Source organism: Bradyrhizobium sp. USDA 3262 (assembly GCF_054060035.1).
The window spans coordinates 4,456,402-4,687,087 of the sequence record NZ_JBSSCT010000001.1 but is presented as its reverse complement, the minus strand read 5'-3'; the positions used below and the strand labels follow the sequence as shown (position 1 = coordinate 4,687,087).

The 230,686-nt window shown below is 63.9% G+C and carries 204 protein-coding genes and 3 pseudogenes (2 of these 207 running past the window's edge); 78 read left to right on the top strand and 129 right to left on the bottom strand.

Annotation, left to right across the window (positions count from 1 at the left end; translation table 11 throughout):
• The 4 genes from moaA to ACVWYP_RS21365 all read left to right on the top strand — a co-directional run.
• A protein-coding gene (gene moaA, locus ACVWYP_RS21380) for a GTP 3',8-cyclase MoaA (protein ID WP_304499702.1) crosses the window boundary here: on the top strand, positions 1-749 show its 3' portion. The gene continues 286 nt to the left of window position 1, outside the view; the window shows 749 of its 1,035 coding nt (coding positions 287-1,035); its start codon lies off the left edge, out of view; the stop codon is at positions 747-749.
• Between the two features lie 342 nt (positions 750-1,091).
• The gene (locus ACVWYP_RS21375; RefSeq protein ID WP_028334243.1) at positions 1,092-1,631 is read left to right on the top strand and encodes a TRAP transporter small permease subunit; all 540 of its coding nucleotides are present in this window, start codon (positions 1,092-1,094) and stop codon (positions 1,629-1,631) included.
• On the top strand, positions 1,628-3,229 hold the full coding sequence (locus tag ACVWYP_RS21370) for a TRAP transporter large permease (protein WP_028344547.1): 1,602 nt from the start codon (positions 1,628-1,630) through the stop codon (positions 3,227-3,229). Before ACVWYP_RS21375 ends, ACVWYP_RS21370 begins: the two co-directional genes overlap by 4 nt.
• 218 nt (positions 3,230-3,447) lie before the next feature.
• On the top strand, positions 3,448-4,728 hold the full coding sequence (locus tag ACVWYP_RS21365; RefSeq protein ID WP_304499701.1) for a M20/M25/M40 family metallo-hydrolase: 1,281 nt from the start codon (positions 3,448-3,450) through the stop codon (positions 4,726-4,728).
• Between the two features lie 33 nt (positions 4,729-4,761).
• Here ACVWYP_RS21365 and ACVWYP_RS21360 read toward each other — a convergent pair whose 3' ends face one another.
• Together ACVWYP_RS21360 and ACVWYP_RS21355 are read right to left on the bottom strand one after the other, a co-directional pair.
• Positions 4,762-6,090: a sensor histidine kinase gene (locus ACVWYP_RS21360; protein ID WP_304499700.1), complete on the bottom strand. Its 1,329-nt coding sequence runs from the start codon at positions 6,088-6,090 to the stop codon at positions 4,762-4,764.
• Between the two features lie 2 nt (positions 6,091-6,092).
• Positions 6,093-6,767, bottom strand: coding sequence for a response regulator transcription factor (locus ACVWYP_RS21355; RefSeq protein WP_028344544.1), 675 nt, complete (start codon positions 6,765-6,767; stop codon positions 6,093-6,095).
• A 329-nt stretch (positions 6,768-7,096) separates the two neighbouring features.
• On the opposite strand from ACVWYP_RS21355, the gene ACVWYP_RS21350 reads away from it, so the two are divergent.
• From ACVWYP_RS21350 to ACVWYP_RS21340, 3 genes and pseudogenes are all read left to right on the top strand, one after another.
• Complete coding sequence (locus ACVWYP_RS21350) at positions 7,097-8,308, top strand: efflux RND transporter periplasmic adaptor subunit (protein ID WP_304499699.1); 1,212 nt, start codon at positions 7,097-7,099, stop codon at positions 8,306-8,308.
• Positions 8,309-8,353: 45 nt separating this feature from the next.
• Complete coding sequence (locus tag ACVWYP_RS21345; protein ID WP_304499698.1) at positions 8,354-11,674, top strand: efflux RND transporter permease subunit; 3,321 nt, start codon at positions 8,354-8,356, stop codon at positions 11,672-11,674.
• 17 nt (positions 11,675-11,691) lie between these two features.
• A pseudogene (locus tag ACVWYP_RS21340) lies at positions 11,692-13,163 on the top strand (efflux transporter outer membrane subunit).
• Between the two features lie 195 nt (positions 13,164-13,358).
• On the opposite strand, the gene ACVWYP_RS21335 reads toward ACVWYP_RS21340, so the two are convergent.
• From ACVWYP_RS21335 to ACVWYP_RS21315, 5 genes are all read right to left on the bottom strand, one after another.
• A complete protein-coding gene (locus ACVWYP_RS21335; protein WP_038384023.1) occupies positions 13,359-14,447 on the bottom strand; it encodes a TRAP transporter substrate-binding protein in 1,089 nt (362 codons plus the stop codon).
• Between the two features lie 240 nt (positions 14,448-14,687).
• Positions 14,688-15,776: a TRAP transporter substrate-binding protein gene (locus ACVWYP_RS21330; protein WP_028334237.1), complete on the bottom strand. Its 1,089-nt coding sequence runs from the start codon at positions 15,774-15,776 to the stop codon at positions 14,688-14,690.
• Positions 15,777-16,083: 307 nt separating this feature from the next.
• Positions 16,084-16,320 carry a hypothetical protein gene (locus ACVWYP_RS21325; RefSeq protein WP_028334236.1) on the bottom strand — a complete coding sequence of 79 codons (237 nt, stop codon included), beginning with the start codon at positions 16,318-16,320 and terminating at the stop codon, positions 16,084-16,086.
• 223 nt (positions 16,321-16,543) lie between these two features.
• Entirely contained in the window at positions 16,544-17,674 is a 1,131-nt protein-coding gene (locus tag ACVWYP_RS21320; protein WP_304499697.1) for an Mrp/NBP35 family ATP-binding protein, read from the bottom strand.
• Positions 17,675-17,784: 110 nt separating this feature from the next.
• Positions 17,785-18,222 carry a VOC family protein gene (locus ACVWYP_RS21315; protein WP_016843272.1) on the bottom strand — a complete coding sequence of 146 codons (438 nt, stop codon included), beginning with the start codon at positions 18,220-18,222 and terminating at the stop codon, positions 17,785-17,787.
• A gap of 203 nt (positions 18,223-18,425) precedes the next feature.
• Here ACVWYP_RS21315 and ACVWYP_RS21310 point away from each other — a divergent pair, with 203 nt between their 5' ends.
• From ACVWYP_RS21310 to ACVWYP_RS21290, 5 genes are all read left to right on the top strand, one after another.
• Positions 18,426-19,298, top strand: a complete 873-nt coding sequence (locus tag ACVWYP_RS21310) for an NAD(P)-dependent oxidoreductase (RefSeq protein WP_304499696.1) — start codon at positions 18,426-18,428, stop codon at positions 19,296-19,298.
• A gap of 284 nt (positions 19,299-19,582) precedes the next feature.
• Positions 19,583-21,190: a sensor histidine kinase gene (locus tag ACVWYP_RS21305; protein WP_038384019.1), complete on the top strand. Its 1,608-nt coding sequence runs from the start codon at positions 19,583-19,585 to the stop codon at positions 21,188-21,190.
• 256 nt (positions 21,191-21,446) lie between these two features.
• On the top strand, positions 21,447-21,650 hold the full coding sequence (locus ACVWYP_RS21300) for a DUF1289 domain-containing protein (protein ID WP_026192618.1): 204 nt from the start codon (positions 21,447-21,449) through the stop codon (positions 21,648-21,650).
• A gap of 25 nt (positions 21,651-21,675) precedes the next feature.
• Positions 21,676-22,266, top strand: coding sequence for a TIGR02281 family clan AA aspartic protease (locus ACVWYP_RS21295; RefSeq protein ID WP_304499695.1), 591 nt, complete (start codon positions 21,676-21,678; stop codon positions 22,264-22,266).
• 395 nt (positions 22,267-22,661) lie between these two features.
• Entirely contained in the window at positions 22,662-23,645 is a 984-nt protein-coding gene (locus ACVWYP_RS21290; RefSeq protein WP_304499694.1) for a cysteine synthase A, read from the top strand.
• A 46-nt stretch (positions 23,646-23,691) separates the two neighbouring features.
• Here ACVWYP_RS21290 and catC read toward each other — a convergent pair whose 3' ends face one another.
• Together catC and ACVWYP_RS21280 are read right to left on the bottom strand one after the other, a co-directional pair.
• Positions 23,692-23,982, bottom strand: coding sequence for a muconolactone Delta-isomerase (gene catC / locus ACVWYP_RS21285; RefSeq protein ID WP_026192617.1), 291 nt, complete (start codon positions 23,980-23,982; stop codon positions 23,692-23,694).
• 98 nt (positions 23,983-24,080) lie between these two features.
• A complete protein-coding gene (locus ACVWYP_RS21280; protein ID WP_304499693.1) occupies positions 24,081-25,658 on the bottom strand; it encodes a 4-hydroxyphenylacetate 3-hydroxylase N-terminal domain-containing protein in 1,578 nt (525 codons plus the stop codon).
• Positions 25,659-25,930: 272 nt separating this feature from the next.
• On the opposite strand from ACVWYP_RS21280, the gene ACVWYP_RS21275 reads away from it, so the two are divergent.
• From ACVWYP_RS21275 to ACVWYP_RS21255, 5 genes are all read left to right on the top strand, one after another.
• Positions 25,931-26,560, top strand: a complete 630-nt coding sequence (locus ACVWYP_RS21275) for an FAD synthetase (RefSeq protein WP_304499692.1) — start codon at positions 25,931-25,933, stop codon at positions 26,558-26,560.
• Positions 26,557-27,081 (top strand): flavin reductase family protein, encoded by a 525-nt coding sequence (locus ACVWYP_RS21270; RefSeq protein WP_304499691.1) that lies wholly within the window; start codon positions 26,557-26,559, stop codon positions 27,079-27,081. Before ACVWYP_RS21275 ends, ACVWYP_RS21270 begins: the two co-directional genes overlap by 4 nt.
• Before the next feature lie 71 nt (positions 27,082-27,152).
• Positions 27,153-28,022 carry an intradiol ring-cleavage dioxygenase gene (locus ACVWYP_RS21265; protein ID WP_304499690.1) on the top strand — a complete coding sequence of 290 codons (870 nt, stop codon included), beginning with the start codon at positions 27,153-27,155 and terminating at the stop codon, positions 28,020-28,022.
• A 68-nt stretch (positions 28,023-28,090) separates the two neighbouring features.
• Positions 28,091-29,269 carry a muconate/chloromuconate family cycloisomerase gene (locus tag ACVWYP_RS21260; protein ID WP_304499689.1) on the top strand — a complete coding sequence of 393 codons (1,179 nt, stop codon included), beginning with the start codon at positions 28,091-28,093 and terminating at the stop codon, positions 29,267-29,269.
• A 162-nt stretch (positions 29,270-29,431) separates the two neighbouring features.
• Positions 29,432-30,349 carry a LysR family transcriptional regulator gene (locus ACVWYP_RS21255; RefSeq protein ID WP_369525573.1) on the top strand — a complete coding sequence of 306 codons (918 nt, stop codon included), beginning with the start codon at positions 29,432-29,434 and terminating at the stop codon, positions 30,347-30,349.
• Positions 30,350-30,458: 109 nt separating this feature from the next.
• Here the strand turns inward: ACVWYP_RS21255 and dusA are convergent, their stop codons facing one another.
• The 5 genes from dusA to ACVWYP_RS21230 all read right to left on the bottom strand — a co-directional run bounded on the left by dusA (position 30,459) and on the right by ACVWYP_RS21230 (position 35,802).
• A complete protein-coding gene (dusA, locus tag ACVWYP_RS21250; protein WP_453946060.1) occupies positions 30,459-31,445 on the bottom strand; it encodes a tRNA dihydrouridine(20/20a) synthase DusA in 987 nt (328 codons plus the stop codon).
• Between the two features lie 161 nt (positions 31,446-31,606).
• Positions 31,607-32,287: a cupin domain-containing protein gene (locus tag ACVWYP_RS21245; RefSeq protein WP_304499688.1), complete on the bottom strand. Its 681-nt coding sequence runs from the start codon at positions 32,285-32,287 to the stop codon at positions 31,607-31,609.
• Between the two features lie 91 nt (positions 32,288-32,378).
• Positions 32,379-33,689, bottom strand: a complete 1,311-nt coding sequence (locus ACVWYP_RS21240; protein WP_304499687.1) for a tetratricopeptide repeat protein — start codon at positions 33,687-33,689, stop codon at positions 32,379-32,381.
• Entirely contained in the window at positions 33,686-34,561 is an 876-nt protein-coding gene (locus tag ACVWYP_RS21235) for a glycine reductase (RefSeq protein ID WP_304499686.1), read from the bottom strand. Before ACVWYP_RS21235 ends, ACVWYP_RS21240 begins: the two co-directional genes overlap by 4 nt.
• Positions 34,558-35,802 (bottom strand): MFS transporter, encoded by a 1,245-nt coding sequence (locus ACVWYP_RS21230; RefSeq protein WP_456684136.1) that lies wholly within the window; start codon positions 35,800-35,802, stop codon positions 34,558-34,560. Before ACVWYP_RS21230 ends, ACVWYP_RS21235 begins: the two co-directional genes overlap by 4 nt.
• 140 nt (positions 35,803-35,942) lie before the next feature.
• On the opposite strand from ACVWYP_RS21230, the gene ACVWYP_RS21225 reads away from it, so the two are divergent.
• The gene (locus ACVWYP_RS21225; protein WP_304499685.1) at positions 35,943-36,812 is read left to right on the top strand and encodes an AraC family transcriptional regulator; all 870 of its coding nucleotides are present in this window, start codon (positions 35,943-35,945) and stop codon (positions 36,810-36,812) included.
• A gap of 134 nt (positions 36,813-36,946) precedes the next feature.
• Here the strand turns inward: ACVWYP_RS21225 and aspT (ACVWYP_RS21220) are convergent, their stop codons facing one another.
• Entirely contained in the window at positions 36,947-38,641 is a 1,695-nt protein-coding gene (gene aspT / locus ACVWYP_RS21220) for an aspartate-alanine antiporter (RefSeq protein WP_304500264.1), read from the bottom strand.
• A gap of 26 nt (positions 38,642-38,667) precedes the next feature.
• Positions 38,668-40,359, bottom strand: coding sequence for an aspartate-alanine antiporter (gene aspT, locus ACVWYP_RS21215; RefSeq protein ID WP_304499684.1), 1,692 nt, complete (start codon positions 40,357-40,359; stop codon positions 38,668-38,670).
• Positions 40,360-40,724: 365 nt separating this feature from the next.
• Here aspT (ACVWYP_RS21215) and aspD point away from each other — a divergent pair, with 365 nt between their 5' ends.
• The gene (gene aspD, locus ACVWYP_RS21210) at positions 40,725-42,350 is read left to right on the top strand and encodes an aspartate 4-decarboxylase (protein WP_304499683.1); all 1,626 of its coding nucleotides are present in this window, start codon (positions 40,725-40,727) and stop codon (positions 42,348-42,350) included.
• Between the two features lie 103 nt (positions 42,351-42,453).
• On the opposite strand, the gene ACVWYP_RS21205 is transcribed toward aspD, so the two are convergent.
• The 12 genes from ACVWYP_RS21205 to ACVWYP_RS21150 all read right to left on the bottom strand — a co-directional run bounded on the left by ACVWYP_RS21205 (position 42,454) and on the right by ACVWYP_RS21150 (position 51,890).
• Positions 42,454-43,191 (bottom strand): outer membrane protein, encoded by a 738-nt coding sequence (locus ACVWYP_RS21205; RefSeq protein WP_018271002.1) that lies wholly within the window; start codon positions 43,189-43,191, stop codon positions 42,454-42,456.
• Between the two features lie 213 nt (positions 43,192-43,404).
• On the bottom strand, positions 43,405-43,635 hold the full coding sequence (locus tag ACVWYP_RS21200) for a hypothetical protein (RefSeq protein ID WP_038385236.1): 231 nt from the start codon (positions 43,633-43,635) through the stop codon (positions 43,405-43,407).
• 248 nt (positions 43,636-43,883) lie between these two features.
• Positions 43,884-44,177, bottom strand: coding sequence for an HdeA/HdeB family chaperone (locus ACVWYP_RS21195; protein ID WP_018271001.1), 294 nt, complete (start codon positions 44,175-44,177; stop codon positions 43,884-43,886).
• A gap of 23 nt (positions 44,178-44,200) precedes the next feature.
• Positions 44,201-44,497 (bottom strand): HdeA/HdeB family chaperone, encoded by a 297-nt coding sequence (locus tag ACVWYP_RS21190; RefSeq protein WP_038379761.1) that lies wholly within the window; start codon positions 44,495-44,497, stop codon positions 44,201-44,203.
• Between the two features lie 53 nt (positions 44,498-44,550).
• Positions 44,551-44,979, bottom strand: a complete 429-nt coding sequence (locus tag ACVWYP_RS21185) for a universal stress protein (protein WP_304499682.1) — start codon at positions 44,977-44,979, stop codon at positions 44,551-44,553.
• 188 nt (positions 44,980-45,167) lie between these two features.
• Positions 45,168-45,590 (bottom strand): hypothetical protein, encoded by a 423-nt coding sequence (locus tag ACVWYP_RS21180; RefSeq protein WP_304499681.1) that lies wholly within the window; start codon positions 45,588-45,590, stop codon positions 45,168-45,170.
• 29 nt (positions 45,591-45,619) lie between these two features.
• Entirely contained in the window at positions 45,620-46,552 is a 933-nt protein-coding gene (locus ACVWYP_RS21175) for a DUF2950 domain-containing protein (protein ID WP_304499680.1), read from the bottom strand.
• A complete protein-coding gene (locus ACVWYP_RS21170; protein WP_304499679.1) occupies positions 46,549-48,264 on the bottom strand; it encodes a DUF3300 domain-containing protein in 1,716 nt (571 codons plus the stop codon). Before ACVWYP_RS21170 ends, ACVWYP_RS21175 begins: the two co-directional genes overlap by 4 nt.
• A gap of 87 nt (positions 48,265-48,351) precedes the next feature.
• A complete protein-coding gene (locus ACVWYP_RS21165; protein ID WP_304499678.1) occupies positions 48,352-49,698 on the bottom strand; it encodes a TAXI family TRAP transporter solute-binding subunit in 1,347 nt (448 codons plus the stop codon).
• A gap of 91 nt (positions 49,699-49,789) precedes the next feature.
• Positions 49,790-50,203 carry a hypothetical protein gene (locus ACVWYP_RS21160; protein ID WP_304499677.1) on the bottom strand — a complete coding sequence of 138 codons (414 nt, stop codon included), beginning with the start codon at positions 50,201-50,203 and terminating at the stop codon, positions 49,790-49,792.
• A gap of 24 nt (positions 50,204-50,227) precedes the next feature.
• The gene (locus ACVWYP_RS21155) at positions 50,228-51,460 is read right to left on the bottom strand and encodes an HlyD family secretion protein (protein ID WP_304499676.1); all 1,233 of its coding nucleotides are present in this window, start codon (positions 51,458-51,460) and stop codon (positions 50,228-50,230) included.
• A complete protein-coding gene (locus ACVWYP_RS21150) occupies positions 51,453-51,890 on the bottom strand; it encodes a hypothetical protein (protein ID WP_304499675.1) in 438 nt (145 codons plus the stop codon). The genes ACVWYP_RS21155 and ACVWYP_RS21150 overlap by 8 nt, the downstream gene beginning before the upstream one ends.
• Before the next feature lie 156 nt (positions 51,891-52,046).
• Here ACVWYP_RS21150 and ACVWYP_RS21145 point away from each other — a divergent pair, with 156 nt between their 5' ends.
• Both ACVWYP_RS21145 and ppk2 read left to right on the top strand, forming a co-directional pair.
• Positions 52,047-52,502, top strand: coding sequence for a hypothetical protein (locus ACVWYP_RS21145; protein ID WP_304499674.1), 456 nt, complete (start codon positions 52,047-52,049; stop codon positions 52,500-52,502).
• Between the two features lie 22 nt (positions 52,503-52,524).
• Positions 52,525-53,325 carry a polyphosphate kinase 2 gene (gene ppk2, locus ACVWYP_RS21140; RefSeq protein WP_304499673.1) on the top strand — a complete coding sequence of 267 codons (801 nt, stop codon included), beginning with the start codon at positions 52,525-52,527 and terminating at the stop codon, positions 53,323-53,325.
• Between the two features lie 41 nt (positions 53,326-53,366).
• Here ppk2 and ACVWYP_RS21135 read toward each other — a convergent pair whose 3' ends face one another.
• From ACVWYP_RS21135 to ACVWYP_RS21125, 3 genes are all read right to left on the bottom strand, one after another.
• Positions 53,367-53,801, bottom strand: a complete 435-nt coding sequence (locus tag ACVWYP_RS21135; RefSeq protein WP_304499672.1) for a hypothetical protein — start codon at positions 53,799-53,801, stop codon at positions 53,367-53,369.
• A 91-nt stretch (positions 53,802-53,892) separates the two neighbouring features.
• Positions 53,893-56,643, bottom strand: coding sequence for a decarboxylase (locus ACVWYP_RS21130; RefSeq protein ID WP_304499671.1), 2,751 nt, complete (start codon positions 56,641-56,643; stop codon positions 53,893-53,895).
• A gap of 184 nt (positions 56,644-56,827) precedes the next feature.
• A complete protein-coding gene (locus ACVWYP_RS21125) occupies positions 56,828-58,522 on the bottom strand; it encodes a SulP family inorganic anion transporter (RefSeq protein WP_304499670.1) in 1,695 nt (564 codons plus the stop codon).
• A 163-nt stretch (positions 58,523-58,685) separates the two neighbouring features.
• On the opposite strand from ACVWYP_RS21125, the gene ACVWYP_RS21120 reads away from it, so the two are divergent.
• Positions 58,686-59,573 (top strand): alpha/beta hydrolase family protein, encoded by an 888-nt coding sequence (locus tag ACVWYP_RS21120; protein WP_304499669.1) that lies wholly within the window; start codon positions 58,686-58,688, stop codon positions 59,571-59,573.
• Positions 59,574-59,600: 27 nt separating this feature from the next.
• A complete protein-coding gene (locus tag ACVWYP_RS21115; RefSeq protein ID WP_304499668.1) occupies positions 59,601-60,182 on the top strand; it encodes an invasion associated locus B family protein in 582 nt (193 codons plus the stop codon).
• A 16-nt stretch (positions 60,183-60,198) separates the two neighbouring features.
• On the opposite strand, the gene ACVWYP_RS21110 is transcribed toward ACVWYP_RS21115, so the two are convergent.
• The 3 genes from ACVWYP_RS21110 to ACVWYP_RS21100 form a co-directional block, all read right to left on the bottom strand.
• A complete protein-coding gene (locus ACVWYP_RS21110) occupies positions 60,199-60,546 on the bottom strand; it encodes a response regulator transcription factor (RefSeq protein WP_453946220.1) in 348 nt (115 codons plus the stop codon).
• Positions 60,547-60,742: 196 nt separating this feature from the next.
• Complete coding sequence (locus ACVWYP_RS21105; RefSeq protein WP_080687042.1) at positions 60,743-61,375, bottom strand: response regulator transcription factor; 633 nt, start codon at positions 61,373-61,375, stop codon at positions 60,743-60,745.
• A 117-nt stretch (positions 61,376-61,492) separates the two neighbouring features.
• Positions 61,493-63,241 carry a sensor histidine kinase gene (locus ACVWYP_RS21100; RefSeq protein ID WP_304499666.1) on the bottom strand — a complete coding sequence of 583 codons (1,749 nt, stop codon included), beginning with the start codon at positions 63,239-63,241 and terminating at the stop codon, positions 61,493-61,495.
• A gap of 345 nt (positions 63,242-63,586) precedes the next feature.
• On the opposite strand from ACVWYP_RS21100, the gene ACVWYP_RS21095 reads away from it, so the two are divergent.
• Positions 63,587-64,255, top strand: a complete 669-nt coding sequence (locus tag ACVWYP_RS21095; RefSeq protein ID WP_304499665.1) for a helix-turn-helix domain-containing protein — start codon at positions 63,587-63,589, stop codon at positions 64,253-64,255.
• 8 nt (positions 64,256-64,263) lie between these two features.
• Here the strand turns inward: ACVWYP_RS21095 and ACVWYP_RS21090 are convergent, their stop codons facing one another.
• Positions 64,264-64,701 carry a potassium channel family protein gene (locus ACVWYP_RS21090; RefSeq protein WP_304500263.1) on the bottom strand — a complete coding sequence of 146 codons (438 nt, stop codon included), beginning with the start codon at positions 64,699-64,701 and terminating at the stop codon, positions 64,264-64,266.
• Positions 64,701-65,780 carry an AI-2E family transporter gene (locus tag ACVWYP_RS21085; RefSeq protein ID WP_304499664.1) on the bottom strand — a complete coding sequence of 360 codons (1,080 nt, stop codon included), beginning with the start codon at positions 65,778-65,780 and terminating at the stop codon, positions 64,701-64,703. The genes ACVWYP_RS21090 and ACVWYP_RS21085 overlap by 1 nt, the downstream gene beginning before the upstream one ends.
• 401 nt (positions 65,781-66,181) lie before the next feature.
• Here ACVWYP_RS21085 and ACVWYP_RS21080 point away from each other — a divergent pair, with 401 nt between their 5' ends.
• Positions 66,182-66,580, top strand: a complete 399-nt coding sequence (locus ACVWYP_RS21080) for a hypothetical protein (RefSeq protein ID WP_304499663.1) — start codon at positions 66,182-66,184, stop codon at positions 66,578-66,580.
• 35 nt (positions 66,581-66,615) lie between these two features.
• Here the strand turns inward: ACVWYP_RS21080 and ACVWYP_RS21075 are convergent, their stop codons facing one another.
• From ACVWYP_RS21075 to ACVWYP_RS21065, 3 genes are all read right to left on the bottom strand, one after another.
• Entirely contained in the window at positions 66,616-66,933 is a 318-nt protein-coding gene (locus ACVWYP_RS21075; RefSeq protein WP_304499662.1) for a hypothetical protein, read from the bottom strand.
• Positions 66,934-67,054: 121 nt separating this feature from the next.
• Positions 67,055-67,204, bottom strand: coding sequence for a hypothetical protein (locus tag ACVWYP_RS21070; protein WP_304499661.1), 150 nt, complete (start codon positions 67,202-67,204; stop codon positions 67,055-67,057).
• 167 nt (positions 67,205-67,371) lie between these two features.
• Positions 67,372-67,944: an ATP-dependent Clp protease proteolytic subunit gene (locus ACVWYP_RS21065; RefSeq protein ID WP_304499660.1), complete on the bottom strand. Its 573-nt coding sequence runs from the start codon at positions 67,942-67,944 to the stop codon at positions 67,372-67,374.
• A gap of 736 nt (positions 67,945-68,680) precedes the next feature.
• On the opposite strand from ACVWYP_RS21065, the gene ACVWYP_RS21060 reads away from it, so the two are divergent.
• Positions 68,681-68,803, top strand: a complete 123-nt coding sequence (locus ACVWYP_RS21060; RefSeq protein ID WP_304499659.1) for a hypothetical protein — start codon at positions 68,681-68,683, stop codon at positions 68,801-68,803.
• A gap of 31 nt (positions 68,804-68,834) precedes the next feature.
• Here the strand turns inward: ACVWYP_RS21060 and ACVWYP_RS21055 are convergent, their stop codons facing one another.
• The 10 genes from ACVWYP_RS21055 to ACVWYP_RS21010 all read right to left on the bottom strand — a co-directional run bounded on the left by ACVWYP_RS21055 (position 68,835) and on the right by ACVWYP_RS21010 (position 77,998).
• Positions 68,835-69,827, bottom strand: coding sequence for a formate dehydrogenase subunit gamma (locus ACVWYP_RS21055; RefSeq protein WP_304500262.1), 993 nt, complete (start codon positions 69,825-69,827; stop codon positions 68,835-68,837).
• Between the two features lie 41 nt (positions 69,828-69,868).
• Positions 69,869-70,465 carry a formate dehydrogenase FDH3 subunit beta gene (gene fdh3B / locus ACVWYP_RS21050; RefSeq protein ID WP_011088224.1) on the bottom strand — a complete coding sequence of 199 codons (597 nt, stop codon included), beginning with the start codon at positions 70,463-70,465 and terminating at the stop codon, positions 69,869-69,871.
• A gap of 13 nt (positions 70,466-70,478) precedes the next feature.
• A complete protein-coding gene (locus ACVWYP_RS21045) occupies positions 70,479-73,421 on the bottom strand; it encodes a formate dehydrogenase subunit alpha (protein WP_304499658.1) in 2,943 nt (980 codons plus the stop codon).
• Positions 73,422-73,423: 2 nt separating this feature from the next.
• The gene (locus tag ACVWYP_RS21040; RefSeq protein ID WP_028345027.1) at positions 73,424-73,642 is read right to left on the bottom strand and encodes a twin-arginine translocation signal domain-containing protein; all 219 of its coding nucleotides are present in this window, start codon (positions 73,640-73,642) and stop codon (positions 73,424-73,426) included.
• Positions 73,643-73,671: 29 nt separating this feature from the next.
• Complete coding sequence (locus ACVWYP_RS21035) at positions 73,672-74,451, bottom strand: Cro/CI family transcriptional regulator (RefSeq protein WP_304499657.1); 780 nt, start codon at positions 74,449-74,451, stop codon at positions 73,672-73,674.
• Between the two features lie 128 nt (positions 74,452-74,579).
• The gene (locus ACVWYP_RS21030) at positions 74,580-75,194 is read right to left on the bottom strand and encodes a DUF3306 domain-containing protein (RefSeq protein WP_304499656.1); all 615 of its coding nucleotides are present in this window, start codon (positions 75,192-75,194) and stop codon (positions 74,580-74,582) included.
• Positions 75,191-75,706 (bottom strand): DUF3305 domain-containing protein, encoded by a 516-nt coding sequence (locus tag ACVWYP_RS21025; RefSeq protein ID WP_028345030.1) that lies wholly within the window; start codon positions 75,704-75,706, stop codon positions 75,191-75,193. Before ACVWYP_RS21025 ends, ACVWYP_RS21030 begins: the two co-directional genes overlap by 4 nt.
• Positions 75,703-76,710, bottom strand: coding sequence for a DUF6352 family protein (locus ACVWYP_RS21020; RefSeq protein ID WP_304499655.1), 1,008 nt, complete (start codon positions 76,708-76,710; stop codon positions 75,703-75,705). The genes ACVWYP_RS21025 and ACVWYP_RS21020 overlap by 4 nt, the downstream gene beginning before the upstream one ends.
• Complete coding sequence (locus ACVWYP_RS21015; protein WP_304499654.1) at positions 76,707-77,246, bottom strand: DUF6505 family protein; 540 nt, start codon at positions 77,244-77,246, stop codon at positions 76,707-76,709. Before ACVWYP_RS21015 ends, ACVWYP_RS21020 begins: the two co-directional genes overlap by 4 nt.
• Positions 77,243-77,998 carry a biotin/lipoate--protein ligase family protein gene (locus ACVWYP_RS21010; RefSeq protein ID WP_304499653.1) on the bottom strand — a complete coding sequence of 252 codons (756 nt, stop codon included), beginning with the start codon at positions 77,996-77,998 and terminating at the stop codon, positions 77,243-77,245. Before ACVWYP_RS21010 ends, ACVWYP_RS21015 begins: the two co-directional genes overlap by 4 nt.
• Positions 77,999-78,150: 152 nt before the next feature.
• Here ACVWYP_RS21010 and ACVWYP_RS21005 point away from each other — a divergent pair, with 152 nt between their 5' ends.
• Positions 78,151-80,121 carry a 4Fe-4S binding protein gene (locus ACVWYP_RS21005; RefSeq protein WP_304499652.1) on the top strand — a complete coding sequence of 657 codons (1,971 nt, stop codon included), beginning with the start codon at positions 78,151-78,153 and terminating at the stop codon, positions 80,119-80,121.
• 4 nt (positions 80,122-80,125) lie between these two features.
• Positions 80,126-80,416, top strand: coding sequence for a hypothetical protein (locus ACVWYP_RS21000; RefSeq protein ID WP_304499651.1), 291 nt, complete (start codon positions 80,126-80,128; stop codon positions 80,414-80,416).
• Between the two features lie 65 nt (positions 80,417-80,481).
• Here the strand turns inward: ACVWYP_RS21000 and ACVWYP_RS20995 are convergent, their stop codons facing one another.
• Positions 80,482-81,774, bottom strand: a complete 1,293-nt coding sequence (locus tag ACVWYP_RS20995) for a c-type cytochrome (protein ID WP_304499650.1) — start codon at positions 81,772-81,774, stop codon at positions 80,482-80,484.
• Positions 81,775-81,981: 207 nt separating this feature from the next.
• Here ACVWYP_RS20995 and ACVWYP_RS20990 point away from each other — a divergent pair, with 207 nt between their 5' ends.
• Positions 81,982-82,221, top strand: coding sequence for a hypothetical protein (locus ACVWYP_RS20990; protein ID WP_028345037.1), 240 nt, complete (start codon positions 81,982-81,984; stop codon positions 82,219-82,221).
• A 126-nt stretch (positions 82,222-82,347) separates the two neighbouring features.
• Here ACVWYP_RS20990 and ACVWYP_RS20985 read toward each other — a convergent pair whose 3' ends face one another.
• From ACVWYP_RS20985 to ACVWYP_RS20945, 9 genes are all read right to left on the bottom strand, one after another.
• On the bottom strand, positions 82,348-82,542 hold the full coding sequence (locus tag ACVWYP_RS20985; protein ID WP_304499649.1) for a hypothetical protein: 195 nt from the start codon (positions 82,540-82,542) through the stop codon (positions 82,348-82,350).
• Between the two features lie 197 nt (positions 82,543-82,739).
• Positions 82,740-84,044, bottom strand: a complete 1,305-nt coding sequence (locus tag ACVWYP_RS20980) for an acyl-CoA dehydrogenase family protein (protein WP_453946065.1) — start codon at positions 84,042-84,044, stop codon at positions 82,740-82,742.
• 11 nt (positions 84,045-84,055) lie between these two features.
• Positions 84,056-85,735 carry an AMP-binding protein gene (locus ACVWYP_RS20975; RefSeq protein WP_304499648.1) on the bottom strand — a complete coding sequence of 560 codons (1,680 nt, stop codon included), beginning with the start codon at positions 85,733-85,735 and terminating at the stop codon, positions 84,056-84,058.
• A gap of 111 nt (positions 85,736-85,846) precedes the next feature.
• Positions 85,847-86,602 carry a GntR family transcriptional regulator gene (locus ACVWYP_RS20970; protein ID WP_028345041.1) on the bottom strand — a complete coding sequence of 252 codons (756 nt, stop codon included), beginning with the start codon at positions 86,600-86,602 and terminating at the stop codon, positions 85,847-85,849.
• 49 nt (positions 86,603-86,651) lie between these two features.
• On the bottom strand, positions 86,652-88,193 hold the full coding sequence (locus tag ACVWYP_RS20965) for a sugar ABC transporter ATP-binding protein (RefSeq protein ID WP_304500260.1): 1,542 nt from the start codon (positions 88,191-88,193) through the stop codon (positions 86,652-86,654).
• Positions 88,190-89,308 (bottom strand): SMP-30/gluconolactonase/LRE family protein, encoded by a 1,119-nt coding sequence (locus ACVWYP_RS20960; protein WP_304499647.1) that lies wholly within the window; start codon positions 89,306-89,308, stop codon positions 88,190-88,192. The genes ACVWYP_RS20965 and ACVWYP_RS20960 overlap by 4 nt, the downstream gene beginning before the upstream one ends.
• 3 nt (positions 89,309-89,311) lie before the next feature.
• A complete protein-coding gene (locus ACVWYP_RS20955) occupies positions 89,312-91,423 on the bottom strand; it encodes an ABC transporter permease (protein ID WP_304499646.1) in 2,112 nt (703 codons plus the stop codon).
• A 115-nt stretch (positions 91,424-91,538) separates the two neighbouring features.
• Positions 91,539-92,561, bottom strand: coding sequence for a sugar ABC transporter substrate-binding protein (locus ACVWYP_RS20950; RefSeq protein ID WP_028345045.1), 1,023 nt, complete (start codon positions 92,559-92,561; stop codon positions 91,539-91,541).
• A 58-nt stretch (positions 92,562-92,619) separates the two neighbouring features.
• Positions 92,620-93,606, bottom strand: a complete 987-nt coding sequence (locus ACVWYP_RS20945; protein WP_304499645.1) for an ABC transporter permease — start codon at positions 93,604-93,606, stop codon at positions 92,620-92,622.
• 503 nt (positions 93,607-94,109) lie between these two features.
• Between ACVWYP_RS20945 and ACVWYP_RS20940 the strand changes: the two genes are divergently transcribed.
• The gene (locus tag ACVWYP_RS20940; RefSeq protein ID WP_369525572.1) at positions 94,110-94,703 is read left to right on the top strand and encodes an alpha-ketoglutarate-dependent dioxygenase AlkB; all 594 of its coding nucleotides are present in this window, start codon (positions 94,110-94,112) and stop codon (positions 94,701-94,703) included.
• A 215-nt stretch (positions 94,704-94,918) separates the two neighbouring features.
• Here the strand turns inward: ACVWYP_RS20940 and ACVWYP_RS20935 are convergent, their stop codons facing one another.
• Together ACVWYP_RS20935 and ACVWYP_RS20930 are read right to left on the bottom strand one after the other, a co-directional pair.
• Positions 94,919-95,191 carry a DUF2312 domain-containing protein gene (locus tag ACVWYP_RS20935; RefSeq protein ID WP_304499644.1) on the bottom strand — a complete coding sequence of 91 codons (273 nt, stop codon included), beginning with the start codon at positions 95,189-95,191 and terminating at the stop codon, positions 94,919-94,921.
• Positions 95,192-95,298: 107 nt separating this feature from the next.
• Positions 95,299-95,910 carry an exopolysaccharide biosynthesis protein gene (locus ACVWYP_RS20930; RefSeq protein WP_304499643.1) on the bottom strand — a complete coding sequence of 204 codons (612 nt, stop codon included), beginning with the start codon at positions 95,908-95,910 and terminating at the stop codon, positions 95,299-95,301.
• A gap of 66 nt (positions 95,911-95,976) precedes the next feature.
• Here ACVWYP_RS20930 and ACVWYP_RS20925 point away from each other — a divergent pair, with 66 nt between their 5' ends.
• On the top strand, positions 95,977-96,507 hold the full coding sequence (locus ACVWYP_RS20925; RefSeq protein ID WP_304499642.1) for a hypothetical protein: 531 nt from the start codon (positions 95,977-95,979) through the stop codon (positions 96,505-96,507).
• An 8-nt stretch (positions 96,508-96,515) separates the two neighbouring features.
• Positions 96,516-96,878 (top strand): hypothetical protein, encoded by a 363-nt coding sequence (locus ACVWYP_RS20920; RefSeq protein WP_304499641.1) that lies wholly within the window; start codon positions 96,516-96,518, stop codon positions 96,876-96,878.
• Between the two features lie 143 nt (positions 96,879-97,021).
• On the opposite strand, the gene ACVWYP_RS20915 is transcribed toward ACVWYP_RS20920, so the two are convergent.
• Entirely contained in the window at positions 97,022-97,942 is a 921-nt protein-coding gene (locus ACVWYP_RS20915) for a LysR substrate-binding domain-containing protein (RefSeq protein WP_038381943.1), read from the bottom strand.
• Between the two features lie 100 nt (positions 97,943-98,042).
• Here ACVWYP_RS20915 and ACVWYP_RS20910 point away from each other — a divergent pair, with 100 nt between their 5' ends.
• From ACVWYP_RS20910 to ACVWYP_RS20810, 21 genes are all read left to right on the top strand, one after another.
• A complete protein-coding gene (locus ACVWYP_RS20910) occupies positions 98,043-98,816 on the top strand; it encodes an ABC transporter ATP-binding protein (RefSeq protein ID WP_304499640.1) in 774 nt (257 codons plus the stop codon).
• Positions 98,813-99,535 (top strand): ABC transporter ATP-binding protein, encoded by a 723-nt coding sequence (locus ACVWYP_RS20905; protein ID WP_028345050.1) that lies wholly within the window; start codon positions 98,813-98,815, stop codon positions 99,533-99,535. The genes ACVWYP_RS20910 and ACVWYP_RS20905 overlap by 4 nt, the downstream gene beginning before the upstream one ends.
• Position 99,536: 1 nt before the next feature.
• Entirely contained in the window at positions 99,537-100,451 is a 915-nt protein-coding gene (locus ACVWYP_RS20900; RefSeq protein WP_038381946.1) for a branched-chain amino acid ABC transporter permease, read from the top strand.
• Positions 100,452-100,454: 3 nt separating this feature from the next.
• Positions 100,455-101,528, top strand: a complete 1,074-nt coding sequence (locus ACVWYP_RS20895; RefSeq protein ID WP_304499639.1) for a branched-chain amino acid ABC transporter permease — start codon at positions 100,455-100,457, stop codon at positions 101,526-101,528.
• A gap of 31 nt (positions 101,529-101,559) precedes the next feature.
• On the top strand, positions 101,560-102,747 hold the full coding sequence (locus ACVWYP_RS20890) for an ABC transporter substrate-binding protein (RefSeq protein WP_304499638.1): 1,188 nt from the start codon (positions 101,560-101,562) through the stop codon (positions 102,745-102,747).
• Between the two features lie 89 nt (positions 102,748-102,836).
• Entirely contained in the window at positions 102,837-103,565 is a 729-nt protein-coding gene (pxpA, locus tag ACVWYP_RS20885; protein WP_028345053.1) for a 5-oxoprolinase subunit PxpA, read from the top strand.
• Between the two features lie 38 nt (positions 103,566-103,603).
• A complete protein-coding gene (locus ACVWYP_RS20880) occupies positions 103,604-103,846 on the top strand; it encodes an acetyl-CoA carboxylase (RefSeq protein ID WP_018270951.1) in 243 nt (80 codons plus the stop codon).
• Positions 103,847-103,862: 16 nt separating this feature from the next.
• Entirely contained in the window at positions 103,863-105,263 is a 1,401-nt protein-coding gene (locus tag ACVWYP_RS20875) for an acetyl-CoA carboxylase biotin carboxylase subunit (RefSeq protein WP_304499637.1), read from the top strand.
• A gap of 42 nt (positions 105,264-105,305) precedes the next feature.
• A complete protein-coding gene (locus ACVWYP_RS20870) occupies positions 105,306-106,181 on the top strand; it encodes a 5-oxoprolinase subunit B family protein (RefSeq protein WP_028345055.1) in 876 nt (291 codons plus the stop codon).
• The gene (locus ACVWYP_RS20865; protein WP_304499636.1) at positions 106,171-107,148 is read left to right on the top strand and encodes a 5-oxoprolinase subunit C family protein; all 978 of its coding nucleotides are present in this window, start codon (positions 106,171-106,173) and stop codon (positions 107,146-107,148) included. The genes ACVWYP_RS20870 and ACVWYP_RS20865 overlap by 11 nt, the downstream gene beginning before the upstream one ends.
• A gap of 217 nt (positions 107,149-107,365) precedes the next feature.
• The gene (locus ACVWYP_RS20860; RefSeq protein WP_304499635.1) at positions 107,366-108,331 is read left to right on the top strand and encodes a LysR family transcriptional regulator; all 966 of its coding nucleotides are present in this window, start codon (positions 107,366-107,368) and stop codon (positions 108,329-108,331) included.
• A gap of 105 nt (positions 108,332-108,436) precedes the next feature.
• Positions 108,437-109,396, top strand: coding sequence for an AraC-like ligand-binding domain-containing protein (locus ACVWYP_RS20855; protein ID WP_028345058.1), 960 nt, complete (start codon positions 108,437-108,439; stop codon positions 109,394-109,396).
• A 166-nt stretch (positions 109,397-109,562) separates the two neighbouring features.
• Positions 109,563-111,590, top strand: a complete 2,028-nt coding sequence (locus tag ACVWYP_RS20850) for a hydantoinase/oxoprolinase family protein (protein ID WP_304499634.1) — start codon at positions 109,563-109,565, stop codon at positions 111,588-111,590.
• 3 nt (positions 111,591-111,593) lie between these two features.
• On the top strand, positions 111,594-113,555 hold the full coding sequence (locus ACVWYP_RS20845) for a hydantoinase B/oxoprolinase family protein (protein WP_304499633.1): 1,962 nt from the start codon (positions 111,594-111,596) through the stop codon (positions 113,553-113,555).
• 102 nt (positions 113,556-113,657) lie between these two features.
• Positions 113,658-114,758, top strand: a complete 1,101-nt coding sequence (gene torT / locus ACVWYP_RS20840; protein ID WP_304499632.1) for a TMAO reductase system periplasmic protein TorT — start codon at positions 113,658-113,660, stop codon at positions 114,756-114,758.
• Positions 114,759-114,830: 72 nt separating this feature from the next.
• Positions 114,831-116,369: a sugar ABC transporter ATP-binding protein gene (locus ACVWYP_RS20835; RefSeq protein ID WP_304499631.1), complete on the top strand. Its 1,539-nt coding sequence runs from the start codon at positions 114,831-114,833 to the stop codon at positions 116,367-116,369.
• Positions 116,366-117,382, top strand: a complete 1,017-nt coding sequence (locus ACVWYP_RS20830) for an ABC transporter permease (RefSeq protein ID WP_304499630.1) — start codon at positions 116,366-116,368, stop codon at positions 117,380-117,382. Before ACVWYP_RS20835 ends, ACVWYP_RS20830 begins: the two co-directional genes overlap by 4 nt.
• Complete coding sequence (locus ACVWYP_RS20825; protein ID WP_304499629.1) at positions 117,375-118,388, top strand: ABC transporter permease; 1,014 nt, start codon at positions 117,375-117,377, stop codon at positions 118,386-118,388. The genes ACVWYP_RS20830 and ACVWYP_RS20825 overlap by 8 nt, the downstream gene beginning before the upstream one ends.
• A complete protein-coding gene (locus ACVWYP_RS20820; RefSeq protein ID WP_304499628.1) occupies positions 118,385-119,278 on the top strand; it encodes an FAD binding domain-containing protein in 894 nt (297 codons plus the stop codon). The genes ACVWYP_RS20825 and ACVWYP_RS20820 overlap by 4 nt, the downstream gene beginning before the upstream one ends.
• A 16-nt stretch (positions 119,279-119,294) precedes the next feature.
• Positions 119,295-119,753, top strand: a complete 459-nt coding sequence (locus tag ACVWYP_RS20815) for a (2Fe-2S)-binding protein (RefSeq protein ID WP_304499627.1) — start codon at positions 119,295-119,297, stop codon at positions 119,751-119,753.
• A gap of 214 nt (positions 119,754-119,967) precedes the next feature.
• A complete protein-coding gene (locus ACVWYP_RS20810) occupies positions 119,968-122,130 on the top strand; it encodes a xanthine dehydrogenase family protein molybdopterin-binding subunit (RefSeq protein WP_456684135.1) in 2,163 nt (720 codons plus the stop codon).
• 145 nt (positions 122,131-122,275) lie between these two features.
• Here the strand turns inward: ACVWYP_RS20810 and ACVWYP_RS20805 are convergent, their stop codons facing one another.
• From ACVWYP_RS20805 to ACVWYP_RS20790, 4 genes are all read right to left on the bottom strand, one after another.
• Positions 122,276-123,163: a 2-hydroxy-3-oxopropionate reductase gene (locus ACVWYP_RS20805; RefSeq protein ID WP_028345068.1), complete on the bottom strand. Its 888-nt coding sequence runs from the start codon at positions 123,161-123,163 to the stop codon at positions 122,276-122,278.
• A 124-nt stretch (positions 123,164-123,287) separates the two neighbouring features.
• Entirely contained in the window at positions 123,288-124,073 is a 786-nt protein-coding gene (gene hyi / locus ACVWYP_RS20800) for a hydroxypyruvate isomerase (RefSeq protein ID WP_304499625.1), read from the bottom strand.
• A 36-nt stretch (positions 124,074-124,109) separates the two neighbouring features.
• A complete protein-coding gene (gcl, locus tag ACVWYP_RS20795) occupies positions 124,110-125,897 on the bottom strand; it encodes a glyoxylate carboligase (RefSeq protein ID WP_304499624.1) in 1,788 nt (595 codons plus the stop codon).
• 181 nt (positions 125,898-126,078) lie between these two features.
• Positions 126,079-126,927: an IclR family transcriptional regulator gene (locus ACVWYP_RS20790; RefSeq protein ID WP_225646051.1), complete on the bottom strand. Its 849-nt coding sequence runs from the start codon at positions 126,925-126,927 to the stop codon at positions 126,079-126,081.
• Between the two features lie 238 nt (positions 126,928-127,165).
• Here ACVWYP_RS20790 and ACVWYP_RS20785 point away from each other — a divergent pair, with 238 nt between their 5' ends.
• The 6 genes from ACVWYP_RS20785 (at position 127,166) to pyk (ending at position 133,654) form a co-directional block, all read left to right on the top strand.
• On the top strand, positions 127,166-127,579 hold the full coding sequence (locus tag ACVWYP_RS20785; protein ID WP_028345072.1) for a CBS domain-containing protein: 414 nt from the start codon (positions 127,166-127,168) through the stop codon (positions 127,577-127,579).
• Between the two features lie 86 nt (positions 127,580-127,665).
• Positions 127,666-128,685 (top strand): 2-dehydropantoate 2-reductase, encoded by a 1,020-nt coding sequence (locus tag ACVWYP_RS20780; protein ID WP_304499623.1) that lies wholly within the window; start codon positions 127,666-127,668, stop codon positions 128,683-128,685.
• Positions 128,686-128,690: 5 nt separating this feature from the next.
• A complete protein-coding gene (locus ACVWYP_RS20775; protein WP_304499622.1) occupies positions 128,691-129,473 on the top strand; it encodes a fumarylacetoacetate hydrolase family protein in 783 nt (260 codons plus the stop codon).
• 65 nt (positions 129,474-129,538) lie between these two features.
• Positions 129,539-130,897 (top strand): oxalate/formate MFS antiporter, encoded by a 1,359-nt coding sequence (oxlT, locus tag ACVWYP_RS20770; RefSeq protein ID WP_304499621.1) that lies wholly within the window; start codon positions 129,539-129,541, stop codon positions 130,895-130,897.
• A 30-nt stretch (positions 130,898-130,927) separates the two neighbouring features.
• On the top strand, positions 130,928-132,235 hold the full coding sequence (locus ACVWYP_RS20765) for a glycerate kinase type-2 family protein (protein WP_304499620.1): 1,308 nt from the start codon (positions 130,928-130,930) through the stop codon (positions 132,233-132,235).
• 3 nt (positions 132,236-132,238) lie between these two features.
• Complete coding sequence (gene pyk, locus ACVWYP_RS20760) at positions 132,239-133,654, top strand: pyruvate kinase (RefSeq protein WP_304499619.1); 1,416 nt, start codon at positions 132,239-132,241, stop codon at positions 133,652-133,654.
• A 293-nt stretch (positions 133,655-133,947) separates the two neighbouring features.
• Here the strand turns inward: pyk and ACVWYP_RS20755 are convergent, their stop codons facing one another.
• The 3 genes from ACVWYP_RS20755 to dinB form a co-directional block, all read right to left on the bottom strand.
• Complete coding sequence (locus tag ACVWYP_RS20755) at positions 133,948-134,157, bottom strand: hypothetical protein (protein ID WP_092084574.1); 210 nt, start codon at positions 134,155-134,157, stop codon at positions 133,948-133,950.
• Between the two features lie 130 nt (positions 134,158-134,287).
• Positions 134,288-135,227, bottom strand: a protein-coding gene (locus ACVWYP_RS20750) for an IS630 family transposase (RefSeq protein ID WP_439711172.1) whose coding sequence is annotated in 2 segments (ribosomal slippage) — positions 134,288-134,890 and positions 134,892-135,227 — 939 coding nt in all. Because the reading frame shifts where the segments join, the coding sequence is not laid out codon by codon here.
• A 90-nt stretch (positions 135,228-135,317) separates the two neighbouring features.
• Positions 135,318-136,565 carry a DNA polymerase IV gene (gene dinB / locus ACVWYP_RS20745; RefSeq protein ID WP_304499617.1) on the bottom strand — a complete coding sequence of 416 codons (1,248 nt, stop codon included), beginning with the start codon at positions 136,563-136,565 and terminating at the stop codon, positions 135,318-135,320.
• 422 nt (positions 136,566-136,987) lie between these two features.
• Here dinB and ACVWYP_RS20740 point away from each other — a divergent pair, with 422 nt between their 5' ends.
• Together ACVWYP_RS20740 and ACVWYP_RS20735 are read left to right on the top strand one after the other, a co-directional pair.
• Entirely contained in the window at positions 136,988-137,254 is a 267-nt protein-coding gene (locus ACVWYP_RS20740) for a hypothetical protein (RefSeq protein WP_016846025.1), read from the top strand.
• A 264-nt stretch (positions 137,255-137,518) separates the two neighbouring features.
• Complete coding sequence (locus tag ACVWYP_RS20735) at positions 137,519-138,619, top strand: hypothetical protein (RefSeq protein ID WP_304499616.1); 1,101 nt, start codon at positions 137,519-137,521, stop codon at positions 138,617-138,619.
• Between the two features lie 157 nt (positions 138,620-138,776).
• On the opposite strand, the gene ACVWYP_RS20730 is transcribed toward ACVWYP_RS20735, so the two are convergent.
• The 17 genes from ACVWYP_RS20730 to ACVWYP_RS20650 form a co-directional block, all read right to left on the bottom strand.
• On the bottom strand, positions 138,777-139,244 hold the full coding sequence (locus ACVWYP_RS20730; RefSeq protein WP_304499615.1) for a tetratricopeptide repeat protein: 468 nt from the start codon (positions 139,242-139,244) through the stop codon (positions 138,777-138,779).
• A gap of 291 nt (positions 139,245-139,535) precedes the next feature.
• Entirely contained in the window at positions 139,536-139,880 is a 345-nt protein-coding gene (locus tag ACVWYP_RS20725) for a hypothetical protein (RefSeq protein WP_304499614.1), read from the bottom strand.
• A 63-nt stretch (positions 139,881-139,943) separates the two neighbouring features.
• Positions 139,944-140,414, bottom strand: coding sequence for a hypothetical protein (locus ACVWYP_RS20720; RefSeq protein WP_456684134.1), 471 nt, complete (start codon positions 140,412-140,414; stop codon positions 139,944-139,946).
• Between the two features lie 34 nt (positions 140,415-140,448).
• The gene (locus ACVWYP_RS20715) at positions 140,449-141,459 is read right to left on the bottom strand and encodes a type II and III secretion system protein family protein (RefSeq protein ID WP_456684311.1); all 1,011 of its coding nucleotides are present in this window, start codon (positions 141,457-141,459) and stop codon (positions 140,449-140,451) included.
• Between the two features lie 449 nt (positions 141,460-141,908).
• Entirely contained in the window at positions 141,909-142,316 is a 408-nt protein-coding gene (locus ACVWYP_RS20710) for a TadE/TadG family type IV pilus assembly protein (protein ID WP_304499612.1), read from the bottom strand.
• Positions 142,316-143,638 (bottom strand): pilus assembly protein TadG-related protein, encoded by a 1,323-nt coding sequence (locus ACVWYP_RS20705; protein ID WP_304499611.1) that lies wholly within the window; start codon positions 143,636-143,638, stop codon positions 142,316-142,318. Before ACVWYP_RS20705 ends, ACVWYP_RS20710 begins: the two co-directional genes overlap by 1 nt.
• A gap of 8 nt (positions 143,639-143,646) precedes the next feature.
• Entirely contained in the window at positions 143,647-144,120 is a 474-nt protein-coding gene (locus ACVWYP_RS20700; RefSeq protein ID WP_304499610.1) for a hypothetical protein, read from the bottom strand.
• A gap of 6 nt (positions 144,121-144,126) precedes the next feature.
• Entirely contained in the window at positions 144,127-144,681 is a 555-nt protein-coding gene (locus ACVWYP_RS20695) for a methyltransferase family protein (RefSeq protein ID WP_304499609.1), read from the bottom strand.
• A gap of 99 nt (positions 144,682-144,780) precedes the next feature.
• Positions 144,781-145,686 (bottom strand): type II secretion system F family protein, encoded by a 906-nt coding sequence (locus tag ACVWYP_RS20690; protein ID WP_304499608.1) that lies wholly within the window; start codon positions 145,684-145,686, stop codon positions 144,781-144,783.
• The gene (locus tag ACVWYP_RS20685; RefSeq protein ID WP_035634250.1) at positions 145,683-146,609 is read right to left on the bottom strand and encodes a type II secretion system F family protein; all 927 of its coding nucleotides are present in this window, start codon (positions 146,607-146,609) and stop codon (positions 145,683-145,685) included. The genes ACVWYP_RS20690 and ACVWYP_RS20685 overlap by 4 nt, the downstream gene beginning before the upstream one ends.
• A complete protein-coding gene (locus ACVWYP_RS20680) occupies positions 146,609-148,054 on the bottom strand; it encodes a CpaF family protein (RefSeq protein WP_304499607.1) in 1,446 nt (481 codons plus the stop codon). Before ACVWYP_RS20680 ends, ACVWYP_RS20685 begins: the two co-directional genes overlap by 1 nt.
• Positions 148,051-149,253 carry an AAA family ATPase gene (locus ACVWYP_RS20675; protein ID WP_253592212.1) on the bottom strand — a complete coding sequence of 401 codons (1,203 nt, stop codon included), beginning with the start codon at positions 149,251-149,253 and terminating at the stop codon, positions 148,051-148,053. Before ACVWYP_RS20675 ends, ACVWYP_RS20680 begins: the two co-directional genes overlap by 4 nt.
• Positions 149,253-150,224, bottom strand: a complete 972-nt coding sequence (cpaB, locus tag ACVWYP_RS20670; protein WP_304499606.1) for a Flp pilus assembly protein CpaB — start codon at positions 150,222-150,224, stop codon at positions 149,253-149,255. Before cpaB ends, ACVWYP_RS20675 begins: the two co-directional genes overlap by 1 nt.
• Before the next feature lies 1 nt (position 150,225).
• Entirely contained in the window at positions 150,226-150,732 is a 507-nt protein-coding gene (locus ACVWYP_RS20665) for an A24 family peptidase (protein WP_304499605.1), read from the bottom strand.
• Between the two features lie 72 nt (positions 150,733-150,804).
• Positions 150,805-151,020: a Flp family type IVb pilin gene (locus ACVWYP_RS20660; protein ID WP_028345093.1), complete on the bottom strand. Its 216-nt coding sequence runs from the start codon at positions 151,018-151,020 to the stop codon at positions 150,805-150,807.
• Positions 151,021-151,111: 91 nt separating this feature from the next.
• Positions 151,112-151,327 carry a Flp family type IVb pilin gene (locus ACVWYP_RS20655; RefSeq protein WP_212058809.1) on the bottom strand — a complete coding sequence of 72 codons (216 nt, stop codon included), beginning with the start codon at positions 151,325-151,327 and terminating at the stop codon, positions 151,112-151,114.
• A gap of 353 nt (positions 151,328-151,680) precedes the next feature.
• Positions 151,681-151,974 (bottom strand): hypothetical protein, encoded by a 294-nt coding sequence (locus tag ACVWYP_RS20650; RefSeq protein WP_304499604.1) that lies wholly within the window; start codon positions 151,972-151,974, stop codon positions 151,681-151,683.
• 609 nt (positions 151,975-152,583) lie between these two features.
• On the opposite strand from ACVWYP_RS20650, the gene ACVWYP_RS20645 reads away from it, so the two are divergent.
• From ACVWYP_RS20645 to ACVWYP_RS20615, 7 genes are all read left to right on the top strand, one after another.
• Positions 152,584-152,727, top strand: a complete 144-nt coding sequence (locus ACVWYP_RS20645; RefSeq protein WP_304499603.1) for a hypothetical protein — start codon at positions 152,584-152,586, stop codon at positions 152,725-152,727.
• 98 nt (positions 152,728-152,825) lie between these two features.
• Complete coding sequence (locus ACVWYP_RS20640; protein WP_038377452.1) at positions 152,826-153,362, top strand: LabA-like NYN domain-containing protein; 537 nt, start codon at positions 152,826-152,828, stop codon at positions 153,360-153,362.
• A gap of 125 nt (positions 153,363-153,487) precedes the next feature.
• Positions 153,488-153,946 (top strand): hypothetical protein, encoded by a 459-nt coding sequence (locus tag ACVWYP_RS20635; RefSeq protein WP_304499602.1) that lies wholly within the window; start codon positions 153,488-153,490, stop codon positions 153,944-153,946.
• Positions 153,947-154,216: 270 nt separating this feature from the next.
• Positions 154,217-155,917, top strand: a complete 1,701-nt coding sequence (locus ACVWYP_RS20630; protein WP_028345097.1) for a TolC family outer membrane protein — start codon at positions 154,217-154,219, stop codon at positions 155,915-155,917.
• A 249-nt stretch (positions 155,918-156,166) separates the two neighbouring features.
• Positions 156,167-158,338, top strand: a complete 2,172-nt coding sequence (locus tag ACVWYP_RS20625; protein ID WP_439711198.1) for a type I secretion system permease/ATPase — start codon at positions 156,167-156,169, stop codon at positions 158,336-158,338.
• Between the two features lie 14 nt (positions 158,339-158,352).
• On the top strand, positions 158,353-159,603 hold the full coding sequence (locus ACVWYP_RS20620; RefSeq protein ID WP_304499601.1) for an HlyD family type I secretion periplasmic adaptor subunit: 1,251 nt from the start codon (positions 158,353-158,355) through the stop codon (positions 159,601-159,603).
• Between the two features lie 220 nt (positions 159,604-159,823).
• A complete protein-coding gene (locus ACVWYP_RS20615) occupies positions 159,824-160,837 on the top strand; it encodes a transglutaminase-like cysteine peptidase (RefSeq protein WP_304499600.1) in 1,014 nt (337 codons plus the stop codon).
• Positions 160,838-160,921: 84 nt separating this feature from the next.
• On the opposite strand, the gene ACVWYP_RS20610 is transcribed toward ACVWYP_RS20615, so the two are convergent.
• Positions 160,922-172,318 (bottom strand): DUF5801 repeats-in-toxin domain-containing protein, encoded by an 11,397-nt coding sequence (locus ACVWYP_RS20610; RefSeq protein WP_456684133.1) that lies wholly within the window; start codon positions 172,316-172,318, stop codon positions 160,922-160,924.
• Between the two features lie 174 nt (positions 172,319-172,492).
• Here ACVWYP_RS20610 and ACVWYP_RS20605 point away from each other — a divergent pair, with 174 nt between their 5' ends.
• Positions 172,493-172,996, top strand: coding sequence for a hypothetical protein (locus ACVWYP_RS20605; protein ID WP_244435646.1), 504 nt, complete (start codon positions 172,493-172,495; stop codon positions 172,994-172,996).
• 51 nt (positions 172,997-173,047) lie between these two features.
• Here the strand turns inward: ACVWYP_RS20605 and ACVWYP_RS20600 are convergent, their stop codons facing one another.
• Together ACVWYP_RS20600 and ACVWYP_RS20595 are read right to left on the bottom strand one after the other, a co-directional pair.
• Entirely contained in the window at positions 173,048-173,602 is a 555-nt protein-coding gene (locus ACVWYP_RS20600; protein ID WP_304499598.1) for a DUF3617 domain-containing protein, read from the bottom strand.
• Between the two features lie 268 nt (positions 173,603-173,870).
• Positions 173,871-174,452, bottom strand: coding sequence for a hypothetical protein (locus ACVWYP_RS20595; protein ID WP_304499597.1), 582 nt, complete (start codon positions 174,450-174,452; stop codon positions 173,871-173,873).
• A gap of 326 nt (positions 174,453-174,778) precedes the next feature.
• Between ACVWYP_RS20595 and ACVWYP_RS20590 the strand changes: the two genes are divergently transcribed.
• Entirely contained in the window at positions 174,779-175,153 is a 375-nt protein-coding gene (locus ACVWYP_RS20590) for a hypothetical protein (RefSeq protein ID WP_028345103.1), read from the top strand.
• Between the two features lie 62 nt (positions 175,154-175,215).
• Here the strand turns inward: ACVWYP_RS20590 and ACVWYP_RS20585 are convergent, their stop codons facing one another.
• The 5 genes from ACVWYP_RS20585 to ACVWYP_RS20565 all read right to left on the bottom strand — a co-directional run bounded on the left by ACVWYP_RS20585 (position 175,216) and on the right by ACVWYP_RS20565 (position 180,067).
• A complete protein-coding gene (locus ACVWYP_RS20585) occupies positions 175,216-175,479 on the bottom strand; it encodes a hypothetical protein (protein WP_038382022.1) in 264 nt (87 codons plus the stop codon).
• 97 nt (positions 175,480-175,576) lie between these two features.
• Positions 175,577-176,347, bottom strand: a complete 771-nt coding sequence (locus ACVWYP_RS20580) for an SDR family NAD(P)-dependent oxidoreductase (protein WP_304499596.1) — start codon at positions 176,345-176,347, stop codon at positions 175,577-175,579.
• 53 nt (positions 176,348-176,400) lie between these two features.
• Positions 176,401-177,198 carry an SDR family oxidoreductase gene (locus ACVWYP_RS20575; protein WP_304499595.1) on the bottom strand — a complete coding sequence of 266 codons (798 nt, stop codon included), beginning with the start codon at positions 177,196-177,198 and terminating at the stop codon, positions 176,401-176,403.
• Positions 177,198-178,586, bottom strand: a complete 1,389-nt coding sequence (locus ACVWYP_RS20570) for a transaminase (protein ID WP_304499594.1) — start codon at positions 178,584-178,586, stop codon at positions 177,198-177,200. Before ACVWYP_RS20570 ends, ACVWYP_RS20575 begins: the two co-directional genes overlap by 1 nt.
• Entirely contained in the window at positions 178,583-180,067 is a 1,485-nt protein-coding gene (locus ACVWYP_RS20565; RefSeq protein ID WP_304499593.1) for an aldehyde dehydrogenase, read from the bottom strand. The genes ACVWYP_RS20570 and ACVWYP_RS20565 overlap by 4 nt, the downstream gene beginning before the upstream one ends.
• A gap of 217 nt (positions 180,068-180,284) precedes the next feature.
• Here ACVWYP_RS20565 and ACVWYP_RS20560 point away from each other — a divergent pair, with 217 nt between their 5' ends.
• The 3 genes from ACVWYP_RS20560 (at position 180,285) to ACVWYP_RS20550 (ending at position 183,681) form a co-directional block, all read left to right on the top strand.
• Positions 180,285-181,547 (top strand): Tm-1-like ATP-binding domain-containing protein, encoded by a 1,263-nt coding sequence (locus ACVWYP_RS20560; RefSeq protein ID WP_304499592.1) that lies wholly within the window; start codon positions 180,285-180,287, stop codon positions 181,545-181,547.
• Complete coding sequence (locus tag ACVWYP_RS20555) at positions 181,544-182,209, top strand: HAD family hydrolase (RefSeq protein WP_304499591.1); 666 nt, start codon at positions 181,544-181,546, stop codon at positions 182,207-182,209. The genes ACVWYP_RS20560 and ACVWYP_RS20555 overlap by 4 nt, the downstream gene beginning before the upstream one ends.
• A gap of 119 nt (positions 182,210-182,328) precedes the next feature.
• Positions 182,329-183,681: an aminotransferase class III-fold pyridoxal phosphate-dependent enzyme gene (locus tag ACVWYP_RS20550; RefSeq protein WP_304499590.1), complete on the top strand. Its 1,353-nt coding sequence runs from the start codon at positions 182,329-182,331 to the stop codon at positions 183,679-183,681.
• Here the strand turns inward: ACVWYP_RS20550 and ACVWYP_RS20545 are convergent.
• The 10 genes from ACVWYP_RS20545 to ACVWYP_RS20500 all read right to left on the bottom strand — a co-directional run bounded on the left by ACVWYP_RS20545 (position 183,667) and on the right by ACVWYP_RS20500 (position 195,491).
• Positions 183,667-183,984, bottom strand: a complete 318-nt coding sequence (locus ACVWYP_RS20545; protein ID WP_304499589.1) for a hypothetical protein — start codon at positions 183,982-183,984, stop codon at positions 183,667-183,669. The two genes, ACVWYP_RS20550 and ACVWYP_RS20545, sit on opposite strands and share 15 nt — an antisense overlap.
• The gene (locus ACVWYP_RS20540) at positions 183,981-185,993 is read right to left on the bottom strand and encodes a copper amine oxidase (protein ID WP_304499588.1); all 2,013 of its coding nucleotides are present in this window, start codon (positions 185,991-185,993) and stop codon (positions 183,981-183,983) included. The genes ACVWYP_RS20545 and ACVWYP_RS20540 overlap by 4 nt, the downstream gene beginning before the upstream one ends.
• A gap of 65 nt (positions 185,994-186,058) precedes the next feature.
• On the bottom strand, positions 186,059-187,057 hold the full coding sequence (locus ACVWYP_RS20535; RefSeq protein ID WP_304499587.1) for a branched-chain amino acid ABC transporter permease: 999 nt from the start codon (positions 187,055-187,057) through the stop codon (positions 186,059-186,061).
• A gap of 38 nt (positions 187,058-187,095) precedes the next feature.
• Positions 187,096-187,950, bottom strand: coding sequence for a branched-chain amino acid ABC transporter permease (locus tag ACVWYP_RS20530; RefSeq protein ID WP_304499586.1), 855 nt, complete (start codon positions 187,948-187,950; stop codon positions 187,096-187,098).
• A gap of 16 nt (positions 187,951-187,966) precedes the next feature.
• A complete protein-coding gene (locus ACVWYP_RS20525; RefSeq protein WP_028331396.1) occupies positions 187,967-188,665 on the bottom strand; it encodes an ABC transporter ATP-binding protein in 699 nt (232 codons plus the stop codon).
• Entirely contained in the window at positions 188,652-189,383 is a 732-nt protein-coding gene (locus ACVWYP_RS20520) for an ABC transporter ATP-binding protein (protein ID WP_304499585.1), read from the bottom strand. The genes ACVWYP_RS20525 and ACVWYP_RS20520 overlap by 14 nt, the downstream gene beginning before the upstream one ends.
• A gap of 1 nt (position 189,384) precedes the next feature.
• On the bottom strand, positions 189,385-190,698 hold the full coding sequence (locus tag ACVWYP_RS20515) for an ABC transporter substrate-binding protein (RefSeq protein ID WP_304499584.1): 1,314 nt from the start codon (positions 190,696-190,698) through the stop codon (positions 189,385-189,387).
• A gap of 45 nt (positions 190,699-190,743) precedes the next feature.
• Complete coding sequence (locus tag ACVWYP_RS20510) at positions 190,744-191,832, bottom strand: CobW family GTP-binding protein (RefSeq protein ID WP_304499583.1); 1,089 nt, start codon at positions 191,830-191,832, stop codon at positions 190,744-190,746.
• A complete protein-coding gene (locus ACVWYP_RS20505) occupies positions 191,832-193,499 on the bottom strand; it encodes an amidohydrolase (protein ID WP_304499582.1) in 1,668 nt (555 codons plus the stop codon). Before ACVWYP_RS20505 ends, ACVWYP_RS20510 begins: the two co-directional genes overlap by 1 nt.
• A 414-nt stretch (positions 193,500-193,913) precedes the next feature.
• Positions 193,914-195,491, bottom strand: a complete 1,578-nt coding sequence (locus tag ACVWYP_RS20500; protein WP_304499581.1) for a gamma-glutamyltransferase family protein — start codon at positions 195,489-195,491, stop codon at positions 193,914-193,916.
• Between the two features lie 499 nt (positions 195,492-195,990).
• Here ACVWYP_RS20500 and ACVWYP_RS20495 point away from each other — a divergent pair, with 499 nt between their 5' ends.
• Positions 195,991-196,917: a D-alanyl-D-alanine carboxypeptidase family protein gene (locus ACVWYP_RS20495; protein WP_304499580.1), complete on the top strand. Its 927-nt coding sequence runs from the start codon at positions 195,991-195,993 to the stop codon at positions 196,915-196,917.
• A gap of 1,243 nt (positions 196,918-198,160) precedes the next feature.
• On the opposite strand, the gene ACVWYP_RS20490 is transcribed toward ACVWYP_RS20495, so the two are convergent.
• Entirely contained in the window at positions 198,161-199,108 is a 948-nt protein-coding gene (locus tag ACVWYP_RS20490; RefSeq protein ID WP_304499579.1) for an IS481 family transposase, read from the bottom strand.
• Between the two features lie 135 nt (positions 199,109-199,243).
• Positions 199,244-199,918 (bottom strand): helix-turn-helix transcriptional regulator, encoded by a 675-nt coding sequence (locus ACVWYP_RS20485; protein ID WP_304499578.1) that lies wholly within the window; start codon positions 199,916-199,918, stop codon positions 199,244-199,246.
• Positions 199,919-200,152: 234 nt separating this feature from the next.
• Between ACVWYP_RS20485 and ACVWYP_RS20480 the strand changes: the two genes are divergently transcribed.
• Together ACVWYP_RS20480 and ACVWYP_RS20475 are read left to right on the top strand one after the other, a co-directional pair.
• The gene (locus ACVWYP_RS20480) at positions 200,153-201,355 is read left to right on the top strand and encodes a serine hydrolase domain-containing protein (protein ID WP_304499577.1); all 1,203 of its coding nucleotides are present in this window, start codon (positions 200,153-200,155) and stop codon (positions 201,353-201,355) included.
• A 22-nt stretch (positions 201,356-201,377) separates the two neighbouring features.
• Positions 201,378-202,967 carry an ABC transporter substrate-binding protein gene (locus tag ACVWYP_RS20475; RefSeq protein ID WP_304499576.1) on the top strand — a complete coding sequence of 530 codons (1,590 nt, stop codon included), beginning with the start codon at positions 201,378-201,380 and terminating at the stop codon, positions 202,965-202,967.
• A gap of 6 nt (positions 202,968-202,973) precedes the next feature.
• Here ACVWYP_RS20475 and ACVWYP_RS20470 read toward each other — a convergent pair whose 3' ends face one another.
• The 9 genes and pseudogenes from ACVWYP_RS20470 to ACVWYP_RS20430 all read right to left on the bottom strand — a co-directional run bounded on the left by ACVWYP_RS20470 (position 202,974) and on the right by ACVWYP_RS20430 (position 212,446).
• Positions 202,974-204,377, bottom strand: a complete 1,404-nt coding sequence (locus ACVWYP_RS20470; RefSeq protein WP_304499575.1) for an amidase — start codon at positions 204,375-204,377, stop codon at positions 202,974-202,976.
• 86 nt (positions 204,378-204,463) lie between these two features.
• Entirely contained in the window at positions 204,464-205,225 is a 762-nt protein-coding gene (locus ACVWYP_RS20465; RefSeq protein ID WP_304499574.1) for an SDR family NAD(P)-dependent oxidoreductase, read from the bottom strand.
• A gap of 63 nt (positions 205,226-205,288) precedes the next feature.
• The gene (locus ACVWYP_RS20460; protein ID WP_063607147.1) at positions 205,289-205,999 is read right to left on the bottom strand and encodes an ABC transporter ATP-binding protein; all 711 of its coding nucleotides are present in this window, start codon (positions 205,997-205,999) and stop codon (positions 205,289-205,291) included.
• Positions 205,989-206,708, bottom strand: a complete 720-nt coding sequence (locus ACVWYP_RS20455; protein WP_018270850.1) for an ATP-binding cassette domain-containing protein — start codon at positions 206,706-206,708, stop codon at positions 205,989-205,991. The genes ACVWYP_RS20460 and ACVWYP_RS20455 overlap by 11 nt, the downstream gene beginning before the upstream one ends.
• 3 nt (positions 206,709-206,711) lie before the next feature.
• The gene (locus ACVWYP_RS20450; protein ID WP_057015931.1) at positions 206,712-207,785 is read right to left on the bottom strand and encodes a branched-chain amino acid ABC transporter permease; all 1,074 of its coding nucleotides are present in this window, start codon (positions 207,783-207,785) and stop codon (positions 206,712-206,714) included.
• A gap of 13 nt (positions 207,786-207,798) precedes the next feature.
• Positions 207,799-208,667, bottom strand: a pseudogene (locus ACVWYP_RS20445) (ABC transporter permease subunit).
• Between the two features lie 94 nt (positions 208,668-208,761).
• Positions 208,762-209,976: an urea ABC transporter substrate-binding protein gene (locus ACVWYP_RS20440; RefSeq protein WP_304499573.1), complete on the bottom strand. Its 1,215-nt coding sequence runs from the start codon at positions 209,974-209,976 to the stop codon at positions 208,762-208,764.
• Positions 209,977-210,034: 58 nt separating this feature from the next.
• Positions 210,035-211,028 (bottom strand): annotated as a pseudogene (locus tag ACVWYP_RS20435) (acetamidase/formamidase family protein).
• A 17-nt stretch (positions 211,029-211,045) separates the two neighbouring features.
• Positions 211,046-212,446 carry an amidase gene (locus ACVWYP_RS20430; RefSeq protein WP_304499572.1) on the bottom strand — a complete coding sequence of 467 codons (1,401 nt, stop codon included), beginning with the start codon at positions 212,444-212,446 and terminating at the stop codon, positions 211,046-211,048.
• 423 nt (positions 212,447-212,869) lie between these two features.
• On the opposite strand from ACVWYP_RS20430, the gene ACVWYP_RS20425 reads away from it, so the two are divergent.
• Together ACVWYP_RS20425 and ACVWYP_RS20420 are read left to right on the top strand one after the other, a co-directional pair.
• Positions 212,870-214,033: a transporter substrate-binding domain-containing protein gene (locus ACVWYP_RS20425; protein ID WP_028345130.1), complete on the top strand. Its 1,164-nt coding sequence runs from the start codon at positions 212,870-212,872 to the stop codon at positions 214,031-214,033.
• Complete coding sequence (locus tag ACVWYP_RS20420; protein ID WP_304499571.1) at positions 214,030-214,617, top strand: ANTAR domain-containing response regulator; 588 nt, start codon at positions 214,030-214,032, stop codon at positions 214,615-214,617. The genes ACVWYP_RS20425 and ACVWYP_RS20420 overlap by 4 nt, the downstream gene beginning before the upstream one ends.
• A 9-nt stretch (positions 214,618-214,626) precedes the next feature.
• Here the strand turns inward: ACVWYP_RS20420 and ACVWYP_RS20415 are convergent, their stop codons facing one another.
• The 14 genes from ACVWYP_RS20415 to hutH form a co-directional block, all read right to left on the bottom strand.
• The gene (locus tag ACVWYP_RS20415) at positions 214,627-216,915 is read right to left on the bottom strand and encodes a nitric oxide reductase activation protein NorD (RefSeq protein ID WP_304499570.1); all 2,289 of its coding nucleotides are present in this window, start codon (positions 216,913-216,915) and stop codon (positions 214,627-214,629) included.
• A 14-nt stretch (positions 216,916-216,929) separates the two neighbouring features.
• Positions 216,930-217,757: a CbbQ/NirQ/NorQ/GpvN family protein gene (locus tag ACVWYP_RS20410; protein WP_304499569.1), complete on the bottom strand. Its 828-nt coding sequence runs from the start codon at positions 217,755-217,757 to the stop codon at positions 216,930-216,932.
• A gap of 34 nt (positions 217,758-217,791) precedes the next feature.
• Positions 217,792-218,811 carry an alpha/beta fold hydrolase gene (locus ACVWYP_RS20405; protein ID WP_304499568.1) on the bottom strand — a complete coding sequence of 340 codons (1,020 nt, stop codon included), beginning with the start codon at positions 218,809-218,811 and terminating at the stop codon, positions 217,792-217,794.
• A gap of 34 nt (positions 218,812-218,845) precedes the next feature.
• Complete coding sequence (locus ACVWYP_RS20400; protein WP_304499567.1) at positions 218,846-220,180, bottom strand: purine-cytosine permease family protein; 1,335 nt, start codon at positions 220,178-220,180, stop codon at positions 218,846-218,848.
• A 95-nt stretch (positions 220,181-220,275) separates the two neighbouring features.
• Positions 220,276-221,313 carry an aliphatic amidase gene (locus tag ACVWYP_RS20395; RefSeq protein WP_028331418.1) on the bottom strand — a complete coding sequence of 346 codons (1,038 nt, stop codon included), beginning with the start codon at positions 221,311-221,313 and terminating at the stop codon, positions 220,276-220,278.
• A 33-nt stretch (positions 221,314-221,346) separates the two neighbouring features.
• On the bottom strand, positions 221,347-222,039 hold the full coding sequence (gene urtE / locus ACVWYP_RS20390; protein ID WP_028345134.1) for an urea ABC transporter ATP-binding subunit UrtE: 693 nt from the start codon (positions 222,037-222,039) through the stop codon (positions 221,347-221,349).
• On the bottom strand, positions 222,032-222,784 hold the full coding sequence (urtD, locus tag ACVWYP_RS20385) for an urea ABC transporter ATP-binding protein UrtD (RefSeq protein WP_304499566.1): 753 nt from the start codon (positions 222,782-222,784) through the stop codon (positions 222,032-222,034). Before urtD ends, urtE begins: the two co-directional genes overlap by 8 nt.
• Positions 222,781-223,920: an urea ABC transporter permease subunit UrtC gene (gene urtC, locus ACVWYP_RS20380; RefSeq protein ID WP_304499565.1), complete on the bottom strand. Its 1,140-nt coding sequence runs from the start codon at positions 223,918-223,920 to the stop codon at positions 222,781-222,783. The genes urtD and urtC overlap by 4 nt, the downstream gene beginning before the upstream one ends.
• Before the next feature lie 16 nt (positions 223,921-223,936).
• Positions 223,937-224,806 carry an urea ABC transporter permease subunit UrtB gene (gene urtB / locus ACVWYP_RS20375; RefSeq protein ID WP_028345137.1) on the bottom strand — a complete coding sequence of 290 codons (870 nt, stop codon included), beginning with the start codon at positions 224,804-224,806 and terminating at the stop codon, positions 223,937-223,939.
• Positions 224,807-224,934: 128 nt separating this feature from the next.
• Positions 224,935-226,185: a transporter substrate-binding domain-containing protein gene (locus ACVWYP_RS20370; protein WP_035634274.1), complete on the bottom strand. Its 1,251-nt coding sequence runs from the start codon at positions 226,183-226,185 to the stop codon at positions 224,935-224,937.
• A gap of 128 nt (positions 226,186-226,313) precedes the next feature.
• Positions 226,314-226,955, bottom strand: coding sequence for an ANTAR domain-containing response regulator (locus tag ACVWYP_RS20365; protein WP_016845707.1), 642 nt, complete (start codon positions 226,953-226,955; stop codon positions 226,314-226,316).
• Entirely contained in the window at positions 226,952-228,106 is a 1,155-nt protein-coding gene (locus ACVWYP_RS20360) for a transporter substrate-binding domain-containing protein (protein ID WP_035634392.1), read from the bottom strand. The genes ACVWYP_RS20365 and ACVWYP_RS20360 overlap by 4 nt, the downstream gene beginning before the upstream one ends.
• Before the next feature lie 374 nt (positions 228,107-228,480).
• Positions 228,481-230,148 carry a urocanate hydratase gene (gene hutU, locus ACVWYP_RS20355; RefSeq protein WP_028345140.1) on the bottom strand — a complete coding sequence of 556 codons (1,668 nt, stop codon included), beginning with the start codon at positions 230,146-230,148 and terminating at the stop codon, positions 228,481-228,483.
• 42 nt (positions 230,149-230,190) lie between these two features.
• Positions 230,191-230,686 carry the end of a histidine ammonia-lyase gene (gene hutH / locus ACVWYP_RS20350; protein WP_304499564.1) on the bottom strand. 1,064 nt of this gene lie beyond the right edge of the window, so 496 of the gene's 1,560 nt are visible here — the last part of the coding sequence; its start codon lies off the right edge, out of view; it ends in the stop codon at positions 230,191-230,193.

The following is a 230,686-nucleotide window of genomic DNA, read 5'->3' as shown; positions in this document are numbered from 1 at the left end:
TGTCGCGCCATCTGACCACGGGCGCACTCGACGAATTGACGCTGACCACCAACGGTTCGCAGCTCGCGCGCTTCGCCCAGGAGCTGGCCGATTGCGGCGTGCGCCGCGTCAACGTCTCGCTCGACACGCTCGACCCCGTAAAATTCCGGGCCATCACCCGCTGGGGCGACATCGACAAGGTGCTGTCGGGCATCGAGGCGGCGCGGTCAGCGGGACTCGCCGTCAAGATCAACGCGGTCGCGCTCAAGAACATGAACGAGGACGAGATTCCCGCGCTGATGGAATGGGCGCACGGCAAGGGCATGGGCCTGACCTTGATCGAGGTGATGCCGATGGGCGACATCGGCGAAGGCCGGATCGATCAGTACGTGCCGCTGTCCTTGATGCGTGCGCGGCTCGAGAAGCACTACACGCTGACCGATCTGTCCGACGACACCGGCGGCCCCGCCCGCTATGTCCGGGTCGCCGAGACCGGCGGCAAGCTCGGCTTCATCACGCCGATGACCCATAATTTCTGCGAATCCTGCAACCGGGTGCGGATCACCTGCACCGGCACGCTGCACACCTGCCTCGGCCACGAGGATGCCTCCGACCTGCGCCGGCCGCTGCGCGCCTCCGCCGACAACGACCTGCTGGCGGCAGCCATCGACCGGGCCATCGGACTGAAGCCGAAGGGGCACGATTTCATCATCGACCGCCGCCACAACCGTCCGAGCGTCAGCCGCCACATGAGCGTGACCGGCGGCTAGTTTTCAAGCTCCCTCCCGACGCGCGGCCTGTCCCCCGATTACCAAGGCGGGACAACAGTTTGCCGCGGCGTCAATTTGCCCATTTTCCGATTGACGGCGTTCCACGGCGCTGATTTGGTGAATCAGCTTTCACGCTAGTCTGGCCAGCATAGGCCGCTGCCCTCCGTCGGCTCCTGCCGACGACCCCCGGCAGCCAAGAACGGCTGAAGCGGATTTCGGGGGAGGACGAACGTTTGCAACTGCTCCTGAAAGTGAGCCGTGGCTCCGTGCGCATGCGCGCGGCGGCCAGATGATGCTTGAAGAGATATTCGGCGCGCGGATGGCGCGGCCGTGGAGATCGTGATGCGCCCATTGTTGGCATTAAGTCAGGCCATCGACCAACTCAACGAGAAGATCGGCTACATCTGCAACCTGCTGGTGCTGATCTCGTGCCTGGTCAGTGCCGGCAACGCCATGATCCGCTACGCGTTCAGCTACTCCTCGAACGGCTGGCTCGAGGCGCAGTGGTACATGTTCGCGATCCTCGTGATGTTCGGCGCCTCCTACACCTTCAAGCGCAACGAGCATGTCCGCGTCGAGATCATGTATCTGATGCTGTCCGAACGCGGCCAGCTCTGGCTCGACCTGATCGGAACGCTGTTCTTCCTGATCCCGGCCTGCCTCCTGCTCGCCTATCTGTCCTGGCCGTTCTTCTACCAGGCCTACGCGGTCGGCGAGATGAGCGGCAACGCCGGCGGCCTCTTACGCTGGCCGATCAAGTTCGTTATCCCGTCCGGCTTCGTGATGCTTGCGCTGCAAGGCGTCTCAGAGGTGATCAAGCGGATCGCCGCGCTGCAGGGCTACGTGACCATCGACGCGAAGTATGAGAGGCCGACTCAATGATCACGCTGGAGATGATGCCGCCACTGATGTTCGGCGGCCTGATCGTAGCGATGCTGATCGGTTATCCGGTGGCGTTCACGCTCGCCGCGGTCGGCCTGTCGTTCGGGTTCCTCTCGATCTATCTCGGCTTCTTCGACCTCAACTTCCTGCAGGCGATCCCGGGCCGCATCTTCGGCAGCGTGCTGTCCAACGAGCTGCTGCTGGCAATCCCGTTCTTCACCTTCATGGGCGCGATATTGGAGAGATGCGGGCTCGCCGAGGACATGCTGGACTCGATGGGCCAGCTGTTCGGCCCGATCCGCGGCGGCCTCGGCTATTCCGTGATCATCGTCGGCTTCATCCTCGGCGCCATCACCGGCACGGTGGCGGCGCAGGTGATCGCCATGGCGCTGATCTCGATGCCGGTGATGATCCGCTACGGCTACAACATCCGCTACATCACGGGCGTGCTCGCCGCCTCCGGCACCATCACGCAACTTGTCCCTCCCTCTCTCGTCCTGATCGTGCTCGCCGACCAGCTCGGCAAGTCGGTCGGCGACATGTATCTCGGCGCCTGGGGCCCGTCGGTGTTCCAGATCCTGCTGTTCGCCGGCTACACCTTCCTGCTCGGCATCTTCAAGCCGAGTCATGTGCCGGCGGTGCCGGTCGAGGCGCGCACGCTGACCGGCTGGGCGCTGTGGAAGAAGTGCCTGCTCGGCATCATCCCCTCCGCGGTGCTGATCTTCGTCGTGCTCGGCACCATGATGATGGGCCTTGCGACCCCGACGGAAGCCGGCGCCATGGGCGCAGTCGGCGCCATCGTGCTCGCCGCCATCCATCACAAGGATTTCAGCGCCACCGGCAACAAGGTGCTGATAGCAGGCGTGATCGCCGGCGGCATCGGCACCATCATCGCGATGCTCTACAGCGAGAACCTGCTCTTCAAGCTCGCCTTCGCGATCACCTACGCCGCGGTGGTCTGGATCTGCCTCGAGGCCGTCAAGATCCCGGACCTGCGCGACCTGATCAAGCAGGGCTACGAGACCACCATGCGGATCACCTGCATGGTCACCTTCATCCTGATCGGCTCGACCTGCTTCTCGGTCGTGTTCCTCGGCGTATCCGGCGGCACCTGGCTGGAGCACCATCTGACCTCGCTGCCCGGCGGCGTCTGGGGCTTCCTGATCTTCATCAACCTGTTCATCTTCTTCCTGGCGTTTTTCCTCGACTTCTTCGAGATCGCGTTCATCATCCTGCCGATGATCGCGCCGATCGCGCAGAAGGTGCTGGCGCCGGTGGTCGGCCCCGACGCCGCGCTGATCTGGTTCGGCGTGATGCTTTGCGTCAACATGCAGACCTCGTTCCTGCATCCGCCGTTCGGCTTCGCGCTGTTCTATCTGCGTGGCGTGGCGCCGAAGGAAGTGAAGAGCTCGGACATCTACTGGGGCGCAATGCCCTGGATCGGCCTGCAGGCGATCATGGTGGCGCTGGTGATTGCGTTCCCGGTCGTCGTCACCGGACTGCTCGACAAGCCGCTCGATGTCGACCTCAACAAGGTCAAGATCGAGGTGCCGCAGATCGAGCTGCCGCCGCTCGACTTCGGCCAGCCGAAGCAGTAGCCGGCATCAGCGCATTCGGCGTGCCCAGAGCATTTCGGTTCTGATTGAATCAGAACCGAGGCTCTGGATTCTCGTTTTGTCGCGTTTTCTTCACGCGAACCGGCGTCCACTTCGCTCGAAAACGCGCTTGCGGGCGCAAGGTACGCCGCTGTTGACGGCGTCGGCGGGGCCTGTGAAGACGGGGATACGGATCGTCCTCCAACTCACAGATCGCCGCCATGCCCCAATTGCATCCCGCCCGCTCGCTCATTCGCCCGCTGATGCTGTCGTTTGGTTTGGCGCTTGCCGCGCCCGCGGCGCATGCAGCTGACCTTCGCGCGCTGGCGCAACAGGAACAGCAGCCGCTGCTCGACACCCTGCGCGACCTCGTGCAGATCGAATCCGGCAGCAAGGACATCGAGGGCCTGAACCAGCTTGCCGAGCGCGTCGCCGGCCAGCTCAAGCAGCTCGGCGGCGCGGTCGATATCCTGCAGACCACCGATATCTATCGCCTCGACGACACGCCCGAGAAGATCGGCCCCGCCGTGCAGGCCGTCTTCAAGGGCACCGGCGGCGCGAAGGTCATGCTGATTGCGCACATGGATACGGTGTATCTCAAGGGCATGCTGAAGGACCAACCCTTCCGCATCGATGGCGAGAAGGCCTATGGGCTCGGCATTGCCGACGACAAGCAGGGCGTCGCCACCATTCTCCACGCCGTGGCGTTGCTGCAGACGCTGAACTTCAAAAATTACGGTACGCTCACGGTGCTGATCAATGGCGACGAGGAGATCTCTTCGCCCGGCTGGCGCAGCACCATCACCCGCCTCGCCGCGGAGCAGGATGCCGTGTTCTCGTTCGAGGGCGGCGGCACCGACGGCACGCTGCGCCTCGCCACCAGCGGCATCGGCTCGGCCTACCTCACGGTGCACGGCAAGTCTTCGCATGCGGGCGCCAGGCCCGAAGGCGGCGTGAACGCGCTCTATGAGCTGTCACACCAGGTGCTGCAGATGAAGGACCTGTCCAAGCCGGAGCAGGGCCTGAAGCTGAACTGGACGGTGTCCAAGTCCGGCACCAACCGCAACGTGATCCCCGCCGAAGCCACCGCCCAGGCCGATGCGCGCGCGCTCAAGGTGGCGGATTTCGACGAGCTCGAGAAAGCCCTGCAGGACAAGATCAAGAATCGCCTGCTGCCGGACTCCAGGGTGGACGTGAAGTTCGAGGTGCGCCGCCCGCCGCTCGAAGCGAGCGACGCCTCGCGCCGTGTGGCCGGCCACGGCAAGACGATCTATCAGGAGCTGGGCCTGTCGCTGAACGTCGCCGAGCGGGCCACCGGCGGCGGCACCGATGCCGCGTTTGCCGCGCTCAAGACCAAAGGCGCCGTGGTCGAAGGCATGGGCTTGTCGGGCTTCGGCGCGCACTCCAACGATGCCGAATACGTGCAGATCAACAGCATCGTGCCGCGCCTGTATTTGACCACGCGCATGATCATGGATCTGTCCGACGGCAAGGTGAAATAGACCGGCAGGCTCACGGCACGTTCGCGGGCCGGCTCAGGACGCTACCGGCTCTGGCTTGGCAAGGCGGAAGCTCAGCGTGAACTGGGCGCCGCCCGACGGCAGGTTCTCCACCCGCACCGTCGCATCGTGATCCTCGACGACGCCGCGCACGATCGAGAGGCCGAGCCCCGCGCCGTCGGTGCGCTGGCGATCGCGACGCCAGAAGCGCTGGAAGATCAGGCCCTGCTCGGCGGGCGCAATCCCCGGCCCGCAGTCGCGCACCTGCACCGAACCGTTGTCGTGCACCTCGACGTCGACCGCGGTCGCATCGGCGGTGTACTTGATGGCGTTCTCCGCCAGATTGAAGATCGCGCGCTGCAGCATCTCCGCGTTGCCCCTGACCTGCACCGGACTGTCGGTGCCGCGCAGCGCGATGTCCTTGTGCTGCGCCAGCGCGTAGGGCGCGATCGAGCCGACCACTTCGGCGCACACCGCGCGCAAATCCGCGGTCTCGCCGGGATCAAGCACCAGCGTGTCGAGTTCGGCGATCTCGAGCAGCTGGCTGACGATGCGGCTCATGCTCTCGATGTCGGCATGCAGCTCCCTGGTCCCCTTGGCCGCATCAAGCGTCTCGATCCGGGTTCTGAGGATCGCAAGCGGCGTGCGCAGCTGATGCGCGGCATCGGCCGTGAACTGACGCTGCACGTGAAAGCCTTCCTCAAGGCGATCGAACGCCTGGTTGACGGCCGTCACCAGCGGCAGGATCTCGCTCGGAATCCCCTCCGTCGGAAGGCGGATATCGGTCCTTGCCGGCCCGATGCTTCTCGCCTCCTCCGAGGCCCGCAACAGCGGAATCACCGCGCGGCGGAAGATCAGGATGTCGGTCGCAAGCAGGATCAGAAGGATCGGGATGGTGATCCAGCCAACCCGCCGGAAGAAATTGGAGACGATGTCGTCGATGATGACGTCGCGATGCGACAGGTCCTCGGCGACCAGGATGCGCAGCGTCTGGCCGCCGAGCAGCCTGGTGACGCTGGCACCGGAAATCCGGTTGGCCAAGGCCGGCAGTCGCGGCGGCTCGCGATGCGACGAAAACAGCAGATGATCGTCGGCATCGTAGATGTCGTAGCGGTAGCGGCCATAGGCGTCGGAATAGAGCCCCCTCAGGCTGTCCGGCAAGTTGAGCTGCACCTTGCCCGTGGCATCGACCGAGAGGTTCTGGCCGAGATCGGCGGCCTGGTCGCGCATCGCTTCGCGATGCAGCTGATTGATCTCCGAATTCAACAGCCACAGCAGCAGCAGCGGCAGGAAGATCGCCGCGACCGCGACCGCCACGATGTGCAGGAACACGATCCGCGACGTCAGCGACTTGAAGCGGAACACGCCTACTTCTCCTCCGCCATCAGATAACCGACGCCCCGAATGGTGTGGATGATGACCCTGGCGCGGTGCTCGGTGAGCAGCTTGCGCAGCCGCGACACGTAAACCTCGACCGCGTTCGAGGCGACCTCGCCGGACAGGCCGAAGATGTGGTCCTCGACATTCTTCTTCGGCACCACCCGCCCCTGCCGCCGCAGCAGGATCTCCAGCACCGACGTCTCACGCGCGGAGAACACGTGCGGAGCGCCGTCGACGAACACCTGCTTGCTCTCGGTGTCGTAGACCAGATTGGCGAGCTTCAGCGAGGAACCGAGCAGCTGGCCGGGCCGGCGCAGGATGGCTTCGAGCCGCGCCACCAGCTCTTCCAGCGCGAACGGCTTCGCCAGATAGTCGTCCGCGCCGCTGCGCAGGCCGCTGACCCGATCCTGCAGGCCGCCCCGCGCGGTCAGCACCAGGACCGGCAGCGGATCGGTCTTGCGGCGCAGCTCCGACAGCACCGACAAGCCGTCGCCGTCGGGCAGTCCGAGATCGAGGATCATGGCGGCATAGCTGACGCTGCGCAGCGCATCGCGCGCCTCGGCAACGCTGTTGACGACATCGGACTCGTATCCCGCCGCCATCAGCCCGCTGGCGAGCAGCCGCGAGAGCTCGACATTGTCCTCGACGATCAGAAGGCGCATCGCGGCAATCCAGTCCTCATTCGATCGATCTTCTTGCACCTTGTTGCGGCAACAGAATGTATCTGAGCCCATAGCCTCCGGTGCGAGACAAGCACGATGTATCAGCTCCGGCGGCTCCGCCGGCCTGTAGCTGAAAATAGATAAACGCGCATCCACTGCAATCAAAATTCGCGCATTTGGATGCACCATCGCGCGCGCCAATGTAAGGCTGGCGTCAGCTGGCCCTGATAACGGTTTGCCCGTCCTCGCCGAGAGATCGACGGCTGCCACGTTGCGGCAAGACCTCGCCTCTCGCGCGGGCCTTCATGCAGGATTGGCCGGGCGGGCGGATGTCATTTCAAGGGAAGCATATAGGCCTTGCGGCATTGCCGCTGCTGGCGACGCTGCTCGCCGGCGCCTGGTTCATGACGCGCACCGATGGTGTCGTGCGCGCCAGGGCCGAAGAGGCCGCATTGCAAGAGACGGCGGCGCAGGATGTCAATGTCGAGCAGCAATACGTCGCGCTGAGCGACAAGCAGGCGGCCGCCCTGAAGGTGATGGCCGCGGAGCAGCGTTCATTCCGGACGCTGAAGAACGCGGTCGGCTCGATCGACTTCAACCAGAACATGCTGGTGCAGGCATTCGCGCCGAACCCCGGCAGGATCGTCGACGCGCCCCTCAATGTCGGTGACGAGGTTACGAAGGGCGAGACGCTGTTCACCATCGATAGCCCCGATCTGCTGCAGGCAGAGTCCTCGCTGCTGGCCTCCGCCGGCGTGCTCGAACTGCAGACCAGAACGCTGGCGCGGGTCAGGCAGCTGCTGAAGACCGGCGGCGGCGCGCAGAAGGACGTCGACCAGGCGACGTCGGATCAGCAAACGGCCGAGGGCAACTACAAGGCCGCGCGCGACGCGGTGCGCATCTTCGGCAAGACCGACGCCGAGATCGACCGCATCGTCGCCGACCGCAAAGTCGATTCCATCCTGGTGGTCCCGAGCCCGATCTCCGGCCGGATCATTGCGCGCAACGCAGCGCCTGGTCTCTACGTGCAGCCCGGCAATGCACCGGCGCCCTACTCACTGGCCGACATCTCGACAATGTGGATGGTCGCCAACGTGATCGAGACCGATGCTCCCTCTTACCGGATCGGCCAATCGGTCGAGGTCCGGGTGCCCGCCTATCCGAGCGAGGTGTTTCGCGGCCGCGTGACGACGCTGGGCCTCAACATCGATCCCACTTCGCACCGTCAGCTGGTGCGTTCGGTGATCGACGACCCCCGGCACAAGCTGCGCGCCGGCATGCTGGCGAGCTTCACCATCGAGACCGAGCCGCCAAGGCTGTCGGTCAGCGTGCCCTCGGATGCCATCGTGCGCGAGGGCGATGGAACGATGACGGTGTGGGTCACGGCCGACAACCGCAAATTCACCCGCCGCACGGTCACGATCGGCCTGGAGCAGGACGGCTGGCGGCAGATCCTCAGCGGCCTCGGCGCCGGCGAGAAGGTCGCCTCCACCGACGCGATCTTCCTCAGCAACAAGTTCGCCAACGCGGCCGCCGGATAGCCGTCCTGGCCGCGCCCTCGCCCGCTCAAGAGTAAGTGCAGCACCTTGGTCAAGAGCCTCCTTCAATTCGGTCTGCCCCGAAGCGCCGTCATCGTGCTCGGCCTTGCCGTGTTCTGTGCCGCCGGTTTCGCCGCATTCACCAGGCTGAACATCGAGGCCTATCCGAACCCGGCGCCCGTCATCCTCGAGATCACGGCGCAGGCGGCCGGGCTCTCCGCCGAGGAGATGGAGAAGTACTACACGATCCCGATGGAGGTCGGGCTGTACTCGACGCCGGGCGTCGTCAACATCCGCTCGACCTCGTTCTACGGCCTGTCGTTCGTACGGGTCACCTTCAAATACGGCGTCGACTACTATTTCGCGCTCTCGCAGGCCGCCAACAATCTCACGCAGAACGTCCAGCTTCCCGGCAATCAGATCCCGCAGATCCAGCAATCCAGCCTGGTTGGCGAGATCTACCGCTACCAACTGATCGGTCCGCCCAATTTTGGCCTGACCAATCTCAGGACGTTGCAGGACTACGTCGTCGCCCGCCGGCTGATGACGCTGCCGGGCGTGGTGCAGATCAATTCCTGGGGCGGCACCACCAAGCAGTTCAACGTCGACGCCGATCTCGCCAAGCTCGAAGCCTATAATATCACCGTGCCGCAGCTGATCAGCGCGCTGGGCAATTCCAACGTCAATGTCGGCGGCCGCGAAATCGCGATCGGCCAGCAATCGGTCAATATCCGCGGCATCGGCCTGATCAATTCCGGCGGCGATGACGACGTCACCAAGGGCACCAAGGTCGAGGACATCGAGAACATCGTTCTGACCCAGTCGAACGGCCTGCCGATCCAGATCAAGGACGTCGCCAGAGTCTCGGTCGGCTACGTGCCGCGGCTCGGGATTGCCGGAAAGGACGGCAATGACGACGTCGCCGCCGCGATCGTCGTGATGGGACGCACCCAGCACACCAACGACATCATCCCCAAGGTCGAGGAAGAGGTCGCCAGGATCAACAGCGACGGCACACTGCCATCAGGAGTCAAAATCGTCCCCTATTACGACCGCAGCTCGCTGGTCGGCGTGACGACCCACACGGTGCTGCACAATCTGTTGTTCGGCTGCCTTCTGGTGTTCGTGATCCAGTGGATATTCCTCGGCGACCTCAGAAGCGCGCTGATCGTCAGCGCCAACATCCCGTTCGCGCTGTTCTTCGCTATCATCATCCTGGTGCTGCAGGGCGAGGACGCCAATCTGCTGTCGCTCGGCGCGGTCGATTTCGGCATCATCGTCGATTCCGCCGTCATCATGATGGAGAACATCTTCCGCAACTTCCAGTCCACGCCCGAGAGCCGGTTGCGCCTGTTGCAGAACCTCGCCGAGGGCTATTGGGGGAGTGATCCGACGACGCAACAGGGCGGGCCCGCGCCAGGCTGGACCGAGCGGCTGCGCATGATCTTCGTCAGCGCGCTGCAGGTCGACAAGGCGGTGTTCTTCACCGCGGCCATCACCGTGACCGCCTTCGTGCCGCTGTTCACCATGCAGGGTGTCGAAGGGCAAATCTTCGGCCCGATGGCGCGGACCTATGGCTATGCGCTGGCGGGCGCGCTGCTGGCGACCTTCACGGTGACGCCGGTGCTGGCCTCGTTGCTGCTGCCGAAGCATATCGAGGAGACCGAGACCATCATCGTCCGCTGGCTGCGCCAGACCTACACGCCGGTGCTGCGCTGGTCACTGTCGCATCTGAAAGTCGCGATCGCGGCCGGTGCCATCTTCCTCGGCCTCAGCGCGCTGGCGGCGAGCCGGCTCGGCAGCGAATTCCTGCCCGCGCTCGAGGAAGGCAATTTCTGGATCCGCGCCTCGATGCCGCCGACCATCTCGCTCGAGGCCGGCACCGACCCGACCCGCAAGATGCGCGAGATCCTGCTGCGCCACCCCGAGATCATCACCGTGGTGTCGCAGCACGGCCGCCCGGACAATGGCAGCGACGCCTCGCCGTTCTCCAACGTCGAGCTGTTCGCACCGATCAAGCCGTTCGACCAGTGGCCGCCGGGCCTGACCAAGGAAAAGCTCACCGAGCAGCTGCAAACGGAATTCGACGAGGAGCTGCCCGGCGTCACCTTCAACTTCTCGCAGTATATCCAGGACAACATCGAGGAGGCGCTGTCCGGGGTGAAGGGCGCGAACTCGGTCAAGATCATCGGCCCCAATCTCGACGTGCTCGAAGGGCTCGCGGCCAAGGTCGCGCAGGAGATGGCCAAGATCCGCGGCGTCGCCGATCTCGGCATCTTCCATCTGGTCGGCCAGCCCAACCTCAATATCCGCGTTATCAGGGAAAAGACCGCGCGCTACGGCCTCAACACCGGCGACGTCACCACCGTGGTGCAGGCGGCGCTCGGCGGCGCCAATGCCACGACGGTGCTCGAGGGCGACCGGCAATTCGGCGTCGTGGTGCGGCTCGATCCGAAATTCCGCCAGAGCATCGACACAGTGCGCGACATCAAGGTCGCCTATGCGACCCCGTCGGGCACCAACGCCTATATTCCCTTGAGCGAACTCGCCGACATCTCGCTCGATACCGGCGCGCTGTTCATTTACCGCGAACGCAGCCAGCGCTACATTCCGATCAAGTTCAGCGTCCGCGGCCGCGACCTCGGCAGCACGGTGGCGGAGGCGCAAGCGAAGATCGCGGAGGCGGTGCTGTTGCCGACCGGCTACCGGATGATCTGGTCGGGCGAGTTCGACAATCTCGAGGCCGCCAAGGCGCGGCTGATGATCGTGGTGCCGGTCACGCTGCTGTTGATCTTCGTCCTGCTCTACAGCCTGTTCAACTCGCTGCGCGACAGCCTGCTGGCGCTGGCCGGCATTCCGTTCGCGGTCGGCGGCGGCCTGATCGCGCTGTATCTCGCCGGGCTCGATTTCTCGATCTCGGCGGCGATCGGTTTCATCTCGCTGTTCGGCGTCGCCGTGATGGACGGCATCCTCAACATCACCTATTTCCGCGAGCTGCGCGCGTCGGGCCAGAGCATCGCCGAGGCGGTGTTCAACGGCGCCGAGCAGCGCATGCGCCCGATGCTGATGACCGCGCTGTCGGCGGGCGTCGGGCTGTTTCCGGCCGCGCTGTCGCATGGCATCGGCAGCCAGGTTCAGCGGCCGCTCGCGACCGTGGTGGTCGGCGGCATGTTCATCGGCCCGCTGCTGCTGCTGATCGTTGCGCCCGCGCTGCGCAAGATCTTCTGTCGCACGAGCGCGCCGCCTCGCCCAGCGAGACACCGGCTGCGGCCCCGCCCGAAGCCGCGCATTAGGGGCATCCTGCGATGTACGCGTTCAGTGCCAAAATGCCCTGCCCGGCCGTCGTCGCCGCGCTGCGCGTGCTGCTGATCGGCACAGGCGCGCTGATGCTCGGGGCGTGCGCCGTCGGTCCCAACTTCACCGCGCCGCCTCCGCCTCACGTCGCCGGCTACACGCCGGAGCCGTTGCGATCGCCCGCGACCGATCCGGCGGGGCCACGCCTGGCGCAGCAGCGCTTCAGCACTGGAGCCGATATCCCGACGCGCTGGTGGGCGGCGTTCCGCTCCGCGCCGCTCAACCAGCTGATCCGCCTGTCGGTCGAGCGCAATCCGTCGCTGCAGTCCGCCGAAGCGGCGATCACGGTCGCGAACTACAACGCGCTGGCGCAGCGCGGCCTGTACTTTCCGCAGGTCGGGGTGAACTACACGCCCTCCGACCAGCAGATCTCCAACATGAGACGCAGGCGGCCCCGGGCGATCCGTCACAACAGCGCTATACCCTGCACACCGCCCAGCTCAATATCAGCTTCGTGCCCGACATCTGGGGCGCGAACGCCCGTTCAGTCGAGAGCCTCGATGCGCTCACCGAGCAGGCCCGGTTCCAGCTCGAGGCGGCCTATCTGACCCTCACCGCCAACGTCGTGACCGCGGCAATCCAGGAGGCTTCGCTGCGCGGTCAGATCGCGGCCACCGAGCGCATCATCAAGATCGAGCGCGATATCCTCGGCATCCTCAAGAACCAGTTCGAGGCCGGCCAGGCGGCCCAGGTCGACGTGCTGGCGCAAGAGACCGCGTTGGCCCAGGCCGAGCAGACCCTGCCGCCGCTGCAGAAGCAGCTCGCGATCCAGCGCGACCTGCTCACCGCGCTGGCCGGGCAATTCTCCGCCGACGAGATCCTGCAGAAATTCGATCTGCAGCGCCTCACCCTGCCGGCCAATTTGCCGGTCAGCCTGCCGAGCACGCTGGTGGCGCAACGTCCCGACGTGCGCGCGGCCAAAGCCAATCTGCATTCGGCGAGCGCGCTGGTCGGGGTTGCGATCGCCGCACGGCTGCCGAACGTCACGCTCAGCGCCAACCCCGGCGCCAGCGCCATCACGCTGGCCGGACTGTTCACGCCGGGAACGCTGTTCTACACCGTCGCGGGCAGCGCGACGCAGACCGTGTTCGACGGCCTTGCGCTGTACCACAAGCAGAGGTCGGCCGAAGCCGCGCTCGAGCAAGCCAACGCGCAGTACCGGCAAGCCGTCATCACCGCGTTCCAGAACGTCGCCGACGCGCTGCGCAGCCTGCAGGCCGATGCCCGTGCTGTGCAGAGCGCGATCAAGGCGGAGGATACCGCGAAGGCCAGCCTCGAGATCGTGCAGAAGCAGCTGGTGCTTGGGCAGGTCACCCAGGTCACGGTGCTGAATGCGCAGCAGGCCTATTTCAACGCCGCGATCACCCGCGTCCAGGCGGTGGCGACACGGCTGTCCGACACCGCGGCGCTGTTCATGGCGCTCGGCGGCGGCTGGCCGACCGATTGTGCGACCAGCGATTGGCGATCATGCGTGTTCGAAAGCCGCGTCGCGTCGAAGACCTGATCGTTCTAGGCGGATCTCTCCTCTCCCTCTCCCCGTTCTTACGGGGAGAGGGTTGGGGTGAGGGGCTGCTTCCACGAGTCTGGAGCGCTGTGAGACCTGTACCCCCTCACCCGGAACGCATCTGACGATGCGTTCCGACCTCTCCCCGCAGGCGGGGCGAGGTAAGGGTGGCGCTCCGCGATCGAACAGCCACGGTCACGCCTGCGAGTGGCGCGCCATGAAATTGTCGTAGCCGACCTCGGCGACCTGGAACCATTGATAGCCGTTGTTGGAGAACGAGGTCAGCGAGTCATAGACCTTCTTGAAGTTGGCATTGGTCGCGGAAACCTCGGCATGCAGCTCCTTGGCGGCCTTGAAGGAGGCCTCCATCACCGCAGCCGGGAACGGACGCAGCTTGGTGCCGACCGCGAGCAGCTTCTTCAGCGCGATCGGATTGGCCTGGTCGTAGCGCGCCATCATCCAGTTGTTGGCGAGATGGCCGGCCTGCTCGAGCACGAACTGATAATGCTTCGGCAGCGCGTTCCACTTGTCGAGGTTGATCATCGCCACCAGCATGGGGCCGCCTTCCCACCAGCCGGGGAAGTAATAGTTCGGCGCGACCTTGTAGAAGCCGAGCTTCTCGTCGTCGTAGGGACCGACCCACTCGGCCGCATCGATCGTGCCCTTCTCCAGCGCCGGATAGATGTCGCCGCCGGCGAGCTGCTGCGGCACCGCGCCGAGCTTCTGCATCACCTTGCCGGCAAAGCCGCCGATGCGGAATTTGAGGCCCTTGAGATCGTCGACGCTGGCGATCTCCTTGCGAAACCAGCCACCCATCTGGCAGCCGGTGTTGCCGGCAAGCAGCGAAGTGACGTTGTAGCTCTTGTAGAACTCGTTGAGCAGGTCCTTGCCGCCGCCCAGCATGAACCAGGCCTGGTTGAGGCGCATGTTGGGTCCGAACGGCACCGCGGAGCCGAAGGTGAAGGTCGGGTCCTTGCCGAAATAATAATAGGGCGCGGTGTGCCCCATCTCGACGGTGCCGTTCTGCACGGCGTCGAGCACCTGCAGGCCGGGCACGATCTCGCCCGCAGCAAAGGTCTGGATCTGGAATTTGTTGTCGGTCGCTTCACCCACCGCCTTCGCCATCAGCTCGGCGCCGCCGTGCAGCGTGTCGAGCGACTTCGGCCAGCTCGTCGTCAAGCGCCACTTGAGCTCCGGCATCGACTGCGCGATCGCGGGAGCTGCGACCGTGGCGGCACCGGCGACGCCCAGACCCGTGACCTTGATGAAATCTCTTCGCTTCATTTGAATCCTGCCCTGTTCGATTGTGTTGTCCGAGCGTCGACTGCTTTCGATCGTCGCGCCGCTTTTCTTTTTGCCGTCATGACCGGTGACCGATCAGACGCCGCCTTCGTGCCGAGGCTTGGGATGCGAGCATGGAGCATCCCCCTCACGAATGCCAGACGCAAAAAACCCGGCCTCCTTGCGGAGGCCGGGCAATGCGTTCGCGTCGCGCGAACGCTCGTCCGAAAGGCTAGACGCCGATCAGCCGCGGGTGCGCGAGCGGATCATGAAGCTGTCGAAGGTGTATTCGGCGACCTGCCACCACAGATACTGGTCGGAGCGGTACGCCTGCATGGCCTCGATCGACTTCTTGAAGTCGGCATTCTTGGCCGAGATTTCACCCCACAGCTCGTTGGTCGCCTTGAGGCAGGCCTCGAGCACCTCGTTGGTGAACGGACGCAGCTGCGTGCCGCCGGCAACCAGCCGCTTCAGCGCGGAGGGGTTCTGCATGTCGTAGCGCGCGGCCATCCAGCTGTTGGCGTTGGCGGCGCCGTTGGCCAGGATCGCCTGGTAGTTCTTCGGCAGCGCGTTCCACTTCTCCAGGTTGACGAAGGAGTGCACGGTCGGACCGCCTTCCCAGAAGCCCGGATAGTAGTAGTACTTGGCAACCTTCTGGAACCCGAGCTTCTCGTCGTCATAGGGACCGACCCACTCGGCCGCGTCGATGGTGCCCTTTTCGAGCGCCGGATAGATGTCGCCGCCGGCGAGCTGCTGCGGCACCACGCCGACCTTCTGCAGCACCTGGCCGGCAATGCCGCCGATGCGCATCTTCAGGCCCGACATGTCGGCGACGGTCTTGATCTCCTTACGGAACCAGCCGCCCATCTGGGTGCCGGTGTTGCCGGTCGGGAAACCGATCACGCCGAACTTCTTGAAGAACTCGTTGCCGAGTTCCTGGCCACCGCCCTGGTACCACCAGGAGTTCTGCATGCGGGCATTGAGACCGAACGGCACCGAGGCGTAGATCGCGAAGGTCGGGTCCTTGCCGACATAGTAGTAGGCGACGGTGTGCGACATCTCGACCGTGCCGTTGGAGGTCGCGTCCAGCGCCTGCAGGCCGGGGACGATTTCACCCGCCGCGAACACCTGGATCTGGAACTTGTTGTCGGTCATTTCGGCGACGTACTTCGACAGCTCGACGGCACCGCCATAGATGGTGTCCAGCGACTTCGGGAAGCTCGAGGTCAGGCGCCACTTGATTTCAGGCGAGGACTGCGCGATCGCCGGCGCGGCAACCGCCGTCGCGGCAGCACCGGCCGCAGAAACTTTCAAAAAATCACGACGCTTCATCGTAAGGCTTCTCCTTCAGGGGCGTTTCCCAGTGACCGCAAGCAGTTCTCCGGCAGGCGCGTGAAGGCCTGCCAAGGCGCTCTGGGTCGGCCCTTTAACACGGAAGGCGGCGTCACGGAAACGCGACAATGGCATGACCGCGCCAATTAAACGAAAGTCTGATGAGGCTGGAAATCAGCCTGAAAATGCGCCTTCAGGCAGCGACGATGACGCCTGGCAGGTCGCCGCGGAGCTGCCGCCGACCGCGCGGTAAATCGCCGCGTGCGGGCCGTCCGGTCCGCTCTCAACCACCGGGTTACGGGAGCAATCAGCGCCGCGTCGTCTCTCGCGCCTTCTTGGCTTGATCAGCCAAATACCGCCCGCGCCGGATCCAGCTTTGCGCGGTTGTCTTGCTGACGCCGTACGTCTTGGCGATCACCTCAGCAGCCTCGCCGATCGAGTCGGATTTCTTGGCCATGTTGAATGCCAGCCGGGAGGCCTCTGCGCGCTTCTCCCGCGTCAGATGTTTGCGGTGCTGTTTGTTTGCTTCACGTGATGCTGCCATGTCGATGGTCGCCTCACGGCCCCTTCCCGCAGTTTTGGCTTCACCCGTGGCCGCCTTCCGCTGATCGAAGGGTGGTACGATTCGGCCACTCCTGCATAAACATACAGGCCGGAACCGATTCAGCAATCGTCCAAAGGCACCAAGGGCCACAGGCCTGTGAAGAAGGCCCGCCGGGCTCCCGACGCTTCGCGGCCAATCGGCCCAGCGGGACCGCAGCGCAGGCTCAGGCTGCCGCGATGACGCCTTGCAGCTGCTCGCGGACCTTGCCGCCGATCGCGCGGTAGATCGCTGCGTGCGGGCCGTCCGGTTCGCTCTCGACCACCGGGTTGCCGGAATCGGAGGCGGTGCGGATCGCGATGTGCAGGGGGATTTCGCCGAGGAACGGCACCCCCAGCTTGTCGGCCTCGTGGCGGGCGCCGCCATGGCCGAAGATATCCGAGCGGGTGCCGCAATGCGGGCACTGGAAATAGCTCATGTTCTCGACGATGCCGAGCACCGGCACGTTGACCTTCTTGAACATCGCGAGCCCGCGCCGGGCGTCGATCAGCGAGAGGTCCTGCGGGGTCGAGACGATGACGGCGCCCTTGAGCGGGACGTTCTGCGCCAGCGTGAGCTGGGCATCGCCGGTGCCGGGCGGCATGTCGACCACGAGCACGTCGAGCGTGCCCCAGGCGACGTCGCGCAGCATCTGGGTGATCGCCGACATCACCATCGGCCCGCGCCAGATCATCGCGGTGTCCTCCTCGACCAGGAAGCCGATCGACATGATCGACAGGCCGAAGCGCTGCAGCGGGACCATCTTCTTGTCGTCATTGAGCTGCGGCTTCTCGCGGATGCCGGTCAGCCGCGGCACCGACGGGCCGTAGATGTCGGCGTCGAGCAGCCCGACGCGCAGGCCGAGGTCGCGCAGGCCGAGCGCGAGGTTGAGCGCCGTGGTCGACTTGCCGACGCCGCCCTTGCCTGAGGCGACGGCGATGACGGCGGAGATGCCGGGGATCTCGGCCTGCCGGGCCATCGGCGATTGCCCGCCGGGCGGATGCGGATGACGATGGGCGGACGCCGGCGGGACGCCGCCGGCCGGCCGCGGCGCCGGCGCCGCACCGCCCGCCTTGCGCTCGGCGGTCAGCGCGATCATCGCGACGCTGACGCCGGGAATGGCGCGCACGGCGTTCTCGGCCTGCGCACGAACGCTCTCCCAGGCGCGCGCCTCCGCGGCGTCGACATTGATCGAGAAGAACACCTTGCCGTCGGTGACCGTGATCGCCGACAGCACATTGGCGTTGGTCAAGGCTGTGCCGCGTGGCGACATCACCCTGGCAAGGCAATCGAGAACCTGTTGCTGCGTCACGCTCACCGCGCATCTCCTGGGCATTTTAGTCGGCATGATCTTGTTCGGAAAACCGCTTCGCACTTTTCCGGATCATGCCCCAAGAGACGACCCATAGAGCGTTGCAGCGCAAAAGGCTACCTCGCTCCGACGTCGTCCCGCCGCTCGGCCGGCGCAGCCGAGCCGCCTTCCTTGGCGGCCTCGTAGTTCAGCTCGATCATGACCCCGTTGGGGTCGTTGACGAAGATCTGCCAGAGGTCGCCGCCGGGAACCTGGCGTGAATCGAATTCCATGCCCTTGGACTGAAGCCGCTGCCTCATCCCATCGAAGCCCTGGCTGGCAAAGGCGACGTGATGGACGACGCCCGAGTCAGGCTTTTGTGCCTCATCGGTCGCCGAAATATCGACCAGATGCACGACCGCCTTGCCCTCGCTGTACATCCACGCACCGGGGAACGCGAAGTTCGGCCGCGCGCCCTTTTCCAGGCCCAGAATGTCCTCGTAGAACCGCACCGTGGCGGAGAGATTCCGGGTCCGGATATTGAAATGATCGAGCACACCGACGCTCATGCCCATGCGAGACACTCCCTTTTTTGTGAAGTTCGTTGGTGGGCCAATCCTAGCACAAAACCGCCTTCTGCCATCCCACCAAGGCCGTTGCCCTCCGCTGCACAGGGGGTATGGTGCGGCTCCTTCCATGGACGGAATGCCCTGCCCGCCGCGACGTTTTTCGGCGGTCTCAAGGGGCGATCACCACGGCAAATCACAAGGTATCAGACATGGCTAAAGTCGCTTTCCTCGGTCTCGGCGTAATGGGTTTCCCGATGGCGGGACACCTCGTGAAAAAGGGCGGCCATGAGGTCACCGTGTACAACCGGACCGCGGCGAAGGCGAAGGAATGGGCCGACAAGTTCGGCGGCAAGACGGCGCCGACCCCGAAGGCCGCCGCCGAAGGTCAGGATTTCGTGATGTGCTGCGTCGGCAATGACAACGACCTGCGCGCGGTCACGATCGGCCCCGACGGCGCCTTCGCCGGGGTCAGGAAGGGCGCGACCTTCGTCGATCACACCACCGCCTCCGCCGAGGTCGCCCGCGAGCTCGATGCCGCCGCGACCAAGGCCGGCTTCAAATTCGTCGACGCGCCGGTGTCGGGCGGCCAAGCCGGCGCCGAGAACGGCGTGCTGACGGTGATGTGCGGCGGCAGCGAAGACGCCTATGCAGGCGCGGAGCCGATCATCACCGGCGCCTATGCGCGGATGTGTAAATTGCTCGGGCCGGCCGGCGCCGGCCAGCTCACCAAGATGGTCAACCAGATCTGCATCGCAGGCCTGGTTCAGGGTCTGTCGGAGGGCATCCACTTCGCCAAGAAGAGTGGCCTCGACGTCGCCGCCGTGATCGAGACCATCTCCAAGGGCGCGGCGCAGTCCTGGCAGATGGAAAACCGCTACAAGACCATGAACGAGGGCAAGTACGATTTCGGCTTCGCGGTCGAGTGGATGCGCAAGGACCTCTCGATTGCGCTGGCGGAGGCCCGCCGCAACGGCGCCACCCTGCCCGCCACCGCGCTGGTCGACCAGTTCTATGCCGAGGTCGAGAAGATGGGCGGCAAGCGCTGGGACACGTCGAGCCTGCTCGCCCGTCTGCAGCGCTAACGCTTCCCACCATCTCGTCATGCCCGGGCTTGTCCCGGGCATCCACGTCTTTGGATCCACGAGAAGCAAGACGTAAATGGCCGGGACAAGCCCGGCCATGACAACATGGAATTGTCGGACCTGGCGTGCGCGTGTGCGCCCGCCATCGCGCCCCCGCGCAAAGGTTAATTTAACTCCCCGTTTACGCTTTTCCTTAGCTCTTTAAGTCATCGCTTAATGATTTAGCGTCACAGATAGACAATGCAAAAGGCCCGCGCGGTTCGCTGGCAGGATTTGTGTTGTTTATGAGTAATCCCGCAGAAAAGCCTGAAGTTGTAGCGCTTCCGGCAGGACCTCAGGTGACGGTGCCGGTGAACAGCCGGCGCGTCGCCGCGCAGCGGGTGCGCGAGGCGCGGGATCGGTTAACGTCAACCAGTGGAACCCGCCCGGCGTTCGACGCCGAACTGCTCCGCCAATACGCCCAGACCCGCATGTCGGCGTCCTACGTCGTGATGCTGCTCGTGGTGGCAACCGGCGTGCTGTTTGGCCTCTGGATGAAGCCGATCGTGGCCGGCGCCTGGACGATCGGCATCCTCTGCGTCCATCTCGCCATCATCCGCAGCTGTTCCCGCTTCCTCGCCGAACCAACCTCGGTCGCGGTCACCCGCAAATGGCGGACGCGCTTCGTGCTGCTCGACCTGCTCTACGGCCTGTGCTGGACCGCGATCCTGATCCACCCCGCCGGGCGCGATCTCGCCTCCAACACGCTGATGATGTTCCTGATGCTGCTGGTGATCGCGGTCTCCAGCATGCTCGCCGCGAGCCTGCCGATCGCAGCCCTTGCGGCGACTGTTCCGGTGACGGTCGGGATCGCGCTCGACCTCGTGCTCAACGGCGCGTTCGACAATTACGTGTTGGCCCTGCTCGCGCTTGCCGCCGAAGGTTATTTTGCTCTGCTCGCGCACCGCCTGCATTCGACCACGCTGGCGACGCTGGAGGCCCGCGCCGAAAAGGATGCGCTGATCGGCGAACTGGAGCAGGCCAAGGCGATCTCCGACGAGGCGCGCCACCGTGCCGAATCCGCCAACGTCGCCAAGTCGCGCTTCCTCGCCCAGATGAGCCACGAACTGCGCACGCCGCTCAACGCCATCCTCGGCTTCTCCGAGGTGATGAAGAGCGAGATCTTCGGCGCGCATACCGTTCCCGTGTACAAGGAATATTCCGCCGACATCCATAATTCCGGCGTGCATCTGCTCAATCTCATCAACGAGATCCTCGATCTGTCGCGGATCGAGGCCGGTCGCTACGAGCTGAATGAAGAGGCCGTGGCGCTGGTGCATGTCGTCGCCGACTGCCACCACCTGTTGAAGCTGCGCGCCTCCAGCCGCGGCATCACCATCCACGAGGTGTTCGAGCACGGCATGCCCAGGATCTGGGGCGACGAGCGCGCCATCCGACAGGTCGTGCTCAACCTGCTCTCCAACTCGATCAAGTTCACGCCGCAGGGCGGCGAAATCTGGCTGAAGGTCGGCTGGACCGCGTCGGGCGGGCAATATCTGAGCGTCAAGGACACCGGAAGCGGCATCGCCGAGGACGAGATCCCGGTTGTGCTGGCCTCCTTCGGCCAGGGCTCTAACTCGATCAAGTCGGCGGAACAGGGCGCCGGCCTTGGCCTGCCGATCGCGAAAAGCCTGATCGACATGCATGGCGGCACCTTCACGCTGAAGTCGAAGCTGCGCATCGGCACCGAGGTGATCGTGACCTTGCCGCCGGAACGGGTGATGAGCGCGCTGGCGCCGATGGCGGAAGAAGCGCCGCCGATGCAGCCGCCGGAGCCCGTCGAGCCCACGATGGGCGCCGACCGGAAACGTGTGCGCCGCAAGTCGATCATGAGTGCCGGCACCGGATTGTAGAGCATGTCGCGGAAGATCGTGACGCGGTTATCGCTGGAGCCCTTTCCGTTCCGATGGATTCGGAACGGGGCTCTAGACTTTGGTTCTCACGCGTTTTCTTTACGCGAACCGGTCTTCATTTCGCTCGAAGACGCTTTGGCAATAAACCCAAGACGTTCGCGCCAGAACCATGCTCGCGACAAAAAGCCGAGGCGTGATGCAGCATCCCACGTCAGCCGGCTTGCACCGGCCGCCGAAACCGTTCAACACTTGAACAATGAGCTCAGAGACGCCGTGTATCGCAGTCTGCATGATGGACCCCAGGACGAAGCTCTGCTTCGGCTGTGGCCGCACGCTTCCGGAGATCGCGCGCTGGCACAAGATGGACCGCACGGAGCGGCTGTCGGTGATGGCGACGCTGCCGGCGCGCATGGCCGAGGCTGGGCTCGAGCGCATGGAGCCGCGTCCAAAGCGCGCGTGATCGGCGTTGCGGCGGGAGTTGCGCCGTGACCCGTATCCTCCTCGTCATCGTGCTGCTGATGGCAACCGCCGGCGCCGTCGTCGCCTATGGGGACCCCGAGCAGATCGCCCGCGCCAGGGAAAATCTCACCCAGATCTTCGGCCGCAGCATTATCGCCTCAGCCTCCACCCCCAGCTCCGCCCCCGCGGTGCAGATTGCGCGCGGCCAGGGCGGTGAGTTCGCGTTCCGCGCCAAGATCAACGGCGTCAGCGCCCCGATGGTGATCGACACCGGCGCGACCTCGGTCGTGCTCACCTGGGAAACCGCGAAAGCGATCGGGCTGCCGATCGATATGCTCGAATACAATGTCGACCTCGAGACCGCCGGCGGTCACACCAAGGCGGCGCGGCTGACGCTCGACCGGCTCGCAGTCGGCAAGCTGGTCGAGAAATCGGTGCCGGCGCTGGTGGTGCAGCGCGGGCAGATGAAGACCAATCTGCTCGGCATGAGCTTCCTCGACCGGCTCGAGAGCTGGGGCGTTCGCGCCGACACGCTGAGCCTGACCGGCTATCCCGACGTCACCGGCAGTATCAACACCTCAAGCCGCCATCGGCGCCCGCGCACGGCTGTTGATTAGGCTGCGCCTGCGCTCACGCAACGAAGGCCAGGGGCGGTTTGATGCCGCCTCCTCCGCAAGCACGTGGCACTCCGGGGCGCAGATCCACAAATCACACCTGATGGCCGCTCGCTGTCCGATGCGTGCGCGATGCGGATCAACTTCCGCAGTGAAATGACGCAACGAACCGACCGCATGAGTGATCTGCAGTCGCACTGTCGAAACGAAGATTGTACGGTGCACGAAAACTGACTCTACTGAGTTTCACTATCTGCTCCGGCAAGTCGGCACGCGACGTATCTGATGACGACACGGTCAGAGACTAGAATTTCCGATCCTGCATGCCACGCGGCAAGGAAATTTCCGAGATAAAGAGAAAACAGCATCAAGCTACTGTTTGGCCAGGCGGGGCAACCATGAACGTTCGATCCGGTTTTCTGGACTCCATCGGCAACACGCCGTTGATCAGGCTGCGCGCGGCATCGGAGAGCACGGGCTGCAACATTTACGGCAAGGCCGAATTTCTTAATCCGGGCGGCTCGATCAAGGATCGTGCAGCCCTCGCCATCATCAACGACGCCGAGCAGCGCGGCCGGCTCAAGCCGGGCGGTGTCATCGTGGAAGGCACGGCCGGCAATGTCGGCATCGGCATTGCGCTCGTGGCCAATGCGCGCGGTTATCGATCCGTGATCGTGATGCCCGACACGCAAAGTCAGGAAAAGAAAGACATGCTGCGGCTGTGCGGCGCCGATCTGCGCCTGATGCCCGCCGTGCCATCTTCCCATCCGGACCACTATGCACGCTATTCCGGTCGCCTCGCCGAGGAACTGGGCGCATTCTGGGCAAATCAGTTCGACAACGTCGCCAACCGCGACGGCCACTATCGCACGACCGGCCCCGAGATCTGGCACCAGACGGATGGAAGGATCGATGGCTTCACCTGCGCCGTCGGCAGCGGCGGGACGTTGGGTGGCATCGCGCTCGCCCTCAAGGAGCGAAACCCCGACGTGAAGATTGCGCTGAGCGATCCGATGGGCGCCGCCCTCTACAACTGGTTCACAAGGGGTGAGCTGACGACAGAGGGTGAGTCGATTACGGAAGGCATCGGCCAGGTCCGTGTGACGAAGAACCTCGAGGGCACGCCGATCGACATGGCCTACCAGATCACTGATGAGGAGGCGCTACCCGTCCTGTTCGACCTGGTCGCGCATGAGGGGTTGGTTCTGGGTGGCTCGAGCGCGATCAACATCGTGGGAGCGATACGGCTTGCACGCGACCTCGGCCCAGGCAAGACCATCGTCACCATCCTTGCGGACGGTGGCCAGCGCTACCAGTCGAAACTCTTCAATCCGGACTTCCTCCGCAAGAAGAATCTCCCGCTCCCGCCCTGGATGATGTGAACGGGAGCCAACCCGACGCAATCGCTCCGGAGGCCTCAACCCGGTGCTACCGGTCGTCGTCGTGGATCGACGACGGGTGCCGGCACAGCGGCGTAACCTGGATCTCCATGAACGGAAACAGCGGCAGGCTGGACAGGATATCGTGCAACTCCTGCGCGCCAGACACGTCGAAGATGCTGACATTGGCGTAGCGCCCCGCCACCCGCCACAGATGACGCCAGGCCCCCGTGCGCTGCAATTCCATGGCGCGGACCCGTTCCGCCGCCTTCAGCGCGTCGACCTTCTCGACCGGGAGATCGTGCGGAATCCGCACATCCATTTCGACGTGGAACAGCATGATGATGAACTCTCTCAGCAATGGGGTGAAACGGCGTGGAGCCGCCGCAAGATCGCGGCGGCTCCATTGATCGGTCTATCAGATCGTCAGCCTTGTCGTCAGCCTTGCACCAGACCGCGGCTGACGAGGTTGATGTCGTCGGGGTTGACGAGGTCCTTCGCCGTCCAACCGGAGACGTCGTAGTCGCTCATGCAATTGCGGACGAAATCCTGCATGGCGCCGAGGTCGCCGGTGGCACTCGCGGCCATCAGCGTCTCGACGCGCAGGTTCTCGTAATTGCCTGCATAGTTGCGCTCGTAGAGCTCATGCCGGCCGCCGAACTCGGAGCCGACCGCGTCCCAGAGCAGCTTCAGCAGCTTGATCCGGTCGATCGCGGCATAGCCGTTGGAGCCGCGCACGAAGCGGTCGAGATAGGGCCGGATCGCCTCGCTCTCCAGATCGGCCGAACTCGACGGCAGATAGATCAGGCCGCTCGCGACATGACGCTCGATCAATTCCTTGATCCGCGGATAGGCCATCGGCGCGAACACGCGATAGGCCAGCCCGTAGTTCAGGTTCGGCAGATTGTAGCCATCGGTCCCCTGCCAGGCGATCGGCGACTTCACCATCGCATCGGCAATGCCGTGGAACAGATTGCGCCAGGCGATCACCTCGCCCACCGCCGTCTGCACGCCGCGAAAATCCTTCGACCCGGTCGCCTCGACGGCCATCGAGAACAGGCCGGCGATGAAGTCGAGCTTGACGGCAAGCCGCGTCACGCCGTGCAGCGTGAACCGCGGGATGAAACCCGAGGCCGGGAAGAACTGGTTGATCTTGTCGACGTCGCCATAGATGAAGACGTTCTCCCAAGGAATCAGCACCTTGTCGAACACAAGAATGGAGTCGTTTTCGTCGAAGCGGCTCGACAGCGGATAGTCGAACGGCGAGCCGGTCGCCGCCGCGGTGAATTCGTAGGACGAGCGGGCGATCAGCTTGATGCCCTTGGCATCCATCGGCGCGGTGAAGATCAACGCGAACGACTTGTCCTTGATCGGAATGCCGTAGTGCGCGATGAAATTGTAGTGCGTCAGCGCCGAGCCGGTCGCCACCACCTTCGCGCCCGACACGATCAGGCCGGCGTCGGTCTCCTTCTCGACATGCATGAAGACGTCGCGCACCTCCTCGATCGCGCGGTCGCGATCGATCGGCGGATTGACGATGGCGTGATTCCAGAAGTCGAGACGCTCCTGGGTTCGGGCGTACCATTTCTTTGCATTACCGGCGTAGTCGCCATAGAAGCTTGAATTCGCCCCCAGCGTGCCGAGGAACGACGCCTTGTAGTCCGGCGAGCGGCCCATCCAGCCGAAAGAAACCTTCTGCAATTCGGCGATCGCATCGCGGCCCTTGACGAGGTCGTCAGCCGTTTTCGAGCCGAGGAAGAACGGATGGGTCAGCTGTCCCGAGCCGGTGTCGGTCAGGACGCCGATCTGATCCTTCTTCTCATGGAAGCGGTCGTACCAGCGCGCCACCATCCGCGCCGAATTGCGGAAGGCGGGATGCTGGGTGACGTTCTTGACGCGCTCGCCGTATATGTAGATTTCCCGGCCGTCCTGGATACTGTCCAGGAATTCCGTACCGGTATAGACGCTGGTCGTTGACGCAGGCACGTCGGCCCGCAGGGCTGCCGCAGTAGTCATGGGTTTCTCCTCCGCTTGTGTCGTTGGACCGGCGGCGTTGTCACGCCGGCCCCAAGACCATCTCGTCACGCTCTTGGACGGCGTGACATCGGAGGAAACGCTACGCGCTCACCCGGAGCGGGCGAAAGGTATCACACCATACCGCGCGGACTGGCCCGGCTCGGGCTATGACTCGATGGCACGGACCGGATGGCAAGGATCGTTCGGCCGGCGCACGCCGCAGCTGACGCAGCCATGCGCAGCACGGCAAGGGAGCGAAACCGGAGCGAGCCATGGCCACGGGTTTAGGCACGGGTTTTGACAGCGCTGCTGTCGCTTTCCATCGCGATGGGGAATTGGCCCTCGACGCCTGCGTCGTGACCATCGGTGCATTTGACGGCGTTCACCGCGGCCATCAGGAACTGCTGCGGCAGACCATCGGGGCAGCGCGGCGCCGCGGCATTCCAGCCGTGGTCTACACCTTCGATCCGCCGCCAAAGGTGTATTTCGGCCAGGCCGAGCCGCTGATTTCGCTTCGCGAAAAGCTCGAGCGCATCGCAACATTCGCGCCTGACCACGTCGTCGTCGCCGATTTCAACCAGATCTACGTCCGGCGCACCGCGCTCGATTTCCTCGCCGAGTTGCATAAGCTGCAACCGCGTGAGGTGATGGTCGGCGAGGATTTCCGCTTCGGGTCCTGCAAGGGCGGCACCGCCCTGCTGCTGCGGCAGCACTTCAACACGCGCATCCTGCCGCCGGTGCGCTGTGGCAATGGCGAGATCGTCTCCAGCAGCCGGATCCGCGCCTTGCGACGATCCGGCCTTGCCGCCGCCGCGGCGACGCTGGAAAACTGGCGGGATATGGTGACCGCACCACCGGCCGACCGATCCGGTTTGGCCCAACTCGAGGTCGCAAGCCGATGACCGCCATCGATCCGCGAGAGTTGCGCAATGCCTGTGGCCAGTTCGGCACCGGCGTCACCATCATCACGACGCATTGCGAGGGCCGCGATCACGGCATGACGGCCAACGCCTTCATGTCGGTCTCGCTCGATCCGCCGCTGGTCGCGATCTCGATCGCGAAAAGCGCGAAGATGCTCGGCAACATCCAGAAGACCGGCCGCTTTGCGGTCAGCATCCTCGCCGAGGGCATGGAGGATTTCGCCTGGCATTTCGCCGGCAAGCCAACGCTCGACCTCTGCGACGTCTTCGAACGCCGCAACGACCTGCCTGTGATCGCCGACGCGGCGGCATATTTCGTGACCGATCTCGCCGATGAGATCGTCGCCGGAGACCACACGATCTTCCTCGGCCACGTCCGCGAGATGTCGCTGGAGCCAAGCAAGAAGCCGCTGCTGTTCTTCCGCGGCCGCTTCGGCGGCCTTGCCGATCCGCACCCTGCGCCCACGACGCTGGAGAATGCCGCTTACGAATTTGTCTGGTGAGACCAGCGACCGATATTCCCGAAAACGGGGATGCAAGTTTGAGCAAACTGCAAGAAAAGGAGGAAACGACCATGCTGAACGTCAACAAGGACACCATCACCGACCACGTGATCGCCGCGCTCTCGAAGGACATTCCGGATCGCAACCGTCAGATCATGACGAGCCTGATCCGCCACATGCACGACTTCTGCAAGGAGGTCGACCTGACCTTCGCCGAGTGGTTCGCCGCATGCGAATTCCTGCGCCGCGCCGGCGACATCTCGGACGAGAAGCGCAACGAGTTCATCCTGATCGCCGACATCCTCGGCGTCGAGGTGCTGGTCGACATTCTCGACCACCGGGTCACCGATGGCGAGAGCGAATCCACCGTGCTCGGGCCGTTCTATCGGGAAAACCCGCCCGTGCTGGCCAAGGGCGCCTCCATCATCAAGAAGACGTTCGACAACGCGCAGACCGTCAAGGTCAGCGGGCGCATCAGCGACACGGCGGGGCGGCCGATCGAGGGCGTCACGATCGACGTCTGGGAAGACGCGCCGAACGGCCTCTACGACCTGCAGGATCCGGAACAGCCGGCCTACAATCTGCGCGGACGCTTCACGACCGACGCCAACGGCGAATATGCCTTCGTGGCGCTCCGCCCCGAGCCCTACCCGATCCCCTATGACGGCGCCGGCGGCGAGCTGCTGAAGTATATGGGCCACCATCCCTGGCGTCCGGGCCACATCCACTTCATGCTTTCGAAGGACGGCTATCAATCGCTGATCTCGCAGATCTACGATTCCGAGACCAAGTACCTCGACAACGACTCGGTGTTCGCCGTGAAGCAGAGCCTGATCGGCAAGTTCGCCAAGGCCCCCGCCGGCGCCGACACCGATCTGGTGCTCAACTTCGACTTCAAGCTCAAGAAAGCCGCCGTCGAACGGCTCGTCGCCGCCGAATAATGCCCGTTACGTCCTGCCAGGCTCCACCAGCCTGGCAGGGCTCATTCTGAACTGACCTGCGAGGACATATGAGTCGTGCCGTGATCGAAATCGCCGAGCCCGTGGAGCGAGTGCAGGCTCACGCAAAGGACACTGCGATCCGCAGTATCCGCGCGACCATCGTGGAGGCGCCGACCCGCCGCCGGCACAAGCTCTCGAACACGGAAGTCACGCATCAGGGTTACGTGCTGGTGCGCGTCCTGCTCGATAACGGCGTGACGGGCATCGGCGAAGCCTCGACGCTCGGCGGGCCGCGCTGGGCCGAGGAGAGCGTGGAATCGATCGAGGCCGCGATCACAAATTATCTGGCGCCGGCGCTGCTCGGACAGCCTGCCCTCGCCTTCGAAGCCAATGCCTTGCGCATGAGCAAGGCCGCCACCCGCAATTTCGCCGCCAAGGGCGCGATCGAATCCGCCCTGCTCGACGCCGCCGGCAAGACGCTCGGCCTGCCCGCCAGCGCGCTGCTCGGCGGCGCCGTGCGCGAACGCATGGAGGTGATCTGGGCGCTGGCCTCGGGCGACAGCGGCCAGGAGGTGGAAGAAGCGAAAGAGAAGCTTCGGCGCCGCGAGCACCGCCAGTTCAAGATCAAGTTCGGCTTCAACCGGCCGCAGGCCGATCTGAAGCGGCTGCAAGCATTGCGCGACGGGCTCGGCGACGAGGTGCGCCTGATCGTCGATGTCAATCAGGGCTGGACCGAGGCCGAATGCATCCGTTTCATGCCCGCGCTGGAGGAGCTGGATGTTGCCCTGATCGAACAACCGGTGTCGGCGCTGCAACTGGAAGCGATGGCGCGTGTCGCGGCCCGCACCTCGATTCCGTTGCTGGTCGACGAAGCGGCTTTCACCAAGGAGGACATCGCGCGCGCCGGCGCGATGGGCTGCGGCAGCGTCTACTCGCTGAAGCTCGTGAAGAGCGGCGGCCTGTTCGAGATGAAGCGCGCCGCTGCGGTCGCGGCCGCGCACGGGCTCGAGCTCTATGGCGGCTGCCTGTTGGAGAGCAGCATCGGCGCAGCGGCGCATCTCGCCGCCTTCGCCACCCTGCCCAGGCTCGAATGGGGCACCGAACATTTCGGTCCGCGAATCCTCGTGGAGGATCTGGTCGTCAACCCGATCAGATTCGACGAGTTCGAGATCTGTGTCCCTGATGGCCCCGGTCTCGGCGTAGAGGTCGACGAGGACAAGATCCGCACCTTTGCCCGGAAGGACTAGCCGGATGGCGTCGTTCCCGCGGGCAATTGACAATCCAGGGACCCACGCCCAGTCTTCGCGCTGGAACCATCTCGATCGTGCGCTGATGACCACGCGATATCGAACCCGGCAGGATTTTTCCGCGGCTTCCTTGGAAGCGCGCGAACAAGCGTTCGGCTAGCCGTGACCGATCGCGACGATGTCATGGATCTCAGGCGGCTGGTCTATTTCGTCGCCGTCGCCGAGGAATTGCATTTCGGCCGTGCCGCGTCGCGGCTTGCGATCGCGCAGCCGCCGCTCAGCCGGCAAATCGCGCAACTCGAGAGCGATCTCGGCGTCACGCTGATCGACCGGAGCCGCAGCCAGATCCGGCTGACCCAGGCCGGCAGCGTTCTGCTGGAGCGGGCGCGCGACGTCCTGGAGCGGCTCGACCGGACGCACCGCGAGATCAAACGGATCGGCGAAGGCTTTTCCGGGCATTTGCGCGTCGCCTTCGTCGGATCGGCGACCTATGGCGTGCTGCCGAGCGTGATCCAGGCGTTTCGTTCGGCCTATCCTGACGTCGAGCTCGCGCTGTCGGCGATGAACAACGCCGAACAGAAGCGCGCGGTGATCCAGCGCGAGATCGATATCGCCATCGCCCGGCCCTCGCTCGACGACGAGGAGCTGAAGTCGGAGCCGCTGCTGCAGGAGCCGCTGATCCTCGCGCTGTCAGATACTTCACCCCTGCTCGATCAGCAGGTCCCGCGACTGGCGGCGCTGAAGGCCGAGACGTTCGTCCTCTACCCACGCAAGCCGCGCCCGAGCTTCGCCGACCACATCCTCAATATCTGCCTCGAAGAAGGCTTCATTCCAAAATCGCAGGTGCTGGCGCAGGACTACCAGACCGCCATCAGCCTGGTGTCGGTCGGCGTCGGCATCGCGCTGGTGCCGAAATCGGTTTCGGAGGCGGAACGGCCGGGCGTCGCCTACCGCGCCTATGAGGGACACAATCCGGGCACTGCGCTGTCACTGAACTACCGGCGCGACAACCGGATGCCGCATCTGTTCAATTTCCTGAAGGTCGCTCAAGACGTCACGCGGCGTCAGCGCAAGCATTAGTGCGTTTTCGAGCGAAGTGGATACCGGTTCGCGTGAAGAAAACGCGTCAAAACAGGGAATCTAGAGCCCCGTTCCGATTCCATCGAAACGGGGCTCTAAACCAGCGCTCTCAGGCCGCGACCGACGCAAGCGGGCGATCGTCAACGCGTGCGATCGCCTCGCGCAGCACGTCGATGTCAGCCCCCGGCCGAACGCCGTTCTCCGCGAGATACCTGCGGAACGCGCGCGCACCGGGGACGCCATGGAAGGCGCCGACGAAATGCCGCGTGATCGAATGCAGCCGGGTGCCCTCGGCCAGTTGCCGGTCGATATAGGGCAGCATGGCCGCGAACACGTCCTTCATCGTGGCGTGCGGCGGCGTTTCGCCGAACAGCTCGGAATCGACGGTGAGCAGCCGCCATGGCTCCTGATAGGCCGCCCGCCCCAGCATCACGCCATCGACATGCGCCAGATGCCGCTTCGCCTCGGCGAGGCTGGTGATGCCACCGTTGATGATGATGGGCACGTGCGGCAACGCCGCCTTGAGGCGATAGACCCGATCGTAGTCGAGCGGCGGGATGTCGCGGTTCTCCTTCGGCGACAATCCGTTGAGCCAGGCCTTGCGCGCGTGCACGACAAGCCCATCCGCGCCGGCGGCAATCACGCCGCGGGCCAGCGTGTCGAGCGCGACTTCCGGATCCTGGTCGTCGATGCCGATCCGGCATTTCACCGTGACGGGAATCCGCACCGCACGCTTCATCGCCGCAACGCCTTCGGCGACCAGCGCCGGTTCGGCCATCAGGCAGGCGCCGAAGCGGCCATCCTTCACCCGATCGGAGGGACAGCCGACATTGAGATTAACCTCGTCGTAGCCGAACTGCTCGCCGATCTCTGCGGCGGTCGCCAGATCGCGCGGATCGGAACCGCCGAGCTGCAGCGCCACCAGATGCTCGCTGGCGTCGAAGCCGAGCAGCCGCGCCCGGTCGCCATGGATGATGGCGCCGGTCGTCAGCATCTCTGTATACAGCCGCGCCCGCCGCGACATCAGCCGATGGAAGACCCGGCAATGCCGGTCGGTCCAGTCCATCATCGGGGCGACGGAAAATTTCCATGTCATCTCAATTGCGTAGCCGCAACACCGGTTCGATGCAACATGATGTTTCGAAGCGCTGCCCGGCGGAACAGGCCCGGCCCGACCAAAATATCGAAAACAACCCCATGCAAAGTAGCTTCGCCGTTACGAGGAGCTCAGCGCAGAGGCGGTCAGAATTGTCGCGGCTACCCGGGAAGTCGACAGACATCCGGATGCAGCAGCGGCGCCTCCCTGATCCAGATTTTCGCGCCCTGCGGGCCCACCGTCGCTTTCAGGTCGACGCCGGCGGGTAGCCGACCCCAGCCCTGCGGCTGCAGCGTCTCGCCCCCGATCGTCAGTCCCCCCGATAGAACAAAGAACTCGAGCCCGCGCGCGTTCGCAAGGCTGATGACTTCGCCCGGCCGCCAGTCTTCAAGGCGGACCTCCTCGTGGCCGTCGTCAAATAGCACGCTGACGCTGCTTGCACCGGGGCGCGGCGCAAGCTGTTGGCCCTCACCTGGCTGACGCACGACCTGGGTCCGGTCCTCGTCCCGGAACTGCCAGAGCCGCACGAAGATGGTACAGCCGTCCTTCGAGGCGGGGACATGTGACGTCCCCGGAGGGTTGCGGAAGTAGCTGCCCGCGGGATAGTCGCCATGCTCATCCTGAAAAATACCTTCAAGGACGACAATCTCTTCTCCGCCGCCATGCGTATGACGCGGGAAGGCGCTACCGGGAGCATAGCGCACGATCGAGGTGGCGCGCGCGACTTCGCCGCCGATGCGGAACAGCATGCGCCGATCCACGCCGGCCGACGGACTGGCCACCCAGTCCAGTTTCGAAGCGTGAACGATAACGGGCTTCGACAGATCATCGTTGATGCGCATCGTTGCTCTCCCTCAGGTGGCGCCATCCAAAACCCACCGCTTCGCCATTTCGGATCGCTTGACCAGTGCAGATCCCTCAACCAGGACAGGTTTAGATCCCTGCGAGCGGAATGCCACTCGCCGCATTCTGCGGTCGTCGTGACGCGATCAGCCGCCGCGCCTCGTCGGCGCGACCACTGCGCAGCAAGGCGCAAGTCACGGAATATTCGAGCAGGTCGCGCTGGGCGCGGCTGCCTCCAACCCTTTCATGGGTTGCCAGGACGGGCCTTAGCTCATCGACGACCCGTGTCCAGTCGCCCTTGGCCAAACCATCGAAGCCGCGCGCGATGGGCACCACCATGTCCGCGGCGGGTCCCTTCGGGTTCTCGATGATGCCGGCCAGAGCCTCGGCATCGCCAGCCATTGCAAAGGCGAGCGCGCCGTGCATGTCGGCAAAGACGATCCCCGAGTTGGGAAACCACTTCGCCGCATACCGGCTGATCTCGCTCCACAGTTCCGGATGTCGCGGCTCGCCCGCCATCTCGGCGCGCGCAAGGAACGACGCGCAATCCGTGAGGACATTGATTTGCGGCCCCCACGAGCCGCCCGGATGCAGCGCCTCACGATAGATCTTCCAGGCTTGATCCCGCCTGCCGGTCTCCAGCGACCACAGGGCAAGATGCCAACTGATATGGCAATGCAGTTGCCCCTCGCGTGGGTAGGCGGCGTTCCATTGCTCGAGGTAAGTTAGCCCCTCCTCGCGCTGTCCTTTCTCATAGAACAGATGGGCCTTGATATGCGCAGCGTGAGCGTTGCGGGGACAACCACGAAGTGCGGTCTCGATATTCCTGAAACCAGTGTCGAGCCTGTGCAGTTCGATTTCCGCAAACGCGAGCACCGTTCGAAACCACCAGTCATCGCCATAATGGGTTGCCAGCGGCTCCAGCATCGCCAGTTGCTCAACCTCGCGGCCGGACTTGCCCGAGAAGCCGATCAAGCCGAACACACCGGTGGCCGGTGCCAGCACCATGGCATCGCGCGGCCAGTGCTTCATATGTTCGGCGATCGCCGAAACCGCCGCAGCGCCTTGACCACTCAGGATCTTGGCAAAGATCGCAATATGACCTTGCTCGCGCGAAGTCGTAGCCGGCGCCAGCGCGATCGCGCGTTCGAGCGGCGCTTTGGCTTCGTTGCCGCGACCGAGCAGTTGCAGGGTTCGCGCAAGCGCGATGTGCGCGAGCGCAAAACCTTCGTCGGCGGCGATCGCGTCGCGGAATGCCTGGTCAATTCCCGAGCCGGCCGCGAGCAGCTTGTCGACGCCGGCGACATATGCGTCGCGGGCGGCGGCAGAGCTTGTGCTCAAGGGGTTACCGTAACGGTCTTCAAGAACGCGCACCCGATTTCCCATCGAACTCTCGGTCATTTTGATGACACTCCCTCCATGGAAACCTGCTTGGCTTTGGCTTGCCGCCGGCGGCGCTCATCACCCAGCTTGAGCAGCCGCTCTCGATCCTCTGGATTTACTCTTCCATACCGGGGCCGCCAGAGGGAACCGTCCTCCTTCCATGCAAAAGGCGCTTTCACAGTCGTTCGCGGCGCCGTCGCCGTATCAAAAAGGGCGAGCGCCTGGCGCATGATTTCGCGCTGCATGTCCGGTCGCCAGGGATGCCCGCAAGGATTGCCCAGCGGGAAATCCGTGAAATAGAACCGTGGCACGCCGCAGTGCTTCACGACATCCTGCGCCGAACCGATAATGACCGTCGGAATGCCGTTCGCTTCCAGATGCCGGGCCACCAAGCTTACGGTCTGATGACATACCGGGCAAAGGGGGCAAAGGATCGCAGCATCCGCCCCGTCTTTTCGAACCCGTACCAGGATTTCAGGTGCATCCTCCGCGTTCGTTTTCCGTTGGCTGTATTCTGTCGGCACGCCGTGAAAGTGCCGGGTCAGTCCGACGAGGGCGCCCTCGCCGACCAGTCCGAAAGCGGCTTCTACCGGCAAGAAGCTGCCCGGATCATTGGTGTGGGTCGATTCCTTGTCCCATGCAACGTTGTCGGTAAACAGCTTCCTCGGCGGCGGCGAAACCACACCCGACCACACGCGTTTGACGCCGTCAAAATCCGGCGGACTGGCCGTGGTAATCAGTGCGATACGCAGGTCCGATGATAGCTTGGCAGGTTTGGTGAAAGGGACATCATCAAAGCTCGCCCAGACATAGTCGTTGTCGTAACCAAGGGCACGGTAATATCGGCGCGTTCGCTCCATATATTGAACCGGGGTTTCCGCTACGCTCATGTGGATTCTCCTCGAGACGCTAACTTGGTCGTGCGGCGGGCCGGTATTGAAAAGCCGATGAGGGCCAGCAACGCGCCGAGCAGTGGTGCGAACGACAGCATCAGGACGGTCGACCAGCCGAAGGACGACAGCAGCCCGCCCGAAAGGAAGGAGCCGACGGCCATCGTGCCGAAGACCACGAAGTCATTGAGCGACTGAACGCGCGCCTTTTCCTCGGGACGATGGCACTCCAGAACCATCGCCGACGCGCCGATGAAGCCGAAGTTCCAGCCGATCCCGAGCAGGCTCAGCGTCGCCCAGAAATGCACGACGTCGATCCCGAGCAGGCCCACCGACGAAGCGGCCGCAATCAGCACCATCCCGACCGCGACGATCGTGGTTGCGCCGAAGCGCGCGATCAGGCGGCCCGTCCAAAAACTCGGGGCGTACATCGCGATGACGTGCCACTGCAGACCGAGATTGGCCGATTCCTGAGTCAGCGCGCAGAGCTTCATCGCCAGCGGAGCTGCCGTCATGAGGAAATTCATGAGCAGATAGGAGACGACCCCGCAGATCACGGCCAGGATAAAGCGCGGCTGCCCGGCAATGAAAGCGAGCGGCCTTCCGGCGTTGAGATGGGTTGCAGTCAGCGGAGGAAGCTCAACGCCCGCCAGAATGACCGCGGAGAGCGCGGCAACCACCGCCTGGCCGACAAACGTCGCAGCAAAGAGGTACGGCGCCCACAGGTGCATGGTGTGCGTCACAAGCTGTGGACCGATCACACCGGCGAACACACCGCCAGCCATCACGGCCGAGAGCGCGCGCGGACGCCGTTCAGGTGCTGCGCAATCGGCCGCCGCAAAGCGGAAAGAGAGCACCACGGCCGCGTAGACGCCGCCAAAGAAGGTCCCGGTGCAGAATAGCGGGAACGACGCGTTGAGTACCGCCAGGAGCGCAATCAAGCCCGCGAGGACGCCGCTACCTGCGCCGAGCAGGAATGTCGTGCGCCGGCCATAGCGCTGCGCGACAACGCCCGCCGGCAGCGTGCACAGAGCCATGCCGACAACAAAAACCGAGACCGGCAGCGTCGCAAGTGCCTTGGTGGGCGCCAGCATGTCGCCGACCACGGCCCCGGTTGCATAGACGACCGTGGAATTGGCGCCTGCGAGGGCCTGGGCGACGGCAAGCCTTGCGACATTGCTGCGCTCTCGGCGAATAGCGGTCGGCGCCTCATGGCTGGGAGCGGAAAAATTGAAATTCACGCTGCGGCTTGCTCCGCCGTTAGATGTCCGTCGACGTCGCCGATCAGACCGGTGGCCGGTCCACCGGGCCGTGGATCAGCACGTCCGAGTAGAGGAGAAATCTCTGGACTTTTCCTTCTACAGATTGCCAATTTATATCGATGAAACGTCACATTTCGCCAGGGAACGCCGGCTGGAAGACGGTCGATGCCCCGCACGGCCTCGGATCGCCGAAACCCTTGATCGTTCGGGTGCAGTCTCTTCCCGCGAGGAGCTACTTCGCCGAACACAGCCACAGCTGGAATCAGCTCGTCTACGCGATCTCAGGCGCGCTCACCGTGAACGCGGATGGACGGAGCGTCGTCATTTCTCCAGAACAGGCCGTCTGGCTGCCGGCCGGTACGAAGCATTCGGTCGGCTCCCTGATGGGAGCGGAATTCCGCAGCCTCTGGGTCGCCAATGCTGCCAGCCAGGGCATGACGTCCGGCACGACGGTCATCCATGTGTCCCCGCTCCTGCGGACGCTCATCGTGGAAGCCGCGTCGCTGAAAAGCGAGGATCGTCACTACGCCGCTCGCGTCATCGCGCTCATCCTCGATCAGTTGCGGCGGGCGACGCCGATCTCGGCAGCGTTACCTTGGCCCACTCACCCGGGCCTGCTGGCACTCTGTGAAACCCTCTACGCCGATCCCGCGAATCCTCGCCACGCCGAGAGATGGGGGCGCGAGATCGGCATGTCGCCGCGAACCTTGACGCGACACTTCGAGCGCGAAGTCGGCATGAGCTTGCGTGCATGGCGTCAGCGTCTCCGCCTGCTCAAGGCTATCGAGTTGTTGGGCAGCGACCTGCCGATCACGGAGATCGCGTTGCGGCTGGGTTACTCATCGGCCTCAGCATTCATATTCATGTTTCGCTCCGAAATGCGCATTAGTCCCCTGCAACATCGACGCAATCTAGGCCACGCGGCCAGCGGAGCGACTTCATCAAGGCGTCGATCCGGACCTCAAAATGCGCCCCACCGGTCGCGCTGACCCTTCAGCCGTACGGACTCGTTGGAAACCGTAGTTCAGCTCGGAACAGGCAAAATGCGGTCGTCCGACCCAGGGGAAGGCTCGCTTGCGCGCGATTCTCAATGGCGAGGTAAGCGAGGGCCGTCCCTGCCCCGTCACCCAGCGAAGACGACGACCATGATCGATCCCCAGGTTGTCAGCAGAATATTGGAGATCGGATAGGCGGGCGTGTAGCCAAGCACCACCACGGAGCTGCCCGAGCGCTCCTGAATGGCCGCCATCGCGGCCGTGACCGTCTGTGCTCCAGTCAGTGCACCGAGCAGGAGGATCGGGTTCATGCGCAACACGAAATGGCCGAAGCAGAAGCCGACGATCTGCGGCAACAGGGTGACGATCATGCCGCCCAGCAGCAGCCCGATGCCCGACTCGCGTATTGCGGAAAGGAAGATCGGCCCGGCATGAATCCCGGTCAGGCCGACGAACGCCGCCAGTCCGAGCGACGTCATCAGGCTGATGGCGCCGTCGGGGATCCGGCCGAAATACGGCAGACGTGTGCGGAGATAGCCGACCAGAAGTCCGGCGAGCAGCGTACCGACGCTGGTGCTCAGCGAGATGGTGACGCCACCAACCGAAAAACTCACGAGAACGCCAAGCAGGCCGCCGAGGAAAATCGCGAGCCCGAGCACCACGAAATCGATCGTGGTGCTCGGCGCAACGATGACGCCGATGCTCCTGGCCGCATTCTGCACCACGGCTTCAGGACCCACGATACGCAGCAGATCGCCGCGCTCCAGAACCGTGCCGGCAGCGATCGGCAGCGCTTCATCGCCCCGGCTCACCGAGCGCAGATAAAGGCCGCGCGTCCAGTCTTGTTCCGACGCCTGCTGGAGACTGCTGCCTGCGAGCTTCGCGTTGATCAGGAACACGTCCGCCGAGACCACGGGGATATCGAGGAGCTCCCGGTCTTCGACCTCTTCGCCGCGCGGTTCGATCAGTTCGACGACGATCTGGCGCGGCGCCGACAGCGCGACGACATCGCCTGCCGCGAGCACCGTTGCAGGCTCCGCCTCGAGGATGCGCTCGCCGCGACGGATACGGTGGATGAATACACGTTGCCCGGGCACGCGAGCTTCGGCGGCCGCAACTGTCAGTCCGACGATCGCAGCGTGAGCATCCAGCCGGTAGGCGCGCAGTTCGAACTTGCGCCAGGCCGACGCCAGGCCGGGCTTGGCGCGCGTGATGCCCAGGGTCTGTTCCAGTTTGAGCGCTTCGGTCTTCAGATCGATCTTCAGCAGCGCCGGAACGACGATGGTGCAGAACGTGATCACGCCGGCATAGCCGAAGATGTAGCAGACCGCATCCGCCACCGCGATGTGCGAGACAAACAACGCGCGCTGTGCCTCGGACACTGGCAGGGAATTGACCGCGTCGGTCGCCGTACCCATTGCAGCGCTCTGGCTGAGCGCGCCCGACATGAGCCCGGCGGCAAAGCCGGGGTCGAGCCGCAGCACGCGTGCCACGACGATCGCTGCCGCAAGGCCGGTGAGGCTCACAACAACGGCCATCAGCATCGGCTTCAGCCCGTCGCGCTTCATCGCCAGCACGAATTGCGGACCGACCGAATAACCGACCCCAAACAGGAACAGCAGGAACAGGAACGATTTGGTCATGCTTGAGACGGGCACGTGCGCGAAATCGCCGACCGCGAGTCCTGCGAACAACGCTCCCGTCACCGGGCCAAGGCTGAAAGCGCCGATCCTGAAGCTCCCGATCCAGTAGCCCGCCGCGATCACCAGGAACAGCGCGAGCTCCGGATAACGAACGAGAAATTGCGCCAGCCAGCTCAACATCGTCTCAACACGGTCCCGCGCCGCGGCTATGTCATCATCATCACCAGCACCATGCCCCAGATCGTCAGCAGCGTGTTTCCGACCGCGTAGGTGACGGTGTAGCCAAGACCGGGAATCTGGCTCTTCGCGCGGTCGTTGATCATGCCCAGCGAAGCGGTCGTGGTGCGCGCGCCGGAGCAGCACCCGAGCAGGATCGCGTCGTGGAAGCGGAACACGTATTTGCCGACAAACATCGCCAGGATCAGCGGCACGGTGGTCACGACGACGCCCCAGAGGAACAGGCTGAAGCCAAGCTTTTGCAGGCCGGCGACAAATCCCGGGCCCGAGGAGATTCCGACCACGGCAATGAAGACGTTCAGGCCGACCGAGTTCATGAACCACACGGTGGGTGACGGGATTCGGCCGAAGGTCGGATGCACGGACCGGAGCCAGCCGAAGAACAAACCGGAAATCAGCGCGCCGCCGGAGGTGGACAGCGTCAGCGGCACGCTTCCGATCTTGTAGACGAACGCGCCGACCAGGGCGCCGATCGCAATGGCGGCGCCGATGAACGCGACGTCGGCAACGTCTGTCGCACGATCCGGCCGGCCCAGCAGCTTGGTGGTGGCGGCGACATCGGACGTGCGGCCGACCAAGGTGAGGATGTCGCCCCGATTGATCTTGGTGTTCGGCAGGATCGGAATCTCGGTCGCGATCGCGCCCCGGGCGATCCTGCGCAGGAATACGCCGCGAGCGCCCGGCTCCTTCGCCAGCTGCTCCAGCGTCTTGCCGTCGACGTCCTTGCTGGTCACGTAGACATCGACGCCTTCGATCGGAACCGCCAGCAGCTCGCGGTCGTCAACCTCCTCGGCCTGCTCGCCGATCAGCTGCACCAGCACATCGCGGCGCCCGGCGACGGCGACGACATCGCCGGCATGAATCACGGTATCGGAGGTTGCTTCCACGATCTTTCCGCTCCGCCGAAGGCGGAGGACGAAGACGCGATGATCGGGAATCAGCGCCTCGGCCTGCTCGACCGTCTTGCCGACGACCGGCCCACGCTCGCTGACGCGGTAGGCACGCAGATCGAACTGGTGCCAGGCCGTACCCGGGCCGCCCAGTTCCTTCTTGCCGCCATGCTCCTCCTCGTATTTCTTGCATGCGGTCTCGAGATCGATCCCGAGCAACGCAGGCCCGAGCAGCGCCAACACGATCGCCGACCCAACCGTGCCGAAAATATAGGTCACGGCATAGGCGACCGGCATGGCATCGAGCAGCTTCTTGGCTTCGTCTGCGGGCAGACCAAGGCGATTGATGGCGTCGGTCGCGAGCCCCATCGACGCGGAAATCGTCTGCGAGCCAGCATAGAGCCCGATGGCCGATCCGACGTCGTAACCGGCGAGCTTGGCGCCGAGATAAGCCGACAGCAGACAGAAGACGCAGACCACCGCCGCGAAAACGGCCTGCGGGACGCCGTCCTGCGCTATGCCGCGCACGAATTGCGGTCCGACACCGTAACCGATTGCAAACAGGAACATCAGAAAGAAGAACGGCTTGAGCGGCCCTGAAATGGTGATCCCGATCTGGCCGATGATGACAGCGGCGACCAGTGTCGCGGTGACCGCGCCCAGTCCAAGACCCTTGTAGGTGAAGGAACCGAAATAGTAGCCCAGGGCCAGCGAGAGGAAGATCGCAATTTCCGGATAGGTGCGGAGCGTCTGGAAGAGCCAATCGATCATGATGTCACCCGTTCATGCTGTCCCGGGGCTTCGGCGTGCGCCCGCTTCGATCTCGTGCAGGGGTGGCCGAAAAGGGCGAGCAACCGTATCGGCCGACATCAGACGGCGGTTGGCGAGCAGGATGTTGATCTATGTCAACCGCAGCTGCGAGAGCCTTGCGATTTCATGATCTTGCCGACACCGCGCGCGTGCCGCGCACATTGCATCGTGAGCGGCAATCCGTCGCAGCGATCGCATCGCTAGCGTGCGACCGTTGACATAGATCAAGGCTCGTCACCGGCCGCCGATCATGCTGCGCGCGATTGCGCAGGCAACAGAGCCTGTCGCCTCCATTCCAACAGCTTGCATCGCCCCGGGAGCGTCAAATGGCCGATCTACTGACCCTGAAGAAATTCGAGGCGCTGAGCCCCTTCGAGATCAAGGACGAGCTGATCAACCTCGCGAAGAGCAATTCGAAGCGGAGCCAGATGCCTTTCCTGAACGCCGGGCGGGGCAATCCGAACTGGGTGGCGACGACGCCGCGCGAAGGTTTCTTCCTGCTCGGACAGTTCGCCATCACCGAGAGCAAGCGGGTGATGGAGCACCCGGCGGGAATCGGCGGCATGCCTCAGGCAAACGGCATCGCCGGCCGGTTCGAGGCCTGGCTCAAACAGCACAAGGACATGCCGGGCGCGAGCTTCCTGACCGAGATGCTGCCGTTTGCGGTCAAGAAATTCGGCTTCGACCCGGACGCCTTCGTCCACGAGCTGGTGGATTCGATCATCGGCGACAATTACCCGGTGCCGGACCGCATGCTGGTGCACAACGAGAAGATCGTGCACGAATACCTGATGTGGGCGGTTTGCGGCGAGCCCCGGCCGGCCGGGAAGTTCGACATCTATGCGGTCGAGGGCGGCACGGCGGCGATGTGCTACCTGTTCAAGTCGTTGAAGGCCAACCGGCTGCTGGTGCCGGGCGATACGATCGCGCTGGCGACGCCGATTTTCACGCCCTACATCGAGATGACGCACCTGGAAGACTACGACCTGAAGGTCGTTCAGATCAGGGCTCCGCAAGAGAACAAATTCCAGTTCACCGACGAGGAGATCAAGAAGCTGGAGGATCCGAAGATCAAGGCCTTCTTCGTGGTCAATCCGTCCAACCCTCCGGGGATGGCGTTGAGCAAGGAGACGGTTGCCAAGTTGGCCAATTTGGTCAAGACCAAGCGCCCCGACCTGATGATCCTCACCGACGATGTCTATGGCACCTTCGTACACGGCTTCCGTTCGCTGCTGGGCGAACTGCCGCACAACACCATCGGCGTCTACTCCTATTCGAAGTATTTCGGCTGCACGGGCTGGCGGCTGGGGGCCATCGCCATCAACGAGGACAACATCTTCGACAAGATGATCGCCAGGCTTCCGGACGACGCCGTGAAGGCACTCGACAAGCGCTACGGGCCGCTCACGCTCGAACCGCGCAAGCTCAAGCTGATCGACCGCATCGTCGCCGACAGCCGCGACGTCGCGCTCAATCACACCGCGGGATTGTCGTTGCCGCAGCAGGTGATGATGAGCCTGTTCTCGCTCGCGGAGATGATGGACGTGAAAAAGGCCTATCAGGCGGCCTGCATGGAGATCGTCAACAAGCGCCTGTGGTCGCTGCTCGACGGCCTCGGGCTGGCCGACAAGCTAAGCCCGAATCCGAACTATGATGCCTACTACGCCCTGATCGATTTCGAGTTCTGGGCCCGCAAAAACATCGGCGACGATGCGGTTGAATACCTCAAGAAGAACGTCCATCCGCTGGACCTCGCGTTCAGGCTGGCCGAGGCCCACGGGATCGTGCTGTTGAACGGTGGCGGATTCGATGCGCCTGAATGGTCGCTTCGCGTGTCGCTCGCGAACCTCGCTGACGATGTCTATGACGACATCGGACGCGGCGTTCGGACGATCGCCAGAGGCTATCGCGACGCCTACGAAGCAGCGAAAGGCGGCGCCGCAAAGCGCTGACAACGGTGTTTGCCGCGCATCGAGCGTCTGATCCGGCAGCGCTGAAGCAAAGGAAGAGCCCCGGCGATGGTGCCGGGGCTCAATTTACATGTGATCACGAAGATCAGTATCTCGCGACGACCGGCCCGCCGAACCGATAGTTCAGGCGTATCGTCAGCAGATCAACGTCTTGTCCGATCCGGTTGGCAGCGCCCGCCACGATGGGATTGACCACCGAGAACGTGTTGTTCGCATCGCCCATGAACAGGCGGTCATATTCGAGCCCGACGGACCAGTTCGGAGTGAAGCCGTATTCGAAGCCCACGCCGACGGTGCCGCCCCAACGGGTCGACGTCGCCGACGCCACCCCAATTCCCCCGACCGTGGTCCAGATGTCATAGCGATTGCTGGTGACCGCGGCACCGCCCTTCACGTAGAACAGCGCGGCATCCCAGGCCCAGCCGAGCTGGCCGGTGAAGAGACCCAGTCCATCGGTCTTCGTTGTCGTCGAGAACCTCGGATCGATCAGGCTGAGGCGCGAGCTCTTCAGGTCCGCCCAATCACCCTGTCCTTCCAGGCCGAACACGAACTGGCCGGCCTGCCAGCGATAGCCGAGTTGTCCGCCGAAAACGCCACCGGAGCGCGAGCTGCACCCGTCGGCCACGACACCTCCGAGGGCGGGGAGGAAATCCCAGCAGGTGCGGCTCTCACCCCAACCGCCATTCGCACCGATATAGAAGCCGGTCCAGTTGTAGACCGGCGGAGGGACCGGCACAGGCGCCGCCTTGACGGCCATGTCAGCAGACAACGCCGGCGTGGCCATGCCGACAATCGCGGCGACAGAAAGCAAAAATCTCTTCATGGAATGATCTCCGGGTCTCTTCGCGTTAATCGAGAAAAGCAGTCCTTGCGCTCGCCCAATCGGGGCAGTGGTCGAAGCCTAGATGTGAGTCACGAATAGGCGCGTGCCAAAATGGCAACACTCAAGGGCAAACGAAATACCGTGCTCAGGCTCTGCTTTCAACTTCGGTGCAGCACGAAGCTCGTCGTGCCGGAGAGGCAGCGTCGAGCCGGCTCACTGTTCGACGAGCCAATCGGCAATGTTCTGCGAGGGGATCAATTGCCTGGGGAGGTGCGGATTGATGGTGCCGGCAAACACGACCAGCCCTTCGTCCAGTTTTGATCGCGCGAACGCCTTGGCGTCCGATTCGCTGGCAAATGTCCTGGTCTCGCGAGGGCTGCGCGCCCGTCGAGCCAACAGACCACGTCGGCGAATTTCATAAGTGACATACCAGATGGCCGACACCGCGACACCGGGCGAGAGCGAACAGCCCTAGCGACACACCATCTGGCCGGCGGCCGCGCCTTGACCTTGGTCAAGGGCCCGGACCGTAAAAATACGGGCGCCGCGGCCCGAGTTGAGGGAGAAGCGGTTCGATCAGAAGCGCGAGTGAACCGCGACGAGCCTGCCGACCGTTGGCATCGCGGGCTTCACCTCCGGCCCGAGAAGGACAAGGATGCCGTCCAATGCCTGCACGTTCGCAAGGACGATGATCAGCGCCAGTTCTTTTGCATCGCATTCATTACGGTGTCTGCCTTGTGCGACTTGCAGTACTTGCCGATTACCTTGCCGTTTCGCTCGACGTAGCGAAAATCGACGACGGTCAGGTTCTTCGATGCGCTGAAATAGCCCGACATCCACGAGCTGATCAGCGTTTGTCTTTCCTGGTCCGACTCCAGCAATTGCTTGCAGGTAATGAGAGACAGATCGACGACGACCTGCGCTTTGGCCACGACGCTCGTGGCGAGGAGTGCAACGGTCGCAATGGCAAGAATCGATGGTTTCATTGTTATCTTCCAACCCTGTTTGATCACTGGCCGGCCGTGGAGCGCTCAAGGCCGGCCATCACGGTCTGAGTGGGATTGGTCGCGCACCACGCCTTCACGCTTGCGACATTTCGCGCATACGCGTTGAGATCGACAAAGACGTATCCCTTCTTTTGATTGAACCAGCCGCTCATCCAGGCAGAAAATACGGAAGAATCGCCCGGGGACATGGCGAGGTACTGCGAGCAAGTTATCCGCGCCATATCGACGCTAGTCTGCGCTTGCAGCGGGCCCGACAACGCCGCACCGGCAAGAGCCAGGCACACAGTGATTTTGTTCATTCGATTTCTCCCAAGCTCCGCGCACAGTGATTTCTATCCAGCGATCTGCGCCCTCACTGACAGACAAGGACCGGAGTCTTTGCTTGCGCCAGCACCTTGTTTGTCACACTGCCGATGAGAAGCTTGGAGAGCCCGCTGCGCCCGTGCGATGACATAACGATGAGATCGCAGCCCTTATCCTCGGCTGCTGCGATGATGGCTTGATGGGGTTGCCCGCTCTCGACTTGGCTTGTCGCGCAGGGAACGCCGGCCTCCCTGGCCGCGTGTGCGGCGCGATCCAGCGCGCTCGTGGCCTCTTCCTTGCGTATCTCGGCAAATCTCGCGAGCAGATCACGGTACCGCCCTCCTATTTCCGAGAGCGGCTCAACGACGAAGATGACCGATACTTTGGCTCCGACGGATTTCGCCAGCGCCAACCCCTGCTTCACCCCTTGCTCCGCCAGTTCCGACCCATCTGTCGGAATGAGAATGTGCCGGTACATGCGTTCACCTCCCGGTTATCTGGATGACGTATCGCCGCCCGCCAAATGCAAGCTGAACCTGAGCCTCGGGCCTGGCCTTGAGATAGATCAATCCATCGCTCAGCGCCGCACCCCGGACGCTGATCGTCGCTCGGCGGAGCCGCCTTCCACCTGCGGCCCATCTGAGGCAGGGCGAATCGACCGCGGGTTCACCGCAGCGAAATCGTCAGTCCGCCCAGATTGGCGGCGAATTCCAATCCTGCTTTCGGTCCCTTGAGCATGAGCACAACGCCCTGTTCATTTCGCAGGCTCACCCCGCCTACGCCCCCGGCCCATGCGCCACCGGCTCCGACCAGCGTGTAGCTGCCGGCGAAATCGTTGACGTCCTTGATGCCTGAGGCGGTGCCTTCCAGCCAGGTCACCGACGCACCGGCAGTCACGCCGAGGCTGAAGCCGGACGCGATGAACCGATAGTGCCGCCCGCGGTAGGTCAACGTGCCGCTACCGCCGCCGCCGCCCACGACGAGCGCCGCCTTCACGAACTTGACCTGGACGTGGCCCACGGCCTGCGCGAAGCATGGCGCGACCAACAGGACCATCGCCGCAAGTGCCAGTATGACGGAACGGATCATCGATCGCGTCACTGCGGTCCCCTCCTCGCTCAGGGATTTGTCGAGTCCACTTTCTTCCAGGTGTGATCCGGATCGAAAACGATCATGCGCTTGGCGAGGAAATCGGTGCGTGGGCCGAGATCCTTTTGATAGACCGTGCCTGCGTGGTTGACCAGGAAGGTCATGACGCCGGAATTACCGTATTCGGCGGGATAGGCGACCAGGGCGAATCCGCCGATCATCTTGCCCTTCACAACATAGTTCAGCGCGCCGCCCGGGGCGTCGGAGCCCTGTGCCTTCAGGATCCGATAGTAGTAGCCGTGGTACGGCATGCTCTGCTCGCCGACCTTGTAGCCTTCCGCAGCGGCCTGGGCGGCCAGCTCGCCGAGCGGGCTTGGATCCTTGTCGTCGCGCCAGAACAACCCGTCCGTCTTGCCCGGCCTGCTGACGATGCGCTGCGCATAGGCGCCCACACCCTCGCCGCGATCCTTCTCTGCGTATTCGTTCTGCGCGTCGACATAGGCAAGACTGGTCTGGATCGCGGCCAGCTCATTGCGGCCGATCCTGCGGTAGAGGATTTCGCGCCGCCCCGCGGCCGCGTCGAAACTCCAGCCGTCCTTGTTGTTGACGATCGGGATCGGGAACGGGAAATCGTCCCTCCCCAGAATCAAGGTGGCTTTCTTGTTGTCGTCAGCCTTGATCGAATGCTTGGCGTCGTAGGCAGAAAGAAAGCTCTCTCGCGCATTGGCGTCGGCGACATCGTCGCCCGACTCGATGATATCGGCGGCATCGCGGCCCAGCACCTTCAGCATGGCCCGACTGGTGCCGGCTTTGACCGCGGTTGCCAAGGCAGACGCCGCGTCTTCCGGATTGGGGAAACCTTGCTGGGCGCGCGCAGGAGACAGCAGCAGGGCAAGTGCTGTTGCCGCGGCCACGCCGACGGAGGCAATACGATCCAGTCGCGAGTCCGAAGAGCCTGTCATCGTGATGCCTCCGACGGGGATGGAATCTTCGCGCCGGCGGCAAGCCAGTCGTTGTAGCTGCGGAACTTGAGTCCGAGCTTGTCGTAATAGACCCTGAGATAGCCGTCGGCGCCGCGCGTCACCGCCGCCGGCATGACCTGCTCGACCTCCTGCGCCATCACGCCGACATAGCTCTTGTCGCTACCGAGATAGCTGAAGCGATAGTAGCCGAGGCCGTTGGCGAGATGTCCAAGCAGCTCGATGTCGTGCTTGAGCGCGATGTCGGAGCGTCGTCCACCGCCGCCACCGCCGCGGAAGCCGCCTCCGCCGCCGCCATGGAAGCCGCCCCCGCCCATTCCACCACCACCACCGCGGCCGGCAAAACTTGCGCCGCCGCCGCGCGGCATGCTGGCCATACTCGATCGCCCGCGCGCCGATGCCGCCGCAGCTGCCCGTCCGGACGATACGTTCATGGCGCCACCGCGACTGCCACCGCCACGATTTGCCGCAGCTGCGCGGTTACCGGCATTGCCGCGGTTGGCGGCCTTTGCGCGATCGCCACCGCCCTTGGCCTTGTTGCCGGCACCGGCGCGGTCGCCGCCCTTGGCGCGATCGGCGGCACCGGCACGGTCACCACCTTTGCCGCGATCGCCCGCACGGTCTCCGCCGCGGTCGCCTCCACGGTCTCCAGCCCGATCTCCCGCCCGATCTCCGGCGCGATCACCGCGGTCTCCTGCCCGGTCACCGGCGCGATCTGCGCCCGGGCGATCGCCGCCGGGCTTGAGAACCTGCTGACCATCGCGGCCGCGAAAATCCATCCGATCGCCGGCACCGGCCCGATTGGCGTTGCCGCCGAAGCGCTGCTGGACATTGCTGTTGTTGTAGCGGACGCCCTGGCGATGCGCCGGATTGTGCTGCCAGCTGTTCCCGATATTATTGACCCTGTTGAAATTGTTCACATAGACGTTGCGATTGCCCCAGTTGAAGCCGCCGCCCCAATAATTACCCCAGCGTCCGATCGCCCATCCGGCGCCGAAGGCAAGACCTGCCGCGATCACCCCGGCGCCGATATAGGACGGATAGCCGAAATAATACGGCGGATAGTCTGCATAGGGCCACGCGCCATAGACCGTCGCGGGATCGTAATAGGGCACGTAGACCGTGTTGGGATCGGTCTGCTCGATGACGATGACCTGCTTGCTCTCCTGAGTCTGGACGCTGACCTTCTGCTGCTTGGTCGTCACCAGCTTGTTGTTGGCCTGCGCCTTGCTGCGCAGCCGCTGGATCGCATCCATGACGTCGGGCTGCTGCGCCAGCACGGCATCGCCCAGATTCTTCGTCCAATCGATCTTGTCGCTCATCATTGCGAGCACGTCGGCGGTGCTCGTGAGCGCCTTCACGCTGTCATCCCAGGCCTGCTTGTCGACCTCGGCCTTCAGCGCATCCCCTTTCAAGCTCTTGCGCTCCTTGAGCCAACGATCGGCCTGCACGACCTCGAGCGGATAGGTCGACGCCGCCAGCACGTTGGCGAGCAGCGAGTCCGGATAAAGCGCGATCGGCGCCACCAGGGCTTCCAGCTGTTCCGGCTTCAGGAGCTGATCGGCGGGCTGCGTTGTTGCCGCGGCCGGCTGGCTGGCCTGGGCCGGCAGCTTGTCAGCAGTCTGCGCGGTTGCGGCAACGGACGTCACCGACACCAGCACAACCGCAAGCAGAGTCTTGCCCCAACGGAACATCGCGACCTCCATCAACACCAACGGTCGACAGCATCGGCCGCAGTCCCGTCCCCTCCTTGATCAAGATCAAGGAAACTGCCCTTCCGTTCAGCTTTCGGCTCGGCTTTCGGCTTGGCTTTCGGCTTGGCTTTCGGCTTGGCCCGGCTGTCGTGACGCAAGGTGGATGCGGCGATCGTGAATCAGGTTCTCGAGCCGATGGGCCGCAACGTTCACCGCCGTGACGGCGCGCTCGGCCTTGTCGTCCTCCACCGGCTGGGCGCGCTGCGTTCGCAGCACCTTGTCGATTTCGCGCTCGATCTCTTCCAGCTCCGACTCACGCCCGGCCGCGCGGACCCGAGGCCCCAGAGCATAGAGCGTGTCGAGCGCCTCCTCGCGGCTCGGTGCCTCGATCGGTCTGAGGAATTTCCACGCTGCCGCAAGCACGGACGCAAGTCCGCCGGCGATCATCGGCGCCAGGAAGATCGCATTGCCCCACTGGTCGAGAAAACTCTCCCTGGTCCCCTCATAGACCGCCGCCGCCCCCGGATGCACGGGGATGTAGGCGCCTGCGTCGGTATCGGGCGTAGCGATCTGCGAGAGTGCCGGCAGCTCGGCAAGCAAATCCCGTCGCGCATTCATGATCGACTGCGTCAGGTCGCCGATCAGGTCATTCCCGAGCTTCTTCTGCGCCACCAGATAGAATGACGTCTGCAGCGTCGTCAGGTCGTCGGCAGGAACAGGCGGCGAGCCGCGCAAGGTCCCCTTCGGCACGTCGAAGCTTTCATAGGCGCGCTCTTTTTCGGCGATCGCTCCGGCGGACTCGATGGCGATCATCACCGGGCCGGCTCGTGTGGTGCGCGAGAAGACGTTGCGCAGCAGCGAAAGATACTTTTCGGTCAGAGGCATGACGAGCAGGATCGCCCGGACTTCCTTGGCATCGAGCGCCCGGCGCGCGTCCGCGGGGGCGAGCGGTTTGAATGTCACGCCCGCGCGCGTCAGGTCGTATTCGTCGGTCAGCACCTTGATCAGCTTCTGATTGGCTTCGGCGCCGATCACGCCGATGGTGGCGCGCTTCAACTCCGCTACGTCGGATATCGCAGCGCCGGGCGGCGCGACCAACAGGACGGTGGCGTGGGCCAACACGATAACGGCCTGGGCCTGCGAGAGATCGCCGACGTCTCCACGGACGACCGCGAGGTCCACCTTCCCGGAAGCAAACGCCTTGGCGGACTCGAGCGGTCCCGGCGTCTGGACCAGGCTGAGCCGGACTGGCGCTTTCGACTGGGCGAACTTTCCGGCGATCGCCGAGACCAGCCTCCCGGCCTCGCCGTCCAGCGACCCGACTGCGATCGTCAAGGTCGTCGGCCGCTCGTACCAGCGATAGGCGAGCAAGCCTGCGCCCCCAACCAAAAGGGTGAGGCCGGCCACCAGGGCGATGCGCAATGACCTCGGCAACCTGCTGGGATCCACGGCGCGCTACCCAATCGGTCCGGCGTCAGCCGACAACGGTCCGGCGGCGCTGAGCCAGCGCGGGGAGCGGACGCCATTAGATCTTGCAACGATGATAGTTGACCTCCATCCCTTCGATGCCCGGGAACTGGCGCGTAATGGTATCGTCGTCGACGGCCTTAAGGAAGAACTGCACATTCGATACCATGATTCCGGACGCGCAGCCGACGATGATGTTGATGGTCTGGCCGTCGTCTTTGCGCGATTTGATCTTGCAGTTCTCGAACTTGCTCCGGAGGCGATCGGGCTCGGCGATGAATCCGCCGCCATAGACGCCTGAGAAGTTCGTGAAGGTCAGCTGGTTCGCCCTGCCCTTGTGGGCGAACACCTTTCGGCATTGCTCGGCGCTCGTGGCCCAGGCGCCCGTGAGATCGAAAGCGTGCGCGTAACCCGGCAATCCGAAGATCATGCCCGTCACCACGATTGCGCGAAGCTTACAGTCCGGTTTCATATGCCGTCTCCCTGTTCGCGCCCTTCAGTGACCGCTTAACACCAGCGTCTTGATCGGCAGCAGCAGAGCTTGAATCCGAAGCAGCAAGGCGTGAACGAGTGCAGTCGCGTCGACGGCGTGCAGGGCAAAGCCTTTCAACGCGCCGGTTTTCGGATCGGCAATCACATCATGATTGCTGGTGTACGCATTGACGATGCAACTGCTGCCTGGTGTCACGTCATCAAGGCCGCCTTTGTAAAGCGGCTCCAGGAACACGAGGATCGAACCTGGCTTTTGCAGGCTCTGCGGGTCGATCAACAGCTCGCTGGCCCGAAACTGGCCGGCGGCGATGAAATCCTGCACGCTGGTGACGACCAGCGGAATGATCACCCAGGGTTTCGACATACAGGTGGCTTCCGCTACCATGCCGGGCTTCATCACCTGGGCCTCGATCTGCCCGAATCCCGCCTGCAAACTTTTGCGGCCCGCCTCGTCCGGTATCAGGATTCCGGCCGGCCGCATGATCTGGGCGACGAGGTCCCCGGGGCGAACCAGGAATTGCTCGACGCGGCCATCGACGCCGGCACGGACGAAAGTCTTGTCGAGGTCCACCTGCGCCTGCGCCCGCGCGGCATCGGCGCTCGCCCTCTCGGCCGGCAACAGCGTGGAGACGCGTAGCGTCGCCGATTCCCTGGCGGCGCTGGCAGCATCGACGCCGGACTGCCGCTGATCAACCAGCACCTGCAGCTTCTCGATGTCACGTTGCGGCACAATGCCGGGATTGCGGCGCTGCAACTCGCTCTTCACCTCCAGCTCGTCCTTGGCTTGCTGCAAGGAGGCTTTCGCCTCCCCGATCTGAGCGTCCGCCTTGACGACGTCGGCCTGCGACGCGATCAACGACGCATCGACCTCGGCGATCTTTCGCTTGGCGGTCTCGAGCGCGGCCTCCTGCTTCGAACTGTCGAGCCGGAACAGAACGTCACCCTTCTTCACCGGCGCGGTGAAGTCGACATTGACCTCGACGACACGGCCGGAGCCTTCGGGCAGGATCGGCACGGTCCTGAAGTAGATCGCTGCGGAGGTTGTCGAGGGATGAAAGTAGAAGATCATCGTGATCAGCGAGATCGTGAGCATCAGGCAGCCGGTGATTCCCCATCTCAGCTCGTACCAGACAGAGAAGAACGTGATCTCCTTGCCGAACCGCTTGCCTTGCCGATAGCGGCGGTAGAGGTAATCCGGCAGGATCGTCACCAGCGAGCAGATCATCAGCTCAAGCATGGTTGTGCACCTCTTGCTTCGCGGGCGTCCGGACGTCGGGACTGCCGCCAGCTACGGATTCGGCTTCCGGTTCGGGAGCGCCTGGCGTGGCGTCGGCTATGCGCTCGACGGAATCGGCGATGCTGCGCATCGGCGTGCCGAAATCCGGCAGGTCGATGAGTGCCAGCAACAGGCCGGCCACCCAGAAGATATGCATGTGGGTGAAAAGCGATATCAGGCCGAGGACGGCGACGATCTCAAACTGAAGTTTCTGGCTCTTGTGCGCCATGCGCTCCGGCAGGCTGTGCAGCTTCCAGTACAGAGTGCCAACCCAGAAGACTGTGGCTACGAGGAAAATGCCCATCACCACCATCAGGGTGTCCGACCCGTCGGCGCCAGGAATGAAAAACGGCAAATGATGGGGGGCCGCCGGATGCATCTGCTCGCTCAAGCCAAGTCTCCCGGTCGCAATAACACCGCAAGCGAATCTTGATCGACACTGCTGACGATCCTATCGCGCTTGCTTGATCTGGATCAAGGAAGCCGGTCGGCCCACCCCTACCGTTCCGGGGGCAAGGTGAAAGATCGGGCTTAGGAGTCCCCAGCCATGCGAGACAAGATCGATGATCTGATCCCCAAGGCACACGAGATCCAGAAGCAGGCAGCGCTCAAGGAAGCGGAGAAAGCCGAGGAGGACGCCAAGCGTGCGGCCGCTATCGAAGCCGAGAAGCGCGCGTTGATCGAGCGGCTGAGCAAGCCCTCCGGGCTCAGCGAGGACGAGAAGGTCAAACTGGCATCGACGGTGATTCAGCGGGCGGTGCGCAACGGGTTGAGCGAAGTGCAGGTCTATCGCTTCCCCAATACGCTGTGCACCGACAAGGGGCGAGCCATCAATCAGATGGAGGCCGGCTGGGAGAAGACGCTGACGGGTATCCCTAAGGAAATATACCAGCTTTGGGCTGACTACTTGCAGCCGCGCGGCTACCGCATCCGCTATCAGATCGTCGATTACCCCGGCGGCATGCCCGGCGACATCGGAATCGTCATTTCCTGGGGCGACTAGTTGAAACGATGGACGGATATCCATGGCGAACGCCAAGCCCGCTGGAAAGATGAAGCGCAAGGACTATGAGAAAGAGCTCCACAAGCTGCAGATCCAGCTCTGCCATCTCCAGGAATGGGTCAAAGCGAACAATCTCAGGGTCATCATCCTGTTCGAAGGACGCGATGCAGCCGGCAAGGGCGGAACGATCAAGGCCTTGACCGAGAAGGTCAGCCCGCGCGTGTTTCGCGTGGTCGCCCTGCCCGCGCCCTCGGATCGTGAGAAGTCCCAGCTCTTTATCCAGCGCTACATGCAGCAGTTTCCGGCGGCCGGCGAGATCGTGATCTTCGATCGCAGCTGGTATAATCGCGCAGGCGTCGAATATGTGATGGGGTTCTGCACGCCGGCGGAGCACAAGCGGTTTCTCTCGCTCTGCCCGCAGATGGAGCAATACATCATCGAGGGCGGCATCATCCTGATCAAGCTGTGGCTCGAGGTCGGGATGGATGAGCAGGAGCGCCGCTTCAGGGCCCGGATCGACGATCCGCTGCGGCAGTGGAAGCTGAGCCCGATGGACACGGAATCCTACCGCCGCTGGTATGATTATTCCCGCGCGCGCGACCTGATGTTCAAGGCGACGAGTTCGAAGCACGCGCCCTGGAACGTCATCCGTTCCGACGACAAGCGGCGGGCGCGGCTGAACTGCATCGCGTTCCTGCTGAAGACAATTCCTCACGGACGGGTCAGGCGCGACAAGGTCAAGCTCCCCAAGCGCTCCAACAAGGGTCGCTACAACGATCAGGCCGGACTGCGCGGAATGAAGTTCGTCGAGGAACGCTACTAGAGGTCCAGGCCGCGCCGGGCACGGCCTGGATCACTCCGGACCTATTTCAAGCGGATGGAAACCCCGCCCACGGCGGCCGAGACTTCGGCGCCGACCTTCGGCCCGCTGAGCTGCAGGATCACGCCATTGGCGTTCTGCAGTTGCACGCCTCCGGCGCCCGCGGCGATCGCCCCACCGGCGCCTGCAGCGCTGTAGGAGCCTTCGATCGAGGCAGGCCCTCTGAGATTGAGGGCGCGCCCGACCAGCTTGGTGGTCGAAGCGCCGATCGTGAAGCCGACGCTCATGCCCGACACCGTGAACGGATAGTGCTTGCCGCGCAGGGTCAATACGCCCTCGCCGCCTCCGACACCAACGATGAATCCACCCTTGGTGAAGATGACGGCGACCGAGCCGGTTTCAGCCAATGACGGCGTGCTGAAGCTGGCCAATCCAACCGCCAGTGTAGCAAGAACTCCGATCAAACTCACTTTCCTCATGGTGTCCCTCCGGAAACCGGTTGCGTTACGACTTGTTGCGCAAGACTCATCGCCGCAAGAATGCGATGACGCCTTGCGGGCTCTCCTTCGTCTATGATGCAGCCTTGAACTTCGGCGCGGCCGCTCGCGGCTTGCCCATCCTGGCCAGCGCCTCGGTCGTCACGAGCTTCAGGCCCTCGGCCGCGTCGTAGCCATGGATCTCCTTCACATCCAGCTTGCGCATGAAATCGATGGTCTCCTGCGTGATGACCTGGCCAGGGACCATGATCGGGAAGCCCGGCGGATAGGGAATCACGAAGTTGGCGGAGACGAGATCGGGCCCGTTCTTCAGGCGCCTGTCGATCTCGGGATCGTTCAGGCGAATATATTCGCATCCCGCGGCATCATAAGCCGAATAGAACCCGCCGCGGATGTCGCCCTCATTCGTCTTCGTGCCGGCATCGCCGCGATAGGCGTCGTGGAAATGCGAGAAGTTCGGCAGGTCGGGTACATCCTTCATCAGGCTGTTGACCCGCATGTCGAAGTCGACCCTGGCGTTCGCGCCGCCCTTGGCCAGGCCGCGATCGATTTCACCGGAGATTTCGGCCAGCACCCGGACGAGATGCGCGACGTCGCTCCGCGTATTGTTGATGTTGGACTGGATCAGGACCGAGTTGCGCGAGGTCTTGTTGACCTGGATGTTGTAACGGCTGGCGAGCAGCCCCTTGAACGACGTTCCGTCGTACCCCGCCGTGCCGCAGACCAGCGTCATGCGGGTCGGATCGAGGCAGAACTCGTCGTCGTTCAGGCTCTTCAGGGCGCTCGCCCAGTTGGTCCCGGCCGCCAGATAGTCGGTGAATCCGCTCTGGCGGTATTGTTTCGGCACCATGGCATCCGCGCCGAGAACGCGGAAATATCTCGAAATCAACGGATTGGTGTTGACCGCGTTGCGGATGGCGAACGCGATCTCCATGGCATTCGCCACCAGTCCATACCCCTCGAGCTCCATCTGCCGGCGCGAGACGTCGAGGCTGGCGATCAACTGCTGGTTCGGGCTGGTCGAGGCGTGCGTGAATACGGCCTCCTTGAACTGCGCTTCGACGGTGTGGAATTCGATGTCCTTGACCGCCAGCATCGAGCCCTGGCGGATCGCCGACATCGACTTGTGGGTCGAGTTGGTCTGATAGACGCGCAGCCGGATCTGGCGCGGATCGGGGATCAGCCTGGTCTTGAGCAGAACCTCGTCGGACGGATCCTTGCCGAGTTCGGCCTGCTGTTTCTCATAGGCGGCGACCGACTTGGGATCGCGCATCCAGGCTTCGATCTCGTTCGCCGCGCCCATCGCGGTTCGCCGCCTCAGGAATGGCGAAAACCGCGCGAAGCCGAACCAGGCCTCGTCCCAGAGGAAAATCAGGTCAGGCTTGATCGCGAGGCATTCCTCCATCACCCGCCGCGTGTTGTAGATGTGGCCGTCGAAGGTGCAATTGGTCAGGTCGATCATCTTGACCCGGTCGAGCCGGCCATCGGCCTTCGCGTTCAGCAGCGCCTGCTTGATCGTCTGCAACGGCACCGCGCCGTACATCGAGTATTCCGTCATCGGGAATGCCTCGACGTAGAGCGGCTGCGCGCCGGCCAGCACCATGCCGTAATGGTGCGATTTGTGGCAATTGCGGTCCACGATTGCGATGTCGCCGGGACCCAGCAGCGCCTGCACGGCCATCTTGTTGGATGTCGAGGTGCCGTTGGTCACGAAGTAGACGCGATCGGCGCCGAGCGCGCGCGCGGCCTTCTCCTGCGCCTTCTTGATGTTGCCGGTCGGCTCCAGCATGCTGTCGAGGCCGCCGGTGGTCGCGCTGCTCTCGGCAAGGAACAGGTTCAGCCCGTAGAATTCCCCCATGTCGCGGATCCAGTCTGACTTGAACACGGACTTGCCGCGCGCGATCGGCAGCGCGTGGAAGGTGCCGATCGGCCGCTGCGCATATCTCTTCAGATTGTCGAAGAACGGCGTGTCGAAGCGATCCTGCACGCCCTCCAGAATTGAAAGGTGCAATTCGAGGATATCCTCGACCGAATAGAACACCCGGCGCACCACATCGGCTTCGGGATTGCCGGCCAACTCCTCGACGTCGCGATTGGACATGAGGTAGAGGTCAAGCTCGGGACGGATCCGCTTCAGGACGTGAGCCAACCGCAGCGCGGACGCATCGGACTCGTCGTTCAGCCCCATGGCGCCGGTCATGGCGCGAAGCACGGGCGCATCGTGGCGCGAGCGCAGCCCGAAGCCTTCATTGATCACCACCGCCGCAATGTTGGGGTTCAGCATTGCCGCACAGAAGGCGTCCTCGAGGTTGCCCACCACCACGGGCTCATAGATGAAGGCGTCGACCGGACGCCGCAGCTTGCGCCATTCCGCCAGGAGCCCGGGCCAGTTGTTGGCCGGCACCCCGGTCACGATCAGGGTCTCGAAGTAAGGACGGCGCGCCGCCGATTGCCCCAGGGTTGGCGGAAGTAGATCGGGAACATCGCCATTGCCATCGTCCTGCGTGCTCCAGTCACCTGCATGCTGGCGGAAGGATTTTGTCTGAAGTGCCTGCGCGATCCGCGTCGCAAGCATATGCGAGGTGGCGGCGTCGCCCGCCGCCGCGGCTTCCTTCAGCGCCGCCATCAAACGAAGGCCCGGGTAGCCGTGGAACTCCTCCGTCACCGCAAGCGCCGACAGCGCCGCGTCATATGCCGCACGGTTGCCGCCCCTGCTCCATACCTTCGCCGCCTCAACCAGATCGCGCCAATTGTCGGCTCGTCCGCCGGGCCCGGAGAAGAACTGGTCGATGCGCTGCTGTGCCGGCTTCGCGTCGTTGGCCATGAGAGTCTCCCGATCTCGTGATCTCAGCGCTGGTTCTGTCCGATCGTACAAACTGGGCCCATTGCACCCTTTGATCCAAGTCAAGCTGCAAGCTGGATTGAGACAGCCCCCAAGCGCGTGTGATCACGACGTCTTGCGGCGCAACAAGGATGGAATGTCGCAGCAGTCCGCACGGCCGCGCACGCTAGGTGCTTGCCTGTGGCTTCCTGTTGCTCAATACGCTGTCGAGCGTACGCATCCAGTCGCCGCTATCGGTCTTGTCGGCAAGACCATCCGCCTGAAGCAGATCCCGCAACTGCGCGTGCGCGCCCACGATGCAGAATGTGATCTGGCGAGCTGCGAGCTCCTGGTGAAGGTCGTGCAGCATGCGCGAGCCCGCAAGGTCGATGAACGGCGAGGCCGACAGGTCACAGGCCACCAGCTTGACGTCGGGCGACACCCGAAGCGCCGCCAGCACCGTTTCGAAGATCGTCTCGGCATTGACATAAAGGAGCGAGGTCTCCGGGCGGAACGCGATGATCCCGGTCAAGGGCTCGACGTCATCGTGTCGCGCCCGGTCGGAATAGCGCCCACTGCCGGCTTGACGGCCCAGAAACGCGATATTGGGCTGGGACGCCCGCAACAACAGCAGGAAGATCGAGGCGACGGCCGCCAGCAGCACGCCCTGCAATATCCCGAGGAACAGCACGGACACCAGCGCGATGATTGCGGCATAGAAATCGATCCGGCTGATCCGCCACATTCTGGCCAGCGCCGAAATATCGACCAGTTTGTAGACGGCCGAGAAAACGATCGCGGCGAGCACGGTCTTCGGCAGATTGGTCAGCAGGCGGGTGAAGAACAGCAGGCAGAGTGCGAGGGTTGCCGAACAGAACACCAGCGCCAGCGGCGTGCGTGCGCCGGCGGCGTCATTCACGGCCGACTGCGACAACCCGCCGGCGACGGGATAGCCATGCCCGAGGGCTGCGGCGAGATTGGCCGCGCCGAGTCCCAGAAACTCTTGCCTGACATCCAGCGGGTAGCCGTGCTTTGCCGCAAAGCTTCGTGCGGCAGACACTCCTTCCACATAGGCCAGCACCAGGCATCCGGCAGCGATCGGAAAAAGGTCGTCAAATTCGAGCAGACCAAATGTCGGTAGCGAAAGGGTCGGCAAGCCGGTTGGGATCGCTCCGGTCACCGGCAAGCCCAGTTCTGCGAGCCCGAATGCGCTGGCCGCGAGGATCGACAGCGCGACCACCGCCAGCCCAACGGGCTTTCCGGGCAGTCTCTTCTCGCCGAGCAGGAGCAGCACCGTCGCAGCCGCACCAATGCCGAGCACCAGCGGCCTGGTATCGCCGAGCTGGCCGGCAAGCCTGATCACGCGGTCGAAGAAGTTGTGGCCGCCTCCAGCGACGCCGAACAGGCTGGGCAGCTGGCTCATGATGATGGTGAGGCCCGCTCCGGCCTTGAAGCCCACCAAGATACTATCGCTGATCAACCGCACCAGCAGGCTGAGCTTGAACAGCCAGGCAATCAGGCAGAGCACTGCGACGCTGAAGGCCACGAGACTGGCAATCTGCCCATAACGCGTGGCATCGCCGCCGGCCAATATGCCGACGGCGCCGGCGATCATCAGCGAGATCGCCGAGGTGGGTCCGACCGCGAGCTGCCGGGACGAGCCCAGCAGGGCGTATCCCACGCCGCCGAGCAGATATCCATAGACGCCGATCTGCGGCGGCAGACCCGCGAGCCCCGCATAGGCCAGCGACACCGGGATCGCGTAGGCAGCCAGCGTGATCCCGGCGATTGCGTCCGCCCCAAGCCAGGATGCGCGGTAGTCGGCGAGCCAGTTCGCCGGCGGAAGCCAGCGCATCCAACTCGTCTCTGCCTGGATCGACATCAAGCCCGCCGTATGACGCCACAATGGTCGCATGTGGTTGCGCCGGCGGGTCCGATGCGCGTTGATTCAGATCAAGCCTTGCAGCCCTCAATGTGCTTCAGATCTTGCGCGGCTCGATCGTCGTGGCCTGCACATTTGCCAGATGACTGCCGGAGCGCATGGCATGCGTCAGCACCGCTTACGGACCCTCGCAACCGCAGCGCTGCTGTTGCTTGGCCTGACCGCTCCAGCACGCGCCGATGACCAACAGTCACCCCAGCGCATCCAGGAAGAGATCTGGGTGTTGCCGACGCCGCTACCAATGTTCGCTTATCTGGTCCGTCCGCTCGGCGACGGTCCTTTCCCGCTGGTCATCATGAACCATGGCGTGTCGTTGAACGCCAGGGATCGTAGCTTTTTCCCGCTGGTCGAATTCCGCGATGCCGCAATGTGGTTCGCGCGGCGCGGCTACCTCGTGGTGGCACCGGTCGGGACCGGTTATGGCGCGGCAGCCATCGATATTCCCGAACGCGGTCTTTATGGCCCGTTCTTCTCCAAGATCGGGAAATGCACCAATCCCAATTTCCTCGATGCGGGCCTCGCCGTCGCGCAGGTCGATCTCTGGATCATTGATTACATGGCCGCCGAAAAGCGCACCTTGCCGAAGGACGTCATCGTCGTCGGACAGTCGGCCGGCGGCTGGGCTGCGATCGCGCTATCGAGCCTCAACCCGCCGCAGGTCAAGGCCATCATCACCTTCGCGGCGGGCCGCGGCGGCCGTGTCGATGGCAAACCCAACAACAATTGCGGCCCCGACAGACTGGTCGAGGCCACCGGCATGTTTGGCCATACATCGCGGGTGCCGATGCTGTGGTTCTACATCGAGAACGACACATTCTTCGGCCCGGCCCTGTCAAAGCGAATGCACGAGGCCTTCTCGCGCGCCGGCGGGCGAGCCGAATACCATCTTTTGCCGCCGTTCGGCGACGAAGGGCATTTCCTGATCGGCTCTCCCGATTCCATTCCCACATGGTCGCCTTTGGTCGAACGATTTCTAGTCAAGGTTCGCTAGGCGGCCGTTCCCGCTGGAGGAGCATCCATGGTCCGATATGGTGCCTTGGTGAAGTTGGTGCTGTTTGCGGCCGGTATCAGTGCTGCCCACGGTCAGCAGACGCCTTCACCACCGGCTGCGGCGAAGGACGGTGGCGAGGTGGCCCCGCGGGGGACACGCGCGCCGGTGCGAGATATCAAGTATGGCGAGTGGCGAAAGCTCTGCTTCAATGCTGCCGGCGCCAAGACATTATGCCGGACGACGATCACCGGCACCTTCCCAACCGGGCAGACGGCCGTTCGCGTCGATCTGATCGAGCGAGAGGACGGCAGCGACCGCGTCCAGCTGTTCTTGCCGGTCGGGATGTATCTGCAGGCTGGCGTCAAGCTATCGGTCGACCAGAAGGCCGTTCATCGGCTTCCCTACACCTGGTGCGCGACCAACATGTGCATCGCGGCCGATGTTGCCGATCCCAAGCTTCTCGAGGACATGGATGGCGGAAAGACGCTCTCGATCGAGGTCGTCGACACCAGCATTCTGACGATGACGACATCGGTCCCGCTCGACCGCTTTGCGACCGTGCGCAAGGGCGCGCCTGCGCTGACGCTCGATCAAGTCATCGATGAATGATTGAGACGAGCAGCCGCTAGACCACGCCAGCCAACAGCCGTTCGATCGGTTGGATCAGCGAATTGGCGGTGAATGGCTTGGTCAGATAGGCCGCGCATCCCGATGCCATTGCAGCCATGCGTGTCGCCGGGTTGTCATTGCCGGTGATGTAGATGACGGGGATTTCGATGCCCTGATCCGCCAGGCGGTGCCGCAGTTCGATCCCGGACCCATCGCTGAGATTGATGTCCAATATCAGACAAACCGCGCTGTCGAAGCTGCCATGTCTCAGCAACGCGCTTCCGGTCTCGAATAGCCTGGATGCAAATCCACACTGCCGTAGAAGCCGTCCGATTCCACGGAGCATCGAGGGATTATCATCCACGACGAAAACGAGTTTCGCGGTCGTCAAATCCTGAAGCCTCTACCTATCGCTGAATGACCTTCGCCCGCGCATGGATAAAGGCCACGTCAAGCGGCTACCGGCGCGCAATATTCTCGCGGCCGATATCGGAGATACGCCGCGTCACAGAGCTTTCATATTGTACCATGGGACAGGAGGGGCAGAGCTGCCCGGCAGATCAAGCCTTGACTTCGCCACCGGACGCGCGCGTGCCGAGCTGCTCCGCGATCGAAACCAGCTCGGCAAGTGACTGCACCTGCATCTTCTCCATGACCTGGTGACGATGCGCCTTGATCGTGCGTTCGGTCGTGCCAAGCTCATGGGCAATCTGCTTGTTGATCCGACCGCACACAATCAGATCGAACACCTGCCGCTCGCGTGGGGTCAACTTCGCCAGCAGCGCACGCAGTGAGTCGAGCCTGGTTCGCTGGCCACGGGCCAGTTCGTGCCGCGCAACGGCGCGATTGATCGCCTCGATCAGCTGTTCCGACGCGATCGGCTTGGTCAAAAAATCTTCGGCACCTGCCTTGATCGCCTGGACGGTCGTCGCTGTGTCGGCATATCCGGTCAGGAAAACGATCGGGAGTGTCGACCCCAGCTCGTTGAGGCGACGCTGCAGCTCCGGACCGCTCATTCCGGGAATGCGTACGTCCAGCAGGATACAGCCGGTCTCCTCATCGTCGGGCAATTGATCGAGCAATTCCCGGGCCGATGCATACGTAGCCACCCGATAGCCTGCAAGTTTGAGCCGGCGCTCGAGCGCTGTACGAAACGAGGCATCGTCGTCGACTATGTGCACGTAAGCGTGCATTATTGCTCCACCGCCTGCCGATCGCCGCTACTCATTGAATGACCATCAGCCATGGCTGAAAATACTGCGTTGGTCGTAAATCGAACCTTGCACCTCGGCAAGCAAGACCCAAATGCGCTACGCCGCCAGTGGCAGTGAGAGGTGGAATACCGCGCCTCCTCCGGACTGGTTCTCGGCCCAGAGCTGACCGCTATGCGCCAGAACGATCGTCCGCGCGATGGACAGGCCGATGCCCATGCCCTGCTCCTTTGTGGTGAAGAACGGATCGAAGATGTCGTTCAGCCTGTCCTGGGGAATTCCCGGACCGGAATCGCTGATGGAGATCACCGCCGACGCGTCCCCATTGACCTCCGTACGGCCGATGATGGTGCGCCCGTAGGGCATTTTGGCCATCGCGTCCATGCTGTTGACCACGAGGTTAAGAATGACCTGCTGCAACTGGACGGGGTCGCCTTTCACCCGCAGGGTCTGCGGTGAGGTCTGCAGGTAGATTGCGACGTTGCGCGCCGAGGCCTGCAGCTTGAGGAAATCGAATGCTTCCCGCATGGTCTGGTTGAGGTCGATCTCCTTCTTCTCAAATGGCGCACGCTTCAGCAGGCTGCGCATCCTGCGGATCACCTCGCTTGCCCGCAGATCATCGCGCTTGATGTCCGAAATGATTTCCCGCACCTCCCGAAGGTCGGGCGTCGGCGAACTGAGGATCAGTTCCGCGCTCTCGGCATTGGTCAGGATCGAGCCCAGCGGCTGGTTGAGCTCATGAGCAATCGAGGACGAGAGTTCTCCGGCAGTCGCCTGCCGATTGATATGGGCGAGCTGAGACAGGCGATTGCGGGCTTCGACTTCGGCACTCCGCCGCATGTGACGCTCATGTAGCAGAAACGCAATCAGAGTTGTTTGAACCAATAGTGCCGTGGCCAGGGCGACGGCCCGCCAACGATATTTTTGCAGGAAGGTCGGTTCGCGGAAGCGGATCTCGCTGCCTGGTGGCAGGTTGGCTTCGCTGACGTTCCAGCGATGCATCTGCCGCCAGTTGAAAATGGGCTTCACGGTATCGACAGCCGACGGCGGCACGCTTTCCGGCATCTCGCCATCCAGAATCCGCAGCGCCCTCCGCGCTGCGTCGGCGCCGATCGCGGACGGGACGATCACGAAACCGCCGATCCCGCCCGCATCGAGGAAAGTCTCCGCTGCGACGACGATGGGGCGATTGGCTCTTGCGGCGACAAAAGCGAGGGCATCCGAGGGCGGATAGTAGTTGCCCTTCCCGTCGCTATAGAGGCCGGTGTAGATGATCGCGCTATGGTCGGGAAGCGCCGCGACCTGCTCGACGATATCAGGCATCGGACGTCCGATGATCTCGATAATGTCGAGGCCCGGAATGCCCGCCGCGGCCTGGTCCTTCCAATTGCGAAACAGAACCTGCCGCTCCCAGTCCGCACCGACGAGCACGACAGTCTTGAGCTCCGGCACGACGGCGCGAGCAGCCGTGACGGCATCCTTGAGCTTCGACGTAACGACGCCGCCGGTGACATTGGCAGGCGGCCGCAATCGCTTGAAATCGGCCTCTTCGACCAGCGCAAACACGATCGGCGTATCGGGCCATAGCTGCGGACTCCAGCGGAGCGCAAGTTCAAGCGCAGCCGCTCCAATGGTGACCACCACGCCGATCGGCCGATCGCGATATTTTGCCTCGAGGAATCGCCGGAAATCCTCTTGATAGGCTTCGCCACCGAAACGATTGAGATCGAGGCTCTCCGTGTAGACGGTGGTCGGCGCGTGACCGTGGGCGCTCACCGCATCCCTTAAGCCAACGAACACCTGGTAGTAAAAGGGACCACGCCGATCAGACTGGTCCAGCACCAGCATGGAATGCGGGCGCATCTCTTGCGCCCGGAGCACAGCCGGCGCCAACAGCGCAGCCAGCAGGATGACCAGTCCAGAGAGCCGAATTGCCTTGCCCATAGCGTTCGGAGCCGGAGACCAACGGGTTCAAAAAATAGCACCCGGTTATCGCCGTGAAAATTGAAAAGTAATCTAAGATGGTGCGCATCAATTACGAACAAATTGCCACATTTGGCGTACCCTGTCCTTTAGGACAATGACCTCAAGACCAATAGAGACTGGCCGGGCCCTGTCGTAGTCATTGCGCGCGGACAAGCATTTCGAGCCGCCGCGGACGCTGCAACAGTCGTTACCCAAGAGAGTTAGTCCATGTTCGCTCGCGTCAATGTCAGACCGGCCAATGTACCGACCATCCTCGGTGGGCTGACCGCCCGGCACGCCAACTGCACCACCAGCGAATTCCACTACAGGAAGGGCACCGAGATCTACGGGGAGAAGGAGCCGGCGGAGTACGTCTACCAGGTCGTTTCGGGGGCGGTCCGCAGCTACAAGCTGCTCTCCGACGGACGCCGCCAGATCGGCGCCTTTCACCTTGTCGGGGACATCTTCGGCCTCGAGAATGCCGAAACCCACCGCTTCACCGCCGAAGCCATCGTCGACACGAACGTGCACCTGATCAGGCGGATGAGCCTCGAACGCGTCGCCGATTCCGATTTTGCCCTGGCTCGCAACCTGCTGGTCATGACCACCAGTAACCTGCGGCATGCCGAGGAGCACATGCTGCTGCTCGGCCGCAAGACCGCATTGGAGCGGGTTGCCGCGTTTCTGCTCGAAATGGATCGCCGGCTGACCGGAGTCGGCGTCGTCGCCTTGCCGATGTGCCGGCGCGACATTGCCGACTATCTCGGGCTGACGCTCGAAACCGTGTCACGTGCGCTGTCCAAGCTGCACGCCTACGGCGCGCTCAACTTCCTTGGCTCGAACCAGCGCGAAATCATGCTGGTTGACCGCGACCAGCTGTCCAGGCTGGACAACTGACCGCGAGGTCAGGGGGATTTCGTGAGCGCCTCCTGGCGCTCGATGGTCTTTTGCAACACTTCGAACAGGACCGCGGTCGACCACCCGAACATGAGAATGCCGTTCATGGCCGCGATCGGTCCGATCAACAGCCACTGCTTGACCGGGATAACATCGCCATAGCCGAGCGTGGTGTAGTTCACGAAGGCGAAATAGAGCAGATTGCTGCCGGCGGGCGCGGCGCCGAGCACCCAATAGGCCAAGCTCCACACCACGATCTCGAGCGTGTGAGCCAGCATCAGCGCAAGCGCGGTGGCGACCATCACGCCGCTGAGCTGTAGCCCCGCCCGGCCTGCCGCGCTCAAGGCAACGTTGCGAAGCAACCCGATGGCCGCGACTGTCCAGAGCGAATGGATCGCGATGTTGATCGCGCTCACCGCCGATCCCACGAGGAGCTGAAACAGCATCATCGCTCTCCCGCCAGCCGGGCGCGGTCGTCCCGGATCCATGCCGTGATCAATTCCCAGGCGACCGCGAGAATGATTGGACCGATGAACAGGCCCACGATGCCGTGGGCAAGCGTGCCGCCGATCACGCCGACGAAGATGACGAGCGCCGGCGTGGTCAGGCCCCGCCCCATCACCAGCGGTTTCAGCACATTGTCGAGGACGCCGACGACCAGGAAGAAGAACGTGAGGGCGAGCGCCGTCGGGAAGTCCTTGGCCGACCACAGCCAGATGATAACCGGAAACAGCACGATTGCCGCCCCGATCTGCACGATCGCGAGCAGCATCACGACAAACGCCAGCAGCCCTGCGCTCGGGATCCCCGCCAGCTTGAAGCCAATGCCGGCCAGCAGCGATTGCAGGACGGCGACACCGATGACGCCGCGGGAGACCGCCCGGATGGTCGCACCTGCAAGATCGAGGAAGTGCTCGCTCTGCTCCGGCACGATGCGGGACAGGAAGCTCCGGCACGCCGCTGCAAGCTGCGAGCCATACGGAAACAGAAATCCTGCCACGACGACCGCCAGCAGAAACTTCACCATCCCGATCCCGGCATTACTGGCAAACGCAAACAGGGTCCCGGCCAACGGCTTCAGATGCGGCACGACCTCGCGCAGCACGGCGCGCAAATTGGTCGACGCCCGATCCCAGATCTCATGGAGTGGGCCGCCGATCAGCGGCCAATCCTTGACCTCCGGCGGCGGCGACGGCACGACAACGTTGCCGGCGCCCAGTTGTTCGGCGAGCTCCTTCATCCCCTCTACAGCTCCGATTCCGAGCCAGGTCGCCGGCCCGATGACGACTCCCAGAGAGATCAAGGTCAGCACGAGCGCCGCGATGCCGGCATGGCCGCCGAGCATTGCTGCGAGCCAGGTGAAGACGGGATAGAGCGCGACCGCGAGCACCACGCTCCAGGCCAGGATCGGCACGAACGGGCTGACCAGGACGAACGACCAGTAGATCAGCAGCGCCAGCAATCCGAGGCGAATTGCGAGCTGGATGAACTCGTCTCCGGTCACGAGCTGGCGCAGGGTTTTCAAGAGCGTGCTTTCGATTGAGCATCAGCGGCTACGCGGGAAGCGGTGCCATCGCCTTGCCGCGCACGGCTTGATTCAGATCAAGCGTGATGCGTCCGGACTTTCGCCGAAGAAGCGGCCCCGGTTCGGGGGCAGGAATCGGGCCGCTCCAACTTCGCCGGGATGCGTTCGCGGTCGGGATCACGAGCGCGAGCGCGCCCCGTAAGGCGGCGGCCTGCCTATCCGCGGCAATTGTCCCAAGGCGAAGGATCAATCGTCCGCACCGCCCCCTCGCCACTTTGATTCAAATCAAGCTTCGGCCGGCCGCGGCTGACAGGCTCGACATGCTCATGGACCGGAAAGGCGCTCTCGATTGGCTGCCTTTCGATCACGACTGCCTGTGTCACCCCGATGTGGAGGACGTCATGAAGAACACCAAGACCCTGCCGGCCTTGATCCTGCTTGCGAGCATGGTCGGCATTGGCGCTGGCCAGGCGGCGCCGCTGCCGACCAACGTCGCGGCCATGAAGGGCATGGTCGAGAACAATACCGCCCTTCAGGTGCGCTGGGGCGGCGGCTGGGGCTATCGCGGTTGGCGAGGCTACGGCGGCTGGGGAGGCTATCGTGGATGGGGCTATCGAGGCTGGGGCGCCGCGGCCGCCGGCGCGATCGTTGGCGGAGCCATCGCGAGCTCGGCCTACTATGGCGGGTATCCCTACTATGGCGGTGGATACGGCTATGGCGGCGGCTATGGCTACGACAATTGCCCGCCGAGCGGCGGCTATGGCTACTACGCTCGGCCACGCTACTATTACGGATGGTAGTGCGGCCCTACGCGACAGGCCGGCCTTCGGTGACGTCACCGCAGGCCGAGCAGCGAACGCCGATAGCCGCTCTCGCGCGCTTCATTCCTGCACACGAAGCCGCCATCGAAGCCCCTGGCATAGCGGCTTTGCCCTTTGAGGTAGTAGCGTCCGCGCCGAAAATCGAGCCAGACCACGCTATCGCCGGGGCAATGCCGCTGAGCCTGGGCTTCATAGCGGTACGGCGTGAGCGGCAGCGCAGCCGTCTGTTGCGCGCAGCAAAACAGGAAGATCGCGGCGCAGGCCCCGACGCCCAACCTGGCCGCCTGACGGTCTCTGCGTCCATCCGACTTTTCAGCCAATTTGAAGTGCATTCATTGCCGCTGGGAATGATCCGTGTCGCGCTGAAGACGATAGCTCAATTGTCAGAGCTTCGCTGGCGAAGCACCTCAGAACGACGAATTCGGCACCACGCATGGCCAACATGAGGCGCGCTCAGGACGACAGCAATCCAAAGGCGATCGCCGCGGTCGACAGCATCCCGGCCGTCACGACCACGACCCTGAAGGCAATATCGCCGTCGGCCAATTCAAGCCAGCGATGCAGCCAATTGCGAACGCCAGCCGGCTGGCTTGCGCCACGCACTCGTCGAAATCTGTCGCTGGCGTACCCCATGACTGCCATTGTAGATCGCGGTGGAATGGAGAGACCAGTGCAGCTTGTGCCAAGCAGTCAGGATCGCGTGCGACGGCTTGACTGACCCAATTGGGCCATACGAGCCGGTTCGGCCGAAGGCCCGCTCAACCAGCGCCCTAGCTTCCCTTCGAGCCGGTGGCGTTCCGCGTCGGACGTGCCTGCTCCGACGCGCTCTTCGAGGGCGCCGCGCCGCACATGGAGCTACTCCTTGACTCCGCGGTCGCCGTGCGCGCGGTGCGGTCAAACGGATTCCGCTCCATGACCTTCAGCGAAGCGAGCTCCTCCTTGTTCAAAAAGGAGATCTTTCCCGGCGGAGTCATCACCATCTTGCCGATGGCCGCCGGAGCAATACGGAGCTTGGCCGACAACCTCGCAAGCTTGATCGTGTCACGAATCGTTCGACTGTCCTCGTTGCCGTGTAGATTGGAAACCGAGTGGACACCTATCTTGGCATTTGGCGCCACATAACGCTTCCTGCTCGCCAGGAAAATAAAAGCGCATGCCGAGTCGCATTCTCCGGAAACGTAAGTCGCGATTTGCCTCTGGTGCGCGAGCATGGCGATTCGGAAGCCTTCGTAGAGAGATCCACCTCGGGAATCGAGATCGAGGCCAACGATCCGGCGCTCAGTCGTCAGATATCCGCGAAAGCGGACAAAGTCCCCATCCCTGACATCTCCACTGAGCTTCAAGACATCTCCAAAGCACCCCGGGACACGGGAAAACTCCATCGCGAGACAACTCGTCGACGTCAGCACGACCGCGATGCTCAAAACGCATCCTGCAATCCGCATCGAGCGAATTGCAGGCGCTCGAGAATGAAGCTGCCCCGTTGCGACATCGCTTCGGGGTGGCCGCACCCCGTGCGCGGCGCTCCGGCTCGTTGCGCGGGCGTCGATAAATGTCGCGCGGAGGACCCTCAAAGCGTGCTTCCTGGTTGCCACGACGCCCCCCATCTGACCCGGGACCTCACACGATTGAGAGAGCATCGAAGCGCATCCTGGGTTGATCTGAATCAAACCCAATCCAGCAAGCGCGCAGGCGGGAGACTTCTAGAGAGGGACGCTGGCCCTCATGCGCACGCTCTGTGCCGAGAGCAAACATCATCTACGGACTTTAAGATCGGCCAGTCCAACCCAGCATCCGGGTCACGGAGAATTTTACCATAAGCCATTCATTTCATTTATCTATTTTCGTAACCCGATCCTTGCGGGGATTGGAGCGACGTAGGAATCTACGCGAACTGCTGGTTGCCAAGGCAACCTAACGCGGGATGCGGATGTCTCGATGGTGCAGCGTCCCGAAAGCCGCCACTTGCGCCCCACGGCTCGGGCGATGGCGGCTCACGCGCACGGGACAGCGCGCTGTTCGCGACGCGCCATCTTGTGTAGACTTTCACGGCATCCCGATCAGTTTGGGAGAACGACAATGAAAGTCTTCTTGCTCGCCTGCGTCGTCGCCATCGTCATGGCGGCGATCGGGGCGTTGGCGCTAAACCGCGTGCAAGAGCCGGTCGCACAGGCCTTTGCGACGACGGGCGTACGGCTGTAGCGCGTCCGCGTCGAACGGCCGCGCGCCCCGCCTACTCCGCCGCGGTGACGGAGGGCTGGGGTCGGGCGTCGCGCGCATTCTCCTCCTCAAGCCAGAGGCTGTGGTGCTCCCTGGCCCAATTGACATCGACGGTGCCGCTTCCCATCGCCTCGAACGCGCCTTCCATGCCGATCGTGCCGATATAGATGTGCGCCAGCATCACTGCCGTGAAGAGCACCGCGACGATGGAGTGGACGATCTGCGCGAGCTGCATCCCTTCGATGCCCGACAGGTAGAACGGGAACATCAGCGCATATCCCGTCGCTGCCACCAGACCTCCGCCGATGACCACGATCCAGTAGACCGCCTTCTGGCCGGCGTTGAAACGATAGGCCGGCGGGTGATCGTGCCCGACGATGCCGCCGCCGCGCTTGATCCACTCGACATCCGCCCTGTTCGGGATATTGCCGGCGATCCACATCAGGAAGATCAGCACGACGCCAATGGTGAACGGGAAGCTGAGATAGTTGTGAACATACTTTGCCCATTGCGACCATTCGGAAAACGCCTCGTGGCCGATCAGCGGCAGAAGCAATGGACGTCCAAAAGTGACGTTCAATCCCGAGATCGCCAGAATGATGAAGCAAGTCGCCGTCATCCAGTGCACGAAGCGCTCGAACGCACTAAAGCGCACGATGGTCCGGCCCGAACGCCCGCTCTGCAACCGCACCATCCCGCGGCTGAGATAGAAGATGACCAGCGCCGCGAGCATGCCAACAATCGCGATGCCGCCGATCCAGCGCAGCGTCACGTTCCGGAACTCGCGCCATTCGCGGCCCGCCGGCTGTTCGAGAACCCCCGAGCGCTGATCGGGAATGCTGACGCGTCCCTGCACCCGGTTCAGTTCCTGCAGCAGCTGCTGCTCCTTGACCGCGCTCGCGGTCGGGTTGACCTGCTGGGCCATGGACGGGGAAGCCGCGGAGACGAGCAGCAGGAGCCCGGCCACGCCAATGACGAGCCGAACAAATCGTGCAAAACACGCCATAAGGTCCTCCCGATATCGACGCGACCCGCGCCCGGTCGTCGTCAGGACTCGATCGTCTCGCGATAGGCGGTCTTCCAGCCCCATGCGCCTGAGCCGTAGCCGCGCTTCAGCACGCGCTCCTTATAGATCTGCGCAATGATCTCGCCGTCGCCGGCAAGCAGCGACTTGGTCGAGCACATTTCCGCGCACAGCGGCAGCTTGCCTTCGGCAAGCCGGTTCGCACCGTATTTCTCGTATTCTTCCTTGCTGCCATCGGCCTCGGGGCCGCCGGCGCAATAGGTGCATTTGTCCATTTTTCCGCGCGAGCCGAAATTGCCGACCTTCGGATATTGCGGCGCGCCGAACGGACAGGCGTAGAAGCAGTAGCCGCAGCCGATGCAGAGATCCTTGGAGTGCAGGACCACGCCGTCGGCGGTGGTATAGAAACAATTCACCGGGCACACCGCCGCACAGGGCGCGTCCGTACAGTGCATGCAGGCCATCGAGACCGAGCGTTCGCCCGGCTTGCCGTCGGCGATCGTGACGACCCGACGGCGGTTGATGCCCCAGGGGACCTCGTGCTCGTTCTTGCAGGCCGTGACGCAGGCGTTGCACTCGATGCAACGGTCGGCGTCGCAGAGAAATTTCATACGTGCCATCGTCGTTGCTCCCTTATGCCGCCGCGATCTGGCAGAGAGTGACCTTGGGCTCCTGCATGCCCGTCGCGGGATCGTATCCGTAGGTGGTGATCGTGTTCGCGCTTTCGCCGAGCACGATCGGATCGGTGCCCTTCGGGTAGTTGCCGCGAAGATCCTTGCCCGCAAGCCAGCCGCCGAAATGGAAGGGCATCCATGCAACGCCCTTGCCGACCCGCTCGGTGACGAGCGCCTTCATCCTTGCCCTGGAATTGTTCTCGGCGCCGGTGACCCAGACCCAGCCACCGTCCTTGACACCGCGATCGGCGGCATCGGCAGGATTGATCTCGATGAACATGTCCTGCTGCAATTCGGCGAGCCACGGGTTGGTGCGCGTCTCCTCGCCGCCGCCCTCATATTCGACCAGCCGGCCGGACGAGAGGATGAGCGGAAACTGCTTTGCAATGCCCTTCTCCACCGCGGCCTTCTGCACGGAGAATCCGATGTTGGGCATCCGGAACTGCTTGGCGTCGGGCAGCGTCGGGTATTTGGCGACGAGATCGACGCGTGGCGTATAGATCGGCTCGCGGTGAACCGGGATCGGATCCGGCAAGCCGAAGGCGTTCATGCGCGCCTTGCCGTTGCCGTAGGGCACGCAGCCGTGCGCCAGCGCGATGCGCTGAATGCCGCCCGACAGATCGAGCGACCACGACACCGTGTCCGGATTGGCCGGATTGATCTTGTTGATCACGGCCATTTCCGCTTCGGTGAGCTCGGTGTCCCAGCCGAGCTTCTTCAGGCTCGCCAGCGTGAACTCCGGATAACCATCCTGGATTCCCGACCCCAACGAATACGCGCCGTCCGCGAGCAGGCTCACCTTCCGCGTCGTGCCGTCCGGCAGCTTCTCCTCGCGCTCGACGCCGAACCGCGGCCGGAACGTGCCGCCGCCATCCATCACATGCAGATTGGTGTTGTAGAGCAGCGGCGTGCCCGGGTGCTTGACCTCGGGTGATCCCCAGCACGGCCAAGGCAGGCCGTAATAGTCGCCGCCAACCTCGGGATCGTCCTTCGGCGCCCGCATCGTCAGCATGTCGAACTTCGCCTGGTTCTTCATGTGCGCCTTGAGGCGCTCGGGCGATTGTCCGCAATAGCCGGTCGACCAGCTGCCGCGGTTCATCTCGCGCAACACGTCCTCGGCCTCGGGCAGGTTGTTCTCGACCTTGATCTTCTTGAACATCTGGTCGGCGAAGCCGAGCTTCTTCGCCATCAGATAGATGATTTCGAGATCGTCCTTCGATTCGAAGATCGGCTTCACGATCTGCTCGCCCCATTGCAGCGAGCGGTTGGAAGCGACGCGCGAGCCCTTGCACTCGAACTGCGTGGCGACCGGGAGAATGTAGACGCCATCCGTGCGCCCCGCCTCGACCGCGAGCGAGGCCCAGGTCGTCGGATGCGGATCGGCGATGACGAGCAGCTCGAGCGCCTTCAGGCCGTTGAGGGATTCAGGGATACGGGTGATGCTGTTGGAGGCGTGTCCCTGCACGAACACCGCCTTCACGTTGTCCTTCTGGGCAACCTGTTCCTTCGGCAACGTCACCGCTTCGAACCAGCGGGTCAGCGGAATGCCGGGGGTTTCCATGATCTGCTTGGAATCGAACCGCGACTTCAGGAAGTCATAGTCGACCTCCCAGACCCGCGACCAGTGCTTCCAGGCGCCTTCGGCGAGACCGTAGTAGAACGGCAGCGTGACGATATCGAGCCCGACATCGGTCGCGCCCTGCACGTTGTCGTGGCCTCGGAAGATGTTGGCGCCGGCGCCGGCCTTGCCGACATTGCCGGTCATCAGCAGCGCGATGCAGCTCGCCCGCACATTGGCGGTGCCGACGGTCTTCTGCGTCTGGCCCATGGCCCAGATCAGCGTCGCCGGCTTCTCGGTGGCGAACATCTTGGCGACGCGCTTGAGCTGCTCGCCGGGAATGCCGGTGACGCGCTCGACTTCGTCAGGAGGCCATTTCTCGACCTCCTTCTTGAGGTCGTCGAAACCGTAGACGCGCTGCCGGATGAACTCCTTGTCCTCCCAGCCATTCTGGAGGATGTGCCACATCATGCCGTAGAGCACCGGAATGTCGGTACCCGGCCGCATCCGCACATATTCGGTCGCGTGCGCGGCGGTGCGCGTCAGGCGCGGGTCGATGACGATGAAGTTGGCCTTTTGCAGCTCCTTGCCCTCGAGCAGATGCTGCAGCGAGACCGGATGCGCCTCGGCCGGATTGCCGCCCAGGATGACCTGCGTCTTCGCATTGCGGATGTCATTGTAGCTGTTGGTCATCGCGCCGTAGCCCCAGGTGTTGGCGACGCCGGTGACGGTGGTTGAATGGCAGATGCGGGCCTGGTGATCGGTATTGTTGGTGCCCCAGAACGCACCGAGCTTGCGGAACAGGTAGGCGCCTTCGTTGGTCATCTTGGCCGAGCCGAGCCAATAGACGGAATCGGGACCCGACTTCTCACGTACAGCCTGGAACTTGTCGCCGATCTCGTTGATCGCGGTGTCCCAGGAGACGCGGGTCCACTGCCCGCCAACCAGCTTCATCGGATAGCGCAGCCGCCGCTCGCTGTGCACGAGCTCACGCACGGAAGCGCCCTTGGCGCAATGCGAGCCGCGATTGATCGGCGAATCCCAGCTCGGCTCCTGGCCGATCCATACCCCGTTCAAGACCTCGGCCGTCACCGTGCACCCAACCGAACAATGCGTGCAGATACTCTTGCGGACGGTCGCGCCCGCCGTAAGCGGACCGGCCACCGCGGCTTCCGCCTTGCGCACGCTGCCGAGCGGCAAGGTGCCGAACGCGGCGAGCGCGCCGCCGGCAAGACCGGATTTGCGCAGGAAGCTGCGGCGGTCGAGGCCACCGGCTTGATCTGCAGGGAAGCTGGCGGCGGAGCCTTGGCGCAGGGAACGCTGGTTTGTTCGCTTGATCAGCACGGTCAACCTCCCTTGGCCGGATAACGATTGACGCGGTAGAAGGCCTTGACGTGATCGGTTTCCTTGTAGCGCGCCTTGCGCTTCTCATCGTTGGTTTCGCTGTCGGCTTGCGCCGCCCCAACCAGCGGCGTTGCGAGTGTCGCGCCGGCGCCCACCGTGCCGACGCCGACCTTGCGCAGGAAATCGCGGCGCCCGACTGTGGTAGTCCTGTCTTCACTCATCGCATCTCTCCTGGACCTGCGGATGCAGGTCAGTTCGCGAACGTGAATGCTTCTGTCTCAATCTCGATAAAGGCGCGACCAAGCGCACCGACCGTACGATAGAAGACGGCGCTCTCCGCGCGCTCGATGTCGGCGAACAGCCGCCCCATCCAGGACGCGACGTGTTTGCCGAAGAAGGCACGCTGCGTGTCGAAGGGCGCCGGGAAACGGCCTCCCGCGAAGCCTGCCATGATCTCGCACAGGATAGCCGCGTGATCCTCCGGCTCGGAATTATTCGCGATGCGCTCGATCCCGGACGCGGCGAGATCGGCACGCAGACGCGACAGCGGCCGCTCGTTGAGAAAGCCGGTCAGATAGTAGGAGGCATAGGGCAAGAGCTCGCCGCGGCCAAGACCAGTGAACAGATCGAAATATTCGCGTTCGACCTTGGCCGCGACTGCATTGGCGGCGGATTCAGCCAGCGCGGCATGCGCGCGCCCGAGCGGGGTCGCATCGACGGTCAATGCAGCCAGTTGATCGAGCAGCTTCTTTGATGGTGCGGCGGACAACAGCGCCGCGAGCAGCAGATATTCCTGCGCACGTGCGGCATCGACAGAATCGATCGGCTGTTCGGAGAAGAGCGGCTCGCTGTACAGATCAGGCCGCAAATTATCGCGCGATATGCCGGTGGCGGCTTCGACAGCGATCACCCGTTGCGCGGGCACCTTGCTCCAGTTCGAAACAGAGGGCTGGCTGATGCCGATTTTGCGCGCAAGCTCCGCAACGCCGCCAGCGGCGTCAATGGCTCGCTCAAGGCCAGCATCACGCACGTGGACCTCCATCCAAGTCCCGTCTGCTGATTTTGCTTTTGTTACAAAGCGCTAGCAAAGCCTAGTCCCGGTCCAACGGGGGGTCAATCGACGCCATAGTCCGAGGCTATGGCCTTTCGTCGCGGTCCCTAGCGGGGCAGCGCACTGCCGTGCGTGCGGCGCTCAACCGACGGCCGTTCGCTTTCGGTGCTGTCGGCGACCGTTCGTTGCGTTGCAACAGGATCAGGTGCGGATCCCGTGGTCGCGGCTTCTTCGGCCGCGATGCCCGGCAACTCGACCTCGCACAATTCCTGCGAAGAATCCGCGACTTCAACCGAAGGCTCAGGCAGCGCCTCGGCCGGCTTGCTGAGGCCGCCGACGATCCTGTCGATGAGCGCGGTGAGCTCTGCCTCGGAGCAATCCAGCGGGCCAAAGCCCGGCATCGCGGTCGGGTCGTTGAAGTCCCACGCATTCTCGGCAAGCCCGACAAAATCGCGGATGACGGGATCGGCGCTCCAGGCGCGACGAAGCGCCGCACGCGTCAGCTCCTGCGGAATTCCCTTGCGCAGGAATGCCGTGATGTCGGTCGCCGACGTAATCGAGTCGATCGAAGGCAGGCTCGAAAGGTCGAATTCCGTGTCGTCGTCGTTCACGGCAGGCGGCAGCATCGACTGCATGTCGTCGCGCATGGCCGGGTCCGGCTGCATGGCGTTCGCCTCCTGCTTGCGACGGGACCAGCGCGCCAGGAACTTGTCCTCACTCATTCGTGTCCGCCTTCATGCTGACGGCGCGCGAGCGCCTCCGGATCGGCCTGCCGGCGCTTGCGCTTGAAGAACTCACGTTCGACGTGGTGCTCGGCAATGAAGCTTTCAATCTGCTCACGCAGCATCTCCGGCATGGGGACGGCTTCGACCAGATTCGCACCGGCCTCCGTGAACGCCTCCCCTTCCGAAGGATCGGCGGTCGCGGCAGCCACCGAATAGGGCCAGGCGCCTTCCGCCGGCGACAATACCGTCCAGATGCCCGGACTGCCCGAGGCGAGATTGTCGCGGTAGCGCGCCGTCTCGGAACCATAGAGATCGACCGTGGCGCTGCCGGCATAAAACAGCGTCGTCCCGTTCTCTTCGCGAAGCACGGTCCAGGGTTTGGTGTCCGGCTCGTCGGGCAGAACGGCAACCGCGCGCCAGACAAAGTCGGTCCACGGCGAATCCGCCTGATGCCGCTCGACCACGACGCCGACGGGAACGCGCACTAGCGGCAGCGCAGCCGGGCTCATGTCGCCATCTCCAGATGTTTGACCGGCAACCCCGTCAGCAAATTCTGCGGCTTCATCCGGAGCTTCTGATCGGCGTTCATCGACAGAATGAGATAAACCGGCTCGCCCCGCATCTCGTCTGCGGCCGCGTTCGTGTCCGCAAATGTCAGGCGGAACAATGAGAGCACACGTCCGGCGCTGCGGTCGTCGAGCTGCTCGCCGTGCCAGAGACGGTCGCCGAGCCTGGTCGCGTCGGCGTCGAGCCCGACATACCAGGTGAGACGTGCATCACGCAGCTCGCGCAGCGGCTCAATACTGACGTCGATCCCGAGCAGATGGGAGATCCAGCGCACCATCGCCTGCGCCAGCGCTGCCGGCCCGCGGCCGCCTGCGGTAAGGTCGAATGCCATGTCGAAATGGTCGCTCCGGCGCCAGTAATCGCCGGCATTGTCCTCGCGCAAGACATCCAGCTCGGCATCGGTCACCGCCCCCAGCATCGACATCAGCGAGAGCACCGGGGTCGGATTCTGTCCACCGACGACCTCTTCATCGCCGAGCAGCAGGGCCTGCTCCTGCGGCAGGATGCGCTGCGGGCGGAAGAACAGCTCGGCTGCGCGCAGCACGAACGGATCATCGCAGCCGTCGAGTGCATTGCGCAGGATCACGTGGATGAGCTGATTGACGAACAGGGGCGGCAAGTCGTTCGTCCCGGATCGGACGGTTGCGAGATAGGCCTGCTCCAGCGTCGGATGCCGCACGAGGAGATCGCGGAAGGCAAGCACGAGCCGCCAGTTCTCCCGGGCATCGGCATCGACAATCGCTTCAATCTCTTCCGCGCCGACCGGCCTGCGGGGAGAAGCGACCAGCGCGCGGTGCAGCCGCCGCTCGATCGGGCATGCTTCGTCCGGCGGAATCAGTTCCGGACGAACAAAATAGGCCTTCAGGAACTCGTCGGTGACGCAAAGCCCGCCGCTTTCGTCGCGATCGAGCAGATGGTGGCCGCACGCGATCCAGAAATCATTCATCGGTGCTGCGACTCCCCGCGCATATCGGCAAGCTTGAGATCAGCGTCGGGCTCGACATCGTCCTCGACTTCCATGAACGAGAACGCCTTGCTGTGTCCCTGACCCTGGCGCAGTTGCAGCCTGCGGAACGATTCCCGAACTTCGCCGTCGCTCACCGAACGGTGAACGGCAATGAGCGAGCTGACCGGATGGTTGCAGAGCGACCGCGCGAAGGCGACCTCCTCTTCCGCCGCCGTCCGCGCGGTTGCCAGATCCGGCGCACCGAAACGATCGATCAGTTGCCCCGCGAGGCGGTCGATCAGCGCGCTGCAATCGTTCTCGGTCGCAGGCACAATCTGCACCAGTGTCGACCAGCCCCAGGATTGCACCCCAAGGAAGCCACTGCGGAACGCGACGCGCGCCTTGCCGGTCAGCTTCGTCGGATCCTGATCGCAGAAGCGGAAGGCACCGGAGACGGCCCATTCACCCGGCTCGGCCGCCACATCGAAGACGAAGGTGTCGGAGGGGTCGAGCGCGATGCTGCGGAGCAGTTTCACAGTCGCGGCCCTCCGAGCTTCGGATCGAACCAGGACGGCGTTCCGAGCGCCTTGACGAGTACGCTGCGTTCAATCCTGTCGGCACCGACGCGGCGCGTGAGGAGATCGCCGCCGTCATCGATCCGCAGCACGGTTCGCCGCTCGCGGGGAACCCGGCTGAGATAATCGTGCGCCAGGCTGCCAAAGCCATCGGTCTGCCAGCTATCGATCGCCCGCATCAGGTGCCGCGCAAAGCTCTCGGTCACCTGCACGGCTCCCGCTTCGCCAAACCCCTCCTCATCCAGCGCGGACGCGAGCGGATGGATGCCCGGTCCCTGATCGGCCATTGCGACCGTCCGGATCATGGCACCGAATACCAGCCAGGCAGGCGGCTCGTCCTCGCGCGCCGATCTCGGCCATCCCATCCGTCCGCCGCCGACCAGCCCACCGTCGATCACGACGGTGTCAGGCCAGCCGATCGCGACCGTCTTGTGCGGCGGCGCATAGGCGCGCAGAGCGTCGGTGAGCGCGACCATGCCCGCATAAAAGGCGCGCCGCGCGGTGCCCAAAGGCTCGCCCGGCTCGAGCACGACGGCGAATTCGGCAAGATCGAACCGCCCGACGCACACCAGCGTGCCGGCACCGCTTTTAGGTGCAATGCGGCAAGCGTGAGCAAAGGCGTCTCCGCTCTCACGCAACCGGACGAGCGTGAATGGCGGCGGCAGATGGATCGCTTCCGCCACGGAGACGCGGCTGGTCGGGGTCGACCGCAAGGGCCGTCCTCCACTTTCCTTTTCCTTCCGATAGTGAATATCTATACGAGGTGAAGGAATGGCGCGAGTCCGCAAGACGGCGCCGCACCCGCGGAGGGATCGACCTGGAGCAGCCAGCGAAGACCGTCCTGATCTGCTCGTGTGAAGACACGATGCGCCTTGACGTGGCCGCGATCCAGCGGGGCTGTCCCAACTGCGAGATCAGGAGCCATCGTCATCTCTGCGGCGCAGAGCTCGAAGATTTCCGCGCCGCCGCGAAAGTCGACGGCCCGCTGACTGTCGCCTGCACGCAGCAGGCCGGCCAGTTCACCAATGAGATGGGCGAACGCCGCGGCCCGATCAGCTTCGTCAACATCCGCGAGACGGCAGGCTGGTCGCGCGACGGCGCGAATGCGGGCCCGAAGATGGCGGCATTGCTTGCGGCGGCGGCGATTCCCGCGCCGGACTATCCGCTGGTCACATTGTCGAGCGACGGCATCATCCTGATCTATGGGCGCGACGAAACCGCGATCGAGGCCGGCCGGCTGCTGGCGGACCATCTCGACGTCACGGTCATGCTCAGGAAGCCGGCAGACGTCGTGCCGCCTGCCGCGGCGGTGTTCCCGATCGTGAAGGGCACGATCCGCAACGCGCGCGGGCATTTTGGTGGCTTCGAGCTCACGGTCGACGACTACGCGCAGCCACGCCCGTCCTCGCGCGCCCGCTTCGAGTTCGAAGGCCAGCGCAACGGCGCGATCTCGCGCTGTGACCTCGTGTTCGACCTCTCCGGCGAGCCGCCTCTGTTCCCCGCACACGATCTGCGAGACGGCTATCTCCGCGCGGATCCGAGAGATCCTGCGGCCGTGCTGCGAGCGGTGCTTGCGGCGCGCGATCTCGTCGGAAGCTTCGACAAGCCGAGATATGTCGACTTCACACCCAGCCTCTGCGCGCATTCGCGCTCGAAGCTGACCGGATGCCATCGCTGCCTCGATTTGTGCCCAACCGGCGCGATCACGCCGGACGGCGACCATGTCGCAGTCAACGCGGAGGTGTGCGCGGGCTGCGGGCAATGCGCGGCCGCCTGCCCCACGGGAGCGGCATCCTACGCGCTGCCCCCCGCCGATACCCAGTTGCAGATCCTCCGCGCCATGTTGCGCGCCTATCGCGAGGCCGGCGGCACGCATCCGGTCCTGCTGCTGCACGACAGCCAGCACGGCACGCCGCTGATCGATGCGCTCGCCCGCCATGGCGACGGATTGCCGGCCAATGTGCTTCCCCTCGCCGTCAACGAGCTGACGCAGATCGGCCTGGAAGCCATCATCGGGGCCTTCGCCTATGGCGCGGCTGCCGTGCGGCTCCTGCTGCGCGCCAAGCCACGACACGACGTGACCGGATCCTTGCAGACGATCCGGATGGCCGAGACCATTCTTTCCGGACTCGGATTTGACGGCCGCCGTGTGAGCACGATCGAAACCGACGATCCCGACACCCTGGCCGAGCAACTGACGGGGATTGGTCCCCTCGCCGGCCTCGATAATCCCGCGACTTTCCTGACGGTCGGCAAGCGCGGCGATCTGCTTCGCTTCGGCTTGAGCGAGCTGCATCGCCTCGCCCCCAAGCCGGTTGACGTGATCGCCTTGCCCGAGGGTGCACCTATCGGTGCGATCACCGTCGATGTCGGCGGTTGCACGCTGTGCCTGTCCTGCGTTTCGGCCTGCCCAACCGGCGCGCTCCGCGCCGATCCGGACCGCCCCGTTCTCAAATTCGTGGAAGATGCCTGCGTGCAGTGCGGTTTGTGTCAGAGCACCTGTCCTGAAAAAGTCATCAAGCTCACCCCGCAGATCGACTTCCGGGCAAGACGCGCGCCGGCGCGGGTGATCAAGGAAGAAGAACCGGCCCTGTGTGTTCGCTGTGGCACACCCTTCGGCGTCAAGAGCACGATCGATCGGATCGCGACCAAACTCGAGGGACGGCATTGGATGTACCCTGCCGGGGACCGCCGGACCGAGACCTTGCGGATGTGCGCCGACTGCCGGGTCATTGTCATGAGCGAACAACAGTTCGATCCGATCCAGGACGTGCCGGAACGCGCGCCACCACGGACGACGGATGACTATCTGCGTCAACGCGAGAACAAGGACTAGCCGCATGCCTCGATTCACGATGGTTCTGTCGACGTGCATTGTCACCACGGTCCTCTCCGGCACGGCCGTCGAGGCAGCCCTTACGAAGGCGCAAAAGGTTGCCCTCAAGCAGGCGGTCGTCGCCTGCAAGGCCGAGGCGAAGGGCAAGAAGATCAAGTGGCTGTCACGCCGCAAATACGTCAACCAGTGCGTCGTGGCGGCGCTCAAGGAACATCCCAGCATTAATATCGCCCACATGCTCAAGGAGAACCCGGAGCTGACGAAGATCCCGGTGGAGCAATGGCCGGGGTATTAGAGCCTCATACCGCGGCTTGACGCCTTCGCTTGAGGACGCCGCAACGTGGCTGCCGCCAAATCGAGCTATTTCGACGTCGCACGCGCCAGGAAGTCCGTGAGCGCGCGGCGATCTTCGGCCGAGCCGATGTGCTGCTCCGGCATCTTCGTGCCGGGCGTATAGGCGTTCGGCCCGATCTCGAACAGTTTGGAGACGGTCTCGGGCGTCCAGACGATGTCCATCGTCTTGAGTGCGTCGGAGAAGCGATAGCCCGGCAGCGAGGCGATCTTCCGGCCGAACAGTCCGGCAAGCGTCGGACCGGCACGCTGCAGCTCCGTCTCCGACAGAGTGTGACAGGCGACGCAAGCTCTGAAGATTTCGGCGCCGTGATCGCCGGCATAGGCGGCGAGCGGATCCCCCGGCGTGCCCGCCAGGTTCGATCCGATCGCCGCGCCGGTCAGTGCGTTCCAGCGCCTGATCTTGCCGTCGGCGCCGCCGGTCAGGAGCGTCACGCCATCGGGCAGGAATGCAACCGACCAAACCGGCCCGCCCAGCCCGGCGAGCGTGCGCAGCACGCTGCGCGCCTTGCGATCGACGATCGCCACGGTGCCGTCAATTGCCGCCGCGGCGATCAAGGCGCCGTCATGCGAGACCGCCAAGGCGACGATCGGCGTGGCACCGGCCATGACCTCGCCGCCTGCCTTGCCATCGGCGGACATCATGCGCAGCTTGCCGTCCGCTGCGCCGGTGACGATTTCGCCATCAGGTGAGATCGCCACGGCATTCAGGGGCGACGGCACCGTGACGATCTCGGCGCTGCCGTCCGGCAGGCGCCAGATCCGCACGGTCAGATCGTAGCCGACGCTCACCAGCGATTGTCCGTCGGCGGCAAAGGCCACGCCATTCACGTTTTGCGAATGGCCTTGCAGCACCCGCGTGCCTCCGTCGGACAACGACGAGATCCGCACGGTCTGGTCCCACGAGGCGGATGCGAGCCTCGATGCATCGGGCGAAACGGCGAGCCCGACGATGGGTCCGGTATGGTCCGCAAAAACCCGGTCCGGCTGAGGCCGGCCCGACGTCCAGATCGCAATCTGACCGTCCGCACCAGCCGTTACCATCCTTCCATCTGTGAGGAAGCCAACTGCGTTCACCGCACCCGAATGGAAGCGAAGGACCTGCTCCGCAGACTCGGTTGCCAGCGACCATCGGATCGCCGCAGTATCGAAGCTGCCCGACAGAACCGTCTTGCCATCGCCTGAAACGGCGATCGCGCGGACAGGTCCGCCGTGTCCGGCCAATTGCGCCTGCGCGGGTTGCAGCGCAAGAAGCAACGATGCCGTCACAAGGAACGTGGCGAGACGAAAAATCAAATCCATGGCCGTCGGAGACACTCGCAGCGAAGCCCCCGGGCCATTCTGCCCGTTTTTGCTGCCCGGCCAAAGTGCTCCCTTGACGTCCATCGGGCCCGGCCGGCGATCAACGAAGGGAGCTCATATTCAGTTCCGGGTGCGACAAGCGGCGCCTTGAAAGACGGTCCACGCGGTCGCAGTCTTGGCAAAGGCGCCTCACAATCGAGGTCGAACATGCAAATTCATCCGAAAGCATATCTGCAGTTCATCTCGCGCTTTTGGCACTTTCGCGTATTGCCGCCGCGGGATCGCAATCCCGCCACCCGGGACGCGTCGCCACTGCTGATCTACATCGTCGCCGTGTTGGCGCTACTCCTGGCGATCCTGATCGTCGATCGCCACCGTGCGCCGTTTCAATTCCCGGGACATGTCGGCGATCCCGCTGAGATCAACCCGATCTTCATGAGCTTTTGAAACACAGCTCGCGAGGGGACGGTTGTGCACACGGACAAACCATCCGACGCGTCGAACTGTTCGACGCGGGACGAATTTCCCGACCCATTGATCTGGACTCGTTCAGATGCGGTGGCACTCGTCTCTCTACTGCTGTGCTCCCCTCGGAAACACCAGCGATCGATCTTCGAAATCTTCGACCGGCAGTTTGTCTTGTTCTTGCACAGCGGGCATCCCTGCCACCGGCGTGCGGCTCACAGACGATGGATGCGATCTCGGGACATTCGTCGCGGCCACAACAAGCGCGAGGGCGGTCAGGCCGGCGATCATCAGGAGCTTCATGCGAACCTCCGTTGGTTCTAAGCGAGTCCGACCCCTGACTAGTGGAGAACTCGCAGTCCTCCTGTGAGACCGCTCACATCTCTCCTTTTGTTGATCAGCGCTGGAGCCGATGCCCTTCGCTCCAACCATCTGGTGTGCTGCCAAGAGCCCCCGCCCCGTGATGCCCGATAGCCGTGAGCAGAGCCCGCCCAACGCGCCTATGGCAGATCTTTCGGGCGCGGCCACAAGCCGCCTTCGGACCAGGACTCGGATTCATCTGGCGACAACGGATCCGCGCCACCGCCGGTTCGTGCGGGATCGACATTGAGCCATCGGCGCAATTCGAGCTTGCCGATTTGGTTGCGATGAACCTCGTCGGGGCCGTCGGCCAGTCGCAACAAGCGAGTCGTTGCGAGTGCCGCCGAAAGGAAATGGTCGTTGTTGGTGCCGCCTCCCCCGAACGCCTGTATCGCCCAGTCGACGATGGTCTGCGCCATGTTCGGCGCGACGACCTTGATCATCGCGATTTCCTGCCGCGCCGCCTTGTTGCCGACCGTGTCCATCATGTAGGCAGCTCTGAGCGTCAGCAGCCGCGCCTGATCGATCTTCATGCGCGCTTCGGCCACGCGCTCAAGCGTCACGGTTTGCTCGGCAAGAGGCTTGCCGAAGGCGACACGTTTCAGCGCTCGCCGGCACATGCGCTCGAGCACGCGCTCGGAGAGGCCGATCAGCCGCATGCAGTGATGAATGCGTCCGGGTCCGAGCCGCCCCTGCGCGATCTCGAATCCACGCCCCTCACCGAGCAGCATGTTGGCGGCCGGCACGCGTACATCGGTGAATATCACCTCGGATGCACGATCCGGTACGCCGTAGAAGCCGAGCACAGGCAGCGAACGGACGACATGCACACCGGACGTCTCCTTCGGCACGAGGATCATCGACTGACGCTTGTGACGATCCGGATTCTGCGGATCGGTCTGCCCCATGAAGATGACGATCTTGCATCGCGGATCGGTGGCGCCGGTGGTGTACCATTTGCGACCGTTGATCACGTAATCGTCGCCATCACGGACGATCAAGCTGGCCACATTGGTCGCGTCGGACGAGGCAACGTCGGGCTCCGTCATCGCAAAGGAAGACCGGATCTCGCCGGCCAGCAAGGGCTTCAGCCAGCGTTCCTTCTGGGCCTCGGTACCGTAGCGCAGGATGGTCTCCATGTTGCCCGTGTCAGGGGCACTGCAGTTGAAGACCTCGGGAGCCAGATGCGAACGTCCCATGATCTCGCAAAGCGGGGCATATTCGAGGTTGGTCAGCCCGTCCTCGTGAGCGGGCAGAAACAGGTTCCATAGGCCGGCCTGTTGTGCGAGCGGCTTCAGTTCCTCGACAACGGGATGCACGGCCCAAGGCCCGAGCCGCTCGGCCTCCTGATAGTATCGGCGCTCATTCGGGTAGATGTGCTCCATCATGAAGCGCTGGAGACGCGCGGCCAGTTGCTGGCTGCGCTCGCTTTGGGTGATATCCACGTAAATTCTCCTTACCGGCCGCGCAGGCCGTCCCTGAGCGTGTTTCGGGTGATTTTTCCGGATTCCGTCTTCGGCAGATCGTCCAGCACCCGAATGTCGACCGGGCACTTGTAGGCCGCCAGTCGCTCGCGGCAAAAGCGCGAGAGCGCGGCGACGTCGATCATGGTGCCGGGTTGAGCAGAGACGAAGGCGACCACCGTCTCGCCGCGATAGGGATCGGCGGCGCCGACGACGGCTGCTTCGCGCACGCCCGGAAAGCCATAGATCACATCTTCGACCTCACGCGGCCAGACCTTGAAGCCGGAAGCGGAGATCATGTCCTTCTTGCGATCGACGAGGTAGAACCAGCCGCTCTCGTCAAAGAAGCCGACGTCGCCGCTATGCAGCCAGCCGTTGGTCAGCACCTCATCGGTTTCCGCCGGCTTTCTCCAGTAGCCGGCCATCACGCCTGAGCCACGCACAACCACCTCGCCATGCGCGCCGGGTCCGAGCGGGCGGCGCTCGTCGTCAACGACGATTGCATCGACGCCCGAAGTCGGCCTGCCGATCGACAGCGCGCCTGAGTCAGGATCGACCGGAATCCGACCTCCGTTGGGCGCAAGATGGCTTGCAGAGGTCAGTTCGGTCATTCCATAGGAACTGCGGATCGCCCGTCCAAACCGTCTCGCAAAGGCATCGATGACCGAGGGCGCGATCGGCGCGCCGCCGGAATAGATATGTACGAAGCTCTCGAAATGCCGGCTCGTCGCGTCAGCCTGGTTCATCAGCGCGATGTACGCGGTGATGGCACCCACGATGAATGTCGGCCGCCATTCAAGGAAGGCATCGAGCGCGACCTGGGGCTGGAAGCGATAGGTCAGCACCATCGCCGCACGCGCGGCAAACGCCGCGACCATCTGGATTTCAAAGCCGGTGATGTGGAACAGCGGCGCGACGCCAAAGATGCGCGACATGCTGTTCAATTCGAAATGATCGCAACAGATCAACGCGGTCGCCACCAGATTGCGATGCGTGAGCATGGCGCCCTTTGGAACGCCCGTGGTTCCGGAGGTGTACAAGAGAAGGGCGATGTCGTCGGACGTCAGAACCGGTGCCGGTGGAGCGGCTGCGTTCTCGGCGAAAACCGTCGCCAGCGCATGGGCCCGCGGCGCTGCGCCCGGCACCGGCAGCACCCGGACATCGTTTCGCGTCTGGAATTCGCCAGCGCCGGTCCAGAACACCAGCTCGGAATCGACCGAACCGGCGGCCGGGAAAACGTTCTCCCATTGATCGTCGTGGCAAATCACCGCCTTCGGTTCGCAATCCCCGAACAGCTTGCGAAGCTCCGGCGTGCGGTACATCGGGTTGAGGCTGACGACGATGGCCCCGACCTTCCAGGCCGCCACGCTGACGATGACGAACTGCGGCACATTCTGAAGAATGACGGCGACCCGATCGCCGCGCCCAACTCCTTTTTGCGCGAAGCGGGCAGCGAGACGGTCGCTGAGCCGATCGATATCGGCATAGGTCTGCGTCGCATCGAAATAGAACACGGCCGGCGCCTCGCGCGGCGCAGCTCGAAACAGATCAAGCGCCGTCCGCCTTCCGGGATCGGGCGGAGCGACCGACGCTTCCCCGAGCCGCGCGCGCAGCCGGCCCGCGGCTTCCTCGTAGGCGCACGCACGCGACACGGAATCCAGGTCAACAGTCATCGACGCTTGCCACCAGTGTCGCAACGATGGCAGCCCCGTCCGGCCCGGCGGCCGCTATAGCCCGCCGCCACCTGGCGCAGCAGGAACCGTGGCAAAAGGCGTTCGCCGCCACTACTCATTGGCACTTTTTCCTCGATAAACCGAGCCAAGACGCGCATGCGGTAGCGCGGCACGGCTTGCAAGGGGCGGTTGGGCCGCCCCACTCTCTTTTGCTTGAATGACAACGCGCGTGCGCCGGATGTGGAGACGCACCAACACCTGCGCAGCTTCGACATCGCGCGCCCGGATCGCGTCCATGATCAGGACATGCTGGGGATCGGAGAACGGAAATCCGTCCTTGGCGTAGGTCTCGCTCACAAACTGCCGCCGGAAATGCTGCGTGCTGTTCCAGAAGCGTTCGACCATCGCGAGCAGTTGCGGCATCCGCGCCCGCGAATAGGTGCGTAGATGAAACTCCCGATCAAGCTGGATGTATTCCTCGAGCGTGGTGACCTGCTCAAGTTCGCGCACAATGCGGTCAAGCGTCTCTATATCCTCGTCGGTCAGGTTTGGAACGCTTTCGCCGATGGCGAGCGGCTCGACCGCTTCACGGATCTTGTAGATCTCGATCGATTCTTCCGAATTGACGTCCGCAATCCAGGCGCCACGGTTCGGCGCCATCACGACGAGCCCCTCGTTCTCGAGTTGCTTCAGCGCCTCGCGCACGGGAATGCGGCTTGCTCCGAAATGGGCCGCAAGGAGCTCCTGCCGAATCCGCGTGCCTGGCCGCATCTCGCCGCTCAGCACCGCGCTGCGAATCTCGCTTGCTATCCTCTCGCTCATCAGGCGACGGGACTCCGGATCGTCCTCATTGCCGTCCCGCGTCATGTCCTTCCAATGGGGAGGCCGCTGATAAGGACTCATGAAAGGCCCTCCTTCAATGAATGGCCGCGTACATGATCTTGTCCTCGGTCGCATCAGCCCGAGCCATTTCCTCGACGATACGTCCGCCACGAGCGACCAGGATCCGATCCGAGATAGCCAGAATCTCCGGCAGATAGGAAGAAATAACGACAACCGCCTTGTTCTCGCGCGCCAGCCTGCGAATCGCCTCGTGAATTTGTGGAATCGCGCTCACATCGACGCCGCGCGTCGGTTCGTCGAAGATGACCACCGTCGGCTCCTGGGCCAGAGACTTTCCCACCACGACCTTCTGCTGGTTGCCGCCGGAATATTCGACAATCTTCAGCGTCCGCTTCAATGCGGAGATCGAGAGCGCCGAGATCCATTGATCGGCGATCCGCTTCATCTCGCGCGTAGAGTAAAGGAACCGCTTGACGCGCGGCGACGACAGATAGCCAAGATAGATATTCTGATCCACCGTCATCGTTTCGAAGAAGCCGTCGACCTTGCGGTCCTCGGTGATATAGGCGATTCCGTCGCGCACCGCCTGCCGCGGCACCCGGTAGCGGACCGGCTTGTCCCGCAGATAGATCATCCCGCCGCGCAGGAAGTTGCGCTTGCGCGCGCCGCTGACGATCTGCGCGATCTCGGAGCGTCCTGCCCCGACCAGCCCGAAGATACCGACGACTTCACCGTTGAACACCGAGAACGACATGTTCTTGACGATGCTGCCCATCGTCACGTTCTCGACCGAAAGCACCTTCTCACCGTGGGAGGCATGCGGCTTCGGCGCATCCGGATCAGCCCCGTGGGTCGCGTACTGCGCTGCCGTTTCCTCACGGCCAACCATCATCCGCACCAGGGCGTCACGCGTGACGTCCTTCGCCGGTACGGTGGCGACCAGCTTGCCGTCGCGCAGCACGGTGATGCGATCGGCGATGTTCAACGCCTCTTCCAGTGCATGCGAGATGAAGATGATCCCGGCGCCCTTCTCTTTCAGGGTGTTGAGAAGATGGAACAGGTGCTGCGTCTCTTCGGGGGTCAGCGATGCGGTCGGCTCGTCGAAGATGAAGACCTGGGCGTTGTGGCGAACCGCACGCACGATTTCGACCATCTGCCGCTTGGCCGTTCCGAGATTCTCCACCAGCACCAGCGGGTCGACGTTAAAGTTCATCGATTGCAGCGACTGGGTCGCGGCAATGTTGATCTTGCTGTAGACCGTGACCCATTTCTCCATGCCGAGTTCAAGGTTCTGCGCCACCGTCATCGAGGGGACCAGGCTGGATTCCTGGTAGACCATCGCGACCCCACCCTCGAGCGCTTCCTTTGGCGACGCGAACGAAACCTTGCGCCCCTGGATCAGGTAGTCGCCGGAGGTTAGCACGATCGCACCGGCAATCGCCTTGCAGAGCGTCGATTTCCCCGCGCCGTTTTCCCCCAGCAGCGCGTGGATTTCGCCCGGCCGCAGATCGAAATTGACAGCATCGATCGCGTGCAGGCCGCCATAGACCTTGCTGCCATTGACGATCTGAAGCAGCGGGGTCCCTGCCTGTTGTTCCGCCGCCATGGCGTTCATCCTTCTTGCATGCCGCGGCCAGGCGGCAGTTCGACGAGGCAATCGCGTCCCTTGGACACCGCCAGCACACGCGAGCCGACCGGGCGCACGGCGGTTATTCCATGAACACGACCATCGACGCGGCTGTGCAGCGTCTCCGTCGCCACGCCCCTGGCGTCGAGCCGGGCGACGAGGCCATAGGAACGCGGCGGGGCCCACGGCTTCTGGATCCCGAGTTTCTTGATGCGGCCGATCTGGGTCGGTTCGCGCGGATTGAGGCGGCCATCCAGCGCCGGCCCGATCCAAAGCTCTGGTGGCACCGTCCGCATCATCTCTTCGCAGAATGCCCGCTCGCGCAGGACGAATTCGGTCAATTGTGTGCGCAGCGCGAGGAAGGCCATCCAGACCTCACCGTTCGCGCCTCGGGCAAGACGCGCCGGATAGCCGGTATGATTCTTGACGATCACGCGCTTGTCGTCACCCGCGCGTGAAAAAGCGGTCAAGCGGTGGGCCCAGGATTCGGCGACCCAGACCTCCTTGCCGTCACCGGATACGACCAAGCCGAGCGGCCATGCGAGCTTGTCCGCACGCACGCTCGCACCGCCGAGCGAGGAATTGCAGGCGATGAGCCGGCCCGACGGGGCGCGGTTCTGCATCAGGTCGGTCAGCCAATGCTCCGGCCGGTTGTTTCGCGAGCCGTCGGTCAGGTAGATCGCCCCGTCCGGCGCGACCGTCACCGACAACGGACAGGCAATCTTCTCACCGCCGACGCTTTCGAGCTTGCCGATGATCTCGCCAGCCGGCGAAAGCGCCACCAGCCCCACGCCAGAGACGCAGGCGAGCAGCCGGCCGTCCGGCGTGCAGGCGAGCCCGCCGACCGGGCCGTCGAGCGTTGCGAACGCCGTGCGCGTGTTGAAGTCGTCTCCCGTGCAACGCAGGACGCGGTTGCCGGTCGAGACGTAGAGCACGCCGTCCTGCCCGAGCGCGATGTCGTCCGGTCGCTCGATCTCGTCGCCGAGCTGGCGGGCCTGATCGAGCCGCTGGTTCGGCGAGAAGGCGCCGTCGAGCACCGGAATGCCGTGAATTTCCCGGTTCGGGGACAACACGCGATCGATGATGTCGCCAAGCAGAGACATGGCCTAGGCCCCTCCCCAATAGGACTTGTGCGCTTCCCAGGTCGGGTCGGCGTCCTGCAGGCGGATACGGCCGATGCGGTTGTTCTCCAGACCGCCGATATAGAGATGGCCCTTGTGCTCGCGGACCGAGGTGATGGTCGGATGCGAAAGCCCGCCCGGATCCCAGAGCGATTCCGTCACCACGCCGTTGTCGTCGAACTTGACCACGCAGCCGTAGTTGATGCCGGGGCACAGCCACTCGTCCGGCGGGATCTGCTTGACCATGCGGGTACGGAAAATAGGGTTGCGCATCGCAAGGTCATAGACCGGCGTGCGCAGGCCGACGAAGGCGAGCCAATACTTGCCGTCGGAGGCGCGGTTGATGTTGTCGCAATAGCCCGGAAGGTTGTCGATCAGGATTTCGCTGGTGCCCGCCTTCGGGCCGGCGATCCAGAAGCGGTTGATCTGGCACAGCCAGGTGCTGGCCCACAGCACCGACTGACCGTCATGCGAAATGCAGATGCCGTTGGGAAACGTCAGGTTCTTGAGGACCGTCCTGGTGATCCCGGTTTTCGGATCGTGGCAGATCAGCCGGCCGTTGCCGCGCCCCTCAAAGCCGTCGAGCGCCCAGTCGGTCAGCTCGTAGCGGGTCGAGGCCTCGCTGAAATAGATCTTGCCGTCGGGCGCGACGTCGAGATCGTCAGCGAGATAGAGTCGCGAATCGTCCTTGAGGCGCGTGCGCGTGCGCGTGGTGCGGTCGGTGACCTTGAAGACCGAACGATCGGGCTTCACACCGTAAACGCCCATGCCCGCGATGCAGACGAGGAGGTTCTGATCCCGATCGAACGCCAACCCGAGCGGCCGGCCGCCGATGCGCGCGAATTCCTCGCGGACGGTATAATCAGGCGCAAGAAAGCGGATGATCGAGCCGTTGCGGTTGACGGTGTAGAGGTTGTCCTTGCGGTCAAGGATGATGTCTTCCGGACCCTCGATCATGTTGAGCGCGATCGCTTCCGCGTTCTTCAGGCGATCATTCTCCGCGAACGGCGTGCCGCTGCCCCGCTCGACCGACGGCGGCGGCTCGAAATCAACCCAGCTTGGGGTGACGTAGACCTTTTGCAGCACCTTGCCCTTGTTCTTGACCCACTTCACGTTGAAGCCGACCGCGAGCAGCAGGATGATGCCGATGATGGCGGTGGTCAGGTTGCCGGAGATGCCGAGCCGGACCATGCCGCTGGTGAGCATGAAGATGATCGCCGCGCCCATGACGGCGCGCGCGATGGTGCCGCGGCCGCCGGACAGGCTGATGCCGCCGAGAACCACCGCGGCCAGCGCGTTGATCTCCCAGCCGACGCCGGTGTCGGTGCCCGAGCTGCTCTGCCGGGCGGCATAAAGGATTCCCGCCAGCGCCGCGATCGCGCCCGACATCACATAGGCGGAGAACAGCACGCGCTTGACATTGACGCCGGCGTGGCGGGCCGCCTTGCGGCTCGACCCGACCGCCATGATGTGGACGCCGGGCTTGATGCGCGTGAGAAAGAAGTGCGTTCCGACCGCGAGCAGGATCAGCACCAGCATGTTGAAGGGAATGCCGAGAACCCTCCCCGAGCCCATGAAGTCCCACGTCCTGGACCCGCTGTCGATGCTGGCGAGCTCGTTGGTGAACGCGACCGTCACCTTGTTGTAGGCGGCGCGGACGATGATGAGGACGACCAGCGTCGTCAGGAACGGCCGGGTCTTGCCGTAGGCGATCAGGCCGCCGTTGATCGCGCCCATCGCCGCGCCGAACAGGACGACAAGCACGATGGTCACCGGCAGCGGCAGCCCGAGGATGAGATACAGATAGAGCGCGAGGAAGTTCGACATCGCGAACACCGCGCCGACCGACAGGTCGATGCCGCCCGACAGCACGGAGAAGGCCATCGCGACCGCGACCATGCCCTGCTCCGCGAAATTCCGCATCAGTTCCTGCAGGCTGCCCGCCGTCAGGTAGCGCGGGATCATGATCGCGAAGGCCAGGAAAACCGCGATCGTCAGCGTGAATGGAATGATCGGCTCCATCCAGCGCTTCTCAAGCAGTTCGCCCAGGAACAACTGGGGCGAATGGCGGTGCCAGGCTCGTTGCAGGCTCTTCATCAACAGACTCCGGCGGGCTCGGCGCAGCAGCGGCCGAACGGCGGGACGACGCGGGGGATTTGGATCGACAGCTCCGGCCTGCCCGCGCCGCAGTGGGCGCGGGCGCCGGAACGACTTACTTCGCGCCCTTCGGGATGCTGAAGCAGTACATGCGATCGTCCTTCGACTTCACCCAGGCGGGGGTCGTGTAATAGGCGATGTTCTTCGCGCCCGGCTTGTCGCCGCTCTGCAACAGCGCAATCACCGCGTCGGCGATGGTCTGGCCCTGCACGTCGGCGCGATACGACAGGTTCGCGGAGAACGCGCCTTGCTCGAGCAGATCGCAATCCGCAGGCTGGCCGTCGCTGGCGACGAACACCTTCACCTTGTCGCCCATGTTGGCCGCCTTGATCGCCTGCGCCGCGCCCGCGGTTTGCGGTCCCCAGACGCTGAGGATCCCGCACAGCTTGGGATGCTGCTGCAACACGGTGGTCGTGATATCGCCGGCCTTGTTGGCGTCCCAGCTTGTCGGCTGCGACGACACGACCTTGATCGACGGATCGGTCTTGAACACCTCCATCGCGCCATTCTTCATGTCGAGCGAATAGGCCGCGGTCGCCTCGCCTTCAAGGATCGCAACCTCGCCGGAGCCCTTGCCGCCGCCACACTGATTGATGACCTCGCGCGCGATCTTGGTGCCGAGATCCTTGGCGTCGACGCCGACATAGGCATCGGTCAGGGTATTCGATGCCATGTTGACCTGCACGACATAGATGCCGGCGTCCATCGCACGCTTCAGCTCCTTGGCGAGCAGCGTGACGTTCGGATTTTGCACCACGATCACGTCGGGCTTGTCGTTGATATAGTCGCTGACGGTCTGAAGCTGGATGTCGGACTTCATGTTGGCGTCGCGGGTGACGAGCTTGATGCCGTAATCGTCGAAGCGATCCTTCATCACGCGCGTCCATTCGGATTCCAGAACGCCCATCCAGACCGGCGACCAGGCCACCGTCTTGCCCTTGAGCGACTTATCGAATTTCTCGCGCAGCTGGTCGCGCGGCCCGGCCGCCTGCGACGGCGCCGCCACCAGCACGGCGGATGCCACCATCGCGGCCAGCCCGATGCCGGCAAACGCCCTTCTGTGCACAGCTTTCGTCATGTCAATTCCTCCCCTGTTATGTCGGCCGACTGTTGCGGCCCGTTGGTTGATGCAGAGCTTAATCGCCCTGCTTCGACGTCTCCTCGTCGCGCGGATGCAGCCGGGAATCGAGCAGGATCGCGATCAGCAGCACGACTCCCTTGACGATGTTCTGGGTCTGCACGTCCATGTCCATGATGGTCATGCCGTTCAGCAGCACGCCGATCAGCAGCGTTCCGGCGATGACGCTCATCACGTTGCCGCGGCCGCCGACGAGGCTGACGCCGCCGAGCACCACAACCATGATGACGTCGAAAATGATCGTGGATTCCGCGACCTGGAGATGCATCAGCGCCGTCTGCGCGACCATCACGACACCGCCGACATACCCGATCGCGGCGCACAGCGCGTACTCGATCATGGTCAGTGGGCGGGTCGGCAGACCGGTCTGACGTGCGGCGTCGGGATTGTCGCCATGGGCATAGACGAAGCGCCCGATCACGGTGCGCGACAGGAAGAGATGCACGACGACCGCGGTGGCCGCGAAGATCAGGATCGAGATCGGAACGCCGCCCCAGATGTTTCCGCCGAGCCGCAGGAATTCGTCATGCCCCTTGGAAAGATACACGACATAGTGCTGCACGGCTGTGGTGCGTACGATTCCCAGCACTGCAAGGCTCGACGCCAGCGTCGTCAGCAGTGGCGGCATCTCGATCACCGAGATCAGAAACCCGTTCAGGATGCCGATGACGATCGCCATCGCGAAGCCGATCAGCAGCGCGACCGGCGTCGCGTAGCCCGAATTCATCAGGATGATCGCGATCGCGGTGGAAGCGGCAAAGGAGGCGACTTGCGACAGATCCAGTCCACGCCCGATCACGACCACCGCCATGCCGAGCGCAAGAATGCCGAGTATCGAAATATTGCGCGCCAGCGCGAACAGATTGCCCAGCGTCAGGAAGCCCTTCAGGAAGATCGAAAAAATGACGATCAGGACCGCGCACATCACCAGCACGGCTGTCGTCTGCGTCAATTTCGCCCCGCGCGCGCCCGAACTGCCGGTCACCGGGTCCTCCCAGGATTGATTTTATTGTGGCGGAAATTGAACAGAATGTATCCAGAAGTCAACATCTGTATCCAAGATTTGGACTGCAACTTATTTGATCAGAGGATATATTCACACCTGATAATCGCATAACTATCTGTAAAATCATAGATATACGCGCGGCCTAGGGGATCACAATCGAAGCGCATTTTCCGAGTTCGATCGGTCTTTTTGAAGCCGACATTGCGATATTGGATACATTCGGCCTGTGTCCCTAAAGTCAACTGGTTCTCACAGCGCCATCACCCGCGGCGACAGGACGGGGCCGACGACGTTGCGGCAATCGCTTCCTGGCCAAGGCCTGAAGATCGTGGCGAAAGAGGATGCCGGGACCGAGCGTTGATGCCGTCTTTCGCCCATCGAAGCCGCGCCAGGTGGAAGCCCAAGCGACCTGACGGCCGGTTTAAATTCTGTCTCGGCGCGCCCATATTCGTGACAGGTTCGCAAACACTGACGGCACCAGATTGTCCGAACAATTGTCGATGTTCGATGCGCCGGCCGCAGGTCCGGCGGGTCTGCACTACGCGCCGGATTTCATCTCCAAAGCGACCGAGGGCGAACTCATCCGCCACATCCGGGCACTTCCGCTTGCCCCCTTCCAGTTCGGACAGTTCGAAGGCAAGCGCCGCGTGGCTTCGTTCGGTTACCGGTACGACTATGCGTCGCGCCGACTGGAATGTGCCGAGCCGATCCCGTCCTGGTTAAACGGCATCGTCGCCGCAATCCAAACCTTCGGCGGCGCGTCGACCAAAATCGGGCAGATCCTGTGCACCGAGTATGATCGCGGCGTCGGTATCGGCTGGCACCGCGACAAGCCGCATTTCGACCGGATCTTTGGACTGTCCCTGGGATCCGCATGCAAGTTCCGCTTTCGTCGTCGGACGGAAAACGGATGGGAGCGGTTCACGCTCGATGCGGCGTCCCGATCACTCTACCTGATGGTCGGTGATGCACGGCAGATATGGGAGCACAGCATTCCGCCGGTCGAGGCCCCCAGATACTCGATCACCTTTCGAACCATGGTCGAAACGGCGCGGGGCGCCAAAGCGTCGCGATGACCTTGGATTGCCGGTTCCAGCGCTCCGCTGCGCATCGCCGCATCAACCCTGATCGAGCACTACTCCGATCCGATCGGAAGACGCGATCATGAGCGGAAGGTGCGACCAACACCGCGCGAATGGTTGATAGGACGGAGGCGGACGAGCTTGGGAAGTTCGTCCGCCGAGAGATCGCGCGCCCCCGGATCTCGATCGCGGGGAACGCACCGGACCTCTCACGCCGCTTTCGCAGCAGCCTTGTCCGCCGGTGCCGTTTCCATGGCGCGCATGTAGAGATCGAGCAGCGATTCGCGCTCGTCGCGCTCATCCTGATCCTGCTTTCGCAGCTTGACGATCTCCTTGAGGATCTTCACGTCGAAACCCTCACCCTTGGCTTCCGAAAACACTTCCTTCTTCTGCTCGTTCAGTTCCTGCAGTTCAGCGTCCAGATTCTCGATCCGCTCGATGAAGGAACGAATTTTTCCGCCGGGAACGGTGATGTCAGACATGGTGCCTCTTTGTTGAATGAGGCGGTGAAAATGAAAGCAAAGTGATAACCAATGTCTTAAACTTCAGCGGTCCTGTAACGCATCTACCCCGCGGCTTGCCGCGGTATTCAGATCGCAATCCAGCTGATTACGGCCGCGGCCGACGTCCAGAGCGTCCATCCAAGGCCAAGCAAGGACATCACCGCGGCTGCCATTGCCACAGCCAACAGCAGACCATCTTCCTGCAGGTAGGCAATCGCGATCAGGACGACCACAATCCCGGGAATGACGTTGACCAGAGGCAGGGGCCAGCCCGCCAACAGACCCAACAGGAACACGACCAAGCCAACAAGCCGGTCAGTCACGTCATGGCGCGCGTTCCAGCGCGGCCGGCTGATGTTCTCGATCGCGCGCAGCAGCGGACCCGCCCTGACGGTGAACCGCTTGAATCGCTTGAAGTCGAACGGCCGCTTCGACAGGAAGCGGGGAAAGGATGGAGCACTGTGCCCCAACATCATCTCGACCGCCGGAAACAGGAGGGCCAGCGTCGCAACCGTGGCCACGCCAGGGACGATCACGAGTAGCCCCAGCAACAGCAGGAGCAGCCCGAACGAGCGCCTGTCGAGATGGCTGAGGAGCCATTCGAGGTCGACGGGGCCATCAGGTGCTTGCGCGACGAGTTCTTCGAGGAGTTGGGAAGTACGGGCAGGCGCTGAGGGGGGAACGGGCAAATGGAGCATTACCCGGTAACATGGTCGAACTCCGTATTGATTGCAACGAATGCCAGAGGCGCCTAGGAAGCATTGATGGACAACGATTCCGACCAGGCGTGGCACGGCCATGCGCCGAAAAGCCCCCTGCCCGCCGGTCGCCGCCGCTGGCCGTGGTTCCTTCTGATCGTCGTCCTCGCCCTTGTCGGCGCTGGCGGCGTCTACGCTTGGCCCGAAGTCGCGGCGTTGGTCCCCGCCATAAGCCACGAATCGTCCGGCGAGGCGATGACGACGAGCGACAAGGAGGCATTGCCAACTCTCCTCGCGACCCAGCAGAAGCTCGAGGAAGACCTCGCCGCACTCGATCGGTCGGTAGCCGACGGGCAGGCGCAGTTGAAGGCCATTACCGACCAGTTGGCGGTCCTGACCTCGAAGGTCGACGAGTTGCAGCATCTGCCCCCGCCGGCAGCGCCGCCGCCACCTGTTGCGGCCGAGGTGCCGCGCGCCCCGATCGCGCCACCCGCCCCGCAGCCGAGAAAGCCGCCGCCTCGGGCCGCCAGGACTTCGGGTCCCGTTTCGATTGGCGGCGCACCGCTCAATGCCGCGCCCGGCGGCATGGCCCGTTGAGCCCAGAAATGCCCCAAACCGCATTCCGATATTTGGCTTGGGGTTTGATCCTGGGCCTCTTCATCGTCACCGATACAACGCTGGCATTTCGTCCCCACACGTTGATATCGCCAAACGCCGATCGCTTTGCCGCGCTCTTCGTTGTCGGTGCCGTCTTTTCGTTCGCCTATCCGAAGCATGTCCTGCCAATCCTGCTGGCACTTCTCGCCGTCATTGTCGGCTTCGAACTGATACAAAAGCTGCTCGCCGGCAGGCATGGCTACATAAAAGACATATTCGTCAAAGGTGCCGGCTGTTGCGCAGGCGTTGTCGCCGCCACTGCCCTGAGACGCGCGCGTTCAGCGATGTCCAAGCCTACAGGTAACTCCTGACATTCTGCGCCGCCTTTGCCTGTTCGACATTGGGGCAGAGGCACGTGTCGGCAACCTTCGGTCCAATCCACCATGGGCAGGTTGACCAGGCTCCGGCCAGGGAAAGACGCTGCGCAAGCCTGCCCCTGGCAGGGGCAAGTCCGCTATTCAAATTGGACCGGCTCGGATCCGGGATAGGAATGAGCAACGAACTCGCAGAACGCGCGAGCCGCCGGAGAAAGCTTCGCCTTGTCCTTCCAGGCAAGCCCGACATCCATGGTGTGGACATCGTCATCGAGCGTCTTGAGATCGATGCGATGTCCTTCCAGCGACCAGGGACGGTAGACCATGTCGGACAGGATGGTAATTCCCATGCCGGTTGCGACCATGCTCCGAACCGCTTCGACCGACAGGGTCCGGAAGATGACGTTCGGCACGTGCGCCGTATGCTGCCAGTAACGCATCGCGGAGCGTTCGGCTTCATCGACGGTCAACATCAGATAGGGCTCGCTTGCCAGGTCCGCCAGCTTGATGCTGTCCTTGCGCAGCAGCGGATGATTGACGCAAGTCCACAAGCGACGCGGCGAGCGCAACAAGAGCCGCGAGCGAATGGAGTGCCGGTCATGCAGGTTTGCAACCAGCATGATGGCCGCATCGACGCTACCGCTGATCAAGCTCTGCTCGATCGCGTCGCGCGGAAACTCGTGGAGACGCACCGTGATGCCCGGGAATGATCGCCAGAAGCGCGACAACAAGGGCGGCAGGAAATATCCGGCGATGGTGTAGCTGACGGCGACATCGACGGTGCCGTCGACCTGCATTCCCCAACGATGCGGCCCACGTATGGCATCCGACACGCTGGCCTCGATGGCGCGGGCACGCTGCAAGAACTCCCGTCCGTCAAAGGTCAACGTCACGCCGTTCGAATGACGGTCGAACAGCTTGTGACCGAGCTCGGCCTCGAGCGCCTTGATGGACGCGGTGACCGCAGACTGGGTCACGCTGAGCGCCGCCGCGGCGGCCGAAACGCGCCCGGTCTCGGCGGTTGCGATGAAATGCCGAACCTGACGGAACGTCAGAGACATAAAAATTTCCGATATCAGCGAACGATATTTCGAATTTTACAATCCCCCGGGGGAACGGAAAAATCAATCCGTCGGTTCGCGAGTGAGAGGCATTGAGGTCATGTCCGATGGTTTGGAATTGGTCGCTCGCGATATCAGCGTCCAATTCGAAGGCCTGAAGGCGCTGTCCAACGTGACCTTGACCGTACCGCGGGGACGTATCGTCGGACTGATCGGTCCGAATGGAGCCGGCAAGACCACCCTTATTAACGTGCTGACGGGTTTCCAGCCGGTTGGCGCCGGAACCATGGAACTGGAGGGCGACACGCTGAATGGCATTGCAGCGCACAAGCTGCGCCGCAAAGGCGTGGCGCGGACCTTCCAGTCGGGCCGGCTTTTCCGCGACCTGCCGGTGATGGACAACCTTGAGGTGACCGGCGTCGGCCTGGGCCAATCCCGTCCGGAGGCGATCGGAGAAGCCGAGCGCGTGATGGCCTGGCTCGGCATTTCGCATCTGTCCAACACGATTGCCGGCGCCCTGCCCTATACCGACGAGCGCCGCGTCGCGATCGGCCGCGCCATCATGTGCACACCGCGCTATCTGCTGCTCGACGAACCGGCGGCTGGAATGTCGGAGCATGAGAGCCACGAACTTGCCGCCATCATCCGGCGGATCGCCGGCGAGCTCAATGTCGGGGTGCTGCTGATCGAGCACAATATCGGCCTCGTGCTCGAGCTCTGCGAACGGATCTACGTCCTCGATTCCGGCGAGGTCATCGAAGTCGGCCCGCCCGCTCAGATCCGTGACAGCGATGCGGTGAGGCACGCCTATATGGGTACGCAGCGCGACGAGCTGCTTCCGCCGGTCGCCGCCGAAGAGGCCGTCGCGTCATGACGCTGCTTGCCGTCGACGACATCACCGTCAGCTACGGGCGCCTGACGGCTCTCCGCGGCCTGACGCTGAACATCGAGGAAGGCGAAATCCTGTTCGTGACCGGCCCGAACGGCGCCGGCAAGTCGACCTTGCTCAACGCCATCGCGGGCGTCGTGCCACCGGGCTCCGGGTCCATCATGATCGATGGCGCAAAGATCACGGGTGCCGCGCCCGAAGACATCGCCCGGCGTGGATTCTCCCTGGTTCCGGAGGGACGCAATGTCTTTGGCGCGCTGACGATCGAGGAGAATCTGAAGGTCGGGACCGGGATGCGCGCCGACCGCAAGAAGATCGCCGACGATCTGGATCAGGTCTACGAGGAATTCCCGATGCTGGCCGAGCGCCGCCACACCCCGGCGGGCATGCTCTCCGGCGGTCAGCAGCAGATGCTCGTCATTGGCCGCGCCTTGATGGCCGCGCCCCGCATCATGGCGATCGACGAGCCGTCGCTGGGCCTTGCGCCAAAAATCATCGACCAGGTCTATGAGATCCTGGTGCGGCTGCGGACGCAGCGCAAGCTCACCCTCCTGATCGTCGAGCAGAGCTCGACACGCGCCATGATGACGGGCGGACGGATGGTCCTGATCCGCGGCGGCCGCATCGTGCTCGAGGGCCCAGCGGCCGATATGGTCAGGGATGATCGTCTGAAGCAGTCCTATTTCGGCTTCGGAGATCATTGAGATGCGCGAGCTGCTCCAGATCATCTTCGATGCCCTCAGCCTCGGTAGCCTCTACGCCCTTGGCGCGCTCGGCATCGCCCTGATCTTCGGCGTGATGCGGCTCGTCAACTTCGCCCACGGCGATTTCATCGCGTTTTGCGTCTTCGCCATGCTGTGGCCGTCGATCGACGCGGCGGCGATCGTCTTTGCCGGGCAGCTGCCGTTCTATCTGTTGATCCCACTGCTGCTCCTGATCGGAGCCGCGCTGTCGATCCTGTCGGAGATCGTCGTCTTCCGCCGCTTCCGCAATGCCAATCCGGCGACGATGATGATCGCTTCCTTCGCGCTCGGCTTCGTGATCCGGCATCTCCTGCTGATGCTGTTTTCCAGCCGGCCGAAATCGATCACCCTGTGGCCGAGCCTTGGCCTGCCGGTCGAACTCCTCGGCGCTCACATCCCGATGCTCCAGGTCGTGACCATCATCATCACGCTGGCCGTGCTGGTGGTCCTCGTCCTGTTCCTCAAGCGCACGCGCTACGGGCTCGAGATGCGCGCGGCCGCCGACAATTTCACCATGGCGCGCATGCTCGGGGTCCGCGCCAACGGCGTGATCCTGCTGGCCTTCGCCATCAGCGGCATGCTGGCGGCGGCGATCGGCCTGATCCTGGCGACCAATTCCGGCACCGCCGACATCGGCATGGGCGCCAACGTGATGCTGATCGCGTTCATCGCGACCGTGATCGGCGGCCTCGGCAGCATTCCCGGCGCCGTTGCCGCCGGCTTCCTGATCGGTGCGGCCAGCGTCGTGTTCCAGGCGACCCTGCCACACGACGCCAGGGTATTCCGCGACGCCTTCGTCTACGGCGCCGTCATCGTCGTCCTTCTGGTGCGGCCGCAGGGCCTGTTCGCACCGAAATCCGCCAAGCAGAGGGTCTGATCGATGTCGCAGCGGCCGTCCGTCATCCGGCAAACGATCATCACGCCGATCGTGCTGATCGTGGCGCTGCTCATCATGGCCGCCCTCTCCTATCAATTCGGCAGCCGGGCCTTCAACCGCACCGTGGTCGAGATGTTCATCAACATCATGGTGGTGGTCGGGCTCTACGTCTTCGTCGGCAATTCGGGCCTGCTGTCGTTCGGCCATATCAGCTTCATGTGCCTCGGCGCCTACATGACCGCCTGGCTCACCATTCCGCCGGTGATGAAGTCGATCACGCTCAAGGGCCTGCCGGCGTGGCTGCTCCACGCGCAACTGCCGATGTGGGTGGCGACGCCGATATCCGGACTGTTTGCGGCACTGTTCGCGCTGATCGTCGGCCGCGTCATCATGCGCCTGTCGGGCATCGCAGCCTCGATTGCGACCTTCGGCCTGCTCGGCGTCGTCAACAATGTCTATTCGAACTGGGATTCGGTGACGGGCGGACAGGGTTCGATCGTCGGCATTCCGCCCACCATGAATGTCTGGACCGGATGGATCGGCGGCGCCGTGGCCATCGCGATCGCCTATCTCTACTCGATCTCGCGCTCCGGACTGGCACTTCGCGCCACGCGAGACGAAGCCGTCGCGGCCAGCGCCTCCGGCATCGATATCGTTCGCGAGCGGCTGATCGCCTTCGTCGTCAGCGCCTTCATCATCGGGCTCGCCGGCGCGCTGTACGCGCATTTCCTGAGCATCGTCAATCCCGGCGCATTCTATCTGCGGACGACGTTCATTACGCTGTCGATGCTGGTGGTCGGCGGCATGTACAGCCTCAGCGGAGCCGTCTCGGGCGTGGTCGCGATATCCGTGCTGATCGAGCTGTTCCGCAATCTCGAAAAGGGCATCAGCCTCGGCGGTCACACCGTCGGCCTGCCGAACGGTGTCCAGGAGATCGCGATCGGCATCATCACCATCGCGATCCTGATGTACTTGCCGACGGGACTGACCCGCAACCAGGAATTCTCCTGGCGTCGATGGCCGTTGCAGCGCCGCCTGACGCCACCGGTTCAGACCGCGCTGAAGGAACTGCACTGACGCTCGTTTGTACAATTGGAGGAGTGGGGTTATGCGCTTTACGACATTACTCAGCATCTTGGCCGGAGCATCCGCGCTCTGGTTCACGCCGGCCCGGGCAGCCAACGAGATCGTTGTTGGATTTGCGACCGCTGCATCCGGATTCATGCAGGCCTATGACAAGCCGGCGCAGGACGCGGCGCTGATCCGGATCGAGGAGATCAACAAGGCCGGCGGCCTGCTCGGCAAGAAGATCAAGCCCGTCTTTGCCGACACCAAGACCGATCAGGCCGAGGGTGCCAAAGCCGGCCTTGCGGTGCTCGACCTGGGTGCCGACCTCGTCATCGTCTCCTGCGACTACGATTTCGGCGCGCCCGCGGCGCTGCAGGCGCAGGCTGCCGGCAAGGTTTCCTTCTTCCTCTGCGCCGAATCGATCAAGGCCGGCATCCCCGGCGTCGGCCCGTTCTCGTTCTCGGCCTCGGTGCTGGCACCGGTGCAGGGAGCGACCATGTCGGAATGGGCTTACACCAAGAAGAACGCACGCAGCTTCTATCGGCTGCTCGACAGCTGGACCGTCTACAACAAGGGCATCTGCGACGGCTTCGACTGGATGCTGCCGCGCCTGAAGGAGGCCAAGCTGGTCGGCAGCGACACCTTCAAGAACGACGATGCCTCGATCGCTTCGCAGATCACGCGCATCAAGAGCCTGCCGAAGGAGCCTGACGCCATCATGCTCTGCACAATGATGCCGGGCGCTGTCTCCGCCATCAAGCAGATCCGTGCCGCCGGCATCAAGTCGATGATCCTCAACGGGTCGGGTGTCGACGGCAGCTACTGGATGAACGCCGTTCCTGACCTCTCGAACTTCTACGTCCCGGTGCAGGGCTCGGTCTATGGCGACGATCCGAACCCGAAGGTCAACGAGTTCAACAAGAAGTACAAGGAGGTCACCGGCGGTGACCCCTCCAGCCAGTACGTCTATCCGGGCTACGTCCTGATCGACGTCTGGGCCAAGGCGGTCGAACGCGCCAAATCGACCGATGCGGCAGCCGTCGTGGCCGAGCTCGAGAAGATGAACAACGAGTCCACGCTGTTCGGGCCGCGCACCTTCACCAAGGACATCCACCACCAGAACCAGGGTCGTTATCTGATCGTCGATACCGAGGCCGGCAAGCCTCAGGTGATCGACCAGTGGACGATCTCGGAAAAGATCCCGCTCGACTATCTGGTGTCCAAGTAACCCGGCAATGCGCCGCCCTGGGTGCGCCAGTCATACCCTGGGCGGCCTTCGCCGGTCATATGCAAAGCCAGTTGGAAGGAAATCAGGAGATGGTCGTGATCAACTGCGACATGGGCGAGGCCTACGGCCTCTACAAGATGGGCGACGACAAGGCATTGATGCCTCATATCGACGTCGCGAACGTCGCTTGCGGCTTTCATGCCTCCGACTTCAATCACATGCGCAAGACCGTGCAGCTCGCCAAGCAATTTGGCGTCAAGGTCGGGGCGCACCCGTCGCTGCCCGATCTGCAGGGATTTGGTCGCCGGGAGATGAAGATCGACCGCGAGGAGCTGGCCAATTGCCTGCTCTATCAGATCGGCGCACTCAAGGCCTTCCTGGATGCCGAAGGCATGGCGCTCAATCACATCAAGCCGCACGGCGCACTTTACGGCATGGCATCGCGCAACGAGGAGATCGCCGAAGCCGTGGCTGATGCCGCTGACGTCTACAAGGTGCCGCTGCTCGGCATGAAGGGAACGCTGCACCAGAAGGTCTACGAGCGGCGCGGTCATGCCTTCGTCGCCGAATACTATGCCGACCTCGACTACAATGCCGACGGCAGCCTGATCATCACCCGCGAGCACGAGGCGAAGGATCCGGCCGACGCCGCCACCCGATGCGCAAGGGCGGTCAATGAAGGCAAGACGCGCACGGTGGCCGGAAACGACATCGTGGTCGGCTCCGATTCGATCTGCATCCACTCCGACACGCCGAACGCTGTTGCCATCGCCGAGGCCGTCCGCGAGGCGGTGCGCCCCTATCTCACCGCGCGCTGAACCGTCGCGGCAACGAACCAACACACCACGAGGAAACAATGGCAACGCAGCAGATCTTCTCGCCGCTCCCAGGCATCTTTTATCGCAAGCCCGCGCCCGACAAGCCGGTCTACAAGAACGACGGCGACGCCGTCGCCGAGAGCGACACGATCGGGCTTATCGAGGTGATGAAATCGTTCAACGAGGTGAAAGCCGGCATCGCCGGCAAGATCGTCCGCTTCCTGGCCGAGAATGAAGATGCCGTGATGGCCGGCCAGCCGATCGCCGAAATCGACGTTTAGGGCTCTTCGACCAGCCATGGCGATCAAGAAGCTCCTCATAGCCAATCGCGGCGAGATCGCGGTGCGCATCATCCGCGCAGCGCGCGATCTCGGCATTGCAACCGTGCAGGTCTACAGCAAGGCCGACCAGGACTCGCTTGCGGTCAGGCTCGCCGACGAAGCGGTCGATATCGGTCCGCCGCAGGCGTCGAAATCCTATCTCAACCAGACGGCCATCCTCGCCGCGGCGCGGAGCACCGGCGCCGACGCCATCCATCCCGGCTACGGCTTCCTGGCCGAGAACGCCGAGTTCGCCGCCGCCGTCGAAGCGTCGGGATTGATCTTTGTCGGCCCGACCGCGCAATCGATCCGGCTGATGGGCGACAAGGTCGCGGCACGCGAGGCCGCCGCCGCGGCCGGCGTGCCGACCGTCCCCGGCAGCCAGGGGCGGCTGGAGTCGGCGGAGGCGGCTTTCGCACTGGTCGAGAAAACCGGCTTCCCCGTGATGATCAAGGCCGCCGCCGGAGGTGGCGGACGCGGCATCCGCATTGCGCGTTCGCCAGAGGAGTTTCGGCATCTGATGCCGCAGGCACAGGCCGAGGCGCTCGCGGCCTTTGGCGACGGCGGGCTTTACGTCGAAAAGCTGATCGAAGGCGCGCGGCATATCGAGGTGCAGGTGCTCGGCGACGGACACGACGTGATCCATTGCTTCGAGCGCGAATGCTCGTTGCAGCGCCGCCGCCAGAAAGTGTGGGAAGAAGCCCCCTCGCCCTCGCTCACCCAGGCCGTGCGGGAGAGACTCTGCACCTCGGCCGTGGCACTCGCCAGAGCGGTCAATTATCGCGGCGCCGGGACGCTCGAATATCTCTACGACGACGTCACCGGCGAATTCTACTTCCTGGAGATGAACACTCGCATCCAGGTCGAGCATCCGGTCACGGAAATGATCACGGGCATCGACCTCGTCCGCGAGATGATCCAGATCGCCGGCGGCGAACGCTTGCGCATCGGCCAGAACGAGATGCGCGTTAGCGGCCATTCGATCGAGGTCCGTATCAACGCCGAGGATCCCGCCAGAAACTTCCTGCCGAACCCGGGCACGGTGAGCGCGCTCAGCCTGCCCGTCGGCGACGGCGTTCGCTTCGACAGCATGCTCTATCAGGGCTACACGGTGCCTCCCTTCTACGACAGCCTGCTCGGCAAGCTGATCGTGCACGACAAGGACCGGCCGAGCGCCATGAAGAAACTCGAGCACGCGCTTGCCGAGCTCAGCGTCGAAGGCATTTTCACGACCAAGCCCCTGCACCAGGCGCTGGCGCGCGACGCCGACGTCCAGGCTGGACGCTTCCATACGGCATGGCTCGAACCATGGCTTGAGTCCCATGCCGCCGCCCTTGCCACCGCTCAGCCGCCATCACCCGCGAAGGTCGCCTCATGATGTCGAGAGAATCCGCCCCGTCAGCAACAGGAGGCCGCTAGCATGCAAACTCGATTTTCCTTCGGCGGCGATGAGCACATTTTCGCCGAGGTCGGCGAAGCGATGTCGCTCGAGGCCTTTTTCAAGAGCCTGTTCATCACCAATGCGGTGCGCGATGCCAGGATCAAGGGCGTCACCGAGATCTGCCCGGCGAACGCGTCCTATCAGGTCAAGTTCGATCCGGATCAGATCAAGCCGGACGATCTCCTCGCCGAGCTGAAGCGGCTGGATTCCGCATCCGAGAAATCGGAACCGGTAATCAAGACGCGGATCATCGAGATTCCCGTGCTCTACAACGATCCCTGGACCCATGAGACCTTGATGCGCTTCCGCGAGCGTCACCAGGATCCTGATGGCACCGACCTCGAATACGCTGCGCGCATCAACGGCCTCGACAGCGTCGATGCCTTCATCAAGGCGCATTCCAGCGCGCCCTGGTTCGTCTCGATGGTCGGCTTCGTCGCCGGCCTGCCCTTCCTCTACCAGATGGTCGAGCGCAAGCGGCAGCTTCAGGCCCCGAAATATCTGCGCCCGCGCACGGATACGCCGAAGCTCACCGTCGGGCATGGCGGCTGTTTCAGCTGCATCTATTCGGTGCGCGGCGCCGGCGGTTACCAGATGTTCGGCATCACGCCGATGCCCATCTATGATCCCAACCAGACCATCAGCTATTTGCGCGACTTCATGTGCCTGTTCAAACCGGGCGACATCGTGAAATGGAAACCGATCGACCGGGCGGCCTATGACGCTGCGGTCGCCGACGTCGACGCCGGCCGATTTGCGCCCGTGATCCGCGACGTCTCGTTCTCGCTGACCGAGTTCAACCGCGACATTGATGGCTACAACAGCAAGCTCGATGGAGTTCTCCATGGCCGTTAGGGTTTTGAAGCCGGGTCTTGCGACCACCGTCCAGGACCTCGGACGTCCCGGCTATTATCACATCGGCATCCCGCTCTCCGGGGGCATGGACCGTCACGCGCTGGTCGCCGCAAATCTGCTCGTCGGCAATGATGCAGGCGCAGCGGTGCTTGAAGCGGTGTTCATGGGGCCCGAGCTTGAATTCACCAAGGACGCCACGGTCGCCGTCACCGGCGCGGAGCTGCCGCCGAAACTCGACGGCGACCCGCGCGAGACCTGGACCAGCTTCAAGGTGAAGCGCGGCCAGATTCTCTCCTTCGACTTCCTCAAGCGAGGCGCGCGCGGCTACATCGCGGTCGCCGGTGGCATCGATGTGCCCGTGGTGCTCGGCTCGCGATCGACCTACGCACTCGGCGCGCTCGGCGGCTTCAAGGGCCGCAAGCTCGAGGCCGGCGACGAATTGCCGGTCGGCCATGCCAGCGCGACGGTCAAGGACGGTCGCACCGTCGCCAACGATTTGCGCGGACAACCGGCGGGAATGCCGACAGAGCTGCGCGCCATGCCCGGCCTCTATTGGCACCGCATCACCGAGGCCGCCGGCAACGGCTTCTTCTCCGACACCTGGAAGGTCGCGCCGGAAGCCGACCGGATCGGCTACCGCTTCAAGGGTGGCAAGCCGCTCGAATTCGTTCCGCGCGAACCGCCGTTCGGCGCCGGCTCCGATCCGTCCAACATCACCGATGCCTGCTATCCCTACGGCTCGATCCAGGTTCCCGGCGGTACCGAGCCGATCGTGCTGCATCGCGACGCCGTATCCGGCGGCGGCTACTTCATGGTCGGCACCGTGATCGCCGCCGATATGGATCTGATCGGCCAGCTGCAGCCCAACACGCCGGTGAAGTTCGTCAAGGTCGACATGGATCAGGCGCTTGCGGCACGCAAGAGCCGGACCGAGCTGCTGGGCAAGCTTCGCAGCGCCATGGCGTAATCGCCAGGAGCTCGCCGCATCTGCCAACGGACCTCGGCCGCCGGCGCCGACGCGATCGCGCATGGTCACGTCTAAACCTGTGGCTGTCGGTTGCGCGCTCGCACATCTGAGGTCGGTGCCACGGCGTGCTGTCCGTCGGGCGGCACGAGAGTTGCAGCGGACACATTCGGGCTGAGAAACACTGCTCATGAGTTATGCAAACATCGGAACAACCGCGATGTCCGTTTCTCTGAAACAGATCCGCTACTTCGTCGCCGCCGCCGAGACCGGGCGGATCAGCCAGGCGGCCATCGATCTCAACGTCTCGCAATCCGCGGTCACCGCGGCGATCCAGCAGCTCGAGGCCACCGTCTGCGCCCGCTTGCTGGAGCGCGCGCCGAACGGCGTAACCGTCACCATGGAGGGCAGCCGCTTCCTCTCCCAGGGCCGTCATATCCTCGCCGCCGTCGCCGAGGCGGTGCGCGACACGCAGATGTCCGCCGGTCCCCTGTTCGGGACGATCCGCGTCGGCGTCACCTACACCGTGTCGGGCTACTTCCTGCCGCGTCATCAGATGCGCTTCAAGGCGAGTTTCCCCGGAATCACGATCGAGCTGTTCGAGGCGCCGCGCGACGTGCTCGAACGCGCACTCGTCGATGGTGCGCTCGACCTCGCGGTGATGCTGGTGTCGAACCTGCGCGACAACGCCATGCTCACCAGCGAGACATTGCTGCGATCGCCGCGCCGGCTGTGGCTTGCGCCCGAACATCCCCTGACCCGTGCCGAGCGGGTCCACCTCGCTGACGTCGCGACCTATCCCTATGTCATGCTCACGGTCGACGAGGCCAAGCACACCTCGATGCGCTATTGGAACAACGCCTCACTCGAACCGAAGACGGTGTTCCGCACCTCCTCGGTCGAAGCCGTCCGCTCCATGGTCGCCGGCGGCATGGGGATCGCCATTCTGTCCGACCTGATCTACCGGCCCTGGTCGCTGGAGGGGCAGCGGATCGAGACCCGCGTCATCGAGGACGAGGTGCCCAGCATGGACATCGGTCTTGCCTGGCGTCGCGACACCAAGCCATCGGAGGCTGCCATGGCTTTCCGCGATTTCATGCGCTTTGCGGTTGCCGGCGTCGGGCCCGCCCGGCCCCCGGTCAGCGTCGATCACCGGCACCAGGCCGAGGAGGCCATCGAAATCTAGAATATCAGTTTCCGTTTTATTCGACTTGACGCCGTCCGGCTGTCCTCGCCAAACTTTGTTCGGGGACACGACGACCGGAGGCACAGCCGGCGGCGGGAGTGAGACATGCAAGTCACGTACACGACCAACGACATTCCGTCGCAGACCCGCCGCCAGTACTGGCAGGAGGTCGTCTCGAAGACCTATTACTCGCTCGACCTGCGCTTCCCGAGCACGCGCGACTTCAATGCGCGCCTCGGCGCCTGGTCGATGGGCCCTGTCTCGGTGTCCCGCAACATTGCCAACGGCCTGCTGTACAAGCGGCATGAGCGGCATCTCCTGAGCGAGCGGGAGGAATCCTTCCTGATCACGGTGCCCGAGCTCGCCGAAATCCGTTTCGAGCAGGACGGCAAGGTGGTGCATTGCCGGCCGGGCGCGTTCCTGATCGAACGCAGCCACCTGCCCTACGAGTTCAGCCATCAGGATCCGACGGCGCTATGGTGCCTGAAGATCCCGAGCGCAGTGCTGCGCGCCCGCATTTCCCGGCCCGAGCGCCTCGCGACGCTGCAATTCGACGCCAGCCGCAGCGTCGGCGCGCTGTTCGTCGACACGCTGCGCCTCTCCGGTGAACGGATCGAGGAAATGGACGAGACGGCGCGCACGATGATGGGCAAGCACCTGATCGAGCTGCTTGCGATGGCCATTGAATCCGACGACCGTGTGTTGACCGGTCACTCGTCCTCCGTGCGCAACGGCCATTTGCTGCGTTGCGAGCAATTCATCCGTGCCCGCCTCGACGATATGCGGCTCACACCGCAGATGATTGCCGACGGCTGCGGCATCTCGCTGCGCTATTTGCACCAGATTTTCGAGGGCGAAGGTCTGACCGTCTGCGCCTACATCCGCAACCAGCGCCTTTCAATGTGCGACGCCTTGCTGCGCGACGCGAACTGCCGCAAGAGCATTTCGGAAATCGCCTATCAATGGGGCTTTGCCGACCAGGCGCAGTTCAGCCGCAACTATCGCGGCCGGTTCGGATGCACCCCGAGCGAGGCGCGCGCCATTTCGCGCACAGCCAACTCCTGAAGACTGGCCCTGCTGATCGATTCTTAGGCACACCGCCGCCGGTCTGGGCATGTATGGGCACCGGCACGGTTCGCTCTCTCGCACAAATCTTCCTGCGCTCAGCGTCAAGAACCGAAGCCGCCGCTCCGCCTAAGATCGGCGAAACGCTCGTTCGAAAGGAAGAGGCATGGCGCAGAACCTTCGTGTGGCCGTCGACGTCGGAGGCACCTTCACCGACATCTGCATCATGGACGAGACGACCGGTCTCGTGCGGATCGAGAAGACCTCCTCCACGCGCGACCCGATCGAAGGGATCATGGGCGGCGTATCCAAGGCCGGCATCGACCTGTCGAAGGTGGCGTTGTTCTCGCACGGCACCACGATTGCCACCAATGCGCTGATCACGCGCCGCCTGCCGCGCACCGCGGTGGTCACGACCAAGGGGTTCCGCGACGTCATCGAGATCCGGCGCGCCAACAAGGAGGACCTCTGGGACACCTACAAGGACGTGGTGCGGCCTTATGTGCCACGGCGCGACCGCCTCACCGTGCCCGAACGCGTCGATGCTGCCGGCGCGGTGATCGAGCCGCTCGACGTCGAAGCTGCGCGCAGCGTCGCACGCATCCTCAAGCGTCGCGGCGTCGCCGCAGTCGCGGTGTGCTTCATGAACGCCTATCTCAACGGCGCCAATGAGCGCGCGATGCGCGATATTCTGCTGGCCGAGATGCCCGACATTCCGGTCTCGATCTCCTCGCAGGTGCTTCCCGAAATCTTCGAGCACGAGCGGTTCTCGACGACGGTCGCCAATGCCGTGGTGAGCCCGGTCGTCGTCAACTACACGAGCCGGCTCGGCGAACGCCTCGCAGACGAGGGCTACACTCGCGACCTTCTGCTGCTGCACACCGGTGGCGGCGTGATGACGCCGGCGAGCGTGAAGGATTTCGCGGCGCGCCTTGCCGGCTCTGGCATCGCCGCCGGCGCCATCGCCAGCCGCCATATCGCCGGTCTTTGCGGTTTCCCCAATTCGATCGGCCTCGACATGGGCGGCACATCGACCGACGTGTCGCTGGCCTATGAGGGCCAGTCGCGGATCACCAAGGACTGGCATATCGAGTTCGGCTATCCGATCCGCTTCGCATCGATCGAGGTGCTCACCATCGGTGCCGGCGGCGGCTCGCTGGCCTGGACCGATCCGGCCGGCTCGCTGCGCAACGGCCCGCAATCGGCCGGCGCCTATCCGGGACCGGCCTGCTATGGCAACGGCAATACGCAACCGACCAACACCGATGCCAATGTGACGCTCGGCCGGCTTGGCACCGATCTCGCCGGTGGCAAGGTCAAGCTCGACCCCGAGCTGGCGCGGCAAGCGGTCGAGGGCGGCGTTGCCAAGCCGTTCGGCCTCGGCCTGCATGAAGCCGCAGATGCAATCGTCAAGGTCGCCAACGCCAACATGTCGGATGCGGTGCGGCTGATCTCGATCAGTCGCGGCTACGATCCACGCGATTTTGCGCTGGTGGCGTTCGGCGGCGCCGGTGCCCTGCATGGGGTCGACGTCGCACGTGAGCTGGCGATTCCCGTCGTGATCGTACCGCCCAATCCTGGCGTGACCTCGGCGCTCGGTTGCCTGCTCGTCGACATGCAGCACGATTTTTCGCAAAGCTGCATGGCCGACGCCGCCGAGGCCGACGCCACCGAGATCGAGGCGCAGTTCGCCGAGCTCGAGAAAGCCGCGCTCACGCGGTTGACCCATGAGGGCGTCGCGCAGCAAGACATCGTGCTGCAGCGCTCGATCGACATGATGTATCGCGGCCAGTGGCGTTCGCTTGCCGTCAACGCGCCGCGGCCGATCGGCGCGATCGCCGATCTGGTGCAGAGCTTCCATGCCGAGCATCAGCGCGAATACAATTTCCGCCGCGACAGCGCACCGGTCAGCTTCTTCCGTCTCAATCTGAAGGCAGTGGGGGTGGTGCCCAAGGCCGAGTTTGCCGTCCACGAGCCGACCGGCGCTAGCCCCGAGCCGGTCAGCCGCCGCAGGGTCTGGTTCGAGGGCAGCGGGCTCGATACACCCGTCTATCGGCGCGACGACCTGCCCTGCGGCTTCTCTTTTCAAGGCCCCGCGATCATCGAACAGGTCGATGCCACTACCGTCGTTCCGCCCGGCGCCAGCGCCGAGGTCGACAAATATCTCAACATCATCATCCGCGTGAAGGAGTGAACCATGGCCGGAGCTCTCCCGCTCGACCCCGTGACCTTCGAGGTTCTGAAGAACTCCTTCATCACCAGCGTCGACCAGATGGGCGAGCAGGTCTTGAGGACCTGCTACTCCTTTGTCATCTACAATCGCGATTTCTCGAGCGCGCTGCATGACGCCAACGGCGAATGCGCGGCGCAGGGCAACCAGGATATCGCCGTCCACGTCGGCACGCTGCATTTCACCTGCAAGGATGTCATGCGCCATTTCGAAGGCGACATGCATGAGGGCGACGTCTTCGCCATCAACGATCCCTATGCCGGCGGCACGCACTTCTCGGACGTCCGCCTGATCCGTCCGATCTTCGCCGACGGCAAGATCATCGCCTTCAGCCAGTCCAACGGACATTGGTCCGACGTCGGCGGCAGCGTGCCGGGATCGTTCGACGTCGCCGCCCGCGAGATGTTCCGCGAGGGCCTGCGCATCACGCCGGTCCGGCTGTTCGACAAGAACGGCCTGCGCAAGGACGTCGCGCATCTGATCGCCTCGAATACGCGCGATCCGGCCTCGATCATCGGCGATATCCAGGCACAGGCCGAAGCGACGGCCGTCTGCGAACGCGAGATCCTGCGCCTGGTCGGCAAATATGGCCGTGATACCGTCGAGACCGGGCTTGCCGCCGTGCAGGATTATGTCGAACGCTCGGCACGCCAACGCATCGCAGCGCTTCCTGACGGCGAATGGGAGACGGTCGATTTCATCGACCGCGATCCAGCCGGCGGCGAAGGCATGATCCCGATCCGCATCAAGATGACAATCAAGGGCGACCGCGCGATCTACGACTTCACCGGCAGCCATCCGACCATCGGCTCGATCTACAATTCGGCGTTCGGCGCGACCTTTTCCGCCGTCGCCGCCGGCATGAAGACATTCTTCCCCGACCTGCCGCTCAATTCCGGTTTCTACCGCTGCTTCGAGATCATCGCGCCCGAAGGCTCGATCGTCGACGCCAAATGGCCGATCGCGGTCACCGGCTTTCTGATGCCGTTCGAGAAGATCATGAACTCGATCTACGAAATGTGGTCGAAGCTGATGCCGGAGCGCGCGCTCGCTTGCGCGTTCAATCTCGAATATCTGCTCACCGGCGGGCTCGATGCCCGCAGCTCCGACAAGCCGATCTTCATGTTCTATGACTGGCTGCCCGGCGGCTGGGGCGGGCGCAACGGCAAGGATGGCAGCAATGTCACGACCGCCTGCTTCGGCACCGGCCTGATGTCGCAGCCGGTCGAAGGCCAGGAGCGCGCCAACCCGATCCTGACGACGGAATGCGAGATCCTCAAGGACTCTCCCGGCCCCGGCAAGTGGCGCGGCGGCGCCGGCGTGGTGAAGACGTCGCGGATGCTTCAGGCCGAAAAAACCGTGATTTCCTATATCTGCGACCGCGAGCGTGCGATCGTGTGGGGCATCGAGGGCGGTCTGCCGTCGATGCCGCACGGCCTGACCCTGAAGCGCGCCGGCAGCACGTCCGAGGAGCGGCTCGGCTCGATCTTCTCGGACGTCCCGATCGGCGAAGGCGACACTTTCTCGCGTCCGACCGCCGGCGGCGGCGGGTTTGGCGATCCGCTGGAGCGCGATCCGAACCTCGTCGTCGAGGATATCAAGGACGACTATGTCTCGGTCGAGCGCGCCGCCAAGGACTATGGCGTCGTGGTGCACACCATCGACGCCGAGCTCTGCAACTACGAGGTCGACAAGGTCGCGACCGAGGCGCTCCGCGCGAAGATCCGCTCCGAGCGCGTTGTCAATGTCCGGCTCGATCCGGAGCTGGTGGCGCAACGCTATCGCAGCGGGGCAATCGACGCGCTCGACGCGATCCGCAAGCACGCGGTGATCCTCGATTGGGGCACCGGCGCCTTGCTTCCCGAATCCACGCGCCAGTTCCGCGAAGTGTTCGAGCGGCGCTCGGTCGCAATGTGGAAAGCGGGTTGATTGCCATCGCCGGCCGCGCCGCCGCCGGCGGCACAGAGCGTTCACGAAAAACTGGATCCGACATCGCCCCTCCACTTTCATTCGAACCATGAGGATTGTGCTATGACGAGTACGACGTGCCTTTCCCACAATCGAGTTTGGCCGATCCGCCGCGCGCTCGGCCTTGCCGCAGGCCTCACCCTTGCCGCCGCGGTCGCGCCGGCCGCGGCCGAGACGCCGTGGTTTCCGATGAAGGTCTACGACGCGTCGTCTGGCACACCGAAGCCGGCCGAGTACACGCCGCTGCCGAAGGCCGAGAAGCCCTACAGGCTCTGTGTGCTGTTTCCGCACATGAAGGACAGTTTCTGGGTCGCCGTTGCCTATGGCATCGTCAAACAGGCCGAGGCGATGAACGTCAACATGAACCTCTACGAGGCCGGAGGTTACGAGAACCTGCCGAAACAGCTGTCGCAATTCGATGACTGCATGGCGAGCGGACCGGACGCCATCATCGTCGGCGCCATCTCCGGCGCAGGCCTCAGCAAGAAGTTCGAGGAAGCCAAGGCCAAGGGCGTGCCGGTCGTCGGCGTCACCAACCCGCTGCCGCCGAACGCGCTGCCCGCGGCCAACTACGTCGACTTCGTCGCCATGGGCGAAGTCACCGGCGCCGGCCTGCTGGCGCAATCCAAGCCTGGCGACAAGCTCAACATCGTGACGTTCCCCGGTCCGGCCGGCTCTGGCTGGGCGGAGTCGTTCAACGAAGGCTTCAAGAAGGCCGTTGCCAAGAACCCGAACGCCAAGATTCTGGCCGAGAAATTCGGCGACTCCGGCGTCGCCGTGCAGCTTCAGCTCATTCAGGACGCCTTGCAGGCCTATCCCGCCATGAACGTGATCTGGGGCACCGCCCCCACCGCTGAAGCCGCCATCGGCGCCGTTGCCGAGGCCGGCCGAAGCGACCTGAAGATCGTATCGTCTTACGAAAACCAGGCCATGCTCGATGCGCTCAACCGCGGCGACATCCTCGCCTTCGCAACCCAGTATCCGGTCGGCGAAGGCGCCGTTGCGATCGATCAGGCGGTGCGTCTCATCGAGAAGAAGCCGGTCATGAGCCTTGTCCAGCCGATCGCCGCGGTCATCGACAAGACCACGGTACCGAAATTGCAGATGGACCTCGTGCTGGCGCCGGCGAGCTGGACACCGGTCTATTCGGTCAAGGCCAAGTAAGCCGCTCGCGAATGGTGCCGGGTGGGAGCACCTGCTCCCACCCGTCCTGCTCACGGCCCAACGGAGACGCGGATGGATGTCGAGATCGCCCCGAAGCCTGCCGAGCCTCTGCTTCGATTGCGGGGGATATCGAAGCGCTTCACCGGCGTTCGCGCGCTCGACCGGGTCGACCTCGACGTTCGTGCCGGCGAGCTTCACGTCCTGTTCGGCGAGAACGGCGCCGGCAAATCGACCCTGATCAATGTCGTCTCGGGAACGTTTCCGCCGGACGAAGGCACGTTCCATTTTGGCGACGAGGAGATCCATCATCTCACACCGCAGCGGGCCCGCGCGATCGGCATCAGCCCGGTCTTTCAGGAGTTCTCGCTTATCCCGAGCCTCACGGTGGAAGAGAACCTGTTCCTTGGCCGCGAGGTCACGCATGGCGGCGTGCTGCGCTCACGCGAGATGCGCAAGCGCGCCAGGGCGCTGATCGACGAGCTCGGCTTCGATCTCGATCCGGCGCAACGGATCGACGACCTTTCCCGCGCGCACCAGCAGATGGCCGAAATCGCGAAGGCCCTGCTCGGCCGCGTGCGCCTTTTGATCCTTGACGAGCCGACCGCCTCGTTGACCGAGCGCGAGACCGGACGGCTGTTCGAGCTGATCGCGCGCCTGAAGAGCCAGAATGTCGGGCTGATCTATGTCTCGCATCGCATGCGCGAAATCCGCGCCCTTGCCGACCGTGTGACGGTGCTGCGCGACGGCCGCCACATCCAGACCCTGGACGCCGCCGGCTCGACCGACGGCGAGCTGGTGGAGCTGATGACCGGCCGCAGGATCGACCTGCTGTTCCCGGCCATCGCCCACCGGCCTGACAAAATGATGGTCGACATCGAAAACCTGACGCTCGCGGATGGCAGTGTTCAGGAGGTGAATTTCCATGCCCGCGCCGGCGAGATCACCGGCATCGCAGGTCTCGTCGGCTGCGGCAAATCGGAGCTGATCCGCGCGGTCTACGGCATCGAGCCGACGGCATCAGGCGTGATCCGGATCGACGGTCTGCCTTACGAATTCCCGAGCCCCAGGCAAAGCCTCAAGCGCGGCATCGCCTATTTTCCCGCCAACCGAGTTGCTGAAGGGCTCGCGCTATCCCGTCCGATCCGCGAGAACGCATCCATGACGGTGCTCGACCTGCCCGCGTTCGCGCGCTTCGGCGTGCTGCGGCAGGCCGCCGAACGCGTCACGATCGCGGACATCATGGAGCGGTTGCAGCTGAGGCCGCCGAACATCGAACGGAGCGTCGGCGCGCTGTCCGGCGGCAACCGTCAAAAAGTGATGCTGGCACGCGCGCTCACGCGTGAACTGACCGTGTTCCTGTTCGACGAGCCGAGCGTCGGGATCGACGTCGGCGCCAAGCTCGAGGTCTACCAGTTCATGAAGCGCCTGGTCGAGGCCGGCGCCGCCGTGATCGTGGTGTCGTCGGAATTGCCGGAGGTTCTGGCGCTGTCGAACCGGCTCTACGTCATGCATCACGGCCGTATCGCCGCCGAGCTGAAGGGCGCCGAGAAGACCGAGCAGAACGTGCTGTCGAGCTTCTTCCGCGACCATCTCGCCGCGGAGGTCGCGTGAACACCGCGCTGGTCACCGCAAACCCGCAAGGCGCGATCGGCCTGCGATCGATCGCAGGCCGTTTCGGGTTCCTGCCGGCCCTGCTGGTCTTGCTCGTCGCCGGCATGTCGGCGGTCGATCCGCAGTTCTACGGCATCATCAACATCCTCAACATCCTGCGCAACGCGTCGCTGCTCGCGATCGTCGCCTGCGGTCAGGCGCTGGTCATCATCGCGGGCGGCTTCGATCTCTCGGTCGGCGCCGTCGTGGCGCTTGCGAGCGTCGTCACCGCCAAGACCATGGCCGCCGCAGCCACCGCGTTTCCCGGCAACAACGCCCTCATCATTGCCAGCGGGATAGCGGCCGGACTCGGCTCCGGGGCCGTGGTCGGGCTCGTCAACGGATTCTGCGTGGCGAAGCTCAAGGTATCCGGCTTCGTGGTGACCCTGGGCACGATGTCGGCGACTGCGGGCGTCGGCCTGATGATCACCAACGGAATCCCGGTTTACGGCATGCCCGACATCTTCGTGAAGGGCTTTGGGCGCGCCCAGGCGCTCGGCCTGCCGACCGCCGTCCACGTCGCGCTGGTCATCATCATCGTGATGGTGTTTGCGCAGCGGCGCACACTGTTCGGCCGTTACGTCTACGCGATCGGCGGCAATGTCGATGCGGCCATCGTGTCGGGCGTATCGATTCAGCGCCACGTCGTCGGCACCTACGTTGTCTCGAGCATGCTCGCGGCACTGACCGGCATCCTGCTGACCGCGCAGGTCGGCTCCGGCCAGGCCAGCTTCGGCGGCGACCGGATGATGCTGCAATCGATCGCGGCCGCCGTGATCGGCGGCGTCAGCTTGCGCGGCGGCGTCGGGCGCATCGAAATCGTCGCCATCAGCGCCCTGTTCCTGACCATCCTGGGCAATGCGCTCAACCTCTTGCACGTCGACTCCCGGCTGCAGCCGGTCTTCCTCGGCGTCATCATGGTCGCAGCCGTGGCGCTGGATGAACTCAGCCGACGGAGCAAGGCTCGTGTCTGACCTCGAATTGTCCGTCGCCGCCAAGAACGCGGATCGCCCGAAATTGGCGCCGGGTCGATGGCTCTGGAGCGCAGTGCTGCCGGTCGCATTGGTGGCCCTGTTGCTCGGCTTCGCGGCGGTCGACCGCGGCGTGTTGTCGCCGGCCAACCTGCTCAACATTGCGCAGCAGACCAGCTATCTGGCCCTGTTCGCGATGGCCCAGACCGTAGTGATCCTGACGCGCGGCTTCGACCTCGCACTCGGCCCGACCGTATCGATGGTGAGCGTCGGCACCGCGCTGGCGATGGCCGGCGCCACGGCGTCGGGCCATGGTACAGGCGCCGTGCTGCTCGCGGGGCTCGCTGCCGGTTTGCTGCTCGGCACCGCATGCGGCCTCTTCAACGGCGTGGTTATTGCGCTGCTCGGGGTCAACCCCTTCGTCGCAACGCTCGGCAGCTACAATATCGCGATCGGAGTTGCGACCACGCTGTCGTCCGGACGGCCCGTGCAAGGCGTGCCGGCGCCGTTCTCGCAGATATTCTACGGCGGCGGCGTCTTCGGTATCCCGGCGGCTATCGCGATCACGGTCGGGGTTGGCGCCGTGCTCCATTGGACCCTGACGCGGACGGTGTTCGGCCGTTCGCTTTACCTCATCGGCACCAACCCGCGCGCAGCGGCGGTCGCCGGCCTGCCGGTCAAGCGCACCCTGATCGCGACCTATGTGCTGTGCTCCGGGCTTGCGGCGCTCGGCGCGATCATGATGACGGCGCGGACCGGATCGGGCGAGCCGAACCTCGGCGGAGCGCTTTCACTGCAGGCGATTGCCGGCGCCGTGGTCGGCGGAACAAGCCTGGCGGGCGGTCGCGGTGGGGTCGGCACCGCAGTGCTCGGCGCCCTGTTCATCACCATTTTGTCCAACGGCATGAACCTCACCCGGATCGACGGGTACGTCCAGATGGTCGTGCTCGGCGCGATCGTCATCGTCGGCGTTCTGCTCGATCGCCTGCGACTGGAGCGGCGCCAATGACGACGGGTTCTCCCATGCAGAGCGGCGCTGGCGAGACGCACGAGGCACCTGCGTCGATCTACGTCGCGCCCTCGCTCGCTTCCGCACTCGACGCACTGAGCGAATTCGGCGCGGCCGGCGCCGCCTTTGCGGGCGGCACATGGATCATGCGGTCGCCGATCCGCCACGAGCGGTTGAAGCCACACTATGTCGCGATCGGCAAGATCGCCGAGCTGACCACGGTCCGTATCGACAGCGATGCAATCGAGATCGGCGCGGCGGTTACCCATGCGGCACTCGCGGCGGCCCTGGCCGATCTTGCGGAATTCGCGGTCCTGGTCGACGCCGCCGGCCGCTCCGCCAATCCCGCGATCCGCGCGATGGCGACGATCGGCGGCAACCTTGCGACGGCGGAATTCGCCGCGGCGGATTGCGTGCCGGCGCTGCTCTGCCTCGATGCCCAAGTCGAAATGTCCGCACGCGACTGCCGCGAGCGCATCGGCCTGGCGCATTTCCTGAAGATCCGATCGTCCCTTCCCCCCGGTCATCTGGTGACGCGGATCATCTTGCCGCGGGCGGCGCGCAGAAGCGCCCATGCCCGCCTGCCGCTGCGCAAATCGGGTGACTACCCGGTCGCCATCGTCAGCCTGTCGGTCAGCATCGATGCAGCGGGCCGTATCCAGGCGGCGCGCGTCGCGGTCGGTTCAGTCGAGCCGGTGGCGCGGCGCTGGGAGCGGCTCGAGGCAGCGCTGATCGGACGTCCGCTCGATGCGGCGGAGGCCGCGCAGACCGCGGCCGCGTTGGCGGACGAGTTCGTCGGCCGCGACGGCGTTGATGCCCCGGCCTGGTATCGGGTCAGCGTGCTACCCGGTCTCGTCCGCCGCGCTGCGATCGCAGCGCTTGGCTCCTGAACTGGTGGGGACCGACATGGGATTCAACTTGACCGTGAACGGCGACCATCTTTCTTCCGCGACCGATCCCGCCACGCCGCTGATTGACATTCTGCGCGAGGAGATGCATCTGACCGGCGCGAAACCGGTCTGCCGCGAGGGCTTTTGCGGCGCCTGCATGGTGCTGGTCGACGGCGAGCCGACGCCATCGTGCCTGTTGCCCGCCGCGCTGGCCGATGGCCGCGAGATCCGCACCGTCGAAGGCCTTGCGGCTCACGGCGAACTGAACCGCATCCAGGCGGCCCTCGAGGCCAGCGATGCGGTCCAATGCGGCATGTGCTTTCCCGGCATGGTGGTGAGCCTGACGCATCTCTTGACGACCCGGCCTGACGCCACCCGTGACGATATCCGGGCGGCACTCACCGGGAACATCTGCCGCTGCACGGGATACGAACGCATCGTCGAGGCGACGCTGCTCGCCTTGGCCAACGCATAATCGGGAGGCGCAAGCATGTCCGACGTTTCCGCGACGATGGATTTGCGCCGGCGGGACGCCGCCGACAAGCTGCGTGGCCGCACGCGCTACACCATCGATCGATATCTGCCGGGCATGCTGCACGCCGCGGTGCTGCGTGCCGGCGTGCCCTCGGGCCGTATCATTCGCCTCGACACGTCGAGGGCTGCCCGCATGCCGGGGGGTACGTGCGATCGTGACGGCGGCGGACGCGCCCGGCATGATCGGCATCGGCATCGCCGATCACCCGCTGTTCGCCCGCGATGTCATTCGCTACGACGGCGAACCGCTTGCCGCGGTCGCAGCCGTCACGTTGGCGCAGGCGCAGGCCGCGCTCGCGGCGATCGACGTGGAAATCGAGCCGCTCCCCGCAGTACTGACCATGGCGGAGGCGCTGGCGCCAGGTGCGCGGCTGGTTCATCCGGACTGGCGCAGCTATGAGGTCCTGGTCGAAGGTGGCGCGCGCGCGGGCAATGTCGCCTGGGAGGCGACCGTCGTTCGCGGCGACGTCGACGCCGCCTTTGCGCGGCCTGACGTCGAGATCGTCGAAAGTCTCTATCGCGTCGGCCGGCAGAACCACGTGGCCTTCGAGCCGCGTGCGGTCGTCGCAAGCTACGAGGACGGCCGCTTCCATATCGAGACGTCGACGCAGGTTCCCTGGAGCGTCCGCAATGCAACCGCGCGCGTGTTGGGCGTGCCGGCGTCGCAGGTGCGCGTCACCGTGCCGCCGGTCGGCGGCGGCTTCGGTCTCAAGTTCGATCTGGCGGTTGAGCCCTTCGCCGCCCTCCTCGCCCGCGCCAGCGGCCGGCCGGTTCGCCTTGTCAATTCCCGCGAGGACGAGATGCTGACCTGCCTGTTCCGCGAGAACGCCGATATCCGCATCCGCTCGGCGGTGACGCGCGACGGAGAAATCGTGGGCCGCGAGGCGGTCGTACTAATGGACTGCGGCGCCTATGGCGGCGAACAGATCTTCCTGACCACCATGACCGCGCACACGCTCGGCGGAAACTACAGGCTTGGCAGCGTGCGCATGGTCTCGCGCGCGGTCTACACCAACACGGCGCCGAACGGGGCGTTCCGCTGCTGCAACGGCGTCTACAACACCTTTGCGCTCGAGCGGCACACCGACGAGATCGCAGCGCGGATCGGAATGGATCCACTTCTCTTCCGGCGCCGCAATGTGCTCGGCGACAAAGACCTTGGCGCCACCGGCCAGGTATTTGAAGGCGATGTGCTCGGCCCGATGCTCGACCGGATGGATACGTTGCGCGACGCCGCAGCGCCGCTGCCGGCGCGCACCGACGGCAAGCTCCTTGGACGTGCGACCACCGTCGGCACCTGGTTCGTCTTCGTCGGCCCGTCGGCCGCGACGGTGAACATGAATGCCGACGGCACGGCGACCCTGGTCACGTCGGGTGTCGAGATCGGATCCGGCTCGATGATGCAGAGCCTGCCGCAGATCGTTGCCAGCACGCTCGGCATCGCGCCCGAGCAAGTGATCGTCCGCGCGGCCGATACCGATGCGGCCGGTTATGATGTCGGCGTCGGTGGCGGCCGCACCACCGTCTCGCTCGGCGCCGCCAGCCTGTCGGCGGCACAGGAGGTCCGCACGAAGCTTTTGAGGATCGCCTCCGAGATGATCGAGGCCGCGCCCGGCGATCTCGTCATGCGCGATGGTCGGATCGAGATCGCGGGCGCGCCGGGCTCCGGCCGCACCGTCGCCGAGGTCGCGACCCGCGCTCAAGCGCTGGGCGGACCGGTCGCCGGCACCGGCGCTTTCACCGGCGCCGGGGTGCCGGCGATGCCCGGTTGCGTTGCCGGTCATTTCATCGACGCGATCGACATCCCCGTCTTCGCCGTCCACGACTGCGAGGTCGCCGTCGATCCGGAGACCGGGCATGTCGAGGTGCTAAGCTATCGCGTGGTCCAGGACGTCGGGCGTGCGCTGAATCCACGCGCAATCCACGGCCAGATCCAGGGTGGCGTCGTGCAGGGTCTGGGCTACGCCCTGCACGAGGAGGTGACGATCGGCAGCAATGGCCGTGTCAGTCAAAGCGGCTTTGAGACCTACCGCGTACCGCTTGCGCTCGACGTCGTACCGGTGGAGATCAGCCTCTATGAGGGCGCGCCGTCGGTGGGGCCGCTCGGCACCAAGGGCGCCGGAGAAGTGCCGATCCTCAATGTTGGCGCCGCCGTCGCCTGCGCCGTTGCCAACGCGACAGGAAAGCGGGTGCAGGAATTACCCCTGACGCCGCCGCGCGTGCTCGAACTTCTGCTCGAGCGCAAGCCGGGTCTGGCACTGTCTCACATTGCCGAGGTGTGGGCGGACAACCTTGTTCGTCTTCACGGGGCGCGCTAGGGACACCAGAAAATGCCCAGCAAACGATCCGAACGCTGAGCGACCGACTTGGGCGCAAGGCGCCCGATCCGTGGCGGGTAAGCGCTACCGCCTCCCCCGCACCGACCGAGCCCGCGATATTTTCGTCCATTCCCCTCCGCGGCGCTCAGGCAGCCGCGACCTCGTGGCCAGCCATGACTTCCAGCGCTCTCAGAATAGCGGAATGGTCCCAGCTTTTGCCGCCGAGGGCGGTACAGGCGTTGAACAGCTGCTGGGCTGCGGCAGTGCCTGGCAGCGACAAGCCGAGCGCGCGCGCGCCTTCCAACGCGAGGTTGAGATCCTTCTGATGCAGCTCAATGCGAAAGCCTGGATCGAAATTGCGCTTCAGCATGCGATCGCCGTGTACTTCGAGGATCCGGGACGACGCGAAGCCACCCATCAACGCCTGGCGCACCAGCGCGGGGTCGGCCCCCGCCTTGGACGCGAACAGCAGGGCCTCGCTCACCGCCTCGATGGTCAGCGCCACGATGATCTGGTTCGCAACCTTGGTGGTCTGGCCGTCGCCGTTGCCGCCGACATGCGTGACATTCTTCCCCATCGTTTCAAACAGGGGCTTCATCGCATTGAACGCCCGCTCCCGTCCGCCAACCATGATGGTCAGGCTGGCCGCCTTTGCGCCAACTTCGCCTCCGGAGACCGGCGCGTCGAGATAGTCGGCCCCGAGTGCATCGATCTTGCGTGCAAACTCCTTCGTCGCCAGCGGAGAGATCGAGCTCATATCCGTCACGATCATGCCTTTGGAGATGCCCTCCGCGACGCCGCCTTGACCGAACAGCACGGCTTCGACATGCGGAGTGTCCGGCACCATGATGATCACGGCATCCGCTTCCTGCGCCACCTGCTTGGCCGACTCGCAAGCGATGCCGCCGGCTGCAATCAGCTCGGGCGCAAGCGGTACGACGTCGTGCAGGAACAGGCGATAGCCGGCAGCCAGGAGGTGGCCCGCCATCGGACGTCCCATGGTGCCAAGTCCGATGAATCCGATGTCTTTCATTGTCGTTGCTCCTGTCAGGCGGATGAAGGCGTTTTCCGGCGAGCGACTCTCGGCTCGCGTGAAGAAAACGCGTCAAAACAAAATTCCAGAGCTCCGTCCCGATTCAATCGGAACGGAACAAGCTCTAGGTCACGAAAGTCTGCGCGGCGTGCCAGCCGAGGCTCTCGAGCGTGGTCGTCCGCGGCTTGTATTCGCATCCGATCCAGCCCCGATACCCGATGCTGTCGAGATGCTTGAACAGATAGGAGTAATTGATCTCGCCGGTTCCCGGCTCATAACGCCCAGGATTGTCGGCGAGCTGGACATGCGCGATCCGGCCGAGATGCTTCTGCAGGGTCCGCGCGATATCACCTTCCATGATCTGCATGTGATAGATGTCGTACTGGATGAACAGGTTGGACGAGCCCACCTCGGAAATGAGCTGCACCGCCTGTTCCGTACGGTTCAGGAAGAAGCCGGGAATATCGAGCGTGTTGATCGGTTCGATCAGGAGCTTGATGCCATGCTGGCCGAGCGCGCCGGCAGCGAAGCGCAGGTTGGACACGAGGACTTCCTGCAGTTCTGCCCTATCCGTATCGGCTGGAGCGATGCCCACCAGGCAGTTCAGCTGCCGGCAATCCAGCGCCTTTGCGTAGTCGATTGCGCGCACCACACCGTCGCGAAATTCGTCGACACGATTGCGCAGGATCGCAATGCCCCGCTCGCCAGCTGCCCAGTTGCCGGCCGGAAGATTGTGCAGCACCTGGGTCAGCTCACAGCGCGTCAACTCCTCCCGCAACGCGCCCTTCTCGAAGTCATAAGGAAAAAGATACTCGACTGCGTTGAAGCCGGCGGCCTTGGCCGCCGCGAACCGATCGAGGAACGGCAACTCGTTGAAGAGCATGGTGAGGTTGGCGGCAAATTGAGGCACGGGTCATATCTCCGCTTGAAGCGCTGAAAGATGTCGTCAGGCCGGCAACAGCGTGCCGGATCGTGACGCGCTCGGCACGTCATCGAGCGGGAGATCCAGCACCTCCTCGAATTCGACGATGTTGTCGATCTCCGTTCCCATGGCGATATTGGTCACCCGCTCGAGAATGAACTCCACCACCACGGGCACGCGATGCTTCGCCATCAGCTCGCGTGCGGTCGCGAACGCCGCTTGCGCGTCGCTCGGATCGGTGACCCGGATCGCCTTGCAGCCCAATCCTTCCGCAACGGTCACATGGTCGACGCCGTAGGCGCCGATCTCGGGCGCGTTGATGTTCTCGAACGAGAGCTGGACGTGATAGTCCATGTCGAAGCCGCGCTGCGCCTGCCGGATCAGGCCGAGATATGAATTGTTCACGACGACGTGGATGTAGGGCAGATTGAACTGCGCTCCGACCGCGAGCTCCTCGATCAGGAACTGGAAGTCGTAATCACCCGACAGCGCGACAATGTCACGGTCGGGATCGGCGGCGCGCACGCCGAGCGCGGCCGGCAGCGTCCAGCCGAGAGGGCCGGCTTGGCCGGCGTTGATCCAGTTGCGTGGATTGTAGACGTTGAGGAACTGGGCGCCGGCGATCTGCGACAACCCAATCACGGTCACGTAGCAGGTGTCGCGGCCGAAGGCCTTGTTCATTTCCTCGTACACGCGCTGCGGCTTGATCGGGATGTTGTCGAAGTGGCTCTTGCGCAGCATCGAACGCTTGCGGTCGCGACAGGCGGCGGGCCAGGCCTGCCGATCGCGCAGCCTCCCGGACTTCCGCCACTCCCTGGCGACGCTCACGAACATTTCCAACGCAGCCTTGGCGTCCGAGACGATACCGAGGTCCGGATTGAAGACCCGTCCGATCTGCGTCGGCTCGATGTCGACATGCACGAATTTGCGGCCCTTCGTGTAGGTCTCGATCGAACCGGTATGGCGGTTGGCCCAGCGATTTCCGATGCCGAGCACGAAGTCGGATTCGAGCATCGTGGCGTTGGCATAGCGATGGCTGGTCTGCAAGCCGACCATGCCTGCCATCAGCGCGTGATCGTCAGGAATGGCGCCCCACGCCATCAGCGTCGGGACCACGGGAACGTTGACCGCTTCGGCGAAGGCGACCAGCAGCTCGGCAGCATCGGCGTTGATCACGCCGCCGCCGGCCACGATCAGCGGCCGCTCCGCGGCATTCAGCATCTCGAGCGCCTTCTCGATCTGCTTGCGCGTCGCCGTCGGCTTGTAGACCGGCAGCGGTGAATAGGTCTCGTCGTCGAACTCGATCTCGGCCAATTGCACATCGAGCGGAAGATCGATCAGCACCGGTCCCGGCCGCCCCGACCGCATGATATGGAAAGCCTGGCTGAACACGCGCGGCACCAGCGCCGGCTCGCGCACGGTCACGGCCCATTTCGTCACCGGCTTTGCGATCGCCTCGATGTCGACGGCCTGGAAATCCTCCTTGTAGAGCCGCGCCCGCGGCGCCTGACCGGTGATGCAGAGGATCGGAATCGAATCCGCTATCGCCGAATAGAGCCCAGTGATCATGTCGGTTCCGGCGGGGCCCGATGTGCCGATGCAGACGCCGATATTGCCCGCCTTCGCCCTGGTATAGCCCTCCGCCATATGCGAGGCGCCTTCGACGTGCCGCGCCAGAATATGACTGATCGAGCCGTTGCGCTTCAGTGCGGAGTAAAGCGGATTGATCGCTGCGCCGGGAACGCCAAAAGCGCAAGTGATCCCCTCGCGTTCCAGTATGCGGACCGCTGCGTCCACCGCTCGCATCTTCATGTGATGATCCCGCTTCGCTATGAGTTGGCCTGAGCAGGATCATCAGGCCCGCGAGCATCGATCTCAACGCAATCGATTGGAATTTCCGCGCTGTGGCAACGCTCGCGATTTCTTGCGCGTCTTCAATCGATTAGCGTCAGCGTAGAAATGGAAATTGTTGCGATCGAAATTGCAGCCCGCCTTACGCCTGCGCTTGCTGCGTGCGGTTCCCGCGAAGTTCGGCCGTGAGTTCGGCTGCGATCCGGTGCACGATCGTACCGATCTCGGGCAAGCGTTCGTTCGTCAGCCGGTCTGCCATGCCCGATACCGAGATTGCGGCATATGGCTCGTTGCAATCGTTGAAGACGACCGCGGCCACGCAGCGCAGGCCGAGGCGCGCCTCTTCATCATCCACCGCATAACCCTGACGCCGCACGCTCTCCAATTCCTTGAACAACTCGCCGGGCCGCACGATCGATTTTTCCGTCAGCCGCGGCATGCCCTGACGGCGAATGATCGCGTTCACGTCGGCATCGGAATAGGTAGCCAGCACCGCCTTGCCCACTCCCGAGGCGATCATCGCGACGCGTCCGCCGACCTTGGTCAGCGAACGCATGATCTCCCGGCTCTCGATGCGGGACACGACAATGATGGATTCGTCATCGACCACGGCAAGGTTGGCCGTTTCCCTGGTCTGGTCGCGCAGCTTGCGCAGATAGGGCAGCGCCTGCGCGGCAAAATTCCGCCGGCGCACGAAGGTCGAGCCGACCACGAAGCTTTGCGCGCCGATGTGCCACTTGGACTCCTCGCGGTCGAACTGCACGAACCTGCGGTTCTCGAGCGTGGTCAGCAGACGATGAACGGTCGAGGGTGACAGGCCGGTGCGGATCGCCAGATCGGTCAGCCGATAGCCTTCATCATCCTCCGCAAGTGTCTCCAGGATTTGCATGGCGCGATCAACGGACTGAACACCGCCGTCGCGTACGTCCTGCTCCGGCTGCGCGCGAAGATCGGGATCGGACGGCTTGCGCCTGATCGGCTCTCTTTTCATCACGACCTGACCCTAACCGGTTGCGGTTCAGAACGAAATTGCTCGCCAAGAACGAGCGTCAGAATTGGCATATGGCATACCATAACGCCCCGGAGTCAAGCGAACGCAATCTGCGAATAGGTCAGTATTTTTGCCATTCTTCTTTTAAAATGGCTCGATTCTTTTGTTTGACATCTGGGATAATGTATACCACGATTATTTCGAAACGACCTAATCACGCAACCGGGAGAACGCTGCCATGTACGTCGGGGACATCCTTCGCAACAACAGTCCGCACCTGGTGACGATCGGCTCGAACGAAACCGTGAGCATTGCGGCGAACCTGATGTACGCGAGCAATGTCGGCGCCCTCGTGGTCAGAAGCGCCTCGCGCAGCAAGGACGCCGCCGTGGTCGGAATGTTCAGCGAGCGCGACGTCGTTGCTGTGATCGCCGAGCGCGGCACCAATGGTCTTGCGATGAAAGTCGCGCAGTTCATTTCGCCGCGGCCGCTGCTGTCCTGCAATTCGCAAGATGCGCTCACGGATGTCGAGCGCCTCATGGCCCGTCACGGGATCCGCCATATCCCCGTCATCGACAACGGCCGGCTCGTCGGCGTCGTGAGCATGCGGGACATCACCCTTGCTTACGAGGAAGCCGCCTGCGCGGCCTGACAGAGTTACCCAAGTCCATTGCCACGCTACTCGGTTCGAGCCCGCTGCGGCTCCTGCTGTGTCCCCATTCTGCTTGCGAGGATCTCATGAGAATCTGCATCTACGGCGCCGGCGCAATCGGCGGCTATCTCGGTGTCGAATTGATGCGCGCTGGTGCCGATGTCAGCCTGGTCGCGCGGGGCGCGCATCTCGCCGCGATGCGGCAGAACGGCCTGAAGCTCCTGATCGGCGACGAGGCGCGCGTCGTGCATCCTCGTTGTACCGATAACCCCGCCGAACTCGGCGAGCAGGATTACGTCATCATCTGCCTCAAGGCGCATTCGATCACCGGCGTCATCGAACCCATGCAGCCGCTGCTGGGCGATCGGACCCGCATCGTCACCGCCGTCAACGGCATTCCCTATTGGTATTTCCACAAGCACGGTGGTCGGCACGAGGGGTCGACGCTCGAGAGCATCGATCCCGGCGGTCGGCAGTGGAACGAGTTGGGCCCCGAACGCGCCATCGGCTGCGTGGTGTACCCCGCCACCGAAATCGAGGCACCCGGCGTGATCCGCCACGTCTATGGCAACAACTTTCCGCTGGGCGAGCCCTCCGGCGAGATCACATCCGACGTCCAGAAACTTTCCGAGCTGTTCATGGCCGCGGGCATGAAAGCGCCGGTCCTCGACCGTATCCGTGACGAGATCTGGCTCAAGCTGTGGGGCAATGTCTGTTTCAACCCGATCAGCGCCCTCACCCACGCGACCCTCGACGTGATCTGCAGCAATCCCGGCACGCGCGCGCTGTCCAGGGCGATCATGCTGGAGGCCCAGGCGATCGCGGAAAGCCTCGGCGTCAAGTTTCGGGTCGATGTCGAACGCCGCATCGAAGGTGCGCGCAAGGTCGGCGCGCACAAGACCTCGATGCTGCAGGATCTCGAACGTGGACGTCCGGTCGAGATCGATCCGCTGATCACCGTGGTGCAGGAGATGGGCCGGATGACAGGAATCGCGACGCCCGCCCTCGATGCGGTGCTGGCCCTGGTCGCGCAGCGCACCAGGCTGGCCGGCCTCTATGACGGAGCGGCCGGCGCCGCAGCAGCAGAAACGCTGGCGGTGGCGTGATCCCGATGGCCAATGTTACGCGCTGGGTCCGCTTCCGCCACCATGCCGAAATCGGCTTCGGGCAACTCACCCCGTCCGGCATCTCCGTGCACGAAGGAGACATGTTCGGCGACACGCGACCGACTGGACAAACGCTGGCGCTGGACAACGTCGAGCTGCTCGCCCCGACGCAACCGAGTAAGATCATCGCGCTCTGGAACAATTTTCACGCGCTGGCGGAGAAGCTGAAATCACCTGAGCCTGCCGAACCATTGTACCTTTTGAAGGCGCCAACCAGCGTCACCACGCCTGGCGCCGTCATCAGGCGTCCCTTGGGCTATGATGGCAAGACGACCTACGAAGGCGAGCTTGGCATCGTCATCGGCAGGAGCTGCACCGCGGTCGCGCCCGAGCAGGCCGACGCCTTCATCTTCGGCTACACCTGCACCAACGACGTCACCGCGGCAGACATCCTCAATCGCGACCCGACCTTCCCGCAATGGGCGCGGGCCAAGGGCTTCGATGGATATGGACCCTTCGGTCCCGTCATTGCCTCAGGCCTCGACCCCGCAAGCCTTGTGGTGCGCACCATCCTGAACGGCGTCGAGCGCCAGAACTACCCGATCGCGGACATGATCTTCAGCGCACAGACTCTGGTCAGCAAGATCTCGCACGACATGACGCTGTTGCCGGGCGACCTGATCTGCTGCGGGACATCGATTGGCGTCGGGGTGATGAAGGAGCCCGTCAACACGGTCACCGTCGCGATCGACGGAATCGGCGAGTTGACCAACGAATTTCGTCAGTAAGCGGCGGCGGGACGATAGCCCGACGCAGCCGGCCCAAACGACGATTATCTGCCTCAGGAGCACACATGATCTCCACGAAACCGGCATCATCGCCCGGCGGCTTCCGTTGGCTGCAGCTGGCGATCGGCATCGTCTGCATGGCGATGATCGCCAACCTGCAATATGGGTGGACGCTGTTCGTTGACCCGATCGACGCGAAGTTTCACTGGGGTCGTCCAGCTATCCAGCTCGCCTTCACGATTTTCGTGATGACGGAGACATGGCTTGTGCCGGTGGAGGCCTGGTTCGTGGACAAATACGGCCCCCGCATCGTCATCACGTTCGGCGGGCTGATGATCGGGTTGGCCTGGGTCATGAACTCATACGCCTCCTCTCTCGTCACGCTTTATGCGGCAGCAATCGTCGCGGGCATTGGCGCCGGCGCCGTCTACGGCACGTGCGTCGGCAATGCGCTGAAATGGTTTCCGGACCGGCGCGGCCTGGCCGCAGGGGCAACTGCCGCCGGGTTTGGCGCCGGTGCGGCCCTCACCGTCGTACCGATTGCCAACATGATTGCCGCCAGCGGCTACCAGAGCACCTTCCTGACCTTCGGGATCGGGCAAGGCCTCATCGTCATCCTGCTGGCCTGGTTCGTCCGCCCGCCGGATGGCGTCGAGGCGCCCAGGAAGAAGCGGCTCAATCTGCCGCAGAGCGCGATCGACTACACCCCGCCCCAGGTGCTGCGCACCCCGATCTTCTGGGTCATGTACCTGGTGTTCGTCATGGTGGCTTCCGGCGGGTTGATGACCGCCGCGCAAATCGGGCCGATCGCCCATGACTTCAAGATCGCGGACACGCCGGTCACCCTGGCGGGCTTCCAGATGGCGGCGCTGACCTTTGCCATCTCGCTCGATCGCGTCTTCGATGGTTTCGGCCGTCCGCTCTTCGGCTGGGTCTCCGACAATATCGGCCGCGAGCACACGATGTTCATCGCGTTCGCGACTGCGGCGCTGATGCTGCTGACGCTGTCCACCTACGGTCACGTTCCGGTTGTCTTCGTGCTGGCCACGGCGATCTATTTCGGCGTCTTCGGCGAAATCTACAGCCTGTTTCCCGCGACGTCGGGCGACACGTTCGGCGCCAAATACGCAACCACCAACAACGGCATGCTCTACACGGCGAAGGGCACGGCGGCGCTGCTCGTGCCGCTCGCGAGCATCATCTCCTCGCAGCTCGGCTGGCAGGCCGTGTTCATCGTTGCGGTTGCGCTCAATGCCACCGCGGCCCTCACTGCCTTGTTGTTGATCAAGCCGATGCGGCGCGCGTTCATTCTCGGCAGTGAAGCGACGGCAAGCGCCGCAGTCGCTCGCGCGAAGGTCTTTCCCGGTGAAGGCGGCCGACTGGAGGCACCCGTGTCTTACGACCGTCTCGAGAAGGCGCCATAACAAGAGACCTATCGGCCGGAGCGCAAACGATTGAGCGACAAATGGACGGATGTGCGAGCTCGGGCCGCCCTGCGGCGAATCTTCGGCGCCGCCATCGCGAGCGCCGATCCGAGGATCACGATCGCCAGCGCCCTGCCGGCAAAGCCGAAGGGCAGATGCATCGTCGTCGGCGCGGGTAAGGCGTCGGCGGCCATGGCGGCGGGCCTCGACGCGGCATGGCCTGACGTCGAGCTTTCGGGTGTCGTCGTCACGCGCCACGGCCATTCGGTCCCAGCCGGCCGCATCGAAGTGCTCGAAGCGTCTCACCCCGTGCCGGATGACACGAGCAAGGCCGCTGCCCTTCGCATGCTGCGCGCAGTCGAGGGGCTTTCGGCAGACGATCTCGTCATCGCCCTGATGTCCGGCGGTGGCTCGGCGCTGATGACCCTTCCGGCATCTCAGATGACTCTCGCCGACAAGCAGGCGGTCAACCGGGCACTCCTTGCAAGCGGCGCGACAATTGCCGAGATGAACGTTGTCCGCAAACATCTGTCCGCGATCAAGGGCGGGCGGCTGGCGCTGGCCGCCCGCCCCGCCCGCGTCACGACCCTCGTGATCTCAGACATTCCCGGCGACGATCCCGCCGCGATTGCCTCCGGTCCCTCGCTGCCGGACAGCAGCACAAAAGCCGATGCGCTGGAGATCGTTGGCCGGTTTGCCATCGACCTGCCGGAAGCGGCGCGGCTTGTGCTTGAACAGGCTGACGAGACGTCCAAACCCGGCGAGATCGATGCTGATGTCCGCATCCTTGCCGCTCCATTCCATGCGCTTGACGCTGCGGCCAACGCCGCCCGGGACGAAGGCCTGACGCCGATCATCCTCGGAGACGCGATCGAGGGCGAGGCTCGGGAACTCGGAACCGTGATGGCCGGCATCGCCCTATCAGTCGCGAGGCACGCGCAGCCAGGCCCCGCCCCCACGGTGCTGCTGTCCGGAGGAGAAACGACGGTGACGATCGGGCGCGGGCCGGCGGGACGTGGCGGCCGCAACACCGAATTCCTGCTGGGGCTTGCCGTCGCCCTGTCCGGCGCGTCCGATATCTGGGCCATTGCGGGGGACAGCGATGGAATTGATGGAACGGAAGATGCGGCTGGCGCTTTGATCGGTCCGGATACGCTGCGGCGCGCCGGCGCGAATCTGCTTGACGCACGGGCGTACCTGGCTGCCCATGACAGCTATACGTTCTTCGACCGCCTTGGAGACCTGGTGCGCACCGGGCCAACGCTTACCAATGTCAACGATATCCGCGCCGTGCTGATTGCAGCCGGCAAGCCGGGAATCAAGCCAGCAATGAGGTGACCCATGCGCCGTCATCGACGCGCCAAGATCGTCGCAACCGTCGGTCCCGCCAGCAGTTCCCCCGAGATGCTCGAGGCGCTGCTGCTGGCGGGCGTCGATACATTCCGCCTGAACTTCAGTCACGGAACGCAGAGCGATCACGCACGCATTCACGCGGCGATCCGAAAGCTGGAACAGGAGGTCGGCCGGCCGATCGGCATCCTGATGGACCTCCAGGGTCCGAAGATCCGCGTCGGCACCTTGCGCGATGGAAAGATCGCCGCAGTGGCCGGAGAGACCATTCGGTTCGTTTTGTCCGGATCGGAAGGCGACCGAACCGCAATTCCCCTCCCGCATCGGGAGATCTTTGCCGCCGTTGCCCCTGGCCATGACCTTCTGATCGACGACGGCAGGGTCCGCGTTCGCGTTACCGGGCTCGGTGACGATTTCATCGAAGCCAAGGTGATCGTCGGCGGCGCGATCTCGAATCACAAGGGCGTCAATCTGCCGGGCACGGTCCTCGATCTTTCACCGCTGACCGCGAAGGATCGCCTCGATCTGGAGTTCGGCCTCAAACTTGGCGTGGATTGGGTTGCTCTGTCGTTCGTGCAGAAGCCCTCGGACATCATCGAGGCGAGAGGCCTCATCGGGGACCGCGCCGGTCTGATGGCCAAGATCGAGAAGCCGGCAGCACTCGAGCGGATCGACGATATCATCCAGTTGTGCGACGCCATCATGGTTGCGCGGGGAGATCTCGGCGTCGAAATCCCACATGAGGACGTGCCGGGGCGCCAGAAGGAGTTGGTGCGGGCCTGCCGTCTCGCGGTGAAGCCCGTGATCGTGGCCACGCAAATGCTCGACTCCATGGTCGCCGCCCCTACGCCGACACGTGCGGAAGTCTCCGACGTTGCGACCGCCATCTATGATGGCGCAGACGCAGTGATGCTGTCGGCGGAGTCCGCGACAGGCCGATATCCGCGCGAGGCGGTCGAGATGATGGACCGCATCATCCGCAGCACCGAGCAACACAAGATGTACCGCTCGATCGTCGAGGCGACCCAGCCCGGCGAGGAGCAGACGCCACCGCATGCCGTGGCCACGGCAGCGGCCGATCTCGCCTCCGTCGTTCACGCCGCAGCCATTGTGGCCTATACGTCGAGCGGCACCACGGCCGCACGCGTCGCGCGCAAGCGGCCGAGCCGCCCGATCCTCGCCATCACCCCAAGCCGCGAAGTGTCCCGCCGCCTGTGCCTGCTTTGGGGCGCTCACAGCGTGCTTTCCGGCGACGTTCAGAGCTATGAGGAGATGGTCGAGCGCGCAACTGCATTCGCGCATGCAGAGCAGTTTGCATCGAGCCGCGATCTGCTGGTCGTTGTCGCCGGCATTCCCTTTGGACAAGCGGGAACGACCAACAATCTACGGGTCGTATCGCTGCCCTGAGAGAACCGTCGGCCCGAGCGATTGCATCATCAGCGCTCCGCGCGGCAAGGTGCGAGCGATGGTCGCACGCATCCCGATTGCCTGAAGCGTGATGAGATTAGGTTCAGCTGGAACGGCGTCGAAGGTTCACCTCTCCCTTGGGAGAGGTCGATTTGCGCAGCAAATCGGGTGAGGGGTTGCGGTCTATCGAGAGAACAAGAGCCCTCACCCGGATTGCTTCGCAATCCGACCTCTCCCCGGCGGGGAGAGGTAAAGCGGGGTCGATCGCCGATTCCGAGTAAAGTCATCTCGTTTTAGGTCAGCATCGAGATGATCGACTGAAGCTGATCGGATGCGGACGTCACGAGCCCGTCGAACGATGTCTGGCCGTGAGCTGCGGCTCGCAGGATGCATTCCGCAACAGCGGCCTTGAGACCGAACACGGATTGATCCGCCGGCACGCTTGCCATGACCGCATCCAACGCATCGCGCATCGTCTGGATCAGTTCGGCGCTGTGCTTCATGGCTGTCCCTCCGCACGCTCAAAATAAGCCGGCGGTGCGGGGTCGCCACTCACAAGCGCGCGATTCCAAATTGACTTTTCTTAATGCAGTGACAGGTACGTGAACCGGCGAGCGCTAAAGCGTGATGGCATTAAGTTCGATAGCCTGAATTTTTGAGGTAGTTGGCACATTCCTCGGAGGTGAAGGCGTCGAGCGCGTGGCCGATAGCGGCGCAGACTGCGTCGACGGTTCGCGCGGCGGCGTTGCGAAGCAGGTGTTTGAGCTTGGCAAAGACCTGTTCAATCGGGTTCAGATCGGGCGAGTATTTTGGCAGGAAGAAGAGCTTGGCGCCGACCGAGCGGATGAGCTGGCGAACTACCTTGCTCCTGTGGCTGCCGAGGTTGTCCAAGATGACGATATCGCCGGGTCGAAGGACGGGCAGCAGAACCTTCTCGACATAGGTGCGAAAGCTCACGCCATCGATCGGCCCTTCGATGAACCATGGCGCATCGATCCGGTCATGGCGCAAGGCCGCCAGGAAGGTCATGGTCTTCCAGCGGCCGTGAGGAACCTTGGCGTGAAGTCTGTGTCCGCGCGGCGCCCATCCCCGCAAGGGCGCCATATCGGTCCTGGTCCAGGTCTCGTCGATGAAGACCAGCCGCTCAGCTTCGACGCGATCTTGATACTTTGTCCACTGGGCTCGTCGCCTCGCGACCTCGGGTCGATCGCGTTCGCCAGCCGCCACGCTTTTTTTTGAAGCTGAGCTTCTCGGCATGGACGAAGTCCCACACCGAGTGGTAATCGACCTTCAGGCCGCGACGGGCGAGCTCGGCAACGAGACCACGTATGGTGAAATCGCCGTCCCTGATCCGCTGCGACAGCCAGACTGCGTGGTCTCCCGAAACCGCCTTCGGCTTGTGACCGCCCATCTGGCCAGGCTCAACGCTGCCGGTCTCATCGACACGCTGCATCCAGCCGATGGCAGTGCTGATCGCCACCCCAAACTGCTTGGCGGCCCGATTGCGGGACATCCCGCCCTCAACCGCGGCTACGACACGGTTACGGAGATCCAGGGAATAAGGCTTGCCCATCCATACCGGCCTCCTATCCAGCCAGCATGGTGAATCAGAAACACACTGATTTGGGAATCCCAAATCGATTCAACCTAAACCCATCCCGCTTTAGAGCTCTCTCTCGGCAAGCTTGCGAAACGCATCGGGCACCGAATGAACCGCCTCCAGCGCGGCTGAACCATATCCGATCGCCTCCCAGCCAAAGCGCTCGCGGATCTTGTCGATCGCACGGTCCGCCGCCCAGCGGGCCATCCCTGTCGGGCTTCCAGGGCGAAGCGCTTCATCCGCCAGTCCGAGTGGAAGCTCCAGCGCAAGATCCCAATGCTCCTCGAGATGCGACACCGAGATCGCCAGCAGCGAGATGATCTTCTCGCCGGGATGGTCGGCAAGGGCGGCGCGCACCAGATTCTCGGCGAGCCGGGCCAGGACGATGGTCGTACACACCGGCGCATCGAGCGTCATCGAGCGCGTCACCGACTTCAGGTCGGCGAAGCGGACGCGCACCGTCACGGTTCGTCCGGGCCGTGACTTCGCCCGAAGCCGCGTGGCGACGCGGTCGGCGAGATGAAGCAACGTTGGCCGGATGACTCGCTCGATCGCAGGCTTTCGGCCAAGTGCCGATTGTGCTCCTGCCGATCGCGCACGCCGGTGTGGCCTGAGCTGTCGCGGATCGCGATTCCAGGCCAGCGCGGCGAGTTTCTCGCCCGCTGCCGGACCGAGCAAACGCGTCAGCGACCGTTCCGACAATTTGGCGAGCTGACCGATCGTCGCAACGCCGATCGCGTCCAACCGGGTCCTGGTGACCGGCCCTACCCCCCACATCAACTCAACCGGCAATTCGTGAAGGAAGCTTAGCTCGGCGGCGGGATCGACGACGACAAGCCCGTCGGGCTTTGCGACCTGCGAGGCGATCTTCGCCAGATGCTTGGTGCGGGCGACGCCGACCGAGATCGGAAGGCCGAGCTCGGTGCGCACGCGCCACCGGATCGACGCGGCTATTTCGGCAGGCGTTCCGAACAGGTGAGTGCAGCCGGCAACGTCCGCAAACGCCTCGTCGATCGAAATTCGCTCGACCAGCGGCGTGAAGTCGCCGATCACCTTGATGGTCGCGTCGCCCAGGCGCTGGTAATCGCTGAAATGGCCGCCGACGAAAACGAGTTGCGGGCACAGTTGACGCGCTTCCCGCCCCGACATGCCGCCATGCACCCCGAAGGCCTTCGCCTCATAGGACGCCGCAAGCACAACCCCGCCCCCGACGGCGATCGGCTTGCCGCGCAGCGATGGCTCGAGCAGTTGCTCGACCGATGCGTAAAATGCATCGAGGTCCGCATGAAGGATGGTGGCTGCTGCTGCCATCTCGACCCGTTCATCCCTGACCTGACCGAAGCCGCCCGTCTCCGGACGTGGAAATTGACAATAGAACAAAATAGGAACATTCTGGAATCGAGTCAATCCAGCACGTCGCCGCGGCCGCTGGCGCCGCAAACGACGCTAGGCGTCAACGCGCGTTGCCACCGCGCGCGCTTGCCGCGCGAGGGGGTCTGCCGGCACTTCCTTCAGCCGCCTTCGCCACATCGCCCCCGGTCTCGGCCCGCGGGAGATCGAAGTGGGAGTTGCTGCGAGGCATTGACGCGACGCACGTCAGCGGATCGTTCGAGATGCATGACGGCGGCTTCTGCGATGGACGACCGCACGCAGCTTGCGCGTATTGCCGCACCAGCTCACCCATCAGCTGGCTGACTTTGCCGCGCAGGGCTTTTTCGGCTAGATATTTTGCAATGACCGACCAATCTCATCAGGTGGACTTCCAAGCTGCGGCCCACCTCTACAAATGGCCTTCGCTCAACAACTCGAGGCGAGAGGATCGCGCGCCCTATATGGTCGTCAACGGAACGCTCGACCAATGCATTCGGGATTTCATGGGCAAGCCCGAGAAGACGCGACATCTTTACGAGATCCGGACCAAGTCGCAGCCTCCCCTCGTCCCCGACGTGCTGTCACCCGAGCACGTGATCGAGCTCTCCAGGCTTCGCGAGTTTCTCTGAGGCGCGCAGCGAACGCGATCCCGACGCGTCGCGTTTGCGGAGCGACTTATCCATCTGTCGTAGGTCTGGTGCCGGATTGTTTGCCCCTTGGGGAGCCGGTACACTTGCTCGACTCCCTGACTGACCGACGTCCGTGCCGGCATGATTGATCCGCTTCGACCCGCTGAGGCTCGCACGTCGCCTGCACGGGAGGGGAACGGCCGCACGGCCGGTTGATGGGGCATCGCGAGGCGCCGCATGAGGTTCAATCTGGCGATCCTGAGTGTGCTGGCCGCGAGGCCCGGGGAGCGGATCGCGATCGACGAGGTCAGCCGCGAGGTCAAGCGCATGATCGCGGCCGGCGATGAAGCCACGCAGTCGAAGCGGCCCTCCGAGCTTGGCGACGCCGACGTCTTCCAATCGGGATGGGCATCGATCAACGATGCGGGCCTGCAGATCACCGATTCGGGACTCTCGCTGTGGCGCTCGCTCGAAGCCGCCCGTATCGAACAAATCCTCAATCAACAGGAAACGGAACGATTGGACACTGTTGCAGCCGACACGCGCCATTCAGGTGCGGACACCGCGATCGACCAACCCGACGACGTTGATCTCGAGCTCCCCGGCGTGACGCGCGAGGACCGCGACGACCGCCAGCCATCCGGCGAAGGCCGTTCGACCACTGCTCCCGACATCCCCTCGGGGGGCTCTCCGATCATCCCAGCGCCTGCATTCGGCTCCTTTCAAGAGACGAACCGAACGGCTTCGCGGCTGTCCGGTCTGGTCAGCTTGCTCGGCACGACCATGCCGAAATTCGCCGGCGCGCGGCGACGGCGATCCGTGGACGATGTCCCGGATCGTCGTGCCGATCGTCGAGGCGGATTGACGGGGCTGGCGGTGGCGTGCCTCAGCCTGATCTCGGTCGTCGCTTGCGTTGCCGCCGCGATTGCACTTGGTCAACTCTCTTCGCTGAAGTCGGACATTGCCGCCTTGCGACGGGAGATCGCGCCGCTGAGGGAACGCCTCGCCAGACTCGAACAGGTCGAAGTCGCAAAACGCGATGCCGCCCAGCAGGAAGATGCGCAGAACAAGGCCGAGGCGGAAAAGAGGCTGACTGACGGCGCAGGCGAACAGGCCGCGCTCAGCCTCTCGCGTGAAGAGATTCAGTTGATAAGGGAGTACATCAAGGCAGCGCCTTCGGCCGGCGCGGCTGTCGCGCCGATCAATGTCGGCGATCCCATCACCGGTGGAATGATTCCGCTGCCTTCACCGCTCACGGAAAAGCTGCCGCGTCTTGTCGGCGCGAGATTTGCGACCCGCAACGGTGCCATCATCATCAGCACACGAAACAGCCGCCGCGTCGATGCCGTGCTGATGCCGAACTAGATCGTGGCGAGGTCAAGTCGCAGGAGCGAGCTGCCAAAATATCGAAAACAACCCCATGCAAAGGAGCCGGCGGACCCGGCAACTCGACGCGTCGGGCAAAATTGGGTATTATAATACCTCTAAGAAATCGTGCAAAGGCTCGTGAACCGCTGTCAACCTACGGCTGATTATTCGGCGGACGCTCGATGAACTTCCGGCTGCCGTTGAGAAGCTCGAGGTTGTTGGCGATGACGGGGTTGCCCGGATCGAGCGAATACGCCTTCTCGAACTTCCGCCGCGCGCCGCTCAGATTGCCGCGCAGCATGAGGGAATAGCCCTGATCGTTGAGGATCTGGACGGTCTCGCCGCCAAGCCGGATCGCCTGCGCATAGGCCTGATCGGCAAGATCGAAGCGGCGCAACTTGTCATAGCTCGCCGCGAGCCCGACCCAGGCCGTCACGTCCTTCGGCGCCTTCTCGACCGCGTCCTTGAAATAGCGCTGCGAGATTCCGTAATTGCCGCGGTTGTAGTGCTCGAGCCCCATCCGCACCGGCTCGTCGGAGGGATAGTATTTGACGTCGGTCGGCTCCTGCACGGGGTCAGGACCGGCTGGAGCGCCAGGCGCGACCACAGCGGCGTCACGCACAGTATATTCTTGCACCGTATCGCAAGCCGCCAATGCTGTGGTCAGTAAGGCGCTAGCCAGCCAAAAAGGAATGCGCCGCATAGCCACTAATCCCCGCCCCACCTACTACCGCTTAAAAACACGATTCCACGCTAACACGGGTGGGGTTAGAGACGTGTTACCGGCTAGCCACATGCACCCGTCGAAATAGAAGACGCTCCTGACGCCCTGCCCTGGAAGACCCCAGCATCCAACGCGAAATGACTAACGTCGCGTCAAGCCTTGCTGGTACCAGTAGCAGTATCATTTTTATTAAGGTCGGCCGCCCACTGTGGCCACGCCGGTCCCCAAGTAGACGCTACCACCTGCGTCCACTGCTGCTGCCGTAGCGCCTGCAGTTCCCATTGGGGAGTGACCCAACCCCGGCAGGTCTCCTCCGAACGCCGGTAACGGATCGCGCGGCTGGTTGCCGGCACGATAGCGCGTGATAGCGCCATTGGTCTTCGCGGCCTGAGAGACGATCCGGCGATCGCCGACGTAGCTCGGCCAGGGATGGATCGTGTGGGTCACGGCATTGACCTGCTTCGCGTCCCCGGCACTTAAGGTGATGGTATCCGAACGCTGGAAATAACGATCCATTTCGTCATTGCCGGCCAAGCCATTACAAGCCCCGAGCGTGAAAACTGCGAGTAACGCCGTGCATGTCATATCGGTCGTCCTTCAGTTGAGCGTCTTGACTACGGGCTGGTCGGTTACCACCGCAGGTGGCGCAGATACCCGGACATCGGGGGCGATGATGTGCCCGTAGGGACCTTTGATGTCACCGCCGGAATTGACGTAGTCATTGTAGCGCTTTTTCACTTCCATCTGGCCGTTGAGGAAGAAGTCGACATCGTTTGCAGGCAGGCGGGAGTCCAGCGGCGACGCCAATTGCTGCCCAGGTGCCGCCGGCGCGACCAGACGCGGCGTCACGATGACCACCAGATCCGTCTCTTTCTGCTGATAAGACGCGCTTCGGAACAACGCACCAAGGACTGGCACCGAGCCGATCCAGGGCAATTGCTGTACATCCTGTGCGTTGCGGGTCTGGAGCAGGCCGGCAATTGCAAAGCTCTGGCCGTCGCGCAATTCAACCGTGGTCCGAGCGTTGCGGCTGCTTAATGCCGGAATTGTCGTCCCCAGGATTGTCACCGCATTGGTGAAATCGAGCTCGCTGACCGACGGCTCAACCCGAAAGGTTGATTACGCCGCGCGAGAGAACGGTGGGTACGAAGCCCAACTCGACGCCGAACTTCTTGAATTCGATGGTGACGGTGGGAAAGCCGTTCGTAGTGTTGGAAGCTACCGGCACCGGAAATTCACCACCCGCCAGGAAGCGCGCTGCATCGCCCGACAACGCCATCAGGTTGGGCTCGGCCAGGCTGCGCACCAGCCCTTTTGTCTCCAGCGCCTGCAGCAACAGATCGACCGAAGTGCCATTACTCGTTTTCAGCACATTCGTTAACAGGTTACCGAACGGAACTGCGCCACCGATCAGCCCTGACGCGGTGGATAGAACAGGAACGCCTTGAGGGGTCTGTGAGGCTACCGGTCTGCCAGCAGTTCCGCTATTTCCAACCTGCGTGAGGTTGCCATTGCCGGCATAGAGGTTCACGCCCAGTTCGCGGCCAGCCGACCTCGCGACCTCGAGGAAGCGCACTTCCAGCATGACTTGCTGCGGCGCAGCCACGTTCATGGCGTTGACGACGATGCCGCCCTTCGGGACGGTGCCGGTGGCAATGGCCATGGCTTTCTCGGCGGCGACCGCATCGGCGGCCATTCCGCTCAGCACCACCTGCCCTTCGGAGGCGGATACGCGAATGCCGCGGGTGCCGGTGCTGGACTGGATGCTCTGCTGCAGATTGCCGATGTCGATCGTGACCTCGACATCGAGGATGCCGATCTGCTTCATCGAGCTGTCGAACAGGATGACGTTGGTGGTGCCGGTCTTCTTGCCCTGGACGTAGATCAGGTGATCGCTCAGCGACTTCACGTCGACGATATCGGGCGAGCCCGCGACGATCGACGAGAACGCGGTATCGACCCTGAAGGTCCGCGACTTGTTGATCGTGACCTTGACGCGCTGGACGTCGCTCATCTCGCTGACGAACACGCCGCTGGAGGACGGCGCCCGCCGCTCGGCGGCGGCAGCAGGATCGGTGAAATGAAACAGGGCGATCGCAGCGCCAAACGCCATCGCGCTCAAGGCAACCAGCCCAAGTCCCGCATCGACCGAAACGCGACTTCCCATCATGCCAATCCCCTTCGCCGCGTCTCCGCGACGATCCCCGTAAACCTACGACCTCGGCGTCCCGATCACTCCCGTTCGTCCACCACGCCGTAGAGCTTACAGTCTGTCCGACTACAAATCGTTACTCGCAAAATTCCCATTCCCGGCGCACCGGGCACTCACCCGGGTCGCAAGGCCGCTAATGGCGGCTCTGGGATCATCCCCTGTCACGCGCCTCGATTGCAAGGAAAGAGGTCCGCCCGGCCGCGGCAACCCCGGAGAAAACTCCCCGATGTTGCCAGCGCGCACCACTTCCGTGGTCCGGTTGAGCTATTTCTCGGCCCGCCCACGGCCGAGCCGGCCCGGCGGCCGCCCCAAGCCGGCGCCACCGATCAGCCTCACCGAATCGAGTCTCCTCAGAACGGAATTGTGGTCGACACGCTCGGCGAGTTGAGGGACGTGCCCCAGATCGGCATGATCATCGAGAAAGACACCGACGCCGTCACCGTCAGCGCCGAGGCGCCCGCCGTCGTGGTCACCGTCGGCGCGAGACTGGCACCATACAGGAAGGGAGCAACGGCCTGCTTCTGTGCAAGCGTCAGATAGTCACCGGTACAGGTGGATGGTGAATTGGCCGCCAGCACGGCGGGCGTGTAGCAGCTGATCATGTTCGCCCGGGCGCCGGCATCCGCAAGCAGGCGCAACGATTGCATCGTGATCGCGTATCGTCCGAAATCAAAGATGGCAAAGATCAGGGTGAACAAGGGCACGGCGATGAGGCAGAACTCGAGAGCCGCCACCCCGCGCTGGTCGAGCCTTTTCATCACTGCACCAACCGCACGCTCTGAACGTTGGGCTTTGCTGCCCCATCCGACGTACACTTGCTGTTGTCCAGGGTCGTATTGCCCTGGAAATTCACCGCGTAGGCTATGACCTGATAGCAACCAGTGGCCGGGGCACTCGACGAGCTGTTGCCTCCGTATGTGACAGGCGAATTTGGTACGTAAACCGTGCCATTGAAGTAGCTGCTGGAGCTGCCAGAAATGTTGACGCCCTGCTTCGAATAGGCCTCATTGTCATAGATGAGAAGGTCAGTCATCAGCGCCTTCACCGTTGATGACAAGACCGATGGGCCTGCCGGCGACTTCACCGCCGTAAGCTGGATCGTTGGGCTGCCGGTGATCGTGAGCGATCCGCCTCCGAAGAAAATCAGGGTAGCAGTTCCTGCAATGGTCGGACTGCCGTTGATCTTGACGTTTCCGGTAAAGTAATAGGTGCCGCTCAACGTGGACGGGATCGTTGGACTGCCATTGTTGTAACAGGCGCCTGTCTCATACGAAACGGCTGTCGAGCCGCTGCACGAACCGCTCGGAAAATCAGACGTCTTCAACGCGGTCAGCGCCGTGTTCACAGCACTTAATGGATCGGGGATCGGTTGCTGGTAAGTCAGCACGCCCGTGCATTGGCTTCCCCCCGTCTGGGAGCAGCCGCCGACCGTGTAGCTCGGCGCATTCACCTGGATGCCGGAATTGCCGACGAAGCCGATCGCGTTCGACGCGCTGCTGTCCGACGAAATACCGCACGTCGCCGACGACACGGTGGGGCTACCCTGAAAGGTGACAGGATCCTTCAGAGCCAGCACACATGGGGGTTTCGCCAAGCTATCAATTCGCGCAACTGCCGTCGCGGCGATAGTGACCGTCGACAAGCCCAGCACCTGAGCCAAATATCCCGGCTGCTGCTGGCTGATGGTGGCCTGAACGTAAGTCCCCGCTACCCCGTTCCACGACGTCAGCGAGGCGACCTGGACGGTCCGCGTGACGCCGCTGGTCGCCACACATCTGGAGCCGGGATAGGCGGTGTCGCCGGAATTGCAGAACGTATTCTGGGCCGCCGCCTGCTTGCCGCGGTAATCATACGGCTGGGTGTTGTTGCAGGTCGTGCCAGCAGGCTGCGGGGCGCTGTCGCACGCGAGCCGCAAGGCGCCGGCGTAGGCCGCCGCATCAGCCGCACCCTGGGCGCGTTGCTGGGTGACATACCAGGATCCGGCCTCACCGCCGAGCGCCATCATTCCGATCAACGGGATCAACGCAATCACAGTTGCGAACGCGGCCGAACCGCGACGGCAATGAAGCATGTTACGCATGGACCACCTCATTGAAACCGTTCCGAATAGGTCAGCGTGAACGAGCAAGGATTGCTATTGCCGCTGGTGCAAATCGCCGACCTCAACACCATTGGCGACAACGTGATCGTCGTTGAATACACGTAGAACTTCGGCTGCGAAGGATCGGAATTCGATGAAGAGCAGACCGCATTGCTCTCGCCGCAGATCAGCTGGATGCTGGGGATCGGATAACGGGAATCGGCCTTGGCGAGCGCCGCCGCCGCCCAAGTGGACGCGTTCGTGACGTCGCCCGGCGGGGAGTACTGGATGGATTGCCCGAACCCACGCAGCGCAGCGAGCGCCTGGATGTATTGAAAGCCAGCCAGCGCGAGGTCGGCAAGCGGCAGCAGAATAACCAGGAACAGGAAAGCGAAAACGAACAGCATCTCGAACGCGACGGCGCCGCGTCGATCCGCGATCAGGGAACGCTTGCCGCTCACACGGCTTTTCCAGCTCTGCATCGCCGCTCACCAGACATAGGGAATCAATCTCCAGCGCGAAGCTTCGTAGCTGGAATATTCGGGAAGCGTGCGCCGAAGCACGTCCTCCTCGTAGTGAATTCGCCAGACCTGGATGCAGATGTGCAGAATCAGCAGGCCCACGGTCATCCAGCTCAGATGCTGCAGCACGACACCAAGGAACACGATCTCTTCCGACAGATAGAGCGGATGCTTGATCCACCGGTACGGCCCGGTTTGCACCACCGAACGCGCCTGCGGCACCAGGCTGAACGACCGTCCGAGATGGCGAACGGTCACGAGGATCATGATCATGCCGGTCAGCACGAAAACCGCGGACAACAAATTCGGCAATGCGCCCTCAGTCTTCTCGAAAAACGTGATCGTCCATGGCCAGTAGGTGCCGACGAACGCGGCAACCCTCGGCAGCAGGCCTTCGGCCTGCGCCTTTGCGGGGCCGCGGATCAGGATCAGCAGCGCCAGCATCAGGTAAAACACCGCGACAAGGAAATTCGAGACGAGCGACGGCCAAGGCACCCCCGTCTTCGCAAGATTGGTTGTCACGGCAAGTCCCAGCAGAAGGAACCATGCGCTGCCCAGGAATCGGGTCGCCCGATCGTAGGCCAGGTTCGTCGAAAGACTCATTGCAGCTGCGCTCATGGCTCAATTGCCGAGGTTGGAGAATGTACGGATCAAATGAAGGAACGGGCTTCCGCCCAGAATGACGAACATCGCCGGAAGCAAAAACAGCACCATCGGAACGGTCAGCTTGGCGCCCAATTTGTGCGCCCGCTCCTCGAGCTTGGTGATGCGTTCCCGACGCAGGTCGACCGCGATGCTGCGCAGCGCCTGACTAAGCGGCGTGCCATATTGCAGGCTCTGGCTGACCATGGTGCCGAAACGACGAAGACCTTCCGACGTGGACGCGAGCTTCTCGAAGGCGTCGGCACGGTTCGGCAGGATCCGGAGATCATCGAGAAGACCGCGCAGCACGTGGGTGATAGCGGGATTGGTCTCCCGCATCTCCTCCGCCACGCGCTCGATCGCGCTCTCCAGGCCCATGCCGGCCTCGCTGCAAACCACCAGCAGATCGATGGTGTCGGGCGTGCCGAGCCGGATCGCCGCATCGAAGCGTCGCTTCACGACCAGCAAGATCAGACGCGGGATCATGATTCCAAACGCCAGGCCAAGCAGCGTGAAGATCATCACGTCGGTGAACGGCCGCCCAAGAATCTGCGAAATGGAGAAAGCCGCGAACGGCAACGCAAATGTGCTGACCGTTTTGAAGCCGATCCAGATCGGCAGGGTTCGATAATGATTGAACCCTGCCGACTGAAGAACCATCCTCAGCTGGTCGAGATTTTCCTGGGCATAGTAACGCCTGTAGCGCATGCCGACCGATGAAAGCCAACCGATCAGATCCTTCGAATTCGATCGATCGGAGATGCCCAGCACGGCATTCGAGACCCGCGTGTCCAAGGTGCGCAGATGTATCTCGCGAATGACCAGCAGGAAGGTCGCGGCCGCGAGTGCGACGGCAAGCGTGGCAAAGCCGAGAACAGCCGTCATAGGGTGGTTTCCCTTCTGACCATCCAACGGATCACGAAATGCCCGATCAGGACCGAGCACGCCGCATAAGCGAGAAGCACGTTGCCTTGTGGATCGAACAACAGCAGGTCGACCGACTGCGGATTGATCAGGTAAAGCAGCCCGCCGATCACGACCGGCGCGCAGGTGAGCGCACGCGAGGAGAAGATGACCTCTCCCGCCAGGGCCTTCGCACGCGCCGCCAGCGCAACCCGCTGACTTACGGTCTCGCCCAGCGTCTGCAGTGTTTCCGCCAGGCTGCCGCCGGTCTTCAATTGCACCGCGAGCGTTACCGCAAACATCGCATATTCCGACACCTGCGTTCGCTGATAGATCTCCTCGACGGCTTCCTCGGGCGACCGGCCCAGGTTCAGTTCGCTACAGACGATGGCAAATTGCCCGGATGTCGGTTGCGGCATCTCGCGGGCGATGGTGCGAAATGCTTCGTGGACGGGCAATCCGGACCGGACGGTACTCGTCACCAGCTGGACCGCATCGGGAAGCTGCTGGAAGAGCTGATTTGCAAAGCGTTGTTGCTGCCATCCGAACAGGCCGCGCACGACCAGGATGGCGACGCCGACAGCCGCAATGGCTCCATAGGAGCCAGGGAACCTCAGGAATCCATTGACGTAAAGAATTCCTGCCGCCGCCATTCCCCCTGCAAGCAGCACATAGACCGGTCGTACGACGTACACCATATCAGGGCGATAATTGGCGAAGCGCTGGAGCGCACGCCAACGCGAGGTCTTGGCCGCGCGACGGATGGACACCAAGGCTGCTGCTTCAGCCGTCGGCAGCGCAATCTCAAGCTGGCGGTCCATTCGTCTCTGTCGTGCGTCGAGCCAAAGCGTGTTTGCCCCAGCGCACAGCAGCAGCACCAGAACGATGATCAAGGGCGTCGACATCAGATGTGCCTCATCGCTTCTGCCCAGGCCCGATCAAGCCCGTAATAGACGAGGCGGCTCTTGAACTTCGGAACCGCATTGGTGGAGCGGTAGGTGCCGGATATCCTCCCTTGGACATCCTCGTCCTTGTACTCGAACAACGCGATGTCGTTGGTGGTGATCACCTCGCCCTCGAGGCCGATCACCTCGCTGATCTGCACGATGCGGCGCTGGCCGTCGCGCATGCGCTCGACTTGCACAATCAGATCCAGGGCGGCGACGATCTGCGAGCGGATTGCGCGCGACGGCAGATTGACCTGCCCCATCTGCACCATGTTCTCCACGCGGGTCAGAGCATCGCGGGTGCTGTTGGCGTGCACGGTGGAGATCGATCCATCATGGCCGGTGTTCATCGCCTGCAGCATGTCGAACGCCTCGGCGCCGCGCACCTCACCGACGACGATGCGGTCCGGACGCATACGAAGTGCGTTCCACAGAAGGTCGCGCTGCGTCACCTGGCCGGTGCCCTCGAGGCTGGCCGGACGGGTCTCCAGGCTGATCACGTGCGGCTGCTGCAGCTGCAACTCCGCCGCGTCCTCGATCGTGACGATGCGCTCGCTGTGGTCGATGAACTGACTCAAGGCGTTCAGCAGCGTCGTCTTGCCGGAACCGGTGCCTCCGGAGACCAGGACATTGAGCCGGCAGCGGGACGCGATCTCCAGCAGCTGTCCGAGCGCGGCGGTCATCGAGCCGTTTTCGATCATCCCGGCGATGTTGAGACGCCGGTTCGGAAATTTTCGGATCGAGATGCAGGGGCTATGGATCGCCAGCGGCGGCAGGATGATGTTGACACGGCTGCCGTCCGGCAGACGGCAGTCGACCATCGGGCTGGATTCATCCACCCGCCGGCCGACCTGCGAAGCGATTTTCTGTGCGACGGAGGCGATATGGTCATTGTCGCGAAACCGGACCGCGACCCGCTCAAGCTTGCCGGCCCGCTCGACATAGACGTTGCTCGGCCCGTTGATCATGATGTCGTTGATCGTCTCATCGAGCAGAAGCGGACGCAGCGGCCCGTAGCCGGTCATGTCGTCCGCGATCTCCTCCGCCAGGAAGAGCTGCTCGCGGCCCGACAGCTCCAGCCGCTCCTGGTTGGCGATGCCGTGGATGATTTCCTCGATCTGCCGCCGCAGGACGTCGCGGGGAACGGTCGCGGCCACCGACGGCTCGATCTGCTCGATAACCCGTTCGCGCAGGGATGCCGACATCACCGGATGGTGGGTCGCAGGCTCTTCATGCTTCGGCGCCGATACGAACACGCTGGACGCCGGTGACGCCACGCTCGGCTCTGCCGGCGGCAAGGGTGGCGGCAGCGGCCGCGCGCTTGGTGCCGCTGCCGGGGCGTCCGGCACCGCTGCGGGCATCCGCACCGGCATTTCGTCTGCGCGCCTGCCGAACTTTTTCATAGCCCGAGCCACCTCTTCCACCCGGCCTTTTTCTTGGCACCGACGCCGGTGATTTCCCGTACGATCGGAGCGAGATGACGCCGCAGCCCGGATACGTGCTTCAGAGCCGGAACGCCGAGGTTGACCGCCTGGGTCATTCCCTTGCCGAGATCCGGGATGATCATGTCCGGTTCGGCGCCCAGTGCCTTGACGATCGTCGCCCTCGGCAGACCGCCGGCGCGGTCGGCACGGTTGAGCAGGGTAAACACGCGATCCTTGCCCGCGATGTTGGTGACGGCGTTGCGCAGCGCGTGGGCATTGCGCAGGCCGGTTACTTCGGCCTCCAGCAGCACCAGCACATGACGGGACATCTGAATGACCGGATAGATCGATGCCGGGAACGGTACCGGCACATCGACAACGACGTAGTTGAACCGTTGACGAAGCAGGCCCAGCACGTGCCGCACGCCAGCTTCGGTGATGTCGAGCTTCGCATCGAGCTCCTCGTCGCCGGAAATCAGGCAAACCCGATCATTCACCTCGATCGCCGCCCGCTCGAGAAACAGCGTGTCGGCCCGCATCGGGTTTTCAAGGGCGATGCGGAGGCCGGGTCCAGGACGAACACCCAGCATCACCGCGGTCTCGCCGCCCTGCAGATGCAGGTCGAGCAGCGCCACCTTCGCCTTGGTGGTCTCGGCCAGCTGCAGCGCGAGGTTGATCGCGACGCTGGTCGCGCCGGCGCCGCCCTGCGCGCCACAGATCGACACCACGTGCCCGCCGCGGTCATTCTGGGCCGGCGCGGCGTCGCCGATCAGCTTGGGACGCAGCTGGTCGAGCACCATATCCCTGGTGATCGGCGTCGGCAGGTATTCAGTAAGGCCGATCTCCATCAGCTCGCGGTAGAAGACGATCTCCCTGTTGTCTCCAATCAGGGCCACCTTCACATCGGGCGGACAGACACTGGCGAGGCGTTCCAGTTCGGTGAAGGGATCATCGATCCCGCTGATGTCGGTCACCAGCGCGTACAGATCGGTGTCGGTCTCGAGCATGCGCGTCGCATGACGGATGGTGCCGCGCCGGATCACCAGGTTGCTGCCGTCGAGACCCTTGCGGAGGGCCGCCGCGCTCAGCTCGTCGTTGACGAAGCAGACGATGCGGTTGCGCGCGACAAGAGACGTCGTCTCTTCGGGTTGTTCCACCACTGCCATGTTCGCACTCATCAACGTTTCTCCGGTGCCTTGCCGACGTCACTCGCTGCCGCTGTGGTCTGACGATCGAGCTCGGACGGCACCTCGCAGCCCGCGCGGGCGTCGTCGTCCAAATCCTGCTTCCTGACCGAGTATTGCTTGACCTCGCTGCCGGTATAGATCGCGACCATCGTGCTCTGGCCGGCAACTGCACTCTGGCGCGCCAGCTCCGGCGATACATCGCAGCTGGACGTTACACTCGTGTCGGCCTTGTCCCACTGCTCGGCCGCTGCGCGGATGACGAGCGACAACGTTCCGAGCTGCTTTGCGACGGCCACCTTCTTGACCTGATCCGGCTTGAGCTCCAAGGACACGGTCTGCGCCGTCTTGCCCGGGACGGCATTGGTGATCGGACGGCCGCCTTGCGCAATCTCCTGGTCGATCGCGATCACACGCACATTGGACAGAACGGTTTCGCTGACGGCACGCTTCACCGGAGCGGCCTTCTCGAACACCTGGGTCAGCACCACGTCGACATTGTCGCCCGGCCTGATCAGACCGGACACACCGGTCTCCTCGTCGACCTTGATGCTGATGGCGCGGCTGTCCGGCGCCAGGACGCTGGCAAGGAAGCCGCGATCCTTCGGACGCAGGATGTCGTCCAGTGTAATGGCGCTGCCGGCGTCGACGAACTTGCGAACCAGCGAACCGGGCAGCCCGGCCCTGGAGTCAGGCGTCTCGAGGATCGCCCCCGCGGGGACACGGTTCGGTGCCGTCTGGCGCACTGCGAAGTCTTCCTCCCGCGCCAGCGTTCCCTTCGAAAGCGGACGTGTCGCGACAAAGTAGCCGACCGTCGCGGCCGCAGGCACAGGCGCAGGCTTCTCTTCGACTGCCTGCGCAACGACCGGGTCTGCAGGTCGGTTCATGCTGTAGGCAATCATTCCAAGCGCCGTAGCCGCAAGCAGCAGCACCATGATGATCGAGACACGGAGAGCGGACGACATGTCAAATTCCTTTGCTCAAAATGGCCCAGATACCGCCGCATGCGATGGCGACCCCGTAGGGCAGCGGTGCATGTCGCAAATGACGCCAGCGCTCGACCGCGTAGACCCGGCGCATCAGCGATGATCCGGCGGGCGCCAGCTTCGGTTGTGGCAGACGGCGCATCATCAGATGCACCGCGGCCAGAACGCCGCCGGCCAGTGCAGTTGCCGTCAACAGTTCAATCACGCCGGTCAGCGGCAGACCGATCGCCAGGGCAACCAGCAACTTGACGTCGCCACCGCCGATCGCTCCGCGCTGATAGATCACGAAGAGCACCAGGAACAGGATTGCGGCAACGATCAACGACTGGCCGATCTGCATCGGACTGGCCAATTGGCCGACGATCCCAAGGAACGCCAGCGCCAGACAAATTTCGTTTCGGATCAACCGTGTCGCGATATCGATCGTTGCGACATACAACAACAATGCGATTTCCAGACACGAGGTCGTGGACGCAATCCAATTCATGAAATAATCGCCTTAGAAAAATGGCGGGGGGCACAAAATAATGCCCCCCTCCGGGGCGCCGTCCCTCTGGACTTAAGCGCTAACCGCGTTGGCAACCGCGGTGCCGATCGAAGTGAGCGAGGTGGTCAGAACACTACCGATGCCGCTCGCAGTACCCGTACCGAACGCCGCGGAAACGGCGGCGACGATGCAGGCGGCGACGATCACGTACTCGAACGACACAACGCCGTCCTTGTCCGTGCGCAGACGCTTCAATCCTTCTGTGATCTTGATGTATGACTGCAACATAGGAGAAAGCCTCCTTAAGGCTCGCGCACATCGCAATCCGGTTGACCGCTGTTGACAGCACGAATCTGCCAACAGCATTCAACATCCGGAGTTAAGCGGAGACTGCGGTGGCGACCTTGCTCGCGATCGTGGTGATCGAGGCGTTCAGGACCGAGCCGATGCCGCTGGCGGTACCCGTACCGAAGGCAGCAGAGACGGCGGCGACGATGCAAGCGGCGACGATCACGTACTCGAACGACACAACGCCGTCCGCATCCGCACGCAGGCGCTTGAAGGCTTCGGTGGTCTGGATGTACAGTTTCAACATAGGAAAATATCCCTTTTACGATGAAATTTACGCAATACGTTGGCGGGGGGCAAAATCCGGTGCCAACTAGGATTTTCTTATAATGCGTCGCGAGAAACCTGTCGATTGGTAATCGTTTATTAACCCTACTGGCGTAGCGGCGCGCACCTTCTTCTCGGCAAGGCGCTCCGACGACGACGCACGAAACCCCTTAAATTATAGGACTTTCGGCATTTCACACCATTTCAACTGCGCTGCCCCGTGCGAATACGGTAACGGCGTCGGACGTGCCGCTATCGCGACAACGACCTCAGAGGTGACGGTGGCACAATCCGCTTCCCTCCCCCCGATCACCGTTCGCAGGATTGCTCGTTTCAATAGCAGGTCCCGGAATCCCCTCCGAGCCGGCCGCAACTCTCCCCGTTGGATTGCCGCCACTGCGTGACTGCCAGCGGCGGCTTGCTCGCGTCCGCCGGCGCGGCCGATAGCCTGCTGCGCTCCTCTTCGAGGAGCTGCGAATGAAGCTTCTGGATCTGGATGTTGCGCTCGAGCAGGGACATCGTTCTTGTCTGAACCTGCTCGGCCAGCGCCTTGCGCAGCGCATTCTCGCGGTCGAGCAGTTCGGGAAACGGTAGCAGCGGCCGGACGAGGTCGGTCGCCTTGATCACGCAGGACGCCCGCGCCACGGCTTGCGCGATCTGATCCGGAAACGCGCTCCGGCATTCCGCGAGCGCTCCGCTCAGGTTGACCGTTGCCGCCGTCGGTACCGGTGTCGCCTCCGGTATCGTTGTCGCCGCTGGTGCCGGCTCTGTGGGCGCTGTTGCAGTCTCCGTTGTTGGCTCCGCTACCGGTCCCGCCTCCTTTTCGATGGCCTGGCGAGGGGCGCCGCAGCAGGTCAGCAGGATGCAGAGCGCGACAACGACCAGGCATCGCGCGCACTTCGGCCAAGCCCGTCCATCCCGATGCACGATCGGGTCTCCGGTTGGCGCAACAGATGTGCCGCCATGCGTCGCGTTCTGCCAGCGAGAACGAAATGTCTGTGCAATCAGGGACGCAGAAGCGCGCTCTCCACCGTGGCAAACAATTCGTATTGGCAAAAATGACGTCTTCAAAAATGGCTCGGTGCGAAATCGCACTGACCCCAGCTGATTGATTTTAGATACAATTTAGCTGTTTGCGCAATAGCGACCTGGCGCATCGGCGGCCCGCAGGTCGATCGCGGCGCTGCGCTGCACTATCGGCGCAGCGCCGGATTTCATCTCGTCGGATGATCGGCCTTGTTTGACAAACCAATCTTTCGCCTGCGCTCGTCGGTTGCCGGCGTTGCTGCGATGCTGTCGGATCGGCGCGTGCGCCCGATGAGAACCGTGTCGGCCTTTGGCGAAAATTTCCGCTTCTTCCCGGCCAAGCCCTTGCTCTAGGATTAGCCATTTCAGCTAGGGTGCTCACCCACGATGCGCCCGTGGAATTTTAGAACCACAGCATACAGTGACTGATCCGGGCGTCATGGGGATTTGAGATGGCCGATCGCATTGCACTTTTCATTGATGGTGCGAACCTGCACACCACCGTCAAGAACCTCGGCTTCGAAATCGATTTCCGGCGACTGCTCTCGGAGTTCGGCAAGCATGGACAGATCGTGCGCGCCTACTTCTACACGGTCGTGAGAGACGACGACGAGTTCAGCAGCCTTCGGCCGCTGGTGGATTGGCTCGATTACAACGGATATGCGGTCAGGAGAAAGTTAGCCAAAACCCACGATGACGGCGAAGGGCGGCGGCGAATGAAGCGCAGCATCGGCATCGAGCTCGCGGTCGACGCATTGGAAATTGCGCACCGCATCGACCACGCGTACCTGTTCTCTGGCGACGGTGATCTGCGCGCCGTGGTCGAAGCCGTCAGGCGGGCTGGTGTCCGCGTGACAGTCGTTTCCAGCATCCGAACAAAGCCTCCCATGATCGCCGACGAGCTTCGCAGGCAAGCTGACGTCTTCCTCGAACTCGAAAGCCTCAGGGCTTCGATCGAACGTCCAGCGCACCCGATCGCGCCCGAGTGAAATCGCGGGCGCCTCTTCCGGCGAGGAAGCAAGAGGGCGGCTTTGCTTGTCCGTAAATCACCGAGTTGCGCGAGTCGGGCGCTGACATCACTATCTCCCAAACAACGAAACAGAGGGTAACACCCATGTGGAGGTCGGTCGGCTGCCTGTTGTTGTTCTTGGCGGCGACGAGTGCTGCGATCGCCGAACCTTCCCGGTTCACCTGCGACACGCCGCGGGGCAAACGGGTCGAGCTCGGCCCGTCAGGCAAAGGCGGTGACGCCCAGTGGATCGATGACGATCTCGATACGGTCCGGCCCGCCGTCGTGATCGATGGCGACACCTTCACGGTCACCTGGGGGACATCTGTCGCGGCAGAAGGCAAGGGAGGAGCCAAGCTCACAACCTACGTCTTTGCGGCCGCCCGCCGTTCCGCCGCGTCGATCTTTGCGACCCGCGTGGACGACACCACGGCCGAGATCTTCCGGTTCTATTTTGGCGACAAGTCGCTCTACAAGTTAACGAGTCGGCTGGGGGGCCCCGCCGCGGACACCAAGGCCGCACCCTTCGTTGCGACCTACCTGGCGACCTGTCGTCAGCAGTAGCCGGCTGCCGCCAACCTTAAGACAGGCTTAACTGATCTTTCATGTTCCGGTCCCCGGTGTTGCGGCTCGGCACCAGCTCGGATGACCACAAAATGTCAGGTAAATCATTGAATTTTATTAAAAATGCTTGGATTTGCGCGCACGGGGACTCGATGGTTCGGCCCCACTTAGGGCGCCTGTGTGGCTGAAATGTCATAGGTCGAGGAACTGTCCTTTGTTACCCTTCGGAGGATTCTACGTAATATTTTTGTGAGTTTGGGGGCGGAGATTATGAAGTCGGCATACACGGTCATTGCGTGCCTATGCCTGGCGGCAACGCCAGCATGTGCCGAGGTTTTTTCTATTAATGATGCTCTACGCCAGGCCATGCAGACCAACCCGGGTATCGGCGAGGCTTCGGCGAACCGGCGGGCGACGGAAAGCGAGCTACGGCAAACCCAAAGCACACTGCTGCCGCAGGTGCGCATTGACGCCAGCTACGGCCCGGAAAAATTCGATCAATCGCCGGGCTTCATTACCCCGAACATTCAGTCGGCGCCGACCGTTGGTTCAGGACCATGGCGCAATGGCAGCCAGGAATCGGTCGTGGTGCGCCAGCTGCTGTGGGACGGTTTTTCGTCGATCTATGACGTCTGGCGCCAGACCGCGCGCGTCAATGCAGCTGCCTCCCGCGTCAAGGAGAGAACCGAGCTCTTGGCCCTCGACGCCGCCGAAGGCTACATCGACGTCGTGCGCTACATGCGGCTGGTCAGTCTTGCCCAGCAAAACGTCGCCAATCACGAGAAGATCTTTTCAAACGTGAACTCCCGCTTCTCGGGCGGCCGGGCCGGCGAAGGCGATCTGGAGCAAGCCCGCGAGCGCGTCGAGGCCGCCCGCGCGGCACTCGCCGAATTCCAGCGCAGCCTGGATGACGCCAGGGCGAAGTACCGCAAGACGGTTGGCCTTGAGCCGATCAATGTTCGCTTCCCTGCTCCTCTCGCGGGATTGCCGCACAGCCGCGACGAAGCGCTGGCGACCACCCTCCGGTTCAATTCGACGATCGCGGCGGCACAGTCCGACGCCGACGCCGCCAAGCATGCGTTCAAGGCCACGGACGGCACATTCGGCCCGAAATTCTATCTCGAGGGACGGGCAACCCATTACGACAACTCCTACCCTTACGTGGCGACCCCAGGAACTCCCTCCATTACGCATGAGGACTACAGCGGCAAGGTTGTGATGTCGTGGGACATCTTCCGCGGCGGCCAGGATGCCTGGAACAGGTCGGAGAAGGCCGAGCGCTTTACCGAAGCCACCATGCGCCACGCGCGCTTGCAGCGCGACGCGTATGAGTCGATCGACAAGGCGTGGAATGCCCGTACGATTACGGTCACGCGCATCGCCGCTTTGACGCGTCAGCTGGAAGCGGACCGCAAGACCATCGTGGCGTTCCAGAAAGAATACGAACTCGGCCAGCGCTCGTTGATCGATCTCTTGAACGCGCAGAACCAGTTCTTCAACGCGTCGGTCTCGCTCACCTCAGCCCGCGGCGTCGTGGTTTTCGCCGACTATCAGCTGCTGGCCGCGATGGGCACCTTGATCGAGTACCTGAAGGCTCCGCCCCCGGTCGATGCTGCGCCGACGGACATGCTTTCGATCGGCCTGCCCCGCTACTCGTTCCCGACGCTTCGCGTGAACCTCCCGCAAACCGGGTCCGAGCCGCTGCGCGTCGCCGTTCCGGCGCCTGTGGCCCGTCCTGCCAAGACCTATGCGGCAGCCCAGCCGAAGGATGTTGGCTTTGCGGACCGCTTCACCGGCGCGACGACGACTGCAGCGGTGCCCGGTTCAGCGGAATGGATGCAGCAGCAAAAGACCGCTGCGGACGGCCCGAACGTCATTTACGCGGATCCGTCGGTCACGGCGAACGCGAGCTCCTATGCGTCGACCAAGCCCCACTGGCTGCTGTCGGCCTTCCCGAGTTCCGCTCGATAGCGACCGCCAACAAGCTCAGGACAGGACTGCCGGAAGGGCCCCAAATCGGGGCCCTTTCGATTCCTTATTAATCGTTAAGATAAGTTTCGCTGAATTTGTTCGCTGTTTGTTGTAGTCTGCCCGAAATCTAATGCGATTGCTGCATTTCCATTTTGCTTGTCGAGGTTTCAGTTGTTGTTTCGAACCCCCAGCGCGGCGGCCGACGCCGTCCGCCCCTCGCCGGATGACTCAACCTCAAAGCCTGTCGCGATAAATGGGCCACGCGCGCTGGGCGACGATCCCCTCACCGCATCGTTGACTTATCTCGCCGCCCATCACGGCCGCGCGGTCAGCCGCGAAGCTCTACTCGGCGGACTTCCGATCACGGACGGACGCTTGTCCGTCTCCCTCTACGACCGCGCGGCAAGGCGCGCCGGTCTGGAGACCGAGGCCGTCAAGCGCGACATTTCAGACATTCCCGCGCTGGTCCTGCCGGCCGTCCTCGTCATGAAGAACGGCTCCGCGCTGATCCTTCTGGGTGTGGACCCGGCGAACAAGACGATCAAGGTCGTTGATCCGGCGACGCCGAACAGCCCGCGCGTCGCCGACATCGCCTCGCTCGCCACGGACTATACCGGCTATGCGTTCCTGGTGAGAAGCGCGCCGCAGGCCGATGCGCGCGCCGTCGCCGCAGGCGACATCCCCAAGAGCCACTGGTTCTGGTCGGTGGTGAAGACGCATTGGCGCAGCTACGGGCACATCGCGGTCGCGGCCTTTCTGACCAACATCCTCGCGCTGGCGACGCCGCTGTTCACGATGAGCGTCTATGACCGCGTCATCCCCAACGGGGCGATCCCCTCCCTGATCGCGCTCTCGATCGGCATGGGGCTCGGCATCGTCTTCGATTTCATCTTCCGCATGGTCCGCAGCCGCATGATCGACGTGACCGGCAAGACCATCGACGTCGTGCTGGCCGCGAACATCTTCGAGCATGTGATGTCGGTGAAGATGGCGCAGCGGCCGACGTCGGTTGGCATCCTGGCCAATCAGCTCCGGGACTTCGACTCGGTGCGCGAGTTCTTCACCTCGGGAAGCGTGGTTTCGGCGACCGACCTGCTGTTCGCCATCCTCTTCGTTGGAGTGCTGTTCCTCATCGCCGGACCACTGGCCTGGATCCCGCTGATCATGCTGCCGCTGGTCATGCTGATCGGCTTCCAGCTGCAACGCCCGCTCGATCGCGCCATCAAGCGCTTGCAGGCCGAATCCGCCGCCCGGCACGGCGTGCTGGTCGAGTCGCTGTCCGGCCTCGAAACCGTCCGTGCGACCGGCGCCGAGGCCCGCATGCAGACCTTGTGGGAACGCTCGGTTGCCGCGACCGCCCGATCCGGCGAGGACGTTCACTTCTGGTCGTCGATGTCGCTGACGAGCGCGAGCACGGCCCAGCAGATCACGAGCCTGCTCCTCGTCATCGTCGGCATTTTCCTGATCCTCGACGGCAAGCTGAGCGTCGGCGCGCTAGTCGCCGCAAACATGCTCGCCGGACGTGTTCTGGCGCCGATCGCCGGGATCGCCTCGGTGATCACCAAGGGAACGCAGACGATCACCGCCCTCAAGGCGATCGACCGCATCATGTCGATCGAGCGGGAACGGTCGCCGACCCGGTCCTATGTCACAAGACGAATCGAAGACGGCAAGGTCGCCTTCGAGAACGTGTCGTTCGCCTACCCCAACGCGCCGGGTAACGCGCTCGAAAAGGTCAGCTTCAAGATCGAGGGCGGAGAGAGGGTCGGTATCATCGGCAGGGTGGGATCTGGCAAGACCACGGTCGGCAGGTTGCTGCTCGGATTTTACGAGCCGAAGGAAGGCCGCATCCTGGTCGATGGCGTCGACTCGCGCCAATACGATCCCTCGGACCTGCGCGCCGGCATCGGCTTTGCGATGCAGGATACCGACCTTTTTTTCGGCAAGCTGCGTGACAACATCGCCCTTGGCAAACCGGAAGCGACCGACGAGGAAGTCCTGCTTGCCGCGCGGCTCTCCGGCGTCGAAAGCTTCATTGCCGGCCACCCGATGGGCTATGACATGCCCATCTCGGAAGGCGGCCGCAGCCTGTCGGGCGGCCAGAAGCAGGCCATCGGGCTCGCGCGCGTTTTGATCCGCAAGCCTCGCGTGCTCTTTCTCGACGAGCCGACGGCGCACTTCGATATTCGCAGCGAACAGGAATTCCTTGAGCGGCTCAAGGGGCTCAATGATGATCGCATGACCATCATCATTTCGACCCATCGCCTGTCATTGCTGAACATGGTCGATCGCTTGCTGCTGTTCGACAATGGCCGCCTGGTTGCCGACGGCCCGCGCGACAAGGTGCTCGCCCTGCTCCAGGGCCGGCCGGCGTCCGCGGCCCCGTCGCCGGAGAATACGATTCAGCCGAAATCCGCATAACGAGCAAATACATTATGGCGTCTTCCGATTTCACATTTGCAAATGATATCCGGTCCGCGGCGCTGCTGCGGACGCCGCGCACCTCCCGCATGCTGCTGTGGACCTCTTGCGCGCTGCTTGCGACGTTCTTGATCTGGGCTCATTTTGCCGTGCTGGACGAGGTCAAGCGCGGCAGCGGCCGCGTCGTGCCGTCGCGGCAGATGCAGGTGGTTCAATCGCTCGAAGGCGGGATCGTCGGCGACATCCTGATCCGGGAAGGCGACATCGTTCAGCAGGGCCAGTCCCTGATGCGCATCGATGATACGAAATTCGCTTCCGAGTTCGGTGAAATCCGCGAGCGCCGCGCGGCGATGGCGGCGCGGGTGGCCCGCCTCGACGCCGAGGCCCGCGGCCGAGCCGAAATCACCTTCCCGGACGATCTCGACAAGATGGTTCCCGCCGCCGTCGCAACCGAGACCAGCGTATTCAAAATGCGGGGTCAGAAGGTCGCGCAGGATATCGACGTCCTCAACCAGCAGGTCACTCGCCTCACCGGCTCCCTCAAACTCCTGGAGCGCGAGCAGACCCTGACGCGCAGGCTGTATGAGCAGAAGGTCGTGCCGGAGATCGAGATGCTGCGACTTGATCGGCAGGCGACCGAGATGAAGGGACAGCTGGCCGAAGCGCAATCGAAGATCGCGAACATCACCGCCTCGTTCCGCTCGCAGGCCGACGAGGACCTCGCCAAATCACGTGCCGACCTCGCCGTCCTCGACGAGAATATCAAGTCCGCCCAGGACCGGGTGCGCCGCACGGATCTGAGGGCGCCGGTCCATGGCATCGTCAACAAACTGAACATCAGTACCATCGGTGCCGTCGTGCAGCCGGGCGCCAACCTGATGGACATCGTGCCGCTGGACGACACGCTGCTGGTGGAAGGCCGGATTCGTCCGCAGGACATCGCGTTTATCCGTCCCGACCAGGACGCGGTGGTGAAGATCAGCGCCTATGATTCCTCGGTCTACGGATCGCTGAAGGGCAAGGTCGAACGCATCAGCGCCGACACCATCGTCGACGACAAGGCGGAAAAGACCGAACGCCAGGAGACCTTCTACCGGGTCATGGTGCGTACCGATAAGAACCATCTCGGCACCGAGCAGCATCCGCTGCCGATCATTCCGGGCATGGTGACCACGGTCGAGGTCCTGACCGGCGAGAAATCCGTGCTGGACTACATCGTGAAGCCCGCCCGCCTGCTGCGTGACGAGGCCCTGCGCGAACGCTGACCGGGACCACGGATTCCGTGGTTAACCGATCGTGACCTCGATTCGTTCAATTTCGAACGAACCGGCAAACCCCGGATTGACCGCCTTTTCGTCATTAGAGGTGGCGGCCCCCTCGACTTAACTCCGCTTAAGCGGCCAAGGCGCCAGTCTGCGTCCCGATAACAGCGGGGACGCAGATCGACGCACAGACGTTGACGGTCCCCGACATTGGGGACGTCATATGAAGTCGCTGAAGTTTGCTTCGTCGGCGGTCATGGCCGCGGCTGCACTGACCATAGGTCTTTGCGCAGCGCCTGCCGCGTTTGCCGCGGACGAGCTCTCTCTCGGAAAACCCGCCGGCGAGCTCGCGTCCGCCGCGGACGCCGCGTCGAACCGGCCGCCTGCCACCTTCTTCACCATCGCCGACGTCCTGGCCAAGCTCGACCGGCAGCGCGGTCGTGGTCCGAACGCCATTCGCACCGCCTCGCTCACGCCGCCAAATATCGCGACCGATGCGGTGCCCGCGGCAAAGCCGCTTCCGCCTGTCGGCGCCGAGCCGTTTGGCCTGTTCACCTTCCGCGCACCGGAAAACGGCCTGTGGCGCAAATGGCGCGGCCTCGAATCCGATCTCGCAAGGGAGCAGAGCGTGCTCGAGCAATGCCGGGAGAGCGCCGCCGGCTGCCCATCGCAAGCCGCGCAATTCCTTCGCCTGATCGGCGCGGTCAAGTCCAAATCCGGACGCGACCGGTTGGATGAGGCCAACCGCGCCGTCAACCAGGCGATCCGCTATGTCAGCGACTTCGCCCAGCACGGCGAGCCCGACCGCTGGACCGCCCCGCTCGCCACCTTTGCGACCGGCAAGGGCGACTGCGAGGACTATGCGATCGCAAAATACATCGCGCTCAGCGAAGCCGGCTTCCCACGCGAGGATCTGCGCCTCGTGCTGGGCCGCGATCGCGCCATCCGTCAGGATCATGCCGTGCTGGCGGCGCGGCTGGATGGCCATTGGCTGATCCTGGACAGCCGTCGCTCCGAACTGATCGACGACGGCGAGCTCGGCAACTTCACGCCGATGTTCGCGATCAACGACCGCGGCGTGCAGCTGTTCGCGGCACCTTACGCCAAGCGGCTCCCGCTCGGCGATGAACTCGACGCGGCGCCGGCGGCCTCCAATGCGGCGGAGACCGAATGGACCGGCGTGGAAGCGCTGGACGCGGCAAGCCCGCTCTTGGGCTTCCTGCCCGTGCTGATGTGATTGCGCGCGAGAAAGGCGACAATTCAATCAATAAAAATCCGCGGAGAGGTCTCCGCGGATTTTCGATTTTGCTGCAAACCTGGCCTAGAAAATATGAACGTTCGTAGCCGCCGGCAAACCGGTGCTCACATGTGCGAGGTCCACCTTGTCCGAGCCTGTGCCATTTGCCGAGTACCAGAGCTCCTGGGTCGTATTGTTGAAGAAGAACTTGTTTGTGCTTGCACTTTCGTTCCAGGCGCTGGCGTTGTTCTCGGTTTGGCCGGTGACTGCCGATGACGTGAACTGACCAGCCGTAAGGGCGTTTGAAGCGCCCGTCGGCAGGCTCAGACCGGCCACGTCGAGAAGGAGCGTATCACCGCTGTTGAAATCACTGATGATTTCGTGGGCGCTGAGATTGAGAACAAACTTGTCGTCCCCACCATTGCCAGTGAGCGTCTCGTTGGTTGGTCCGGCGACAATGACATCATTGCCGGCCGTGCCCATCAGGGTCGTCGTGCCATTGATGTTGATATTGATGGTGCTCGACGCCGTGTCGCCGTCACCGTCAATCGTCGACACGTTGAAGCTCAGATCCTCGGAGACGTTCGTGGTCGACGAAACTCCGACGCCAACCAGGTCGACCTTGCCGCTGCCTGTCACGTCCGTGAACTGGACAGTGTAGAGCTGCAGGCCGGCCGGCGCTGTGGGCGTCGACCATTCGGTGGCGACCGTGGTGTGGGTGGAAGGATCGAAATCACCGGATACCGATGTGATGGAGGCGGCGTGCACTCCGTCCCAATAGGAGACGACGTAGTGGATTTTGTCGCCGCCGGCGTAGTGCGAGAACGTGTAGTTCGCGACCGATTCGTTTGCCGGCGGATGGAACGCGGCGTTGCCGACCGGGCTGGCGATTGCGCCGCTCGTGAAATCGAACAGCAGCTTTTCATTGGGGTCGAAGTTATTGTTGTCGACGCCCCAGCCGCTGGTTGATCCGTTCACACCGCCTTGGCCACCGCCGGAGGTAGTGCCCGAAACAACCGCCAGCTGATCGGTGTTCGAGGAAAGAATCTGCTCTTCCGATGGTCCCGATCCGAAGGAGGATGAACTGCCGACATTCTGGATCGTTGTCTCCGTGAATGGCTGAAGCAATGTGAACAGGTAGTGACCGGTTGTGTCATCCAGATTCAGCGTGAAGATATTGTTCGCCGCCGATGGAGCCGCACCGATATAGGCCGTCAAATTCTGTCCAAGTGCGTCGATGGAATAATGCACGGCCTGGCCATTGAACGTCAGGCCGGCCGGCGCCGTGTTTCCAGTCAAGGTGAAGTCATATGCGCCAAAACCATCGGCGCCAGAGAACACGGGTAGGTTACCGACCACGGACATTCCCGCGTAATCGGCAATGATTCCATGCTCGATCGTGCCGAAACTCGGGCCGTCGTCGAGGAAGCTGATATGCGTGCTGATGTCGGCGGTGGCCGTCACATGATCGCCGTCGGCGTCCGTCAGCGTGACCGTCGCGCCGATCTTGCCGGCCGTCATCGTCAGCAGATCGTTCGAACTGGCGGTGCTGTTGTGGTGGAGCGAGAGATAGTCCGCCACATAGAGCTGGCCGGTGATCGGATCGATGGCGATCGCGAACGCCGTTTGGCCCGTCAGGCTGGGGTTGGCGACATCGTTGCCCACCGTACCGATGATCCGGCCGCTGGCATCCAGCGACAGCGCGATCCCTGTGCCATCCGTCAATGTCAGACCTGACGCAGCGCTGAGGACGCTCAACGCGTAGGTCGTAGACCCCGCGCCGTCAGAGCCGAAGCTGCCGCCGGCCACCGTCAGGATGCTGCTCGCGCCCGTCGAGGCAAAGCTTAGCGCACCGTTGTCAAGCGACGCTGCCGACACATCGGTGTCGACGCCCTTGTTCGCAACCGTGCTGAACAGCGCGGCGACAGTGCTAGCGGCACCGTTGAACGTGATCGCAGTGGAGCCGAGCACGTCGCTCGCGCCGCCGATGGTCTGCACGCCGGGCGTCTCGTCCACGCCGATCGTAGCTGCGCTCACAGTCGCCGTCGGCGCCGTCGGGCCGCTGTCCTGAATCGTGAACACGCCAGCGCCGAGGTCGAGCGGCGTCGACACGCTGTCGCCGTCGGCATCGACGATGGTCTGCACCACCTGCAGCAGATTGGCGCTCGAGAGCGTCAGCGTGGCCGCATCGTCCGGATTGTTCGGATCGGAGTGCCAGACGTTGTTGACCTGGGTGAAGGTCACGATCCCGGTTGCGGGATCAATGGTGATCGTGAAGTAGGTCGTCGCGCCAACCGAACCGGTGATGGTGTTGCCGGACTGGCTCAGCAGAATCTGCGCACCCTGTCCGATGCCATCGCCGTCGCCGGCAGTCTTGTCGGTCGCATCGAGCGCATAGAGGCCGGAGGCCACGTTCGAGCCCGTCAACTTCAGCGTGTAGGTCGTCGAACCCGCACCGTCGCTGCCATAGCTGCCGCCGGTGAAGTTGTCGGAGAAGTTCGCCGTCACGGAAACAAGCCCGTTCGGCGCTGTGCCGCCGGCGGTGTCGCTGCCAACAGGACGCGTCTCGTCCAGCACGAGGGTGTCGGTCGGACCGGTCACCGTGCCCGCGGTCGGACCGCTGTCCTGGATCGTGAACACGCCGGTGCCGAGGTTCAGCGGCGTCGTCACGCTGTCGCCGTCCGCATCGGTGATGGTCTGCACCACCTGCAACAGATTGGCAGCCGACAGCGTCAGCGTCGCCGCATCGTCCGGGTTGGTCGGATCGGAGTGCCAGATATTGTTAAGCTGGGTGAAGGTCACGATGCCGGTCGAAGGATCGATCGTGATCGTGAAGTAGTTGGTGCCGCCGACCGAGCCGGTGATGGTGTTGCCGACCTGGTTGAGCACGATCTGCGCACCCTGCCCGATACCATCGCCGTCGCCGGCGGTCTTGTCGGTCGGGTCGAGCGCATAGAGGCCGGAGGCCACGTTCGCACCGGTGAGCTTCAGCGTGTACGTCGTGCTGCCAGCACCGTCGCTGCCGTAGCTGCCGCCGGTGAAGTTGTTGGAGAAGTCTGCCGTCACGGTGTCGAGCCCGGTCGGCGCCGCGCCGCCGGCAGTGTCGCTGCCAACAGGACGGGTCTCGTCCAGCACCAAGGTGTCGGTCGGACCGGTCACCGTGCCCGCCGTCGGGCCGCTGTCCTGGATCGTGAACACACCGGTGCCGACGTTGATCGGCGTCGCAACGCTGTCGCCGTCCGCGTCGGTGATGGTCTGCACCACCTGCAGCAGATTGGCAGCCGACAGGGTCAGCGTCGCCGCATCGTCCGGATTGGTCGGATCGGAGTGCCAGATGTTGTTGACCTGGGTGAACGTCACGATCCCGGTCGTCTCATTGATCGTGATCGTGAAGTAGGTCGTGCCGTTCGCCGAGCCGGTGATGGTGTCACCGACCTGGTTGAGCACGATCTGCGTACCCTGCCCGATGCCATCGCCGTCACCGGCGGTCTTGTCGGTCGGATCGAGAGCGTACAGACCGGAGGCGACGTTCGCACCGGTCAGCTTCAGCGTGTAGGTCGTCGAACCCGCACCGTCGCTGCCATAGCTGCCGGCAGTGAAGTTGTTGGAGAAGTCCGCCGTCACGGTGTCGAGCCCGGTCGGCGCTGTGCCGCCTGCGGTGTCGCTGCCAACAGGACGCGTCTCGTCCAGCACGAGGGTATCGGTCGGACCGGTCACCGTGCCCGCCGTCGGGCCGCTGTCCTGGATCGTGAACACACCGGTGCCCACGTTGAGCGGCGTCGCAACGCTGTCGCCGTCCGCATCGGTGATGGTCTGCACCACCTGAAGCAGGTTCGCGGCCGACAGGGTCAGCGTCGCAGAATCGTCCGGGTTGGTCGGATCGGAGTGCCAGATGTTGTTGACCTGGGTGAAGGTCACGATCCCGGTCGTCTCATTGATCGTGATCGTGAAGTAGGTCGTGCCGTTCGCCGAACCGGTGATGGTGTCGCCGACCTGGTTGAGCACGATCTGCGTACCTTGGCCGATGCCGTCGCCGTCGCCGGCGGTCTTGTCGGTTGGATCGAGCGCATAGAGGCCGGAGGCCACGTTCGAGCCCGTCAGCTTCAGCGTGTAGGTCGTCGACCCAGCACCATCGCTGCCATAGCTGCCGGCGGTGAAGTTGTTGGAGAAGTCCGCCGTCACGGTGTCGAGCCCGGTCGGCGCCGTGCCGCCGGCAGTATCCGTTCCTGTGGGACGGGTCTCGTCCAGCACCAGGGTGTCGGTCGGGCCGGTCACCGTGCCTGCGGTCGGGCCGCTGTCCTGGATCGTGAACACGCCGGTGCCGAGATCAAGCGGCGTCGACACGCTGTCGCCATCCGCATCGGTGATGGTCTGCACCACCTGAAGCAGGTTCGCGGCCGACAGCGTCAGCGTCGCGGCATCGTCCGGATTGGTTGGGTCGGAGTGCCAGATGTTGTTGACCTGCGTGAACGTCACGATCCCGGTCGTCTCATTGATCGTGATCGTGAAGTAGGTCGTGCCGTTCGCCGAACCGGTGATGGTGTCACCGACCTGGTTGAGCACGATCTGCGTTCCCTGTCCGATGCCGTCGCCGTCACCGGCGGTCTTGTCGGTCGGATCGAGCGCATAGAGGCCGGAGGCCACGTTCAAGCCGGTCAGCTTCAGCGTGTAGGTCGTCGACCCAGCACCATCGCTGCCATAGTTGCCGCCGGTGAAGTTGTTGGAGAAGTCCGCCGTCACGGTGTCGAGGCCGGTCGGCGCCGTGCCGCCGGCAGTGTCGCTGCCAACAGGACGCGTCTCGTCCAGCACCAAGGTGTCGGTCGGACCGGTCACCGTGCCAGCGGTCGGACCGCTGTCCTGGATCGTGAACACGCCGGTGCCGACGTTGATCGGCGTCGCAACGCTGTCGCCATCCGCATCGGTAATGGTCTGCACCACCTGCAGCAACTCAGGGCGCGTCAGCGTCAGCGTCGCGGCATCGTCCGGGTTGGTCGGATCGGAGTGCCAGATGTTGTTGACCTGGGTGAACGTCACGATCCCGGTCGTCTCATTGATCGTGATCGTGAAGTAGGTCGTGCCGTTCGCCGAGCCGGTGATGGTGTCACCGACCTGGTTGAGCACGATCTGCGTACCTTGGCCGATACCATCGCCGTCACCGGCGGTCTTGTCGGTCGGATCGAGCGCATAGAGGCCGGAGGCCACGTTCAAGCCGGTCAGCTTCAGCGTGTAGGTCGTCGACCCAGCACCATCGCTGCCATAGTTGCCGGCGGTGAAGTTGTTGGAGAAGTCCGCCGTCACGGTGTCGAGGCCGGTCGGCGCCGTGCCGCCGGCAGTGTCGCTGCCAACAGGACGCGTCTCGTCCAGCACCAAGGTGTCGGTCGGACCGGTCACCGTGCCTGCGGTCGGGCCGCTGTCCTGGATCGTGAACACGCCGGTGCCGAGATCAAGCGGCGTCGACACGCTGTCGCCATCCGCATCGGTGATGGTCTGCACCACCTGAAGCAGGTTCGCGGCCGACAGCGTCAGCGTCGCGGCATCGTCCGGATTGGTTGGGTCGGAGTGCCAGATGTTGTTGACCTGCGTGAACGTCACGATCCCGGTCGTCTCATTGATCGTGATCGTGAAGTAGGTCGTGCCGTTCGCCGAACCGGTGATCGTGTCACCGACCTGGTTGAGCACGATCTGCGTACCTTGGCCGATGCCATCGCCGTCACCGGCGGTCTTGTCGGTCGGATCGAGAGCGTAGAGGCCGGAGGCCACGTTCGCACCCGTCAGCTTCAGCGTGTAGGTCGTCGACCCAGCACCATCGGAACCATAGTTGCCGCCGGTGAAGTTGTTGGAGAAGTCCGCCGTCACGGTGTCGAGCCCGGTCGGCGCCGTGCCGGCGGCGGTGTCGCTGCCAACAGGACGGGTCTCGTCCAGCACGAGGGTATCGGTCGGACCGGTCACCGTGCCCGCGGTCGGGCCGCTGTCCTGGATCGCGAACACGCCGGTGCCGACATCGATCGGCGTCGTCACGCTGTCGCCGTCCGCATCGGTGATGGTCTGCACCACCTGCAGCAGGTTCGCGGCCGACAGGGTCAGCGTCGCGGCATCGTCCGGGTTGGTCGGATCGGAGTGCCAGATGTTGTTGACCTGCGTGAACGTCACGATCCCGGTCGTCTCATTGATCGTGATCGTGAAGTAGGTCGTGCCGTTCGCCGAGCCGGTGATGGTGTCACCGACCTGGTTGAGCACGATCTGCGTACCTTGGCCGATGCCATCGCCGTCGCCGGCGGTCTTGTCGGTCGGATCGAGAGCGTACAGACCGGAGGCGACGTTGGCACCGGTGAGTTTCAGCGTGTAGGTCGTCGACCCAGCACCATCGGAACCATAGTTGCCGCCGGTGAAGTTGTTGGAGAAGTCCGCCGTCACGGTGTCGAGCCCGGTGGGCGCCGTGCCGCCGGCAGTATCCGTTCCTGTGGGACGGGTCTCGTCCAGCACGAGGGTGTCGGTCGGACCGGTCACCGTGCCCGCGGTCGGACCGCTGTCCTGGATCGTGAACACGCCGGTGCCGACGTCGAGCGGCGTCGTCACGCTGTCACCATCGGCGTCCGTGATGGTCTGCACCACCTGCAGCAGATTGGCAGCCGACAGCGTCAGCGTCGCAGAATCGTCCGGATTGGTCGGATCGGAATGCCAGATGTTGTTGAGCTGGGTGAAGGTGACGATCCCCGTCGAGGGATCGATCGTGATCGTGAAGTAATTGGTGCCGCCAACCGAGCCGGTGATGGTATTGCCGACCTGGTTCAGCAGGATCTGCGCGCCCTGTCCGATGCCATCGCCGTCGGCGGTGGTCGTGTCGGTCGCATCGAGCGCAAAGAGGCCGGACGCCACGTTGGCGCCAGTGAGCTTCAGCGTGTAGGTCGTGTTGCCCGCGCCGTCGCTGCCGTAGCTGCCGGCCGAGAAGTTGTTGGAGAAGTCCGCCGTCACGGTGTCGAGGCCGGCCGGCGCCGTGCCGCCCGCCGTGTCGCTGCCAACAGGACGCGTCTCGTCCAGAACCAACGTATCCGCCGCTGCGATCACCGTGCCCGCGGTCGGACCGCTATCCTGGATCGTGAACACACCGGTGCCGAGGTTGAGCGACGTCGTCACGCTGTCGCCGTCGGCGTCCGTGATGGTCTGCACGAGCTGCAGCAGTTCGGGGCGCGTCAGCGTCAGCGTCGCGGCGTCATCCGGGTTGGTCGGATCCGAGTGCCAGATGTTGTTGAGCTGGGTGAAGGTCACGATGCCGGTCGAGGGATCGATCGTGATCGTGAAGTAATCGGTGCCGCCGGCCGAGCCGGTGATGGTGTTGCCGACCTGATTGAGCACGATCTGCGCACCCTGCCCAATGCCGTCGCCGTCACCAGCGGTCGTGTCGGTCGCATCAAGGGCGTAGAGGCCGGACGCCACGTTGGCGCCGGTGAGCTTCAGCGTGTAGGCCGAATTGCCCGGGCCATCGCTGCCATAGCTGCCGCCGGCGAAGCCGTTCGAGAAATCCGCCGTCACGGTGTCGAGGCCGGTCGGCGCCGTGCCGCCCGCGGTGTCGCTGCCGACAGGACGCGTCTCGTCGAGCACAAGCGTGTCCGTTGCGCCGGACAGCGTGCTCGCCGTCGGGCCGCTGTCCTGGATGGTGAACACACCGGTGCCGAGGTCGAGCGGCGTCGACACGTGGTCGCCGTCCGCATCGGTGATGGTCTGCACCACCTGCAGCAGGTTCGCGGCCGACAAGGTCAGCGTCGCGGCATCGTCCGGATTGGTCGGATCGGAATGCCAGATGTTGTTGAGCTGGGTGAACGTGACAATACCGGTCGTCTCGTCGATCGTGATCGTGAAGTAGTTGGTGCCGCCAGCCGATCCGGTGATGGTGTCACCGACCTGGTTGAGCACGATCTGCGTACCTTGGCCGATGCCATCGCCGTCGCCGGCGGTCTTGTCGGTCGGATCGAGAGCGTACAGACCGGAGGCGACGTTCGCACCGGTGAGCTTCAGCGTGTAGGCCGTGTTGCCCGCGCCGTCGCTGCCATAATTGCCGCCGGTGAAGTTGTTGGAGAAGTCCGCCGTCACAGTGTCGAGGCCGGTCGGCGCCGTGCCGCCCGCGGTGTCGATGCCGACAGGCCGCGTCTCGTCCAGAACAAGGGTGTCGGTCGGGCCGGCCACCGTGCCCGCCGTCGGGCCGCTGTCCTGGATCGTGAACACACTGGTGCCGACATCGAGCGGCGTCGACACGCTGTCGCCGTCCGCGTCGGTGATGGTCTGCACCACCTGCAACAGGTTGGCGCTCGAGAGCGTCAGCGTCGCGGCATCGTCCGGATTGGTTGGGTCGGAGTGCCAGATGTTGTTGACCTGGGTAAAGGTCACGATCCCGGTCGTCTCGTCGATCGTGATCGTGAAGTAGGTCGTGCCGTTCGCCGAACCGGTGATGGTGTCACCGACCTGGTTGAGCACGATCTGCGTACCCTGCCCGATACCATCGCCGTCACCGGCGGTCTTGTCGGTCGGATCGAGCGCATAGAGGCCGGAGGCGACGTTGACGCCGGTGAGCTTCAGCGTGTAGGCCGTGTTGCCCGGGCCGTCGCTACCGTAGCTGCCGGCCGAGAAGTTGTTCGAGAAGTCCGCCGTGACGCTGTCGAGGCCGGTCGGCGTGGCGCCGCCCGCAGTGTCGGTGCCGACAGGACGGGTCTCGTCCAGCACCAACGTATCCGCCGCCGCGATCACCGTGCCGGCGGTCGGGCCGCTGTCCTGGATCGTGAACACGCCGGTGCCGACATCGAGCGGCGTCGTCACGCTGTCGCCGTCCGCATCGACGATGGTCTGCACCACCCGCAGCAGATTGGCGCCAGACAGCGTCAGCGTCGCCGCATCGTCCGGATTGGTCGGGTCGGAATGCCAGATATTGTTGAGCTGGGTGAAGGTGACGATGCCGGTCGAGGGATCGATCGTGATCGTGAAGTAATTGGTGCCGCCAGCCGAGCCGGTGATCGTGTTGCCGACCTGGTTCAGCAGAATCTGCGCGCCCTGCCCGATGCCGTCGCCGTCGGCGGTGGTCGTATCGGTCGCATCAAGTGCGTACAGACCGGACGCCACATTCGCGCCGGCGAGGTTCAGCGTGTAGGTGGTGTGGCCCGGGCCGTCGCTGCCATAGCTGCCAGGCGTGAAGTTGTTGGAGAAGTCTGCCGTCACGGAATCAAGGCCGGTCGGCGCTGTGCCGCCCGCGGTGTCCGTGCCAACCGGACGGGTCTCGTCCAGCACCAGCGTGTCAGTTGCACCGGTCACCGTGCCGGCGGTCGGGCCGCTGTCCTGGATCGTGAACACACGGGTGCCGACATTGAGCGGCGTCGACACGCTGTCGCCGTCCGCGTCGGTGATGGTCTGCACCACCTGCAGCAGGCTCGGGCTCGACAGCGTCAGCGTTGCCGGATCGTCCGGATTCTTCGGGTCAGAATGCCAGATGTTGTTCGACTGGGTGAACGTGACGATACCGGTCGACGGATCAATCGTGATGGTGAAATACGTCGTCCCGCCGGCCGAGCCGGTGATCGTGTTGCCGGACTGGTTGAGGACGATCTGCGCGCCCTGTCCGATGCCGTCGCCGTCAGCGGTGGTCGTGTCGGTCGGATCCAGCGCGTAGAGACCCGAGGCCACATTCGAGCCGGTGAGCTTCAGCGTGTAGGCGGTATGGCCGGGTCCGTCGCTGCCGTAGCTGCCGGACGTGAAGTCGTGGGAGAAGTCCGCCGTCACGCTGGCAAGCCCGCTCGGCGCAAAGCCGCCCGGCGTGTCGCTGCCGACCGGGCGCGACTCGTCCAGCACCAGCGTTTCCGCCGGCCCTTCCTTCTGGATCACCGTGCCGGCCGTCGGACCGCTGTCCTGAATTGTGAACACGCCGCCACCAAGGTTGATCGGCGTTGTCACGCTGTCGCCGTCCACGTCAGTGATGGTCTGCACCACCTGCAGCAGGCTGGCGCTGGAGAGGGTCAATGTCGCCGCGTCATCCGGGTTAGTCGGATCGGCATGCCAAATGTTGTTGACCTGGGTGAAGGTCACGATCCCGGTCGTCTCGTTGATCGTGATCGTGAAGTAGATCGTGCCGTTCGCCGAGCCGGTGATGGTGTCACCGGACTGGTTCAGCACGATCTGCGCACCCTGCCCGAAATGGGCCGGGTTGGTGTCGGTCGGATCAAGCGCATAGAGGCCCGACGCCACGTTCGTGCCGGTGAGATGCAGCGTGTAGGCAGTGCTGCCGGCACCGTCGGCGCCGTAGCTGCCGCCGGTGAAATTGTTGGAGAAGTCCGCCGTCACGCTGGCGAGGCCGGTCGGCGTCGTGCCGCCCGCGGTGTCGCTGCCGACAGGGCGCGTTTCGTCCAGCACCAGCGTGTCGGTCGCGCCGGTCACCGTGCCGGCCACCGGACCATCGTCAAGGATCGTCAGATGCGAGCCGACATCGACGCTCGCACTTGCCGACTGATTGTTGTTGTCAGTCACGGTGGCGGTCAGCGTGATCAGACCCGACGCCAGCGTGATCCCTTCATTGAAGTTGCCCGGTGTTGCCTCATGAACCGCGCGCAGATCGGTCAGCGTCACATGACCCGTGGCGTCAACCGAGACCGTGAGGACCAGATCGCCACCGATCGCCGTGCGTCCTTCCACGACGCCGGCCGCGTTGACCGTCAGCAGAACGTGCTGACCGGTCGCCGAATCGATGAGACCGGAATCTTCGTTCGGTGTCGTGACCGACAGCGCATAGGTCAGCGACTGCTGGCCGCCCGGTACCGTGACGTTGAACGACACCTGCACAGACGCGACCGTTGCCCCTGCGGGTCCGAGCCCCGAACCGGCGACACCATGGTTGGTGGCCGCGGTCAGGAAGCTCTCGTCGACAATCAGCGCCGACAGGGGATTGCCGGAAATGATCGGAGGCGGAGCAACGCCCAGCACGAAGCCGGTCGGCGGCGGCGGGGTCACGAGGTTCGGCAACTCTTCCTGCGGCGCCAACACGTTGGTCGGCACAGGAGCTAGCGGATCGATCGCGAACGGACTGAAATTCGCGCCGCTCGCCTGCGCGTTGCCGTTCGAATTGCCGCCATTGTCGGCCGCCGGCAACACCGAGGCGTCCGTGCTGATCGGAAAAAGAGTCGCGAATTCCTGGACCGAGACCTCGCGCCCCGGCGCCATCTCGATCGTGACATTCTTCTGCCCATCCGCACGGGAGTCGAAGAACGGCTCAACCGTGACGGTCGACTGGTTGTCGAACAGGATGATCAGCTTTTCGCCGACGTGAACCAGCGTGATCTTTTCATTGGCGATCGACGAAAAGTCGACCTTCACCTTCTGGTCGTATCCAAGATTGACGACCACTGCCTGATCGGTCAGCGGCTTGGTCAGCTTGTAAATTCGTACGGGAGCCGAATTGGTGGAATTGCCGGTGCCGGTTGCCTGAGCGACCTGAAACGAACCCTGCATTATCAACTCCGCAAAATGCGATTAGAGGAAAAATTGTAGAAAAATTTAGTTTTAGGCTATTGTTAACCCTCCCCGCGGTCAAGAAATGTATTTGGTTAATCAATGCTTTCCGTGGAAGTGTGGTAAAGATCGGACAGGTCGAAGCTGAAAGAACAACGGCTTAGCCGGATTAACTTGGCCGAAAGCAGTATTTCCCCGGCCCCGTTCGTCCTTCCCGGCGATTTGGAGCAGCAGTCGATGCGGGTGATTCTTCAGGCGTGTGCCGCTGTCTTGATTTGGGGCTGTTTCGGCGCGGCGGCCGCGCAAGCCCCCGCACAACCCGTCCCGCAGGAGACCACGGTGGAGCGCCAGGTTCGCGCCCTGGCCAACCGGGACACCCAGATCGGCCTCTACCTCAACGTGTTACCTGATTGCACGTCGGGGCCGCTGCCGACCATCCGCCTGGTCACTGCGCCGGCTGCCGGAAAGGTGGTGGTGAAGTCGGCGAAGGCGAAGGCCACCAATTACAAGGCCTGCCTGGCGCTCGAGGTGCCGGCCTATGTCGCCTTCTACAAGGCGCCGCCGGAATTTCTCGGCGATGACGCCCTGACCATCGAGGTCAAGTACCAGGGCGGCCGAACCGAAATTCAGAAGATCACCGTCAAGGTCAGCGGCCCGGGAGGCCAGCAAAAGATCTGACCGGGTGGCTCGAAAGCGGATGCCCCTTAATGCTCTCGCAGACCGGCCGCCTTAGAGCGGCTCGCCCTCGGCTTCGTCCTGCTGCAGCGGCACCTCGCTCGGTGCGGAGGCCGGCTGGCTGAGCGAAGCCCTATCCTCGTGGCAATCGCTGATTCGGCGGGCGACCACCCGGTCGGTCCGCGGCGCCTGACCAACATTGGTCTTGTTGACCTCGGTATAGGCCTCGTCGCTGAGAACCGTGATGACGGTGCTGACCGGCCCGAGATAGTCGCAGCGGTTGGAGAAGACGTATTTGTTGTTGACCTTCTCCGGCCGCGAAGAGTGGCAATTTCCAACGGACGGAGATGAGAAGGTCGCCTTCATCGCCTGGGTCGGATCGACACAGCGCGTCATTTCGCGCTCGAGCAGCGTTTGCCGGACGTTCGGGGACGTGGCGATTTCCAGCGTCCGCACGAAGCGCCACATTCCTTTTCGGAAGGTCGGTCCGTTGAATCCCTCCTCCGCTGAGGCGCTCGGGGCGGCGAGCACGATCACGGAAAGCGCAGTCACGACGCCAAGCGCGGATGCGCAGATCTTCGACGGGGCGAAGCCCTCACGCGATGTCATTTATTGAATTCCTAACCGGCCGATTGACGCGGATCGCGTGACTTCGCTTGAAGCACGTCCAACCTCACATCATTCAGGAGCATTTCGTGTTAAGACCCCGTAAATGCTTGGCCTTTGCTCGAAGCTCCCACGGGCTCTTGCGCCAAACACGGTGAATGCCCGGTTGCTTCAGGCCGGGGCAGCTTCGGCGACAAAGGAAGCGCAGCGTCTACCCCGTTGGGGACGAATGGAGGCCTCGTCCGCCGCCACCTGCGGTCTGGATTGCCGGCTAGTGCTGCAAAGCCGCCGCAGCGGACTTGTCAGTCTTGGCCTCTGACTTGGCCTCAATCTTGGCCGCGCTACCGTCGTCGCAGTCGCCAATCCTTGTCGCGACGACCGTGTCGGTCCGGGGATGCTCTCCGGTGCTGATCTCGTTCAGCTCGGTATAGGCCTCGTCGCTGCGCACGGTGATGACGGTGCTGACCGCCCCCATGTAATCGCAGCGGCGTCCGAACGTGTATTGATTACCAACCTTCTCCGGCTTGTCCGAGACGCAGCTTCCGATCGATCCCGAGGCAAAGGTCGCCTTCATGGCGTGGGTCGGGTCGACGCAGCGCGTCGTCTCCGCGTTGACCACCCGATACTTGAAGTTCTTGTTGGCGGTCCTGACCACATCGAGCGTTCGCACGAAGCGCCACAGACCTTTGCGGAAGCTCGGGCCAGAAAAGGCTTGATCGCCCTGAGCCGGCGCTGCCGCCGCTGCCCGACCGTTCGCCGGTCGAGCTTGAGTCTCCGCATGAGCTGCCAGCGCAGGCAATGAGACAATCATCAGGGTCAGTAGCGAACGTACAATGCCACCACGGAAGTCCATTCCTACCCCCGATGTCCGTCCGAATGCGTTCGTGATGCGATCCGGTCAGCTCATTGAAGCAATCTCCGGAACACGACTCAATACATCACACCACTTGCAGGGCGAATTGTGGCCAGTAAAGATGCATTAACGCTACCGGGCAGCTTGCAGCCGAATTCAGACTTACTGCAGCAAACTTGCAACACCTGACACGCCATTCGCATTGGCGCCGGCCGTTCTCCCCGCACCGCACTGGGCAGAGGTTTGACCTCCGAAGTTTTTTTTGCTCATTTAGCGCGAGATATTTTCCTCAATTACTTAGCCTATCGCTGGACGAGGGGGCACAGATGCGTATTCGGTTTGGCTACACGGTCGCAGGCATTTTGGCTTTGGGCACAACGCTGTTCGGCAACTCCGGGCCGGCGGCGGCAGCAGACCTTGGCCTGGTCACAAAAGCACCGGTCGGCACCTGCACCGAGATCGTCTTCACCTGCGAGAACGGCCATCAATATCCGCTGTGCCCGCGCGCTGTGTCGGTCGAGGGCGAAGTGGTCACGGCCTCCCTGCTCACCGGCCGTGGCGGCATCCATGTGCGGCACGTTCCGATGGGCGTCGGCTATCGCTATGCGGGCCGCGGCGTCTGGCTGGACGGCTTCCGGGAAAACGCGCTGCTCAACTTCGGCAAGCGTCACCAGGTGGCGTGCACCATCGCGCATTCATGAGTGCGCGCTCTGCGTCGCTCCAATGGGCGTGACGCAGAGCACCTCAAGCAGCCGAACTCTCCTCACCCCTTGGTGCGGAGCACGGCGCGCGACGAGCGCGAGAACATATAAGCCTTCGGATTGACGTAGACCGGGCAGCGGTCCTGCCACTGGTACAGCTGCCAATTCCATTTCCAGCAGCCCGATACGATCTGGGGCTCTTGCACGTAGTCCAGCCGGTACGGCGGATCGCCAAACGGATAGTAGTCGCCGCATCGCGCCGCCGTCGAAGACAGAACGACGATGGAAGCGGCGGCGGCAATGATCACGGAAAATGACTTGTTCATAACGCCCCTCGATCGAATGACGTGACGGCGCGAGAGTGCCAAATCCGCCGGTCGTTATCAAGGTGCCGCCTGCCTCGTGACCGGCTCGCCGACTGTTCTACACCGCGCGATTCTGCGTCGGCGAGCGGCCGCCGCCATCGGCGACCAGCACCGCGCCGGTCACGAAGGACGCCTCGTCGGAGGCCAGGAACAGGCAGCACGCAGCGATCTCGGCGGGCTCGGCCATCCGTCCCAGGGCAATGCGTCGTTCGATGCCGCGAATCTCGGCATCGACACTGGTGTCGTTCTGGTCCGCAAGCAGCTGCATTTCATGGGCGCTCATCGGTGTGCGCACCCAGCCTGGCGCCACCGCATTGGCGCGGATGCCGTCGGCGCCGTGGGCATAGGCGAGCGAACGCGTATAGGCGACGACGGCCGCCTTGCTCGCGGCGTAGCTTGCGCTGTCCGGGCTGGCATTGAACGCGGCAACCGAGGCGACGTTCACGATCGCGCCGCCGCGCTGCCGCAGCAGTGGCAGGGACGCGCGACAGACGCGCATGGTCCCCGTGAGGTTGACATCGAGCGTCCTGGCCCAGACCTCGTCGGAGACGCTGGCGGGCTGATCCGGCACGATCAGGCCGGCGGCGTTGACCACGATGTCGAGCCACGCCCCGCAGGCGGTGACGGCTTTGGCGATGTCGTCCGGACGCGTGACGTCGCCATGGACCGCCTGCCCTCCGCACTCCGCCGCCGCGGTCTGAAGCTCGGCGTCGCCAAGGCCGAACAGCACGACGCGCGCGCCGCTCAACGCCAGCAGCGCCGCCGTGGCCCGGCCGATTCCCGTGGCTGCGCCGGTCACCAGCGCGGTCTTTCCGTCCAGCCGCGGCATCAGAGCATGATCCGGAAAGGTGGTAACCGGTTTTCCGAAAAGATCATGCTCATCTAGACTCCCCATTGCCGTTCGACGGCAAATCCGGTTTCCGGCAGCGTCGAGCCGCCGTCGACGACGATGGTCTGCCCGGTGACGTATTTGGCCTCGGCGGAGGCGAGATAGAGCATCGCGCAGGCAATGTCGTCGGCGCTCCCCATGTGCCCCATCGGGATGAAGCGCTCGAGCTTCGCCTTGTTTTCCGGCGCGCTCATGGTGCCGCGACCGGGCTTCTCGATGAAGCCGGCCTCGACGCCGTTGACTGTGATGCCGTCGCGCGCGAGCTCGAAGGCGGCACCGCGGATGAACGCGTTCACGCCGGCTTTCGCCGCCGAGTAATGCGCGCCGCCGCCCATCGCGACACGCGCGGAAACCGAGGACGTCACGAGGATGCGCCCGAACCTGACGGCGCGCATGTGCGGAATCGCGGCCTGCGCGAGCCAGATGCTGGCGTTGAGGTTCAGCGCCAGCGTGTCCTCAAGCTTCGCTTCATCAAGCTCTTCAAGCGATGACCACGGACAGCCGCCGGCATTGTGCACGACGATATCGAGCCGGCCATATTGAGCAGCGACGCGATCGACCATCGCGCGCAAGCTACTGCGGTCCAGCCGGTCGAACGGGACGCAATGCGCCGCCCGTCCATCGGCCGTCAATTCGCGCGCCAACGCCTCGGCCACATCAAGCGTGCGGTTGGCGATCAGCACGGTCGCGCCGGCCTTTGCGAGCCGTCTCACGATGGCCGCGCCGATCCCCCTGCCGCCGCCGGTGACGATGGCGATCCGGCCGTCAAGATTGAACGGTAGCGCCTGCATCAGATCGCTCCCGCGCCGCGCAGCAAGTCGATGAACCGCGCCAACACCGCCGTGTGCCTGTCGACGTCGCGCGCGGACGTCGCCGGACACATCAGCAGCATGGTGTGGAACGGGGTCACCAGAATGCCCTCGTTGATGTAGAACGCATGCAGCAGGGTCTCGAGATCGGGTTGCCGGCCGGCAATGACGTCGGCGCCGCTGCGTGGCGGCTGCGGCATGAACATGATCTCGGCGCGCGCGCCGATCTGCGTGACGTGCCAGGGCAGACCAGCCGCTGCGATCAGCCTGCGGGCTTCCTGCGCCAGCCAGGTCGCGGTTCCGATCATCCGCTCGTAGTTCGCAGAGGTCAGCACCTTCTCCAGCACCGCGCGCATGGTCGCGACCGTCAGCGCGTTGCCGGCAAGCGTGCCTCCGAATCCAAGATGCGCCGACTGCCGCTCCCGCGGATTGACGTGGGGGACGATCTTCCAGAGTCGCTCCGCGATCTCGTGGCTGAGACCAAACACGCCGGCGGGGATGCCACCCGCGATCGCCTTGCCAGCGACGAAAATGTCGGGATCGAGCCCATGGCTCTCCGTATAGCCGCCCGGCCCGCAGGACAGCGTGTGGGTCTCGTCGATGATGAGGACGGTGCCGGCGCGGCGGGTCAGGTCACGCAACGCCCGGTGAAAACCAGGATCGACCGGGATCATGCCGAAATTCGTCATCAGCGGCTCGGTCAGTACGCAGGCGACGTCGCCATGCGCAAGCGCCTCCTCCAGCCCCGCGACATCGTTGAATTCAACGACCCGGCTCACCGCATCATGATCGATGCCGTTAGAATGAATCATGTTGCGCAGGCCGACCCGGCCGTCGCGGATCTCGACATGCGCCTCCTCGACGCCGCCATGATAGCAGCCGGAGAACACCAGCACCTTGCGCCGGCCGGTGATCATGCGCGAGATTCGGATCGCCGCGCGGTTGGCATCGGTCGCTGACGTCGTCAGCGTCCAGTATTTCGGACCGAAGCGGCGGGACAGTTCGGCGCCGACCCAGATACTGTCTTCCGTCGGCAGCATCATGGTTGCGCCACGCTTGAGCTGAGCGAGCGCAGCCTCGGTCACCGCCTCGGGCGCGTGGCCGCACATGCCGCCGGTGTCGCCAAGGCAGAAATCGATGTAGTCGCGGCCGTCGATGTCCCTGATATGCGCGCCCTGCGCCTCCTCGGCATAGACGGGGAAGCCGCCGGCCCAGCGCCGCATCCAGTGCGACGGGCCGCCGTAAAGGTAGTGCTGCCGTCCCTCCTGCCAGGCCGCGGCCGATCGCGGGTGCAGCGCGCGAAAACGCTCCTGCTCGGCATCGAGCAGTCGGTTCAGAACGCCCGTGCGTTCGGCGGTTGCAGCTGTCATAGCGCGATCCAGGCGGTCTTGAGGTCGGTATAGGCATCGAGGGCGTGCAGCGACTTGTCGCGTCCGAAGCCGGATTGCTTGAAGCCGCCGAGCGGCACCGTGATGTCGGCGCCGCCATAGGCGTTGACGTGCACGACGCCGGCCTTGATGGCGCGCACCATGCGATGCGCCGTCGACAGACTTGCGGTCCACACCGCCGACGCAAGTCCATAGGGAGTCGCATTGGCGAGCGCTGTGGCATCTTCCTCGCCCTCGAACCGCGTCACTGCCAGCACCGGGCCGAACACCTCCTCGCGCCAGACCTGCATCGACGGCGTCACCTCGGTGAGGATCGTAGGCGCCATGAAGTTGCCGCCGCTCTCGACGTGGATTTGCTCGCCGCCGACCAGCCGCGTCGCGCCCTGCGCTTCCGCGTGGGCAACGGCATCCAGGTTCTTGCGCAACTGCGGTTTGCTCGCGATAGCGCCGATATCCGAGGTCAATTCGAGGGGATCGCCGACGCGGAGTCTGGCGGTGGCGTCGAGCAGCTCGGCCATGAAGCGATCATAGATCGCGGACTGCACCAAGAGCCGCGATCCGGCCACGCAGACTTGGCCGGAGTTTCGGAAGATGCCGCTCGCCGAGACCTTGGCCGCATGCTTAATGTCGGGCGCATCGGCGAACACGATGTTGGGCGACTTGCCGCCAAGCTCGAGATGGACGCGCTTTAGGTTCGATCGCGCCGAGCATTCCAGGAGACGCCGGCCCACCGCACCCGAGCCGGTGAAGGCGAGCACATCGACATCCATGTGCAGCGCAAGCGCCTCCCCGGCGGATGCGCCGCGGCCGGTGACGACGTTGAGCACGCCATCGGGTAACCCCGCCTCGGTCGCGAGCTCGGCAAGCCGCAACAGCGTCAACGACGCAAGCTCCGGCGGCTTGACCACGACCGAATTTCCGGCGGCGAGCGCCGGGCCGATCTTCCACGCTCCGATCATCAGCGGGAAATTCCACGGCACGATCACGCCGACGACACCAAGCGGCTCGCGATGCACGAGCCCGAGCACATCGCCTGAGGTCGGCGCGATCTCGCCATAGACCTTGTCGATCGCCTCGGCGTAGTAACGGATGGTGCCGGCGGCCGAGAGCGGTTCGGCCTTGTAGGCCATGCTGATCTCGGTGCCGTTGTCGCGCACGCCGAGTACCGCAATCTCGAGCGCGTGCTGCTCGATGAGGTCGGCGAACCGCAGCAACACCTTCTTGCGCTGCGCCGGCGCCGCGCGCGACCAGTTGCCCTGCTCGAAGGCCTGCCGCGCGTGGCTGACCGCGGCGTCGACATCGGCCGCGTCGCCGTCGGCCATGCTGGTCAATAGCCGGCCGTCGATCGGTGACACGACATCAAGCCGTGCCTCGCTGATCGCCGGCGCCGGCCGGCCGCCGATGAAGAGCTGCTGGACCGGAATGACGGCCGCGCGTAGTCGATCGATCTGGGCTTGCTGCATACGAGATTATTACGACGATGATAAAAGCGGCTTCCGAGCAAGTCCGCTGGCATGGCGCAATCCTCGCCAAATCAAGGCTTTGGCAGCAATCAACCGATAGGTGGATGTCACGGCAAGGCCGGTCCCCATAGCGTGATTGCACGATGGCCGAGCGCTCCGCCTGCGTTATGCAAACCGGTTGTCACCATCCCTTACGCCTGCCGGCGAGCCGAAGGTCATGCCTGAGATGACGCAGCCCCGCATTCTCCTGATCGGAACGGGAGACACCAAGGCCGACGAACTGCTGTTCATGAGCGAGTGCATCGCGCGCGCCGGTGGCCGAACCATCATGATGGACATCAGCGTGCTCGGCGATCCGCCGTACCAGGCGGCACATGACAAGCACGCGGTGGCGGCCGCCGCACAGACCACGATCGAGGCTGTCGCATCGAGCGGCGACGAGAATTCCGCGATGTCGCTGATGGCGGTCGGCGCCGCCAATCTGGCGCGCGCGCTCGCGGAGCGCGATGCCATCGACGGCGTGATCGCGATCGGCGGCACGATGGGCACCGACCTTGCGCTCGACGTCGCGCAGGCGCTGCCGCTCGGCCTGCCGAAGCTGATCGTCTCGACCGTCGCCTTCTCGCATCTGATCCCGCCCGAGCGCGTCGCCGCCGACCTGATGATGATCCTGTGGGCCGGCGGCCTCTACGGCCTCAACGGCACCTGCACCGCCGTGCTGTCGCAAGCCTGCGGCGCGATCGTCGGCGCCGCCAGAAGCGCAATCAGGCCGCGTAAGGACCGGCCGGTCGTTGCGATCACCTCGCTCGGCAAGAGCTGCCTGCGCTACATGGTCGAGCTCAAGCCGCAGCTCGAACGGCGCGGCTACGAGGTGGTCGTCTTCCACACCACCGGCATGGGCGGCCGCGCGATGGAATCGATCGCCGCGCAAGGTGGCTTTGCCGCGGTGCTGGACCTCAGCCTGCAGGAGGTCGCCAACCAGCTCACCGGCTCGGTGGTCAATTCCGGCGCTGACAGGCTGGAGAATGCGGGCAGAGCCGGCATTCCACAGATCGTCGCGCCCGGGGCGATCGATATGGTCGACTTCCCGGCATGGCTTGGGGTTCCGAACGAGCTGTCGGATCGTCCATTCCACGCGCATAACCGGCTGCTTGCGTCGGCGACGTCGGGATCCACTGATCGCCAACGGATCGCCCGCGCGATTGCCGGGAAACTGTCCCAGGCCAACGCTCCCGTCGCCTTCGTGCTGCCCGCCGGCGGCATCCAGCAATGGGATCGCGAAGGCGAAGCCTTGCACGATCCCGACGCCCTCGCCGCCTTCGTCGACGCCATGCGGTCGGCGATCGAGGCGCCGGTCGAGCTGCACGAGATCAAGGATCACATCAACAGCGCCGCATTCAACGAAACGGTGCTCGGCATCTTCGACCGATGGGTCGCTGCCGGCATTGTCCCTCGCGGCCGCACCACGGCTGCCGCATGAGGAGGCCGCTTGCCCAGGCGCTGGTGCTCGACTTCGGGGGCGTGATCTCGAAGACATTGTTCGAGACCCACGACCTGACCGAGCGCACGCTCGGGCTCGCGCCGTGCACCCTAAAATGGCTCGGACCGTTCGCGCCCGACAGCGATCCGCTCTGGACTTCCATGCAGCGTGGCGAAATTTCTGAGCGCGACTACTGGCTGACCCGCAGCCGCGAGGTCGGGCGCCTGGTCGGCGAGGACTGGCGCGACATGGAGACCTTCGTGAAACGCGCGCGCGGCGCCGATCCCGACACCGTGATCCGCCCCGAGGCTGCGCGCGCGATCACCCTCGCCGCCAATGCCGGGTTCCGGCTCGCCATTCTCTCGAACGAGCTCGACCTGTTCTACGGTGCCGATTTCCGCAGCCGTCTTTCTATCCTCAAGCGCTTCGACACCATCGTCGATGCCACGCATACCGGGATCTTGAAACCCGACCCTCGCGCCTATCAAAGCGTGCTGGACGAACTGGCGCTGGAGGCAGACAATTGCGTCTTCGTCGACGACCAGCGCCGCAACATCGCAGGCGCCGCCGCATGCAACATGCGCACGGTGCTGTTCGACGTGCGCAATCCTGCCACGTCCTACAGCGAGGCGCTGCGGCATTTCGGGCTGCAATTCGACTAAAGCGCTTTCGAGCGAAGTGGGTACCGGTTCGCGTGAAGAAAGCGCATCAAGACTAGAATCTGGAGCCCCGTCCCGATTCCATCGGAACGGAAAAGGCTCCAGCCGGACAGGGAACGATCATGCGCGACAGAAACTTCCTGGTTGAGAACAACGCCAAGCCGATCTGGCACCCGATGGCCCATCCCGCCGAGATGCGGGCGCAGCCGCCGCGGATCGTGATGAAGGGTGAAGGCGTTGAAGTCACCGATATCGACGGCAAGACCGTGATCGACGCGGTCGGCGGATTGTGGAATGTCAATCTCGGCTACAGCTGCGACCCGATCAAGCAGGCGATCGCGGACCAGCTCAGCGCGCTGCCGTATTATTCGGGCTTCCGCGGCACCTCGAGTGGCCCCTCGATCGAGCTCGCCTACGAGCTCACCGAATGGTTCAAGCCGGAAGGCATGGTGCGCGCTTTCTTCACCTCGGGCGGCTCGGACTCGGTCGAGACCGCGCTGCGGCTCGCCCGGCAATACTGGAAGATCAAGGGCCAGGCTGACCGCACCAAGTTCCTGGCACTGAAGAAAGGCTACCACGGCACCCATTTCGGCGGCGCCTCCGTCAACGGCAACGCCAATTTCCGCCGCAACTATGAGCCGATGCTGCCCGGCGTGTTCCATATCCCCGCGCCGTCGATCTATCGCAATCCCTTCAACGAGACCGATCCCGCAAAACTCGCGCAGCTGTGCGCGGCGGCGATGGAGGAGGAGATCGCGTTCCAGGGCGCCGACACCATCGCGGCGTTCATCATGGAGCCGGTGTTAGGGGCCGGCGGCGTGATCGTGCCGCCGGACAGCTTCATGAAGCTCGTGCGCGCAATCTGCGACCGTCACGGCATCCTGATGATCGCGGACGAGGTCGTCACCGGTTTCGGACGCACCGGCGCGTGGTCGGGTTCGCGGCTCTGGGGCGTGAAGCCCGACATGATGACGATGGCCAAGGCGATCACGTCAGGCTATTTCCCGCTTGGCGCGACGCTGATCGGCGAACAGGTTGCGGAGGCCTTCGAGGCCGACACGACCACGTTCGGCTCGATCGGCCACGGCTACACCTATTCCGGCCATCCGGTCGGCTGCGCCGCGGGCCTCGCGGCGCTCGCCGAGACCCGCCGCCTCAAGCTTGACGAGAATGCCGCCGCGCGCGGCGAGGACCTTGCGCGCGCGCTGGCCGCGCTCAAGGCGAGGCATGCGCTGGTCGGCGACGTCAGGGGCAAGGGTTTGATGGCCGCGCTCGAACTGGTCGCCGATCGCGACAGCAAGAAGCCCGCCGACAAGAAGACGATGGCGAAGGTTGCCGACGCCGCCTACGACGCCGGCGTGATGCTGCGCGTCTCCGGCAACAACCTGATCCTGTCGCCGCCCCTGATCCTCACGTCGGCCGACGTGAGGCGGATCGCCGAAGGGATCGACGCCGGCCTGTCAGCGGCTACCTGACAGAGCACTCACACAGGCCATGGCGCGCTCGAACAGCGCGCCATCCGCCTTGCCGCGGTCAACGCAATCGGCCAGCGATATGGCCGACATCCGCTGGTCGGTGCAGAAGATGCGCATGAAGTCGGCCGCCAGCGCGACCTTGCGCGGCGCGGACTGTCGTTCCCAGTCGCTGGTGCTCAGATAGAGCAAGGAGGCATCGTCGGCGATGCTCTCGGCCGCCGCGCCACGCGCGGCTGGGCCGGTTCCCAGTAGCGCCAGCAGCGCGCCGGCAGCCACTCCGATGCGATGCGCGCGGCCGCTCATTTCGTGTCCCTGGCATTCACCATCGGCGGCACGTCGAGCGCGGGATTGCGATCGAAGAAGTTGAACGGACGCAGCCGGAAGCCATGCCACAGGCCCGGCATGACCGGCCAATCCTCGGCGCGCGGCACGTGGCGGAAGCCGACCGTGTACCACAGCACGAGGTCGCGGTCCTCGATCGGCCGCTTGGCCGCGGTCCATTTCGGCAGGCCGTCGACCTCGGGGTTTCCGTTCGGATACATGCCCGCAGCGTAGCGCTCGTCCTTGGCGTAGGCCGAGGTCCACAGCGTGTAGGCGCTGAAACCGGCACGCAGCTGGATCGGATCGTCCTTTGCGAGCAGCGAGACGTCGGAGTGGCCGGGCATCAACTGATAGCTCGTGCGATAGCCGCGGCTGTTGGTCTTGCCCGTGCTCTCGATCCTGAACTGCGCCGCGTTCAGCGGCATGGTGATCGGCCCTTCGGTCGCAACCGGCCTGGTGTCGACCTGCCAGAGGCTCTTGCGCTGGCCCTGCTCCAGCCGGCGGACATTGAAGCGATCCTCGACCAGCCGGTTCGCGGTGCCGTCGACGTCCATGTCGATCCGGAACGTCATGTAGTGATCGTGATTGACCGCGAGCAGCCGTTCGTCGACCAGCGTCCCAAAGGCGGTATCCTGCGCAGCCGTCGGGTCGCTCAGTGTCTTGCTCGCGACGCCCTTGGTGGCATCGATGCCGTAGGCGCCGAGCCGCACATCGATATTGCCGGCACGGTCGAACACGTAGTCCACCAGATAGTCGTAATTGCCGACCACCGGCGCCATCCGCACCACCAGCTCATTGTTCGGTCGAACCTCGGCGGTGTTGTTGATCAGCTCGCTGTGGCGCCAGATCGGATCGCCTGTCGGGCGCTCGAAGATGCAGACCGCGCCCTTGGACACGACCGGCGCACCCTTGGTATCCGAGATCGTCAGGTCGAGATAATGCGCGCCTTCGGGACAATCCACGCCGCGCTGCAATTCGCTGGAGAGCACGCCAAAGCCGTACTCGCCGATATCCATATAGGCGCGGAACGACCAGGTCGGCGCCGGATCCATATAAGGCACGAACATCTCGCTTGCCGAGATCTGATAGGCGATGTCGCGGAGCGTGCCGTGGTCATCGTAGCGGATCAGCGACAGCACGGCGCCGACGCGCGGCTCGAGACGGACATGGAACGACCAGTTGTCCCAGCGGACCTGACCGCCCTCCACCTTCACATTGCTGCCCTCGGGCGCGGTGATCTCGATCGGCTTCGGCGGCTTGCGATATGTTCCGGAGTCGGCATAGGCGTGCGACGGCGTCTGCGGCGGTGGCGGCACCACGCCAAGATCGGTCACTGACAGCACCGTTTTGCTCTTGAGATCGACCTGGGCGAACAGGTTCTCGATCGGCTTGCCCCAGAGATTGTTGGCGGCGCCCGTGGTGTCAACACAGGGAACGTTGAGCAGGCGGCGGCCTTTCAGGGCCGGGTCGCTCACCGGACCGACCGTCAGCGGCAGACACATGACGTTGCGGAAATCGGTGATGCCCCGCTTGGCCATCGCGGCGATCCAGCGCGGGTCCTGCTTCGGCAGATCGCCGGCGGAGATCAGTTCGTCGATGGTCAGCGCAGCCTCATGATCCCTGACTTCCTGCCAGCCGAGCAGGCTCCGCGCGGCGAGATCGATATGCGCCTCGTAGAGATGCCCGCCGCTCAGCAACGTGGCGCTGGCCCGACGCGTGAATGGCTGTCCGGGCTTCCACGCCCGCACCTCGTCCTTGGGATCCTCGTCGACCGTCATCGAGACGACCCGCGCCGAATCGTCGAGCTTGCCGGCGCCGCGAAGGGTATCGGAGACCGAGCGGATTTCGTCGGTGGTGAGCCCGTCCATCGGGTGCGTTGCGGTCACCTGCGGCCACATCCGGCGCTCGGCCTGCGCCGGCAGCGGCGCCGCCAATGTTGCGACCATCAGACCGGCCACTGCCCATACGTCATGCCGGGATATCAGAGCCATTCCGCCCTCCACTCAAAGCCAGAACAGTCAGAATACAAGCAACGGTGGCGACGTGAAGGCCCGCCTCATCCGGTAACCTGTTCCGACGCAGCCGGCAGGATCGCGGCCGTGGCCGGGCGTGGCGCGGCGCGGTGGACATCGAGCAGCCGCACGCCGATGCGATCGCGCAAGGCCGGCCAGATGCCGCGCGGCGCCACGATCATCACCACGACGGCGATGATGCCGAGCCCGACCAGATACCAGCCGCCAGACAGCCCGAGCGGCCCGGTCATCAGCTCGCGCAGGCCGAAAAAGATGATGACGCCGAGGATCGGGCCTTCCAGGGTTCCGATACCGCCGATGATCACAATGAACATCATGTAGACGGACCAGTTGACGTCGAAGGCCGCCAGCGGCGCGATGAACAGATTGCCCATGAAGCTGAGCGCGCCGGCCAGCCCGCATCCCGCCGCCGAGAGCACGAAGGCGACGAAACGATTGTGCCGGACGTCGACGCCGACGCTCATCGCCGCAAGATCATTGTCGCGCACGCTCATCAGGCCGAGCCCGAAGCTCGACGTCATCATCCTGTACAGCGCCGCGATGGTGACGAGCGTCAGGCCGCCGGCGAGCCAGAACATCGTCGGCTCGAACCAGTCGAAATCGATCAGCTTGCTGGTCGCGAGCGGCACGCCCGACGTGCCGCCGACGGCCTGCGACTTCATCGTGAACGCGCCGATGATCTCGGCGAACACCCACATCGCGATCGAGAAATAGGCGTCGCGCAAACGAAACAGCGGAAAGGCGATGATCGCCGCAACGGCGCCCGCGACCAGCGGCGCGACCGGCAGCACCCAGATCGGCGTGACCTCGAGCCAGCCCGAGGTCAGGAACAGCGCATAGGCGCCGAACGCAATGAAGACCTGGTGGCCGAGCGACACCAGCCCGGCATAGCCCGCCAGCAGGTTCCACATCTGCGCCATCGTCAGCAAGAGCAGGCACTCGGTCGCGAGCCGCAGAAAACCCTCGTTCAGCACGAGGGGCGCGCCAGCGATCATCGCGATCAGAATGGCAACGCTGGCCATGAGAATGGTCCGTGTCGGCATCGGCATCACACCCTGCTCTACACGAGACCCGACGGCCGGATCAGCAGCATGATGAAGAACAGGAGGTGCGCATAGAGCAGCCCGGCATTCGGATCGATCTTCAGCCCGATCAATTGCGCCATGCCGAGCGCGATGCCGCCGAGCAGCGCGCCCCAGAACGAGCCGAGCCCGCCGAGCACCACGACCTCGAACGCGATCAGCAGCCGTTCGGCGCCCGAGAACGGCGTGAAGCTCGAGCGCACCGCAAGCAGCACGCCGCCGATCGCGCCGAGCGCGAGCGACAGGCCCATGACGTAGTTATAAACCCGGTCGGGCTTGACCCCGGACAGCCGGACGATATCGCGGCGGTCGGCGGTGGCGCGCACGATCCGGCCGAACTCGGTATGGCGCAGCACGAGCTGCAGCGCCATGAACAGCAATGCGGCGAGCACCAGCGTCAGCAGCGGCATGATGCCGATGTTCAGCCCGGCGACCTCGAGGCTGGCGCGAGAGAGCTCGCCAACCTGGAGGCTGCGCACGTCGGCGCCGAACATCTCGACCATCACGTTGCGCAGGATCACCGACACGCCGAACGTCAGCAGCAGTGGCGACAGCGGATCGGGCGAGGTTACGACCCGGTTGACGATGGCGGCCTGATAGAGCCATCCGACCGCAAAGGACAGCGCGATCACCGGGATCAGCATCAACAGCGGCGACACCTGCGGCAACAGGTTGGCCAGCAGCACGGCGCAGAACGCGCTCAGCACCATGAACTCGCCATGTGCGATGTTGACGACGCGCATCACGCCGAACACCAGCGCGAGCCCGATGCCGAGCAGCCCATAGAGCCCGCCGAGCAGGGCCCCGTTGATCAATGTCTCAACCCAGATCATGTCGTGCCAATCCTGGCTAGTTACCGAAATAAGCGTGCGTCAGCTGCTCCGGCTGCAAGCCTTGCGCCGGGCCGGTCAGCGACACCCGCCCCTTCAACAGGCAATAGATCCGCTCCGAGGTCGCGAGCGCGCGCTTGACGTCCTGCTCGACCAGCACGACGGCGGTGCCCTCGCGGCGGATGTCGGCAAAGGAGCGGTAGATCTGCTCGACCACGACCGGCGCGAGCCCGAGCGAGATCTCGTCGCACAGCAGGAGCCGCGGGTTCGACATCAGCGCGCGGCCGATCGCCGCCATCTGCTGCTGGCCGCCGGAGAGCTGCCCGGGAAACATCCGCCGCCGCTCCTCGAGGATCGGGAACAGGTCGAACACTCGCCGCAAGGTCCAGCTCCCTTTGCGCCGGTTGACGCTGCCCATCAGCAGGTTCTCCTCGATCGTCAGCGAGTCGAACAGCAGGCGGCCCTCGGGCACCATGATGAGGCCGAGCCGCGACACCTCTTCGGCCGGCATCTGCGAGATATCGATGCCGTCGAACTGCACCGCCCCTCGCCGCTCCTCGTTGAGACCGACCAGCGCCTTCAGGAAGGTGGACTTGCCGGCACCGTTGGCGCCGACCAGCGCCACCGCCTCGCCGTCCGCGACGGTGAAGTTCATGTCGAACACGGCTTGCAGATCGCCGTAGAAGATCTGCAGGCCGTTCACATCAAGCAACGCCATCGGCCTTCAATCCCATGTAGATCTCGCGGACCACGGCGCTGTCCATGACCTCGGCCGGCGGTCCCTCCAGCACCTTGCGGCCGAAATCGAGCACCAGGATGCGATCCGATACCGCGCGTAGCGCGTGCGGAATGTGCTCGATCCAGATCATGGCGTGATCGGCCTTCACCGACTGGATGATGGCAACAAGACGCTCGACCTCCGGCTCGGTCAGCCCGGCGGCGATCTCGTCGAGCAGGATCAGCTTCGGCTTCGAGGCCAGCGCCTTGGCGAATTCTAGCCGCTTGCGGTCGATCAGCGGCAAGGCGCCGGCGAGCTTGTCCGCCTTGGCGTCGAGCCCGGTGCGCTGCAACACCTCCATGGTCCAGCTCGATGCCGCCTCACCGGTGAGGCCGGCGCCGTAGGATGTCGCGACCAGCGCGTTCTCATAGACCGACAGATGCGGGAACGGCTGCGGAATCTGGAACGCCCGCCCGAGCCCCATCCGCGCCCGGCGATGCGGCGGCAGGGCTGATATCTCCCTGTCGTCGAGCATGATCGAGCCGCCGTCGGCCGTGAGCAGGCCGACGATCAGGTTGAGCAGCGAGCTCTTGCCGGCGCCGTTCGGGCCGATCACGCCGAGGCACTCGCCGCGCGCCAGCGCGAAGCTGACATTGTCGGCGACCACGATCTCGCCAAAGCGCTTCGACAGCCCGCTGACGCGCAGAAGCGGTGCCATCTCAGGCCAGCTTGGAGAGCAGCTGGAGATCGGCCTGCTTCGGGATGAACGGCGCCGTTCCGTTGTGCACGATCAGGAGCTCGTATTTCGACTTGCCGCCTTTGGCCTTGCGCCATTGTCCGCCCGACAGCGAGGTCACCGCGACGTTCTTGATCGGGCTGTCCTTGAACTTGACCCGGCCGACCACGGTCTCCATGTCGAGGCCGGCGATCGCATCGCGCAATGAGTTCTTGTCCTTGGGATCGCTGTTCTGCAACGCCGCGAGCCCGACCTCCCACAACGCATGGGCGTAGCCGATCGGCTGCGTCCACTGCTTGCCTGTCGTCTTCTCCCATTCCGCGGCGAGCTCGGCAGCGCTCTGCCCGGTCAGCGAGGACTTGAACGGATAGGCCGGCGTCCACCACACCTCGGTCGACATGCCGTCGCCGCGATCGCCGAGCGCATTCACCGCGGCCGGGAACAGGAAGGCCGCCGCCACCGTGCAGATCTGCGGCTTGAAACCGGCCTGCGCCGCCTGATTCCACAGCGTCACCCAGTGATTGCTGAATGTGAAGCCGGAGACGATGTCGACGCCGTTGTTCTTGAACAGCGCGATCTGGTTGGTGAAGTCGTCGGTCGCGATCTGGAATTTGCCGGCCGAGAATTCCTGATAGCCGGCCGCCGAGATGCCCGCCGGCAGGCCGAGCTTCGGATCGGAGAACGCCTGGCCCGGCGGGTTGTCGATGTAGAGCGTGCCGACCTTCTTGTTGGTCTCGACCGACTGCCACATGCCCAAGAAGTTCTTCGCAACGTCGTCGGCGCCCCAGAAAAAATGGTAGCTGTACGGAAAACCCTTGTCCGGCGTCGACTTGCGCGGGAACATCCAGCCCTGCCACGGCACCATGGTCGAGACGGTGGGAATGCCGCGGGCGTCGGCGAGCTCCTGCACCGGCGGCTGCGCGTCGCCATCCTCGATCAGGATCAGGTCGCACTTTTCACGCAGCACCAATTCACTTGCGATCACCGACGATCGATTCGGATCGGATTGATTGTCCTTGAACACCAGCTCGACCTGATAGGTCTTGCCGCCGATCTTCAGACCATCCTTCAGCCGTGCCTTGATGCGCTCATGGATCCAGGGATCGGGCTCGGCGAACTGCGCCCGGACGCCGGAGAGGCAGCCGACCCAGCCGATCTTGATGGAGTTGCCGGCGGCCCGCGCGACATTCACCAGCGGCACGTTCATCGCCGATGCGAGACCGGTGGCACCGGCCACTTTCAAGAGCGTGCGCCGGTCGAGCCGGCCGGACGCGGTATTGTTCTTTGTCTCAGTCATGTCCCTCTCCCTCCACAACCAATGATGAAAATGCCTGACTGCGGCTCACGCAGCCGATCGCTGGATCGCCGCACGGCTCACCGCGGCGAATTTGCACAAGGTGTTTTCGATGATCCGGCGCGGGATGCCGCGCACGATGAAGACGAGCCGCGAGCGCCGGTCCGCCGACGGCCAGCCGGCAAGCGTGATCGGCGGATGGAACACGTGCTGCACGCCGTGCACCACCATGGGCGCGTCGGGCTGCTCGGCGACGTGCACGATCGCCTTGAAGCGCAGAAGGTCCTCGCCTTTGAGCGCCGCGACATAGTCGAGCCAGCGCGCAAACGCCTCGCGCTGGATCGGCTCGTCGATGATCAGGCTGTAGGACGACACGCCGGCATCGTGCGCGTGATGGCCGTGGTGGCCGCACGCCTCGCCCTCGCAGTGATGATCCCCGTGATGGTGCGGCGCGTTGGCCGCCTGCGACGCCAGATCGAACCAGCGCACGACATCGGCGGAGCGCGCCGCCGGATCGAACAGGCCGGCATCGAGGACATTCGCCGGATCGACGACCCCGTTTCGCACCTTCGTGCGCGTCGCGACCGGATTGATCGCCGCAAGCTGGGCGTCAAGCCGCGCCAGTGCATCACCGGCGGCAAGGTCGGTCTTGGTGACCAGCAGCCGGTCGGCGACCGCGATCTGCCTGACGGCCTCGCCATGCGCCGCAAGGGTGTACACACCATTAACGGCATCGACGGTCGCGACCACGCCGTCGATCCGGTAGCGACTGAGGACATCGGGCGCCGTCATCAGCGTGTGCAGCACGGGCACGGGATCGGCGAGCCCGGTGGTCTCGACCAGCACCCGGTGGAACGGCGGGATCGTGCCGTCAGCGCGGCGCGACGCAAGGTCGGCCAGCGTCTCGATCAGATCCTCGCGCACCGAGCAGCAGATGCAGCCATTGTCGAGCAGCGCCAAGCGGTCCTCGCTGCTCTCGACCAGCAGATGATCCAGCGCCACCTCGCCGAACTCGTTGATGATGGCGACGACGCCATTGAGTTCTGGCTGGTGCAGCAAATGGTTCAGCACCGTGGTCTTGCCGCTGCCGAGGAAGCCGGTCAGCACCGTCACCGGGATCTGATCCACCGTGCCCATCACGCGCCCCGCTCGTGAACCTTGCGGCCCTCGAAGAAGGTCATCTCGACCCGTGTATCGGCCAATTGATCCGGCGGGATGTCGAAGATCATCTGGTCGAGCACGATCAAATCGGCGGACTTTCCCACCTCGATCGAGCCGATCGACTGGCCGAGGCCGGCCGCGCGTGCGGCATCGATGGTGTAGATGTCGATCACGGTTTTGAGGTCGAGCGCCTGCTCCGCCCACAGCGACTTGCCGGGAAAATCCCCGGTCGGATTTTGCCGCGTCACCATGCCCTCGATGCCCTGCCAGGGATCGGGGATCGGAATCACCGGCCAGTCCGAGCCGCCGGCCATCAGCGCGCCGGCCTCTTTCAGATCGCGGTTCGGCCAGAAGCGCTGCGCCCGCTCCTCGCCCATCGCGGCCTTGTGCGCCTCGAGGAAGATGGTCGGATACCAGATGATCGGCGACAGATCGGCCGCGACCCCGAGCTCGGCGAAGCGCTTGATATCGTCGGGCGCGATATAGCTCGCATGCGCGATCTGATGGATCAGATGGGTCGGGCCGTTGAAGCTGCGCACGACATCGATGGCGTCGAGCGCCTGCGTCACCGCGGCATCGCCCGCGCAGTGGATCTTCGCGGCAAGGCCCAGCTTCTCGCAGCGCCCGAGCCAGCGGATCAGGTCCGGCACGGTCAGCATGGTGGCGCCGCGGAAGCAGCAGCCGCGCACGGGATCGGCCACATACGGCTCGTGGAAGGCCGCGGTCTTGGCACCCGGCACGCCGTCGAGGAACACCTTCACATAATCGGGTTTCACATGCGCGCCGCGGTAATCCTCGCGCAGCGCGAACAGCTCCTCACCGGCCTTGCCGAACATGAAGCCCGGCTCGACCACCGGCATCGCGCAGACCGCCCAGGCCGTGAGCTCGCCGCGGTCGTCGAGGCCCTTCAGCGCCGCCATGATCGGCTGCATGCTGGCAGCGTCGATGAAGGCGGTGACGCCATAGGCATTCAGCACCGAGATCGAACGCGCCACCGCCGCGCGGTCCATCTCGGCCGTGTAGTGACCGGAAGCCGCGAGCGCCCGCTCGACCAGGCCCGAGGCGGCCTCGATCATGATCCCGGTGAGCGTGCCGGACTTGAGGTCGCGGCCGATCTCGCCGTCGGTCGGATCAGCCGTGTCGGCCGCAACACCGGCCAGCCGCAGCGCCGCCGAGCTCGCCCAGCGATTATGATAGGTGTCGTCGCGCAATACGACGGGATGCCCGAGGCAGGCCGCGTCCAGCAGCGCGCAGGACTCCGCGGTGTTCATCTCGTTCAGGAGATTGTTGCCGAACTGCCCGCCGACGATCCAGGCGCCCGGCGCAGCCACTGAGGCAGCCTTGTGCAGCGTCTCGGCGATCCTTGGAATGCTGTCGGCGTTGGAGAAGCGCAGCTCGTAGAGATCGGCCTGCCCGCCCATCATGATGTGATTGTGGATGTCGACGATCCCCGGCATCGCCATGCGTCCGCCGAGATCGACGGTCGCCGTCCCTTCGCCGATGAGCGCCGCGACGTCGCGCTCCTCGCCCACGGCGATGAACCGGCCGGCCTTGACGGCTGCGCACGTCGCCCAGGGTTGCCCGCGGTTCGACGTGTAGATCCGGCCGTTGCGGAAGACCGTGTCGGCGAATGTCCTGTTCATACGGATCAAACTTCTCGATTGGGAAAGCCTGGAGCGATCAGCCTCTCACCGTGCGGTGCACATGGCTGAACCGCGCACGACGCCGGCATGATGGCCAAACGTTCGGCATGTCGGCATTTGGAACAATCCACCGTCCGGTGGATGCTCCGCCGCCTGCCGCGATGCGGGCGGCGCGGCGCCTAGCGCGCGGTGACTTCATTTCAAATCTTGCGGCAGGCCCCGCTTCACCTCGCCCCGCTTGCGGGGAGAGGTCGGAACGCATCGTAGATGCGTTCCGGGTGAGGGGGAGCCTCCGCAAACGTACTATCGCCGGATACGCGGAGACAGCCCCTCACCCCAACCCTCTCCCCGTAAGAACGGGGCGAGGGAGCGGAGTCCCGTTGCGGACGCTAGTCGACATAGTCCCATCGCCCGTCAGAAGCCCAGCGCCAGGCCGTCCTTGCGGTGGTCGGAGGCACCGAACAGTACGCCCCTCGCATGGTCGATGCGGATCGCCTGGCAGCCGCCGATCGGCTCCTCCGAGAACCGGGCATCGTGGCCGCGGGCGCGAAGGTCGTCGCGTATCGCTGGAGAAATGGTCGTCTCCAGCGACAGCGCGCCGTCGAAGGCAAAGGAGCGCGGCGCCTCGGCCGCGGCCTGGATGTCCATCTGCATGTCGAAGATGTTGGACAGCAGATTGGCATGGCCCGCCGCCTGGTAATGCCCGCCCATCACGCCGAACGACATCACGGTCTTGTCGTCCTTGCGCAGCAGGCCCGGGATGATGGTGTGCATCGGGCGTTTGCGCGGCCCGAACGAATTCGGATGTCCGGGCCTGGCGCGAAAGCTCCAGCCGCGGTTATGCAACAGCACGCCCGATTTCGGCGCGTAGATGCCGCTGCCGAACGGATAGAACAGCGAGTTGATCAGCGACACGGCATTGAGGTCGCGGTCGACCACCGTGACATAGACGGTGTCGCGGTGCTCGATATCGTCCCAGGTCGCGGGCGCCGATGCGCGGCGCATGTCGATCTTGTCGCGAATCCTCCCGATATAGTCGTCGGCAAGGAAGGCGGCTGGATCGACCTTGCCGGTGGCGGGATCGCAAAAGAAGGCATCGCGCGCGCGGTAGGCGGCCTTGGTGGCTTCGGCCAGCAAATGGATGCGATCGGCCTCTCCGAGCTTGCCGACATCGAAGCCTGCAAGCGTGCGCAGGATCATCAGTGCGGCCAGGCCCTGCCCGTTTGGCGGACATTCGACCACGTCGTGGTCGTGGTAGCGCGCCGAGATCGGGCGCACATAGTCGGAGGTCTGGGCGGCGAAATCGTCGCTGCTGTGGGCGCCGCCCAGGGCGCGCAAGATGGCCACCATCTCGCCGGCGGCCTCGCCCGCGTAGAACGCGTCGCGCCCGTGCTGCGCGATCCGGCGAAGGGTGCGGCCGAGCGCGGGTTGCGTACGGATGTCGCCGACCTCAGGCGCCTTGCCGCCGGGCAGGAACTGCGCCGCCGCATTGCCGTCGATCTCGATCCGGGCCCGGAAGCGGCGCCAGTCCTCCGCGACGCGCGGCGTCACGCAAAAGCCCCGCTCGGCAGCCGAGATCGCCGGCCGGAAGATCTCCTCCAGCGACCTGCTGCCGTGATCGGCGACCAGCCGGCACCACGCATCGATCGCGCCGGGCACGGTCACCGCCTCGGGCGCGGTCGGCGGAATGTCGCGCGTGCCGCTTGCGGCAAATTTCTCGGCATCGGTCGCGGCCGGCGTGCGGCCCGAACCGTTCAGCGCGATCGGCTCGCCGGCCTTGGGCGAATACAGCGCGAAGCAGTCCCCGCCGATCCCGGTCATCTGCGGCTCGACCACGCCCTGCACCGCGACCGCCGCCACCGCGGCATCGACGGCATTGCCGCCGGCCTTCAGTATCTCGACCGCGGCCAGCGTCGCCTGCGGGTGCGAGGTCGCGGCCATGCCACGCTCCGCAACCGCCACCGAGCGGCCGATGGCCATGAAATCGCGCATGTCGAATCCTCTGATGTTGCGAGCGGCAGACGCTCGCCAACATTGTCGAATACGACACCGCTCCTTGGCGGACTCTCGGCTGGCCGCGCCGTGAGCGGCAATCCACCTAACGGTGGATCGGTGAATGCGGACGATGGTTGTCCCGCTAGACGCTTCTTGGACGCGGCGAATTGATCCGGCGGGCAACCGGGCAAAACTGCCAAACCTGCGCGTCAGGAATTCCTTCGGCCTGTCTGAATAGTTGCGTGCTCGGCAGCGATTCGTAGTGGGTAACTGGTTGCCAAGTCCGGAGCGCGATGGCACGCTACCTGATCAATTTCGCTCATGTTGACTGCCAATGCCGATGTCATCTCTCAAAGAGCGTCATGGCGCCAGGCGAAGTCGGTTCGGTTGCGGGGCTGGTTGGTTACGCATTGCCTCGTCTCTGGTTTCACTGTCATGCTGCGCCGTCGTTCATGACGTGCGCGCAGCGTCGCCCAATGAGGAGTCGAGCCGACAGGTGACGGCATCCGAACCGTCGGCTCAATCCGATGCCAACGGGAGTGTATTGCCAGATGCGGACCGAGCCTCCCCCGAGGCTCTGCCGACGACACCAACCGAGAAGCAAACTGAGCAGGTATCCACGACCAACGTTGTCGACCCGCTCAAGGCCGCTCCGGACAATGTCGATACAGTCTTGGTCCTGGACGAATGCTTTGTTGCCGAGAGGTGCATCGACCGGTTCCTTGGCGCGCTTTACATGCGCGCGCCGAAGACCGACTGGATCGTCGTGTACGAAAAAAGGGACGTGATCATCAAACGGAAGCGCAAGCTGATCACCGTCACACGCAGCTTCCCGAAGCGGGTCGAAAATGACTTCGGATGGAAAGACCCCAAGGCGGCAGAAAGAGCCCGCATGCCTCTGATGGATTACGTGATCGGAGGGATGGATCGAGCCTTCAAGCTAAAGCTGTTCTATTTGCTCCATGCAGCGGAACAGGCCGGACTGGCACCCGGGATCACCAGCGGATTCCGCGATGACTACCGCCAATCGATTGCAAACGGGCTGAAGGCCGCAAATGACAAATCTTATCACGGTGGCAGCTCGCGTGGAGGCTATGGTCACGGGCTCGCCGCCGACGTCGTCAGCATGAATGGCGGGAGCAAGGAGGAGCGTGCAAGCGAGACCAAGAGATTGTGGAAATGGATCGACGAGCACGAAAAGCAGTTCGGAGTTGGACGTCCATATTTGAATGGAGACCCTGCGCATCTCGCACCGGTCGATGGTCGGGAGTATGCTGCTCATCGTACGGTATCAAGGCACACAAGGCTGGCCGGCAAGCGACACACCCGAATTGCAGCATCTTCCAGACATGGCGTGACGACGCGCGCAAAGTCAAAGGCAGCGTCGAAGGGCGCGGCGACCAGAGTCAGTTCGCGCCTCTGATTGGCCTACCCTTCGTGCGCTCCGGCGCGCCCCAGCTCAGGGGGTGAGCTGGGGCTAACGGCGGCTTCGGAGGCTGTAGCGGCCAGCCTCCACCGATGACGTTACGCCTTTCTCCTGAATCCCATCCACCAGGAACCGCAATTGCTGCGCCGCGCTACCACTTTTGCGCCGCTGGATTCAGTAGCCACTGAATCTGTTACGCAGGGGCTAGCTCAGAATGGCAATTGCCGCGTGCATTCGTCGATTTACTATGTCCCTAGTCGTGCGGATTGGCCGACATTTACCCACACCCGACCATGCACCTCGCGCGATCAGGGATCGCCGCTTCGGGCCCACGAAGCGACGGTCCCGCCCAATTTCGGATGCGACAAATCAACCCGACGGGCAACACAGCAAAAACCTGTCAATCCTCACTCGCGAAGATATTTCGCTTTATCCGAAGCGCAACTCAGTGCTATAGATCACCCGTCTCGCCCGATCGAGGGGCGCTTCGCGGTCGTCACGAACGTGGGTCGAGATGCGGTGGACGCCGATTGCGCAGTCGACGAATGCGCGTGAAGCGGACGGCGAAATCGTGCAGGCCTGACGCCCTAGCGGCAGGTGTGCTCTCGCAAAACGCACAAGCGTTTGCGAAGGCGGTGACAAAAAAGCCAAGTCTCGCCGGGGAGAGCACGAAGTAAGCCGTAAACCATCGCGCAGGGAAAGCCGGGTTGTTTCCGGTTACACCTGTGGTCCTACCCCCGTGCTTTCTACCTTTTGCACGGGGCCCATGGGTGCGATCGGCACCCGGCTTTCCCTGCGCCCTCTGAATTCAGAGCGGCGAAACGAGATACAAAACTCGGACAAAACATGTCGCGAGAATATGGATGTGTGACTCACAGACCGCGCCACACACTCAATGTCGTCCTGGCGAAAGCCAGGACCCATTACCCCAAATCTCAATTGTTGCGCGACGCTGTGGCCACGGCTTTCCTCACCAACCCAATCCTGTGGTTATGGGTCCCGGCCTTCGCCGGGACGACGCGTGGAAGGAGCGGTGTGCTGGCATGTTCTTCGGTGTCATCGCCCGGATCGCCGCCTCCGCTGAAGCTCTGGCGTGCCCAAGACCAAAAACCCCGTTGAAGCCTTGGCGTAGAACCATCCTCACCGTCGTCCCTGCCTAGTGCGCAATTGCGCACGGGAGCAGGGACCCATAACCACAGGCAGTCATTGTTGAGCGACGCCCGAACGACGAATCCCGTTCTCAACATCCGCTGTTTGATCCCGTTTGATTGGCAAGGGCCTGGATTGGCGTCTTGTAGCCGAGGCATTTGAGGCGGGTTCGGTTGTAGTCGTGGACGAACTTGCTGAGGAAGGCGTCCCGATCGGCATGGTCGACGAAGGTGCGCCGGGCGCTGCCGCGCTTTTCTTCGCGGCCGATGGCTTCGGCGATGCGCCGGTTGAAGCGTTCGACGAGGCCGTTGGTCTGCGGGTGGTAGGGCTTGGTCAGGCGATGCTCGATGCCGCGCTGCTTGCAGAGCCGATCAAAGGGATGGTCGCCGGACGGTCGCCCGGCCGGCTTGTTCTTCTTGTCGACAGCGAAGCGGTCGGTGAACTCGGCGCCATTGTCGGTCAGGATGGTGTGAACGTCGTGCGGGAAGTCGGCCAGGAAGCGTTTGAGGAAGCCGGTCGCGGTGGCGCCGTCCCGCCGGGCATGGATCTCGAGAAAGACGTAGCGGGTGGCGCGATCGATGGCGACAAAGGCGTAGCTGGTGCGGCGCTGCAGGGCCGGCAGATATTTCACGTCGATATGGATGAAGCCGATGCTGGTGGTCTCGAACACGCCGGCCTTGGGCCTGTCAGGCTTGGCAAGCCGGCTGATGCCATTGCGCTGCAGGCAACGGTGAATCGCGCTGCGGGACAGCCTGGCATTGATGCAGCGCCGCATCACCTCGACGATGTCGTCGAGTGGCAATTGCAGCGACGTCCGCAGCTCGCACACCGCCCGCTCTTCGACGGCCGACAGGCTGGTCACGAGGTTGTGCGGCCGGTGCGAGCGGTCCTCGACCGTGGTGCGGCCGCGCCAGCGATAGATCGTGGTCTCGCTGACCCCGAGTTCGGCCGCCAATTCGGCGACCGACTTCCTGCTGCGCTGGATGTAGGCACGCGTCTTCGGCGTCGTCGTGGCGTTCGCGTGCAGGTTCAGTTCCATGACACGAGGCGCTCCCTAACAAAGGCCACGCCTCGTTCTACACCGATTCCATCCAACCAATCAGCAGGGATCAAACACTTTTCGCAGGGACGACGTGCTGAACGAGCCGCGGACTCGTAATCGACAGCCCGCGCCTCAATGCGGCCGCGACATCATCGCCACCACAGCGGAGCGGGTCTCGACGCCGAGCTTCTCGAAGATATGGATCAGATGCGTCTTCACCGTCGCGAGACCGATGTTCAGGCACTCGCCGATCTCGCGGTTGGTTCGTCCGCAGCACAAGAGCTCGACGACTTCCATCTCGCGCGAGGTCAGGCCAAAGCGCGCTGGCTCGTCGGCGTTCGACGACAGGCGGCTGGTCAGGTTGAACTCGAGATAGTCGTGGATCTTCTCCGCAATGTGCATGCTGCCGTCGGGAATCGTGCAGCCCGGCGCCCACAGCACGCTCATTCCGGCGACGATGCGGTCGTTGCGGCGGAAGAAGAACTCGATCATGTCGGCGACGCCGCATTGGCCGGCGAAGGCGCGATAGGTCGCCGCCTCCTGGCTCGCGCATTGGTCGAGCGCGGTGCTCAGCCGCGCAATCGGCCGGTTGCTCGCGGAGCGCGGATGCAACGGATCGAGCCGGTTCATGCCGGCAAGATACTGGTCGTGGAAACTCGGCGGCACGTTGCTGCTGAGCACGAAGCGGTTGAGGGTCAAATTGCCGTCGACCTCGTAGAACGCGGTCGCCGACCCCTCGAGAATGCCGCGCGCGAACTGAATGGCCTGCGTGGTTGCCGGATCCGGTCGGCCCAGAAGCGCGATCATGACCTACCTCCCGATGTTTCCCGATGGCGAACGTCTGCGCGTCGCATGCCCGTCACGCTGGGGCAGCCGCGGGCCATAGTCAAGCAAATTGCGGGCCAAGCGCACGAAGCGCACATCCGGGGAAACGGTTACGCCGAAGTAACCCAACGGCCCCCTCCACCATCCGGTTGATTGCGAGCGACGCGAGCCATGCGGAACTTTCGCACATCATCCGATGTCATTGCTGGATCAAGAATGAATTCGCGTCGCATCATGGCCGCCTTCCCATCGGCGGCCGACGAACAGGTCACGCTCGCCAACTGGCGTCAGCATCCCTTCAACGAGTGGGCATTCCGCAATGTCCGCGAACTGCTGCCCACCGCGAACATCGCGCGCGCCGCAGCGGCGACGCCGCTGTCCTTTGCGCCGCGCTATCTCGACGACGTCAGCTTCGCCAACCCGCGCGGCGAGACGGTCGGCGTCGGCGAGGCGCTGCGCGCCAGCCACACCGACGGCATCGTGGTGTCGCATCGCGGACAGGTCGCGTTCGAATGGTATGCCCACGGCCTGACGCCGGATACGCCGCACCTGATCTTCTCCGTCAGCAAGTCGGTCGCCGGAACGCTCGGCGGCATCCTTGCCGATCATGGCAAGCTCGATCCCGACGCGCCGGTGACGCGCTACATCCCGGAGATGGAAGGATCGGTCTATGGCGGCAACTGCACGGTGCGGCATCTGCTCGACATGAGCGTCGGCATCCGCTTCGACGAGGATTACATGGCGCGCGACGGCGACGTCATGAACTACCGGCGCTCGACCGGTTGGGAACTGCCGGATCCTGCAGTTCCGCCGAGCAATCTGCGCGACTATCTGCGCACGCTGCGGCCGAACGGCGCACCGCATGGAGAGACCTTCCACTACGTCTCGACCAACACCGATGTGCTCGGCTGGGTCTATGAGCGCGCCTGCGGCCTGTCCTACGCAAAGATCCTCTCGCACTATCTGTGGCAGCCGATGGGCGCCGAGCACGACGCCTACATCACCGTCGATTCACGCGGCGCAGGCCGCGTCGCCGGCGGCATCTGCGCGACACTGCGCGATCTCGCCCGCTTCGGCGAGATGATGCGCAATCACGGCATCAGCAACGGACGACAGGTCGTCCCCGGCTGGTGGATCGACGACATCAGGCAGAACGGCAATGCCGAGGCCTGGTCGCGCGGCGACCTGACGAAGGTGTTTCCAAACGGCAATTACCGCAACAAGTGGTACACGCTCGATCGGCGCGAAACGCCGTTTGCCGCGGTCGGCATCCATGGCCAGTGGATCTACATCGATCCCACCAACGAGACCGTGATCGCGCGCGTCTCCTCGCAGCCGCTGCCGATGGATCTCGATCTCGATCACATGTGGATGCGCGGCTATCGCGCGATCGCGGCCAGGCTTGCCGGCAAGGCCTGACCGGTTGCGACAGGGGGACATCATGGGACCATCGATCAACCGGCGCCGTCTGTTGCAGATCGGTGCGGGAGCAAGCCTCGGCATCGCGATGCCGCGCGTCGCGCGGGCCAGTTCGAAGACGATCACGGCCGTCATGCACGCGCCGCTGCGCGCGACGGACCCGATCATGACGACGGCGTGGACCGCGCGTAACCACGGCTACATGATCTACGACACGCTGTTCTCGACCAATTCGAAATTCGAGATCAAGCCGCAGATGGTCGAGGCCTGGGAGGTCTCCGCCGACAACTTGACCTATACCTTCCGGCTGCGGCCCGGCCTCAAATTCCATGACGGCAGCGCGGTGACGTCGGCCGACGTGATCCCCTCGCTGCAGCGCTGGGCCAGGCGCGACACGATGGGCCAGAAACTGTTCGAATTCGTCGCCGAACTGAAGGCGCTCGACGAGCGCACCTTCCGCATGGCGCTGAAGGAGCCGTGCGGCTTCGTGCTGGCGGCGCTCGGCAAGCCGACCGCCAACGTGCCCTTCATCGTGCCGGCGCGGATCGCCGCGACGCCCGCCGACCAGGCCATATCAGATCACCTCGGCTCCGGACCATTCCGCTTCGTGACGGCGGAATTCCAGCCCGGCGTCAAGGCCGCCTACGAAAAGAACCCTGACTACGTTTCCCGCGACGAGCCGTCCGACGGCACCGGCGGCGGCAAGGTGGTCAAGATCGGACGCTACGAATGGATCAGCGTGCCGGACTTCCAGATCGCGACCAACGCGCTTGTCAACGACGAGATCGACTATTTCGAGGTGCCGCCGCACGACCATCATCCGATTCTCGCGCGCGCCTCCAATGTCGAGCTGACCGATTACAACACGCTGGGCTTCTCCGGCATGTGCCGGATGAACTGGCTGGTGCCGCCGTTCGACCGGCCGGAGATCCGCCAGGCCGTGCTGCACGCCGTGAACCAGAAGGACTGGCTCGACACCCAGATCGGCAATCCCGATTACTACAAGATCACGCCGGCGATCTTCGTCGCCGGCACGCCGTTCGAAAGCGCGGTCGGCTGGTCGACCAAGGCGGACACCGCGAAAGCCAGGGAGCTGCTCAAGCAGGGCGGCTACAAGGGCGAGCCGATCACGATCCTGCACGCGACCGACGCCCCGATCATCACCGCGCTCGGCACGGTCACCGCCGAGGCGCTGCGTTCGATCGGCATGAACGTCAACCTGCTCGCGATGGATTGGGGTTCGGTGGTGGCGCGGCGCGCCAAGCAGTCGATGCCGGCCGAAGGCGGCTGGTCGCTCTACCATTCGACCTGGGCCAGCGCCGACCTGGTCAATCCGATCGGCAACGCCTGCGTCAACGGCAAGGGCAAGAACGGCGGCTTCTTCGGCTGGGTCGAGGACGCCGAACTCGAGCGGCTGCGCGACAGCTTTGCCCGCACCGCGGCGCCGCCGGACCAGAAGGCACTGGCCGACAAGATCCAGGCACGCGCCTACGAGGTGGTCACTCACGTCCCGACCGGGCAGTACAATCAGCCGGCCGCGACGCGCAAGGCGCTGAAGGACATCGTCCGCGCGCCGGTGCCGCTGTTCTGGAATGTCGACAAGACCGGCTAGCGGCCCCTATTCGATCGGCGGTCGCCGCGTATGCCAATCTGTCACCGACTGGAACGCGGCGCCGGCGCGGACCAGAACGTCCTCGGAGAGATGCGAGCCGACCAGCTGCATGCTGAGCGGCATCTGGTCCGAGGCCATGCCCATCGGCAGCGTGATGGTCGGGCTGCCCGAGAAGTCGAACACCGCCGTAAAGCGCAGGATGCTCAGGAGCACGCTGGGGTCGGCGCCGTATTCGCTCATCTTGGTGAGCGTCGGGATCGGCACCGGCATCGTCGGGATCAGCAGCAGGTCGATATCTTCGAACATGGCGGCGAGGCTGCCGCTGAACTTCAACCGTTCATGATGGATGGCCGCAATATCGACGCCGCTCGTCGCCCTGCCCTGCTCGATCAGCTGTGCGAGGTCCGGTCCGTATTCCGACTTGCGCGACGGGTAGGTGTCGAGATGCGCCTCCGCCGTCTCCACCGAGCACATCGCAATCCACTGGCTGACGAGCTTCTGATAGGGCGGGAAATGCACCTCGTGGATGTCGGCACCGAGCGCGGCGAGCGTGCGTTCGGCTTGCAGCAAGGCGGTCACGACCTGCCGATCGATACCCTCCTGGGTGTACCTGCGGTCGACGCCGATCCTGAGGCCCCTGATGCCGTCGCCGATACCGGCCAGATAGTTTGGCACCGGAGCCCGCAGGGCCGTCGGATCGTTGATATCAGCACCCGCGATGACGCCGAGCATCGCCGCGGCATCCGCAGCGCTGCGGCACATCGGCCCGACGTGATCGAGCGAGTCCGCCAGCGGAAAGACGCCGTAGCGGCTGACCCGGCCCCAGGTCGGCTTGATCCCGGTCAACCCGCAGGTCGCCGACGGAAAGCGGATCGAGCCGCCGGTGTCGCTGCCGATCGAGCCGTAGCAGAGCCCCGCCGAGGTCGCGACGCCCGATCCGGTCGACGAGGAGCCAACCCAGTAGCTCACATTCCACGGGTTGAGCGGGGCCTGAACGGCCGGATGATGGCTGGTGTAGGCCCCCTCCGTCATCTTCAGCTTGCCGAGCGTCACCGCGCCGGCGACTTCGAGCCGGTCCACGATCGTGGCATTGAAGGACGGCACGAATTTGGCGTGGATCGTGGTGCCGCCCGCGGTCGGCGCAAACGAGGTGTAGCAAAGGTCCTTCAGCCCGATTGGAACGCCATGCAGCGGGCCGCGCCAGATGCCCTTGGCAATCTCCGCATCGTACTGCTTGGCCTGGGCCATCGCCCGCTCCGCAAGGACCAGCGCATAGCCGTGAAACTGTCCGTCCAGCTTCGCAATCCGGCTCAGCATCGCCTCGGTGATCTCCGAGGGCTTCGCCTCCTTGCGGCGAATGAGCTCGGAGATTTCGGTGATGGATTTGTAGTGCAATGAATCCGCTGACATCTGACGCCCTGCTGTTATCGGAAAATGCCTGCCCGGACCGCCGCCGCGGGCGGCGATCTCGCGACTCCGCTGACGGCGCGCCCCGCCTAGAACTGGACGCCGCGCGTCAACGCGCCGTCCACCACGAGGTTGGTCCCCGTGATGAAGCTCGCCGCCTTGCTCGCCAGGAACACGGCGGCATTCGCCATCTCCTGCGGCGTGCCCATGCGGCCGGTCGGGTTGAGCGCCAGTGCGGTCTTGTACAGTTCGGGATTGCCGTCCTTGATCATGTTCCAGACGCCGCCCTCGAAATAGGTGTTGCCCGGCGACACCGAATTGGCCCGGATGCCCTTGCCCGCGAGCTGGTAGGCGAGGCCCTGCGTGTAGTGGATGATCGCGGCCTTGAACGTTCCGTAGGGACCGCTGGCAAAATCGACCTCGCGTCCCGACACGCTCGATATCGTGACGATCGCGGCAGCGCCGCTCTTCTCCAGATACGGCATCGCCGCGTTGACGAGGCGCACCGTCCCCATCATGTCGGTCGAGAATTCCTTCTCCCAGCTCTCCTCGTCCTGCCCGATCGACAGCGCGCTGACATTGGCGACCACGACATCGATGCCGCCGAGCTTGGACGCCATGTCGGCGACCCAGGCCTTCAGGGCCGGCCCGTTCGAGACATCGACGGCAGCACCGAATACCGCAACGCCCTTGGCCTTGAGCGCTGTGACCGCAGCGTCGACGTCACCCTGGTTGCGCGCACAGATGCCGACATTGGCGCCCTCGGCCGCGAACGTGTCGGCGATCGCCCTGCCGATACCCTTGGTGCTGCCGGTAACGAGAACCTTCGCTCCCTTGAGTCCGAGATCCATGTCCATTCCCTCCATTATTATCAATTATGCAACGCATTGATCCTTACCGCATGGCGCGGTCGATCACAGCAACAGCTGAGCGCGAACGTTGTCCGCGTTGACCTCCTCACCGGCCAGCGATCGCGTGATCTTGCCCTTCTCCATGATGTAGCAGCGCTGCGCGATCTCCAGGATAGTGTCGAGGTTCTGCTCGACGAACACGATCGTGGTCCCGAGCTCCGCCCGGAACGATTTCAGCGCCTCGCAAATGTGCTGCACGATCGACGGCTGGATGCCCTCCGACGGCTCGTCGAGGATCATCAGCGCCGGATTGCCGATCAGCGCGCGGCCGATCGCAAGCTGCTGCTGTTCGCCGCCCGACATGGTGCCCGCGATCTGGCGCCGGCGCTCCTTCAGGCGCGGAAAATACTCGTAGACCAGCTCCGGCAGCTTCTTGCCTTCGGGCCCGCCGATCAACTCGCCGACCTGCAAATTCTCCTCGACGCTCATTTGCGGAAACACGTCGCGGCCCTGCGGGATGTAGCCGAAGCCGGCGCGCGCCCGCGCATCGGCCTCGAGCTGCGTGACATCCCGATCCATGAAGCTGATGGTGCCGCGCCAGGTCTGCAGCAGACCGATCAGGCACCGCATCAGGGTCGACTTGCCGACGCCGTTGCGGCCGATCACGCCGACGATCTCGCCGCGCGAGACCGACATGCTGACGCCCTGCAGGATCGGCGTCGCGCCGTAGCCCGCCCAAAGTCCCGACACCTCCAGAATGCGATCAGTGGGCATGGGTCTTACCCAGGTAGATTTCAGCGACCTTCTCATCTTCCAGGATGGCCTCGAGGCTGCCGCGTGCGAAAATCTTGCCAAGATGCAGGACGGTGACGCGCTGGGCGACCTGACGCACGAACGCCATGTCGTGCTCGACGACCAGGACGGTCATGCCCTCGGCATTGAACGACTTGATCAGCTCGCCGGTCTTGAAAGTCTCTTCGGGCGACATGCCGGCGGTCGGCTCGTCCAGCAGCAGCAGCTGCGGCTGCAGCGCCAGCGCCATCCCGATCTCCAGCCATTGCTGCTGGCCGTGCGACAGCGCACCGGCGAGCTTGCCGCTATCGTCAGCGAGATTGAGCAACGCGAGCAGCCGCTCCTCTTCGGCACGGCATTCCGCGCCCGAAATGCGTTCCTGCAGCGCGATCTGGATGTTCTGCCGCACCGGCAGCTCCTTGAACACGCTCGGCGCCTGCATCTTGATACTCATGCCGCGCTGCACCCGCGCGTAGGGCCGCTCGGCGGTGATATCGATCGAGTCGAAAAAGATGCTGCCCGTGGTTGGCGGATAGAGACCGACGATCAATTTGAACAGCGTGCTTTTCCCGGCCCCGTTGGGCCCGATCAGGCAGTGCACCTCGCCGGCATTGACCGTCAGGTCGACATCGGACACGGCGGTCAATCCACCGAAACGCTTGGAGACACCTTTTACATCGACCAACGCCATGATTCAGGTCTCATCCGATTGCAGGCGGGCGGTATCGGCCAGCGCGGGAGCCTCGTCGCGGCGCCGACGCCTGGTCCACCAATCGACGACCAGCTTGCCGATGCCGAGCACGAAGCCCTGCGGCGCCAGCATCACGGTGGCGAGCAGCAGCACGCCCATCAGCACCAGCGCCGCCTGCTGGCTGTAGACCGTGATGGTCTGGAAACCGAACAGCAGCAGGAACGATCCGACCAGGGTCGCAGTCAGATCGTTGCGTCCGGAGAAGGCCACCCACACGATCGGCATCGCCGCCGCCGGCAGGCCGATGCTCGATGGCGTGATGAACTGCCCCCAGGACGTGTACAGCGCACCGCTGAGGCCTGCGAGCCCGCTACCGATCACGAAGGTCAGAAGCTGATATTTGCGGACGTCGTAGCCGAGCATCTCGGCGCGCTGCGGATTTTCCCGCGTCGCCACGATCACGTTGCCGACGCTCGAGTTCACCAGCATGCGCAGCGCGATGTAGACGATCACGATCAACGCGATCATGACGTAGTAGAGCGCCGAGCCCTCGATGTCGAAGTCGCCGACCGTGAGCGGGTCCATCCCCTTCATGCCGTTGAAGCCGTTCAGCCGGGCCGGACCGATATGCCATTCCGGCCCCGCCGTCTGCCCGAGGAAGAAGGCAAGCACCAGCGTCGCCGACAGCGTCACGATGCCGAAGAAGATCCCGCTGATGCCGCCCCAGATCATGAAGTAGCCGAGGATCCCGGCCGCGATCATCGCGATCACCACGGAGAGAACCAGCGCCGCGATCGTGGTCGTTCCCCCGCCCATGTTGATGGCGAGCACGCCATAGCCGTAGCCGGCGATGCCGAAGAAGAAAGTCTGGCCGAACGACAGCATGCCGCCGTAGCCCCACATCAGGCAGAGGCCGAGCGCCATGAAGATCCAGATCAGGAAGTAGGCGAAATTGCCGACATCATAGGAATCAGCGAACAGGGGATAGATCAGTGCTCCCGCCAGCACGGCGAGGAAGCATGACCAGAAGATCTTCCCGCGTCCGAGCGTCTGCGGGCCCTCGAGCAGCTTCAACATCAGAAATTCCCGTCTAGCGCCCACGACGAACCAGCACGCTGGATAGTCCCTCAGGCAGCACACGTATGATCAGGATGACTGCAAACAGCATGCCGATCTGTCCGATGATCTGCCCATAGCTGGCATTCAATGCCATCCGGATCATCGCCAGGAACACGGCGGCCGGCGCAGTTCCGAGCAGGACATTGGCGCCGCCGATCACCACGGTGACAAAGCTCTCGACCACGAAGGTCGCTCCCATGGTCGGGATCAGCGTCATGGTCGGCGCGTAGAGCGCGCCGCAGAGCCCCGCAAGCGCGGTGCCGATGCCGAAGCTGATGGAATAGATCCGCCCGGTGCGCGCGCCGAGCGCCTTGGCCATCGCCGCATTCTGCATCGTGGCGCGCGCGATCACGCCAAAGCGCGTCTTCATGAAGATGATGTAGAGACCGGCGAGCACGGCCACAGCACAGCCGAACAGCACCAGCCGGTAGGTCGAGAACGTGTAGCCTCCGATCGCAAAGCTTCCTTCCGGCGTGCCGATACCGCGCACCGCGGAGCCGACGATCAGCAGCATCGACTGCGTCACGATCAGGCTGAGGCCCCAGGTGGCGAGCAGCGAGTCGAGCGGACGCTTGTAGAAGCGCCGCACGACGAGGTACTCGACGATCATGCCGATGATCCCCGCGCGGTCAGCGCAGCAAGGATCTGGGCAATCGGAAGCGGGACGCCGAGGTTGACGAGCCCCACGGTGACGTACGCGCCGCACATGATGAACTCGCCATGCGCCATGTTGATGACGCCCATCATGCCGAACACGATGGCAAGGCCCGCCGCTGACAGGATCAGGAACGCGAAGACATCGGCGAACTGATAGAATACCGAGAAGAGTTCAGCCGACATTCCGGTCTCCCTGATCGCGGCGCCGCATCATTGCGGCGCCGGTTCGGTTCAAGGTCGTGATGCACAGCACGAGCAAGATTCGTGCCTGCGCGCGTCACGATTTGCTGGGGAGATGACTCGGCGTGTACTGGTCCTTGTCGTTCTTCTTGGTGAGGTCGCAGCCGATCTCGCCAAGCCAGTACGGCTGGATCGTCCCGTAGTCCTTCTCCACCGTCACCTCATGCTTGGGCCCGACCGAGATCAGGCGCATGCGGTGCGACGTATGCTGGCTCTTCGGGTCGATGCAGACCTTGCCCTCGGGAGCGTCGATGCAGGCATCGCCCGTTGCGATCACCTTGCGCATGTCCTCGAGCTTGGTCGACTTCGCCTTCTCGACCAGCGCCTTGTACATGTAGAGCGCGTTGTAGGCGTTGTAGCCCATGTCGTTGATGTAAAGCTCATCGGGAAATTTGGCGTGCCAGCGCTTCTTGAAGTCGTTGGCTTCGGGGGTATCGATCTCCTCGAACCAGTTCGCGGTCGCATGCATGTTGTTGAGCGCCGGCGGCTTGAACCGCTTGTGCTCGAAGCCGAGCATGATCTTGATCGATGAGCCCATCGGCAAATTGAGGTTGGCCGCGGCCGCCTGCTCGAAGAACGAGTCCTGCGCCGCGCCGACGTTGATCGTCAGCAGCCAGTCCGGCTTCGCCTTCTGGATGTTCTGGATCGTCTGCGCGAACTGCGACACGCCGAGCGGGATGAATTCCTCTCCCACGACCTCGCCGCCGAGGTCCTTCATGATCTTGCGGTTCCACTCCGCGGAGATCTGGCCGAAATTGTAGTCGGCTGCGATGACGTAGACCTTCTTGCCGAACTTCTGGACCATCCAGGGGATCAGGGTCGAGAACTGCTGCTCCGGCACCGCGCCCATGCTGATCATGCTGGCGTCGCAGACACCGCCTTCATACTGGTTCGTATAGAAGTACGGCGTGGTGGTGCGATCGACGATCGGACGCAACGCCTCGCGCGAGGCCGAGGTGATGCCGCCGATCAGTACGTCGACCTTGTCGCGATTGAGCAGCCGCCGGCCGAACTCCTGATAGCGGGCATTGTCACCCTGGGGATCGAGGTGGATCAACTCGATCTGCCGGCCGAGAATGCCGCCGCTCTTGTTGATCTCCTCGACCGCGAGCTGCGAGCCGTGCAGCTTCGGCATGCCCATGAAGGCGAGATCGCCGGAGACGTCCTCCAGCAAGCCGACCTTCAGCGGCGGGTCTGCCGCCTGCGCGCGACCTACCGCCGCGATCCCAAGCATTGCACCAAGCAAAGCCATTCCGACTATACGCCCCGAATACATCGCGATGTCCTCTGTCGTTGAAGGATGTTTGAAGTCACGCCTTGAGGTAATTCTTCAGGATCGACGCCCCCATCGTGTATTTGGGATCGACCATGTTGCCGAGCCGCATGCGGCCGGCCTGGCTGAGCAGCATGTAGGCGTCGATCTCATCGAAGCCGTAATCGGCGCTCATCCAGCGCACGAGCTCGCGATAGGCGATGCGCGCGGCGTCCTCGAGCGGGCGTGCGCTGCCGATCGTCATGATGAAGTCGCGCGTCTCCAGCCGCGGCCAGGCGAAGCTCCAGTTCTTGATCAGATCGATCTGCAATGTGACAGTCGCGCGCTGCTCCAGCGCGACGCCCGAGAGCTCGCCATCGCCCTGCGTGGCGTGGCAGTCGCCGACATAGAGCAGCCCGCCTTCGGCATGCACCGGCAGATAGATAATCGCGCCCGGTGCGACGTCGGGCAGGTCCATGTTGCCGCCGTGATAATCGGGCTGCAGCGAGGAGATCGCCTCGATCTCGGGCGAGACGCCGAGTGCCGATAAACGGCTCATAGGGCAGCGTGATCTTGTCGCTCCAGCGCACGCCGTTGCGGTCGACATGCAGCTTCTTGACGCGTTCCGGCAGCGGCGGATTGAGCAGAGCTGTGGATGCCGTCCCGACCAGGCCGCCGAACTCCGGAATGATGCAGGTCGTTCCGGCCGGCTGCGCGCCGCGGGTCTCGACATCGCGGATATAGACGGCGAGGCAATCGCCCTTCCTGGCGCCCTTGACCGCGATCGGCCCGCATTGCGGGTTCAGATAGGGGAAGTTCAGCTTCGCCGTAGGGCTGTCGCTTTCGCTGGTGAGCACGCCGCCGAAGGCGTCTTCGGTCTCGACAACGACGACCCCGCCCGGGTCGATCGACAGGGTCGGCTTGGCATAGGGCCCATACACGTAATGGAAGCCACCCTGCTGCTCGATCGTCAGGCTATGGGTCGTACCGGTCGCGCCCTTGGCAAGGGCGCGCTTGGCCATGATGGAACTCTTCAACCAGTCTTCGGTCATGCGAACGGCTCCTCGATTCAGGTCGCGGGATGGCGCTTGTGCCAGTCGGTGACGCGCTGGAAGGCATCGCCCGCGCGAACGAGGCTTGCTTCGTCGAAGTGTCGGCCGACGAACTGGAAGGCGACCGGCCCGCCGTTCGGCGCGAAGCCGCCGGGAAGCGTCACGGTCGGGCTTCCGGTCATGTCGAACGGACAGGTGAAGCGCAGCAGCCCGGTAATCAGCGACGGGTCCTCACCCAGCGCTGCCATCTTGGCCAATGTCGGCGCAGCGAATGCCTGGGCCGGAACGGCGATCAGATCGACCGTCTCGAACAACAGCCGCACCGCGCCGCGGAACGCTTCGCGCCGCAGCACGATCTTCTGGTAGTTCATGCCGGATTGCGCCCGGCCGAGATCGAGCAGGCCGGCGAGCGCGGGACCATATTCGTCCTTGCGCGCGGGATAGGTCTCTTCGTGCGCGACCGCCACTTCGATGCCGCACAAGGGGAACCAGTCCTCGATGACGGCCTTGGGATCGGGGAACGTGATGTCCTTGATCTTCGCGCCCAGATCGGCGGCAACTCGCAGCCCTTCGCTGAGCACCTTGCCGGCGGCCTCGTCGGTGCCCTCGCTGGTCCAGCGCCGATCGACCCCGATCGTCACGCCGCGCAAATCGCCGGACAGGCCGGCGAGATAGTTCGGCACGGGCAGCGGCACGGAGGTCGTGTCCTTGGGATCCTGGCCCGCAATCACGGCGAGGATCGCGCCGCAATCGGCCGCGCTACGCGCCATCGGCCCGATGTGATCGAGCGTCGCCGCGAGTTCGAAAGCGCCATAACGGCTCACGCGTCCCCAGGTCGGCTTCAGCCCGGTGATGCCGTTGGCGGCCGATGGAAAGCGGATCGAGCCGCCCGTATCGGTGCCTAGCGAACCGAAGCAAAGCCCCGCGGCGGTGGCGACGCCGGAACCGCTCGACGATGCACCCGACCACAAATCCGCATTCCACGGATTCTTCGGCGGATCGATCTTCGGGTGGTGGTCGGCATAGGCGCCCTCGGTCTGCTGCAGCTTGCCGAGGATAACAGCGCCGGCATCCTTCAGCCGCGCGACGACTGTGGCATCCTCGCTCGGCCGGAAATCCCGGTGGATGGTCATGCCGTGCGCGGCCGGAGCGCCTTTCGCCCAGCACAAATCCTTGACGGCGATCGGCACGCCGTGGAGCGGTCCCTTGATCTTGCCGGACGCGATGTCCTTCTCGGCTGCCGCCGCTTCGGCCAGCGCCGCCTCGCCCATCACATAAGCGTAGCTCTTGAGCTTGCCGTCGAGCTGCTCGATCCGCCCGAGCATCGCCTTGGTCACCTCGACCGGCGAGAGCTTTTTGGCCTGGATTTGCTGCCCGATCTCAATGAGCCCGAGATAGTGAAGATCCGTCGTCGGCATCGTTTCTCATCCCCGCACTTGACATGACGCAAGCGCAGGCACTGCCCATCACCGCGCATGCGCCTCCGGCTTGGCGGCACGGACGTGTCGCCAATTTGTTTAGCGGCAAAAGCAAAAAGCCACCCGCCCCTCCGAAACGAAGGTGACGAATGGCCCAAATGCCGCGGCTATGAACTATCGCATGGGTCCGGGGTCGAACGGAGCACTCTGCGCGGCGATCGGGACGTCATCGGCCAAATCGACGCACGCAAGGTTCGACAGGAAGCCCTGTAGGAGAAAATTCTAAGGAGGTGTGCAGCGCGTTGTCAACGAGGCTGGCTGCACAAATTTCGCGAGGTGCATGCGCAGCAAATCGGCATGACCCCTTGCCCCGACCTCTGCGAAGATGATTTCCTTGATGCGTCGCGTCGCCGAAAGTACTCAATGACCAAGCCCTCCATTCCAGTTGGCATCATCTGCTCGCAGCACGGGCCCTATCAGGCCATGGGACGCGAGATCCTGAAGAGCGCCATGATGGCGGTCGACGAAATCAACAATCAGGACGAGTTCGACTTCGCGATATCTGCGCATGTCCGCGATCCCCGCGGAATTATTTCGGAGTACCACACGGTCTGCGACGACCTCATTCGCAACGTCGGCGTCGAGCACATCATCGGCTGCTACACCTCGGCCTCGCGCAAGCAGGTGCTGCCGATCGTCGAGCGTACCGACCGCCTGCTCTGGTATCCGGCGCGCTACGAGGGGTTCGAATGCTCCGACAACGTCATCTATGTCGGCGCCTCACCCAATCACAACGTGCTGCCGCTGGTGCGTTACGTGCTCGATAATCTGTCGCGCGAAATCTTCTGTGTCGGCTCCAACTATGTCTGGACCTGGGAAACCAATCGTGTCACCCGCGAGCTGGTGACGGCGGCCAAAGGACGCATTCTCGCCGAACGCCTGCTCGAACTCGGTGAAAGCGCGGTCACGCACATCGTGGACGAGATCGTGCGGCGCCGGCCGCCGGTCGTCTTCAACACGCTGGTCGGCAGTTCGAGCTACGACTTCATCCGCGCCTTTCATGCGGCGACCGCCGCGGCCGGCCTCGACATCCCGATGCTGAGCTGCAGCCTGTGCGAGCCCGAGCTCAAGATCGCGGGTCCCGCGTCGGCCGGATGCATCACGTCGTCGGCCTATTTCGAAAGCATTCGCCTGCCCGAGAACCGGGCCTTCGTGGCGCGCTGGAAGGCGCGCCACGGCGAACACAGCAGCCCGTCGGTCGACGGGCAATCCGCCTATGTCGCGGTCTATCTGCTGGCCCGCGCGCTGCAGCGCGCCGGCACATCCGATATCGGCGAGGTGCGGCGCGCCGCGGCCGGCCATCGCTACAATTCGCCGCAAGGTCCGGTCTGGATCGACGGCAGCAACAACCACTGCGTCCTGACGCCGCGGCTGGCCGTCTCGAACGCCGAAGGACAGTTTGACATCTTCTGGGAAGCTGAAGCGCCGGTCAGACCGGATCCTTATCTGACGCAGCTCGACATCGCCGCCAGCCCGGCAAGGGATGGAACGTTGCCGAATGCGCCGCATTTGCGGGTTGTGAAATGAGCAAACCGTCTTCATTTTCACTGCGCGGGCGCAAGGCGCTCGTCGCCATCAAGGATGAACGCGATGCCTCGATCGTCAGGCGGCAGTTCGAGCGCCTCGGGATCGAGATCGTCACATGGGAGCCCGGCACCAATATCGACTGCCGTCCCGACGTGACGCTGATCGATGACGAGTTCCTGCCGCTCACCTCGCCGGCACAGCGGGCGTCGCTTGGACGAAGCCCGGTCATCGCCCTGCTCGGCACCGAGACGCCGAGCCGTCTGAAGCTGGTGCTCGACCTCGATCCGGCGTCATTTCTGGTGAAGCCGCTGCGCTCGGCCGGAATCTATGCCGCGCTCGTCCTGGCTTTCGAACGCAGCGAGCGCACCAGCGAGCTGAAGCAGCAGGTGCTCAAGCTGGAGCAGCGGCTGCGATCCCGCCGCGTCGTGCTCGCCGCGGTCCTTCAGGTCATGCACACCCATGCGCTAGCCGAGCCGGCTGCCTTTGCGCTGATCCGCCGCGCCGCCATGGAGCAGCGCAAGACGATCGAGGAACTCTCGGCGGAGATCACCGCAAAGGGCTCCTTGCCCCGGGCAACGGGCTAGCTCCTGCGCCTATTTCTTCAGTTCCGCGTAGAGCTGCATCACCCGTTGCGGCAACACCTCGATGCGCGGCACGCGGAGCGCATAGCGCTCGCCGAAAATCCGATCGAGCTGGGGAAATCTGTGCTCGCCGATGCCAAAAGCAAAGATATCGGTGCCGCGCCGCCGCAGCTGCTGGGCGGCACGGCGCGCGTCCTCGACGAGATATTGCGCATCCGGCACGTCGATGTCGGACGGCTCGCCGTCGGTCAGAACCAGCAGCACCTTCCGGAACGCGCGTCGTTCGGCGAGGTAGCCCCCGGCATGGCGCAATGCCGCGCCCAGCCGGGTGGAATGGCTGCTGCCTAGGCCCGCAAGACGCGCACGAACCACGGCGTCCATCGGCTCCGCAAAGCCCTTGATGCGCAGATAGCGCACCCGCTCGCGGCCGTCGGAGCTGAAACCATGCACCGCAATCGCATCATTGGCGGCCTCGACCGCGGTCGCCATGATCGCTGCGGCCTTGCGCTCGACGTCGAGAACGGTCCGGCCGCGGCGGTCACGGTCCGCGGTCGATTGCGACAGGTCCAAGAGCAGCAGGATGGCGAGATCGCGCGGTCCGGGCGCATCGCGCTGGTAGACCCCGGGCTCGCTGATATTGCCGGTGCGCCGCTCGATCGTCAGGGCGATCGCCGCGTCAATGTCGAGCGCGTCGCCGTCGCGCTGGCCCTTGTGTCTGATACGGCGGCCGATCGACGCGTCGCGGGTCAACTCCGTGATCCAGCGCATCGCCTCGGCGTCCGTCGAGGAATCGAAGGGCTGCGCGGAAACGGCGGCATCGGCCTCCAGGATCGTGGTCCAGTCCGGCCGCTCGGTACGCGCCGCATAGTCCCATTCCGGGTAGGTCGCGACTGGAAACCCATCCAGCAGCGTGACCGCGCTGGCCTTCGCGCGCAACGTCTCGTCCGGCTTGGCGTTGTCGTCGCTCGATTGGGCACCCGCATCGTCGCGCCGCTCGATCCGCACGGAATCGACGGCAAGTTCGATCGTCTCGGCCGGACTGTCCGGCTGGTCGCCGAAATCCCACAGCGCCAGATTGTCGTCGCGATAGGCAGGTTCGACGACGTAGCTCTTGGCGTTGAACTGCAGCCGCATCTGCCCGATGTCGTTACCGAGCAGGCCACCGATCTCGCGGCTGATGGCGGGATCGCTCCAGCGGCCGGCGGCCGCGGCAAACAGCTGTTGTCCCTTGGCCACCCACGCATCCGGATCCTGATAATCGGGATCGATCAGCGCCCGTGTCAGCCGCATCATCAGTCCGGCTGCGGTTGCCTGGCCGGCCGGCGTCGCGCTGTGGAATGGCAACCACAGCCGGCGCAGCCCGGGCATCTCGCGGAGCGCCAGCGTCTCGACCCGGGCATCCTCGATCAGCGAGACCAGCGCGAGCTGCAGCGCCTTCAGTCGCCCCACCGGAAAGCGGGCGATGGAATGCACCAGATGCGCGCCGGCATGCGCGACCGCCGCGAGATAGACGGCGTCCGCTGCCTCGCCTTCGAAGCCGGGAAAGGTCTGCGGCAGACCGACGAGCCCGGCGGTGAGCGAAGTCCGCCGCGGCACCGGCGTCGGTGCGACGGCAAGTTTGCGGAAACGCGGCTTCCTGTTCCACAACGCGATCGTGGTTGCAGCGAGCCGCTTCTCAAGCCGCGCGAAATCATCGCCGCTCCGGCCGGCTGCGAACAGTTGCGCCGAAAGCTGATCGTCGAGCGCGAAATAGGCGCGGCGGCGCGACGTGCGACCGCCGCTCGCACGCAAGCCGGCGGAAACCCACGCCGCAAACTCCTCGCCGCCGGCATGCGCCAGAAACTGCCCCAGCCTGCCGATCGCGAGGCTCGCCGATTCCGGCCCAGTGGCGGCGAGTTGGTCGAGCGCGACGAGGACCGCGGTGAGTTCTCCTGCACCCGCAAGCCGCGGCAGCACCTTGGACAATTCGGTCAGCAACGCATGGGCGACGCGGCTTCCGGCACTGCAGCCGATGTCCCGGACCGCACGGCCGATTGCGATCAGATCATCGGCCGATCGCTGCACCGGCCATTGCTCCGATAGACGCAGAAAGCCCTGCACCACGGCTTGACCGAGATTGGCCTCGAACAGGGCGTGCACGGCCTCGTCCCAGAGCGCCAGATCATCGAACCAACCCGTTCGCTGCAGAGCGGCACGCGCCGCCTGCACGGCCGCAGCTACATCGTCATGGCCGCGCAAGAGGGCCGCAAGCCGACGTCCGGACCGGAAGCTATCGAGCGAACTGATTTGCGCGACCGCCACCTGCAAACGTCCACTTACCCGGAGGCCGAGATCACGTCGCGCAACGTGTTCCTGGTGTCCGCGTCATCGGTCAGGGGCACGACGATCGTGGTCTCGCAGGCCTTTTCGAGGCTGATGCCGCATCCGATCAGGCGGCCGGCATTGACCAGCATCCGGGTCGAGGCGCCTTCGTCGAGCCCCTGGCCCTTCAGGTTGCGGCTGTGCTGGGCGATCTTCACCAGAAGATCGGCGAGGTTGGGCTCGATGCCGGCTTCGCGCGACACCACCTCGGTCTCGGCCGGCCGGTCGGGATAGCCGAAATCCAGCGCCGCGAAGCGCTGCTTGGTGGATTCCTTGAGGTCCTTGATCGCGCTCTGGTAGCCCGGATTGTAGGAGATCACGAGCTGGAAGTCGGAATGGGCGTGGATCAATTCACCGCGCTTTTCCAGCGGCAGCACACGACGATCGTCGGTCAAGGGATGGATCACGACCGTCGTGTCCTGGCGCGCCTCGACGATCTCGTCGAGGTAACAGATCGCGCCAAGACGCACGGCGGTGGTGAGCGGCCCGTCACTCCACACCGTCCCCTCTGCGTCGAGCAGCCAGCGCCCCACCAGATCCGCCGCCGTCATGTCCTCGTGGCAGGCGACCGTGATCAGCGGGCGGCCGAGCCGCCAGGCCATGTATTCGATGAAGCGGGTCTTGCCGCAGCCGGTGGGCCCTTTCAGCATCACCGGCATGCGGTTGGCATAGGCTGCACCGAACAGTTCGACCTCATCCTTGAGCGGCCGGTAATACGGCTCCTCCCGGATGCGGTACTGGTCGAGCAGCAGGGCGGGATTGGACAAGCTCACGCCTCCCATGATCGCGCAGGCAGCCGTTCGCAACCGGTCGATATCACGATGCGAGCAGCTCCTTGAGCTTGCCGTCGATGAAGGCGACATCGACCGGATTGGTCCCGGGCCCGCCGGCGAAGTGGCCCCAGATCGACGGTACCGGCACGAGCTTGGCGTTCGGCATGTTCTCGACCTCGAACGCGCTGTCCTCCGGCGGGAAATAGAGATCGGTCTGCCCCGGCATGACATAGGCCTTGGCCTTGATCGCCCTCAGCGCGGCCTTGAAGTCGCCATTGTAGATTTCGTTGTCGCTGATGTCGCCGTGCTGCCAGGTCCACAGCATGGTCAGCAGGTTGTTGGGATCCTTCGGCAGGAAGAAGCCTTCCCAGAACGCCACCAGGAAATCCTCCAGCGACGAATAGCCCAGCGTCTTGATGTCGAGCTGCTCGCGATAGAAGGCCTGCGAAAAGCCCCAGCCGGCATAGACACGCGCGGCGGCGCGCAGACCGCGGGCCGGCTTGTCGGTGTACCAGCCCTCCTTCCACGCAGCATCCGCGGTGAGTGCCGCCTTGACGCCTTCGAGGAACACGAAGTTGTGGCGCGAGCATTTGGCCGAGCCGCAGAACGGCGCCAACAGATCCATCATATCCGGATAGAGCGCGCCCCAATGGAACGTCTGCAACGCGCCCATCGACCAGCCGACCACCAGACGGATGTGCTTGATACCGAATTTCTCGGTCACCAGCCGGTGCTGGGCGCGGACATTGTCATAGGCGGTCACCTGCGGGAAGCGCGGTCCGTTATACGGTTCCGGCGTGTTGCTCGGCGACGACGACAGCCCGTTGCCGAGCATGTTCGGGATGATGATGAAGTACTTTGCCGGGTCGAGCGCCCTGCCCGGTCCGATCAGCCATTCATTGTCGTAGTGCTGGCCAGAGTACCAGGTCGGATAGACGATGACGTTGTCCTCGGCCGCGTTGAGCTGGCCATAGGTCTTGTAGGCGAGCTTGCAGTCGCGAATGGTCGCGCCGCGCTGCAAGGTCAAATTGCCGAGATCATGGATCTGATAGTCGACGCTCATTGATGTACCCTTCTTGCTTGATCGAGCTGATCGCTTACGCGGGACGCGCCACCTTTTCAGTCGGAGACTCCACCCGTGCGATCGCTACGTACACGATGCCTGCGACCACCGCGGCGGAGATCGCAGTTGACAGTCCCGGCATCAGGTTTTCAACCGCAAAGGCAAACAGCGACCCGATGCCCCAGGCGATGAACGGCTTCGCACGCCAGTCCACGTCCGCCCGCGCCTCGCCGCGCAGCAGATACTGGTCGACCAGGATGATCGCACCGATCGGCGGCACCAGGATGCCGAGCAGCGACAGCCACTGGATGAAGAACGCCCAGACATTGCCGGCAGCCACCAGGATGCCAAGCGCGCCGAGCACCACCGCCATCAGCCGCATATTGGTCCCGAGGATGCGCGACCAGCCGGTGGCCGCATTGTACAGGCAATGCGAGCAGACGGAGCCTAAATTGGCATAGAGGAAGACGAACGCGAGGATGCTGAGCCAGGTCAGCTGCTTGCCGTTCATGTAGCCGAACATGTTGTCGACACCGAACGGATTGGCGTTCGGCACGGCGAGCGCCGCCGTCATCACGCCGCCGACCAGCATGGCCACCAGATTGGCGAACGGAAAGGCGCTGAACGTGGCGAACAGCGAGGCCCACGCGCTCGGCGCCCAGCGGTTGAAGTCCGCCGTCACCGTGCCGGCGTCGATGAACAGCGCGAGCACCACCGTGAGGCCGACGCCCATCGACATGCTGGCGACGCCATTGTTGCCGGCATAGGCGAAGATCGCCGCCGACGTCGTGGTCGAGGCGGCATCGGCCGCGACCCAGAGGCCGAGCACGACAAACAGCGGCACCGACGCCAGCCCGATCCAGTGCAATCCCTTCACGCCGACGAAGGTAATCCCGATATAGAGCACGCCTGCGACGATGGTCATCGCCACATAATTGAGGCCGTAGGTCGAGGAGATCAGCGCGCCGGTGATGCCGGTCTGCACCGCATACCAGCCGAGCAGCAGGGTCGACAGCAGGCCCGACGCCAGCACGTAGCCCTTCTTTCCGAACACGATGCTGGCGATCAGCGCGAAGTTCATGCCTCGCCTGGTGCCGATCAGGCCGAGCGCGCCCACATAGGCGAACATGATCAGGTTGCCGACGATCATCGCCACCAGCGCATTCTTGAACCCCATGCCCAGCACCAGCAGCGATCCGGTCATCGCGCCGGTGATGATCATCGGAAAGCCCAGCCACACCATCGTGACCGAGAAGGCGCTGCGCCGGGCGCTCATCGGCACTGGCTCGTGCTCGAATTCATGGCCGAGAAGGTCGTCGATCTGCCCTTCGGTCTGATGAACCAGCCCGCTATTCGATTGACCGCTCATGATGTCCCCCCTGTTTCCTCCGCGAGGAAGTGTCCGCCGTTGCATCGAACCACGCCGGCGCGAAACATCGCGCCGGCGCCGATCGTCGATGTCACTCAACGATGTGCGACTTTCTGGTTCGGAATGCCCTCGATCGGGCATTCGTCGGTTCCGACGGTCGGACGGGTCATCGCCTCGACCATTTCCCGGGTCCCCTCGGGGTCGGTGATCCAGTTCTTGTAGAAGGTGTAGGGGCAGACCGCGTGACCGCGATCGCCGTCGCCGGAGTTGATCAGGCCGGTATAGCCGCGGTGCATCAGCTTGAAGAGATGGTTCTGCGACTGCATGTTGCGGCGGGCGTCACGGATCAGCGACACCGAGAGCTGCGCGTACTGGATGCCGTTCTCCTCAGTGCCGCACTCGCCGAGCGTCCTTCCGTCGAAGCCGATGAGCGCGGAATGGCCGAAGTAGGAATAGACGCCGTCGAAGCCGGAGGCGTTGGCGACCGCGACGTAGCAGTTGTTGGCCCAGGCCATCGACTTCGAGATCTGGATCTGCTGCTCCTTGGCCGGATACATGTAGCCTTGGCAGCGCACGATCAGCTCGGCGCCGCGCATTGCGCAGTCACGCCAGATCTCCGGATAGTTGCCGTCGTCGCAGATGATCAGGCTGATCTTCAGTCCCTTCGGCCCGTCCGAGACGTAGGTGCAATCGCCGGGATACCAGCCCTCGATCGGCACCCACGGCATGATCTTGCGATACTTTTGGACGATCTCGCCCTTGTCGTTCATCAGGATCAGCGTGTTGTACGGCGCCTTGTTGGGATGCTCCTCGTGGCGCTCGCCGGTCAGCGAGAACACACCCCAGACCTTGGCCTTGCGGCAGGCGTCCGCGAAGATGCGGGTTTCCTCGCCCGGTACCGACGACGCCGTCTCGTACATCTCCTTGGAGTCGTACATGATGCCGTGGGTCGAGTATTCCGGGAAGATCACGAGATCCATGCCCGGCAGGCCGAGCTTCATGCCCTCGACCATCTTGGCGATGTTGCGCGCGTTATCCAGCACCTCGGCCTTGGTGTGCAGGCGCGGCATCTTGTAATTGACCACGGCAACGCCGACCGTGTCCTTGCTGCTCGATATGTCTCCATGCAACATGTCTCGACTCCCTTTCCTGAGCGATAATTCCCGCTACACGGCCATGTGCAGCTGGATGAGATCATCGGTGAGCTCACCGATCGCGCCCTTGGCGACGACGCGTCCCTTTTCGAGCAACGCGAAGCGATGAGACGCACGCCGCGCGAACGCGACATTCTGTTCGACCAGCACGACCGTGATGCCGCGCTCGCGATTGAGGCTGACGATCACGTCCTCGATCTGCTCGACGATGTTTGGCTGGATACCCTCGGTCGGCTCGTCCAGCAGGATGACCTTGGGCTTGGCCAGCAGCGCACGCGCGATCGCAAGCTGCTGCTGCTGGCCGCCGGAGAGGTTGCCGCCATAGCGATTGAGAAAGTCCTTGAGGACCGGGAACAGCTCGAGCACCCACTCCTCGATGCCGTTGGCCGATTTCGCGGCAAAGGTCCCGAGCGTCAGGTTTTCCCGCACAGTGAACTTCGGCAAGATCCCGCGGCCCTGCGGCACATAGGCAATACCGGCCTTGGCGCGCTGATAGGTCCGCAGCGGCGAGATGTCGGCACCGTCGAGCGACAGCCGTCCGGTGCACCGGTCCATCAGGCCGAGGATGCTGCGCATCAGCGTGGTCTTGCCGACGCCGTTGCGGCCGAGCACCGAGAGGAATTCGCCATTGCCAACCGTCAGGTTGATGCCCTGCAGGGCGCGGCTGTTGCCGTAGAAGGCGTCGACGTCGGTCAGCTCAAGCATGGCTGATGCCTCCCGATCCGAGATAGGCGCGGCGCACTTCCGGATGTGCCTCCACTTCCGCCGCGGTGCCCTCGGCCAGCATCTGGCCCATATGCATCACCGAGATGATGTCGCCGATCGCCTTGACGAAGCCCATGTCGTGCTCGACAACGATCAGCGTGTGCTTGCCCTTCAGCCGCGCGAACAGTTCGGCGGTCTTGCGGGTTTCCTGTGCCGTCATGCCGGCGGTGGGCTCGTCCATCAGGATCAGCTCGGCGTCCTGGGCGACCAGCATGCCGATCTCCAGCCACTGGGTCTGACCGTGCGACAGATAGGCGGCCGGCCGCTCGAGCTGCTCGGTGAGCCCGACCAGTTCGGCCAGACGCTCGACATGCTCGCGCCCTGAGTTGCCGATATTCCAGCGCAAATTGCCAAGCACGGAGGTGCGGCGGGCTCGCGCCACTTCAAGGTTCTCGGAGACCGAGAGCTCGCGGAATACGCTCGGCACCTGGAACTTGCGGCCAACGCCGGCGCGAGCGATTTCGTATTCCTCGAGATCCTGTAGCGCAGTGCCATCGAAGCTCACCGTGCCCGCGCTCGGCTTCACCTTGCCGCAGATGATGTCCAGCGCCGTGGTCTTGCCTGCGCCGTTCGGCCCGATCAGGCAGCGCAGCTCGCCCTTGCGCACGCTCATGTTGAGAGCATTGAGCGCCTTAAAGCCGTTGAAGCTGACCGAGACGTCGCGGAGATCGAGATGGGAGCTCATGTGCTGCCCTCCGTCTGGCCGACGCCTTGCGCCACCCCGCCCGCGGCCGCATGGCGGCGCTGCACGATCCAGCGCAGCACGACCTGCGCAAGGCCGGCGAGCCCCTTCGGCAGGAACAGCACCACGAGCACGAACAGCGCGCCCATCACCAGCGTCCAGGTTTCCAGGAACGCCGCTGATTCCGACAGCGCGCCCTGCATGCCCGCCACCAGCACCGCGCCAAGGAACGCACCGACCAGGCTCTGCCGGCCGCCGACCGCGCACCACACCACCACCGAAAGAGAGAGCTGCACGCCGAGGAAGGTCGGCGAGGCAAACTCCATCACCACCGTGTAGAGCATGCCGGCAAGGCCCGCGATCGCCGCCGACAGCGCGAACACGAAGATCTGGTAGAGCGCGACGTCGTAGCCGAAGTAGCGCACCCTACTCTCATGGTCTCGGATCGCCTGCACGATCAGGCCGGCCTTGGTCCTTGTGAAGGCAAAGGCGACAAGCAGGCTGAGCAGGACACAGCTGGCGACGAGATAGTAGGTTGCGCGGCCATAGGCATCGAACGCCACGCCGAAGATCTCGAGCTGGGCGAGATCGGTGATGCCGTTGAAGCCGCCGGTGTAGCTCTGCTGGTCGATGATCACGAGATTGATCACCACCATGGTGGCGAGCGTGATGATCGAGACATAGACGCCGGTGACGCGCCCCCGGAACATGAACCAGCCGAGCGCCGCAGCGACCAGCGCCGGCACGATCAGGCCCGCGGCGATCGCGAAAGTCAGCGAGCGGAACGGCTCCCAGAACCACGGCAAATGCTGGACATTGTTCCAGACCATGAAGTCCGGCAGTCCGCTCGCCCCCGTATGCACCGGCACGGTCTTGAGCTTGAGCGCCATTGCCATGGCGTAGGAGCCGAGCCCGAAGCTCATCGCCTGGCCGAGATTCAGGATGCCGCCGAATCCCCAGGACAGCCCGAGCGATACCGTGAGGATTCCCAGCACCAGATAACGCGCGACCTTGTTGAGCAGGAAGTCGTTGTTGAGCAGCACCGGCAGCGCGAACACCACGGCGCAGACGATCAGCAGAGGCGCAAGCTGCGCGATCAGGCGCTGCAATCCGCTGGAGTTAGGAACATGCGACGGCATAGATGAGCGATCTGTCTCAGGCCCGCACGCGTGCGGTGAAAAGCCCCTCGGGGCGGAAACGGATGAGCACGACGATGGCGAGCAGCACGATCGCCTTGGCCACCGTGTCGTTCTGCAGGAACGCAATGCCGCCGGAGAGCTCGCCGAGGATGAAGGCGCTCGCCACGGTGCCGGCGAGGCTCTGCACGCCGCCGAGCACGACCACCATGAAGGCATCGACCACATAGCCGGTGCCCATATCGGGCGACACGCTCTTGAGCGGCGACACCAGCGCGCCGGCCAGTCCGGCCAGTCCCGCGCCATAGGCGAAAGTCAGCGCATAGACCCGTTTCGCGTTGATGCCGAACGAGGCGGCGACGGAACGGTCCTGGATGATCGCGCGCAACTTCATTCCGACCGTGGTGCGGTTCATCAGCAACCAGGTCGCGACGAACAGTGCGATCGACACCACGAACAGGAACACCCGATAGGACGATACCGAGATGCCGAACACGTCCATGCTGTCTGACAGCGCCGGCGGCAGCTGCACGTAGCGCAGTTCGCTGCCGACCATCAGCCGCACCGCCTGCTGCAGCATGATGCCGACGCCCCAGGTCGCAAGAATCGTGTCCAGCGGTCGGTTGTTGAGCAGGCTCAGGACATAACGCTCGATGACCCAGCCGAACGCGGCGACCACGAGGAAGATCGGCACCAGGCTCGCCAGCAGGCCGAGCCCCAGATAAGTATGGAACACCCAGGCCGCGTAGGCGCCGAGCATCACGAACTCGCCATGGGCGAGATTGATGATGCCCATCGAGCCGTAGATGATCGACAGGCCCAGCGCGACCAGCAGCAGGATAGATCCGATGCTGAGGCCGGTGACGATTTGTTCGATGAATTGGTCCACGTCGGGATCCGCTTTCGATGTTCGTCTTGTGCGCCCTGCCCCTCGCACCCGTTCGTGCGAGAGGCCGCATTCGTTCGGGACGCTGGCCGCCGGCGCCGCACGCCGACGGCCTTCGTCAGCCCCCGTCGTCAGCTCTTCTCGACCAGGCCCTTCTCGGTGCATGACTGCCCGGGATAGGCCGCGTAAGGCACCGGCTTCAGCCACTCCTTGGCCTCGACCAGAATCTCGAACTGTCCGTTCGACTTCGCCTGCGCGATCTTGGGCCACAGCCAGGTGTGCAGGTTCTCCGGCTCGATCCGGACCTTGCCCTGCGGTGCAATCACTTCCTGGCCCTTGACCGCGTCGCGGATATTCGGCGGTGTGAGGTCGCTGGTCGCGAGCTTCTCGACCGCCTGCTTGAACAGGTAGGTCTGGAAGTAGCAGGCCTCCGACACGAAATGCGTCACCTTGTCGGCGCCCCAGCGCTTCTTGTAGGCCTCGACGAACTTCTCGTTCTCCGGCGACTTGTGCACCATGAAGTAAGGCGCCGAGGTGAAGTGACCGGCGGCCGCCTCGCCGCCCATCGCAGCGACTTCGTTCTCGGAGGTCGTCAGGCTCGCCATCGGCATCTTCTCGGGATCGAGGCCGGCCGCCTTGTACTGACGATGCAGCGCGACCACGGAATCGCCGACCACGGTGGAGAAGATCACGTTCGGCTGCGTCGCGCGGATCTTGTTGATGACGGAAGAGAATTCGGAATGGCCGAGCGGCACATATTCTTCCGCCACAACCTCGCCGCCGAGTTTCTCAAGCAGCTTCTTGCAGTAGTTGTTCTCTTCCTTCGGATAGATGTAGTTGGAGCCGATCAGGTAGAACTTCTTGCCGAACTTCTTGACCAGCCAGGGCACGAACTCGTCCTGCTGCTGGTTCGGCACCGCGCCGGTGTAGATGACGTTCTTCGAGCACTCGCGGCCTTCATAGAGCGTCGGATACCAATAGAGATTGTTCTGCCGCTCGAACACCGGGAGCACCGCCTTGCGGCTCGCCGAGGTGTAGGAGCCGAACACACTGACGCATTTGTCGCCGACGACGAGCTTGCGGGCCTTCTCCGAGAAGGTCGCCGGATCGGACGCGGGGTCCTCGACGATCGGCACGATCTTGCTGCCCTTGATGCCGCCTGCGGCGTTGATCTCCTCGATGGCGAGCAGCGTCGCCTTGTTGAGCGATTCCTCGATGATCGCGGTCGTTCCGGTCAGCGAGAACAGCACGCCGACCTTGATCTCGCCGCCGGCGGCGTAAGCGAGGTCGGCGTTCTTGATCCAGATGTGCGGCAGTCCGGCGCCGGCAAACGCGCCAAGCGCCGCGGTATTCCTCAGCAAAGTCCGCCGTGAAATGCTCATCCCTAGCTCCCTTCAGGACTGAAAAAACAAAAAAGCCCTCCCGATGCGCGCTTACGCGAGCATTGGGAGGGCTTTGTTGCCGGTTGTGTCGAAAGCGGCGCTGTCGCCGCCGGCCCCGCTATTGGGGCTTACTGTTGATGATCGTAGCCAAGCAGTTCGAACGAGTCAACAATCGCCGCGGCGACTGCACTTGCCGACACGCGACGATCCATCGCCTGTCGTCTGATGAAGCCATAGGCCTCGGTTTCCGGCATCTGCCGCGTCGCCATCAGGATCGCCTTGGCGCGCTCCACCGTGCGCATCGAGCGCAGATTGTCGTCGAGCTTCTCGATCTTGCTGCGAAGCCGCCGTTCATAACCAAATTGACTGCGCGCCAGCACGAGGCTGGACAGCACTGCATTCTGCGTGAACGGCCGCGGCAGAACGGCGTTCGGCGTCGCATGACACAGCGCATCGGCGTGAACGGTTTCCGTCGCCGGCAGGATCACAACCAGCGCCGAGCGCGCATCGCCGGGAATCCACGGCAGGCGCCGCGCCAGGTCAGGAGAATATTCGCAGTACACTACGTCGGCATCGGCCGGCACGCTCTCCGGCATCGGCCAGACCTGCCGCACCCGCATCCGGAACCGCTGCAACTCGCGCAGCAACATGCCGACCTGATCGTCGACCGGCGCGACCACCACCGCCGACAGATCGGCAAGTTCCTGAACCATGGTCTTGCGTCCGCCGACGTCTCGGCTCAGCGACGGCTTACGCGACATTTCGTTCATTGGACGGTTCCTGTTTGCGTTGCACGACCATATCCGATCAGGAACGGATCCGCATGCACCGGCTCCTTCGACTGGCTGACGACATCGAACTGCCCTTGGCGGTTGGCGCGCCCGATGCGGGTCCAGAGGTCGGTATGACCCGACATCGGGTTGACGGTGACCGCACCTTGCGGTGCATCAAAGCTGGTGCCGAACACCATCGAGCGGAGCACTTCAGTGTCGAGCGAATTGACCTGCTCCAGCGCTTTGGCAAACAGATGCAGCTGGAAGTACGACGCCTCGGCGCACATGTTGGTCGAGATATCGGCGCCGAACCGCTTCTTGAAGCGCTGCACAAACGCATTGTTGGCGCTACCCTCGACGCCCTGGAAGTACGATGCCGCCGTGACATGTCCCTCGCCGACGTCGAAGCCCATGGCGGCGATTTCGGCTTCCGTCGTGGTCAGGCTGGCGATCGGCACCTGTCTTGGATCGAGCCCGACATTGGCATAGGCCTGATAGAGGAACACCGTGCCCTCGCCAACGACGGTCGAGAAGATCACGTCGGGCCTGACACGCTTGATATCCTGGATGATCGGCACAAAATCCTGCCAGCGCGCATAGACATTGACATAGCGCTCGCCAACGACCGAGCCGCCATTGCTCTTGAGCAGCTCCCGCATCACCCGGTTGGACTCGCGCGGATAGATGTAGTCCGACCCCACGAAATAGAACCGTGTTCCGAACGTATCCATCAAATAGCGGCACAGCGCGAGGCTGTTCTGGTTGGGCGAGGCGCCGGTGTAGATGACGTTGGGCGACGCCTCGAACCCTTCGTAAAGCGTCGGATACCAGAGCAGACCGTTCAGGCGTTCGACCACCGGCAGCACCGCCTTGCGGCTCGACGAGGTGTAGCAGCCGAAGATCGTGCTGACCTGATCCTCGATCATCAGCCGCTTGGCGTAATGGCCATAGGCGGCCGAGTCCGATCCGGGGTCATAGGCAACGGGAACCAGCTCGCGGCCGCAGACGCCGCCCGCTTCATTCACCTCTTCGATCGCGAGTTGCGTGCCCTGATACTGGGTCTCCTCGATGACCGACATGAAGCCGGTTCGCGAGAACAGCACTCCTATCCGCCAAGGAGCGGATGTCGTTTGGGTAAGGTTCGACATGATCAGGCCCTCGACAGAATTGGAGGGACGAGAGGGATTATTGTTCTTGTTGCTCTCGAACAGCATTGCCGGCTGCGGAAGATTGCATGCCATCTGCCGCGAGACAAGGACCCTGGCCGCTCATCCTGTCAGCGAAGCTGACGCGAAAGCAGGCAGACTAATGTGTCACCCGCGACGGATCACAGGTGCAGCGCTCCACGGGCCACCTATCTCCGGTAGCTGCACCACCGATTTCCCGTATCAAGGCATGTCCGGCCGGTCACGTCGCGTACATCAACCGGAAGGTTGAGAGCTGCGACGAGATTGCTCGTTAACCTGCGCCCCGATCGGGAGATGTCGCTGAACCCGCGAACAAGTCCCGATCAGGAGTCCCCTCAGCGCAGGCTGGGCAGATCGAGCCCGTTGGCGCGGGCGCATTCGATCGCCGTGTCATAGCCGGCGTCGGCGTGGCGCATGACGCCCGTCGCCGGGTCGTTCCACAGCACACGCTCGAGCCGGCGCGCCGCCTCCGGCGTGCCGTCAGCGACGATCACCATGCCGGCGTGCTGCGAATAGCCGATGCCGACGCCGCCACCGTGATGCAGCGACACCCAGGTGGCGCCGCTCGCGCAGTTGAGCAAAGCATTGAGCAGCGGCCAGTCGGACACCGCGTCGGAGCCGTCGCGCATCGCCTCGGTCTCGCGGTTCGGGCTCGCCACCGAGCCGCTGTCGAGATGATCGCGCCCGATCACGATCGGCGCCTTGAGCTCGCCGCGAGCCACCATCTCGTTGAAGGCAAGGCCAAGCCGATGGCGGTCGCCGAGCCCGACCCAGCAAATTCGCGCCGGCAGCCCCTGAAACTTGATGCGCGCCTTGGCCATGTCGAGCCAGTTGTGCAGATGGCTGTCGTTGGGCATCAGCTCCTTGACCTTGGCATCGGTCCTGAAGATGTCCTCGGGATCGCCCGACAGCGCCGCCCAGCGGAACGGTCCCACGCCGCGACAAAACAGCGGGCGGATATAGGCCGGAACGAAGCCCGGAAAGTCGAACGCCTGCTTCAGGCCCATGTCCTTGGCCATCTGCCGGATGTTGTTGCCGTAATCGAGCGTCGGGATTCCCTGCGCGTGGAAATCCAGCATGGCCTGGACGTGATCGACCATCGAGGTCTTGGCTGCCGTCTCAACGGCCTTCGGCTCGGCCGCGCGCCGCGACTCCCATTCGGCGAGCGTCCACCCCTTGGGCAAATAGCCGTTGATCGGATCATGCGCGCTGGTCTGGTCGGTGACGATGTCGGGCCGCACGCCGCGGCGCACCAGCTCGGGAAAGATCTCGGCTGCATTACCGAGCAGGCCGACCGACACCGGCCTATGGGTCTTGGCCGCTTCGGCAATGATCGTCAGCGCTTCATCGAGCGTCGTCGCCTGGCGGTCGAGATAACCCGTGCGTAGCCGCATCTCGATGCGGCTCGGCTGGCATTCGACCGCGAGCATCGAGGCACCGGCCATGGTCGCGGCCAGTGGCTGGGCGCCGCCCATGCCGCCGAGACCCGCCGTCAGGATCCATTTGCCGGCGAGACTGCCGCCATAATGCCGGCGGCCGACCTCGACGAACGTCTCATAGGTCCCCTGCACGATCCCCTGGCTGCCGATATAGATCCATGAGCCTGCCGTCATCTGGCCGAACATCATCAGGCCCTGCCGGTCGAGCTCGTTGAAATGATCGAGCGTCGCCCAATGCGGCACCAGGTTGGAATTCGCGATCAGGACGCGCGGCGCGTCGGCATGGGTCCGGAAAATGCCGACCGGCTTGCCGGACTGCACCAGCAGCGTCTGGTCGCCTTCGAGCGTGCGCAACGAGGCGGCAATCCGGTCAAAGCTCTCCCAGTCGCGCGCCGCACGGCCGATACCGCCATAGACCACGAGCTCGCTCGGGCGCTCGGCGACATCAGGGTCCAGATTGTTCATCAGCATGCGCAGCGGTGCTTCCGTCAGCCAGCTCTTGGCGCTGATGTCGGTGCCGCGGGGTGCACGGATGATGCGTTCGTTATCCAGTCGGCGGTTCATGACGGATGTCCCTGCTAAGCAAGTCTTCTAAGTCAGAGTCTTCTAAGTCAGTCTTGGAAATGGATCGCTCGGAAGCACCGCGATCGCGGCGGCGGGCAACGCGTCGGCTTCGATCAGCGAAGCGGCCCGCGCGAGATCGTCGGCCATGTAGCGGTCGGCGGCGAGTGCGGGAACGTGCTGCCGCAGCGCGGCAATGACCGCCGCGAGCGGTGCGCTGGTCGCATGCGGCGCGCGTAGCGTGATGCCCTGCGCGGCGACCAGCAGCTCGATGCCGAGGATGGCGGCGAGATTGTCGGCCATGTCCGACAGCCGGCGCGCGGCATGGGCGGCCATCGAGACGTGATCCTCCTGATTGGCACTGGTCGGCGTGGAATCGATCGAGCAAGGCAATGCACGCTGCTTGTTCTCGGCATAGAGCGCCGCGGCCGTCACCTCGGCGATCATGAACCCGGAGTTGATGCCGGGTTCGGGCGTCAGGAACGGCGGCAGGCCGAAGTTCAAGGCGGGATCGACGAGGGTCGCGATCCGGCGCTCGCTG

Bases quoted from the DNA above. Each gene is read 5' to 3' on its own strand.
- ACVWYP_RS21375 (WP_028334243.1), top strand. From the start codon at position 1,092: ATGCGCCCATTGTTGGCATTAAGTCAGGCCATCGACCAACTCAACGAG.
- ACVWYP_RS21370 (WP_028344547.1), top strand. From the start codon at position 1,628: ATGATCACGCTGGAGATGATGCCGCCACTGATGTTCGGCGGCCTGATC.
- ACVWYP_RS21365 (WP_304499701.1), top strand. From the start codon at position 3,448: ATGCCCCAATTGCATCCCGCCCGCTCGCTCATTCGCCCGCTGATGCTG.
- ACVWYP_RS21355 (WP_028344544.1), bottom strand. From the start codon at position 6,767: ATGCGCCTTCTGATCGTCGAGGACAATGTCGAGCTCTCGCGGCTGCTC.
- ACVWYP_RS21350 (WP_304499699.1), top strand. From the start codon at position 7,097: ATGTCATTTCAAGGGAAGCATATAGGCCTTGCGGCATTGCCGCTGCTG.
- ACVWYP_RS21335 (WP_038384023.1), bottom strand. From the start codon at position 14,447: ATGAAGCGAAGAGATTTCATCAAGGTCACGGGTCTGGGCGTCGCCGGT.
- ACVWYP_RS21330 (WP_028334237.1), bottom strand. From the start codon at position 15,776: ATGAAGCGTCGTGATTTTTTGAAAGTTTCTGCGGCCGGTGCTGCCGCG.
- ACVWYP_RS21325 (WP_028334236.1), bottom strand. From the start codon at position 16,320: ATGGCAGCATCACGTGAAGCAAACAAACAGCACCGCAAACATCTGACG.
- ACVWYP_RS21315 (WP_016843272.1), bottom strand. From the start codon at position 18,222: ATGGGCATGAGCGTCGGTGTGCTCGATCATTTCAATATCCGGACCCGG.
- ACVWYP_RS21310 (WP_304499696.1), top strand. From the start codon at position 18,426: ATGGCTAAAGTCGCTTTCCTCGGTCTCGGCGTAATGGGTTTCCCGATG.
- ACVWYP_RS21305 (WP_038384019.1), top strand. From the start codon at position 19,583: ATGAGTAATCCCGCAGAAAAGCCTGAAGTTGTAGCGCTTCCGGCAGGA.
- ACVWYP_RS21300 (WP_026192618.1), top strand. From the start codon at position 21,447: ATGAGCTCAGAGACGCCGTGTATCGCAGTCTGCATGATGGACCCCAGG.
- ACVWYP_RS21290 (WP_304499694.1), top strand. From the start codon at position 22,662: ATGAACGTTCGATCCGGTTTTCTGGACTCCATCGGCAACACGCCGTTG.
- catC (WP_026192617.1), bottom strand. From the start codon at position 23,982: ATGCTGTTCCACGTCGAAATGGATGTGCGGATTCCGCACGATCTCCCG.
- ACVWYP_RS21280 (WP_304499693.1), bottom strand. From the start codon at position 25,658: ATGACTACTGCGGCAGCCCTGCGGGCCGACGTGCCTGCGTCAACGACC.
- ACVWYP_RS21275 (WP_304499692.1), top strand. From the start codon at position 25,931: ATGGCCACGGGTTTAGGCACGGGTTTTGACAGCGCTGCTGTCGCTTTC.
- ACVWYP_RS21270 (WP_304499691.1), top strand. From the start codon at position 26,557: ATGACCGCCATCGATCCGCGAGAGTTGCGCAATGCCTGTGGCCAGTTC.
- ACVWYP_RS21265 (WP_304499690.1), top strand. From the start codon at position 27,153: ATGCTGAACGTCAACAAGGACACCATCACCGACCACGTGATCGCCGCG.
- ACVWYP_RS21260 (WP_304499689.1), top strand. From the start codon at position 28,091: ATGAGTCGTGCCGTGATCGAAATCGCCGAGCCCGTGGAGCGAGTGCAG.
- dusA (WP_453946060.1), bottom strand. From the start codon at position 31,445: ATGACATGGAAATTTTCCGTCGCCCCGATGATGGACTGGACCGACCGG.
- ACVWYP_RS21245 (WP_304499688.1), bottom strand. From the start codon at position 32,287: ATGCGCATCAACGATGATCTGTCGAAGCCCGTTATCGTTCACGCTTCG.
- ACVWYP_RS21240 (WP_304499687.1), bottom strand. From the start codon at position 33,689: ATGACCGAGAGTTCGATGGGAAATCGGGTGCGCGTTCTTGAAGACCGT.
- ACVWYP_RS21235 (WP_304499686.1), bottom strand. From the start codon at position 34,561: ATGAGCGTAGCGGAAACCCCGGTTCAATATATGGAGCGAACGCGCCGA.
- ACVWYP_RS21225 (WP_304499685.1), top strand. From the start codon at position 35,943: ATGAAACGTCACATTTCGCCAGGGAACGCCGGCTGGAAGACGGTCGAT.
- aspT (WP_304500264.1), bottom strand. From the start codon at position 38,641: ATGTTGAGCTGGCTGGCGCAATTTCTCGTTCGTTATCCGGAGCTCGCG.
- aspT (WP_304499684.1), bottom strand. From the start codon at position 40,359: ATGATCGATTGGCTCTTCCAGACGCTCCGCACCTATCCGGAAATTGCG.
- aspD (WP_304499683.1), top strand. From the start codon at position 40,725: ATGGCCGATCTACTGACCCTGAAGAAATTCGAGGCGCTGAGCCCCTTC.
- ACVWYP_RS21205 (WP_018271002.1), bottom strand. From the start codon at position 43,191: ATGAAGAGATTTTTGCTTTCTGTCGCCGCGATTGTCGGCATGGCCACG.
- ACVWYP_RS21195 (WP_018271001.1), bottom strand. From the start codon at position 44,177: ATGAAACCATCGATTCTTGCCATTGCGACCGTTGCACTCCTCGCCACG.
- ACVWYP_RS21190 (WP_038379761.1), bottom strand. From the start codon at position 44,497: ATGAACAAAATCACTGTGTGCCTGGCTCTTGCCGGTGCGGCGTTGTCG.
- ACVWYP_RS21185 (WP_304499682.1), bottom strand. From the start codon at position 44,979: ATGTACCGGCACATTCTCATTCCGACAGATGGGTCGGAACTGGCGGAG.
- ACVWYP_RS21180 (WP_304499681.1), bottom strand. From the start codon at position 45,590: ATGATCCGTTCCGTCATACTGGCACTTGCGGCGATGGTCCTGTTGGTC.
- ACVWYP_RS21175 (WP_304499680.1), bottom strand. From the start codon at position 46,552: ATGACAGGCTCTTCGGACTCGCGACTGGATCGTATTGCCTCCGTCGGC.
- ACVWYP_RS21170 (WP_304499679.1), bottom strand. From the start codon at position 48,264: ATGTTCCGTTGGGGCAAGACTCTGCTTGCGGTTGTGCTGGTGTCGGTG.
- ACVWYP_RS21160 (WP_304499677.1), bottom strand. From the start codon at position 50,203: ATGAAACCGGACTGTAAGCTTCGCGCAATCGTGGTGACGGGCATGATC.
- ACVWYP_RS21155 (WP_304499676.1), bottom strand. From the start codon at position 51,460: ATGCTTGAGCTGATGATCTGCTCGCTGGTGACGATCCTGCCGGATTAC.
- ACVWYP_RS21145 (WP_304499674.1), top strand. From the start codon at position 52,047: ATGCGAGACAAGATCGATGATCTGATCCCCAAGGCACACGAGATCCAG.
- ppk2 (WP_304499673.1), top strand. From the start codon at position 52,525: ATGGCGAACGCCAAGCCCGCTGGAAAGATGAAGCGCAAGGACTATGAG.
- ACVWYP_RS21135 (WP_304499672.1), bottom strand. From the start codon at position 53,801: ATGAGGAAAGTGAGTTTGATCGGAGTTCTTGCTACACTGGCGGTTGGA.
- ACVWYP_RS21130 (WP_304499671.1), bottom strand. From the start codon at position 56,643: ATGGCCAACGACGCGAAGCCGGCACAGCAGCGCATCGACCAGTTCTTC.
- ACVWYP_RS21125 (WP_304499670.1), bottom strand. From the start codon at position 58,522: ATGTCGATCCAGGCAGAGACGAGTTGGATGCGCTGGCTTCCGCCGGCG.
- ACVWYP_RS21120 (WP_304499669.1), top strand. From the start codon at position 58,686: ATGCGTCAGCACCGCTTACGGACCCTCGCAACCGCAGCGCTGCTGTTG.
- ACVWYP_RS21115 (WP_304499668.1), top strand. From the start codon at position 59,601: ATGGTCCGATATGGTGCCTTGGTGAAGTTGGTGCTGTTTGCGGCCGGT.
- ACVWYP_RS21105 (WP_080687042.1), bottom strand. From the start codon at position 61,375: ATGCACGCTTACGTGCACATAGTCGACGACGATGCCTCGTTTCGTACA.
- ACVWYP_RS21100 (WP_304499666.1), bottom strand. From the start codon at position 63,241: ATGCTGGTGCTGGACCAGTCTGATCGGCGTGGTCCCTTTTACTACCAG.
- ACVWYP_RS21095 (WP_304499665.1), top strand. From the start codon at position 63,587: ATGTTCGCTCGCGTCAATGTCAGACCGGCCAATGTACCGACCATCCTC.
- ACVWYP_RS21090 (WP_304500263.1), bottom strand. From the start codon at position 64,701: ATGCTGTTTCAGCTCCTCGTGGGATCGGCGGTGAGCGCGATCAACATC.
- ACVWYP_RS21080 (WP_304499663.1), top strand. From the start codon at position 66,182: ATGAAGAACACCAAGACCCTGCCGGCCTTGATCCTGCTTGCGAGCATG.
- ACVWYP_RS21075 (WP_304499662.1), bottom strand. From the start codon at position 66,933: ATGCACTTCAAATTGGCTGAAAAGTCGGATGGACGCAGAGACCGTCAG.
- ACVWYP_RS21060 (WP_304499659.1), top strand. From the start codon at position 68,681: ATGAAAGTCTTCTTGCTCGCCTGCGTCGTCGCCATCGTCATGGCGGCG.
- ACVWYP_RS21055 (WP_304500262.1), bottom strand. From the start codon at position 69,827: ATGGCGTGTTTTGCACGATTTGTTCGGCTCGTCATTGGCGTGGCCGGG.
- fdh3B (WP_011088224.1), bottom strand. From the start codon at position 70,465: ATGGCACGTATGAAATTTCTCTGCGACGCCGACCGTTGCATCGAGTGC.
- ACVWYP_RS21040 (WP_028345027.1), bottom strand. From the start codon at position 73,642: ATGAGTGAAGACAGGACTACCACAGTCGGGCGCCGCGATTTCCTGCGC.
- ACVWYP_RS21030 (WP_304499656.1), bottom strand. From the start codon at position 75,194: ATGAGTGAGGACAAGTTCCTGGCGCGCTGGTCCCGTCGCAAGCAGGAG.
- ACVWYP_RS21025 (WP_028345030.1), bottom strand. From the start codon at position 75,706: ATGAGCCCGGCTGCGCTGCCGCTAGTGCGCGTTCCCGTCGGCGTCGTG.
- ACVWYP_RS21020 (WP_304499655.1), bottom strand. From the start codon at position 76,710: ATGAATGATTTCTGGATCGCGTGCGGCCACCATCTGCTCGATCGCGAC.
- ACVWYP_RS21005 (WP_304499652.1), top strand. From the start codon at position 78,151: ATGCGCCTTGACGTGGCCGCGATCCAGCGGGGCTGTCCCAACTGCGAG.
- ACVWYP_RS21000 (WP_304499651.1), top strand. From the start codon at position 80,126: ATGCCTCGATTCACGATGGTTCTGTCGACGTGCATTGTCACCACGGTC.
- ACVWYP_RS20995 (WP_304499650.1), bottom strand. From the start codon at position 81,774: ATGGATTTGATTTTTCGTCTCGCCACGTTCCTTGTGACGGCATCGTTG.
- ACVWYP_RS20990 (WP_028345037.1), top strand. From the start codon at position 81,982: ATGCAAATTCATCCGAAAGCATATCTGCAGTTCATCTCGCGCTTTTGG.
- ACVWYP_RS20985 (WP_304499649.1), bottom strand. From the start codon at position 82,542: ATGAAGCTCCTGATGATCGCCGGCCTGACCGCCCTCGCGCTTGTTGTG.
- ACVWYP_RS20975 (WP_304499648.1), bottom strand. From the start codon at position 85,735: ATGACTGTTGACCTGGATTCCGTGTCGCGTGCGTGCGCCTACGAGGAA.
- ACVWYP_RS20970 (WP_028345041.1), bottom strand. From the start codon at position 86,602: ATGACGCGGGACGGCAATGAGGACGATCCGGAGTCCCGTCGCCTGATG.
- ACVWYP_RS20965 (WP_304500260.1), bottom strand. From the start codon at position 88,193: ATGAACGCCATGGCGGCGGAACAACAGGCAGGGACCCCGCTGCTTCAG.
- ACVWYP_RS20960 (WP_304499647.1), bottom strand. From the start codon at position 89,308: ATGTCTCTGCTTGGCGACATCATCGATCGCGTGTTGTCCCCGAACCGG.
- ACVWYP_RS20955 (WP_304499646.1), bottom strand. From the start codon at position 91,423: ATGAAGAGCCTGCAACGAGCCTGGCACCGCCATTCGCCCCAGTTGTTC.
- ACVWYP_RS20950 (WP_028345045.1), bottom strand. From the start codon at position 92,561: ATGACGAAAGCTGTGCACAGAAGGGCGTTTGCCGGCATCGGGCTGGCC.
- ACVWYP_RS20935 (WP_304499644.1), bottom strand. From the start codon at position 95,191: ATGTCTGACATCACCGTTCCCGGCGGAAAAATTCGTTCCTTCATCGAG.
- ACVWYP_RS20930 (WP_304499643.1), bottom strand. From the start codon at position 95,910: ATGCTCCATTTGCCCGTTCCCCCCTCAGCGCCTGCCCGTACTTCCCAA.
- ACVWYP_RS20925 (WP_304499642.1), top strand. From the start codon at position 95,977: ATGGACAACGATTCCGACCAGGCGTGGCACGGCCATGCGCCGAAAAGC.
- ACVWYP_RS20920 (WP_304499641.1), top strand. From the start codon at position 96,516: ATGCCCCAAACCGCATTCCGATATTTGGCTTGGGGTTTGATCCTGGGC.
- ACVWYP_RS20915 (WP_038381943.1), bottom strand. From the start codon at position 97,942: ATGTCTCTGACGTTCCGTCAGGTTCGGCATTTCATCGCAACCGCCGAG.
- ACVWYP_RS20910 (WP_304499640.1), top strand. From the start codon at position 98,043: ATGTCCGATGGTTTGGAATTGGTCGCTCGCGATATCAGCGTCCAATTC.
- ACVWYP_RS20905 (WP_028345050.1), top strand. From the start codon at position 98,813: ATGACGCTGCTTGCCGTCGACGACATCACCGTCAGCTACGGGCGCCTG.
- ACVWYP_RS20900 (WP_038381946.1), top strand. From the start codon at position 99,537: ATGCGCGAGCTGCTCCAGATCATCTTCGATGCCCTCAGCCTCGGTAGC.
- ACVWYP_RS20895 (WP_304499639.1), top strand. From the start codon at position 100,455: ATGTCGCAGCGGCCGTCCGTCATCCGGCAAACGATCATCACGCCGATC.
- ACVWYP_RS20890 (WP_304499638.1), top strand. From the start codon at position 101,560: ATGCGCTTTACGACATTACTCAGCATCTTGGCCGGAGCATCCGCGCTC.
- pxpA (WP_028345053.1), top strand. From the start codon at position 102,837: ATGGTCGTGATCAACTGCGACATGGGCGAGGCCTACGGCCTCTACAAG.
- ACVWYP_RS20880 (WP_018270951.1), top strand. From the start codon at position 103,604: ATGGCAACGCAGCAGATCTTCTCGCCGCTCCCAGGCATCTTTTATCGC.
- ACVWYP_RS20875 (WP_304499637.1), top strand. From the start codon at position 103,863: ATGGCGATCAAGAAGCTCCTCATAGCCAATCGCGGCGAGATCGCGGTG.
- ACVWYP_RS20870 (WP_028345055.1), top strand. From the start codon at position 105,306: ATGCAAACTCGATTTTCCTTCGGCGGCGATGAGCACATTTTCGCCGAG.
- ACVWYP_RS20865 (WP_304499636.1), top strand. From the start codon at position 106,171: ATGGCCGTTAGGGTTTTGAAGCCGGGTCTTGCGACCACCGTCCAGGAC.
- ACVWYP_RS20860 (WP_304499635.1), top strand. From the start codon at position 107,366: ATGTCCGTTTCTCTGAAACAGATCCGCTACTTCGTCGCCGCCGCCGAG.
- ACVWYP_RS20855 (WP_028345058.1), top strand. From the start codon at position 108,437: ATGCAAGTCACGTACACGACCAACGACATTCCGTCGCAGACCCGCCGC.
- ACVWYP_RS20850 (WP_304499634.1), top strand. From the start codon at position 109,563: ATGGCGCAGAACCTTCGTGTGGCCGTCGACGTCGGAGGCACCTTCACC.
- ACVWYP_RS20845 (WP_304499633.1), top strand. From the start codon at position 111,594: ATGGCCGGAGCTCTCCCGCTCGACCCCGTGACCTTCGAGGTTCTGAAG.
- torT (WP_304499632.1), top strand. From the start codon at position 113,658: ATGACGAGTACGACGTGCCTTTCCCACAATCGAGTTTGGCCGATCCGC.
- ACVWYP_RS20835 (WP_304499631.1), top strand. From the start codon at position 114,831: ATGGATGTCGAGATCGCCCCGAAGCCTGCCGAGCCTCTGCTTCGATTG.
- ACVWYP_RS20820 (WP_304499628.1), top strand. From the start codon at position 118,385: ATGACGACGGGTTCTCCCATGCAGAGCGGCGCTGGCGAGACGCACGAG.
- ACVWYP_RS20815 (WP_304499627.1), top strand. From the start codon at position 119,295: ATGGGATTCAACTTGACCGTGAACGGCGACCATCTTTCTTCCGCGACC.
- ACVWYP_RS20805 (WP_028345068.1), bottom strand. From the start codon at position 123,163: ATGAAAGACATCGGATTCATCGGACTTGGCACCATGGGACGTCCGATG.
- gcl (WP_304499624.1), bottom strand. From the start codon at position 125,897: ATGAAGATGCGAGCGGTGGACGCAGCGGTCCGCATACTGGAACGCGAG.
- ACVWYP_RS20790 (WP_225646051.1), bottom strand. From the start codon at position 126,927: ATGAAAAGAGAGCCGATCAGGCGCAAGCCGTCCGATCCCGATCTTCGC.
- ACVWYP_RS20785 (WP_028345072.1), top strand. From the start codon at position 127,166: ATGTACGTCGGGGACATCCTTCGCAACAACAGTCCGCACCTGGTGACG.
- ACVWYP_RS20780 (WP_304499623.1), top strand. From the start codon at position 127,666: ATGAGAATCTGCATCTACGGCGCCGGCGCAATCGGCGGCTATCTCGGT.
- ACVWYP_RS20775 (WP_304499622.1), top strand. From the start codon at position 128,691: ATGGCCAATGTTACGCGCTGGGTCCGCTTCCGCCACCATGCCGAAATC.
- oxlT (WP_304499621.1), top strand. From the start codon at position 129,539: ATGATCTCCACGAAACCGGCATCATCGCCCGGCGGCTTCCGTTGGCTG.
- pyk (WP_304499619.1), top strand. From the start codon at position 132,239: ATGCGCCGTCATCGACGCGCCAAGATCGTCGCAACCGTCGGTCCCGCC.
- ACVWYP_RS20755 (WP_092084574.1), bottom strand. From the start codon at position 134,157: ATGAAGCACAGCGCCGAACTGATCCAGACGATGCGCGATGCGTTGGAT.
- dinB (WP_304499617.1), bottom strand. From the start codon at position 136,565: ATGGCAGCAGCAGCCACCATCCTTCATGCGGACCTCGATGCATTTTAC.
- ACVWYP_RS20740 (WP_016846025.1), top strand. From the start codon at position 136,988: ATGACCGACCAATCTCATCAGGTGGACTTCCAAGCTGCGGCCCACCTC.
- ACVWYP_RS20715 (WP_456684311.1), bottom strand. From the start codon at position 141,459: ATGGCGTTTGGCGCTGCGATCGCCCTGTTTCATTTCACCGATCCTGCT.
- ACVWYP_RS20710 (WP_304499612.1), bottom strand. From the start codon at position 142,316: ATGAAAAGGCTCGACCAGCGCGGGGTGGCGGCTCTCGAGTTCTGCCTC.
- ACVWYP_RS20705 (WP_304499611.1), bottom strand. From the start codon at position 143,638: ATGCGTAACATGCTTCATTGCCGTCGCGGTTCGGCCGCGTTCGCAACT.
- ACVWYP_RS20700 (WP_304499610.1), bottom strand. From the start codon at position 144,120: ATGCAGAGCTGGAAAAGCCGTGTGAGCGGCAAGCGTTCCCTGATCGCG.
- ACVWYP_RS20690 (WP_304499608.1), bottom strand. From the start codon at position 145,686: ATGACGGCTGTTCTCGGCTTTGCCACGCTTGCCGTCGCACTCGCGGCC.
- ACVWYP_RS20685 (WP_035634250.1), bottom strand. From the start codon at position 146,609: ATGTCGACGCCCTTGATCATCGTTCTGGTGCTGCTGCTGTGCGCTGGG.
- ACVWYP_RS20680 (WP_304499607.1), bottom strand. From the start codon at position 148,054: ATGAAAAAGTTCGGCAGGCGCGCAGACGAAATGCCGGTGCGGATGCCC.
- ACVWYP_RS20675 (WP_253592212.1), bottom strand. From the start codon at position 149,253: ATGAGTGCGAACATGGCAGTGGTGGAACAACCCGAAGAGACGACGTCT.
- cpaB (WP_304499606.1), bottom strand. From the start codon at position 150,224: ATGTCGTCCGCTCTCCGTGTCTCGATCATCATGGTGCTGCTGCTTGCG.
- ACVWYP_RS20665 (WP_304499605.1), bottom strand. From the start codon at position 150,732: ATGAATTGGATTGCGTCCACGACCTCGTGTCTGGAAATCGCATTGTTG.
- ACVWYP_RS20660 (WP_028345093.1), bottom strand. From the start codon at position 151,020: ATGTTGCAGTCATACATCAAGATCACAGAAGGATTGAAGCGTCTGCGC.
- ACVWYP_RS20655 (WP_212058809.1), bottom strand. From the start codon at position 151,327: ATGTTGAAACTGTACATCCAGACCACCGAAGCCTTCAAGCGCCTGCGT.
- ACVWYP_RS20640 (WP_038377452.1), top strand. From the start codon at position 152,826: ATGGCCGATCGCATTGCACTTTTCATTGATGGTGCGAACCTGCACACC.
- ACVWYP_RS20635 (WP_304499602.1), top strand. From the start codon at position 153,488: ATGTGGAGGTCGGTCGGCTGCCTGTTGTTGTTCTTGGCGGCGACGAGT.
- ACVWYP_RS20630 (WP_028345097.1), top strand. From the start codon at position 154,217: ATGAAGTCGGCATACACGGTCATTGCGTGCCTATGCCTGGCGGCAACG.
- ACVWYP_RS20620 (WP_304499601.1), top strand. From the start codon at position 158,353: ATGGCGTCTTCCGATTTCACATTTGCAAATGATATCCGGTCCGCGGCG.
- ACVWYP_RS20615 (WP_304499600.1), top strand. From the start codon at position 159,824: ATGAAGTCGCTGAAGTTTGCTTCGTCGGCGGTCATGGCCGCGGCTGCA.
- ACVWYP_RS20610 (WP_456684133.1), bottom strand. From the start codon at position 172,318: ATGCAGGGTTCGTTTCAGGTCGCTCAGGCAACCGGCACCGGCAATTCC.
- ACVWYP_RS20600 (WP_304499598.1), bottom strand. From the start codon at position 173,602: ATGACATCGCGTGAGGGCTTCGCCCCGTCGAAGATCTGCGCATCCGCG.
- ACVWYP_RS20595 (WP_304499597.1), bottom strand. From the start codon at position 174,452: ATGGACTTCCGTGGTGGCATTGTACGTTCGCTACTGACCCTGATGATT.
- ACVWYP_RS20590 (WP_028345103.1), top strand. From the start codon at position 174,779: ATGCGTATTCGGTTTGGCTACACGGTCGCAGGCATTTTGGCTTTGGGC.
- ACVWYP_RS20585 (WP_038382022.1), bottom strand. From the start codon at position 175,479: ATGAACAAGTCATTTTCCGTGATCATTGCCGCCGCCGCTTCCATCGTC.
- ACVWYP_RS20580 (WP_304499596.1), bottom strand. From the start codon at position 176,347: ATGCCGCGGCTGGACGGAAAGACCGCGCTGGTGACCGGCGCAGCCACG.
- ACVWYP_RS20575 (WP_304499595.1), bottom strand. From the start codon at position 177,198: ATGCAGGCGCTACCGTTCAATCTTGACGGCCGGATCGCCATCGTCACC.
- ACVWYP_RS20570 (WP_304499594.1), bottom strand. From the start codon at position 178,586: ATGACAGCTGCAACCGCCGAACGCACGGGCGTTCTGAACCGACTGCTC.
- ACVWYP_RS20565 (WP_304499593.1), bottom strand. From the start codon at position 180,067: ATGCAGCAAGCCCAGATCGATCGACTACGCGCGGCCGTCATTCCGGTC.
- ACVWYP_RS20560 (WP_304499592.1), top strand. From the start codon at position 180,285: ATGCCTGAGATGACGCAGCCCCGCATTCTCCTGATCGGAACGGGAGAC.
- ACVWYP_RS20555 (WP_304499591.1), top strand. From the start codon at position 181,544: ATGAGGAGGCCGCTTGCCCAGGCGCTGGTGCTCGACTTCGGGGGCGTG.
- ACVWYP_RS20550 (WP_304499590.1), top strand. From the start codon at position 182,329: ATGCGCGACAGAAACTTCCTGGTTGAGAACAACGCCAAGCCGATCTGG.
- ACVWYP_RS20545 (WP_304499589.1), bottom strand. From the start codon at position 183,984: ATGAGCGGCCGCGCGCATCGCATCGGAGTGGCTGCCGGCGCGCTGCTG.
- ACVWYP_RS20540 (WP_304499588.1), bottom strand. From the start codon at position 185,993: ATGGCTCTGATATCCCGGCATGACGTATGGGCAGTGGCCGGTCTGATG.
- ACVWYP_RS20535 (WP_304499587.1), bottom strand. From the start codon at position 187,057: ATGGCCAGCGTTGCCATTCTGATCGCGATGATCGCTGGCGCGCCCCTC.
- ACVWYP_RS20530 (WP_304499586.1), bottom strand. From the start codon at position 187,950: ATGATCTGGGTTGAGACATTGATCAACGGGGCCCTGCTCGGCGGGCTC.
- ACVWYP_RS20525 (WP_028331396.1), bottom strand. From the start codon at position 188,665: ATGGCGTTGCTTGATGTGAACGGCCTGCAGATCTTCTACGGCGATCTG.
- ACVWYP_RS20520 (WP_304499585.1), bottom strand. From the start codon at position 189,383: ATGGCACCGCTTCTGCGCGTCAGCGGGCTGTCGAAGCGCTTTGGCGAG.
- ACVWYP_RS20515 (WP_304499584.1), bottom strand. From the start codon at position 190,698: ATGACTGAGACAAAGAACAATACCGCGTCCGGCCGGCTCGACCGGCGC.
- ACVWYP_RS20510 (WP_304499583.1), bottom strand. From the start codon at position 191,832: ATGGGCACGGTGGATCAGATCCCGGTGACGGTGCTGACCGGCTTCCTC.
- ACVWYP_RS20505 (WP_304499582.1), bottom strand. From the start codon at position 193,499: ATGAACAGGACATTCGCCGACACGGTCTTCCGCAACGGCCGGATCTAC.
- ACVWYP_RS20500 (WP_304499581.1), bottom strand. From the start codon at position 195,491: ATGCGCGATTTCATGGCCATCGGCCGCTCGGTGGCGGTTGCGGAGCGT.
- ACVWYP_RS20490 (WP_304499579.1), bottom strand. From the start codon at position 199,108: ATGGAACTGAACCTGCACGCGAACGCCACGACGACGCCGAAGACGCGT.
- ACVWYP_RS20485 (WP_304499578.1), bottom strand. From the start codon at position 199,918: ATGATCGCGCTTCTGGGCCGACCGGATCCGGCAACCACGCAGGCCATT.
- ACVWYP_RS20480 (WP_304499577.1), top strand. From the start codon at position 200,153: ATGAATTCGCGTCGCATCATGGCCGCCTTCCCATCGGCGGCCGACGAA.
- ACVWYP_RS20475 (WP_304499576.1), top strand. From the start codon at position 201,378: ATGGGACCATCGATCAACCGGCGCCGTCTGTTGCAGATCGGTGCGGGA.
- ACVWYP_RS20470 (WP_304499575.1), bottom strand. From the start codon at position 204,377: ATGTCAGCGGATTCATTGCACTACAAATCCATCACCGAAATCTCCGAG.
- ACVWYP_RS20465 (WP_304499574.1), bottom strand. From the start codon at position 205,225: ATGGATCTCGGACTCAAGGGAGCGAAGGTTCTCGTTACCGGCAGCACC.
- ACVWYP_RS20460 (WP_063607147.1), bottom strand. From the start codon at position 205,999: ATGCCCACTGATCGCATTCTGGAGGTGTCGGGACTTTGGGCGGGCTAC.
- ACVWYP_RS20455 (WP_018270850.1), bottom strand. From the start codon at position 206,708: ATGGCGTTGGTCGATGTAAAAGGTGTCTCCAAGCGTTTCGGTGGATTG.
- ACVWYP_RS20450 (WP_057015931.1), bottom strand. From the start codon at position 207,785: ATGTTGAAGCTGCTCGAGGGCCCGCAGACGCTCGGACGCGGGAAGATC.
- ACVWYP_RS20440 (WP_304499573.1), bottom strand. From the start codon at position 209,976: ATGGCTTTGCTTGGTGCAATGCTTGGGATCGCGGCGGTAGGTCGCGCG.
- ACVWYP_RS20430 (WP_304499572.1), bottom strand. From the start codon at position 212,446: ATGCCGACGACGGATCTTCACTATCTCGGGCTCATTGAGATCGGGCAG.
- ACVWYP_RS20425 (WP_028345130.1), top strand. From the start codon at position 212,870: ATGACCAAGCCCTCCATTCCAGTTGGCATCATCTGCTCGCAGCACGGG.
- ACVWYP_RS20420 (WP_304499571.1), top strand. From the start codon at position 214,030: ATGAGCAAACCGTCTTCATTTTCACTGCGCGGGCGCAAGGCGCTCGTC.
- ACVWYP_RS20410 (WP_304499569.1), bottom strand. From the start codon at position 217,757: ATGGGAGGCGTGAGCTTGTCCAATCCCGCCCTGCTGCTCGACCAGTAC.
- ACVWYP_RS20405 (WP_304499568.1), bottom strand. From the start codon at position 218,811: ATGAGCGTCGACTATCAGATCCATGATCTCGGCAATTTGACCTTGCAG.
- ACVWYP_RS20400 (WP_304499567.1), bottom strand. From the start codon at position 220,180: ATGAGCGGTCAATCGAATAGCGGGCTGGTTCATCAGACCGAAGGGCAG.
- ACVWYP_RS20395 (WP_028331418.1), bottom strand. From the start codon at position 221,313: ATGTTGCATGGAGACATATCGAGCAGCAAGGACACGGTCGGCGTTGCC.
- urtE (WP_028345134.1), bottom strand. From the start codon at position 222,039: ATGCTTGAGCTGACCGACGTCGACGCCTTCTACGGCAACAGCCGCGCC.
- urtD (WP_304499566.1), bottom strand. From the start codon at position 222,784: ATGAGCTCCCATCTCGATCTCCGCGACGTCTCGGTCAGCTTCAACGGC.
- urtC (WP_304499565.1), bottom strand. From the start codon at position 223,920: ATGCCGTCGCATGTTCCTAACTCCAGCGGATTGCAGCGCCTGATCGCG.
- ACVWYP_RS20370 (WP_035634274.1), bottom strand. From the start codon at position 226,185: ATGAGCATTTCACGGCGGACTTTGCTGAGGAATACCGCGGCGCTTGGC.
- ACVWYP_RS20365 (WP_016845707.1), bottom strand. From the start codon at position 226,955: ATGAACGAAATGTCGCGTAAGCCGTCGCTGAGCCGAGACGTCGGCGGA.
- ACVWYP_RS20360 (WP_035634392.1), bottom strand. From the start codon at position 228,106: ATGTCGAACCTTACCCAAACGACATCCGCTCCTTGGCGGATAGGAGTG.
- hutU (WP_028345140.1), bottom strand. From the start codon at position 230,148: ATGAACCGCCGACTGGATAACGAACGCATCATCCGTGCACCCCGCGGC.